The sequence below is a fragment of the Paenibacillus sp. FSL K6-1318 genome (assembly GCF_037976905.1).
Classification (GTDB): Bacteria; Bacillota; Bacilli; order Paenibacillales; family Paenibacillaceae; genus Paenibacillus; species Paenibacillus amylolyticus_A.
Window position 1 is genome coordinate 4,871,485 of sequence record NZ_CP150270.1, and the last position, 230,686, is coordinate 5,102,170.

214 protein-coding genes (2 of these 214 running past the window's edge) are annotated in these 230,686 nt (G+C 45.8%); 61 read left to right on the forward strand and 153 right to left on the reverse strand.

Going from position 1 to position 230,686, the window contains the following annotated elements:
- A protein-coding gene (locus NYE45_RS21625) for an AraC family transcriptional regulator (protein WP_340013923.1) crosses the window boundary here: on the forward strand, window positions 1-63 show its 3' end. The gene continues 1,887 nt to the left of window position 1, outside the view; only the last 63 of its 1,950 coding nucleotides appear in the window; its start codon lies beyond the left edge, outside the window; its stop codon occupies window positions 61-63.
- A 180-nt stretch (window positions 64-243) separates the two neighbouring features.
- Here NYE45_RS21625 and NYE45_RS21630 read toward each other — a convergent pair whose 3' ends face one another.
- The 3 genes from NYE45_RS21630 to NYE45_RS21640 all read right to left on the reverse strand — a co-directional run bounded on the left by NYE45_RS21630 (window position 244) and on the right by NYE45_RS21640 (window position 3,516).
- Window positions 244-1,821: an exosporium glycoprotein BclB-related protein gene (locus NYE45_RS21630; protein ID WP_340013924.1), complete on the reverse strand. Its 1,578-nt coding sequence runs from the start codon at window positions 1,819-1,821 to the stop codon at window positions 244-246.
- 34 nt (window positions 1,822-1,855) lie between these two features.
- A complete protein-coding gene (locus NYE45_RS21635; protein WP_340013925.1) occupies window positions 1,856-2,215 on the reverse strand; it encodes a hypothetical protein in 360 nt (119 codons plus the stop codon).
- Window positions 2,216-2,571: 356 nt separating this feature from the next.
- Complete coding sequence (locus NYE45_RS21640) at window positions 2,572-3,516, reverse strand: dihydrodipicolinate synthase family protein (protein WP_340013926.1); 945 nt, start codon at window positions 3,514-3,516, stop codon at window positions 2,572-2,574.
- Between the two features lie 177 nt (window positions 3,517-3,693).
- Between NYE45_RS21640 and NYE45_RS21645 the strand changes: the two genes are divergently transcribed.
- Window positions 3,694-4,524 carry an AraC family transcriptional regulator gene (locus NYE45_RS21645; RefSeq protein WP_340013927.1) on the forward strand — a complete coding sequence of 277 codons (831 nt, stop codon included), beginning with the start codon at window positions 3,694-3,696 and terminating at the stop codon, window positions 4,522-4,524.
- A 181-nt stretch (window positions 4,525-4,705) separates the two neighbouring features.
- On the opposite strand, the gene NYE45_RS21650 is transcribed toward NYE45_RS21645, so the two are convergent.
- On the reverse strand, window positions 4,706-6,658 hold the full coding sequence (locus tag NYE45_RS21650) for an AraC family transcriptional regulator (RefSeq protein WP_340013928.1): 1,953 nt from the start codon (window positions 6,656-6,658) through the stop codon (window positions 4,706-4,708).
- A 233-nt stretch (window positions 6,659-6,891) separates the two neighbouring features.
- On the opposite strand from NYE45_RS21650, the gene NYE45_RS21655 reads away from it, so the two are divergent.
- Window positions 6,892-7,611: an SDR family NAD(P)-dependent oxidoreductase gene (locus NYE45_RS21655; RefSeq protein ID WP_340013929.1), complete on the forward strand. Its 720-nt coding sequence runs from the start codon at window positions 6,892-6,894 to the stop codon at window positions 7,609-7,611.
- A gap of 99 nt (window positions 7,612-7,710) precedes the next feature.
- Here the strand turns inward: NYE45_RS21655 and NYE45_RS21660 are convergent, their stop codons facing one another.
- Window positions 7,711-9,456 carry a methyl-accepting chemotaxis protein gene (locus NYE45_RS21660; RefSeq protein ID WP_340013930.1) on the reverse strand — a complete coding sequence of 582 codons (1,746 nt, stop codon included), beginning with the start codon at window positions 9,454-9,456 and terminating at the stop codon, window positions 7,711-7,713.
- A 269-nt stretch (window positions 9,457-9,725) separates the two neighbouring features.
- On the opposite strand from NYE45_RS21660, the gene NYE45_RS21665 reads away from it, so the two are divergent.
- Together NYE45_RS21665 and NYE45_RS21670 are read left to right on the forward strand one after the other, a co-directional pair.
- Window positions 9,726-11,798 (forward strand): methyl-accepting chemotaxis protein, encoded by a 2,073-nt coding sequence (locus tag NYE45_RS21665; RefSeq protein ID WP_340013931.1) that lies wholly within the window; start codon window positions 9,726-9,728, stop codon window positions 11,796-11,798.
- A 96-nt stretch (window positions 11,799-11,894) separates the two neighbouring features.
- On the forward strand, window positions 11,895-13,067 hold the full coding sequence (locus tag NYE45_RS21670; RefSeq protein WP_340013932.1) for an aminotransferase class I/II-fold pyridoxal phosphate-dependent enzyme: 1,173 nt from the start codon (window positions 11,895-11,897) through the stop codon (window positions 13,065-13,067).
- A 236-nt stretch (window positions 13,068-13,303) separates the two neighbouring features.
- Here NYE45_RS21670 and NYE45_RS21675 read toward each other — a convergent pair whose 3' ends face one another.
- The 3 genes from NYE45_RS21675 to NYE45_RS21685 all read right to left on the reverse strand — a co-directional run bounded on the left by NYE45_RS21675 (window position 13,304) and on the right by NYE45_RS21685 (window position 17,075).
- Window positions 13,304-15,352, reverse strand: a complete 2,049-nt coding sequence (locus NYE45_RS21675; RefSeq protein WP_340013933.1) for an iron ABC transporter permease — start codon at window positions 15,350-15,352, stop codon at window positions 13,304-13,306.
- Entirely contained in the window at window positions 15,349-16,350 is a 1,002-nt protein-coding gene (locus tag NYE45_RS21680; RefSeq protein ID WP_340013934.1) for an iron-siderophore ABC transporter substrate-binding protein, read from the reverse strand. Before NYE45_RS21680 ends, NYE45_RS21675 begins: the two co-directional genes overlap by 4 nt.
- Before the next feature lie 182 nt (window positions 16,351-16,532).
- Window positions 16,533-17,075 carry a CueP family metal-binding protein gene (locus tag NYE45_RS21685; RefSeq protein WP_340013935.1) on the reverse strand — a complete coding sequence of 181 codons (543 nt, stop codon included), beginning with the start codon at window positions 17,073-17,075 and terminating at the stop codon, window positions 16,533-16,535.
- 166 nt (window positions 17,076-17,241) lie between these two features.
- On the opposite strand from NYE45_RS21685, the gene NYE45_RS21690 reads away from it, so the two are divergent.
- The gene (locus tag NYE45_RS21690; RefSeq protein WP_340013936.1) at window positions 17,242-17,874 is read left to right on the forward strand and encodes a TetR/AcrR family transcriptional regulator C-terminal domain-containing protein; all 633 of its coding nucleotides are present in this window, start codon (window positions 17,242-17,244) and stop codon (window positions 17,872-17,874) included.
- A gap of 107 nt (window positions 17,875-17,981) precedes the next feature.
- Here NYE45_RS21690 and NYE45_RS21695 read toward each other — a convergent pair whose 3' ends face one another.
- Both NYE45_RS21695 and NYE45_RS21700 read right to left on the reverse strand, forming a co-directional pair.
- Window positions 17,982-18,752: a glucose 1-dehydrogenase gene (locus NYE45_RS21695; RefSeq protein ID WP_340013937.1), complete on the reverse strand. Its 771-nt coding sequence runs from the start codon at window positions 18,750-18,752 to the stop codon at window positions 17,982-17,984.
- A 219-nt stretch (window positions 18,753-18,971) separates the two neighbouring features.
- The gene (locus NYE45_RS21700; protein WP_340013938.1) at window positions 18,972-20,786 is read right to left on the reverse strand and encodes an AraC family transcriptional regulator; all 1,815 of its coding nucleotides are present in this window, start codon (window positions 20,784-20,786) and stop codon (window positions 18,972-18,974) included.
- A gap of 196 nt (window positions 20,787-20,982) precedes the next feature.
- On the opposite strand from NYE45_RS21700, the gene NYE45_RS21705 reads away from it, so the two are divergent.
- Window positions 20,983-21,957 carry an ABC transporter substrate-binding protein gene (locus tag NYE45_RS21705; protein WP_340013939.1) on the forward strand — a complete coding sequence of 325 codons (975 nt, stop codon included), beginning with the start codon at window positions 20,983-20,985 and terminating at the stop codon, window positions 21,955-21,957.
- Window positions 21,958-22,073: 116 nt separating this feature from the next.
- Here NYE45_RS21705 and NYE45_RS21710 read toward each other — a convergent pair whose 3' ends face one another.
- The 8 genes from NYE45_RS21710 to hcp all read right to left on the reverse strand — a co-directional run bounded on the left by NYE45_RS21710 (window position 22,074) and on the right by hcp (window position 31,615).
- Window positions 22,074-22,853, reverse strand: coding sequence for a hypothetical protein (locus tag NYE45_RS21710; protein ID WP_340013940.1), 780 nt, complete (start codon window positions 22,851-22,853; stop codon window positions 22,074-22,076).
- Window positions 22,807-23,205: a hypothetical protein gene (locus NYE45_RS21715; protein ID WP_340013941.1), complete on the reverse strand. Its 399-nt coding sequence runs from the start codon at window positions 23,203-23,205 to the stop codon at window positions 22,807-22,809. The genes NYE45_RS21710 and NYE45_RS21715 overlap by 47 nt, the downstream gene beginning before the upstream one ends.
- Before the next feature lie 173 nt (window positions 23,206-23,378).
- Complete coding sequence (locus tag NYE45_RS21720) at window positions 23,379-24,410, reverse strand: NAD(P)/FAD-dependent oxidoreductase (protein WP_340013942.1); 1,032 nt, start codon at window positions 24,408-24,410, stop codon at window positions 23,379-23,381.
- Entirely contained in the window at window positions 24,411-25,427 is a 1,017-nt protein-coding gene (locus NYE45_RS21725) for an ABC transporter substrate-binding protein (protein WP_340013943.1), read from the reverse strand.
- Window positions 25,428-25,529: 102 nt separating this feature from the next.
- Entirely contained in the window at window positions 25,530-27,155 is a 1,626-nt protein-coding gene (locus tag NYE45_RS21730) for an AraC family transcriptional regulator (protein ID WP_340013944.1), read from the reverse strand.
- A gap of 232 nt (window positions 27,156-27,387) precedes the next feature.
- Entirely contained in the window at window positions 27,388-28,797 is a 1,410-nt protein-coding gene (locus NYE45_RS21735) for a PTS transporter subunit EIIC (protein ID WP_340013946.1), read from the reverse strand.
- A 218-nt stretch (window positions 28,798-29,015) separates the two neighbouring features.
- A complete protein-coding gene (locus tag NYE45_RS21740; RefSeq protein WP_340013947.1) occupies window positions 29,016-30,137 on the reverse strand; it encodes a tocopherol cyclase family protein in 1,122 nt (373 codons plus the stop codon).
- Window positions 30,138-30,322: 185 nt separating this feature from the next.
- Window positions 30,323-31,615: a hydroxylamine reductase gene (gene hcp, locus NYE45_RS21745; RefSeq protein WP_340013948.1), complete on the reverse strand. Its 1,293-nt coding sequence runs from the start codon at window positions 31,613-31,615 to the stop codon at window positions 30,323-30,325.
- 224 nt (window positions 31,616-31,839) lie between these two features.
- On the opposite strand from hcp, the gene NYE45_RS21750 reads away from it, so the two are divergent.
- Entirely contained in the window at window positions 31,840-32,211 is a 372-nt protein-coding gene (locus NYE45_RS21750; RefSeq protein WP_062835657.1) for a hypothetical protein, read from the forward strand.
- Window positions 32,212-32,425: 214 nt separating this feature from the next.
- A complete protein-coding gene (locus NYE45_RS21755) occupies window positions 32,426-35,077 on the forward strand; it encodes a cation-translocating P-type ATPase (protein WP_340013949.1) in 2,652 nt (883 codons plus the stop codon).
- Between the two features lie 130 nt (window positions 35,078-35,207).
- Here NYE45_RS21755 and NYE45_RS21760 read toward each other — a convergent pair whose 3' ends face one another.
- Together NYE45_RS21760 and NYE45_RS21765 are read right to left on the reverse strand one after the other, a co-directional pair.
- Window positions 35,208-35,408 (reverse strand): hypothetical protein, encoded by a 201-nt coding sequence (locus NYE45_RS21760; protein WP_340013950.1) that lies wholly within the window; start codon window positions 35,406-35,408, stop codon window positions 35,208-35,210.
- Window positions 35,409-35,484: 76 nt separating this feature from the next.
- Complete coding sequence (locus NYE45_RS21765; protein WP_340013951.1) at window positions 35,485-35,868, reverse strand: VOC family protein; 384 nt, start codon at window positions 35,866-35,868, stop codon at window positions 35,485-35,487.
- Between the two features lie 270 nt (window positions 35,869-36,138).
- Here NYE45_RS21765 and NYE45_RS21770 point away from each other — a divergent pair, with 270 nt between their 5' ends.
- Entirely contained in the window at window positions 36,139-37,479 is a 1,341-nt protein-coding gene (locus NYE45_RS21770; RefSeq protein ID WP_340013952.1) for an MFS transporter, read from the forward strand.
- Between the two features lie 156 nt (window positions 37,480-37,635).
- Here the strand turns inward: NYE45_RS21770 and NYE45_RS21775 are convergent, their stop codons facing one another.
- Window positions 37,636-38,292, reverse strand: coding sequence for a DUF2625 family protein (locus NYE45_RS21775; protein ID WP_340013953.1), 657 nt, complete (start codon window positions 38,290-38,292; stop codon window positions 37,636-37,638).
- Window positions 38,293-38,394: 102 nt separating this feature from the next.
- On the opposite strand from NYE45_RS21775, the gene NYE45_RS21780 reads away from it, so the two are divergent.
- On the forward strand, window positions 38,395-39,882 hold the full coding sequence (locus NYE45_RS21780; protein ID WP_340013954.1) for a DUF5123 domain-containing protein: 1,488 nt from the start codon (window positions 38,395-38,397) through the stop codon (window positions 39,880-39,882).
- 186 nt (window positions 39,883-40,068) lie between these two features.
- Here the strand turns inward: NYE45_RS21780 and NYE45_RS21785 are convergent, their stop codons facing one another.
- Both NYE45_RS21785 and NYE45_RS21790 read right to left on the reverse strand, forming a co-directional pair.
- Window positions 40,069-41,052 carry a sensor domain-containing diguanylate cyclase gene (locus NYE45_RS21785; protein ID WP_340013955.1) on the reverse strand — a complete coding sequence of 328 codons (984 nt, stop codon included), beginning with the start codon at window positions 41,050-41,052 and terminating at the stop codon, window positions 40,069-40,071.
- A gap of 24 nt (window positions 41,053-41,076) precedes the next feature.
- Window positions 41,077-41,883 carry an alpha/beta hydrolase gene (locus NYE45_RS21790; protein ID WP_340013956.1) on the reverse strand — a complete coding sequence of 269 codons (807 nt, stop codon included), beginning with the start codon at window positions 41,881-41,883 and terminating at the stop codon, window positions 41,077-41,079.
- 220 nt (window positions 41,884-42,103) lie between these two features.
- Between NYE45_RS21790 and NYE45_RS21795 the strand changes: the two genes are divergently transcribed.
- Window positions 42,104-43,318: an MFS transporter gene (locus tag NYE45_RS21795; RefSeq protein WP_340013957.1), complete on the forward strand. Its 1,215-nt coding sequence runs from the start codon at window positions 42,104-42,106 to the stop codon at window positions 43,316-43,318.
- Window positions 43,311-43,874: a TetR/AcrR family transcriptional regulator gene (locus NYE45_RS21800; protein WP_340013958.1), complete on the forward strand. Its 564-nt coding sequence runs from the start codon at window positions 43,311-43,313 to the stop codon at window positions 43,872-43,874. The genes NYE45_RS21795 and NYE45_RS21800 overlap by 8 nt, the downstream gene beginning before the upstream one ends.
- Before the next feature lie 88 nt (window positions 43,875-43,962).
- Here the strand turns inward: NYE45_RS21800 and NYE45_RS21805 are convergent, their stop codons facing one another.
- Window positions 43,963-45,597 (reverse strand): nucleoside hydrolase-like domain-containing protein, encoded by a 1,635-nt coding sequence (locus NYE45_RS21805; RefSeq protein ID WP_340013959.1) that lies wholly within the window; start codon window positions 45,595-45,597, stop codon window positions 43,963-43,965.
- A gap of 329 nt (window positions 45,598-45,926) precedes the next feature.
- On the opposite strand from NYE45_RS21805, the gene NYE45_RS21810 reads away from it, so the two are divergent.
- On the forward strand, window positions 45,927-46,577 hold the full coding sequence (locus NYE45_RS21810) for a hypothetical protein (RefSeq protein ID WP_340013961.1): 651 nt from the start codon (window positions 45,927-45,929) through the stop codon (window positions 46,575-46,577).
- 34 nt (window positions 46,578-46,611) lie between these two features.
- The gene (locus NYE45_RS21815; RefSeq protein ID WP_340013962.1) at window positions 46,612-47,172 is read left to right on the forward strand and encodes a DUF1697 domain-containing protein; all 561 of its coding nucleotides are present in this window, start codon (window positions 46,612-46,614) and stop codon (window positions 47,170-47,172) included.
- A 72-nt stretch (window positions 47,173-47,244) separates the two neighbouring features.
- Here NYE45_RS21815 and NYE45_RS21820 read toward each other — a convergent pair whose 3' ends face one another.
- The 3 genes from NYE45_RS21820 to NYE45_RS21830 all read right to left on the reverse strand — a co-directional run bounded on the left by NYE45_RS21820 (window position 47,245) and on the right by NYE45_RS21830 (window position 50,733).
- The gene (locus tag NYE45_RS21820) at window positions 47,245-48,438 is read right to left on the reverse strand and encodes an MFS transporter (RefSeq protein ID WP_340013963.1); all 1,194 of its coding nucleotides are present in this window, start codon (window positions 48,436-48,438) and stop codon (window positions 47,245-47,247) included.
- 317 nt (window positions 48,439-48,755) lie between these two features.
- Entirely contained in the window at window positions 48,756-49,715 is a 960-nt protein-coding gene (locus NYE45_RS21825) for an AraC family transcriptional regulator (protein WP_340013964.1), read from the reverse strand.
- Window positions 49,716-49,839: 124 nt separating this feature from the next.
- On the reverse strand, window positions 49,840-50,733 hold the full coding sequence (locus NYE45_RS21830; RefSeq protein WP_340013965.1) for a LysR family transcriptional regulator: 894 nt from the start codon (window positions 50,731-50,733) through the stop codon (window positions 49,840-49,842).
- A 149-nt stretch (window positions 50,734-50,882) separates the two neighbouring features.
- Between NYE45_RS21830 and NYE45_RS21835 the strand changes: the two genes are divergently transcribed.
- Complete coding sequence (locus NYE45_RS21835) at window positions 50,883-51,665, forward strand: SDR family NAD(P)-dependent oxidoreductase (protein ID WP_340013966.1); 783 nt, start codon at window positions 50,883-50,885, stop codon at window positions 51,663-51,665.
- 229 nt (window positions 51,666-51,894) lie between these two features.
- Window positions 51,895-53,478, forward strand: coding sequence for a stalk domain-containing protein (locus NYE45_RS21840; RefSeq protein WP_340013967.1), 1,584 nt, complete (start codon window positions 51,895-51,897; stop codon window positions 53,476-53,478).
- Between the two features lie 137 nt (window positions 53,479-53,615).
- Here NYE45_RS21840 and NYE45_RS21845 read toward each other — a convergent pair whose 3' ends face one another.
- From NYE45_RS21845 to NYE45_RS21865, 5 genes are all read right to left on the reverse strand, one after another.
- On the reverse strand, window positions 53,616-53,828 hold the full coding sequence (locus NYE45_RS21845; protein ID WP_340013968.1) for a hypothetical protein: 213 nt from the start codon (window positions 53,826-53,828) through the stop codon (window positions 53,616-53,618).
- Window positions 53,829-53,973: 145 nt separating this feature from the next.
- On the reverse strand, window positions 53,974-56,217 hold the full coding sequence (locus tag NYE45_RS21850) for a carboxylesterase family protein (protein WP_340013969.1): 2,244 nt from the start codon (window positions 56,215-56,217) through the stop codon (window positions 53,974-53,976).
- Between the two features lie 606 nt (window positions 56,218-56,823).
- Window positions 56,824-58,080 carry an amidohydrolase gene (locus NYE45_RS21855; RefSeq protein ID WP_340013970.1) on the reverse strand — a complete coding sequence of 419 codons (1,257 nt, stop codon included), beginning with the start codon at window positions 58,078-58,080 and terminating at the stop codon, window positions 56,824-56,826.
- Between the two features lie 102 nt (window positions 58,081-58,182).
- Window positions 58,183-59,697: an AbgT family transporter gene (locus tag NYE45_RS21860; RefSeq protein ID WP_340013971.1), complete on the reverse strand. Its 1,515-nt coding sequence runs from the start codon at window positions 59,695-59,697 to the stop codon at window positions 58,183-58,185.
- Window positions 59,698-59,981: 284 nt separating this feature from the next.
- On the reverse strand, window positions 59,982-61,286 hold the full coding sequence (locus NYE45_RS21865) for a hypothetical protein (protein WP_340013972.1): 1,305 nt from the start codon (window positions 61,284-61,286) through the stop codon (window positions 59,982-59,984).
- A 343-nt stretch (window positions 61,287-61,629) separates the two neighbouring features.
- Here NYE45_RS21865 and NYE45_RS21870 point away from each other — a divergent pair, with 343 nt between their 5' ends.
- Both NYE45_RS21870 and NYE45_RS21875 read left to right on the forward strand, forming a co-directional pair.
- The gene (locus tag NYE45_RS21870; protein ID WP_340013973.1) at window positions 61,630-63,282 is read left to right on the forward strand and encodes an alkaline phosphatase; all 1,653 of its coding nucleotides are present in this window, start codon (window positions 61,630-61,632) and stop codon (window positions 63,280-63,282) included.
- A gap of 165 nt (window positions 63,283-63,447) precedes the next feature.
- Window positions 63,448-63,813 carry a VOC family protein gene (locus tag NYE45_RS21875; protein ID WP_340013975.1) on the forward strand — a complete coding sequence of 122 codons (366 nt, stop codon included), beginning with the start codon at window positions 63,448-63,450 and terminating at the stop codon, window positions 63,811-63,813.
- A gap of 126 nt (window positions 63,814-63,939) precedes the next feature.
- Here NYE45_RS21875 and NYE45_RS21880 read toward each other — a convergent pair whose 3' ends face one another.
- The 5 genes from NYE45_RS21880 to NYE45_RS21900 all read right to left on the reverse strand — a co-directional run bounded on the left by NYE45_RS21880 (window position 63,940) and on the right by NYE45_RS21900 (window position 69,984).
- Window positions 63,940-65,163 (reverse strand): GNAT family N-acetyltransferase, encoded by a 1,224-nt coding sequence (locus NYE45_RS21880; RefSeq protein WP_340013976.1) that lies wholly within the window; start codon window positions 65,161-65,163, stop codon window positions 63,940-63,942.
- 65 nt (window positions 65,164-65,228) lie between these two features.
- Entirely contained in the window at window positions 65,229-65,918 is a 690-nt protein-coding gene (locus tag NYE45_RS21885; protein ID WP_340013978.1) for a DUF4274 domain-containing protein, read from the reverse strand.
- A gap of 138 nt (window positions 65,919-66,056) precedes the next feature.
- Complete coding sequence (locus NYE45_RS21890) at window positions 66,057-67,535, reverse strand: methyl-accepting chemotaxis protein (RefSeq protein ID WP_340013979.1); 1,479 nt, start codon at window positions 67,533-67,535, stop codon at window positions 66,057-66,059.
- A gap of 303 nt (window positions 67,536-67,838) precedes the next feature.
- Window positions 67,839-68,867: a pectate lyase gene (locus NYE45_RS21895; protein WP_260986631.1), complete on the reverse strand. Its 1,029-nt coding sequence runs from the start codon at window positions 68,865-68,867 to the stop codon at window positions 67,839-67,841.
- 274 nt (window positions 68,868-69,141) lie between these two features.
- Entirely contained in the window at window positions 69,142-69,984 is an 843-nt protein-coding gene (locus NYE45_RS21900; RefSeq protein WP_340013980.1) for an AraC family transcriptional regulator, read from the reverse strand.
- Between the two features lie 116 nt (window positions 69,985-70,100).
- On the opposite strand from NYE45_RS21900, the gene NYE45_RS21905 reads away from it, so the two are divergent.
- Entirely contained in the window at window positions 70,101-72,086 is a 1,986-nt protein-coding gene (locus NYE45_RS21905; protein WP_340013981.1) for a beta-galactosidase, read from the forward strand.
- 122 nt (window positions 72,087-72,208) lie between these two features.
- Here the strand turns inward: NYE45_RS21905 and NYE45_RS21910 are convergent, their stop codons facing one another.
- The 8 genes from NYE45_RS21910 to NYE45_RS21945 all read right to left on the reverse strand — a co-directional run bounded on the left by NYE45_RS21910 (window position 72,209) and on the right by NYE45_RS21945 (window position 76,690).
- Window positions 72,209-73,351 (reverse strand): DUF4179 domain-containing protein, encoded by a 1,143-nt coding sequence (locus NYE45_RS21910; protein WP_340013982.1) that lies wholly within the window; start codon window positions 73,349-73,351, stop codon window positions 72,209-72,211.
- Window positions 73,341-73,889 carry a sigma-70 family RNA polymerase sigma factor gene (locus NYE45_RS21915; protein WP_340013984.1) on the reverse strand — a complete coding sequence of 183 codons (549 nt, stop codon included), beginning with the start codon at window positions 73,887-73,889 and terminating at the stop codon, window positions 73,341-73,343. Before NYE45_RS21915 ends, NYE45_RS21910 begins: the two co-directional genes overlap by 11 nt.
- Before the next feature lie 179 nt (window positions 73,890-74,068).
- Window positions 74,069-74,218, reverse strand: coding sequence for a hypothetical protein (locus NYE45_RS21920; protein WP_340013985.1), 150 nt, complete (start codon window positions 74,216-74,218; stop codon window positions 74,069-74,071).
- Window positions 74,219-74,250: 32 nt separating this feature from the next.
- Entirely contained in the window at window positions 74,251-74,469 is a 219-nt protein-coding gene (locus tag NYE45_RS21925; protein ID WP_340013986.1) for a hypothetical protein, read from the reverse strand.
- 36 nt (window positions 74,470-74,505) lie between these two features.
- Window positions 74,506-74,832, reverse strand: coding sequence for a hypothetical protein (locus tag NYE45_RS21930; RefSeq protein WP_340013987.1), 327 nt, complete (start codon window positions 74,830-74,832; stop codon window positions 74,506-74,508).
- Window positions 74,833-74,849: 17 nt separating this feature from the next.
- Window positions 74,850-75,497, reverse strand: a complete 648-nt coding sequence (locus NYE45_RS21935; RefSeq protein WP_340013988.1) for an SMI1/KNR4 family protein — start codon at window positions 75,495-75,497, stop codon at window positions 74,850-74,852.
- Window positions 75,498-75,524: 27 nt separating this feature from the next.
- Window positions 75,525-76,205, reverse strand: coding sequence for a hypothetical protein (locus NYE45_RS21940; RefSeq protein WP_340013989.1), 681 nt, complete (start codon window positions 76,203-76,205; stop codon window positions 75,525-75,527).
- 29 nt (window positions 76,206-76,234) lie between these two features.
- Window positions 76,235-76,690 carry a DUF6386 family protein gene (locus tag NYE45_RS21945; protein ID WP_340013990.1) on the reverse strand — a complete coding sequence of 152 codons (456 nt, stop codon included), beginning with the start codon at window positions 76,688-76,690 and terminating at the stop codon, window positions 76,235-76,237.
- A 187-nt stretch (window positions 76,691-76,877) separates the two neighbouring features.
- On the opposite strand from NYE45_RS21945, the gene NYE45_RS21950 reads away from it, so the two are divergent.
- Window positions 76,878-77,255, forward strand: coding sequence for a PilZ domain-containing protein (locus NYE45_RS21950; protein WP_036617371.1), 378 nt, complete (start codon window positions 76,878-76,880; stop codon window positions 77,253-77,255).
- 79 nt (window positions 77,256-77,334) lie between these two features.
- On the opposite strand, the gene NYE45_RS21955 is transcribed toward NYE45_RS21950, so the two are convergent.
- The gene (locus tag NYE45_RS21955; RefSeq protein ID WP_340013991.1) at window positions 77,335-78,678 is read right to left on the reverse strand and encodes a uracil/xanthine transporter; all 1,344 of its coding nucleotides are present in this window, start codon (window positions 78,676-78,678) and stop codon (window positions 77,335-77,337) included.
- A gap of 49 nt (window positions 78,679-78,727) precedes the next feature.
- Window positions 78,728-79,312, reverse strand: coding sequence for an ankyrin repeat domain-containing protein (locus tag NYE45_RS21960; protein ID WP_340013992.1), 585 nt, complete (start codon window positions 79,310-79,312; stop codon window positions 78,728-78,730).
- A gap of 183 nt (window positions 79,313-79,495) precedes the next feature.
- On the opposite strand from NYE45_RS21960, the gene NYE45_RS21965 reads away from it, so the two are divergent.
- Window positions 79,496-80,401, forward strand: coding sequence for a LysR family transcriptional regulator (locus tag NYE45_RS21965; protein ID WP_340013994.1), 906 nt, complete (start codon window positions 79,496-79,498; stop codon window positions 80,399-80,401).
- Window positions 80,402-80,471: 70 nt separating this feature from the next.
- Here the strand turns inward: NYE45_RS21965 and NYE45_RS21970 are convergent, their stop codons facing one another.
- The 4 genes from NYE45_RS21970 to NYE45_RS21985 all read right to left on the reverse strand — a co-directional run bounded on the left by NYE45_RS21970 (window position 80,472) and on the right by NYE45_RS21985 (window position 86,673).
- A complete protein-coding gene (locus NYE45_RS21970; RefSeq protein ID WP_340013995.1) occupies window positions 80,472-82,385 on the reverse strand; it encodes a beta-glucoside-specific PTS transporter subunit IIABC in 1,914 nt (637 codons plus the stop codon).
- Between the two features lie 128 nt (window positions 82,386-82,513).
- Complete coding sequence (locus tag NYE45_RS21975; RefSeq protein ID WP_145323608.1) at window positions 82,514-83,365, reverse strand: PRD domain-containing protein; 852 nt, start codon at window positions 83,363-83,365, stop codon at window positions 82,514-82,516.
- Window positions 83,366-83,598: 233 nt separating this feature from the next.
- Window positions 83,599-85,029 (reverse strand): glycoside hydrolase family 1 protein, encoded by a 1,431-nt coding sequence (locus tag NYE45_RS21980; RefSeq protein ID WP_201028099.1) that lies wholly within the window; start codon window positions 85,027-85,029, stop codon window positions 83,599-83,601.
- A gap of 186 nt (window positions 85,030-85,215) precedes the next feature.
- A complete protein-coding gene (locus tag NYE45_RS21985) occupies window positions 85,216-86,673 on the reverse strand; it encodes a glycoside hydrolase family 1 protein (RefSeq protein ID WP_062835707.1) in 1,458 nt (485 codons plus the stop codon).
- 494 nt (window positions 86,674-87,167) lie between these two features.
- Between NYE45_RS21985 and NYE45_RS21990 the strand changes: the two genes are divergently transcribed.
- The 3 genes from NYE45_RS21990 to NYE45_RS22000 all read left to right on the forward strand — a co-directional run bounded on the left by NYE45_RS21990 (window position 87,168) and on the right by NYE45_RS22000 (window position 89,952).
- Window positions 87,168-88,232, forward strand: coding sequence for a suppressor of fused domain protein (locus NYE45_RS21990; RefSeq protein WP_340013996.1), 1,065 nt, complete (start codon window positions 87,168-87,170; stop codon window positions 88,230-88,232).
- A gap of 71 nt (window positions 88,233-88,303) precedes the next feature.
- The gene (locus NYE45_RS21995) at window positions 88,304-89,065 is read left to right on the forward strand and encodes a LuxR C-terminal-related transcriptional regulator (protein WP_340013997.1); all 762 of its coding nucleotides are present in this window, start codon (window positions 88,304-88,306) and stop codon (window positions 89,063-89,065) included.
- A 107-nt stretch (window positions 89,066-89,172) separates the two neighbouring features.
- Window positions 89,173-89,952, forward strand: coding sequence for a hypothetical protein (locus NYE45_RS22000; protein WP_340013998.1), 780 nt, complete (start codon window positions 89,173-89,175; stop codon window positions 89,950-89,952).
- A gap of 114 nt (window positions 89,953-90,066) precedes the next feature.
- Here the strand turns inward: NYE45_RS22000 and NYE45_RS22005 are convergent, their stop codons facing one another.
- Window positions 90,067-91,818, reverse strand: a complete 1,752-nt coding sequence (locus tag NYE45_RS22005) for an ABC transporter ATP-binding protein (RefSeq protein WP_340014000.1) — start codon at window positions 91,816-91,818, stop codon at window positions 90,067-90,069.
- A gap of 142 nt (window positions 91,819-91,960) precedes the next feature.
- Here NYE45_RS22005 and NYE45_RS22010 point away from each other — a divergent pair, with 142 nt between their 5' ends.
- From NYE45_RS22010 to NYE45_RS22020, 3 genes are all read left to right on the forward strand, one after another.
- Complete coding sequence (locus NYE45_RS22010; protein ID WP_340014002.1) at window positions 91,961-93,403, forward strand: ABC transporter permease; 1,443 nt, start codon at window positions 91,961-91,963, stop codon at window positions 93,401-93,403.
- A 12-nt stretch (window positions 93,404-93,415) separates the two neighbouring features.
- The gene (locus tag NYE45_RS22015) at window positions 93,416-94,930 is read left to right on the forward strand and encodes an ABC transporter permease (protein ID WP_340014003.1); all 1,515 of its coding nucleotides are present in this window, start codon (window positions 93,416-93,418) and stop codon (window positions 94,928-94,930) included.
- Window positions 94,931-94,999: 69 nt separating this feature from the next.
- Window positions 95,000-96,820: an ABC transporter substrate-binding protein gene (locus NYE45_RS22020; RefSeq protein WP_062835713.1), complete on the forward strand. Its 1,821-nt coding sequence runs from the start codon at window positions 95,000-95,002 to the stop codon at window positions 96,818-96,820.
- 60 nt (window positions 96,821-96,880) lie between these two features.
- Here NYE45_RS22020 and NYE45_RS22025 read toward each other — a convergent pair whose 3' ends face one another.
- The 3 genes from NYE45_RS22025 to NYE45_RS22035 all read right to left on the reverse strand — a co-directional run bounded on the left by NYE45_RS22025 (window position 96,881) and on the right by NYE45_RS22035 (window position 99,579).
- On the reverse strand, window positions 96,881-97,522 hold the full coding sequence (locus NYE45_RS22025; RefSeq protein WP_340014005.1) for a sugar O-acetyltransferase: 642 nt from the start codon (window positions 97,520-97,522) through the stop codon (window positions 96,881-96,883).
- A 61-nt stretch (window positions 97,523-97,583) separates the two neighbouring features.
- Window positions 97,584-98,591, reverse strand: a complete 1,008-nt coding sequence (locus NYE45_RS22030) for an ROK family protein (RefSeq protein ID WP_340014006.1) — start codon at window positions 98,589-98,591, stop codon at window positions 97,584-97,586.
- Window positions 98,592-99,126: 535 nt separating this feature from the next.
- Window positions 99,127-99,579 carry a hypothetical protein gene (locus NYE45_RS22035; protein ID WP_340014007.1) on the reverse strand — a complete coding sequence of 151 codons (453 nt, stop codon included), beginning with the start codon at window positions 99,577-99,579 and terminating at the stop codon, window positions 99,127-99,129.
- Window positions 99,580-99,763: 184 nt separating this feature from the next.
- Here NYE45_RS22035 and NYE45_RS22040 point away from each other — a divergent pair, with 184 nt between their 5' ends.
- A complete protein-coding gene (locus tag NYE45_RS22040; protein WP_062835717.1) occupies window positions 99,764-99,964 on the forward strand; it encodes a hypothetical protein in 201 nt (66 codons plus the stop codon).
- 265 nt (window positions 99,965-100,229) lie between these two features.
- Here NYE45_RS22040 and NYE45_RS22045 read toward each other — a convergent pair whose 3' ends face one another.
- The 3 genes from NYE45_RS22045 to NYE45_RS22055 form a co-directional block, all read right to left on the reverse strand.
- Window positions 100,230-100,688, reverse strand: coding sequence for a GNAT family N-acetyltransferase (locus NYE45_RS22045; RefSeq protein WP_169481325.1), 459 nt, complete (start codon window positions 100,686-100,688; stop codon window positions 100,230-100,232).
- Between the two features lie 64 nt (window positions 100,689-100,752).
- Window positions 100,753-100,968: a hypothetical protein gene (locus tag NYE45_RS22050; RefSeq protein ID WP_340017419.1), complete on the reverse strand. Its 216-nt coding sequence runs from the start codon at window positions 100,966-100,968 to the stop codon at window positions 100,753-100,755.
- Window positions 100,969-101,214: 246 nt separating this feature from the next.
- Entirely contained in the window at window positions 101,215-101,952 is a 738-nt protein-coding gene (locus NYE45_RS22055) for a cyclase family protein (protein ID WP_340014008.1), read from the reverse strand.
- 187 nt (window positions 101,953-102,139) lie between these two features.
- Between NYE45_RS22055 and NYE45_RS22060 the strand changes: the two genes are divergently transcribed.
- The gene (locus NYE45_RS22060; RefSeq protein WP_340014009.1) at window positions 102,140-102,775 is read left to right on the forward strand and encodes a type 1 glutamine amidotransferase family protein; all 636 of its coding nucleotides are present in this window, start codon (window positions 102,140-102,142) and stop codon (window positions 102,773-102,775) included.
- On the opposite strand, the gene NYE45_RS22065 is transcribed toward NYE45_RS22060, so the two are convergent.
- The gene (locus tag NYE45_RS22065) at window positions 102,759-103,706 is read right to left on the reverse strand and encodes an NADP-dependent oxidoreductase (RefSeq protein WP_340014010.1); all 948 of its coding nucleotides are present in this window, start codon (window positions 103,704-103,706) and stop codon (window positions 102,759-102,761) included. The two genes, NYE45_RS22060 and NYE45_RS22065, sit on opposite strands and share 17 nt — an antisense overlap.
- A gap of 174 nt (window positions 103,707-103,880) precedes the next feature.
- Between NYE45_RS22065 and NYE45_RS22070 the strand changes: the two genes are divergently transcribed.
- Window positions 103,881-104,759 (forward strand): PhzF family phenazine biosynthesis protein, encoded by an 879-nt coding sequence (locus tag NYE45_RS22070; protein WP_340014011.1) that lies wholly within the window; start codon window positions 103,881-103,883, stop codon window positions 104,757-104,759.
- A 95-nt stretch (window positions 104,760-104,854) separates the two neighbouring features.
- Here NYE45_RS22070 and NYE45_RS22075 read toward each other — a convergent pair whose 3' ends face one another.
- The 5 genes from NYE45_RS22075 to NYE45_RS22095 all read right to left on the reverse strand — a co-directional run bounded on the left by NYE45_RS22075 (window position 104,855) and on the right by NYE45_RS22095 (window position 109,139).
- Window positions 104,855-105,802, reverse strand: a complete 948-nt coding sequence (locus NYE45_RS22075) for an alpha/beta hydrolase (protein WP_340014012.1) — start codon at window positions 105,800-105,802, stop codon at window positions 104,855-104,857.
- A 108-nt stretch (window positions 105,803-105,910) separates the two neighbouring features.
- Window positions 105,911-106,627: an expansin EXLX1 family cellulose-binding protein gene (locus NYE45_RS22080; RefSeq protein WP_062835721.1), complete on the reverse strand. Its 717-nt coding sequence runs from the start codon at window positions 106,625-106,627 to the stop codon at window positions 105,911-105,913.
- A 333-nt stretch (window positions 106,628-106,960) separates the two neighbouring features.
- Window positions 106,961-108,166 carry a cation:proton antiporter gene (locus NYE45_RS22085; protein ID WP_340014013.1) on the reverse strand — a complete coding sequence of 402 codons (1,206 nt, stop codon included), beginning with the start codon at window positions 108,164-108,166 and terminating at the stop codon, window positions 106,961-106,963.
- A gap of 3 nt (window positions 108,167-108,169) precedes the next feature.
- Entirely contained in the window at window positions 108,170-108,676 is a 507-nt protein-coding gene (locus NYE45_RS22090) for a cation:proton antiporter regulatory subunit (protein WP_340014014.1), read from the reverse strand.
- Window positions 108,666-109,139, reverse strand: coding sequence for a GreA/GreB family elongation factor (locus NYE45_RS22095; protein WP_062835724.1), 474 nt, complete (start codon window positions 109,137-109,139; stop codon window positions 108,666-108,668). Before NYE45_RS22095 ends, NYE45_RS22090 begins: the two co-directional genes overlap by 11 nt.
- A 397-nt stretch (window positions 109,140-109,536) precedes the next feature.
- Here NYE45_RS22095 and gdhA point away from each other — a divergent pair, with 397 nt between their 5' ends.
- Together gdhA and NYE45_RS22105 are read left to right on the forward strand one after the other, a co-directional pair.
- A complete protein-coding gene (gdhA, locus tag NYE45_RS22100) occupies window positions 109,537-110,913 on the forward strand; it encodes an NADP-specific glutamate dehydrogenase (protein ID WP_340017420.1) in 1,377 nt (458 codons plus the stop codon).
- A gap of 186 nt (window positions 110,914-111,099) precedes the next feature.
- Window positions 111,100-111,954: a pentapeptide repeat-containing protein gene (locus tag NYE45_RS22105; RefSeq protein WP_340014015.1), complete on the forward strand. Its 855-nt coding sequence runs from the start codon at window positions 111,100-111,102 to the stop codon at window positions 111,952-111,954.
- A 157-nt stretch (window positions 111,955-112,111) separates the two neighbouring features.
- On the opposite strand, the gene NYE45_RS22110 is transcribed toward NYE45_RS22105, so the two are convergent.
- The 6 genes from NYE45_RS22110 to NYE45_RS22135 form a co-directional block, all read right to left on the reverse strand.
- Window positions 112,112-113,095, reverse strand: coding sequence for a diaminopimelate dehydrogenase (locus NYE45_RS22110; RefSeq protein ID WP_339236573.1), 984 nt, complete (start codon window positions 113,093-113,095; stop codon window positions 112,112-112,114).
- A 204-nt stretch (window positions 113,096-113,299) separates the two neighbouring features.
- Window positions 113,300-113,881: a hypothetical protein gene (locus NYE45_RS22115; RefSeq protein WP_340014016.1), complete on the reverse strand. Its 582-nt coding sequence runs from the start codon at window positions 113,879-113,881 to the stop codon at window positions 113,300-113,302.
- 32 nt (window positions 113,882-113,913) lie between these two features.
- Window positions 113,914-114,060, reverse strand: a complete 147-nt coding sequence (locus NYE45_RS22120; RefSeq protein ID WP_165980244.1) for a hypothetical protein — start codon at window positions 114,058-114,060, stop codon at window positions 113,914-113,916.
- Between the two features lie 50 nt (window positions 114,061-114,110).
- A complete protein-coding gene (locus tag NYE45_RS22125; RefSeq protein WP_340014017.1) occupies window positions 114,111-115,094 on the reverse strand; it encodes an alpha/beta hydrolase in 984 nt (327 codons plus the stop codon).
- A gap of 187 nt (window positions 115,095-115,281) precedes the next feature.
- The gene (locus NYE45_RS22130) at window positions 115,282-116,037 is read right to left on the reverse strand and encodes an exodeoxyribonuclease III (protein WP_340014018.1); all 756 of its coding nucleotides are present in this window, start codon (window positions 116,035-116,037) and stop codon (window positions 115,282-115,284) included.
- Window positions 116,038-116,147: 110 nt separating this feature from the next.
- Entirely contained in the window at window positions 116,148-116,705 is a 558-nt protein-coding gene (locus NYE45_RS22135) for a GNAT family protein (RefSeq protein WP_340014020.1), read from the reverse strand.
- Between the two features lie 131 nt (window positions 116,706-116,836).
- On the opposite strand from NYE45_RS22135, the gene solA reads away from it, so the two are divergent.
- Entirely contained in the window at window positions 116,837-117,970 is a 1,134-nt protein-coding gene (gene solA / locus NYE45_RS22140; RefSeq protein WP_340017421.1) for an N-methyl-L-tryptophan oxidase, read from the forward strand.
- 129 nt (window positions 117,971-118,099) lie between these two features.
- Here solA and NYE45_RS22145 read toward each other — a convergent pair whose 3' ends face one another.
- The 8 genes from NYE45_RS22145 to NYE45_RS22180 form a co-directional block, all read right to left on the reverse strand.
- A complete protein-coding gene (locus NYE45_RS22145) occupies window positions 118,100-119,944 on the reverse strand; it encodes an RICIN domain-containing protein (protein ID WP_340014021.1) in 1,845 nt (614 codons plus the stop codon).
- Between the two features lie 194 nt (window positions 119,945-120,138).
- Window positions 120,139-121,473 (reverse strand): glycoside hydrolase family 43 protein, encoded by a 1,335-nt coding sequence (locus tag NYE45_RS22150; RefSeq protein ID WP_340014022.1) that lies wholly within the window; start codon window positions 121,471-121,473, stop codon window positions 120,139-120,141.
- Between the two features lie 384 nt (window positions 121,474-121,857).
- A complete protein-coding gene (locus NYE45_RS22155; protein ID WP_340014023.1) occupies window positions 121,858-124,896 on the reverse strand; it encodes a beta-galactosidase in 3,039 nt (1,012 codons plus the stop codon).
- A 138-nt stretch (window positions 124,897-125,034) separates the two neighbouring features.
- Window positions 125,035-126,531, reverse strand: coding sequence for a glycoside hydrolase (locus tag NYE45_RS22160; RefSeq protein ID WP_340014024.1), 1,497 nt, complete (start codon window positions 126,529-126,531; stop codon window positions 125,035-125,037).
- Between the two features lie 32 nt (window positions 126,532-126,563).
- Window positions 126,564-127,409: a carbohydrate ABC transporter permease gene (locus NYE45_RS22165; protein WP_017687022.1), complete on the reverse strand. Its 846-nt coding sequence runs from the start codon at window positions 127,407-127,409 to the stop codon at window positions 126,564-126,566.
- A complete protein-coding gene (locus NYE45_RS22170) occupies window positions 127,402-128,289 on the reverse strand; it encodes a sugar ABC transporter permease (RefSeq protein ID WP_278298694.1) in 888 nt (295 codons plus the stop codon). The genes NYE45_RS22165 and NYE45_RS22170 overlap by 8 nt, the downstream gene beginning before the upstream one ends.
- A 101-nt stretch (window positions 128,290-128,390) precedes the next feature.
- A complete protein-coding gene (locus tag NYE45_RS22175) occupies window positions 128,391-129,662 on the reverse strand; it encodes a sugar ABC transporter substrate-binding protein (RefSeq protein ID WP_340014025.1) in 1,272 nt (423 codons plus the stop codon).
- Between the two features lie 181 nt (window positions 129,663-129,843).
- Complete coding sequence (locus tag NYE45_RS22180; RefSeq protein WP_062835738.1) at window positions 129,844-130,872, reverse strand: LacI family DNA-binding transcriptional regulator; 1,029 nt, start codon at window positions 130,870-130,872, stop codon at window positions 129,844-129,846.
- Window positions 130,873-131,160: 288 nt separating this feature from the next.
- On the opposite strand from NYE45_RS22180, the gene NYE45_RS22185 reads away from it, so the two are divergent.
- A complete protein-coding gene (locus NYE45_RS22185) occupies window positions 131,161-131,523 on the forward strand; it encodes an iron-sulfur cluster biosynthesis family protein (protein WP_124115825.1) in 363 nt (120 codons plus the stop codon).
- 151 nt (window positions 131,524-131,674) lie between these two features.
- On the opposite strand, the gene NYE45_RS22190 is transcribed toward NYE45_RS22185, so the two are convergent.
- The 4 genes from NYE45_RS22190 to NYE45_RS22205 form a co-directional block, all read right to left on the reverse strand.
- Window positions 131,675-132,100, reverse strand: coding sequence for a hypothetical protein (locus tag NYE45_RS22190; RefSeq protein WP_340014026.1), 426 nt, complete (start codon window positions 132,098-132,100; stop codon window positions 131,675-131,677).
- A gap of 207 nt (window positions 132,101-132,307) precedes the next feature.
- Entirely contained in the window at window positions 132,308-132,973 is a 666-nt protein-coding gene (locus tag NYE45_RS22195) for a cyanophycinase (protein WP_340014027.1), read from the reverse strand.
- 221 nt (window positions 132,974-133,194) lie between these two features.
- A complete protein-coding gene (locus tag NYE45_RS22200) occupies window positions 133,195-133,533 on the reverse strand; it encodes a hypothetical protein (RefSeq protein ID WP_340014029.1) in 339 nt (112 codons plus the stop codon).
- 51 nt (window positions 133,534-133,584) lie between these two features.
- On the reverse strand, window positions 133,585-133,833 hold the full coding sequence (locus NYE45_RS22205; RefSeq protein ID WP_340014030.1) for a hypothetical protein: 249 nt from the start codon (window positions 133,831-133,833) through the stop codon (window positions 133,585-133,587).
- A 254-nt stretch (window positions 133,834-134,087) separates the two neighbouring features.
- Here NYE45_RS22205 and NYE45_RS22210 point away from each other — a divergent pair, with 254 nt between their 5' ends.
- The 6 genes from NYE45_RS22210 to NYE45_RS22235 all read left to right on the forward strand — a co-directional run bounded on the left by NYE45_RS22210 (window position 134,088) and on the right by NYE45_RS22235 (window position 140,678).
- Entirely contained in the window at window positions 134,088-135,767 is a 1,680-nt protein-coding gene (locus tag NYE45_RS22210; RefSeq protein ID WP_340014031.1) for a PucR family transcriptional regulator ligand-binding domain-containing protein, read from the forward strand.
- A gap of 229 nt (window positions 135,768-135,996) precedes the next feature.
- Window positions 135,997-136,773, forward strand: a complete 777-nt coding sequence (locus NYE45_RS22215) for an ABC transporter ATP-binding protein (protein WP_340014032.1) — start codon at window positions 135,997-135,999, stop codon at window positions 136,771-136,773.
- The gene (locus tag NYE45_RS22220) at window positions 136,773-137,639 is read left to right on the forward strand and encodes an ABC transporter permease (RefSeq protein WP_340014034.1); all 867 of its coding nucleotides are present in this window, start codon (window positions 136,773-136,775) and stop codon (window positions 137,637-137,639) included. Before NYE45_RS22215 ends, NYE45_RS22220 begins: the two co-directional genes overlap by 1 nt.
- A 34-nt stretch (window positions 137,640-137,673) precedes the next feature.
- Window positions 137,674-138,702, forward strand: coding sequence for an ABC transporter substrate-binding protein (locus tag NYE45_RS22225; RefSeq protein ID WP_340014035.1), 1,029 nt, complete (start codon window positions 137,674-137,676; stop codon window positions 138,700-138,702).
- Window positions 138,703-138,895: 193 nt separating this feature from the next.
- A complete protein-coding gene (locus NYE45_RS22230) occupies window positions 138,896-140,272 on the forward strand; it encodes an amidase (protein ID WP_340014036.1) in 1,377 nt (458 codons plus the stop codon).
- A 19-nt stretch (window positions 140,273-140,291) separates the two neighbouring features.
- A complete protein-coding gene (locus tag NYE45_RS22235; RefSeq protein WP_076332825.1) occupies window positions 140,292-140,678 on the forward strand; it encodes a Rid family hydrolase in 387 nt (128 codons plus the stop codon).
- A gap of 97 nt (window positions 140,679-140,775) precedes the next feature.
- On the opposite strand, the gene NYE45_RS22240 is transcribed toward NYE45_RS22235, so the two are convergent.
- Window positions 140,776-142,836 (reverse strand): methyl-accepting chemotaxis protein, encoded by a 2,061-nt coding sequence (locus NYE45_RS22240; RefSeq protein ID WP_340014038.1) that lies wholly within the window; start codon window positions 142,834-142,836, stop codon window positions 140,776-140,778.
- A 269-nt stretch (window positions 142,837-143,105) separates the two neighbouring features.
- Here NYE45_RS22240 and NYE45_RS22245 point away from each other — a divergent pair, with 269 nt between their 5' ends.
- Both NYE45_RS22245 and NYE45_RS22250 read left to right on the forward strand, forming a co-directional pair.
- A complete protein-coding gene (locus NYE45_RS22245; protein WP_340014039.1) occupies window positions 143,106-143,510 on the forward strand; it encodes a hypothetical protein in 405 nt (134 codons plus the stop codon).
- A 25-nt stretch (window positions 143,511-143,535) separates the two neighbouring features.
- Entirely contained in the window at window positions 143,536-143,961 is a 426-nt protein-coding gene (locus NYE45_RS22250; RefSeq protein WP_340014040.1) for a hypothetical protein, read from the forward strand.
- Between the two features lie 154 nt (window positions 143,962-144,115).
- Here the strand turns inward: NYE45_RS22250 and NYE45_RS22255 are convergent, their stop codons facing one another.
- The 5 genes from NYE45_RS22255 to NYE45_RS22275 all read right to left on the reverse strand — a co-directional run bounded on the left by NYE45_RS22255 (window position 144,116) and on the right by NYE45_RS22275 (window position 150,458).
- Window positions 144,116-145,279, reverse strand: coding sequence for an iron-containing alcohol dehydrogenase (locus NYE45_RS22255; RefSeq protein WP_340014041.1), 1,164 nt, complete (start codon window positions 145,277-145,279; stop codon window positions 144,116-144,118).
- 274 nt (window positions 145,280-145,553) lie between these two features.
- The gene (locus tag NYE45_RS22260; RefSeq protein WP_340014042.1) at window positions 145,554-146,432 is read right to left on the reverse strand and encodes a TatD family hydrolase; all 879 of its coding nucleotides are present in this window, start codon (window positions 146,430-146,432) and stop codon (window positions 145,554-145,556) included.
- Complete coding sequence (locus NYE45_RS22265; protein WP_340014043.1) at window positions 146,419-149,586, reverse strand: GNAT family N-acetyltransferase; 3,168 nt, start codon at window positions 149,584-149,586, stop codon at window positions 146,419-146,421. The genes NYE45_RS22260 and NYE45_RS22265 overlap by 14 nt, the downstream gene beginning before the upstream one ends.
- Window positions 149,587-149,823: 237 nt before the next feature.
- On the reverse strand, window positions 149,824-150,159 hold the full coding sequence (locus NYE45_RS22270) for a type II toxin-antitoxin system PemK/MazF family toxin (protein ID WP_017687002.1): 336 nt from the start codon (window positions 150,157-150,159) through the stop codon (window positions 149,824-149,826).
- Window positions 150,156-150,458, reverse strand: coding sequence for an AbrB/MazE/SpoVT family DNA-binding domain-containing protein (locus NYE45_RS22275; RefSeq protein ID WP_051449997.1), 303 nt, complete (start codon window positions 150,456-150,458; stop codon window positions 150,156-150,158). The genes NYE45_RS22270 and NYE45_RS22275 overlap by 4 nt, the downstream gene beginning before the upstream one ends.
- A gap of 401 nt (window positions 150,459-150,859) precedes the next feature.
- Between NYE45_RS22275 and NYE45_RS22280 the strand changes: the two genes are divergently transcribed.
- The gene (locus NYE45_RS22280) at window positions 150,860-151,465 is read left to right on the forward strand and encodes a DedA family protein (RefSeq protein WP_211082661.1); all 606 of its coding nucleotides are present in this window, start codon (window positions 150,860-150,862) and stop codon (window positions 151,463-151,465) included.
- A 333-nt stretch (window positions 151,466-151,798) separates the two neighbouring features.
- Here the strand turns inward: NYE45_RS22280 and NYE45_RS22285 are convergent, their stop codons facing one another.
- The 5 genes from NYE45_RS22285 to NYE45_RS22305 form a co-directional block, all read right to left on the reverse strand.
- Window positions 151,799-153,127 carry an McrC family protein gene (locus NYE45_RS22285; protein WP_340014044.1) on the reverse strand — a complete coding sequence of 443 codons (1,329 nt, stop codon included), beginning with the start codon at window positions 153,125-153,127 and terminating at the stop codon, window positions 151,799-151,801.
- 9 nt (window positions 153,128-153,136) lie between these two features.
- Window positions 153,137-155,071, reverse strand: a complete 1,935-nt coding sequence (locus tag NYE45_RS22290; protein WP_340014045.1) for an AAA family ATPase — start codon at window positions 155,069-155,071, stop codon at window positions 153,137-153,139.
- Window positions 155,072-155,561: 490 nt separating this feature from the next.
- Window positions 155,562-156,761, reverse strand: coding sequence for an MFS transporter (locus NYE45_RS22295; RefSeq protein WP_340017422.1), 1,200 nt, complete (start codon window positions 156,759-156,761; stop codon window positions 155,562-155,564).
- A gap of 306 nt (window positions 156,762-157,067) precedes the next feature.
- On the reverse strand, window positions 157,068-158,105 hold the full coding sequence (locus NYE45_RS22300) for an ROK family protein (RefSeq protein ID WP_340014046.1): 1,038 nt from the start codon (window positions 158,103-158,105) through the stop codon (window positions 157,068-157,070).
- A 198-nt stretch (window positions 158,106-158,303) separates the two neighbouring features.
- Window positions 158,304-158,573, reverse strand: coding sequence for a hypothetical protein (locus NYE45_RS22305; protein WP_340014047.1), 270 nt, complete (start codon window positions 158,571-158,573; stop codon window positions 158,304-158,306).
- Between the two features lie 109 nt (window positions 158,574-158,682).
- On the opposite strand from NYE45_RS22305, the gene NYE45_RS22310 reads away from it, so the two are divergent.
- On the forward strand, window positions 158,683-158,898 hold the full coding sequence (locus NYE45_RS22310) for a helix-turn-helix transcriptional regulator (RefSeq protein ID WP_340014048.1): 216 nt from the start codon (window positions 158,683-158,685) through the stop codon (window positions 158,896-158,898).
- Between the two features lie 780 nt (window positions 158,899-159,678).
- Here the strand turns inward: NYE45_RS22310 and NYE45_RS22315 are convergent.
- The 3 genes from NYE45_RS22315 to NYE45_RS22325 all read right to left on the reverse strand — a co-directional run bounded on the left by NYE45_RS22315 (window position 159,679) and on the right by NYE45_RS22325 (window position 163,248).
- Window positions 159,679-160,509 (reverse strand): DUF6602 domain-containing protein, encoded by an 831-nt coding sequence (locus tag NYE45_RS22315; protein WP_340014049.1) that lies wholly within the window; start codon window positions 160,507-160,509, stop codon window positions 159,679-159,681.
- A gap of 350 nt (window positions 160,510-160,859) precedes the next feature.
- A complete protein-coding gene (locus tag NYE45_RS22320) occupies window positions 160,860-162,212 on the reverse strand; it encodes an MFS transporter (RefSeq protein WP_340014050.1) in 1,353 nt (450 codons plus the stop codon).
- Window positions 162,213-162,216: 4 nt separating this feature from the next.
- Window positions 162,217-163,248, reverse strand: coding sequence for a quercetin 2,3-dioxygenase (locus NYE45_RS22325; RefSeq protein WP_340014051.1), 1,032 nt, complete (start codon window positions 163,246-163,248; stop codon window positions 162,217-162,219).
- Between the two features lie 175 nt (window positions 163,249-163,423).
- Here NYE45_RS22325 and NYE45_RS22330 point away from each other — a divergent pair, with 175 nt between their 5' ends.
- Window positions 163,424-164,290: an AraC family transcriptional regulator gene (locus NYE45_RS22330; protein ID WP_340014052.1), complete on the forward strand. Its 867-nt coding sequence runs from the start codon at window positions 163,424-163,426 to the stop codon at window positions 164,288-164,290.
- 65 nt (window positions 164,291-164,355) lie between these two features.
- Here the strand turns inward: NYE45_RS22330 and NYE45_RS22335 are convergent, their stop codons facing one another.
- The 5 genes from NYE45_RS22335 to NYE45_RS22355 all read right to left on the reverse strand — a co-directional run bounded on the left by NYE45_RS22335 (window position 164,356) and on the right by NYE45_RS22355 (window position 167,355).
- Complete coding sequence (locus tag NYE45_RS22335; protein WP_340014053.1) at window positions 164,356-164,613, reverse strand: type II toxin-antitoxin system HicB family antitoxin; 258 nt, start codon at window positions 164,611-164,613, stop codon at window positions 164,356-164,358.
- Between the two features lie 22 nt (window positions 164,614-164,635).
- Window positions 164,636-165,229, reverse strand: coding sequence for a YdeI family protein (locus NYE45_RS22340; RefSeq protein ID WP_340014054.1), 594 nt, complete (start codon window positions 165,227-165,229; stop codon window positions 164,636-164,638).
- A gap of 225 nt (window positions 165,230-165,454) precedes the next feature.
- Window positions 165,455-165,958, reverse strand: a complete 504-nt coding sequence (locus NYE45_RS22345; RefSeq protein WP_340014055.1) for an EVE domain-containing protein — start codon at window positions 165,956-165,958, stop codon at window positions 165,455-165,457.
- 67 nt (window positions 165,959-166,025) lie between these two features.
- Window positions 166,026-166,973: a YafY family protein gene (locus NYE45_RS22350; RefSeq protein WP_340014056.1), complete on the reverse strand. Its 948-nt coding sequence runs from the start codon at window positions 166,971-166,973 to the stop codon at window positions 166,026-166,028.
- Between the two features lie 211 nt (window positions 166,974-167,184).
- On the reverse strand, window positions 167,185-167,355 hold the full coding sequence (locus tag NYE45_RS22355; RefSeq protein WP_340014057.1) for an S-layer homology domain-containing protein: 171 nt from the start codon (window positions 167,353-167,355) through the stop codon (window positions 167,185-167,187).
- Between the two features lie 296 nt (window positions 167,356-167,651).
- Here NYE45_RS22355 and NYE45_RS22360 point away from each other — a divergent pair, with 296 nt between their 5' ends.
- From NYE45_RS22360 to NYE45_RS22370, 3 genes are all read left to right on the forward strand, one after another.
- Complete coding sequence (locus NYE45_RS22360; RefSeq protein ID WP_340017456.1) at window positions 167,652-168,038, forward strand: hypothetical protein; 387 nt, start codon at window positions 167,652-167,654, stop codon at window positions 168,036-168,038.
- Complete coding sequence (locus NYE45_RS22365) at window positions 167,939-168,157, forward strand: helix-turn-helix domain-containing protein (RefSeq protein ID WP_340014058.1); 219 nt, start codon at window positions 167,939-167,941, stop codon at window positions 168,155-168,157. Before NYE45_RS22360 ends, NYE45_RS22365 begins: the two co-directional genes overlap by 100 nt.
- Before the next feature lie 111 nt (window positions 168,158-168,268).
- Complete coding sequence (locus NYE45_RS22370) at window positions 168,269-168,679, forward strand: hypothetical protein (protein WP_339789677.1); 411 nt, start codon at window positions 168,269-168,271, stop codon at window positions 168,677-168,679.
- A 44-nt stretch (window positions 168,680-168,723) separates the two neighbouring features.
- Here the strand turns inward: NYE45_RS22370 and NYE45_RS22375 are convergent, their stop codons facing one another.
- The 9 genes from NYE45_RS22375 to NYE45_RS22415 all read right to left on the reverse strand — a co-directional run bounded on the left by NYE45_RS22375 (window position 168,724) and on the right by NYE45_RS22415 (window position 180,026).
- Entirely contained in the window at window positions 168,724-169,431 is a 708-nt protein-coding gene (locus NYE45_RS22375) for a phosphodiester glycosidase family protein (RefSeq protein WP_339789674.1), read from the reverse strand.
- 215 nt (window positions 169,432-169,646) lie between these two features.
- Window positions 169,647-173,117: an S-layer homology domain-containing protein gene (locus NYE45_RS22380; RefSeq protein WP_340014059.1), complete on the reverse strand. Its 3,471-nt coding sequence runs from the start codon at window positions 173,115-173,117 to the stop codon at window positions 169,647-169,649.
- Entirely contained in the window at window positions 173,071-173,505 is a 435-nt protein-coding gene (locus NYE45_RS22385) for a hypothetical protein (RefSeq protein ID WP_340014060.1), read from the reverse strand. The genes NYE45_RS22380 and NYE45_RS22385 overlap by 47 nt, the downstream gene beginning before the upstream one ends.
- Before the next feature lie 219 nt (window positions 173,506-173,724).
- Entirely contained in the window at window positions 173,725-174,480 is a 756-nt protein-coding gene (gene pstB, locus NYE45_RS22390; RefSeq protein ID WP_340014061.1) for a phosphate ABC transporter ATP-binding protein PstB, read from the reverse strand.
- A gap of 97 nt (window positions 174,481-174,577) precedes the next feature.
- On the reverse strand, window positions 174,578-175,489 hold the full coding sequence (gene pstA / locus NYE45_RS22395; protein WP_169481929.1) for a phosphate ABC transporter permease PstA: 912 nt from the start codon (window positions 175,487-175,489) through the stop codon (window positions 174,578-174,580).
- Window positions 175,486-176,454 carry a phosphate ABC transporter permease subunit PstC gene (gene pstC, locus NYE45_RS22400; protein ID WP_264928502.1) on the reverse strand — a complete coding sequence of 323 codons (969 nt, stop codon included), beginning with the start codon at window positions 176,452-176,454 and terminating at the stop codon, window positions 175,486-175,488. Before pstC ends, pstA begins: the two co-directional genes overlap by 4 nt.
- A 105-nt stretch (window positions 176,455-176,559) precedes the next feature.
- Complete coding sequence (locus NYE45_RS22405; RefSeq protein ID WP_340014062.1) at window positions 176,560-177,423, reverse strand: phosphate ABC transporter substrate-binding protein; 864 nt, start codon at window positions 177,421-177,423, stop codon at window positions 176,560-176,562.
- A 72-nt stretch (window positions 177,424-177,495) separates the two neighbouring features.
- Window positions 177,496-178,890: a stalk domain-containing protein gene (locus NYE45_RS22410; protein ID WP_340014063.1), complete on the reverse strand. Its 1,395-nt coding sequence runs from the start codon at window positions 178,888-178,890 to the stop codon at window positions 177,496-177,498.
- 308 nt (window positions 178,891-179,198) lie between these two features.
- Window positions 179,199-180,026: a sugar phosphate isomerase/epimerase family protein gene (locus NYE45_RS22415; protein ID WP_340014064.1), complete on the reverse strand. Its 828-nt coding sequence runs from the start codon at window positions 180,024-180,026 to the stop codon at window positions 179,199-179,201.
- Between the two features lie 232 nt (window positions 180,027-180,258).
- On the opposite strand from NYE45_RS22415, the gene NYE45_RS22420 reads away from it, so the two are divergent.
- Window positions 180,259-180,960: a DUF6199 family natural product biosynthesis protein gene (locus NYE45_RS22420; RefSeq protein ID WP_340014065.1), complete on the forward strand. Its 702-nt coding sequence runs from the start codon at window positions 180,259-180,261 to the stop codon at window positions 180,958-180,960.
- A gap of 153 nt (window positions 180,961-181,113) precedes the next feature.
- On the opposite strand, the gene NYE45_RS22425 is transcribed toward NYE45_RS22420, so the two are convergent.
- From NYE45_RS22425 to NYE45_RS22460, 8 genes are all read right to left on the reverse strand, one after another.
- Window positions 181,114-182,436: an LLM class flavin-dependent oxidoreductase gene (locus NYE45_RS22425; protein WP_340014066.1), complete on the reverse strand. Its 1,323-nt coding sequence runs from the start codon at window positions 182,434-182,436 to the stop codon at window positions 181,114-181,116.
- Window positions 182,437-182,523: 87 nt separating this feature from the next.
- Window positions 182,524-183,756 carry an MFS transporter gene (locus NYE45_RS22430; protein WP_340014067.1) on the reverse strand — a complete coding sequence of 411 codons (1,233 nt, stop codon included), beginning with the start codon at window positions 183,754-183,756 and terminating at the stop codon, window positions 182,524-182,526.
- A 205-nt stretch (window positions 183,757-183,961) separates the two neighbouring features.
- Window positions 183,962-184,405 carry a GNAT family N-acetyltransferase gene (locus NYE45_RS22435; protein WP_340014068.1) on the reverse strand — a complete coding sequence of 148 codons (444 nt, stop codon included), beginning with the start codon at window positions 184,403-184,405 and terminating at the stop codon, window positions 183,962-183,964.
- Window positions 184,406-184,661: 256 nt separating this feature from the next.
- Window positions 184,662-185,561 carry an ROK family protein gene (locus tag NYE45_RS22440; protein ID WP_340014069.1) on the reverse strand — a complete coding sequence of 300 codons (900 nt, stop codon included), beginning with the start codon at window positions 185,559-185,561 and terminating at the stop codon, window positions 184,662-184,664.
- A gap of 22 nt (window positions 185,562-185,583) precedes the next feature.
- Entirely contained in the window at window positions 185,584-187,062 is a 1,479-nt protein-coding gene (locus NYE45_RS22445; RefSeq protein WP_340014070.1) for a glycoside hydrolase family 32 protein, read from the reverse strand.
- Between the two features lie 25 nt (window positions 187,063-187,087).
- Complete coding sequence (locus tag NYE45_RS22450; protein WP_340014071.1) at window positions 187,088-188,695, reverse strand: ABC transporter substrate-binding protein; 1,608 nt, start codon at window positions 188,693-188,695, stop codon at window positions 187,088-187,090.
- Between the two features lie 55 nt (window positions 188,696-188,750).
- Complete coding sequence (locus NYE45_RS22455; RefSeq protein ID WP_215076232.1) at window positions 188,751-189,632, reverse strand: carbohydrate ABC transporter permease; 882 nt, start codon at window positions 189,630-189,632, stop codon at window positions 188,751-188,753.
- A gap of 16 nt (window positions 189,633-189,648) precedes the next feature.
- Window positions 189,649-190,509 carry an ABC transporter permease subunit gene (locus tag NYE45_RS22460; RefSeq protein ID WP_339243173.1) on the reverse strand — a complete coding sequence of 287 codons (861 nt, stop codon included), beginning with the start codon at window positions 190,507-190,509 and terminating at the stop codon, window positions 189,649-189,651.
- Window positions 190,510-191,050: 541 nt separating this feature from the next.
- Here NYE45_RS22460 and NYE45_RS22465 point away from each other — a divergent pair.
- Complete coding sequence (locus tag NYE45_RS22465; RefSeq protein WP_340014072.1) at window positions 191,051-192,127, forward strand: LacI family DNA-binding transcriptional regulator; 1,077 nt, start codon at window positions 191,051-191,053, stop codon at window positions 192,125-192,127.
- 117 nt (window positions 192,128-192,244) lie between these two features.
- Here NYE45_RS22465 and NYE45_RS22470 read toward each other — a convergent pair whose 3' ends face one another.
- The 11 genes from NYE45_RS22470 to NYE45_RS22520 form a co-directional block, all read right to left on the reverse strand.
- Complete coding sequence (locus NYE45_RS22470; protein ID WP_340014073.1) at window positions 192,245-193,063, reverse strand: purine-nucleoside phosphorylase; 819 nt, start codon at window positions 193,061-193,063, stop codon at window positions 192,245-192,247.
- Window positions 193,064-193,214: 151 nt separating this feature from the next.
- Window positions 193,215-193,385, reverse strand: coding sequence for a hypothetical protein (locus NYE45_RS22475; protein WP_186327841.1), 171 nt, complete (start codon window positions 193,383-193,385; stop codon window positions 193,215-193,217).
- A 201-nt stretch (window positions 193,386-193,586) separates the two neighbouring features.
- Window positions 193,587-194,588: an endo-1,4-beta-xylanase gene (locus NYE45_RS22480; RefSeq protein WP_340014074.1), complete on the reverse strand. Its 1,002-nt coding sequence runs from the start codon at window positions 194,586-194,588 to the stop codon at window positions 193,587-193,589.
- A 238-nt stretch (window positions 194,589-194,826) separates the two neighbouring features.
- Entirely contained in the window at window positions 194,827-195,174 is a 348-nt protein-coding gene (locus NYE45_RS22485; RefSeq protein WP_340014075.1) for a hypothetical protein, read from the reverse strand.
- Between the two features lie 135 nt (window positions 195,175-195,309).
- Window positions 195,310-196,182 (reverse strand): aminoglycoside phosphotransferase family protein, encoded by an 873-nt coding sequence (locus NYE45_RS22490; protein ID WP_340014076.1) that lies wholly within the window; start codon window positions 196,180-196,182, stop codon window positions 195,310-195,312.
- A gap of 37 nt (window positions 196,183-196,219) precedes the next feature.
- Window positions 196,220-196,699: a DinB family protein gene (locus tag NYE45_RS22495; RefSeq protein WP_340014077.1), complete on the reverse strand. Its 480-nt coding sequence runs from the start codon at window positions 196,697-196,699 to the stop codon at window positions 196,220-196,222.
- Between the two features lie 29 nt (window positions 196,700-196,728).
- A complete protein-coding gene (locus tag NYE45_RS22500; RefSeq protein WP_340014078.1) occupies window positions 196,729-197,265 on the reverse strand; it encodes a GNAT family N-acetyltransferase in 537 nt (178 codons plus the stop codon).
- 760 nt (window positions 197,266-198,025) lie between these two features.
- Window positions 198,026-198,547 carry a cysteine hydrolase family protein gene (locus NYE45_RS22505; RefSeq protein ID WP_340014079.1) on the reverse strand — a complete coding sequence of 174 codons (522 nt, stop codon included), beginning with the start codon at window positions 198,545-198,547 and terminating at the stop codon, window positions 198,026-198,028.
- Window positions 198,548-198,577: 30 nt separating this feature from the next.
- Complete coding sequence (locus NYE45_RS22510) at window positions 198,578-199,000, reverse strand: hypothetical protein (RefSeq protein ID WP_340014080.1); 423 nt, start codon at window positions 198,998-199,000, stop codon at window positions 198,578-198,580.
- A gap of 41 nt (window positions 199,001-199,041) precedes the next feature.
- Window positions 199,042-199,587: a GrpB family protein gene (locus NYE45_RS22515; RefSeq protein ID WP_340014081.1), complete on the reverse strand. Its 546-nt coding sequence runs from the start codon at window positions 199,585-199,587 to the stop codon at window positions 199,042-199,044.
- 131 nt (window positions 199,588-199,718) lie between these two features.
- A complete protein-coding gene (locus NYE45_RS22520) occupies window positions 199,719-201,209 on the reverse strand; it encodes a glycoside hydrolase family 43 protein (protein ID WP_340014082.1) in 1,491 nt (496 codons plus the stop codon).
- 173 nt (window positions 201,210-201,382) lie between these two features.
- Between NYE45_RS22520 and NYE45_RS22525 the strand changes: the two genes are divergently transcribed.
- Complete coding sequence (locus NYE45_RS22525; protein ID WP_340014084.1) at window positions 201,383-202,285, forward strand: ArsR family transcriptional regulator; 903 nt, start codon at window positions 201,383-201,385, stop codon at window positions 202,283-202,285.
- A gap of 103 nt (window positions 202,286-202,388) precedes the next feature.
- Here the strand turns inward: NYE45_RS22525 and NYE45_RS22530 are convergent, their stop codons facing one another.
- The 12 genes from NYE45_RS22530 to NYE45_RS22585 form a co-directional block, all read right to left on the reverse strand.
- Entirely contained in the window at window positions 202,389-202,538 is a 150-nt protein-coding gene (locus NYE45_RS22530) for a hypothetical protein (protein WP_340014086.1), read from the reverse strand.
- A gap of 39 nt (window positions 202,539-202,577) precedes the next feature.
- Window positions 202,578-203,315 carry a metallophosphoesterase family protein gene (locus NYE45_RS22535; RefSeq protein WP_340014087.1) on the reverse strand — a complete coding sequence of 246 codons (738 nt, stop codon included), beginning with the start codon at window positions 203,313-203,315 and terminating at the stop codon, window positions 202,578-202,580.
- Complete coding sequence (locus NYE45_RS22540) at window positions 203,312-204,256, reverse strand: GNAT family N-acetyltransferase (protein WP_340014088.1); 945 nt, start codon at window positions 204,254-204,256, stop codon at window positions 203,312-203,314. Before NYE45_RS22540 ends, NYE45_RS22535 begins: the two co-directional genes overlap by 4 nt.
- A gap of 38 nt (window positions 204,257-204,294) precedes the next feature.
- Window positions 204,295-204,756, reverse strand: coding sequence for a hypothetical protein (locus NYE45_RS22545; protein WP_340014089.1), 462 nt, complete (start codon window positions 204,754-204,756; stop codon window positions 204,295-204,297).
- Window positions 204,753-205,382 carry a hypothetical protein gene (locus NYE45_RS22550; RefSeq protein WP_340014090.1) on the reverse strand — a complete coding sequence of 210 codons (630 nt, stop codon included), beginning with the start codon at window positions 205,380-205,382 and terminating at the stop codon, window positions 204,753-204,755. The genes NYE45_RS22545 and NYE45_RS22550 overlap by 4 nt, the downstream gene beginning before the upstream one ends.
- Before the next feature lie 79 nt (window positions 205,383-205,461).
- Entirely contained in the window at window positions 205,462-206,163 is a 702-nt protein-coding gene (locus tag NYE45_RS22555; RefSeq protein WP_340014091.1) for a DUF1361 domain-containing protein, read from the reverse strand.
- 41 nt (window positions 206,164-206,204) lie between these two features.
- On the reverse strand, window positions 206,205-206,633 hold the full coding sequence (locus tag NYE45_RS22560; protein WP_340014092.1) for a GNAT family N-acetyltransferase: 429 nt from the start codon (window positions 206,631-206,633) through the stop codon (window positions 206,205-206,207).
- Between the two features lie 13 nt (window positions 206,634-206,646).
- The gene (locus NYE45_RS22565; protein ID WP_340014093.1) at window positions 206,647-207,102 is read right to left on the reverse strand and encodes a GNAT family N-acetyltransferase; all 456 of its coding nucleotides are present in this window, start codon (window positions 207,100-207,102) and stop codon (window positions 206,647-206,649) included.
- 26 nt (window positions 207,103-207,128) lie between these two features.
- The gene (locus NYE45_RS22570; protein ID WP_340014094.1) at window positions 207,129-207,539 is read right to left on the reverse strand and encodes a GNAT family N-acetyltransferase; all 411 of its coding nucleotides are present in this window, start codon (window positions 207,537-207,539) and stop codon (window positions 207,129-207,131) included.
- Window positions 207,540-207,667: 128 nt separating this feature from the next.
- Window positions 207,668-208,894 (reverse strand): amidohydrolase, encoded by a 1,227-nt coding sequence (locus NYE45_RS22575; RefSeq protein ID WP_340017423.1) that lies wholly within the window; start codon window positions 208,892-208,894, stop codon window positions 207,668-207,670.
- A 180-nt stretch (window positions 208,895-209,074) separates the two neighbouring features.
- The gene (locus NYE45_RS22580) at window positions 209,075-209,629 is read right to left on the reverse strand and encodes a methylated-DNA--[protein]-cysteine S-methyltransferase (protein ID WP_340014095.1); all 555 of its coding nucleotides are present in this window, start codon (window positions 209,627-209,629) and stop codon (window positions 209,075-209,077) included.
- Window positions 209,630-209,665: 36 nt separating this feature from the next.
- Complete coding sequence (locus NYE45_RS22585) at window positions 209,666-210,370, reverse strand: DNA alkylation repair protein (protein WP_340014096.1); 705 nt, start codon at window positions 210,368-210,370, stop codon at window positions 209,666-209,668.
- Window positions 210,371-210,560: 190 nt separating this feature from the next.
- On the opposite strand from NYE45_RS22585, the gene mgtE reads away from it, so the two are divergent.
- The 3 genes from mgtE (at window position 210,561) to NYE45_RS22600 (ending at window position 213,464) form a co-directional block, all read left to right on the forward strand.
- Window positions 210,561-211,931, forward strand: coding sequence for a magnesium transporter (gene mgtE, locus NYE45_RS22590; RefSeq protein ID WP_340014097.1), 1,371 nt, complete (start codon window positions 210,561-210,563; stop codon window positions 211,929-211,931).
- A 155-nt stretch (window positions 211,932-212,086) separates the two neighbouring features.
- Entirely contained in the window at window positions 212,087-212,668 is a 582-nt protein-coding gene (locus NYE45_RS22595) for a LysE family transporter (RefSeq protein ID WP_062835803.1), read from the forward strand.
- 19 nt (window positions 212,669-212,687) lie between these two features.
- Entirely contained in the window at window positions 212,688-213,464 is a 777-nt protein-coding gene (locus NYE45_RS22600) for an AraC family transcriptional regulator (RefSeq protein ID WP_340014099.1), read from the forward strand.
- A gap of 172 nt (window positions 213,465-213,636) precedes the next feature.
- Here NYE45_RS22600 and NYE45_RS22605 read toward each other — a convergent pair whose 3' ends face one another.
- Window positions 213,637-214,209: a hypothetical protein gene (locus tag NYE45_RS22605; RefSeq protein WP_340014100.1), complete on the reverse strand. Its 573-nt coding sequence runs from the start codon at window positions 214,207-214,209 to the stop codon at window positions 213,637-213,639.
- A gap of 171 nt (window positions 214,210-214,380) precedes the next feature.
- Here NYE45_RS22605 and NYE45_RS22610 point away from each other — a divergent pair, with 171 nt between their 5' ends.
- Complete coding sequence (locus tag NYE45_RS22610; protein ID WP_340017424.1) at window positions 214,381-215,046, forward strand: phosphatase PAP2 family protein; 666 nt, start codon at window positions 214,381-214,383, stop codon at window positions 215,044-215,046.
- Between the two features lie 160 nt (window positions 215,047-215,206).
- Here the strand turns inward: NYE45_RS22610 and NYE45_RS22615 are convergent, their stop codons facing one another.
- Complete coding sequence (locus tag NYE45_RS22615) at window positions 215,207-216,640, reverse strand: glycoside hydrolase family 1 protein (protein WP_340014101.1); 1,434 nt, start codon at window positions 216,638-216,640, stop codon at window positions 215,207-215,209.
- A gap of 112 nt (window positions 216,641-216,752) precedes the next feature.
- Between NYE45_RS22615 and NYE45_RS22620 the strand changes: the two genes are divergently transcribed.
- Both NYE45_RS22620 and NYE45_RS22625 read left to right on the forward strand, forming a co-directional pair.
- Window positions 216,753-217,670 carry a YafY family protein gene (locus NYE45_RS22620; RefSeq protein ID WP_340014102.1) on the forward strand — a complete coding sequence of 306 codons (918 nt, stop codon included), beginning with the start codon at window positions 216,753-216,755 and terminating at the stop codon, window positions 217,668-217,670.
- Window positions 217,671-217,743: 73 nt separating this feature from the next.
- Window positions 217,744-218,559, forward strand: coding sequence for a class I SAM-dependent methyltransferase (locus NYE45_RS22625; protein ID WP_340014103.1), 816 nt, complete (start codon window positions 217,744-217,746; stop codon window positions 218,557-218,559).
- A gap of 99 nt (window positions 218,560-218,658) precedes the next feature.
- Here NYE45_RS22625 and NYE45_RS22630 read toward each other — a convergent pair whose 3' ends face one another.
- From NYE45_RS22630 to NYE45_RS22640, 3 genes are all read right to left on the reverse strand, one after another.
- Entirely contained in the window at window positions 218,659-219,453 is a 795-nt protein-coding gene (locus NYE45_RS22630; RefSeq protein ID WP_340017425.1) for a hypothetical protein, read from the reverse strand.
- Between the two features lie 99 nt (window positions 219,454-219,552).
- Window positions 219,553-219,969 (reverse strand): hypothetical protein, encoded by a 417-nt coding sequence (locus tag NYE45_RS22635; protein WP_211082569.1) that lies wholly within the window; start codon window positions 219,967-219,969, stop codon window positions 219,553-219,555.
- 458 nt (window positions 219,970-220,427) lie between these two features.
- Window positions 220,428-221,708, reverse strand: a complete 1,281-nt coding sequence (locus NYE45_RS22640) for an XRE family transcriptional regulator (RefSeq protein WP_340014105.1) — start codon at window positions 221,706-221,708, stop codon at window positions 220,428-220,430.
- Between the two features lie 204 nt (window positions 221,709-221,912).
- Between NYE45_RS22640 and fabV the strand changes: the two genes are divergently transcribed.
- Window positions 221,913-223,106 (forward strand): enoyl-ACP reductase FabV, encoded by a 1,194-nt coding sequence (gene fabV, locus NYE45_RS22645; protein WP_340014106.1) that lies wholly within the window; start codon window positions 221,913-221,915, stop codon window positions 223,104-223,106.
- 178 nt (window positions 223,107-223,284) lie between these two features.
- Here the strand turns inward: fabV and NYE45_RS22650 are convergent, their stop codons facing one another.
- The 3 genes from NYE45_RS22650 to NYE45_RS22660 form a co-directional block, all read right to left on the reverse strand.
- A complete protein-coding gene (locus NYE45_RS22650) occupies window positions 223,285-224,514 on the reverse strand; it encodes a crosslink repair DNA glycosylase YcaQ family protein (protein WP_340014107.1) in 1,230 nt (409 codons plus the stop codon).
- 67 nt (window positions 224,515-224,581) lie between these two features.
- Window positions 224,582-224,809, reverse strand: coding sequence for a hypothetical protein (locus NYE45_RS22655; RefSeq protein WP_340014109.1), 228 nt, complete (start codon window positions 224,807-224,809; stop codon window positions 224,582-224,584).
- 192 nt (window positions 224,810-225,001) lie between these two features.
- Window positions 225,002-226,120, reverse strand: coding sequence for an NADH-dependent flavin oxidoreductase (locus tag NYE45_RS22660; RefSeq protein WP_339166862.1), 1,119 nt, complete (start codon window positions 226,118-226,120; stop codon window positions 225,002-225,004).
- 222 nt (window positions 226,121-226,342) lie between these two features.
- Between NYE45_RS22660 and NYE45_RS22665 the strand changes: the two genes are divergently transcribed.
- Entirely contained in the window at window positions 226,343-226,810 is a 468-nt protein-coding gene (locus NYE45_RS22665; protein ID WP_340014110.1) for a MerR family transcriptional regulator, read from the forward strand.
- A gap of 119 nt (window positions 226,811-226,929) precedes the next feature.
- Here NYE45_RS22665 and NYE45_RS22670 read toward each other — a convergent pair whose 3' ends face one another.
- Complete coding sequence (locus tag NYE45_RS22670; RefSeq protein WP_062835820.1) at window positions 226,930-227,526, reverse strand: restriction endonuclease; 597 nt, start codon at window positions 227,524-227,526, stop codon at window positions 226,930-226,932.
- Window positions 227,527-227,796: 270 nt separating this feature from the next.
- Here NYE45_RS22670 and NYE45_RS22675 point away from each other — a divergent pair, with 270 nt between their 5' ends.
- Entirely contained in the window at window positions 227,797-229,059 is a 1,263-nt protein-coding gene (locus NYE45_RS22675; RefSeq protein WP_340014111.1) for a hypothetical protein, read from the forward strand.
- Window positions 229,060-229,137: 78 nt separating this feature from the next.
- Here NYE45_RS22675 and msrA read toward each other — a convergent pair whose 3' ends face one another.
- The 3 genes from msrA to NYE45_RS22690 all read right to left on the reverse strand — a co-directional run.
- On the reverse strand, window positions 229,138-229,653 hold the full coding sequence (msrA, locus tag NYE45_RS22680) for a peptide-methionine (S)-S-oxide reductase MsrA (protein WP_340014112.1): 516 nt from the start codon (window positions 229,651-229,653) through the stop codon (window positions 229,138-229,140).
- Window positions 229,654-229,823: 170 nt separating this feature from the next.
- Window positions 229,824-230,081, reverse strand: coding sequence for a GlsB/YeaQ/YmgE family stress response membrane protein (locus NYE45_RS22685; RefSeq protein ID WP_062835823.1), 258 nt, complete (start codon window positions 230,079-230,081; stop codon window positions 229,824-229,826).
- Between the two features lie 309 nt (window positions 230,082-230,390).
- Window positions 230,391-230,686, reverse strand: the 3' end of a protein-coding gene (locus tag NYE45_RS22690; RefSeq protein WP_036617070.1) for an AAA family ATPase. The gene runs 1,009 nt beyond the window's last position; 296 of the gene's 1,305 nt are visible here — the last part of the coding sequence; its start codon lies off the right edge, out of view; its stop codon occupies window positions 230,391-230,393.

A 230,686-nucleotide genomic window follows, 5' to 3' on the forward strand; every position in this document is an offset into this window, starting at 1 on the left:
GACCCGATTTCGTTGGAAGCCCAACTTAAATTTGTCGTAGACAGCCTAACCACAACAGAGTGAAATTCAGTAAACCACGTTATGTACGAGGCGAGGAGCAATCCTCGCCTTTTTATGTTTTTGTATATTTCTTATCTTTCATTTGAAGAGAGTTTGAAAACAAAAGCACACAAATAAACAGGGACCTCTCACCATGGTCGTAAGGGGTCCCTGTCTATGAACTTGTTATATAGTTAATTTCCGTTAAGTGATGGTAAGGCCGCCGCTTGCATATCCGGCTACGGTTGTAGCCACATCAATTCCGGCTGTTACTGATGCCGAGAAGACCATAAGCAGGCGGTCACCTGCGGCTACCGGAATACTCAGTCCCGTAGTCAATCCGCTGGATATTGTGCCCAGCGCCAAAACGCCGGTCAGTGGAGGAGCCAAGGTTACCAATGCACCCGGTACAGCTGTAAAAGAGTTATTAGGTGCAGTGGAACGAAATAATTGTGCAGTTATAGTTACTGTAGATCCAACCAAGCTCAGTCCAGCTGTCGTGCTGAAATAAGCAGCCAGCGAAGTAATCGTTCCTGCACGCGATGCGGAGAAAGCAAAGTTAAGCAACGTGCCCGCAGCGCCTGTGAGATCAATAATTCCTCCGTTCACACTTACTCCGGTAGCACTGTTGCCAAAACCAACTAAACTGGAAGTATTCAAAAGTCCACCCAAAACTGTAGTCAAAACCACTGGAAGTCCTGATGCATAAGGAATGATTGCTCCAGAACCTGTCGCACCAGTTGCCCCGGTTGAACCTGCTGTACCTGTCGCTCCTGTCACTCCCGTTGTACCTGGTGTTCCCGTCGCCCCAGTCACTCCTGTTACTCCCGTTGTACCTGGCGTGCCTGTTGCTCCTGTTACACCCGTTGTACCTGGTGTTCCCGTCGCCCCAGTTTCACCCGTTGTACCTGGTGTGCCTGTCGCCCCTGTCACTCCCGTTGTACCCGGTGTCCCTGTCGCTCCTGTCGCTCCCGTTGTTCCCGGTGTGCCGGTCGCCCCTGTCACTCCCGTTGTACCTGGCGTGCCTGTTGCTCCTGTTACTCCCGTTGTTCCCGGTGTGCCGGTCGCCCCTGTCACTCCCGTTGTACCCGGTGTGCCTGTCGCTCCCGTTACTCCGGTTGTACCTGGCGTGCCTGTCGCTCCAGTTACACCCGTTGTACCTGGTGTGCCTGTCGCTCCAGTCACTCCTGTTGTACCTGGTGTGCCTGTCGCCCCTGTCACTCCCGTTGTACCTGGTGTCCCTGTCGCCCCAGTTACACCCGTTGTACCTGGTGTGCCTGTCGCTCCAGTCACTCCCGTTGTTCCCGGTGTGCCGGTCGCCCCTGTCACTCCCGTTGTACCTGGTGTCCCTGTCACTCCCGCTGTTCCTGGCGTGCCTGTCGCTCCCGTAGCTCCAGTTGCGCCTGTGGCTCCGGTGATGCTTGGGATTTCACCCAGCAGTTCGGAAGAAACCAAACGATGGGCTGTTACCAGAGCGCCTGTGCTGCTCTTACCCCATACGGATACTTGAACAGGATCATTAACCGTCGCTGATGTTGTAAAAGTAAACTCAAAGGCATCAAAATTGGCATAATAATTGTTGGTTATTACTTGATTGGGTGTGATGTCAAGAGACTCACTGACATACAAAACTCTTATTCCACCATCTAGGTAATACCCTTGTATTTGTACGGTTGAGGCTGTCACATCACTGCGGTTATCGATTCTGACAGTAAGTGTCTGAGTCGGTCTTACACCGCTAACAGCATTATTTTCAATCGGCCCCGTTGATAAAAAGCTCATCGCTACATCTCCTCTTTTGGGTATATCTTATCTGTTAGATGTCCTTCACTGTTTTTTCGTGGGCTACCACTCGGTGTGCATCAACCAATTGTCCCGAAGCTTGTTTGCCCCACACTGAAATCCCTACTTCCTCCACACCTTCCACATCTGTTCCAAAAACAAACTCAAAAGCATCTAGATCTGCAAAATAATTTCTGGTCACTGCTTCGTTAGGTGCAATACTGATCACTTCACTCACATACAGCGTTCTAGTTGTGCTTAGCACATAACCCTGAACGGATACGGTTACCGAGTTCACAGCAGCCCGACTTACCAATCTTATCGTGACCTGTTGTGTTGATCTAACCCCGGAAACCGGATTGTTTTCTATCGGCCCAGTTGATAAAATAGCCATTTTCCCATCCCACCTTTTTATGAACCTCACACTCTAGCAGTATTTGGCATAAGCTCACCTGATAGTAATATTCAATCACTCAACCAACGGTGTGGACAAAACACAGGGGGCAATCCACCATTATCCATAGTCAACAATCATTTAAGCCCAGGGCACAATTCCAGAAAAAACAAAACGACCGCACCCCTTTAAATTACAGGGAAACGGCCGCAGCGTAAGACGTCTTTTTTCGTATTTACTTGATGAGATTAGGACTACGCATATTAAAACCTAAAAGCAGGTGTTTCCTCCGCCTGAACACCGATACCATCAACATCCAGAGCCTGAAAATAAAATAATAGCAGGGAGATTATTTTCTATCTAAAAGACTCATCCTTCGTAATCAAAGATTGGCGGAATAGTTGGCTCAGCTCCAGGAACTGATCTACCTCCAAACGGTGTACTGGTCTGAGCTCTTCGCTGCTTCTGGCTCTGGAATGAAGTGTAAGCTTCAACCCTTCTTGTTGCAGTAAATACTTCGCGTTGACCGGATAATGACGTCCCTCAAACAAGTGAAGTGGGCCAAGCAAAGTCTGTAATCGTTCGACTCTTGCTGGATCCTGCTTCCAATTTCCGACGACCCATACGTACAAGTCCGGATGGAAATTGGTCAGGATGCCACTGTAGCCGTGTGCGCCTGCTTGCAGCGATCCTAGATACGACGTACCGTTGGCATTGTAAATTTTGAGCGGTGTCCCCTGAACGGCCGCGACCTTCTGACGGATCTGTTCCAGATCACAGCTTGTTTCCTTGAGAAAGAAAAAACGTCCGCTATCTGCGCACCACTTCAGCAATTCCGGAGACAACAAGCGATGATAAGGAATTGGACATTCGTACAATCCCAGCCTCACATCTGGCAACCGTTCCATGATCATGCTCAGATTGCGTTTCCACACCTCATCGTCGTCATCGGGACCTGTTATGCGGCTTGTCACGAGAATGACAGCATCGACACCTGTCTGCGCAATTGCCGTTAACTCCGTGATTTGCTCCTGCAAATCATCCGAATTATGACCGGAAGCAACCACTGGCACTCTCCCTTTTGTTTTTTCCACTACGAATGTGGCCAAGTCTACTCTCTCTTGTAGCGATAGATGGAGCATTTCACTAGAAAGACAAACCGCGAATAGACCGTGCACACCTTTATCCAAATACCACTCGATTAATTCTTCTAATGCCGTATAGTCAATCTCATTGTCCTCCGTAAACGGAGTGAGCATAACTGGCCACACGCCGTCCGGGAATAAAGTATCGTTCAACATACTGCCTCCTCGCTGACGCCAATTCCATTCTCAGAGATGGCGACCTCCTGATATAATGAGTTCATACCTATCCCTATTATAAAATTGTAAACGCTATTATCGAATGACATAATAACGCCATTTCATGACATCATGTCGCCATGCGTGTCGTGCTGGAGAGAGTGTGGGTGAATCGAAATGGACATCGTTCAATATCAATTCTCGAATTTTTCCAAAATCCATAATGTCGATCTGAAATTGTACTATTGCGGCACAGAGCAGTGCTTGCCTGGACATGAGGTAGGCCCTATGGTGCGTGATTATTACAAAATCCATTATATCCATAGTGGTAAGGGGCGTTTTCATACGGGAGGCCGAACGTACACACTGGGCAAAGGGCAAGGGTTTCTGATCAGTCCGGAGAAACTGGCGCATTACCAGGCCGATGATGAAGCTCCATGGACATACTCCTGGATTGCATTTAACGGCATGCAGGTGGAACGCTATCTCAAGCGATCCTCTTTATCCAACGAACAGCCGGTATTTTCGTCCAATCGAGACGAATATATTCAATCCTGCTTTTTGGAGATGTTCAAAGCAACCGAGCATAACCTGACAGACGAACTTCGGCTGTTGGGCGCCCTCTATTCCTTCCTGTCCGTCATATTGGACCCAGCTTCCATGCCCGTTACCTCACCGGGGGCAAGAGGTCAATATGTAGAGCAAGCCATTGCATTCATCGAGCATAACTATGCAACGGATCTGAGTGTCGAACAGTTGGCCGCACGCCTGAAGATCAATCGCAAATATCTGTCCAAAATCTTCAAAGACACCACTGGGTTCACACCTCAACAGTATGTGATTCAATACCGGATGAATCGCGCCAGCGAGCTTATTCAGAAGTCCTCCCTTTCGATGAATGAGATCGCATGCAGCGTCGGATACAAAGACCCTTTCCAATTTTCGCGTATGTTCAAAAAAGTGATGGGCGCAGCTCCAAGAGACTACCGCAACGATAAAAAGGAGTAGCCTGTCCGAATCGTTCCGTACGATACTCCCAACCGCTTCAAATGTCAGATTCTGACGATCAAGTCAGAACTGTACGTTCAGGTAGTCACCGTCATGATCATGATCAATTGAAAAAGCCCGCACCATATGGCGCAGGCTTTTCTCCGGATATACTCGGATCAAACTTTTCCGATACTTTACTTTATTCAGCAATCATCTTGGGAAACTCATCCAGCAGCATATCGCTCGTCAGCATATCTTCATAATTCCATTTGGACTCGATAAAAGTAACGTTTCCGCTTTGCACTGCGGGGAGTTTTTTCCAAAGTGGTGTTTCCAGCAGCTCCTTGAAGGACGATTCGGCTTCATCATTCTCAGGATACAATACGAACAGATGGTCACCTACCAGCATCTCGTGCATCAGCTCAGGTGAGATTTCAATGAACGGGGAGCCTGCGGCCGGCTCAATGCCTTTCACCTTCTCAGACATCTGGTAGCCTTGCGGCTGGTACAACAGTTCAGGCACGCCGCCTGTTTTCATCAGATACATCGTCCGATCCCAATAATACATCAGCACCACAGCCGTTTCGCCTTCAGCGACTTGGCCTTGAGCCCGTATCTCGCTCCACATCTTTTCTGCCTTGACATTGTAATCAGCCAGCAATTGTTTGGCCTCATCCTGTTTGCCTACAATCTCCCCGATCACCGGAAGACGCTCGTTCAATGGCAGATTCTGATCAAAGACAACGGTCGGTGATATTTTGGATATTTCATCATACTGCTTATCCAGTACATAACCCAGCATGGTCAGATCAGGTTCCAGGGACAGGATTTTCTCAAAACTCGTGGGAAAACCGATATCCTCTGCGGGCGTGATCTCTTTATCCTCATATGCCGAATTGGCAATAAATCTACGGTCAATCCCGACAGGCTGTACACCCAGCGCAAGCAGATCTCCAATGGAATTTCCCTGAAGCACAACACGTTGCGGCTTCTCCGGTATACTGACATCATGTCCCTGGTTGTCCGTGTATTGCCTTTCGGAAGGCGTTGTACTGGCCTGTTGGCTCGTTTGCTTTTCTACAGTGGATGTAGAGGTTGTGCTTGCATTCCCCCCGGCAGGTGCGCAAGCGCTGACCATAATGGTCAGGCATAACAGCATGACAGCCCCCAATGATACTTTGGTATTTCTGTACATCGATAAATCGTCCCTCTCCATGTATTGATAATGATTATCATATTCATTACCAATATAACCTTGTCTTCTGCGTTCTGCATTAGACAATCTAAGCCTGGTTATAGGACGATCCATTCTTTTCGTTTGATCACGAGCTTCTGACCTAAAATTACCGGGTGTTACTCCTACCGTCTTCTTGAAAATGCGGATAAAGTAAGATAAATCCGTATAACCCACGCCCGACGCCACTTCCTGTAAAGAAGCCTCTGTTTGTTCCAGCAATTCACAGGCTATTTCTATTCGAACTTGAATCAAATAATCAATGAGACTGTTTCCGGTCTTATTTTTGAACTGTTTTGCTACATATGCAGCACTATAGTTAAGCCGCTCAGCAACCGTGGATAACGTTATTGATTCCTTGTAGTGTTCACGTATGTACTGAGTGGCTTGCTCAACTAGATCAGGTTTAACATTAGCTTCCGTATGTATCTTCCATTGTCTCTCGACTTCGTATGCAAACTGATACAGCTGCGATTTCACCTGCAATCGTTCCAGTGAGTTAGGCTTCAGCCAGATGTGAAGCATTTGCTTAAGTTGAAGCAGCAATTCCACCGGATCATTGGGAGCAAAAGCATATATCCTTTGAAATGGACTGCTACTCTCAAATTGTCTTTGGACAGACGGTACAGCCGTGTTGGAGAGAGAAGTTTTATATAACACCAGATAGTATTCCATTCTCTCTCTAACCGGACCGATATCCAGTTGACCTCCCTTCCCACTATGGATGATATAAAAACGTTGAACATCATGCTTCACACCATCGAGCCGAAAACAAGCGGTACCACGAGCAATATATAGATATCCAGATGCAGGAAAACGATAGGAACTCAACGCTTCACCTAGATTCAGAAACTTATAGCGAATATCCATGAGTTGAATATTGGTATAATCCCATAACATTAAATCATCGTCGTTCAAAATAATTCCCCCTTTCCTATGGGAAGTATAATTGATAACGATTATCATTTACAACAATAACATTTTAACTTCTAGATCGTTCAGTTCAAAACGAAAGATTTCCGACTTCATAGATATAGCGACATTCAACATATCTTCATTCAAGCTTCATTCTCTCCCTCTCACTTCTATAGTAAGATGATGTGGACTTACCCATGAACTAGATACTGCAATTCCACAAGGAGGATTTCCATATGAAAAGTTATCTTGTGTTCGGTGCAAGCAAAGGATTAGGAGATGCCTTCGTCAGAGGTGTGCCCGAACAGGGCGATAAAGTCTGGGTCGTTTCTCGAAGCAGACCGGAAAACCTGGACTTGAGTGATGGTGTACAGCGGATATGGATACAGGCAGATCTTTCTGAGCTGAATGCCGCCACCATTGTTACGGACCAGTTGAAGAATGAACCTTTGGATGTACTCATATACAATGTAGGCATTTGGGAGAAAGAAGGCTTCGAGGATCACTATACGTTCGATAAAGACGAGCCTGCGGACATCAGTCAGCTGATCCATGTCAATATCACTTCAACCATCGTATGTATTCAGGCATTATTGCCTCATCTACGACAATCTGCAGCGGGCAAAATCATTCTCATTGGTTCAACAGCGGGGCTGAATAATGCCAATAGTACACAAGTTTCTTTTGTTGCGTCCAAGTTTGCCATTCGCGGAATCACTGAGGCTTTGAGAGAACATACCAGACATGACGGCATCGCCGTTACATGTATTAACCCCGGAGAACTGGCAGCGGAGATCCCTTATGAAGAAGGACCGGATCGAGCTCTTGCTGAGTATGACGGGACACGTATTCCGCTTCAGGATATGGTTTCTATCGTTCGTTGTATTGTTAATTTGTCCAAAGCAGCCTGTGTAAAAGAAATCAACGTGCCAGCGCTAACAGATATGAACACCTAGCTAGAATAAGAAGAAGATTCCTATACTTAACGGTACAGAAAAAGCCCGACTCTATTAAAAAGAGAGCGGGCTTTTCGCGCAGTTTAACCGTCAATGCAATTATATTTTAAACCCTTTGACAAGGTCGTTAAGACGTAGCGCACTTTCCTTCACCTGATTCGACTGACTCGTCACTTGCAGTGATTGCTCAGTAGAGGATACCATATGCTCAGCAATATGCTGACTTGATGCAGCGGATTGCTCACTGGCTGTCGCAATTTCATGAATCGCTCTCACCAACGTCTCAACAGTTTCATTCACCTGTCGTGCTGTCGTGTGGAGATCATTCACCGTGTTGGCTTGTTCAACTGCATGGGTGTAATACTCATCTGCCGTATCTTCCAACAGTTTATAGTCATTGCCCACCTGATTGAACATAAAGGTAAGCATCTCCTTCGCGCTGGAAGACAGAAGAGCGACGGACGCTGTGACCTCACTTGTAACATGTCGGATCTCGTCTGCAGCTTGTCTGGAGCCATCTGCCAATTTGCGGATCTCTTCTGCTACAACGGCAAAGCCACGTCCTGCTTCACCTGCACGAGCCGCTTCAATGGAAGCATTCAATGCGAGCAAGTTGGTCTGCGAGGTAATATCCAGAATGGACTGGGACAGAACACCGATCTGGTCCACTGCATGGGCACGCTCCAACGCATCATTCATCTTCACGCTTGCACTTGTATACATATCCTGAGCTGCCTTACTAGACACACCAGCCTCCTGCCTCAGAACCTCAGCTTTGCCGCTAGTAACATTAGCAGACTCGGCCTTCTCCTTGGTACGGGCGGAGATGTATTCCGCCGCTCGAAGGACCTCATTGACGGATTGATTCATATTCTCGGTATATGCAGAAGTCTCTTCCATCGTTGCCGACAACTCTTCTACCGTTGCAGACACCTCACGTATGCGCTCATTGAGTTCCGACATGTTCTGATTCGTGAGGTCACTCATCTCATTGATCTGCTGAGACTCATTCACCACACTTGTAATTACATTCGAAGTGGAACCCGTCATGTTATGAATGGCACGGGCAATGACACTAATTTCATTCTTACCTTGGAGCAACTGGGGAGCAATGGTAGCTGCCAGATTACCCTGTGTAACCTCTTCACAGTAGCTATTGATCGCACGCATCCGACGATGAATATTTCGAATTGTCAGATAGGACATAATGACCAAAACAGCCAGTGAAGTGAGGAGAACTATACCAAGAAACAGCGCTGCATCTCGAATGGTATCTTGGGTTTGCGCATATAATTTCGCAGATTCTTCTTCATTATATGTACTTAACTTCGTAACCGTTTCTACAATAGCTGTACTGCTTTTATTAATTCGATCTCTTTCCTCATCATCATAGGTTCCCGTTGTTTTCTTGACGTTCATGATCTGTTCAATGTCCTGGTCGTAAACTTCCAGCTTCGCCTTGAGATCATTGAAGATTTCTTGTTCTGTTGCATCAAGAGTTCTTGCGGAAAACTCGTCCATTCCACCCATCACATTTTTCTTGTTCTTCTGAACTTGCTCATATTGCTTGTCCGTATATTCTTGCTTATCGAGAAGCTTGGTATAGTTGGCACGCATATTATAGAAATCAGCCTTAATCTCCAAAATATTGGTCTGATGCAAGAATCGATCTGTATATAACGCGCCCTGTGCCAGTCTTACATCATTCATGCCAAATATGCCGAACAGAAATAATACAAAGAGTCCAATCAAACTAACGCCAATCATTAATATCAAGGTTGTCGTTATCTTCAGCTGTTGAAACCCTCTCCCCCCTGATTTACTACTCCCTGATTTCTTAGACATACATACTCCTCCGGTTCTCCATAGGTCTATATTTCACAACGTGATACTTATAGTATCGGTGCATAGTAGTCTCAATTGTTAGCTATATGTAAAGTTGTGCATCCTTCTGCCCCAATATGATGTCACTTCCACTACTTTCTCGATCCGATCTTAATTCCATTTCTGTTGATTATTTTTCGTTTAGCCTACAGGAATCTACATAAATATATATATTATTCCGACATATAATTAGGCGCTTTTAGCTTAATACACATCTGGGGAGATGGAACATGTCAAACATTTTAAAGAAGCGGGGACTACAGAAACCACGAACTTCCAGCATCGCGAACACATTATCCATTGTGCTATTGGTCATTATCGTTGTCGTCTTTGCCGTTCTGGGGACGTTCATGTATTCAAGCACACAAAACATTCTGGTCAAACAACAGGAGTCTATGCTTCAAACCAAGACACAAGCGATTGTAAGTGAGTTCGATGCATTATTCAAAGAAAAAGGTTCACTGGTTAAGCAAATGTCAACAAATAAACTATTTCGACAATATATAGAAACGACTGAATCCGCAGAGGTAGCCACCACTTCCACGTATGCAGCGGACACACAGGACACACTCGCAGCCATTGTAAAAGAAGAACCTTCATTTGCGGATGCCTGGATCGCCGGTCTGGATGGTAAGGGGTTTTGGCTGCAAAATGATGGCGCGGCTTCCGCTCCGGATTTTGATATCCAAGCACGACCGTATTATGAGCCAGTATTAGCGGCAGATGGTCTGTACTACTCTGATCCATATATCGATATCGCATCGAACAATGTACTTATGGGTATTTTTTATCCAATCAAAGATGACAGCAATACCATGATCGGTTTTGCCGCGGCTGATATTGCATTCAAGGATATCCCGGCGATTATGGAGAGTTATTCACTGGGAAGCACGGGTTACTCCATTCTACTTTCCAAGACCGGAGATATTCTCTACCATCCAGATCAGGAGAAAGTGTTGAAAGAAAAGATTACGGACACTACTGGCGATATTGGGGACATAGGCAAGAAGATGATCGCTGGAGAGTCTGGTGTGCAGCTAATTAATGACAACGGGGAACGTCGTTATATTGGCTACGCAACCAGTAAAGATACAGGGTGGTCAGTAGGTCTGACCATATCCGAGAAAGAAGTTCTCGCGGAATTAAAAACATTCACATGGATTACGCTTGGCGGATTTGCCGTTGCTACCATTTTGCTCGTGATCATCAGTTACATTACACTTCGTTATCTGCTCAGAGCAATTCCACAACTGCTTGCCAAGATCAAGCTGATTGAACAAGGGGATCTGACGGTTCAGCTGGATGCGAAGTCCAATAATGAGATCGGACAGATTGCTCAGGGCCTGAACTCCATGGTGCAGAAGATTCAAGGAATGTTACAGATGGTCGGCAGCTCGGCGCATGTCCTGAATCAGTCGTCTAACGATCTGCAATCGATATCTTCAAGAACGGCAGGGACCATGAACGACACGTCTACAGCCATCAATGAAATTGCTAATGCAACGAATTATCAATCGATTGAGACGGAAAATATTTTACGAAAAACAGGTTCATTATCGAATCAAATTGATGAAATCGCGACTGATGCTCAAGCGATCGAGACCATGGTGCAAACATCTGTTGATCAGAGCGGCCAAGGACTCTTAGTCGTTGAACAACTCTCTAAATGGGCTCAGGAAAACCACAATTCCACACAGGCAATGTCCTCCATTATTCAGGAGATTGATCTGAGCCGCAATGAAATATCCAGTTTTGTGGACACCGTAAAACAAATTGCTTCACAAACCAACCTGCTGGCACTCAATGCATCGATTGAAGCTGCTCGTGCTGGTGAACAGGGCAGAGGTTTTGCTGTCGTGGCCGAAGAAGTACGCAAACTTGCGGAACAAACTGCACAGGCGACAGAAGAAATCAACAAGAAAGTACGTGTGATTGAAGAGAAAACCAATATCTCGGTTGAACATACCGTGCGTGGCATGAAAATTGCGGATGAAAATGCCAAATCCGTAGAGGACACGAAACAAGTCTTCTTCAGTATTAACAAGGACCTGGAAGATTTAAAATTACGCATGGTCCAGATCACTGGCAATACAACCAATGTTCATAAGCATAAAGATGAAATTTTCCAAGCGCTGGAGATTATCTCTTCTACTACAGAAGAGAACTCTGCTTCAACGGAAGAAGTTAGCGCAAGCACGCAGGAACAATTGGATAGCATTGAACAAGTGGCTGATCTTTCGAAGCAGTTGAATCAGTTATCCAATAAATTGCAAGACGAATTGAGCCAGTTCAAGGTTGAGTAGTATAAGTGACGGTCTCCCTCCTCTTCTCATTTGTGCCTGATCCATTTATTATAAATAGATATGTGTGTACGAAGAGGATTGGAGGAATACATCATCATGAACTTTGCTAAACGTATGGACCACTTCAGTGAAGGGATCTTCACCCGGTTGTTGGAGATCAAACGCCACCGTCTGGAGAATGGACAACCTGTCATCGATCTCAGTGTAGGTACACCTAATATTCCACCTGCGCAGCATATCATCACCGCATTATGTGAAGCTGCTGCTGACCCGTTGAACTATATATACGCGGTGAATGATCAGAGTGAGCTGCTGCAAGCTACAAGTGAATGGTACAAGCAGCGCTATCAGGTCGAGTTGGACCCGAAGACACAGGTCTGTTCTTTACTCGGTTCACAGGAGGGACTGGCGCATATCTCCCTCTCCATCGTAGACGAAGGCGATCTCGTTTTGGTACCTGATCCCTGCTATCCTGTCTTCGCCGATGGGCCTTTATTGGCCGGAGCAGAGCTGTTTTATATGCCGCAAAAAGAAGAAAACGGATATGTTATTCAGCTTCAGGATATTCCGGAAGATATCGCTCATCGAGCGAAATTCATGCTGGTCTCCTATCCCAACAATCCGACAACAGCAATGGCACCGGATCAGTTCTATCTTGACTTGATTGCCTTTGCCAAGAAGTATGATATTATCGTGCTCCACGATAATGCGTACAGTGAACTCGTATTTGACGGAAAGTCATGTGGAAGTTTTCTTGCGTTTCCTGGCGCCGTGGACGTCGGTGTGGAATTCAATTCCTTATCCAAAACCTATGGCCTGGCCGGAGCCCGAATCGGCTTCTGTGTGGGCAATGCAACCATGGTCTCCATGCTGAAAAAGCTAAAATCCAATATGGATTACGGTATGTTTCTACCGATCCAAAAAGCAGCAATTGCTGCCATTACCGGAGATCAGTCCGAGGTTGAACGGGTCAGAGCGATCTATGAACAGCGCAGAGACATCCTCTGTGAGGGCTTCAGCAATCTCGGTTGGCCTATTGCCAAACCTGAAGCGACCATGTTCATCTGGAGCCGAATTCCGGCCCACTACGACAGCTCGGAGCAGTTCGCCATGGATCTGGTTACATATGCAGGAGTCATCGCAACGCCAGGGAGTGCCTTTGGTCCTTCAGGCGAAGGTTATGTGCGATTCGCCCTCGTTCAGGATAATGAAATGTTACAGCAAGCCGTACATTCAGTCGATGACAGCGGGATTCTGAAATCCAGCTAACGGGAGTACGATTCGAATGTGCTCAATTCAAAATCCCCTCAAGGTAAACGCAGGAGTAAGAGCTTTACGTTAGATAACGTGATCCTCTATTCCCTGTAGACCTGAGGGGATTTTTTTTCATTTGCCGAGGATTAGACATCCATTAGGTGATATTGCTAAACAAGATCGTGAGATGAATGGTACCACGTGACAGCAAAAAGCCTGCTCGGGGAGCAGGCTTCTTGTTTCAACAAATTTTATACAGACTTCCGCCAGTTAGAACGATACATCAGATACAGGAAGTACGGCGTTCCAATGATCGCAATGAGTATACCTGATGGAATCTCTGTCGGCGCCATGACCGTTCTGCCGATTGTATCGGCGAGCACCAGCATGACTGCACCAGCTAATGCGGATAAAAACATCGAACGTCTTAACTTATTCCCCGTCAGTAACCGAACCATATGTGGTGCAATCAGACCGATAAAACCAACGGTTCCTACACAAGCAACCGCACCTGCTGCAAGTAATACACCCACTGTCATGGCTAATAATCGTGTACGACGTACACCCAGACCAAGCCCGGATGCACTGTTGTCGTCAAATACCAGCAATTCGAATCTGCGTGCCAGCCACCAAGCCACCGGTACCAAAATAACTAAAAATAATCCGATAACCTTCACCTGTTCCCAAGTACGAGCATAGGTGCTTCCTGTCAGCCAGATATACCCGCTGCTACCGTAGACGGCACCACGGACAATCAAAATCTGAATACCTGCTCCAGCAATGGCAGACATCGCGATCCCTAACAATACAACCGCCGAAGGGTTTAGCCCTTTCTTCCAAGCGAGGGAGAACACAACTACTGCGGCAATGGCTGCACCGACGATGGCTGCAATCGGCAGCAAGTACATTGGAAGACCCGGCCATAAGATGATGACCATCATCGCTCCAAGCCCTGCACCTGAGGACACACCAACAATTGAAGCATCCGCCAGCGGGTTACGTACCGCCATCTGAATAAGCACACCGCTAATTGCCAGTGCTGCCCCCGCACCTGCGGCAACAAGTGTACGCGGAATCCGAAGCTGAACCAACGCGGAGAACAGTCCATCCGACTGGAATAGGCTCGGCAACAGATCAGCCAATGGAATTCGCATGCCGCCAAACATTGTACTGAGCAAGATAAGCGCGATGGTAATGACTGAGAATAATACAACCATCGGGCCAAATGCAAAACGACGCGCAGCTCCTCCTGTACTCATTGAAGTAGACATGCCTGATCCGTTCGCGGCTTTCATGCGTGTAAGAACAAGCCAGATGAGCCACGGTGCACCAATGATCGCCATAACGGCACCCGTTGGTAGTTCCATGCTGGAGTTATGCACCATCTTAGCGAGGACATCTGCTCCAACCAGGAGCGCTGCGCCCCATATGAACACACCGGGTAAAAGTAATCGGTTAGAACGTACACCACTCAATCGAACCAGATGTGGTGCGACCAGTCCCACGAAGCCAATCGGTCCGATTACACTTACAATCACAGCAGCCAGCAATACAGCAAGAATTAACCCTACTGCACGAGCCAATCCAACCTTTTGCCCCAACGAAGAAGCCGTTGATTCATCCAGCTCCAGCATATCCCACTGTCTGGACAGGATTAACGCAAGAAGGGTAATACCAACCACCCAAGGCAAAGCATAAAACACACCACTCCAGTCATTCTGGACAAGTGTTCCGGAGCCCCAAAGGAACAACCCTTGTGTCTCCATGGAGAAAAAAATATGTAATGCACTCGTAAATGAACCAAGCACCATCGATACAATCATACCGGACAACGCAAGTCGAACCGGGCTTGATGTTCGTCCGCCGCCCATGAAATAAGCTGCAAATGCTGCCAGCAAACCACCTAGTGCTGCGAAAAGAAAAGGCGACTGACTTAACACGCCTGGAAAAGCGATAGCTCCCAGCACCACCACAAAGTACGCTCCTGCATTAATGCCCAGCGTATCTGAAGCAGCCAATGGATTACGAGTAATCGTTTGCAGCAAAGCGCCCGCAACAGCCAGTGCGCCACCCGCAAGAATACCGATCACTGTACGCGGCATACGCAAGTCCCAGACCATATTGTGCTCTAATGAATCCTGTCTGCCTGTAAGAGCGTCCCAAACGACATGCAAAGGAATGGATGCTTCTCCATAACACAGACTTACAAAAAAAAGCACGATGAGAGCGGTTAGACCGCCCCCATATATGCTTATTGTGCGCCAATTCATAGCTGGCTTAGATCCTTGAACCGAACTCATTTGGTAATCGCCTCTACTACGCCATCAACCAATACTTTGGAGGAGATCGGTCCACCAAATGTCCATGTTGTGCTATCCAGTTGATAGGTGCGTTTGTCCTTCACGAAGTTCAGTCCATTCCATACAGAGTTATCTTTCATGGCTGTGCCAAAAACGTCATCGTCTGGTTGGGTGATGTAAATGAAGTTACTGTCCTTTACAGCAGTCAAAGACTCAATGCCTACTGTGGAGAAGCCGTAGTTTTCAACTTTGTCCGGCTGCCAATCGTTAACCAGTCCGATTTTATCCAATGTACCAATCACGACTGAGTTATCGGTAAACATGCGCAGGCTGACTGCATTTTGATATGTGAACGCTTGTGTCAATGCAAAATTGAAGTTTTCTTTCCCCGCAGCAGCCAGTTTTTCTTTGGCTTCTACATAGTGCTGATCGAGATCACTAAGAACTTCTTTTGCTTTGTCTTCTTTACCCAGAGCCGTTGCAATGTTAGTAAAGATCTCTGTCATCTTGTCATAATCATAGCCATTACCATCATACGGATCATATTCAATCGTTGGAGCAATCGCGTTAAGCTGATCGTAGACTGCCGTATTATTGTCTGCATTAGCAATGATGAGATCTGGCTTCAATGCAGCAATAGCTTCCAGATTCGGTTCACTGCGTGTTCCGATATCCGTTACACTGTCATCCAGTGCTGCTTCGGATGTTACCCACACTTTATAGTTAGCGTTATCTGCGTTACCTACGGGTTGAACACCCAAGGCAACGACATCTTCCGTATATGTCCATTCCAGTGTAACAACACGCTCTGCTGGCTTGTCCAGCTTAAGCTCTCCACGTTTATGCTTCACGGTAACTGGACCTGCGGTCTCTTCAGCCGGAGCACTACCCGAGTCAGTACCTTGACTTGTATCTGTTGTAGTCGTGGTTTTACCACAACCCGCCAAAACCAGCACAAAGGCCAGCATAATCAACAGTCCATTTAACCCTTTTTTCATATCTTTATCTCCCCTGTTTATATGTATTTATATGATAACAATTATCATTATCACTATTGGATTATGCCGTAGGAATGGATTTTTGTCAATGCAAAGTACCTTATTCCAATTCTTTTATGAAATAAAAAAGGAGAGGCATAGCTCCAATGCTATCCTTCCCTCCCATTGCTTGCCTGTTTGTATTAACTCAACTGCATCGTAGTGATGCATGTATTATCATTTTCGTATGTGGACAATTGCGTTTCTGCAACCTTTCCATCTCGAACAATACGAATCAGATAGGTTCTGTCTCTAGGCACCCAAAAATCCATAAATCCGTTCGTACCAGACTTAATCACTTCATCTTTCATAAAAGTGTTGCCTTGAGAATCGTGAATGGTAACGCTAAATTCCTTATTGCTCATTTCCCCCTGACAACCGGTCAAGCTATGAATTGCGCAGGGATGGGTCTGGTCCACATAGGGCGCAATGGAAAGGAAAAATTCATTTTCAGGCAAATCGTATGTAGTGGTCTTTTTATCTTGATCAGTGACAATTAACTCTTTGGCATTAATGGAGGCAGATTCCGGTGTCTCTTTGCCTGTGCTGATATCTTCCACCAACTTTCTGATGTTGGGCGCACTGGCTGTACCTGGCTCATCCTTGCCCGCATTGCTTGCAAACAGGTAGGTTCCGATCACAATTACAACTGCAACACTTGCAATGATCCACATTTGTTTTTTCACCTGGAGTCCATCTCCTCGTCCGTTTTGGTTTATTATAAGGGAGAACACAGCGTTACGGACAGTTTAAGACACCAAAGTCACCATATATTCACATTTTTGTATTGCAGTACGAGTAATCTGCAGCTTGTGCACTGTATCATTGATAAGTAAGGGAGGTTGTGTATATATGCTTAAGTCTCCATCCGTATCTGACACTGATCGAAGAGTACATAAATCCAAACTGGCTCTGAAGACAGCCCTTCTGGAATGGATGTCCCGTAAACCATTGGCCAGCATAACCATCACCGATATTGTCAAATCCGCCGATCTGAACCGCAGCACATTTTACAAGCATTATGTATACAAGGAAGATCTGTTTAATGAATTGTTAGATGATGTCATTGACGATCTCAAATCAGCTTATCGAGCACCGTATCAGCATTTCCGAGATTTCGATATGAAGGACCTTAACGCCTCAGCAATTCAAATTTTCGACCATGTGCTGGCTCATGCCTCCTTCTATACATTACTGGTTCATTCTAACGTGCTATCGGATTTCAGGGATACACTTTATATAACACTTAAGAACTTGTATCTGGAGGATGTAACCGATCTGTCGCCTGATCCACGGTTGGATAAGGAACTTCTCGCCTGTTATCAGGCTAATGCCGTTCTCGGTTTAGTTACGGGTTGGGTGCAAAGCAACTTCAAATACAGTGCATCCTATATGGCGGAACAACTGTTGGAATTCACACGCATGAACCGCTCCAAAGAGATTTATCGGTCTAATCTCCATTCTGCAACGAGTCCATCAAAATAAAGTTACGCTACAACTCTGTAGTGGTATCTGCTCTTAAAAAGAGGTACTGTCTCCCCTGAAGCTTGAGAATACAGTACCTCTTTATTATCTTGGAACATTCATTGTAGTTAGTTGCTGATCCAGCCACCATCTACAGGCAACTCAACACCTGTAATGAATTTGGATTCATCAGATGCCAAAAACAGGTAGGCGTAAGCAATATCCATAGATTCACCAGCATGTGGAGGCAGTGGTGCAAGATTTTTGTAATGCTCCCCCATCTCCACCTGGGATTTGATGCCTGCTTTCTCCACCATACCCGTAAACACAGCACCCGGATGTACGGAGTTCACACGGATATTATCTTTGGCGAACCATTGTGCCCCGTGTTTGGTCAATGAACGTACAGATCCCTTGGAAGCACTATAAGCCGCGCCCTGGGCATCCGCAATTCCACCAATGATTGCTGCAATGGAAGAGGTATTAACGATGGAACCTTGTCCATTCTTCTGCATATAAGGAATGACTGCCTTCATGCCGAGCCATACACCTGTTCCATTAATGGACATAACCTTGTCCCAATCCTCTAACTCAGCTTCCAAAATGCCTTTGGCCATATGGATTCCAGCATTGTTGACCAGAATATCTACTTTGCCGTATTTCGATACGGTTTCTTCCACAACAGCGTTCCAAGATTCTGGGCTGGATACATCCAGCTTCAACGCAATGGCTTCTCCGCCATCGGCTACGATCTGTTTAACCTGTTCCTCCAAAGCTTCGACTGCCACATCGGTAGCTACTACCTTGGCTCCTTCTTTTGCAAATAATTGAATACCTGCCAACCCCATGCCACTTGCGGCTCCAGTTATAATTGCAACTTTTCCAGTTAATCTGCCCATTCTGATCATCCTTTCATTTTGCGATGAGTGCCTCATGATGCGGCATCCAATCTTGTTCACATTCATAGTATACGAATGCAATGAAAGCTCTTTCAATCAGCAAATGGACAGGTTTTTGTGGGATAACCGATAATGTGTGCCTCCTTTTGTCTGTTATGTCAAAGTTAATCCACAAATCTAAACCAATCTGTTGTTTTCACTCTCATACTGTATTCCATCTCAACGTGCCATAATCCGCTCTGCCATTTCCTCGGCTTGCAGCACCGCAGACAACGGGTCGGACAGAAAATATCTATTCCAATCAAGGTTAATAATCTGGCAGTGATCTGTCTCGATGGATTTCTGCCATGGTTTCCCTGAAGCTTGGTCAAGGCCATCTCTTGGACCATTATCCAACACCAACAGGTAGTCCTCCACGTACCCACCAACCGCACTCCGCGCAATATCTAGGTACTCCAGGCCCGGCTCCAACAGTTCCTGACGAACCTTGCCTGCTGGCTTCAAGTTCAGTAAGCCATAGGCTGCCTTCCCCCCACGAGTTCCCGTATTTCCCACAAGGGTAATATGTTCTCCCCAATTCGGATCGATGACGGTAAATGTCTTCTCTGCGGAGACCTTGCCCGTGATCGTTTGCTGCAAAGTATGTACTCTCCGCACGTATTCCTTAATCCATGTTTCGGCTTCTATCCGGCGATTCAGAATTCGTCCCATCTCTCGAATCTCCTCCGCGACAGAGCCATTACCACTCCCTCCATAGACCACCGTAGGTGCAATTCGGGCATAGGAAGCGTAGGCGGCAGGATTCCAGGTGATGATCAGATCCGGCTCCAGTTCAAGTACTTTTTCGAGCGAGATAAAATTATGATTCCCGATATCCTCTACTTGGTCATAGATATACGGCTCCAGCATTTGGTTGCTTTCAATTAGTGAATGTGGCGCTCCAAGAGGTGTTACCCCCAATGCCAGCACTTCTCCCAAATTCCAGTCGACGACAACACGGCCAGGCTGGTTCGGTATCGTAACTTCTCCCATGCTTGTGGCAAGCATTCGAGTTCTGGCTCTTGGCAACGCGGCCGCCGAGGAATTCCTCACTTGGACTCCTTTCAAATCTATAATCTCCTGTTCTTGTCGAGTCTGGTCGGCTTCAACTATGGATACCGTTCGTCCGCTCCATCCCGAAGCTACATCTGGAATACTGCTCTCCCGACGCTTCCTATAAAACTCAGGAGAAATCCCATAATGTTTTTTGAAATAGCGACTTAGTGTATAACCGTTCTCATAGCCTACTCTCTCAGCTATTTCCTGTAAGGTCCCTTTCGTACTCACCAGTAGTTTCAACGCCTGTTCCATCCGAATCTGTGACAGCACCCGACTGGGGCTCGTGTTCAATTGCAGCTGAAACAATTGGTTCAGATACCTCGGACTGCATTCCAGCATTTCAGCTACCTGTTCCATCTTGAGTGGTTCCGCGTAGTGTCGGTTCAGATAACGCACTGCCTGATCTACACGGTCCAGCTTCGTACGGTTCTTCCTCTGCTCTTGCATTTGTTTCAGCATCTCGGCGAGCCATTGGTAGAACAACGCTTTGGTTTGAATCCGTCCTGCTGACTGTAGTTCATTCCACTGTCTGTATATCAACTGCATGATTTCAATTAATGGCAATGGATACGTTGGTTCAAAACCAAAACTGACTTGCAAAGACTCCGCCCCAGTATATGTTTGGGATCTTTCAGCATTTGGCTTCTCTGACTCTGGTGACGAATACGACAACACCTGTATCTCCATTGGTTTCTTAGCCACACAATCCAGACGCATTCCTTTGGATGCGTGCAGAATATAAGCTCCTTTAATATGATGCATCGCCTGACCGAGCCAGATCTTCCCCTTGCCATCCGTTATTAATAAAAAAGCATTCGAGGGAAGCGTCCACGTATTAGGATCTTCACTGATGTTAACGGTAATGATTCGAATATCCAGTAATCGGATTGTTACATGCTCCCATAATGCCCCGTATTCTTCTATGTTCATCGTCATGGACCTTTCTTTGTGTTTCCTCGTTACTACATCCAAAGCTTTGCCTCATCATATATGATAACCATTCTCAGTTCAACCTGTCGATCTGTTCTGAAATGGTTATGCTGCCGCTTCCGAATCGGTTATTGTGCAATTGCAAGTTTCCCTCTAGAGTTATATAAATGAAAATCATTATCAATTAGAAAGAGGGTTCGTCATGTTGTTCAAGAAAGCTTGGTATCGAATGGCCCTGCCGGTTTTGCTGATCATGGCTGTATTCATTAGTGGTTGTACCCAAAAAGAGACGGTGGAATCAGTCACGACAGAAACAAAAAACGCCGCACCACAGACAAGAACACTCTCAACGATGATGGGAAACGTCACCGTACCGCTTAACCCGGAGCGGGTTGTCGTTGACTGGAATATAGGACATGTTCTGGCTGTCGGCGTAACACCCGTTGGTGTGCCGGGTAGCCTGCTGGATTACGGAATGTTCCTGCGTGACAAGCTTACGGATAGCGCAGATTTGGGTAACCACAGTGAGGTTTCGCTTGAGAAAATGGTAGAGCTGGAACCGGACCTGATTATCACATGGGACCAGGAGAAATTTCAGACCTATTCCAAAATCGCTCCGACTGTCGTATTCGTACCAGATCAGTATGATTCCATGGAAGCCGAAGTGACCGCCATGGGCGAGATTCTGAATCGACCTGAAGAGGCCATAGCGTGGAACGAATCATTTAAACAACGGATCACAGCTGCTCAAGCCAAAATCAAAGATGTGATTCCGGACGGCGCGACCTTTACCGTTGCCGATTTTAACTTTTTGAAACATCCAGCCATTATCGGCAACAGCGCCAATCGTGGCGGGAGAGCAGCCTATGAATTGCTAGGACTGACTCCAGCACCCAAGGTGAAGTCAGATCTTCTGGACCAAGGCAAAGAAAACCTGGAAGCTAGCGCGGAGGTATTCGGAGAGTACGTGGGTGATTACCTGCTGATGATGGTTACAGAGGGCACCGAGGATCACTCCCTGTTGCCTAACGTCTGGGACAATCTGCCTGCGGTGCAGAACAACCATATCTTCAAACTGGATATCCATAAATATTTCACCGCTGATCCCTATACCTCCATTCTGCAGGCAGAAGAGATCGCAGATCGACTCGCAAGTGGACAGACTGAGCTGAATTAGAGCGAGTCTAGCTTCCCAAAAAGGATTACACAAACAGCGCCCACCAGAATGATTCAAGTGGGCGCTGTTTTCATTTGGTTTGAAATATGTCGTTGTTGCCGAAATACTATATCTAGTTACATAAATAAGTGTTCATACTTTCGAATTTGGGATCTTAAAATCTGAGCAACTCTCCCCAGATCTTGATCATGTTGTTCAATGAATTGTATAACTGAAGATCGATCGAATTGAAGATTTGTTTCCAGCGCACGTGCTTGTTTTGAAAAATCACTGCTAAATGGCTTTGCCTTAATTTTACGTAATGCAATACTTGTTGGCATGCTTAACGGATAGTCTGTTGTATCTGACAAAAGGCTTAGACCGTGATCAAAAAGTGGACAGAGTCTGTATCCATCAGTACCATGTATAAAAGCGATATTATTCAAATGTCGGTCTTCATTTAGCAGAATAGCGTCCAGTGGTAACATGATTGAGAAGTACTCTAGCGTATCTAATTTCAATACATCCTTGAGAAAATCAACAACTAAAAGCACGGAATCTCGTGTGCTCTGTCCTTGCTGTAAATCATCAAATTTGACACCATAACTCTCCAAAATGCGATGCAAAGTAATGATACTCTCTCCCGGCTGCAGAAAATCTTCAGAATAACAACCCGGATACTCAACGTTTTCCTCAATCAGAACACACTGTGTATAAGGAACTATAAGTCCTGATGGAATGTTGGATCGACTAATTAGCTCGAAAGCTACCCACTCCGCCAGTCCCTCATAACCAAATTTATTAGCTTTTCCCCACTTATTCTCAATTTTCCATTTTAATTGGTCTCCCTTGCTGCTACTGACAAAAGTCTTACGAGAATCCTTGCTCACCTGCAAAACGGGGATGGACATCAGCACAAGACAACTCCTCATTAGAAAATCGAATCCAGACATAATCATCATATAACACACCATGGGTTTGTTTTACGATCTCCGAAGCTACATAATCATTCAGACCCAATGATTGCAATATTTTATCGGCATGGTGTCTGGTGCGAGGGAAACATCTGGATTCGAAGTAATCCAGTACATCTCCTACGGTTACCTTGGACTTGCTTGGAAAAGGGAGAAAAACAGGAGATACACTTTTATCTTGCCATACATCAACCGTTTGTTTGCTATAATCCAATTTCACTTTGGCAATCACCTGATCATGCTCCAAGACCTCAAACTCAAGAGGAGAAGATATAAATTTGTTTATTTTTTTCATCTGCTACCTCCCATAGTGATCTTTCATATTTCTTTGTTATGATTATATCATTTCTTCAACTTGTATTTCAGTTCCTTACTGCACCATTCTATAAAAAAAGCCCGACGCAATTTCGAGAAAATCTCGACGTTGTTCGGGCTTCTTCAGATTGCTTTCCATCCGTATAAACCTATCTACATATTGGAGAGCGCTTTGTTTTTTTCATAGAACCGGGCGTTGTGAGAGGATACACCTGCCATATCGGAAGCAGCCGGTTCCAGATACGTCTTGGCACTGTTGACTGCGAGCACCGCATCGTTAAAAGCACCTGCGATCAACCTGACTTTGCTTCCATAGGTGATGAAATCACCTGCTCCGAATATGCCTGGAATGTTGGTGCGCATTCGCTGATCAACGGACACGCCGTAATCTTCCCGCGCCAGTCCCCATTGCACGAGATTGCCGAAATCACGGTCATACCCATGGCTTACGACAACTTCATCCACTTCAACAAGTGTGATCTCACCGGTTTCCACATGGGCCAGCTCGACACGCTCGATTTGGTCACCTGTACCGTATAAACGTGAGATGCTATATGGCGTCATGACGTTCGCTTGAGCTTTCATCTGGGCAACCGGCGACTCATGTCCGGTGAATTCATGACGTCTGTGTGCCACCGTAACTTCACGTGCTATTTTGCCCATTTCATTCGCCCAGTCAACTGCGGAATCGCCGCCGCCCGAGATCAGAACACGCTTCCCGGCAAATCGGGATAGATCAGTTACGGTATAGTGCAGATTCGTCAGCTCATATCGATTGGCACCCTCGACATCCAGTTTTTGCACCTGAGTCATGCCTCTGCCCGCACATAACAGGATGGTACGTGTGTAGTGACGCTCGCCTGTTTTGGAAATGAGTACAAATACACCATCCTCACGTCGTTCAAGCTCGGCTATTTCCTGCCCAAACACAATCGTCGGATCGAACGTTCTCGCCTGTCTCTCCAGCGACTCGATCAGTTTCTCACAGCGAATCGGATCAATCCCGCCCACATCCCAAATCAGCTTCTCCGGGTACGTACGCATGAATCCGCCCAGTTCCTGTTTGGCTTCGATGATCTTGGTACGCATCGCTCTCATACCACTATAGAATGAGGCATACATGCCAGCAGGCCCACCACCAACGATGGTAATATCGTAGATCTCCAATTGTGTCTCCGTCGTCATTTAAGGCACCAACTTTTCAACAACGTAGTCCATCAATTTTACAGAACCAATCGGACCCACACCCGATACGAATTGGCTTGTCTTCAACGGGAAGACATGATCATTCTTCACAGCCTTCAGATTCGCCCACACCTGGCTTGCTTTCAGATCTTCCATAGATTTCTTCGTGTCATAGCCTACGAGGGTTCTGTCTTCCAGGAAAATATAATCCGGATTCATCTCAGGCAAGAATTCCAGGGAAAACTGGCTAAACCAATCTGTAGAGTCTTTGATCGCTTCAGGGCTATTCAAGCCCAGGATATCATAGAAGAAAACACTGCTACTTCCTCCTTTGGGACCCATGAAACGGTAACGATTGTGCTCTACCCGAAGAACCAATACGGTCTTGTCTCCAAGGGCTGCCGCAATTTTCTCTTTCGCTTGTGAAGCTTTCTCGTCGAATTCAGCCAGTACTTTGGCAGATTCTTCGGTCTTGTCAAATATGGCACCCAGCTTCGGCATAGCACGCTTCATTTCACTGTTGGCATCCAGAGCCACCGTTGGAGCGATTTTGGACAGCTCATCATATACGCCCTGCTCCATACCTTCGCCAGCGGTAAGGATCATATCCGGTGATAAGGCAAGCAACTGCTCATAGTTATATTGATATTGCTCAACCTCAATGATCTGAACGCCGTGTTCTTTCAAATAATCAGGGCGGTATTCTGCTTCCACTTCTGGAGTTAACAAGACAATTTGGGGTGTGACACCCATCTCGATCAGATACTCGGCATAGATCGAATCGAACACAACCAGATTCTGAGGATGGGTCGGAATCGTTACTTCTCCAAACTGATCCTGCACCACCTTAGTCCCACTTTCATTCGCTGCTTCTTCGGTTGTACTTGCTTCTCCTTCAGTCTGGGCACTTGATGTTCCAGCTGCAGTATTCTCTTCATTGGTTCCACTGGAACATGCCGCCAGCATAATACTGATCACCAACAGCATAATGCCCAACCCTTTAAATCTTCGTAACATGATATACTTCGCCCCTTATATATATTGATAATGATAATTATTATCAAATAGTATCAAATAAGAAGTATTGCATCCATAGCATATCGTGCGTATTCAGTTGGATTATTGTGCTCTCTCATGAAGAGGTTCTGTAAGATTACGAATGATCTGATTTAGGATCAGGGTATGTCCCGTAATTCCATGACCGTCTACCCACAGATGGGTATCTACGTAAAATACCCGATTATTTTTTACAGCCTTCAACTCGTTCCATTGCGGACTCTCCCATAGTTTCCTCATATTCTCTTCAGCACTGAAGTGCTGCATGATCCGCTTCTCCACAAAAAGATAATCAGGATTGGCTTGTGCCAGCAGGTCAAGCGAACAAGGGTTAAACCAGGCTGCACCTGATTGCAGTACTTGCGGCAGTGCTAATCCAAGCTGTTCATATAACAATTGGGATACCCCGTGTGAACGCCCCCCCAGATATCGATAACCAAACGCTTCTACCCTCAGCAGCATGACTGTGGATGCGGATTGAATGATAGGTTGTAACTGTTGCTTAGCTACACTGACTTCGTTTTTCATCTGCTGATGCAGTCTATGAGCCTCTTCTTCTTTGAGAAACCAGGCTGCCAATTGATCGAGCATTGGTTGCACATCTTGATGAAGTCCGGTTAGAACCGGTGCAATTGTGCGCAGCTCCCTTTTGACCTCTTCCGTCAATACGTTACCTATCAACATCTCCGGTTGAACTTGTCGAACAAGTTCTATCTCCATCTCATACTGTGTAACCTCCAGCATCTGCACTCCATGCGCTATAAATTGTTCCCGATGATGTGGGGACAGCAGGATTGGAGTGACCACTACGGCATGGGGGATAACTCCGAGATGAATCATCATTTCGCCGCAGATGGGAGACAGTGATACGATTTTTCGCTGTATCATCGTCTGTCTATATTGCTTAGGTGATACGCCAGTTAGTTGTTTGAAGCGCCGGCTAAAATAATGAGCATCCTCAAATCCAGACTTTTTGGCAATATCTTGAGAGGTTGCTGTAGTTAATAACAGTTCTTCCTGCGCGCGATAGATCCGGTAGTGGGCCAGATAATCCAGAGGTGGCTTACCATATCGTTCACTAAATTTGCGGGAATAATGCCATGGACTAATACCAGCGATCTGAGCTAACTGTGTACGTGTAATCACCTGATCATAATGCTGCTGCATGTAGTCAATGGAGCGAAGTATACCGTGTTCTGGCTTCAACTCGTTATCCGGCTGTTTCCGATACAGATTTCTTAACAATTCATATAACAAATGCTGATTCCCAACCCATCCTGCACTCTGATCCTGTGTATCCTCTTCACTCCAATGCTGAATGATGCTTGCCAGACTTCCACCAGACAGTTGCACCTTTTGATACGCCTCTCCTGACGGTAAACGCCATTCGAACTTCTCAGCTTCCCGTCGCTCATGCAGCACCGAATATGTATCGAACTGAACTTGCCAGCCTGCCAGATCCAGATTGCCACCTTCAATGACCTCCATTACGGAGTTCTCTTCGAGCGCAATTAATTCTCCAAAGGAGACGTGAACTCGGTGTCCATTTATATTCCAGACCGCTTTTCCATCAATAATAAATATCAAGGTGTGACTGAAAAAGTGGTGCAGCTCGCCTTTCGTTATCCATGCATTGGTTAATGCCTTCGTCGACTTCCACTGAGCGATCCATTCCATGTTGTCAGACATATCGTTATCCTTTCAAAGGGATTCATCATCCCGATTTATACGTTCCACTATATCAAAATACATGACAACTCCATAACCAACAAGCTATGGCTTGAATAAAAATGGTGGACAGCTACTGAGCATTTCATACTTGTATTATTCAGATAAAACACAACAAAAAAGCCCGTACCATCAGGCACAGGCTCTTTCTTACAAATTTTAATAAGTACTTTGCAATAGTACGTTCTACGTATTACTCCATGCTAGCTTTCGGTGATGCCTGTCCCAATTTCTGTCCTTTTCCTGCCATCCAATACGTCAGCCCACCTGAGACCACGAAAGCTATAACCACACCAATGCAGGTGTGTAACAGATTCAGGCTACCCTCTTCGATGAAGAGCGGGAGGCTGACCAAGCTCGGATTTCCAACGATAGCAAATGCCTTGACAGATAACAACCCGAAATACAGTCCACCCGCAGCTCCACCCAGCAATGCCGCGTAGAAAGAGTAGCTTTTTCTTATGTTGACCGCGTACAGTGCAGGCTCTACCACTCCCAGGAGTGCTGTTCCAGTAGCCCAGAAAGCCAGTCTTCTGGATGCTGGCTCTTTCGAGCGCAGTCCGTTTGCAAGCGAGGCCCCTGCTTGTCCAACAATCGCCACCATCATAGCCGCAATCACCATGGAACCACCATCCATAACCATTTCATTAATGATGATGGCAAGTACCCAGTAGTGTAATCCCATAACTAACATCAGCGAGAAGACCGCTCCCAATAACATTATCGTCACCACTGGAGCGTTAGCTAACAGTGAATCCAATGCCTCTGGCAGATATTCATCGATCCAGGTGCCGACTGGACCGAGGATCATTAAGACCAGTGGGACAAGAATCAATAACGTCAGGAATGGTGCAACCATCCCTTTGGAGAATTTTGGACTTATTCGTTGAACGGCTTTTTCCAGATAGGAGGCTGCACAGATCGTTAGAATGACCCAGATGGCAGTAGTGTAAAAAGCCGGCTGGGACACAAGTGGCAAGCCCAGTAAATGGACGTCTTGTTCACCTGACATCATCATGGTCATCTCCGGATGGAACATCAGTCCACCAATAGATGCTGCAACATAGATATTGCTCTTCAACCGATACGCTGTGCTTATTGCTACCAATACAGGAAGTAGATAAATCACACTATCTCCAATAATCCTGAATATCGTAAAGGTCTGGCTGTCCATCAGTGCAGAAGAATCCGCTGAACCGTACGTTTCCATTAACGTAATTATAGCGAGTAAAATCTTAATAACGGCGGCTCCGAAAAACGCAGGCATCAGGGGCCTAAACACATCGGATACAAAATGTAAGATCGAGAATCTGTTCTTCTTCGCGTGTCCTGCTTCCTGCAATGTTGTTCCTTCAGTTTCCCACATGCCCGTACTCTGTAGCGCATTGTAGATCAGGGAAGATTCATCTCTTATTGCCAGATGACACTGCTCACCTGTTACCCGAATATCTGCCACAAACTCTGTTGAGGCAAGAACCGACATGTTCAATTGGGTACTGTCCTTCAGTACCAACGTCGTTGTACCCTTATCGTGTTCTACGAGCTTGATGTTCTCCTTGCCACCTGCGAGTTTCAACCAATCTTCAATCTGTGTGTCATGCATGATGTACAATCTCCTCATGTTACGGTAAACCCGTGTTTTGTGATGTGATACGTTCTAATATGCCTCTATCTATATAGACATTTCCACGAAAAAACTTCAATAGGATAATAAAACTAATTTTCCTTTCATTTCATGTTCATTTATACAAGGTACATTGACCTACTAAGGTTGAAAAAGCAAAAAAGCCTACTCGTATGTAGGCTCTTCTCCATCTTTATTTATAAGTCATACTCGCCGTATTCACAGCCGACATTCGCGGTCATCAGATGATCGATAAGTATCACCCTGCCCTGCTGCTTTTTATACAATTTGATCTCTCCCCGCCCGGTTCCACCATTCCACAGCCGATTGTGAAGTTTCTTCCCGTTCGGAGCTTCGTAATTCACCAGCAGCATCTCGTTCTTCAGACATGAAATATCAATCTCAATGGCGTATCCGCTATTTTGCGAGGACACGTTCCAGACAATCTCATCATCGGTTTCATGGCAGTCGAACTTTGTGCGGGTAAACGTCCAGAATTTGGAGAAATTGAACTCATAGCTCTGACCCTCATAATAAAAATCAATCAACAGCTTGCGATCCAATGGAACGCCAAACACTTTGGGTTTACCTCCTCCTACATCAAAAACGGAGTTTTCCAGCCGTCTGCCACTGATCTTGCTTATCAGATTACAGCTACTGAGCCAGACCCAAGGGCTTGTAAAATCCCCACCCCAGTTTTTATCCGCATATCCATATGAAGTTTTAGGGGAAATAGTATAGGTCACACCATCCAGTATGACGGTTCCCTCATATTCCGTCTTCATTCCTTCCGCGTGCCAGAACATCTCAAAGGCATTCATCGCCCGAAACATACTCGCGGCACCATATCCAACATGGAATGCAACCTGCTTGTCGATCTTAAGATCCCAGCTCATCTGCCCACTATCGCTCATATACTCCGGGTGCTTCTCACATTCTTCCTTCGATAGAGCTACCGAGCCCTTCATGCTTGTTTCGGATAACGTACAATCTCCTACAACCAAATCAAGCTGGTCCGAACGCATCTTCATATGATCGATACCATAGAATCGGTGGATTTGTTTCGCATTTTCGCCCCAATGCCCCGCCTTGATCATGACATACGAAGGCTTGTTCGTTGTGCCCGGCAGCTGTCCAAATACGGGGTGTTCTCCACCCAACGCAGGGTTAATAATAAAATACTCAATAAAAAATGATTTTTCTTCCCCTGTCTGTTCATTCTTGCCTGTAAAAGAGTGCCACCACCAATCATAACCTCTGGATGCCAGAGGTCCTTTCTCCAACATGTATCGATTTCTGCGCTTGTCCTGTTTATTCATATGGGATGACCGCCTTACGGAGGGATTGATTTCGTTTTACAATGTACTAGTGATGTATACCGCTGTTGATCTCATCCTAACTGAAGAACTTATCATGTGCAATAATACGCTCCATGTTGTATCCTCATAGCAAAGAAGTCGTGCTACGCACGACTCCCTATATACTTTACTGTATCCTTTTCCCCTTATGACAGTGCCAACATCGCGTTCATATCTTCTTCTGCCGTTGTAATTAACTTCAGACCAAACATATCCACGAGCACATCCAAGACACCTTCCGATATGAACTCAGGTGGTTTCGGTCCAATCCGAATGTCCTGAATGCCGAGGCTGAACAGGCCGAGCAGGATCGCAACTGCTTTTTGCTCAAACCATGACAGTACGATACTGACAGGTAATTCATTCACGGTACAGCCAAAAGCATCCGCCAAAGCCATGGCAATCTTCACCGTGGAACCGGAATTATTGCATTGACCCAGGTCGATATAACGCGGTATGCCGGTGTCTCCAACCGTACCATAATCCACATCGTTGAAGCGGAACTTACCACAGGATGTCGTCAGAATAACGGTGTCATTCGGCAACGATGTAGCCAATTCACGATAGTAGTTGCCACCTTTGCCTGGTGCATCACAGCCTGCAATAACGAAGAATCGACGGATATGACCGTCTTTCACCGCCTGAATAATCTCAGGCGCAAGTCCAATCACGGTCTCATGATGATATCCTGTCGTTAAGACTTGCTCGGACTGTACATTAGCCGCAGGCAGTGACAATGCACGTTCAATCAGAGGTGAGAAGTCATCCTCTGTAATTTTGGCAACGCCCTCCAGACCCGCCACTTCGTATGAGAAAAAGCGATCTGCATATGTGCCTTTGATCGGCATAACACAGTTCGTCGTTGCGAGAATAGCACCCGGGAATTGTTCGAACAGTCTGCGCTGATCGTACCATGCTTTACCGATATTACCCTTGAGATGGGCATATTTCTTCAGCGCCGGATAACCGTGCGCAGGCAGCATCTCCGAGTGAGTATAGATGTTAATACCTTTCCCTTCGGTTTGACGCAGTAACTCCTCCAATGCATACAGATTATGCCCTGTCACCACGATGCACTGTCCTTCGATCTGGTTCTGGCTAACCGTAATCGGTTGCGGTACACCAAAGCGGTCCGTGTGCGCACGATCCAGCACGTCCATAATACGGATGGCTGCATTTCCGACCTTCATGGCCATATCCAAATGTTCTTGTACATTAAAATTCGAGTTCGTTAATGTCATATATAATGCCTCATGTGTAATCCGATCCACCTCAGGATCAGAATATCCCAACTGGCGTGCGTGTGTCGCATAAGCAGCGATGCCCTTTAACGCAAAGATCATTGTATCCTGCAAACTTGCGATCGTTTCATTTTTACCGCATACCCCAACTACGGTACACCCGCCACTCGGCGTCTGTTCGCATTGATAACAAAACATATGGATTCCCCTCCAAACATAGATTAAACACGCTTCGTTATGAAATAGCCTAACAGACCCCGATAGGAGCGAGTGTGATGGTGCACACAGTTTCTGATCCAACATCTATATATCGTTCTCTGAGACTATCATCCAATCCATACCCTTCCTCCCAACATATGCTATCCAATAGACCAATCTGCATTTATCAGCCAGGTGGTCTAAAAGCAAAGGGGGAATGTACTTTGAATAAACCTGTTTCGATCTCGCGGACGTATCCACGTCTGGCTGTGTATAGTCAAGAGAATTTCAGAGGATTACGAAGAGTATACCGTGGTAACTTGGGTATTGCTGATGTCGATGCTGTCCTAACCGGGATTGAGAGCCTGCGATTCTTCTCGACGAATCCGAATGCCACGCTTGTGCTGTTTGATCGGTCACGCTTTCGTGATAATTTCTATATATTGCGGGGAAATCGCAGCATTCGCGAACTGGATGATATCCTCAGAAGAGGTGACGTGGAGTCATTAATCGCTACAAATCAGCGATTAACAGCAGCTCAGGTTCGCCGAATCCAGCGTACAGGAAACCTGCCTCCAGGCTATCGTCTGATCTAAACTTTTCCCATTGTTATATCCAGTTCTAAGCTCCATTCCAGTGATGTCTGTTATGTCTGTGCATCACTGGAAATAATAACATTGGAAAAGAAGCATATCTCGGCTCATTCTGAAAAATACTGTGTACATAAAAAATATGGAAATGAAACGATTCTAGATTTTACCCGTAAGGGTAATACACAGAGAGAAATCTAATATTCAAGGAGCTGGTCAATTGCAACATTACAGACACAGTGCAGAGGAAACCCTTCAGGATGTGCAGAGTTCCTCCAAGGGACTCACGACCTCCGAAGCTGCGAAGAGACTTGAAACCGAAGGATATAACGAGTTAAAAGGCAAAGATGCAACGCCTGTCTGGAAACTGTTCCTCGAAAATTTCAAAGATCCGATGGTCATCGTGCTGCTGATTGCAGCCGCGGTACAGGTTGTACTTGGACACCTGATTGAATCATTGATCATATTCCTGGTTATTTTGCTCAACGCGGTGATCAGTGTAGTGCAGACCAAAAAAGCCGAGAGTTCGCTTGACGCGCTGAAACAAATGTCTGCACCCGAAGCCAAAGTCATTCGTGACGGGCAGAAAAAAACTATTCCAGCGAGGGAACTCGTTCCCGGGGATATTGTTATGCTGGATGCAGGTGATTATGTCCCGGCAGACGGGCGTATCCTTGAATCAGGAAGTCTGAAAATCAACGAAGGCATGCTGACCGGAGAATCCGAAGCTGCGGAGAAACACGCCGATACCATCCCGGATGAGGCTCCTATTGGAGATCGTCGCAATATGGCTTTCAGTGGCTCACTGGTCGTATATGGGCGTGGCATGCTCGTCATTACGGGTACGGCACTCAAAACCGAAATCGGCAAAATTGCCGAATTGATTGAAAATGCCGAAGCCAAGAACACGCCACTACAGCGAAAATTGGAATCATTCAGCAAAAAACTGGGCTTTTTCATCCTTGGCTTATCGATTCTCATCTTTGCCATTGAAGCGGGTCGTGTATGGTTGACCGAAGGTACGGAGAATATCGGACCATCCATCGTGAATGCACTGATGTTTGCCGTAGCTGTTGCAGTTGCTGCCATTCCTGAGGCGCTATCCTCCATTGTGACCATTGTATTGTCACTTGGAACGAACAAGATGGCCAAACAGCATGCGATCATTCGTAGACTACCTGCCGTGGAAGCTCTCGGTTCTGCCAGCATTATCTGTACGGACAAAACAGGAACGCTAACTCAGAATAAAATGACTGTCGTGGATTATTACATTCCCCATGGCACCAAGGACGAATTCCCGGATGATCCCGATCAGTGGTCGGAAGAGGAACGCCGTTTGTTACATATTGCAGTGCTCTGCAATGATTCGAATATTAACCAGGAAGGCAAGGAACTGGGTGACCCCACCGAAGTGGCCCTCATTGCCTTCAGCAACCGGGTGAACAAGGATTACAATGAAATCCGTGACCAGTTCCCGCGTGAAGCCGAGCTTCCTTTTGACTCGGATCGAAAGCTCATGAGTACGGTGCATACGTTTGAGGGACAGACGGCTTTGCTGACCAAAGGTGGACCGGATGTGCTGTTCAGCCGCTGTAGCCACGTGTTTATCAACGGTGAAGTTCAGCCCCTCACACCCGAGATTCGCACTCAGTTTGAAGAAAAAAATGAAGCCTTCTCCAAACGTGCCTTCCGTGTGCTGGCCTATGCGTACAAAAAATTCGATGACAAAAACCAGGTCACCATTGATGACGAGCATGATCTGACACTGGTTGGCCTGACAGCAATGATTGACCCACCGCGGGAAGCGGTATACGGCTCTATTGAAGAGTCCAAAAAAGCGGGCATTCGCACCATCATGATCACCGGAGATCACAAAACGACGGCTCAGGCCATCGGTGTGGATATCGGCCTTGCCGAACCGGATGATTTCGCCATTACCGGAGCCGAACTGGACAAAATGTCCGATGAGGAATTGGATCAACAACTTGAACACATCTCGGTATACGCCAGAGTATCACCTGAGAACAAGATCCGTATCGTGCGTGCGTGGCAGCGCAAAGGCAAAGTTGCAGCCATGACCGGAGATGGCGTTAATGACGCACCAGCGCTGAAACAAGCCGACATCGGTGTAGCGATGGGCAGCGGAACAGATGTCGCCAAGGATGCGGCTGCCATGATTCTGACGGATGACAACTTTGTCTCCATCGTGAATGCAGTCAGTGTTGGGCGGATGGTATTTGATAATATCAAAAAAGCCATCGCATATCTGTTCGCCGGTAACCTCGGCGCCATTATCGCCATTTTGTTTGCCTTGATCGTCGGCTGGGTTAACCCATTTACGGCCCTTCAACTGCTGTTCATCAATCTGGTGAACGACTCCCTGCCTGCCATTGCCTTGGGTACCGAAAAGCCCGAGCCGGATGTCATGCGACGCAAACCGCGTGATATTAACGAAGGCATCTTCGCAGGTGGAACCCTGCAGGCTGTGATTACGCGTGGTGTCCTGATTGGTGCGGCTGTTATTGTGTCCCAATATATCGGACTAGGCATATCGGAGGAAATCAGTGTCGCGATGGCCTTCACAACCTTGATTCTGGCACGCAGTCTGCAAACATTTGCAGCACGTTCCAACACACAAACCATCTTCCAGGTGGGCTTCACAACTAACAAACTCGTGCTCGGTTCCATCCTGGTATGTCTCTGTCTCTATGCAATCACACTGATTCCAGGTGTTCGCGGCGTCTTCGCCATCCCGGATACATTTGGCTGGAATGAGTTCCTGATTGCAGGCGGACTCGCTCTTGCTGCCGTCATTCTGATGGATGTCATCAAGTGGATTCGCAATCGCGGCAAACAAGTTACTGCGGCGTAAGATCTGCAGTTATAACATGCACAAACAGGCGCCCGTTATCGGAGCGCCTGTTTGTTTACATTTTTTCACACATACAAAGAGTACACTTCTCATGCATACTGATGTTTTCTAAGGCATCCTCACAAAATGTTTAAGCAATAATTTGATATCTAAACACTAACCAACAGATGGACAGAATAAGTATACATAATCCCCAGGATACCGTGGGGACAGTCGCCAACCAGTTAAACTTTTCTTTCCCGTTTGAACCATTTGTTAATCCGGATGCTATCAAAGCCACTCCAATAATTAATCCGATTTGAGCAAACAACAACAAAAATCCTTCTACCATGTAGATTACTCCTTCACATACTCCGCTATCGATTTGAACATCCTTAATGATTCATAAGTCCTTTTTCTGTATCTAATTATCCCTGTTTGATGCCAAAAGCAATCCATCGTCCATCAACATCCTCGATCACAAACTCCTTGTTATTGTAGTCTGTATGATTGAGGGCACGTACGATTCTCACATCTGCGTTGATCAATTGCTGCTGAAGCTCTTCCTGGTTCTTCGTAATAAAATATGCATCATATCCATAGCCATATAATTCTCTGTTGGGAATGACCTTCTGTCCATTGCTTTGGGTTAAAATAATCTCGGTAAGATCACGATACAGGCAGATATGAGGTTCCACGGCATCAAAATATTCAACCACCCGGAAGCCCATCTTTTCTTCATAAAACTGCGCCGTTCGCTTCATATCCAGCGTCGGAAATACGCTGTGGGACATTAATAATGCATGAGTCATCGGTATAATCCCCTTCATTTTCAGTATGCTATTATGTGTTGCTGTTTCTAATGCTGTTATGTATGTTCAATGATCATTTTAGTTAAATACAGGAAATTCGTCTATTGTTTATTATTAATATCTTTCTATGCTCATCACTTCCGAACGAATAAGTATGACATTATTGCCATATGACGAAATGGAGTGTAAAATGATATATTGCTTTGCATCAAATTTTCATCACATTTCTATCCGAATTCACATTCTCATAGATAAGACAGGAATGGTACCGTGAAAGATAAAATCGTCATGCCACTCTGGACGTGTTGCCTGTTCATCGTTGTGATGAACACCACCATGTTCAATGTTTCTTTGCCAGTCATTATTCAAGATCTGCAGATTACCTCCGACCTGGGGTCTTGGGTCATCTCAAGTTATTCGATTGGTTACGCCTTGTCGACGGTGATCTATAGCCGATTGTCAGACCGTATCCCGGTACGCAAACTGCTAACGGTTGGACTCCTGATCCTGGGGTTATCTTCGTTGCTCGGATTGTTCGCGCATAACTTCGCGATCCTGTTGCTGACACGCATACTACAATCTGCCGGTGCAGGAGTTATGGCCGGGCTGGGTCTCGTCATTGCAAGTCGTTACATCCCAGTGGAACGACGCGGAGCTGCTATCGCGCTGATCTCATCAGGTAGCGCCATGGCTTTCGGACTTGGCCCCATTGTCGGCGGACTCATTAGCGAGTACTGGGGCTGGAACGGACTTTTTGCCATAACCGTGCTTGTCCTGCTCGCCCTGCCCGTATTGCTCTATTTCCTTCCACGGGAAACGGTCAAAACAGATCAGCCGTTCGATGTTATTGGCGCCATATTAACCGTCATTAATGCCACTACACTTCTTGTCGCAATCACCCAGCAATCCTGGTTCTGGTTTGCCATTGGCGTTATCTCGCTTATTGCACACCTCCTGTATATTCGGAAAGCGAATCTTCCGTTTGTGAATCCACAAGTGTTCCGAACGCCAGGATACACCCGATTAATCCTGATCGGATTCTGTGTGCTGGTGGTGAATCTGGGCAATTTGTTTTTGATGCCGCTTGTGCTCGCTGATCTATATGGACGCTCTTCGCTCGCCATTGGTTTGCTGATTGCTCCTGGAGCTATTGTTGCAGCATTTTGCACCCGTTTCGTCGGACGCTGGATCGACCGTTATGGCAATATGCGATTTATGATCATTGGACACATCCTGCTCGCAGCGGTACTTGCCTTATTTATGCTTGGACTTGATCAGTCCGCCTTGATCATTACCAGTGGTTATCTCTTTTTCTCACCGGCACTCTCAGCCTCCATGGCTTCACTGAATAATGAAGCGTCACGTGTGCTGCCCAAAGCGCAAATTGGTTCTGGTATGGGCATGTTACAACTGATTCAATTCTTCGGTGGTTCGGTGTCTGTAGCCGTATGTGGGCTGTTGCTCCACAGCATTCCGGGGGTCTCGGTAGAGAAAGCTTACCATGTGGTATATGCATGTCTGTTGCTCGTTTGCGTTGTTTCACTCGGATTGACCGTCTGGCACAGCAGAGCTCCACGCTCAGGCATTAAACCTGTTACATTGGACAATTGATAATTGATGTTTAAAGTTCAGAACCAAAAAGGCCCGCACCAAGCGCGAGCCTTTTTTTAGTTTGGAACAGAAATGCCGTTTTTTTCAAAATGGATCACTCAATGTACTTGAACTTACCGGTTACTTTCCTTATTCCATCCTACAGCAGCATGCCAACTATTTCCCGTCCAGTGCGAACTTCCAGGCCTCCATGATGCTAATTGGGGCTTTACTGCTGATCTCGCCGTCACCTTCCTGCGTCCAAAGAGGTGGGTAATACGCAAATACTTGTCCTGTCTGGAGTTGAGACATGTCCTCTTGCCAGCCTTTCCAGCGGAACGTCTGGTAGAACTGCTCCAGATCGCCATTCGCCAGCCAGTTGATAAAACCTGAATATGCCAGTTCTGTCGATTCCCATTCGAGTGTATCCGGTGCAAAATAATAAATGTGTCCTGTGCGGCCATACTTGCCTGTATCCAGTCCGAAGAAACCGCCTGCCGCATCATATGCGACGACCATCATGCCTTCCAGTACATCTACCCAAGGTTGCTCACTCACACCATTCCAACTTGTGAGACTCCCAGATGTACTGTCACCACCCGCACCCAGCAGCGTGATCCAGCCATGGTCCAGTACAATACCTTCTGTCTCATAAGCAACAGCCCCCAGATAGGATTTGGTGCTTATTTGCAGACGATAGAGCGTATCCCCTCCAGCCTCCTGCTGTGCTGGAACATACTCATATGTATTTTGCCCGCTATCCAAGAGTTCCTTGAGTTCTTCCCATGCGTGATTCTCTCGATCTACCAATTCAGCTATCGTTAATGTATTCATGAGCAGTCTCCTCGCTGATTTTATAAGAGCATATCATGGCTTATTAACCCGTTCAAATCTGCTATAATCTAGCTTCAAAGCTAAATGCAAGGGGGAAACGATTTGACTCGCTTAGTTTTACTTATGATTCCAATTCTGATGCTGCTCGTATCCGGTTGCCAGGATCATACATCTTCCATGAAGGAACCTGTTTCTGTTCAAAAGTCCGATCCTCAGGTCATCCATTACATATCACCCCAAGGAAACGACTCAAATGAAGGAACCATTCAATCTCCATGGAAAACATTGCAGCACGCTGCCGACCATGCTTCCCCAGGAAGCACGATCTATTTACGTGAAGGGGTCTATCACCAGAAAATCAAAATCACGCGGAGCGGTAATTCTTCCGCTAATCCGACCCTATTTTCCAGATATCCTCAGGAGAAGGTTATCCTTGATGGTAAAGATCTATCCGTTCGGGGGATCGAAGGGTTGATTGAAATCGAAAATGCCAGTTATATCACGATTCAAAATCTTGAAATTCGTAACTTCACGACCACACTTGGCGGCCAGGTTCCAACCGGGATCTATGTCCATGGCGCAGGTGAACACATTCAGCTGTTAGGCAACACCATACACGCGATTGCTAGTTATGCACCTCCTGAAGGTCCCGATTTGCGGGGCAGGGATGCGCACGGCATTGCCATATATGGCACAGAGCACCCTCAAGCATTACGCGATATCATCATCAAGGATAATGAATTGTACGATCTAACGCTCGGTTCAAGCGAGTCTCTCGCAGTCAACGGTAATGTTGATACGTTTGCCATACAGAACAATATCATCCATGATTCCGACAATATTGGCATTGATCTGATCGGGTACGAAGGTACGTCTGAGGACGACACGTACGATCAGGCTCGGAACGGCATTGTACGAGGCAACGAAGTATACGATATTACATCCAATAACAATCCCTCCTACGGAACAGACCTGCCCAATGATACCAACTCGGCCGGTGGCATTTATGTAGATGGCGGGAAAGATCATATCATCGACCAGAACCGGGTGTATCGGAGCGATATCGGAATTGAGATTGCCTCGGAGCATGCCGGACGTTCGACAAGTAACATTACCGTGAGAGATAACCTGATTTACTCCAACAGATTGACGGGTATTGCCATGGGAGGTTATGACGAGGAACGAGGAGCTACCGAGGATAGCAAGATTATGTACAATACGCTTGTTGGGAATGATACGCTGAATGCAGGCAATGGACAGTTATTCATGCAATCACGGACGAAGAACAATACGTTTATGCGTAACATTCTCGTATCGGGCAGCTCGGAAGTACTGATATACAATGAATATACCAGCAATACCGGCAACGTGTTTGACCATAATGTCTATTACTCACCAGGAGAACAGGAAGATGCCCTGTGGGTTTGGAAAAATAAAGCCTACTCCGGCCTCACCGCCTACATCAAGGGATCTGGAAACGATGTACACGCTCTATATGTGAACCCGGCATTTACGGATGAGTCCAACGAAGATTTCCGTCTTCAGACGAATTCTCCGGCGAAAGCGTATGGCTACCTTGCCCCACGATAAAATAACCCTGAGGACACCCATGTTCGATTAGGGGTGTCTCAAAACTCGCTGAAGTGCACTTTCGGAATTTTCAGACACGCCCTGGTTCATTTTGTTTCACACAAATAAAAGGAGCCTGTGCTATGTGGGATCATCTCCCTCATAATGCACAGGCTCCTTCTCGTTTTTTTTGATCCAATCCAACCCTTAACTTCTTACCATCTGGACTGCATGTGTTACCCGGTTTCGTCCTCCGGTTTTGGAGGCATACAGGGCGTTGTCCGCTTTTTGGAACAAGGACTTTTCCGTATCTTCCTCTACCACAGTGGCCGCACCGATACTCACAGTAATGTTATATTCACCCCAGTCGGCTGAAGCAACCTGTGAACGATATCGTTCTGCGATACCGATCGCCTGCTCCTCTTCACAATCTGGAAGAATGATAACAAATTCCTCTCCACCGTAACGCGCCACCACATCCGTACTGCGCGACACCGATTGCAGCAGTCCCGCCAGATTGCCGAGCACCAGATCTCCGATCGGATGTCCGTACGTATCATTAATGCTTTTGAAATGATCAATATCCACTACCAGAAGAGAGAAATAACGTTGTTTCTCCTGGAACAACAGCAAGCTTTCCACCATTTTTTCCTGGAAAAACCTACGGTTCTTCAGTCCTGTCAGCAAGTCTGTGGAGGCCAGCGTCTCCAACTGATCATTCACTTTAATAAGGGCCTGCTCTTTGATCTTATATTCCTCGTGTAATCGTTCAAGCTCCTTGTTCGCTTCTTGGGTCGCTTGATACAGCTCCTGTAGCTTTGTTTTGGTATGCAGAATATCCTTCTCATGTTCGATTCGCTTACGCATGACTACAACGACACAATCGACCACGCTTTCCCCGTTACGGGTCTGACGAACACCGTTAAGCAGAACTGGAACAGCCTGCTGATCACGAGTACGAAACGTGAAGTACATCTCGTCCACATGTCCATATAACTGGATGTAGGGATAGAAATACGTATGGAAAAACACCTTGTTGCTCACCGACATGGTGGACTCAATATGTTGCCCCACAAGCTCATCGCGTTCATATCCAAGCATCGTAAGCAAAGTTTGATTGATCGATTGTACGATGCCCGAATCTGAGATAGAGAAATATCCACAGGGAGCCAGATCTAATTGTATATCCATGGAATAACGCCTTTCTACCGAGTTTTATGCGCTCGTTAAATAATCCTTAATCATGCGGATCGTTTCTTCCGGTTGACTTAGATGCGGATAATGTCCCTTGGCCGTCATCTGTTGCAACCTGCTGTTCTTGAGATGAGCGTGCAAGTAATCCCCTACTTCCACCGGAGCAATGCTGTCTTCAGAGCACTGAAGAATCAGCGTTGGCACAGTTGCCTGATCCAGATCAATACGACAGTCCGATAAAAACGTCACTTCGGCAAATTGTCTCGCAATATGCGGATCTCTGGAACAGAAGCTTTTCTCCAACTCTTCTGTCAGCTCTTTCCGTTCCGGATTGTTCATCACAATGGGTGCCAGATAACTCGCCCACCCAATAAAATTCATCTGCATCATCTCAAGCAATTCATCGATATCATTCCGATCAAAACCTCCATAATAATTCGGAAGATCATTCACGTAACGTGGGGAAGGCCCCAACATGACAATTTGTTTGAAATATTTGGGGTTATGAATCGATGCCAGCATGCCAATCATGCTGCTGACGGAATGCCCGACAAATATGGTGTCCTGTAGTTCAAGTACTTCCATAATTTCCAGCACATCCTGGGCATATCCTTGGAGGTTGCTATATTTGCCAGCATCATAATAGTTAATTTGAGATTCACCAGATCCAACGTAATCAAACAAAACTACACGGTAGTTCTCTGTAAAACTTGGAACAATGTAACGCCACATATCCTGATCGCATCCAAAACCATGTGCAAATACAATCGTTTGGCTACCTGAACCAAGTACTTTAACATTATTTCTTACAAGCACATCAATCGTCATTTCATATCACCTCTCTGAGGTAGTACTCACTTGAGTCAATCTATCTGATTATTATATCGGAAAATGTTGGGATATGGATTAAAAATTATTAATCACTTCTCTCATTCACAAAAAACTTCGTTAATCAATGCTCTGAATACGCGCTTTACATTCTGACGATCGTCAGGTAAAATCGATTCAACATGTCGCGCGACAGAGATTAATATTACGGAGGAAAATCATGAGTACTTCAACACACAGCCATTCACCTCAGCACCTATGGGGAAGATCATTCATATTTATCATGTTAGCCAACGCATTATTGTTTATGGCCTTTGAAATGCTGCTTCCCACCTTGCCGCTCTTCGTCTCAAGTTTGGGTGGAGAAGCTTCGCAGATTGGGCTGGTTACCGGCATATTTATGTTTTCTGCCATCTTGATTCGACCCTTCACATCTGTATTAGCAACTCAAATAGACAAAAAATATTTGTTGATTCTCGGGATAATCATCTGTGCATTGATGACTGGCGCATACTACCTATCGTCAGGTATCTGGATGATTCTCGTGTTCAGGGTAATCCATGGATTTGGATTTGGTTTGGCGACGACATTTTTTGCTACGATGGCTACCGAAAATATACCCAGAGATCGCCGAGGAGAAGGCATGGGCTATTTCGGGGTAGGGGAAACCGTCGCCATATCCATCGGTCCACTGATCGGAACAAGCCTGTTGTTTAGGTACGACTATCAGAGTTTGTTTATGGGAGGCATGTGCATTTTGCTGTTGGCTCTCCTGATGGCCGTGTTTGTTTCCAGAAAGCCCAGACCGTTATCTGGTAGCGAAAGCTCTGAACTTCCTGCTGCGACCGTCAAGTTGATCGAAAAGAAAGTACTGTTCCCTTCGTTGCTCATCATGCTGGTTGGCATTGCAGCCGGCTCGATCATGTCCTTTGTGGCTTTATTTGCTGCCGAGAGAGGGTTCAACAATGTCGCCTGGTTTTTCTTTATCGTCGCTATCGCCAGCTTCGCCGTCCGACTCTTTTCCGGAAAAATGTTTGATCGATTGGGACCTGGCTCCGTGTTGTTGCCTTCAGCGGTGTTTGCAATTGCAGGACTACTGGTTCTGACGATCGCCCAGAATGAAGTGCAATTCCTGATCGCTGGCGCGTTATACGGCTTTGGCTTCGGTGCCATATTCCCGGCTATTCAGACCTGGTGTGTGAATCTTGTAGAAGAACATGAGCATGAAAATGCGATGGCTTCCTTCTTTAATTTTTTTGACCTCGGGATTGGTGGTGGCTCGTTGATTCTGGGCGTGGTAGCTTCTGCATTTTCCTATACGGTGGTGTATGCTATCTCTATAGGCATTTTTGTGGTATATATCTTGTTATATTTGGTATACTCCCAAAAACAGCAGAGGTATACAGCTCGCCAACTGGAGGTAGACATTGAGTAAAAAACGAATCAAAGAAATTGCCATTCAACATTTTAATCGTCTGGGTTACGAGGGGACCAAGATGGCGCAGATTGCCGAAGAGGCAGGCATTCGCAAGCAATCCCTGGCTTATCATTATTCATCCAAAAAAGCGTTATTGCTGGAGTTATATGAGGAAGTCGTGCAGGAGGAACAGCGTTTTGTACGCCTATTCTTCAGCGAGTCTGCTACCCAAACTCTGGATCAGCAGCTATATGCCTTTTTGCATGAACACAAAAATCGCTTTTTGACTCACCCGAACGTCGCTTTTATGTATATCCTTTCCTTTATCACACCGCTGGAGGTGCATGATTTTGTGCTGGCCCAATATCGAACGTACCTCGGGACACTGAAGGAAGAGCTGGCAGCCGTATTTACCAGGCATCCTGATATACGCCTGAGTCCGGAAGAAGCCACCGTAGCCTTTGTCACCGTGATGGATGGATTGGATGTACAGCTCGTGTATGAGACACGACAATCCTATGAACAAGCTTTGGCGATCACCTGGAATGTCTTATGGTCAGGCATCCAGCGCTAACGAATCATTGATTACAATGAGACTATACAAATAAGAGGGGCGCCCCGCCAGTCATGTTGATGACTTTTGGGACACCCCCTCTATTTCTTTATTTCACAGTTAGGATTACACGTTGATAATGCTTCAACTGATGCTCTCCATCATCCTGTACTTCGGCAACGATATGAATGGTATCGCCCGATTTGGCATCGTCAGGAACGGTGAATGTCACCGCTTCGGTTTCACTGCCCTGCAATTTTATCGTATCCACCTGCTCATCCTTGGCAAGTTCACGATGCAATCCAAGCAACAGGTCGCCCGCCATTTCTGGCTGAACTTTATTCTGTTCTACTTTGGAATCCTCATATGTGTCCGCTTCGAAATATCTCCACCACGTATACGTCAGTTGATCTCCATCCGGGTCTGTGCCTTCCGCGTGAAGAGTAACTTCCTCCCCAGGACTTACACTCAGGTCCAGCCCTTCCTTAATCGTTAAGGACGGATTATGGTTGGCACCTTCGTAAGTGTCTGCAACTGCCCAGTCTGCACGTGCTGCAAAATCATCCTGCACATCGTCAAACCATCTCATTAGAGAGTATTCGGCTTCATAGCGTTTGGTGTAGGGATCGTAATCAAGCACATTGTTTCTAAACAGCTTGTCGTTCACGACGCCAAAGCGTCCACCCCAACCGCCGTAGGAAGGGTCTTCCATACTGCGCAGCCCATTATCGATCAGATAGAAGAAGGATGGAGAATCTCCCTCAGATATAAAATCATATTTGTCATATTGCGGATTTTTCTTGAGATATTCAGCACTTCCGCGCTGTTCTTCAGCCAGTTCGCCTTCGATCATCTTACCGTCACCCATCGACGCATACATATCCATCAGCTTGCCATGTCCATCCAGAATGTTCTTGACCATCCAGTCGCCATGAAGCTTACTGTTCACTTCTTCAGCATGCATCTTCCATGCATAGGCAAAATGCCAGAAGTTCGATTGGTCATTGAGAATGCGGATATCCGGCCAATTCTTCGCAATGTATTCATTGTAACTGTCATCCTGATCGAGAATGATGTACAGGACCAGTTTGTCGCTGACTTTTTTGCGAATCGTATCCCACTCAGCCGTGTCTTTGTACTGTTCCTCAATCGATTTCAGCGCTCTGGCTGTCGTATTGGTGCCACCCCATGTCTGAACAATCAGATCTCGGGAATCATCGTCGAGGAAAAGAGTTTCGAGGAATTCGGAACCTTCGGTTTCCTTCTCCATCTCCCCTTTATCGGAAATATTCCCGATCTTGGTCATCGCTCGAAGCTGTTCCGGCTCCGGGTAGCCCTCCGCATGTTTGGACAAGTTCGGATAGATCTCGCCATAGGCATCGATCATGTCATACACCCATTGTGTGCCTGTCCAGCGGAACGGTTTGATCCCCGCTTCCTCGTCTCCAGCATAATGATACACGGAGCTGGTCAGTACAATTCCGGCGAGATCCATCTCATTCGAATACAAGAGGAAACGAATGACCGAGTTCATATCATCCACTTCACCATCGGTTGTAATCACCGTTCTGCCTTTGGCAGCTTGGTTGTTTGCAGGTTCCTGGGTTTCATTTTCCGTCTGCTCTATTGCCTGATTCGGTGTGTCACTCGCGGTTTGTGGTGCTTTGGATGCGCATCCACTAATCACCAGAATTATACTGAGACAACCTGCGGCAAAACCGTTTAACCATTTTCTCTTGTTCATAATGCTCCCCTTTCTTGTGTACAGCGTGATGTTGGTGTCGGGATAAGTACGTCCTCTGTTTTTCTATCCTTAATATGGACCGTAGAATGCAAAAAAACCCGAACAACAATACGAATGGCACAAAGTCCACGCATAGTGTGTTCAGGTTTTGCCTGCCCGAAGCAGTAACAATCCTTATTTGAATGAAATTATATCATGTTCACAAATGAATGTAAACGTATTCAAACGTTTTTACCGAATTTATCTTTGATATAGTATAATGCTTGTAGCCAAGAATCAAATGAATCGGCGTAGTACTAAACCAATATTACCAGGAGGAATCAGACACCATGCAACAACTGGATGCGGCCTTAACCCGTTTTGTGGAACAGCAGGATTTATATAATGAAGCTTATGGACTTTTCCAAAATCATGATCTGCGTCCTCGCGAACAACATCACCAACCGGAAGTCGATCCGCGAATACCTCTTTCTCCAGAACTTCAGTATCTGTACAGTCATTATGAAATGATGGATGCGGAAGCTGAAGGTACACTCAAAATGAAAAATGCTGCCGTCGAGATCGGTGATGCAGCGCTGATCGCCTTTGTTGCACCTGAACATCTGCACCGTCAGCAACGAGGTTACCGTTGGATTGGCATGAATGAACCCTATGAAGAATCTTCCACTTGGCCAAAAAACCACGTCGTCATCGCAAATGTGAACGATGATCCGATTATTGTAGATGTGGAAGCACCTAACTCTCCCGTATATGCCGCTTTTACAGGTGGAGAAGCCAATCGTGTCGCTGATTCGCTGTCTGATTTTTTCAGTGCACTAGCTATCCTGATCGAAGCGGCACGGAGCTATGCCGGGGAAGTGAAAGATGAAGAAACTTATGAAACCAAGCCTGAGTATCTGGAGCATGTGGAACCGCTACTGAATGATCTGTTGGGAGAAGAGTATACTGCACATCTTTTCGAATATCTGTCATTTTGTTAAATCATTGTCTTAAAGGAATTGGAGGGGCATCCATATGAACTATGTGGCCTTGCTACGGGGTATTAATGTAGGCGGGAACAATAAAATTAATATGAAGCAGCTGAAAGAAACGTTTGAACAAGCAGGCATGCTGGATGTCGTGACCTACATCAACTCTGGCAATATTATCTTTGCCGATCATCAGGAACGTGCCAATGCGAATGCGGAGATATCCCATGTGTTAGAACAGGCTATCGCCGCCGATTTCGGCTTACAGATCAGGGTCATGGTGCGGAATATGGATGAAATCCAATCCGTTATTCAGGCGCTGCCAGCGGAATGGGCTAATGATGACACGGCCAAAAGTGACGTGATGTTCCTTTGGGATGAGATCAACGAGCCCTCCGTGCTGGACAAGCTGCCCATCAAACCGGAAATAGGCACGCTGATCTATGTACCCGGAGCCATCTTATATTCGGTCAGCAGAGAAGATGCGTCGAAAAGTGGCATGAACAAGCTTGTGGGGTCCAAAGTCTATGCCTATATGACGGTTAGAAATGTGAATACCACACGTAAGATCTATGCGCTAATGCAGGCAGCCGCTGCTACGCGTTGAATGGGACGCCGTATCCGGCTTCGCAGCACCATACCTCTATGGCAAACATTCTAGTTTAAATCACGCGGCTAACTAATGAGATCCGGCTACCGATTGGGGCTGGTTCTTTCTCATTCCCAGCATCATAATTGCCATTAAAGCAACCAGAACGGCAACTAGCATAAATGGAATATGTTTATCCACCTGATAGAGCGTCGTTGTAAGTATCGGAGTAATGACGGCGGATATCCCCTGAATCGCTGCTACCAATCCCGCTGCTCCCCCCTGCTGTTCTTTGCTGACCGCGAGCGAAGCACCTGCCATGAAACCAGGCATCATCAGCCCCGAACCCATACCGAACAGGAAGAATGAGAAATAGTACATGGGCAACTGGGTGGATACAAGAAACAGGATCATGCTTGCGATCAGAAAAAGGGACCCCATCAAAATCATCGGACGCGGCTGCCATTTCAACCACTTCATCTGAATGACCTGCATGATCAACATGGCTGCTCCGGAGAACATGAGTCCAAACGAAACCATTCGGGCCGTCGCCGCCGGAGATAGAGCCAGTTGATCCTGAAAATAAAATCCCCCGACAACCTGCAATGTCATGATACCAATCATCGTAACCAAGCCTGCAGCAAGGTACATTCGCAGCCCACGTTGGAACGGGTTGACTTTAGGTGGCTTTGCCTGAATGACGGGTTTGGCTGCCGGGATTAACAACAAAGCGATAATAAACGCAGCGATCGCTATAAAAATGCCAAAATAAAGCGGCCAGAGCAGACCGATGATGGTAAAAGCTCCCGCAATCGCGGGTCCAAATACAAGGCCAAGTCCATTGGCAGCGCTAATAATCGCCATCCCGCTTCCCCGCTCCTCCCCTTCTGTAACATCACCCATATAGGCTTGGGCAGAAGAGAGTACGGCCGGAATAAACATACCGATTAGACTGCGCGTCACAATCAGAACAGTTAACAACACGCCCCCTCCAATCCATGCATTCAATCCCCCATACAATGCCAGGGCGAATAAAGCACAGCTAACAGACATCCCTATGAATCCAATCAATATGATGGGTTTTCTCCCCTTCAGATCACTGAATCTGCCCCATACCGGAGCCATGACAGCCATCATAATGGACCCAAGCGAAATAATAAGACCGGAATGACTTTCTTTCATGCCCAACTCGCGAATAAGCGGCGGCATAATGGGTGCAATCAGCATCAGACCCAACATGGCTGCAAAAACGCTAAAAAAAATACTTCCTCTGATTCGGTTCATGCTTATACACTCCTCTATATTTCAGTACAGTATCCACTGTACCTGGAGTATACAAGGCTGAGAGAATCCCCACTGCCTCTATACGGAACAATTTCACCGCAAGGCGGATTTATTAATTTTATTCTAAATAAGATCAACCCATAAAACGTTACACCAGACCACTACGATTACAGTACCATCTTCCGATCGCTGTTATCACCAGATTTCCGTGATTCCCTTCTATTAAAGGGAGAAATCCGTTGATAAAGGCGAACGCTCCGCTTCTCCAGACTGGTTCTGCACTCTTCGTTCTTGTGTAATCTTTCAGTTCATCTTATTTAATAAATCTTTTTCATTTCAGAAGGCTTCACGCCGAATTTACGATAAAATTGCTGCGAAAAGGCACTGACATTGCTGTAACCGACCGCAATGGCGGCCTCGGTGACGTTGTTATCCTGATTGCGCAGCAATTTCATGGCGTTGTCGAGACGAACCTGACGCAAATATTCGAAGACCGTGCTTCCGAAAAGTGCCTTGAACCCTTTTTTTAATTTAAAATCGTTAAGACCCACTTGTCTGGACAATGCTAGCAAAGATGGTGGATCTACCATGCAAGCCTCCATAATCTCCCGTGCCGTGTGTAACTTCCGGATGTCCTCTCTGGAGAATCCCGCAGGAATCGGCGCCAGATCAAACAGTTGGATCATAAATCGATTCAAGATCTCCAAGGCTGTCGCTTCCATCATTAAGGATGATCGATAACAGTTGTTTAGTTCCACAATCAAACTGTCAATCATCGTTCGTATCCGGCTATCCAGTTGAAAGACAATCGGCTTGAACACCTTTCGCCCCAATACCTGATTAAACGCAATCGGCTTGAAACTGCCCAGTTGGGCCGCTGCATAATTGAACAGAGATACCGGAATCCCCAGCGAAAAAGAAGTATACGGCTCCCCTGCCGGAGGATGAAACCACGCTTCGAAATCATGCATGAAAATGAGGGCACCCTGCCCAATCGATAACGAATAATCCATGCCGGAAATATCAACATGCCGTTGACCCGACAAGGCAAATTGCAGCTCCACAATGGGCGTTTCGGATGCAAAATATGTTGGATAAGGCTGATGATATTCAACCTGGGAATACAAAATCTCAATGCCACTGTATGTCGTTACTCTTTTGATATTGCCACTGCCCGCCTTGGGAGAGAGCAGATACGTATATTCATCCTGCTGACTATAAGGTTCCTGGGTCAGGTAATGCTGATATACTACGCCTAATGCATCATCCGTGCACATGGGTATTCACCTCGCCTATAACTTGATCAGACTCGTCAGTTAAGAAAGCCCGAATTAATTGATAATGATTCTCAATTGATTCTAGCGTATTTTCTCCCTTTCGACCAGACCCATGACAAGATCGTTACCCTTTACACTGAAACCGATCCAGAAAACGTTGAATAATAAGGTTGGAGGATTTGCTCTCCCGCATGACCCAGCCAATTGAAATAACACGTTGTATGCCCTCAATCTCAAGGGTGGTAAAGTCATAATGCAGTACACTTCTGTCATGTGTGAAGGAGTATTCATGCCCAATCGTCACAGCATTTAATTGAGCAAGCGCGGCATTGACCACTTCAGAATTGTTGGTTCGAAAAAGTACATCTACCTCGCCTACCCTTTGTGAAAGTTCCCCTAGGAAATCATCCACCAGCTCATCATTAAATAACACAAGCGTCTCATTCTTCAGCTCGTGCAAGGAGATTGATTTTTGATCCGCCAACCGATTCGTCAGATTCACGCACGCGCGCATGACGCCTTCATCAATCGGTACAAAGTGTAGTCCTGCCAGGTGCTGCTCCATATCATCTTGGTAAAGGGCAATCAGGCCGAGATCCACCTGTTTGTTACGGACATCTTTGATAATATTGCGTGCAGCACTCTCGGAAAGTTCAAATTTTAGATCAGGATACCGCTTCTTCATACTCGCGATCGTAGGTATAATACCGGGTACACCACCGGGTATGGCTGACAATCGCAGTTCTCCACGGATGGACTCCCCAATATATTGGGCATCCTCTTTGATCGTTTGCACCATGTCCACGATGGATTTCATTTTATCCAAAATCGGCTTGGCCTGCTCCAGCATAAACGCACCATTACGGGAACGGCTGAACAAGGGCATGCCAAGCTCATTCTCCAGACGTGTTATGGCCTGACTGATGGTGGATTGCGTTACTGACAGGGCCGAAGCAGCCAGCGTAATTGATTTTGTTTTCTCCACTTCAAGTACATATTGCATTTGTTCCAAATTCATAGATAACCTCTATCCTTCTATCATTAATTTTTTTTAAGTCAACTACACTTTTGTTAAATATACATGAATCATAAAATTAAGTATACTTTGAACTGAAGGTAAATGTAAGCGAAATCATGTTATCTCACTAAGACAAAGGAGTGCTATATATGAATATGTTTGAGAACCGTTTTGCGGGTAAAGTAGCCATTGTTACAGGCGGAGCATCCGGTATCGGTTATGCCATTGCAAGACGACTTGTCCAAGAAGGGGCGTCTGTACTTGCCGCTGACCTGAATACGGAACGTTTGGAAGCCATCCAAGGCGAACTTGGGGAACGTTTTGTCGGGGTTAAAGCCAATGTGACGGTTGAAACAGATGTGGAGGACATGGTTCAAGCCGCGGTTAAACGATTCGGAAAGCTGGATCTGGCCTTTAATGTGGCTGGTGCATCCCGAGCAGGCGTAATCACTGAACTCTCCGAGAAGGACTGGGACTTTACCGTGGATCTATGTATGAAGGGAGTCTTCCTGAGCATGAAACACGAAGCGATTGAGATGGCCAAACATGGTGGCGGAGCCATTGTGAACGTAGCTTCTCTCAACTCCCAAGTACCTATGTATGCCGGATCGGCCTATGCTTCTGCCAAAGCTGGCGTCGAAATGCTCACCAAGAACGGAGCGCTTGAAATGGCTCGCAACGGTATTCGTGTGAATGCCATTCTTCCTGGCCTGATCGATACACCGCTAACTGCTGAACTGCTCTCCAATGCAGATATTAAAGAAGCTTATATGGAGCGCATCCCTATGAAACGGGCTGCACAGCCGGAGGAAATGACAGGTCCTGCCTTGTTCCTCGCGAGTGAGGATGCGGGTTATGTATCGGGTTCCAGTCTGATCGTGGATGGCGCTTGGGCGACTACCGGTTATCCGGACTTGAGCCGCTGGTTCTAACCCATCAAAAGGTATAGATCTCCTGGGCTCTGCCCCACACTAACGTAAAGTAAAGCCTATTGGACAGAAATCATTCTGCCAAATAGGCTTTTTGTTTGCAGTCATATCTGGAAGACATCATTTTTTACACAAGTTGCACACTTCTCTTACCTTTCCTTAACATAAGCTCCCTATACTAAAACAATTGTACAACTCATCACACACGAAACGATAAAGGGGATCTGGAACATTGAAAAAGAGAAATCAATGGCTTGCCGTTCTGTCGATGACTGCCATTCTATCCGCAGGAGCAACAAGCTACACATCCATGATTCATGCTGACGCAAGTAAACCTGCCCATGATCATGTCGTACTGCGTACAGCCATCCAAAATATGCAGGGTACGGTCACATGGAACGGAAGCAGTCGCAGTGTTGATATCCAGATCGCAGATACTAAAGTACAACTTCCTGTAGGAACGTCCTCAGCCACCATCAACGGTGTGAAAATTCCTCTGGATAGTAAAAGCTATATCACCAACGGTACAACGTATGTATCTTCCCAAACACTTCAATTAATCACGGATCAATTGATCCTAAAACAAAATAAAACCGGTTTTGAACGGACCGCATCCTTCCAGATGCCCGGTGGCAAAGCAGAAATATCAGCCTCTACGCCAGATGGACAGCGCCTGCTCGTAACCGAAGCGGACAATGGCAGCATTGCCATACTGGATATTGCTGACCTGAAGAACATCAATGTATTGAAGACGGTCAGCTTCCATGACCTCTCCGCCAAAGCTGAAGTCACAAGCGTAACCGTGTCCAAAGATGGCAAATATGGTCTTGCAGTTATTCGCACAGCGGATACGGACAGTGAAGCAAACAAAGGATTGCTTGCCATTGTGGATCTGACAACCTATAAAACCGTCAAAACGTATGAACTCGGTATTGGTCCTGACTCGATTGCACTGTCACCTGACGGTCTGCATGCGGTGATCGCGATAGAGGATGAAGAACTGAATAAAGCTGCGGATGAAATTGACTATGCCAACACCAAACGTCCGGGTAGCATTATGGTTGTATCTTTTGCTGGCGGGAACGTATTGGAGGGTGCAATCACCAAGTTGCCGGTCTCTCTGGACAATGTAGAAGGCGCCATCTATCCGCATGATCCACAACCGGAGTATGTTGCCATTAGTCCGGATAGCAAGACAGCAGCTATCACGTTACAGGAAAACAATGTCGTGGCCATCGTAGATCTGGAGACGAAAAAGATCAGCTCCATCTTCGCGCTTGGTACCACTTCACATCAAGCCGATCTGAGAGATGACGGAATCGTTCAGTTTAAAGAGACGTTGACTGCTCGTTATGAACCGGATGGGATTGCTTTCTCGGCAGATGGTAAATACCTGCTGACAGCCAATGAAGGAGACTTGGGCAAGAATGAATTTGAGGATGGTGTAAAAGCAGGCGGACGTAATATTGCTGTCTGGGATCTGCAAGGCCAGCGGATGTACGATAGCCAGAACCTCATTGACGAGGCAACCGCCATGGTTGGCTTGTACCCGGATGATCGCAGTCCCAACAAGGGAAGTGAAGTGGAGAATCTGACCGTTGCTACTGTAGACGGCACATCATATGCCGCGGTAGCTTCCGAACGGGCAGATGCCATTTTGTTCTTTGATCTTGCTGATCCGGTCAATCCGGACTATCTGGGTCTGATTCCTACAGCCGGAGAATCACCAGAGGGAATTCATCGTGTTAACGGACGAAGCCTGTTTGTGAGTGCAGATGAAAGCACGGGAACACTTAGTTTTTTTGCCAGGAAATAGATCGAGTGCCCTTGGTATGCAAAGGCTGAAATGAATGGTTTCACGTTGTATTGAGCAGGAAGGGGCGAAAAGCCCCTGACCTCTCAAACTGTTGTACACGCTATTCCACGTTTCCACATATAGTTGATACCAAACGGTCATCGACGCTTCATATTTTCCAATTCCCGCCTGTTCCGCTCTACCTCCTCTTGTAATACTCTTACTTCCATCCTTAATGCGGATACTTCCTCTTTGACGCCAGACCTCTTCATCACAAGATAGAAAACCAGATATAATACGAGACCAATCATGATAAAGAAAATTAATAGCGTTACAATCCCAGCAATACCATAATTACTAACTCCATCCATAATGTACGTTTCTCCTTTCCCAAATATTATTAATTTATATTTACAACAATACCATATTTAAGCATAATGAACAGGATAAAAAGCCAAGAGAGCAAGCTCCCTTGGCTTTCATTCTATTTATATATACCTTCCTATCCGGTGATCCTTATTCCCAGAAGAAACGACCTGCGAACACTTTTTCCGTCAACAGTTTGTATGTTTCTTCAGGCAATTCTTTTTTCATCTTCGCCATAACGGCTTCTTTGTCTTGATTATATTGTGTGGACATGCCAATCTCTGCCGTTGTATTGCTTGCATCCAGACGCATAATTGGTGCTTGGGCATCTTTCGCCCAAGGTGTCCATGCCGCCAGATCAGGGGACCCACCCGTACTTGGATTGCCTGTGTACAGGAACTGCTTCAGGTATGCTGCCATCGCGGCGGACAACTGATCACGTCCTGGTTTGTTTGTATCGCTAAAGTACCCCTCAGGGAAATAGGCAGCAATTCCGTCTGCATGACCTGTATAGAAGTCCATATCTGCACCATGTGGTGCGCCCAGTAATGTGAGCAAACGCTCAGAGATGACCCCAGGTTGTGTACCCCAGGCAAAACGATAAGCATATACCGGTGGTTGACCTGCTTCACTCGTCAATTGCTCCGCTACACGTTCTGCATTAAAGCCTGCATAAGCTTCACTACCGTATTTCAGAGCAGCAGCATATTGCTCCGCCTTGGTTTTATCGGTAAACAGAGTGCCATCCGCAATAGATGGAGCGAAGTTCGGATCACCGAAGGCAAAGCCGGAGAATTCCGTTTCCAGGCTGCCGAGCAATACAGGGACTTTCGTGTAATTACCGTTATTGATAGCGTCAAATCCTTCTTTTGGAATCACGGTACCATCCCGGAACAGATGCGGGAATGGTTCCATACGGATTGCGGTTGCGCCAAACGCTGTGACCAGCTTGTCCGCAGGCAGTGCACGCAGGTAGCTCTCCAGCTGTGCCTGAGATTGCTTGCCAATCCATGCTTTTGCTTCTTCTGCGTTAGCCGCTTTCCCCTCTTGCACGAGCAGCTTCACGAGTACATCCTCGGATTTTTGCTCGCCTTCTTCCGGTGATGCTGTCGTCAATCCTCCGCTGAAAGCAACTGCTTTTTGATACAGTCCTTTGCCAAGTGGAGAGATCAGAGTTGCCAGCACATCGCGTGCACCCGCAGATTGTCCGGCTAATGTAACATTGCCTGTATCTCCGCCAAACCCTTCGATATTATCCTGTACCCACTCTAGTGCACGGAATGCATCGAGCAGACCGTAGTTACCGGAGTCATCCAGGGCATTGCCTGTTTTCAGCGCTGCATTCTCGAAGAATCCGAGGGCTCCCAAACGGTAGTTCACCGAGATAATGATGCTGTTGGTGCTCCGTGCAAGCTGTTCACCCTGAAAATCTTTACCTGATCCGGTCATATTCCCGCCGCCGTGCAGGAACACCATCACAGGAAGTTTCGAACTGGTTGTGTCGGGACGCCAAATATTGAGATACAACGAATCCTCGCTGCCTACAGTATTTTTGCCGGAGATCTGCAAGCTGTTCGCTGCAAATTCCTTAGCCGATCTCGTTCCTGTCCATGCTTCCGGTTCCTGTGGAGCTTTCCAGCGCAGTTCACCTACCGGAGGTGCCGCGTAAGGAACACCGAGCCAGCCGAGCGTGCCATATTGCTCATAGGTTTTACCATCAATCGCACCATATTTGGTCTGTTGCACGGTTTGAGGTTTGAACCCCCCAGCTTCTTTATGTTTCAGCCAGCTCTGCTCCAAGGTTCCACTGCCATTCTTGAGCTGCGTCTGCAATGCCTGTGCGGTTGCCTCTGCCATCAAGCGATTGGTAAGTTGACTCGAGCCCTTCCCTTGTAGCGCCTTGATTCCTTTACCAGTCGCATAGGTGGAAGCTGCTCCTTGCTCATAATCCGTACCCGCTTCATATCCAAGCACCTTCAGCAGCATTCCGGCGTAACCTTCCGCTGTAAGTGGTGCATTAGGTTCAAACTTCTCCGTTCCTGTTACGATCTCTGCCACATACGGATGCTGCTTCAAGTAGCCAACGACCGGTTGTAATACTTTGCCTGCCTGAGCCGCATCGTCATACGTTTCCGATCCCTGATAGGCTAGTGCTTCTTTCTCCAATCCGGACAAACGCAAGTATAGTACTGCCGCCTGAATACGTGTAGCCTTTTTGTCCAGATACGCCGCATTAACGCCTTGACCGCTGCCGCGAATAAGTTCGGATTGGATCAGCTTGTCCATCGCTGCTGAAGAAGAGGATGCTGTATTACCTGCTGCATAAGCTGGTAGAGCGGATACACATAACCCCAGAATTGTTGCTACGGCAATCGAACGTTTAATGGTTTTCATGTCATAAATCTCCTCGCTGTCAAATAGTGTGTGATGGGATAATTTCATTGGAAATGATCATGTGAAATGCGTATCTGAGAATCAGTATTCCAATGTCTGGATGAGTCTATATCTCTATTTAGGAAAACTTAAATCTGCTGCGCTCCTTTCTGCTCAAAATTTCTGCTACGGCGCTTGCGGACATGCCATCAGGCATTTTTTTATATAAAAAAACCTGAACCGAAGGCAAACAGACATCGCTTTAGCGTGGTCTACTGCCCTCAATTCAGGTTTTGCCTGCAATCAGTAACAACCCTGAGGAATGAGGTTCATTCCATATGATAATGTAAACGCAATCAATCGTTTGATGATGAAAGAACCAACGAATGAACTGACACAGGTATTGCCCTAAACACGGTTACAATCCTGTTGTTATGGTGATGTTAGCACAGAATGAAAGCGTTCGCAATATATTTTTTAAAATCATCTTTATATGATCTCTGACAGGGTTAACACCAAAAACCCGCATTCTCATGCGGGTCTAAACTTAGCTTACATCATGATTGATCTGGACCGCTAACTCTCCATCCATCGATATCTGCATCTGCCGTCCTATTAATCCTTCTTTTACAGTGTGCGTGCCAACTTCTCCAGCAGTTCTACCGCAGGGGCCAATACCGCTTCATCAATATCAAATTCAGGATGATGGTGCGGCGCAGGCAACTCACTGCCAACAATCATATACGTGGCTTTGCCACCTTGCTCCTGTACTCGCCGGATCATATAACTGGCATCCTCGCTGCCGAGTGCAGCACTATCCGAAATGGCCTCCGCATGGGTGAACCCAGCAATACCTTCCGCTTGCTGAACCGCAAGCGCTGCAAGTTCCATATCACACCGAATCGGAATGGCACTTCCGACGACCTCAACTGTTGAGGTAAGTTCGTGCATGGCTGCGCTATGCTCAATGATGTGCCGCACGCGGCGCTCCAGCTCTCGATTGGTTTCTTCACTCGTCGAACGCGTCTCAATAACCATACGGGCATGCTCAGCAATAATATTAGCCCCTGTTCCACCTTCCAAAATACCTACATTGATCCGAGTATCTGCCGAGCTGAACCGGGGTAGTGCATGAATATTGAGCATGGCGGTCGCTGCGCCTAGCAGCGCGTTCCGTCCTTCCTCCGGTGACGCCCCTGCATGGGAAGATACCCCGGTGAAGTGTGCTTCCAGCTTGGTCGTTGCCAGGAATCCGGCAGACGCACCTCTCATATGACCGGATGGCACACCGGTACCCAAGTGCATACAGAACAGGCGATCTACCTGTTCCAGCATTCCTTTTTCGACCATAGCATATGCTCCGCGCACACCTTCTTCAGCAGGCTGGAATAGCAGCCGAATCTTGCCGGCAAACTTCCGGTTACTCAACCGTTCTGCAAGCGCTAGTCCAATCGTTGTATGTCCATCGTGCGCACAGGCGTGCATAATACCTTCATGACTGGAACGAAATTGTGCTGCTTGCGGCGCATGTTGTTCCAACTTGCTCTCACGGATTGGCAGTGCATCCATATCGAAGCGGAACGCCGTCATTGGCCCCTCCTGCTCCCCTTGAAGTTCAGCGACAACGGCGGTGAATCCTCCCCGCATCTGCTCCACGATTACGGGATCTGCACCTTCACGGATGGCACGCTGATATGCATCTTCCAACACTTCAGGCTTGGGCAGCCCCCGCCGTGATGTGTCGTCAATCGCATCTTTTCCATAAGTGACGCTATACCCTAGCTCCGTCAGTATCTGCACCACTTTGGTCGCAGTACGAAATTCCGTAAAACCCAGTTCAGGATGTGCGTGCAGATCCCGGCGAAGCGCGATAATATCCATCATGTGTCATTCCCCTCTCTCCAACCTCTTTCTATTTCATCGTACTTACAGTCCTACACTACTCATTCAACGTTATAAGTCACTAAGCCTTCTGCTGCTGATCTTCTACAATCTTGCGTTTACTCCCGGACCAAGCGGCAGATTGAAGGCGTACCATAGAATGACCATAACCACCCACACTGAGAAGAACGCAATCGAATACGGCAAAATCAGTGAATAATACGTTCCCAGCTTCGCATCTTTACGATACTCCTGCAGAAATCCTACGAACAGCGGTACAAAAGGCGACACTGGAGCCAATGGAATAACGACCGAATCCGATACCCGGAAAATAACCTGAGTGAATGCCGGATGGAATCCCAGCAACATCATCATTGGAATAAATACCGGAGCAAGAATCGACCAGATCGCTGATCCACTTGCGATAAACATCGTCAGCAATGCCGACAGGAAGATCAAGCCGATCACCACCGGAATGCCGTTAATGCCTGTCTTTTCGAGCAAATCCGTAATCGTCAGTGCCAGAAATTTGCCCATGTTGCTCCAGTTGAACATCGCCACGAATTGGGACAACGGGAAGACCATCACGATAAATCCAGCCATCGTTTTGATCGGTTCAATGAGCAGTTTCGGCAGATCGTTCTGGTTTTGGATCACTTTCAGTTTAATGCCGTAAGTCAGTGCCACGGTAAAGAAGAACAGTAAAATGACAGGAACAATCCCGGCCAGAAAAGGCGAACCCATGACACTTCCCGTTTCCGGGTTACGAAGCACGCCATTGGAAGGTATCACCATGAATGAAATGACGGCGATAAAAAGCAATGCAGCGATTCCCGACGCACGTAGTGCCCGGTTTTCTTCAGGTGTGGGTGCTTCAAGCTTGTATACCCGCTCCCCTTCGTAACGGCCCAGACGTGGTTCCAGGAATTTGTCAGTCATGAACCCCGCAACGAGGGTCAGCACAATAACCGAAGCGGACATAAAGTACCAGTTATCCAGAACCGTAACACCCACGTTGGGATCTACAGAGGCCGCAATCTCGGTACTGATGCCTGACAGCAAAACATCGGTGGTCACAATGAGCATATTGGCTGTAAAACCCGCTCCAACCCCCGCAATGGCAGCAATCAATCCGGCAACTGGATGTCTGCCTACCGCGAGAAAGATCAGCGCTCCAAGCGGAGGCATGATCACAAGCGCTGCGTCGGAGGACACATGGCTGAAGAACGCGATGAAAATAACGAGATAACTGGCGTAACGCGCAGGAACCCGAACAGCCATTTTACGCATAACCGCTTCGAGAAGACCCACCTTCTCCGCCAGACCAATGCCCAGCACTAGAGCCAGGATGGAAGCCAGTGGTTTGAAATCGGCAAAGTTCTTGACCACATTCGGCAATAGCCACTGAATTCCCTCCCTGCTCAGCAAGTTCTTGACATGTACCTGTTCCCCGTCAATCGGGTTATGTGCCGTCGCATTAAAAAGCGATAACACCAGTGTGGCAACCATCAGGGCGACAATGAGATAGATAAACAATAAAAACGGATTGGGAAGCTTGTTCCCTACTTTCTCTACCCAACCAAAAAGTCCTGTGTTCTCCTGTCTGTCCGCTTTGACCATGCAAACTACCCCCTGACTGTGATGGAACTGCCTCTGGATAGACTGAACAAGTCGATGAAGGTCTTGTCCCCGTTAGCAGATCATTAACGTACATTTAACGAAAATGTCGTAATTTTAGGACATTATATAATTATCACCGCATAAAGTTCAATACCTGTGTTATGTATTTTAACACTGGAAATAAAAAAACCGCTGAGCTATCCTTGTCATCTTGTCCTCTCCACACGGACATGAGACATAAGGTTGCATCATCGGTTTTATTACTTCGTTCTATGTTCGCTAACCTAACGCAAGAGACGATAACGGTTACTCGGCCTTCCCCGCCTTGTATTCAGCTCATTGCCAGCAATTTCGGCCAGTGCAAAAGCAGTGAGGCTACCCATAATACGTTGTACGTGCCTGATGGTCATGGACAGTCCGGAAGCCAACTCTCCGGCTGTAAATTCTTCTTTGCCCATTCGGCGTATGTATGCCTTTATTTTCTGGAATGTACGAATACTGACGCCTGCCTTGTTCAATTGTTCCAGCAATTCGATATCACTTGAATAGGTTTCGTAGGATAATTCGTGGTCTTCTCCTGCCGCCTCCACAATGGTTCCATCTGTCTCATAGATAATGATCCGTCCAGCCTCATCATCCTTGGCATACTGAATAGCTTTACGTGCATGACGTTCGGCATCAAACGCTGTCTCCCCGAACCCAATCCCGGCAAAGGAAGGCAAGTCTGTATCCAGCTCCAGCTGATGCATGGTCGAATGAAGGGAATCCATATTACTGGCCATCACACCTCTCGAACCATACATTAGGTACCTTCCGGTGCCATCCTGATGAAGTGATCCATCGATTAGTTCACAATGTCGCAGCAGCACGCCCTTGATCTTCAGCTCCATATACTGCAACTGGTAACGCTCAGTCGACAGCTCTCCCGCTTCATGCAATCGATCGATCTCAATCATGAGCACGCCAATCTGACTGTCCTTGAACGCGGAACTGCGAATCTGTTCAATCAGCATGCGTACGGCTTGTACCGTTTCCTGCTTGGTTGAATCAATTTTGAAGACGGGTACCCCGCGTTCCAGCAAACCTTGATACACCGCATACAGACATGTAATCGCCGCTTTGGTAATCCCCTCCTGCCAGTGCCGCACATGGAACCCGATCATTTCTTCCACATCATAATCGATGGAAAACACGTATTTCCGTAATTGCTCCTGTGAGAAATTCAGTTCTTCCAAACTGTCCATGAGCCCCCAGCTCTCGTTGTCCGTCATATCAACGGAGATATCTTTCACCGGACTGTCCAAGGTGTAGACGGCCTGAAGCATTGCCTTATACAAGCTGGCCCCAGTAGGAGGGCAATATATCGCATGTTCTTTTTCCGAAAGTTCAGCTTGGGCACTCAGATAAGGAATCGGCCCGGTAAATACCCATCCGTGTACATTCTCCCGATTTCGTCTAATGATGTCTCCCGTTTCTCTTGCATGCTCATAGGCGTATAGCTCGTAGCTCGCCCCCAGATTGTGTCCTTGCAACGCACGCATGGTTCGCTCAATGGAAGGCTTCGGCCCTACAATTCCGATACGATACATGCACACCCCTCCTTCTCTCACTCCACAATTCAACATATATCATATCGCTCCGAATGTTCCGTGGGTTATAAGCTTTAATTATATACAGAACCGCCAATATAACAAAACAGGCCATAGGTGAATTCACCTATGCCCCGCACTGCTTATCACATGACTTAGCAAAGTCCAAACTTATTGAATGAATTGGTCCCTATTCCTGTCAGTTCGTCTGAAGTCTATCATTTTCATTAATCGTAAATTTTACATATAGTTAATCCATTTCATACATTGGTTTAGCATTTGTTGTATACACTGGGTTCTGGATACAAAACAAACTATACATATATTCTAGGAGGATGCATTCATGTTAAACCGGTTTAATGTCCGTGCAGCCAAAATGATGCTCGCGGTGACAACGATTGTTACGGCTACACTCGGAGGAAGCACTGCAGCGTGGGCTGTGGAAGACACCACCTCAACGACATCTGCATCGCCAATTAAAAATGTCATTATTCTCATTCCTGACGGCATGGCTAACGATGCCACTGCTCTGGCTCGTTGGTATAAGGGCTCGTCCCTGACGCTGGACTCCATGGCAAGTGGCATGGTTCGTACACACTCCGCTGATGCACCGATTGCGGACTCGGCTCCTGCCGGAACAGCTTTTGCCACAGGATATAAATCGCATACCGGATTTGTTGGGGTACTGCCGGACAAGGCTACGATGCCTGGACAGAAAGCAATTGCGCCTGAAGATGCAAGAAAACCTGTTGCTTCCGTGCTGGAAGCATCCAAACTTGCTGGTAAAGCAACCGGGATTATAGCCACATCCGAGATTATGCACGCCACACCAGCGGACTTCTCTGCCCACTATCCGGACCGTAAAAACTATGATGCTCTCAGCAAACAACAAGTCTACAATGGCATGGATGTTGTGTTGGGTGGAGGTAGCAAATATCTTGAGCCAGCCGGACGTAAAGACGGCGAAAATCTGGTGTCTTCCATTAAGGCACTGGGTTACGATTACGTCACTACACCGGAGGCAATGAAAGCATCCGATTCAAATAAATTATGGGGTATGTTCGCACCCGCAGGCATGGCTTACAATATGGACCGTGATCCTGCCAAGCAGCCGAGCCTTGCCGAGATGACATCCAAAGCCATTGAAGTTCTGTCCAAAGACGAAGACGGCTTCTTCCTGATGGTCGAAGGCAGCAAAGTGGACTGGGCAGCTCATGCCAATGATCCGATTGGTATTATCAGTGACGTGCTGGCATTTGACGATGCCGTAAAAGTAGCCATGGATTTTGCCAAAGCCGATGGAGAAACTGCTGTTGTGGCTGTTACGGACCATGGTAATGGTGGACTCACCATTGGTAACAACGCAACTAGCGGCACATACGATAAAGAGCCGTTGTCCACATTTATCGGACCTTTGAAAAAGGCCAAGCTGACAGGCGAGGGCGTTGAAGCGAAGCTGAATGCGAAGCGTACGAACATCAAAGCAGTGATGAAACAATACTATGGCATTACGGACCTGACTTCCGAAGAGATTGCCACCATTAAAGCGGCCGAGCCAGGCAGTCTTAACTATGCAATCGGTCCAATGATTAGCAAACGTGCAGGGATCGGCTGGACAACCGGTGGTCATACAGGTGGAGATGTCGTGCTGTACACATATGCTCCGAACAATGACCGTCCATTCGGGGTAATCGACAACACGGATGTCGCCAAATATATGGCTCGTGTACTGGATCTGGATCTCGACAGCGTGAGCAAACAATTGTTTGTACCTGCCAAACAGGCATTTACAGCAAAAGGCGCGACGTACAAGCTGGACCTGACGGATGCCAAAAATCCGAAGATCCTCGTTACAAAAGGCAACACCAAGCTGGAACTGCAAATCTACAAAAATATTGCACTGGTGAACGGCAAAAAGACAGCCTTGGAAGGTGTCATTGTTTACAACGGTGTAGAAGCCTTTGTTCCACAGACGGCTGTGGATCTGATTCAATAATTCGTTAGAACTACTGGAACCACAGGAAATTGCACCATTTGGCTGCCGAATATTTCGGCAGCTATTTTATTGTTTGCTGATATGGGGTAGGTTCCTGCTAATGCCTATCGTATAATGAACGTAACAAAAATACATATCATGCAAGAAAAAAGGAGATATCCACCCATGTTGATCAAATTAAACTGGATCACGCTGAGGGTCAGTAATTTGGAAGCTTCGCTCGGGTTCTACCACGACATGCTCGGACTTCCCATTCAGCGCAGATTCGAAAGCCGTGGACGACAGATTGCCATGCTTGGCATGGAAAATGAAACCAAGCTGGAACTGATTGAAGGCAGTGAATCCATTCTTAAACCAGAGGCCGGCGTGTCGATTGGCTATGAGGTGAACTCGTTGGAGGAAGCCATGGAACGATTGGCAGAGCTGAATATTCCAATTGTGCGTGGCCCTATCCAGCCCAATCCGCATCTGCGGTTTATTTACATTACAGATCCAGACGGCTTCGAGGTACAACTCGCAGAGCATGCCTAATTAGCCGAGTGTAACTAAGCACTAAGTGTACGTATCAGGATGACCCGTGGGGTGTGCATGTGTGCAGTCAAACCAGTTGCAAGCTCACACCTGCATCGGGTAGCTTAAGCACGTCTTTGTGTCTGTTTACAGCTTCATGCGGCGCATCAGCGGCACACCTACGCGATTCAACAACCGATCAAGCAGCAGCCAGCACCAGCGTCTGCCCCACGGAAGATGGCCCTCATAGACAGCGGAATACTCGAAATCAGCCACAGCTCCACGATTACGTTTGAACTGCGCAGCCCCGGCACTCTCATGCAACAGATGACCGTTCTCGCGAGCCTGTCCGATCAGACAGGCCGATAACATCCGGTACAGTCCGACGGACTGGGGCACCGCCGTATCGTAACCAAACAGCGGCGTCGTCATGATTCCATTTCGGCAGAAATAACCCATCACCGCGTCCAGGCGCCCTTCCTTCCGCAATCCATAGAGCCTGAGTGTCCCTGATGCCACCGCAGTAGCAATGAACTGCTCGGTGAATTGCGGATTGTGATAGGAGTATTTTTCAAGGTATAACAGCTTGTACAGCTCCACGATTCGCGGAATATCTGTATCGGCCATATCTGCTGCGGATACGAGTTCGTATCCATGCTTGGCCAATAATTCGTAATCCCGCTTCAGCAGCCAACGCGACTTCGAGTTGCCAAAATTCGGATCATGTGCTCGGTATAGGTAGATTTGTCGGCTCGGAATCAGTCGACACCCCGCTTCTGTCAGCCTCGCCGTCAGATCGGGATGAAGTCCCGGACACAAGGAGCGAAATACAATGACATGCTCAGGGTATCGCTCTTGTACCGTTTTAAGTAAACATTCTGCTTGTTCACCGGACATGGCTGGATACAGATTGGTGGATAACAACCAGTTGTTCACATGCACGACTTTGTTGATCTGCGATTGCTTCATTCCCCAACCGATTACACTGAGTAGCGCAGAAAGTCCTTTTTCCAACACGGGCTTCTGCAACATGATCAGTTCCTGCTTGGCGTAACTCACGTAATGCGTATATGGCGAACAGACATAAGCATTATCATACTCCGTATCATTCACGGTCAGCGGAATAACGAGATTATCGATCCGGGCGAGCAGCAATGTCGTTTCCACGTTGGACATAAAGCTTCGGGGACCTTGCTGCATCATGGGTTCCAGATAGGCTCTGGCATATCTGCCATCCTCCGTATTGGGCCAGTCCATGTCTTTGAACGAATTCTGATCATAAAGACGCACGCGTTCAGCGCGGTTATCATTCCTAACTTCATATGTACGGTCATCATAGGCCGAGTTGTCTTTCATTCCTTTATTCTTCAACCTTATACTCCCCCATGAGGTAACATCTTGTCTTTATCAACCCATTTCAGGCCCAGCGCCCTTGCCTATTCTATCCGGGATAATTGCTCTGCAAGCTGACGATAAGCCGGTCCGTCTTCTCTCTCGCTGACCTCATCTTCATCCATCTCCAGCCAGTAGTCCGCATCCAGCAGTTCTGCCATATCCAGCCGCGTAATCTCTGCACATTCAGGATGTTCACATGCTGCAATCATCGGCCCAGGACTGTCGTCCCAGTTGTATCCGTTCACGATGGCATGCAGAAGTACAGCTGAATCCAGTGCACGGATTTGGGCAACCGCCTTTTCTGAAGACTCCTCGTACAAAATTTCATCTACAACGCTTTGCTCCACCTGGGTCAGCTTGAGTCTGACCGCACCTTTGGTGTCCAGTAACATATCCGCTATGTCCGGATTACGTCTAGCTGCATTCCAGGCACTGGCCTGAATTCCAAGGGGAGCGTCCAGTTTGACTCCATGTTCAATCAATAGCTGAATGGCTTCAATCTGCTTGAACTTCACGGCTTTTTTCAGCGCGGTATCCCCAAGCTTGTCCTCTACTTCCAGGTCCGGACCAGATTCCAGAAGACACCGGATCGCTTCAGTTGGCATACGATTTGTCAAATAGAGCATCAGCGGTGTACGCCCACGATCATCCTGCTCGTTGATATCCAATACACCGACGGCTGCTCTGGCTTGTTCCACATCTTTGGATTTGCTAATCTCCACCCAATTCACGGTTCGTTTTCCTCCATCCTCTTCTTACTCTACACAACACTGTATAGGAAAAAAATGCCGGCATCAAGCTGTACTCCAGATGAAAAAAGCCCGTCCAGTACGCAAAATACGCACCGACAGGCCCTCAACTATTTATTATTAAAGTTTATTTTCAACAGAAGCAGCCTGATGATCAGAAACTAACTCATTCAGGTCCACAATCAGTTGCTCCAGTTCTCCGAAGCTCTCCACCATCTTCTGTGTCAGGTTGCGTTGTTCTTCCATGCTCGCCAGAATCTCTTCTGTCGCTGCACTGGACTGCTCCGTTACACTCGAAATCTCGGAAACCTCATTGACAACTCTGGTGGAAGATTCCTTCATCGTAGCCGAACTAATCTCAATATCTGTCGCTTGATTCAATACATGTTGTGAATTGCTGTTGATCGTACGGAACACTTCATCTGCCGTTTGCACACTGTCTCTTCCTTGTTGTAATGAAAGACGAATGCGTTCGAATCGATCCGTCAATGCCTGCGTCTGTCCTTTCAAACGCGACAGTATGGTTGCAATATCACTCGCTGATTGACCCGAGTTCTCGGCCAGCTTACGAACTTCCTCTGATACAACAGCAAATCCGCGTCCATGCTCGCCCGCACGAGCCGCTTCAATGGCTGCATTGAGGGCGAGCAGGTTCGTCTGATTCGCAATATCCGCTATGCTGTTCAGCATAAGTGTCATGGATTCACTTTCCTCGTTGAACTTTCGCATATCACTAGCAGTTGTATTGATCGTTTCATATAGCTCTTGCATCTGAATGTTCAGCTGGTCCATCTGTGTGCTTCCTGTTTGCGTGCTCGTTGCCATACTTGAGGACAACTCTTTCATCTGCTGGGAATATAATGCAACGTCCTTGATATGCTGATCCGACACAGACAAGGATTCCGAAATCTCGGCAACACTGGTCGCCTGAAACTCAACGCCTTTGGCAACTTCACTGAAACCAAGCGTCACCTCATTGGTGATGGAACCAGTCGCATCCACCTTTTGCTTCAACTGATCCGTATAACGAGACAAGCCTTCGACGGATTCCTTCACACGTTCCAGCATGGTTTCGACCCTTTGTTTAGAGTACTCGACCTCATTCTGGCGTACTTCACTTTCATGGAAGAGCCTTTGATTCAGCTGTGAGACCAGCATCAGAATGGCTCCCGTGAGAGCAAATAGTCCCACATTGACAATATTGCCTATTAACTCAACAGAATCAACGGTATTCATAACAAATAACTGAAGAACACTGTTAACTAGCAGGACCGAAAATCCAACCACAAAAAATTTCTTGTTAGGAAATAACAGTAGAACTGCGGTTATGACCAAACTTAACGCAAAATTGACCGTTCCCCAACCGACATAGACGCCACATATTGTCAGTAATACGGTAATCAGCCATGGAATGAGATGAATATGTTTCTTTTTCGCATTAGCGTATGTAATCCAAACTACAAAGATCAGAGCTACTCCATTGGACACAAGTAACTTCGGCATCGTAAAGGCCAGACCCATACCAATGGCAATAATAATCCACATAATGATACCGATTAATTTGTTCCTTTTCCAAATAATTTCGTCCATACGATCCATGCATACCCCGTCCTTTTATGTAGGTTAAACGTAAGTTGTAGGGCCTTTCTGTACTACATCTACTAGTCTTTGGTCCTGCTTATGTGCAAATCGCAAATACGCAGCGCCTTAGCATAGTACATATTAACTTCATAAGTATGAAACCAGCGCTACTTTATGTATATCGGTATTCCACATTAAAAATGAATAAGAAATGTAAAATGATATGCAGGCATATCATTTTACAAACAAAAAAAGGTCTGTCTTATACGTTATGGCGTACAAGACAGGCCTTTTGGGTTGTGAAAGGATGTGCAGTAACGCTTACTTTCCGAACACAAGTGTCGTATTGGAAGAGCCTGCATACTTGGTGACGAACTCACGCGCATAGCTGGCGCTCTCTACCTGATAACTGTAATTGGTACTTGGTCTCCAGTTCGTTTTAGGAGAAGTCGGACTACTAAGTGCTGGTGTACTTCCCGTATCCGTAAACTCACCTTTTCCTTTGTCATCCAGGATGCCGCCCTTTTCAGCGCCAGCACCAAAGTAGTTGTTTTCGGAATAAATCCGTGCTTTTTCACCAATTGTGATGGCCTGATTAAAGTTGTTGGCATAGTTGTTTTTGAGATGGAAGTAACCATATCTTAAAAGTCCAGGACCACGTACATATAAATTTTCGAAGTAATTATTGGACATCGTCACATGAGGTACACCATTGTAACTGCTGTTACCATCATTCGGATGACCAAGAATGACACCATACTTATGGTTTGCAAATTTGGAATTGCTAATCGTAATGTAGTCGGCGCGATCACCGATATACAGAAGCTTGTCCAGATCACTTCCGCCAGAGCTATAGCTGTGGCCGGCAAACGTTACATGATCGATCCAGTAATTGGAACCAGAAGTGATGTATACCTGGATATCATCATTGCCGTTGATATTCGCTGCATGTTGAAAGGTCAGATTCTGAAAAATCACATTGCTTGAACTGCTTGTAGATCTGAAATGAATATTCGTTAATGTATGTTTATCAAAGGAACCTACCAGTGTTTTGTTCGCTCCAAATTCAACCTTTTGCAGAGAGGAAGAAGAAATATTCTGTTCAACAACGACAATTTTGGCTGTAGAGCCCGCCATATGTGTTCTCAGGTCATTGAGATTACTAACGTAGACCACCTGACCGTTCTTGCCACCTGTCGTGGCTGCCTTGGATACACCACTCTCATTCTTGGCACTGCCCGCAAAACCGGTCAGCCCGTTCGTACCTGTGTTTGGATAACTAGCCGCGCCATATGTAGACGGAGCCGTTGAGATCGTTAACAACAATAGCGTTACCGCGAGTAAAAGCATCGAAAATTTCTTCAAAATTTCACCATCCTTTATAATATTATCCTCGAAGACAACTCGATTATATCGTGTAACTTTGGCTGTGACAATACAAAGATTGCAAAAAGACAACAATTATCACTTTTATGCAACAGTAGATCAGATATCGTGAATAAACGTAAAACCAGGCCTTTCTTGCACACAAAATAGAGCCGCTGATTAGCGGCTCTATAAACGAGTACTGTGAGATAAAACTTGGACACTGACGAAAAACTATTCGCTTACAGATAATAATATGTCACGACTTCTGATAGCTGCGGCGGAAGGCGCCAGGTGTGAGTCGTTCCAGCTTCTTGAAGATTGCTCCATAATAGCTGGTAGATTCGAAGCCGACTTGACGAGCAATATCCTCCATCCCACGCTGTACATTGTCGAGTAGCAGTTCCTTGCTCTTGTTGACCCTTACCTGATTAACATAGCTGATGGGACGAATACCTGTCGTCTTCTTGAACAAATGACAGAAATATTCTGGTGTGACACAGATCAATCCAGCCAGCGTTGGCAAAGTAATCTCTTCAGCATAATGCTGTTCAATATAGTCCAGAACCGGCTTTATTCGCTCATACTGCTGCCCGACGGTATCGCTGCCCTCAACAGAAACGCGTTGAATAATCTCTGTCAGTAAGGTATAGAGAATGGCGGAGCATGCATAATTGCTTAATGTCTGCTCTTGTGGTGTTAAGGCAGCTTGCAGCAGCTCCCGCATTCGGGATAGAAGGTGTTCAGGTTGTGCAAGCGTGTATACGCATGTGTCGACAATGCCCACGGTTTCAAACAAGCTCGCTGACCCGTTGCCATCGAAAATGATCCAGTCGACTTCCCAGCTCTCGGATAGCGCATAATATTCGTGCTTCTGTCCAGGGAACAACAGTATGCCCATACCTGGCTTGACGATATGTTCCGTGTCACTTAGCTTAAGCTTGCCCACACCGCTGCGACATTGTATCCACTGATAATCCTGAATACCTTGGTCTCGGCGTATGTGCTCCTGCTCATGATGCAGGCCGATACCAAGCAGATAAAAAGGGAGCAGCTTGTCTCGGGCAGATAATACCGGGAAATTGCGATTGGGAAGAGGCATGCGACTAACTCTCCTGTTATCTTAATATTGTTATATCATATTAATTATTTAAGATATTCACTCCAATTAATATAGCATATAATCGCAATATATTGATAAATGAAGGAGATCACAGGATGACAATTAAGATCGGAATTGATTATTATCCAGAGCAATGGACCCCGGAATTATGGGAGAAAGATGCCGTACTTATGCAAGAGACAGGGGTTGCTGTTGTGCGAATGGCAGAGTTCGCCTGGAGCCGAATGGAACCGACTGAAGGTAATTATCAGTTTGAATGGTTGGATGCGGCTATAGAAGTATTCGCTTCGCGTGGCATGGAAATTGTGTTATGCACCCCAACCAATACCCCGCCAAACTGGATGACTACCCGTTATCCAGATGTACTGCCCATGGATGAGCAACGCCACATCATCCGGCCAGGTGTGCGTGGACATCGTTGCAACAACAGTCCTTCCTTGAGAATGCTGGGCTCCAAATTTGTGGGAGCGATATCACAGCGCTATGGTAAGCATCCCGCCGTTATCGGCTGGCAAATCGATAACGAGATGCACTACCAGGAATGCCATTGTGATACATGCAATCGTGCCTTTGTCGCTTGGCTGCAAAAGCGTTATTCCAATCTGGAGGAGTTGAACCGGGAGTGGGGTACGGTCGTCTGGAGTGGGGAGTACAGCAGCTGGGCTGAGGTAACAACGCCGCTCGGACCCAGCAAACCGATGAATCCTTCTTATCTTCTGGAGTACAAACGGTTTTGTTCCGACAGCGTAGCCTATCTGCTGGGATGGCAGCTTGAGATTTTACGCCGTAACTGTCCAGATCAATTCGTGACGCATAACATGTGGCAATATCCGAATAGCCTGGACTACTATGATATGCACAACGAATTGGACTTCGTCTCTGTCGATTATTATCCGAATGAGCTGCATCGCGATTATGGCGATCGGTTTCCGAGGAACGGAGCACTTACGCTGGACTTGGTTCGTGGTATCAAGCGCCGGAATTTCTGGGTAATGGAACAGCTCAGCGGAGCACAGGGCGCCTGGATGCCAATTCAGCGCACCCCGTATCCTGGACTGATCCGAGCTCGCTCCTGGCAAACAATCGCACGCGGTGCAGATATGGTCGTCCATTTCCGCTGGCGGAGTGCTACCGTCGGAGCCGAACAATTCTGGCACGGGCTGATCGACCACAGCAATGTTCCTGGACGCAGATTCAGGGAATTCGCGGAGCTTACTCGCGAGGTGAACCAGTTAGGAGAGCTGCTGGCCGACTCAACCATTGTTACCCAGGTTGCGATTCTGCATTCGCATGATCAGCATACGGCGCTTTCCCTTCAGCCGCAGGCGGAAGGGGGAATGCACTATATAGACAACTTGTCCTCTATGCATAATGCATTTCTGAAAATGGGCGTCGGTACAGACGTTATCAACTGGACTGAGGAGCTCGACGGGTACAAGCTGGTCATTGTCCCTTCCCTCTTCCTGTTAAGTGAAGAAGTAGCACAGCGGCTGGAGCAATTCGCAGCCAAGGGTGGTACGGTTGTCCTCACCAATCGGACTGGCGTGAAGAACATGAGGAATGTATGTGAGATGTTGCCTCTTCCTGGGCTACTGGCTGAAGCGGCGGGTGTTGTCGTAAGTGAATATGATGCCATCGGCAACAGTGAACATCGGATACGGAACGCGGAGGGCAAGACATTCGCTGCGAAGCAATGGTGTGATCTACTGGAACTGCGAGGGGCAGAGCCAATCGCCTGGTATGACAACGACTTTTACGAAGGTGTACCGGCGGTTACCGTCAATAAGCTTGGTGAAGGTGAAGTGTATTATGTTGGCACTTGGCCGGAGCCATCGTATTTCTATCAGCTGTTTGAAGACATATTGAAGGAAAAGGATTTGGCGCCCAAAATACAGTTGCCGGAAGGTGTCGAGCTGTCGATTCGAACGAAGGGGGAGCAAAACTTCCTCTTCCTGATCAATTTGACGAATGAGCAACGAGAGATTACGCTGGACGTTCCTTATCGCAGCTTGTTGACTAGAGAGAGATTGGATCAGAAGTTGACTCTTCCAGCTCTGGGAGTAGATATTATAACTGTATAAGATCAGCAGCTTTTCTTATTTAAGAAGGGATGTCTCACAAGGCTTACAACCTTGAGGGACATCCCTTCTCTTATTTCACTAACGTACACCAATTCGAATAATAATATTGCCAGTAGTTCATCTTATTTGATTTTGATCCCCAGTTCATCATTCTTGGCTTCCTGCAAATCATCATAGACCTTACCAGTTTTCCCACGAAGTTTTAATACCATCGATTTCGGATTGTCCAGCAGATTGCTGCTGAAAGAATACATCATTCCGTCTTCCGTTCCGCTCCCAAATATCGCGGATAAGTTAGTCTGCTTCCCGTCTTTAGAGGTGGTTACAATCTCGATAGGCTGAACGACCTCACTGATCAACAACTTCGTTTTGTAATCAATCTCTTGCTCCGGCTCATAAACAAGCCTGACCCGAGTTACAAGAGGAGATACCTCAACTTCGGACAACATGACCTCATAACCTCCAACGGTAAAGGTCCGATTAACGTTGATGATTTCCGTTTTTGGAATGGAAAACTTGGGATCCAGTGCAAAAGAAAGATTCATTTTTTTGGAATATTTATATTTTCGTTCCTTTTCTCCTTTTTCTGAATTTCCCACCACATCTGGAACAACGGAAGAAAGCTGGAACTGAAGATTTACTTGCTCAGGCAGTGGTTTATTTCGATTACGCTCAATTGTATTCCGGCCATAAATGGTATGCTTATCCTTCGAAAAATGCATACCTCCTGCACTGCCATTGCCAAGTAAGTCCCCTGTGGAAGCATCCGTCATCTTCATATTAACCGTCGAATACATCTCTTGCGAAGCATCCGTACGGGCCGTATACAATACGGTTATCCTGTTCTCATCCGCCATAACGGCGTTCACGGTAAACTGATATATTCCTGATGTAACCGTCCGATCCACGAGTTGCACATAATCATGATTTAGCGTTGAAGTAATCGTGGCACTATCCATATCCGTAGTTAGCAGGCCACGAAAGGGCTCTAGTACACCCCAATGGGTGACAGGCTCAGTATATGTTGCCGGTTGTTGCCCATAGTTTCCAAGCGGGTCCAGAAGAAACCAACCTGCAGCTAGAACTGTGCCCAGCACTCCCGTAATCCATTTGATACGAACGCTCCTACCTGATCGTCTGGTTCTGGCCTTCGCGAGACCACGTTGAATTGCCGCAGTCGTGTCCGCCGGATTCCATTGCTGTTTCTCTCTTTTCACCTGATATGCATCTGCAAGAAGTGCTTTTTCCTCCGGGTTAGTGGTCATGCCAATCCCTCCTATTCTTCATCAACTTGCGCAACTGCTGGAGCCCCTTGTGCTGCCAGGTCTTGATCGTACCTTCCGGTTTGCCGAGAATCGAGGCAATATCTGTCAGCGTCATGTCGTTATAATATTTCAGCAATAGTACATGGCGATATTTCGGTTTCACCTTTTGCAAAAGAGATTCCATAACAATTCGGTTATCATCGACACTGATCATCCAAGACGCCGGAATGCTGTCCTCCATATCCTCCTTCGCCAGAGGGGTCGCCCGCTTGCGGCGCCTCTGTTCATCGATGCAGACATAGATCAGAATCCGAATGATCCAAGATTTGAACGCCTTCTCATTGTTCAGCGTACGCCGTTTGATCCAAGCCCGGCACGTCATCTCCTGCACCGCTTCCAGCGCATCTTGCCGATTACGCAGATAACTGTAGGCAATGCTAATGAGCGTATCTTGATGTTCCATAATGGATTGCACAAATGCCGTCTCGTCTTCGGTCTGCACATAGATCCTCTGGTTCATCTCTGCTTTTGTTTCCATCCCGCATCCCTCCTTCTCTCTCTTTCTGTGGTATAAGACGGGTGAGTGAAGCAAACGGTTTTTAATATTTGTTCATCAAAAAAAACTCCGCCATCATCATGAGGGAGCTTGATTACATAAGCTTCGGCCGCCGATATACTGAATTACCTACACGCATGAACAATCCTAGATCAACTAACTTACAGGTTACCAGTGACTTCGATCCCGTCAGCCAATTGCAGATGGTTTCTCACCCAAGTGGTGAACTGATTCAAAAACATCCGTAATTCAGGCTCTGCAACCACCTGTTGATCCAACTTTGATAAAATCCCCATCCATACTTCCTTCATAATCGGATTCTCCCAGCAGGGATCAAGTGCCCTCATCTCTTCTCAGTTCGCGGGTCAGTCAATGGAAAGGCGCTATCTAATGCAGGACGAATGTAGTCAAAGTCTTCATGATATATGAACAGCATGTCTTCCATCTCTACTTCGACCGATTTTTGTATGTATAAAGGGGATAAAACAAATCCCACATTCCGTTGCGGACCTTGATACTGGTATATGAGCGCAGCAATAGTCCTCTTTGATTTTTTAGCCATATAGAATCCTCCTGTTTCAGGCAAATCTCCTACCGATCAGAGTTCAAACCAGATTAAACCGCCATCAACCTGCCTGGTTTCCTGCTCCATCTGTTGCATCCAGCCCCGCGCCTCTTCACCCCAGATATGAAACAAACAGTAGATATACAACGCTCCATCCGCAATCTCTTCCACGCCTGAAGCCTCTTCGATCCACACTTCCAGTGCTCTAGGCCAGGAAGGATCTTCACGTTTCAATACAAAGCCGTTGGCATGGTGTTCTAAGCTGTACATGTTGGTAAACGTTAATGCACTTGCCAGACGCTTCACGACTTCCGGTAAAATTGCAGGCTCTGTTGTTCTGATCCCATGTTCCCAGCCCATATGTACAACCTCCTCCTTCAGACTTCGTTCGCTCCAGATTGTTGCTTTTGTTCGTGCATTTGATGGATCGAACGATCCAACCACAATTCGTACCAGTCCAGAAAATGTAGTCGATTCGTATTGCCCCAATACTGATCAGGATAAATTCCATTGCGGTTGGCCCGGTCATCAACCCATATTTCTCCGTAGGAGGCTCCCTTAACGATCAGATTCATGGAAATAGCACAACCAAAATCACTAATGCGCAGCATGCCTGCTGACCATTTTGGATCAAGATATTCATGTTCCAGCACATCCCATTCCTCTTCTTTCTTGCTGTCATCAAACCAATCATAGTTCCAGTTCCATGCTTCCGCGAATTGAAAAGGGTCCGAGATCGCATTCAGCTCATCATCATAACCAAGCACAGCGTATACACCGTCATTCGGGTTTTCCAGACCATAATAAGGTCCTACACCACCCGTTCCCATATGAAGAAGCCATACCTTGTACTCCTCCGGCAACTTGATTCGCCATTTCTGTTCAAATTGCGTGATATCCTCCTGCGTCCACACAGGCGCCATTTCATATTCATGGTTTTCTGCACCGAACAGGTCCAGCTCCGGGTCCAGACTTCGGAGAGTGCTCAACTTTTCACGCATACGTTCCAGTTGTACATCGTACATGACCTTCTTTCCTCCTTTGCTACTCCATTACGTTTGTTCCACGGCGTACCCGCGTTTCTGCAACTCACCCAGTGCGGCTGCCACATCTCGCTCAGGACACAACTGCTTGATCGAGCTGGCAGTCACCGGTTTCTCTTCATACACTTCAGCTACGGCTTCCAATGGAAGATCCTGCAAGTCATAGTACCCTTTTGCCCAATCAACGTAATCGTCCGAGTTCTTCTCTATATATCCAAGTAAAAATTCTGCACCACCTCTGGCGTCCGCTTCGTCTTCCTCGGTCATCGCCAGCTGAATCCAGTTACCAACCTTCCACTGCAAGTCGTCCCCTTCCTGCCATAGGCAAAAGGTCACATCCTCCATATCCAACGTTTCCTCATGACTTCGCAGTACAGCCATCAAGGCCTCTGGCACTTCATCGTACATGCCTGGATAGATCTCACCATCCTCACGCGCATGCGGGCTTAAAGGTGACTCATGATCAAATCCCTTGATCAAGGTACCTGAATTCGTAAACAATACATGCAGATGATCACCTGCACCGTTATTAATGCTTCCCCACGCCACACCTGGCTGAAGCTCAACTTGATAATGATGAACACGTAGCCATTCTTCCTCCGAAAAGATAATATCCAAAGCAGAGAGTATTCTCATTTGTTTACGCAGGGCATCTGCATTCATCATCGTTATCTCGTTCCATTCCTGCATATCAAATTCCTCCTGTTCACATATGTACACTACATCCGAATTAATTCATCCAGCGTGTTATTTCCCTGAATACTTGGTGTCATGACAATCGCGATCCGACTGGCTTCTCTGGATATGATACACGCATAGTTTCCGGGCTTTAACTGAAACAGTACCCCTTCACACGACTCATCCGGCTCCAAATCACCGCCACTGACATCATCTGCTGCTCCTAGATAGACGTTGCCCGACGGAACTTGCAAATGATACACTTTTCCACGTTCTGCTACCCGTTCTGCATCTACATCCTGCATGCTCCATTCCACCTCATACACTCCATCCGCACCCAAGTTAAGGAACAGACAATGGCCTGCATTCACCTCAGCCAGCTCGTCCGCCGGAATGGACCACCAGTCCGAAGTATCCTCGACACGATGCTTTAACGCAGCCAGATCATACAAGCACATTGTTGCCGTATCTGTAACCATTTGAAATGTCCCTCTCATATTCAACCATCCCTTCTGTCTGATTCAGGTCTGAGCTCAGAAATATATTCCATCATTATATCAAGCCGGGTACACGTGTAAAAGGAACCCCTGAACCATCTCTGCTTTCGCAACTCTTCATTTATCGCTTCAAACGGTCGATATAAGCATAACTGACTTTTTTGAACCTGATGGAGGAAGCCAAGCCATGTCAATTAACAATAGAAAAGAACCCTTTCGCTACACATTGAAGGAACCAATCCACTTTGAGATCTATATTCTCAGCATCAACGGGGTTAACGCACCAGCCAAACCCATTCAGGCCGAACTCTGCGATATCAGCCGATCCGGCTGTCAGCTGTCATTTCCGCTGTCTCTTCCTGTAGAGAATAACGATATTCGGATTGGAATGAATATGTTGCTCTTTGAAGATCCTCTATATATGGAAGGCACTCTCCGCTGGGGTCAAGAAAAAAACACCTCATGGCACTATGGTGTTCAACTCGAAATGCAGGATGGGAACCAGGATCGTCTCTCCCGAGAGATGCGAATGCTTGCAGGGCAAGGAAAAATTATTGTGAAATAGTGAAATAGTCATATAGCCTGATAACAAAAAAACAAAAAAAACAGCCCAATCAAATTGGACTGTCGCAAGATGAAAATCTTTATGCCGCTTTACTAGCTGTCACTGGTTGTTCCATTTTGGACCAGTTCACTGTTTTTTCAAGTACTAATGATACCAGCACTCCCATCACGAGACCATTGCTTATAATGGGAATGAGATACATGGGCAACGTTTGAAAGGCTTCTGCAGGAATGTTCATTACAGCAACTCCAGTAAGTACCGGCAACGCTACACGATAGATCGTTTTCGAATTAAACGTCGTACCTTCAAGCGTTCTTAATGCCGTGCCGAACATCTGCAGATAGGCCACGAACAGAACAGCACTGCCGACGCTTGGTGGTATTTGTGCAAAAAAGGCCGTAACCGAAGGTGTAAGACCCATCATACATAACAAGCCGGCTCCAATAATGAAGGCAGCCCTGCGCAGAATGCGAGTACTCTCTAGGAACCCGATTGAAGATGCAAATAAACCAAAGGGCAGCACACCCACGCAGGCTGACAACATCGTGAACAGACCCGTTAGTGCATAGGAGCGCCGATATTGACGGCTTGTTGTCTCTGCCTTATATAGCTTCTCGACTGTGCTTAATGTGGTGATCGAATTCGTCATATTCACCAGCCCTACGAAAAATGCAGTAATGACGATGCCCGGTTCCCATCTGGGTGCTCCCCATGGAAACAACGTTAGGCCTGTTGCGATCTGATTCGGCTGTCCGCTATGCTGTCCAGGGAACAATAGACTATACGCGATCCAGCCTGCCACAATGCCAATCAAGATTGCGTAGTTCCCCAGTTTCCCCCTGCCCTTCAATTGAATCCATGCCACCAGAAATGCAATGACAACGGATAATGCGGCGACAGGCAGATCGAAGCGGCCAAACTCCGTATATCCAATCATGCCTTTAAAAAAGTTCATGGTCAGTTGAATCGTCATCAGAAATAGCATGGCACTCTTCACCATAGGTGTGAACAGCTTTTGCAGCACTCGCGCTGCCCCCAGCCAGCCCAGAATCATCATTGTCAGTCCTGCTAACAAAAAACCTGCAGCCAGCCCACCACCAATACGCTCCAGACTCATACCCGCTGATGAAGCAGATACCGTCAAGCTTAGTGTTAATCCCCACCATAATCCTGACGGACCATCCATGACCGCATATCGGTGACCGAATACAGCTTGAAGAATACACACCGCTCCGGTAAGTATAAATGCGTGCTGCATCGAAGCAGCGATCGCATCCGGGGACAGCTGAAAATTATGTCCAATCGATAACGGAACAACAACGGTATTGGTAAACAGGAAGAAAAACCACTGTATGCCCGCCAAAATCAGTGAAGATACGTCCTTCATATTCTTTTGTGAAAACTGCTCTAGATGTCTGTTCATTCGTTAGGAATATCCTTTCACGTTCTGTATCATAAATGTATAAGTCGCTTCAGATTTGGGTTAATAGTCGTTCCATTTCGGTATATTGATGCTTGAGCGCATGTGCAAGCGGTGTAATCCCGTCCCGATCCGCGATCTTTGGATCTGCACCATATTGCAAAAGCAAAGCGACAATTTCCTGATGACGTACTCCACCATCTCCCAAAATGACCGCTTCCAGCAAGGCTGTCCACCCCAGGTTATTGATATGGTTCACATCCACATCGCTGCGTGTCAGCAGCAGCTCCACAATGTTCACATGGCCACGATCCGCTGCAGGAATAAGGGCTGTACCGCCGAAACGATTGGTTAACCTTGTATCCGCACCTGCTGTAATCGCCAATTCCACCATGTCATACATACCCTCGGCACTCGCGTATAACAGCGTGTTGTCCAATCGTGCATCCTGAAGGTTAATGTCCGCACCGGCGTCAACCAACATCCTTGCCGTATCTATCTTGTTACCTTGTACCGCAGCCATCAGAGCTGTTCTCCCCAATGCATCCTGTTCATTCAACCGGCTACCCTGTGCGATAAATCGAATGACCTCATCGGTATGCCCTGCTTGAGCGGCATCATGTATTGTTCTAACCAAGTTGCTTCATCCTCCAATTCCAGGTCTTTCTCATGCAGTAACATTCATATAGAAACCAAGCCCTGTTAGTCAGGTATGCAAATCTAATGTATAGTAACATAAGATCGTAGTATATTAAAAATACATGTTTTGTTGGCTTTCTATACGAATTACATATACATTGCAGGCAAAGGAGACAACCACTTGGATATCAAACAATGTCGCTATTTCATTGCCATTGCCGAGGAGAAACAGATTACAGCAGCAGCCCGAAGACTGCACATGGCTCAGCCACCTTTAAGTCAGCAGCTTAAGTTAATGGAGGAAGAGCTTGGTGTGATTCTATTTGAACGCAAAGGGCGCATGATGGAGCTAACGCAGGCGGGTCGCAGCTTCTATGATTATGCGGTTACCTTGACCAAATATATGGAGGAAGCTGTAATGGAGATGCAAAGTTTCCGTCACGGCATACGGGGCAAACTCGCCATCGGCATCAATACCATATCGGATCGCGTGATCCCGCAAGCACTTCAGCAGTTCCGCACCACCCACCCACAGGTTACCTATAAAATTCAGCAAAATGAATCTGCACAATTATGCCGATTGCTGGAAGATGGCAAAGTTGAACTTGCCTGTGTACGCATGCCTGTCCAGACCGAACGCTATGAGGTGCTGCACCTGCCACAGGAGCCCCTTTTCTATATTTCTTCAACACCGCTGGATAGCCCGACAGAGATGGGCGTAGGAGCAGAGATGGGGACTTATTTTGAGCAGCTTACAGGTATCCCTCTCCTGCTCCCAAGTACAGAAGGACTCGGTATGTTCGAGCTAATTTTGGACAAGTTCCGGGAACACCAGGTTACCCCCTCCATCATGGGGGAATGCTCGGACATTAATATGTTGCTGGAGCTGGTCCGACTCGGCTTCGCCAGTTCCATCGTGCCACATACGGTACTGCAACTATACCAAGAGCACCCTTTCCACGTATATCGCATTCAGGATCAGCATTCCACGGTTGGCTCGGCGCTGGTCTGGCTACAGAACCGCTATCTGTCCAAGCCTGCACAACACTTTGTGCAATTGGTACAGGGGATGCTTCCCGTGGTCTAAAAAGCTATAAACAAAAAAAAGCAGCTTTACCGGATTACATTCCGGTAAAGCTGCTTTTTTATACTTATGGTTAAGCTTTAGCTGTGAACAACAAGTCTTTTTCTTTGATCGTCGTGCGACCAGCAGACTCAATGGACTCATATTGATGCATGTTCGTAATAATGACTGGTGTAATTGTTGTGTAACCGGCTTTTTCGATCTGTTCCCGGTCGAACTCCATCAGTACATCACCTACGGCAACCTTCGCACCTGCTTGAACTTTAGGAGAGAAGAATTGACCTTTCAGCTTCACGGTATCAATACCGATATGAATCAACATTTCTGCGCCTGTATCACTTACCAGACCAATGGCATGTCCACTCTTCGATAACGAGAACACCGTTCCGTTAATCGGAGAAACCACGCGGCCTTCAGATGGTTGAATCGCGAATCCTTTACCCATAATCTCTTCGGAGAATGCAGGGTCTGGCACTTCGCTCAGCGGTTTAACTTCACCAGTGATCGGGCTGAATACTTGCTCATCTTGTGCTTTTGCTTCTTCAGTTACAGCAGGAGCAGAAGTTGTTGCAGCTGGTGTTGCAGGCTCAGCTACTGGTGCAGCTACTGGCTCCGATGCATTTTCTTCTTGGAAGCCCAAGAAATACGTAATGATCGCTGCTGCTACGATGGCAATCAAACCACCAACCAGAGCATAAATCAACGTGCTAATTGCTGGACTGACAAATGCCGCAATACTCGGTAGACCCGCAAGTCCTGTAATAACATACGATTTAACATTGAAGATCCCCATAAATGCACCAGCAATTGCACCCCCGCTAAGCGCTGCGATAAATGGTTTTTTGAACTTCATGTTGATACCATACATCGCTGGTTCCGTGATCCCCATTATAGCCGTAAGACCTGTGGAGTACGCAAGCGATTTGGTTTTAGCATTTTTCGATCTGAGACCCACACCAAATGCTGCACCACCTTGTGCCAAGTTAGCTGCAAACATCAGTGGAATAATAAAGTCGTAACCCAGTGTTGTCATTGAACCTACAACGATTGGCAACAACGCATAGTGCATACCTGTAATGATCAGCAGTGACATCGTACCACCAATCAGAATACTTGCGAAGATGGACATGTTGTCGAACAACCATGAGATACCACCAGACAAACCATTACCAAGAACAGTACCGAGTGGTCCAACAGTCATCAACGTCAGTGGAACCATAATTAACAGGGTAACTGTTGGAACAATGAGTAACTTAAGTGAAGCATGTATAACACGATCAACGGCTTTCTCTACATATGAAGCAATCCAAACGGCCAAAACAATCGGAATAACGGTAGAAGAATACGTTGCCGCTATGACTGTAATCCCCATAAACGATGAGTTGTGACCATCAGCCAGCAATGCTGTAATGGTCGGGTGCATAATGCCGGCAGCAAGCGCCGCAGCAATATACATATTACTACCCAGCTTACGTGCAGCACTAATCGCCAGAATGATTGGCAGGAAGTAGAATGCACCGTCACCGATTGCAGACAAAATGATGTAGGTCGAGCTGGTATCGGACAACCATCCAACTGCGACAAGGATGGCCACGATCCCTTTGATCATACCTGCACCCGTAATCGCAGGCAGGATTGGTGTAAACATACCTGAGATAAAGTCGAACAGCGCACTTATTGGATTTCTCTTTTTCTTTTCTCCAGTTGAAGCACCTGATGATGCATTATCTGCGGTTGGTGATTTGGACATGTTGCCTACGAGTGCGTTATACACGATTGGTACATCGTTACCGATGATAACCTGGAACTGTCCACCGTTCTCCATTACGCCCATAACGCCTGGTGTATTTTTCAGCGTCGCTTTGTCCGCTTTTTGGTTGTCATTCAGGTTAAATCTGAGTCTTGTCATACAGTGTGTGACTTGATCGATATTCTCTTCGCCACCAACAAGCTTCAAAATATCCTTGGACAATTGTTGTTTATCCATTGTGTTTTGCTCCTTTTATGTGTAATGAAGGTTAAAAAAAAACCTAAACACTGAATAATGACAAAGCAGATCAGCTTATCATTATTCAACGTTTAGGTTTTGCCTTTTTAGCAGTAACAATCCCAATTTTATTCGATTGTTTGTTCATTTCTGACAACTCGTTCAATATGAATGGTCAGATACAGTATTTCTTCCTTGGACAATACCCGATTATAGATCTTACGAGTATAGTCACTAATCCTTACTGCACATGCATGTGCTTCCGGATACTGCTTGCTCACCAAGTCATGAAGCGGATTATCTTCTTCTTTATCTTCAATCGCCATTCCTTGCAACACACGTTGGGCAAAGAACTTCAGATGAGTTAAAAATCGATAATAACTCAATGAATCTTCATCAAGCTCAATTACAAAGCTGCGTCTTACAATGTTAAGTATGTCCTTAACGATATTCGTAATGCTGATCGTTTCCCTCATCTCACCGTTCATCTGGGCATTAACCAGATGCATCGCAATGAATGCGCATTCGTCTTCGGGAAGCAGGACACCTAATGTTTCCTCAATAATCTGTAGCGCCTTGAGTCCAATGGCATATTCCTTCCGGTACATGCGCTTGATCTCCCAAAACAGTGCGTTACGGATCTGCAATCCTTGACGATGTCGATCAATGGCAAAATGAATATGATCCGTCAGTGAAATGTAGATGCTTTCATGCAGCTTCTCACCTAACACCGTCTCGGCATAACGGATAATCTCATCCGAGCACTCGACATATTCAACCGGGATATCAGACAGAAGCGTTTTGAGTTTCTGTGATACTTCCTTACTTTCAAGCGAGAATATTTTTTCGACGAGACTCTCGTCTATCGATTCACCAGTATGCTTTTTGAAGGCAATTCCACGTCCCATAACGACCAGTTCGTTTCCTCCCGGATCAATTACAGTAACTACGTTGTTGTTAAGCACCTTCTCAATTTTCATTTCTTCACATCACCTTGCACCGTCAAAGTAGTAAAAGGCAAAACCAAAGCAGGTCACGAAATATGCCCTGCTTCTGGTTTTGCCTGATTGAACAGTAACAATCCAGTATTCATTAGCCTTAGGCCCATCTTACCATATAATTATCCATATGACAATGTTTTTGTGAAAGCGGTTAATGTGCGTTAATGTGACATAAGAAGGTGCTTGCACAACTATGCTTGTAGAACTAGTATTTACTCGTTGTTGTTCTTAAGACTTGCGCCATTCGTACCAATAACTTCTTTGTACCAGTGGAATGATTTTTTCTTGTAACGATCCAGTGTTCCTGAACCATCATTGTTGCGGTCTACATAGATGAAACCATAACGTTTCTTCATCTCTGCTGTTGAAGCACTTACCAGGTCAATACAGCCCCATGACGTATAACCCATCACTTCTACGCCATCCTCAAGAGCTTCGCCCACTTGTACCAGATGGTCATTCAGGTATTGAATACGGTAATCATCGTTCACCGTTTTATTGCCATTTTCGTCGGTAATCAGCTCATCGACTGCACCCAGACCATTTTCGACAATAAACAATGGTTTTTGATAACGATCCCAGTATTTGTTCAAGGTTACGCGCAGTCCTTGCGGATCGATCTGCCAGCCCCACTCACTCGCTTTGAGATAAGGGTTTTGTACACCTGCGAACAGGTTTCCTTTGCCTTCGATACGTTTTTCGGGATCACCTGTCTCACAGATACTTACATAGTAACTGAACGAGATAAAGTCTACAGTATGCTTCAGAATTTCAGCATCGCCGTCTTCAAACTTGATATTGATATTATTTGCTTTGAAATAACGATTAATGTATTTCGGATAGTAACCACGTGCATGGATATCAGCAAAGATATCATTGCGCTGTTCAGCATGCATTGCTGCAACCACATCATCCGGATTCGGAGTCAGCGGATACGTAGGCATGCTCAGTACCATACAGCCGATTTTGGCTTCAGGCATAATTTCATGACCCAATTTAACAGCCAGGGCACTGGCTACCAATTCATGATGGATCGCTTGGTACAGATCCTGCTTGGACAGTTCTGCTTTTGGCGTGTAGATTCCGCCGCTCATGAATGGCTCTTCCAGAATGGAGTTGATTTCGTTGAACGTCAGCCAGTATTTTACTTTGCCTTTGAAACGGTTAAACAGCACTGTTACATAGCGCTCGTAGAACTCGATCATTTTACGGTTAACCCAGCCATCATACGTTTTGGACAGATGCAGCGGTGTCTCATAGTGAGAGATCGTTACGAGTGGTTCAATACCGTATTTGTGGCACTCATCGAACAGGTCATCATAGAATTGCAGACCTTTCTCGTTTGGCTCCAGTTCATCGCCTTTAGGGAAGATACGGGACCAAGCGATGGATGTACGGAATACTTTGAAGCCCATTTCGGCAAACAATTTAACATCCTCTTTGTAACGGTTGTAGAAATCGATACCGATCAGTTTCAGGTTATCTTCAGTAGGTGCTTCCGTTCTAGGCGTTGTAATCCCATGTGGCATTACGTCCTGGACAGACAGGCCTTTGCCATCTGTATTATAAGCTCCTTCAAGTTGGTTGGCTGCTACAGCGCCGCCCCATAGGAAATCCTTCGGAAATGGTGTTGTCATGTCAATCATTCCTCTCTTATTAACGGTATTTTCATTCTTTGTCTAAACGCATTACTCTATCCTTTGCCGACAGGAAAAAGCGGACAATCTCCAACTAAAAGGGCCATCAGGAATATTACATTCCTTCCATGCCAACTTTCGCGTTAGGTTTTGCCCGCTTTTTATGCGGTAACAATCCTGGAAACGAGAATTCTACAGTTGCTCACCATTGCTGGAGATTACGTTTTTGTACCAGTCGAACGAATCTTTCTTGGAACGTTTGAGTGTACCATTACCTTCGTCATCCAGATCCACGTAGATGAAACCATAACGTTTGGACATTTCGGACGTAGACATACTCACAAGGTCAATCGGGCCCCATGCTGTAAATCCAATCAGATCCACACCGTCTTTGATGGCTTCTTTCATTTGTTCGATGTGTTTTTTCAGGTAATCCACACGATAGGAGTCATGGATCGAACCGTCTTCTTCAACACGGTCATATGCACCCAGACCATTTTCTACAATGAACAATGGTTTCTGGTAACGATCCCAGAAGTTGTTCAGGGTTACGCGCAGACCGATCGGATCGATCTCCCAGCCCCAGTCGGACGCTTCCAGATAAGGGTTTTTCACGCCGCCAGTCAGGTTACCTGCTGTTTCTTCCTTGTCTGCGGATGCAGATTTGGTTACGGACATGTAGTAGCTGAAGGAGATGAAATCAACGGTATTGTTCAGCAAGATCTCATCATCGCCTGCTTCTTTTTGGATCACGATGTTATTTTCTTCAAAATAACGAGCCATGTAGTTCGGGTATTTACCACGAGCATGCATGTCCGTGAAGAAGAGGTTAATCTGATTCTCGTGTTGAGCCAGACGGACATCTACCGGATTACAAGTTGCTGCATAAGTTTCCATACGAGCAAGCATACAACCCACTTGGGAACCAGGCATAATTTCGTGTGCAAGCTTCGTTACCAATGCACTTGCTACAAATTGGTGATGCAGCGCTTGATAAGTGGTTTGCAGCTTGTTGTCCACTTTATCGATCAGAATGCCGCCGCCAGTGTACGGACTGAACAGCATGACGTTAATTTCATTAAACGTCAGCCAGTATTTCACTTTATTTTTATAACGGTTGAACACCGTTTCTGCATATCGAACATAGTGCTGGATTACTTCACGGCCAGCCCAGCCGTTATATTTTTGCGTCAAGCCAAGCGGTGTCTCATAGTGAGACAATGTAACGAGCGGCTCGATGCCATATTTCAACAATTCGTCGAATACTTCATCGTAGAATTTCAAGCCTGCTTCATTCGGCTCTTGATCATAACCGTTCGGGAAAATACGTGCCCAGTGAATGGACAAACGGAATACTTTGAAGCCCATTTCAGCAAACAAAGCAATATCTTCTCTAAAGTGATGGTAGAAATCGATACCAAAACGTTTCGGGAAACGTTCTTCGATTTTGCCGGAGAGGATCTCTTCAATTCGGGAAGAGGAAATTTCCATGGCATGTCCGCCTGTACGCTTCTCTTTAGGAACATGAGCGATCATGTCCGCTGTGGAGAGGCCTTTGCCGTCCTTATCGAATGCACCCTCCAATTGATTGGCAGCTGTAGCGCCGCCCCATAGGAAGTTTTCGGGGAATCCTTTTTTTGCCGTGGTCATGAACAACAACCTCTTTTCGAAATTTATTTTGGTTTTTCCAGGTAAAAAACTGTAATTCAGAGCAGAAAACAAGAAAAACCTAAACTCAAGGTAAAATAGCACCAAAAAAAGGGGCCTTCATTTCACCATCAGTTTAGGTTTTGCCTGTCTTCACAGTTACAATCCATCAAAAGATGTTATTGCATATTCTGTTGTGTTTGCTCTTGTAATGTAAGCGTAACATATCTATTTTGCAAAATCAACTTCACGATTAGTCGCGTCCATTGGCAGGACTTTGGACCTCCAAATCCGGGATTTTATCCTTTCCTGATCAAACTAAGCCAGATAAATACCTTTCATACTCATGTAAATTCACTCCTCGTCTTACAGTTGGTGACCCCGAAAGTCCTATCTCTTACAATTCATCCTAAAGCCGCTTGAAACCACCCTTGGAACAGGTAGACTTAATTTTAAATGTTTTTTCGGGGGAAAGACTATTCTAGGAGGATTTAGAAATGACACATGAAGAAAACACATCCGGTTGGGACGCGATTGATAAAGCGATCGGAGAACTGTACGGAGAACAGGAGCCACATCATTATGGCACATCAATTCCTTATATGCTTGGAGGTCCGGACCCGCTCGACGGCATCAGCGTGTATACGGCGAACACACCCATGCCTCATTGGCATTTTGTCACCTATGGTTTCTCTGAATTATATGAAAAAGAGAGGCAGGATGCATCCAAAAGCGGGTATGGTTTTGAACTGACGTTTCGACTTACGCGCAGCGAAAATGAGACTGAACCGCCAGCCTGGGCGCTGAATCTGTTACAGAATGTGGGACGTTACGTGTTCAACAGTGGAAATATCTTTCACGCAGGAGATTACATGGATGCCAATGGCCCGATCTGTCTGGAGTCCGATACGCTGCTGACAGCTCTCTCGTTCATTGAAGACCCGGATTTGCCCGAGATTTCCACGCCCAATGGTTCAGTGCAATTTATTCAGATGGTTGGCATTACAGGTCGAGAACTGGAAATGATTCAAACGTGGAACGCTCGCGGCTTCCTGTCTGCCTGCTCCAGTTTCATGCCCAAATATGTGACGGATCTGATGCGAAATTCGTACGCAGATATTCCTTCTGTTATGCAGGCAGTCCAGCTTGGAATCGAACAGGATGGGTCCAGCACAGCGTTTTTATTCATACAACAACTGGACTGGGAGTCCCCGCGCAAAAAAATGCTGCAAAAAACGGTTCCGGCCAAACTCCAGCTTGGAGCCAATCAGGCCGTTTTGATTGGCAACATTCTTCGCAGCCGAATGTCAAAAGGCGAATCTCTGTCATTGATCGGACCGGATGTAAATATCATGTTCAAAGCCGGAGAACAGCCTGCCTTATTGGAATCAGATAGACAAATCACACTAACCGTGAACAAGCAAGTTGTTGAAGAACTGGCGCAGAATCTCCGTCCGGTTGAAGGGACATTCGTGATTACTTCTTTGGATCATCTGCTCGTTCAGATTGTTAAAACAGAGATTAAGGACCAGGAAGGACACGTCATCAAAACGATCGGCTGAGACCACTCTCAGATGTAATAAAAGAACTGCGTATTTTTCGCTTAAAGACTGTGCAGCAAGGAGGAAACAACATGTCTGCCACTACATTTGCCTCACGGCGCGATGAGCCCGCATCATGCTCTCATGCAGCAGGGACATCTCAATTACACTATTTATCGAAATCCAGTCTGGATAGGCTACGCAAAATCAATCATTTCCTGATTCATGCTTTCAAGAACAGCATCTCGGATATCAAGGAAAATTTAACGGGCACTTATCTTTTTCTACTCACAGATACGGATGGTGTGCTGCTCTCCATGGATTACAGTTCTGATCTCAAAGCTGCAGTAGAACGTTCTCCCATACGTCCAGGCATGATCTTCACCGCACAGAGCTGTGGAGTAAACGCCATATCTGTAACGATGGACAGCAACGAGCCTGTACTTCTGCTGCCCGAGCAGCACGAAAGTCCATATTTTCAAAGCTGGCATTGCTACGCCTCGCCTCTGACCATGGGATCGCAGCATTTCGGTTACCTGGATGTGTCCACCATTAACGCGGATATGCAGGGCGAACTGATTGCCATTGCCAAGCTGATTCCTGCCTATATGCAGAACAATTACCAGAGTCAACAAGCTGCTGAACTTTCTGAGAAATCAGCGGTCGAGTTCACGGAGCGTCAGTTGACCATTCTGGAGATGATCGCGAAAGGTCTCACGGTGAAAGCCATTGCTTTGAAATTGAAAATCAAGGAATGTACCGTGAATCATCACAAAAAAGTGATTTTCAACAAATTAGGTGTGCAATCCAGCACAGAAGCTGTTTCAATTGCCAGCCGATTGTCTTATTTATAGAGGACCCCTATAGATTCCTATAGGTAGTAAATGAGAACGTTTGTGCTACAATTTAGAGAACAAGCAAGATGTAGAGAGAGAAAACACACACATTTCAGGAGGGTAATATGACAATTCCAAAGAAAGCTTCTTTATTCGCGATGCTCATTATGATCATGCTGGTTGCAGCCGCTTGCGGCGACAAGGCAGATAACACAGCCGCAACAGAAGAGCCTACTCCGACAGAAACAACGACGGGTACAGATGCTGAGACAGCGAATACGGAAGAAACAGAGAACACAGAACCAGCAAGCGAAGAGTCCAAGGAAACCGATAACTCCCAAGACGTTGAGCTGGGGACTACGGAAAAAGGCTCCTACACCAATGACTATTTCGGCGTATCTCTGAAATTCCCTGAAGCTTGGGAGTTCCAGGATGCTGCAGGCATGAATGAGCTGACAAGTGCTTCATCTGAAGCGATTGCTGGTGATGATGAAACGAAGAAGAAACAAATCGAACTGTCTCAGACCAAAACATTGAACTTGCTTATGGCTTCACAATACCCATTGGACGGCGGTCAAGTTGGCCCTTCTGCCATGGCGATTGCTGAGAAAGTAAGCCTGCTGCAAGGCATTCGTACAGGTAAAGACTACCTGGAAGCAACCAAAAAATTCATGGTGGATAGCCAGTTCCCTTACGATTACAAAGAAATGACGACTGAAACCATCGGTGGCAAAGAGATGGATCTGATGCAAATCACGATGGATCCAGGAGACGGTTCAACCGTTACTCAAGATTACTATAGTACAATTATTGAAGGATATGCTTTCAACTTCATCTTCACTTACATGGATGATAAGACCAAAGCCGAGATTGATACCATCAAAAAATCAGTCCAATTCAAATAATCGCTTTCGATTACTGCCATTATACAAAGAACATAAAACTCAACCCCGATAACGATCTGTGGAGATCATCGTCGGGGTTCTTTTGTATGTGAAAAAGACTATATGTTGCATTAACTAACTAGATATTGCGACCCAATGTCCATCCTTGACTTCTACCCATCTGGAATGTTCCAGATTATAGCGGTCCTCTACTTCAACATTTTCTCTAGCGGTTTCTTTGACAACATGTCTCTTTTTCTTCGCTTCTACCTCCGGATCAGGCACAGGAATAGCAGACAGCAATGCCTTGGTGTAGGCATGTTGCGGGTTGGAATACAGTTCTTCGCTCTCTGCAAGCTCCACAATTTTCCCATTATACATGACAGCCACGCGATCACTGATATGTTTCACCATGGACAAGTCATGCGCAATGAAGAGATACGTCAAGCCGAGTCGCTGCTGCAACTCTTCAAGCAATTGTACGATCTGAGCCTGTATCGACACATCCAATGCAGACAACGGTTCGTCGCATACGATGAATTCCGGCTCCACAGCCAGAGCTCTTGCAATGCCGATCCGCTGTCTCTGTCCACCCGAGAATTCATGCGGATAACGCTGTGCATGGGTGGGATCGAGACCCACCATCTCCAGCAATTCCTCCACCCGCTTCTCCCGCTGAGCGGCAGTACCTGCAAGCTGATGAATATCAAGGGCTTCTCCAATGATATCCATAATTCTCATTTTGGGATTCAGAGATGCATAGGGGTCCTGGAAAATAATCTGCATATGTCTGCGCATTGTCTTCATCTCCGAAGCTGACAAGCGATTGAGCGGGACTCCTTTAAACAGTACATCTCCACCTGTTGGCTCATGCAATCGCAGAATGGCACGCCCCGTGGTTGATTTTCCGCTGCCGGATTCCCCTACAACGCCGAGTGTCTCTCCTTGACGAATATGGAAACTGATATCATTAACAGCCTTTAAGGTGTTACCTTTACCCAGATTAAAATGTTGTCTGAGCGATTTCACCTCAAGCAACGGCTGATCGTCTTCCAGATCTCTCGGGACCAGGGATACCGGTTTGGGCTTTTTCTTCTGATCCAGACGTGGTAATGCATTTAGAAGTCTGATCGTATATGGATGTGTGGGGTTAGCAAAAATCTCTGTTGTTGTCCCGGTTTCCACAATCTGTCCTTCTTTCATAACAACAACCCGATCGCACATGCCTGCCACTACGCCCAAATCATGCGTGATCAGGATTATCGATGTGCCCAGTTGGTCCTGCATATCTTTCATCAGATTAAGAATCTGGGCCTGAATCGTAACGTCAAGTGCGGTTGTCGGCTCATCGGCAATAAGCAATTCAGGACGACAAGCGAGTGCAATACCGATCATGACCCGCTGACGCATGCCTCCGGAGAATTCGTGAGGATATTGGTTGTAGCGTATTTCGCTGCGAGTTATCCCCACCCGCTCCATCATGGCAATCGCCTGCTTCTTGGCTTCCCTTTTGGACACTTTCTGGTGTTTAATCAGACTCTCGGAGATCTGTTTACCCACTTTAATAGTCGGATTAAGGGAACTCATCGGGTCCTGAAAGATCATGCCAATATCACGTCCACGGATGCTCTCCATCTCTTTCTGCGTTTTATTGGCCAGGTCGACTCCTTTAAATAGAATCTCTCCTTTTTTCATCTGTGAAGGCGGCGATGCAAGCAGCCTCATAATAGAACGTGCTGTTACACTTTTTCCGCTGCCCGATTCTCCTACAATGCCCAACGTCTCGCCTTTTCGTACTTCAAAACTCACTTCTCGCACTGCCTGAAACTCACTCTCTCCAGAGTGAAACGAGACAGATAGATCATTAACTTTCAGTAAAGGTTCCATGCCATCACCAGCTCTCATCCATTTTTCACATACACATATGTATACAATTATTACCTTGACAATTGTTTAGACCCTAAATAATATATACTATATCAATCGGAATAATGCAATTTAAACCTGAATGAAAGGAGGCACGCTTGGTTTGAATCTTGCAGAAAGCAGCAGACTCTCGCGGTTGGTACACAATTTAAGTTTTATTTATGGCAAAATGCTGCTTCATCCTTCCTACCGATATGTTCTGTTCATTCTTGGATTACCGATCAATTTGGTCGTGTTTCTAATATGGCGTTCGAATCGAAAAAATGACGGCTGGGTAGCTGCCAGGCAGGCGGCTGAGCAAGAACTGCTCGCTTCTTCCTACAGGAACAAGCTTAAGTTGGAAGTCGAAGAACAGCTGCGTCGCAAACATCGTTTTTTCCAGCAGCAGGTCAGTGAGGGAGAATTCACACGTCAGACCGAGGAATGGTTGGAAGAAAGTGTTCAGACAGAGTTGAAGGAGCGGACGTCCCGCATACTTCACGAACAAGGACATCAACGACTTACAATGGCCGATACGTTCCACACCCTTATCGACAAACCATGGTTTTTCGCGATATCCATTATTCCAGGCTGTCTGATGTATAGCATTCTGTTTTTGTATGGCAATCCTTATCTAAAGTACATATTTGAAAGAATACTGATGACGGTATTCGTCATTCTGGGCGTAGCAACACTCGTATTTACGATTTTGTATCTGTCTCCGTTTAACCCGGCAGCTAACATTCTCGGAGAGACAGCGACGCAGGAACAGATTGCAGCATTCAATCAGGTGTATGGCTTGGATCAGCCTTATCTTACACAGCTTTGGAACAATATCAAGGGAGTTGCCTTCTTCGATCTTGGCAAGTCTTTTGCAGGAAATGAAGATGTCACGGCAACGATCGCAAGGAAGTTTCCAATTACATTGACGCTGGCGGTCATCTCCTTGCTACTGGCACTCGTCATTGCATTACCCATTGGTATCATCTCTGCAATTAAGCCTAATTCGTGGTTCGACTACACCTTCATGTTTATTGCTCTGATTGGATTATCGATCCCGAATTTCTGGCAAGGACTGATTTTCATTCTGAACTTTTCGATCAAAATGCAGTGGCTTCCCGCCACCTTCAACCCGCAGAACTGGCTGTCGATCATTATGCCAACCATTGTTCTGGGTACGGGACTTACAGCTGCGGTGGCTCGGATGACCCGATCCTCTACACTGGAAGTCATTCATGAGGATTATGTCATGACCGCCCGCGCCAAGGGGTTAAGCGAACGTCAGGTCATGCTGAAACACGCTGTACGCAATGCATTGATTCCAATCGTAACTGTGGTTGGACTTCAATTCGGAGCCATGCTGGGTGGGGCAGCGGTAACGGAGAAAGTGTTTAATATCAGTGGTCTCGGCAGTTACATTGTGGATAAACAATTTATCCCCGATATTCCGAGTATCATGGGCGGAGTAATCTACACAGCGATTACAATCTCCATTATTAATGTAGCGGTTGATCTGCTGTACGCTTTTATTGATCCAAGAGTGCGTTCCAAGATGAAACAATATTAAAGCAGGTGTACTATGACAAAATCGGGTTCCTTAACACAAGAAATGCGTTTCCGGCTTAAGTCTTCTCGCGAGTACAGTCAGGCGAGCTTCGCTTGGGTCACGTCCCTTCTCTTGACTGCATTGTTGCTGTTCAACAGTTACGACTGGAGCGGGCAGACGTTCAAACCATTTCTGCTAACGATACTTGGGATCTACTTCTTCTTCACACTGGTCCAAAGTGTTATCACCTTTCGGATTCGAAAAGACTTGATCCGTACCGGTACGGTCTCTGCTCTGACTCGCAGGTTAGCCTGGGTTCAGCTACTTGCTATCATTTCAGGCAATATATTTATCGTAACGGCAGCCTTTCATCTGATTCGAAAATCCAGGAACGTGGAGTATACCTTTGCGGTGTACATGCTGTTAACCCAGCTGTTCGTGATCGGTGTATCGGCGTTAAATATCTTCAAGCCTTATGTGGCGGACAACTTCTTGCCAGCCATGGCGGTGCTGATATTTATTCTGGTGATCAACCTGGTCGTACTGCTTATCGTATCCCGATATAATGCGACCTCTATCCTCCCTCGCTGGATGATCGGTGTCAGTGTAGCACTAATTCTGACCTCGATCACAGGTAATGTATTTGCCCTATTACTCGGCATTTCCATTATTGGACGCATTCGCAGACAGGGGAAACAAAAATCAAACTTCTGGAACGATCTGTGGGAGCGCCTTGCTCCGAATATGACTGCCATGTCCGGTTTGTTTTTTATCATTTTTTTGTTCTCGATATCGATCTGCAGTTTCTTCACTTTTGACTACAGCATGGCTGTGGAAAATAACTACTCGGCTCTGCTTCAACCGCCTTCCCTTGCGTATCCATTGGGAACGGATGACTTCGGACGATGTTTATTTTCCCGGATTGTATTCGGTGCCCGGATCTCCTTGATTGTAGGTTGCATGTCGACCATCATTCCTGTGTTGATCGGTGGAGTCCTCGGAGCATTCTCCGGCTTCTACGGAAGACATACGGATAACATCATCATGCGGCTGCTCGATATTCTCTATGCGATTCCAGGAATTCTGCTCGCCATTGCGATTATTGCGGCGTTCGGAGCCAATACGGTCAATCTCATTCTGGCGTTGAGTCTGGGTTCGATTCCAACGTATGCCCGTACCATGAGAGCCAGTGTACTCTATGTATCTACTTTTGAATTTGTGGAAGCTGCACGTGCACTGGGGTACAACAATCGTACGATTATTTTCAAACACATTATTCCCAACTCCCTTGCGCCCATGATTATCAAGTCCACACTCACGATTGGTGGAGCTGTTATCGCTACCAGCAGCTTGAGTTATCTGGGACTCGGTGTAGAGCCGCATATTCCGGAATGGGGTAACATTCTGAAGCTCGGCAGTACGTACCTGGAAACCCACTCTTATCTGGCGATTTATCCAGGCTTGGCTATTATTCTACTGGTTCTTTCTTTTAACTTTCTCGGTGACGGTCTGCGTGATGCGCTTGATCCCAAGCTGGAGAAGGCATAAACGATTCATTGAACGGATACAGAAAAAAGAATTCACACATCACACATTCAAGATATGGAGGGTAATCCCATGAAAAAACGTACACTCATCTCATTGCTATTAATTCTCGTCATTGTGATTTCCGGCTGCAGTGTAAAAACGAAAACCGAATCCCAGGCGGAGACCGCACCAGCGGACACAACAGAAACTGCGCAAAAACCGGCAGACATTGAACTGCTCGCCATGAGTTCTTCCGAAAATGATGTAAACATTGTCCGCGACCAGCTGACTAAAAATGGCTTCAATGTGAAGTTGAACCTGCAACCGGATTACGGTAGCTTCAAATCCCAGCAAGATGCAGGGAATTATGATCTTGCCTTGTCCAGCTGGACAACAGTAACGGGAAATCCCGATTATGCGGTGCGTTCCCTTTTCAAAACAGGTGGCGATTACAGTATCCTCGCCGATGGGGAGATTGATAAACTCATCGATCAGGCCGCTACCCAAACACCAGACGAATACAAAGACACGTACAAACAATTGGAAGATCGCTTGGTAACGGATCAGGCGTACATCGCTCCTTTGTACATTTCCCTGAAAAGTCAGGCTGTGAACAAAGACATTCTGAATGTCGACACCGTTCGTCTCTCCAAATCCCGCGCCATGGCTTGGGAACCGATTGAGTTCAACGACAGCTCCAAAAATGCCAAAGATCCATTGATTCTGACGCAAAGTGCATCCGTACTGACTTCCCTTGATCCGATCAAAGGAAACGACGGTTCCATTAACCAGCTGAACACCAATATGTATGTACGTCTCGTTAACCTGACAGATGACGATCAGCTGACAGCTGAAGGATCACTGTCCCATAATTTCAGTATTGCTGAAGGAAATTCGGACTACTACTTCATTCTCAGAGACGATATCAACTTTGCGAAGATTGATAACAAAAAAGCTGTAGATACAGGAGAACGTGTCGGTGCAGATGATGTTATCTTCTCCCTGGATCGTGCTAAAAACAAAGATTCCGTTCCGGATCACCGGACGTACAGTTTGCATGAACACATCAAAGAAGCTGAGGTTGTAACGGATCTGAGTGCATTGCAATCCATTAAACAATCCAGTGGCAACGGCACAATTCTCGAAGCATTGGAACAAGGATTGGGCAGCAAAATTACGGAACTCGTGACTGACAAAACCAAAGCAGATAATAGCGCAGGTAAATATCAGGTCGTTAAACTGACAACAACTGAACCTTTCCCACAAGTATTGAACTACCTGGCTCACCAATCAGCAGGTATCGTGTCCAAAAAACAGGTGGAGAGCATCAACACATATGATGTAGCTTCCTTTGACGTGAACAAAGATATTCCTTACGGTGACCAGAACACGGTGACTGAAGGCGCAGCATACAATAACACCCTTTATACTAGCGGACCTTACATTTTGTCTTACAAAAATGACTATGAAGCAGTATTCTTGCAAAATCCGGGATATCGCAAAGGCACTGAATATGCACCAAAAATTGCTCAGGTCAATGTCCGGTTCATCGCGGATGCAGACAGCGCCCTCTCTGCTCTTCGCAGCAGTGAAATTCACTTATACTACGGTGTACCTGAAACCAAGTATGATATCATCGAAAATGACAGCAAGCTGAAACTGCAAAGTCTCCCAAGTAACGCTGTCTCCTATCTGTTGTTCAACACGGCCAATCGTGAAGTTGCCAAGAGCAGTGACTTGAGAAAAGCCGTGCTGTACTCCATCAATCAAGATGAGATTTTGAGTTTCTACAAGAACAACAAACTCAAAGCATACTCTACAGTAAGCCCGCTCGTTCAGACTGGGAATGAATTGAAAGCTGATCCTGCAAAAGTAAAAGAATTCTTGAGCAACTATAACGCTTCCAAGTAAACGTATAACAACAAAAGGCTGCCATCAAGATCATGTATTTGATCCTGATGGCAGCCTTTTTTATTCTTCCAGCACACGGCAATCTGCCAGAACATCGGGGAAATTCCGCATGCTGTCCGCTTCCGTAATTTTGCGAATAACGCTGCACGGTACGCCTGCCGCAAAAGAATGCGGTGGAATATCACGAGTCACCACGCTACCTGCTCCGATGACACATCCGTCTCCAATCGTTACGCCTCCGCACACTGTGACGTTTGCCGAGATCCATACATCGTTTCCAATCGTGACCGGTTTGGCATAACATAGCGACTTCACATCACCGTTCTGGTCCACCATCTGTCTCCGCTCGCTGGCAATCATGGGGTGAATGGGGGTAACAATCGTAACGTTGGGTCCAAAACTGGTATAGTCCCCGATCGTCACTTGCGCGTCATCTTGTATCGTCAGATTGTAATTACCGAAGAAATGCTCGCCTATCCGGGTATGCACACCATAATGAAAAAAGATGGGACCTTGCATGAATCCACCTTCACCGATCTGCCCCAGTAGCTGTTGTAATATCTGATTCCTTTCCTCAGTCTGTTCCTCAAAGGTCTGACTGTAACGCTGACTGAGATTATGGGCTCGCCTTTTGATGGCCTTTAATTCCGGATCACTTGGACTGAACAATACGCCCTTCATGATTCTCTCTTCTTCACGCATCATGAAACCTCCTTTACAAGAGTTAGCTTATAAAATAAAAGCCACAGACATGAACTGTGGGTTATAAGGCTTCAGATAGAATGCCTGACTTCAACGCCTGAAGCACCATTCCTCGTAAGCCAGCATCGAAATCATGTTGAAACGAGTCTTGATGTACGATCTCAGGCAACGACGGCATCGGATGTTGCTTCCCGTACTGTTTCCACGCCAAATCCAACTCTTCTCTCTCCACCCGTTCCTGATAAATGACAATCTGGTGCGGAGCAACGACGGCATTAATCGTTTGCAGAATATGACATACCTGCACTACAAAATCATCGTTGCTCATGTCACTTTTCCAATCAGGTGAATAAGGAAGATACTTAATCTCACCAAACATCCCGTTTTTCCCGCGGATCATCTGTCCATTCAACATCATGCCCATCCCCGGTGGATATCGGTTCGGAAAATAAATCCCGGCTACACTCTGTTCCTTCATATCAGCATGCTGTGTACAGTATCCGCTAATCGCTGCATTAACGTCATTTTCCACGAGAACTTTCAGTTGGAACTCGCTCTCGATCTCCCGTATCAGATGTGAATGGATAAGCTCTTCATGACTGCTCACCGTGATGTCCCCATCCACGGCTTGCCCCGGAATACCGATGCCGATCATATCAATGGAAGGATACTCCGCAATGAAACGCGCGATAAGTTGCAGCACATGCCGTTTATCGAAAGCAGGCAAGACGCTCTCTTCCTTCAACACAACCTTATTCTCCAGATTCATGACCGTTGCCGAAATCAATTCCTGACCTTTCATCTCTTTGATGTAAAGAACCAAAGCAAGCTTGAAATTATAATTATATCGATATGCCTGCGCAGGACGACCACCGTTAGACGGAACCACTTTATCCTGAAACAACTCTCCGCCATCACATAATTCCTGGATCAGCGCATTAATGGTAACAACACTAAGATTGGTTAGTGAAGCTAATTGCGGTTTGGTCGCCGTCTCAATCTGCTGCATGACTTCACGCACATTATTTAAATTGATGTATTTCATCATTGTAGCGTTGGCTTTTTTCATAACCCTCTCGTTTCTACTCTGGTTCAATCGAGCCAAAGCAATGGTATGGATGTCATTTCACACCATATCATAGCACAACCTAATCCCTTACTCGAACCCATGAGTTTCTTCGTACGGGCCAAGAATCGAAATCGTCAGAGCTACTCTGGTTTACTCAAACAAATCATCCATCGACTTCACAGGCTTCACTTCTATCGGCTGCTTTGACAAGACCATACATGCATAGGTACCCGCCCAAATTATAACTGCCATAATAACGTAGACCATTCATGCTCACCTCCCTGTTTCCTGCGAATCATGATTTTGCGGTTGGACGCTTCCACAGTAGTTAATAAATATACTTTATAAAGTGTATATCGCAAGTATGCGAGGATGATACTTTTTTGTCAATATGATTTGTCCGCTTCCTCTTCAGTCCAAGAAAGAAGTGGGAAGTATTACAAAAACACGCATTATCTCGGATTCAAAAATAGCCGCCATCAGGATCATCTATTTGATCCTGATGGCAGCCTTTTTTATAACAGTAGAGAGCTATTTATTTCGAGTATTTCTTCTGTATGCCAGGCAATAAGGTCACAACCTGAATACCCACTCCCCATGCAAAATAGACCAAGTGAATGAGAGAAACATCCTGAATCCAGTACACCTGCACCATAATCCAGATGATGAGAGCAAAACCCGTATACAGAGAAAAAGTCCAAGCCCAGTAGCGGTCAGAATAGAGATTCAGTCTCTCACCAAGCCCCCAATGAACATAGCGGATGAGCGAGATAGCAATCATTATGGGCATCACGCCAAGAACCAACAATAGGATGATTCCAGGGAACAAAAAATTGGCAAACGGAGAATGCTCCAACAAGGATTCGGGCAAATTCACCATACTTCCGGATGGGTCCATGATTAAAATGACGCCTCCAACAATCGCCCCAAGCCCCAGAATTCCATGCATTAAAATGAGTAACCACGATCTGCCTATACGCTGCTTCATCATGAATTGCTCCTTCCTTTCTCTCGTTTCTCAACCCCTCTAGTACCATTTTCACATATAACGCGCATTGTTCCTGTGCTTCTTTTCACTAAATAGGCCTCAAAAATCATTCGTAATGGTAAAACTTGATAAAAGAACGTACGTTCGGTATAATGGAATTATCCTGAACAAGCGAGAGGCAGATATGGACGACAAATTTATTAAGGAATTACGCGAGATTAGTCGGGATGACAGACGAAGATCGGAATTCATGATTCAAGGTTTGAAGGAAACACTGCAAGAACGCAAAGAAGAAGGCATACTCAAGCGCTGGATACGGCGTAAGAAAACAGAGAAAAAAATCTCCCAAAGATTTAATCAAGATCCCTACTCGGATCAAAAGTAACATCATAAAAAGGAGGCGGAATACGCCTCCCTTGCTATTTACATATGTGAATCATTTAGACTTTGTTAGTTGTGACTTAACCCATAAGTTTGCCAAAGCACACATTTATGCTTCTAAATAAATCAAATCCTAGCTGAACTTGGTTCCTGATAAGCTTACTTGCCTGTTGCCAGTTAGCTAAATGAAAAAAGAGCAGCCTGCCAACCTGCAGTCTGCCCCGTGCTTTATGAACTAACGTTTCCCGTTAGCTTATAAGTAAGGGTCTCTATAGCTCTTTTACCATCTTCACAACTTCAATTTCATAATTTAAATGCTTATAGAAATTTACGGCACGAAGGTTATTGTTAAAGACATTCAGTATAAGCTGTCGATAGCCTTTTTGCCTTGACCACTCTTCTGCTTTGGTCATGAGTCCCTTGCCGACCCCTTTTCCTTCTCCTTGTGGAGAAACCGCAATCGCCACAATATAACCTTGTTCTATATCGTTCAATTTATCTTTTTGCGGCTGTACTTCAAGGAAACCCAGTAGCTCTCCTGTTTCATCTTCCGCCACAAAAATCTCCGTACCAGGAGAAAGATTGTCTACTGATTCTTGGGCTAGGCTGAGCTGTGATTCTTCCATTTTGTCTGGATCACGCCAGCTCATCAGCTCAAAGTCCATAAATCGTAAAGCCAGACTTACAATGAAATCTTTATCGGACTCTTGAAAAGCTCTAATCTGCATACACTTACCCCTTATATATAATATAAATTATGGAATATCTGTTCTAATCTTAAAATTAATGTCGTTATTTCTCCCAAAGCTCGACCAGTCGACCTTCAGGAACTTCATTCAAAATAAACTTTCCAAATTCACTAATCTCTTTTTTCTTTGCAAGAAGTACACTAATCTGTTCGAGATGCTCCATAGTCTGGTTTAGATTATGTACTTGGAAATTTAACATCACTTGTTGTTCTGTTGGAAAATAACTGTCATTCTCGATAAAGACTGTACCTTTTTTTATAACTTCAAGATTCTTAGTTCTCCAAAATACTCCTCCGAAACCTTATATCATCGTATCTAAGTCCTGTTTATCATCAAATTTTTAGCTATCCGATTACATTAAATATTCGAGGTTTAAATTAAAATACCTTTTTCAACTATTCTGCCCGTTAGTTGAAAGACAGCCGACTATTTAGCCGGCTGTCTACTTAAGTATCATTCTGAGTTCTGTGCCTGATTTATCTTATAGCTTTTGATCCACTCCGTTTTACGGCAAAATGGCAAACGATCGAACTGGAAAACCAGATGCTTTCTCCGCCTTCGGTACGATGTTGAAGATTACCGCGCCTTTAGCTGGCACCTGATCCAGGTTTGTTAACAACTCAACCTGATATGTATCCTGAGCAAGTACATAATATTCTGCGAGAAGTGCCCCATTCTTCTGATAATCCACGGCTGAATCGGTGTCAAAAGTTTCGTGCCCAATTGCCTTTATTTCTCGTTCATCAAACAAAAACATCAGCGCACTAACCGACCATCCAGGTGCATGACTGTTGCCCTCATCATCCTTGTTATCAAATGCTTCATGGTTAGGCCAGCGTTTGCTCCAATCTGTACGTAAGGCTACGAAACTTCCGGCTTCAATGACGCCATGCTCTCTTTCGAATTCAAGAATATGCTCCACATCCAGTGTAAAATCCGGGTTATTCTGCACTTCGGCGGACTGGTCAATGACCACAAGCGGTAGCACAAGCTCCTTTAAACCCAATTCATCGAGATACCGGGTATCACGTACAAAATGGATCGGCGCATCAAGATGTGTCCCATATTGACCCGGGAACTTAAAGCTCTGGGCAAAGAAACCTTGATCGTGATCAAACAGGGTATCGAATTGTGCTGCTTCAAAAGCTGAAAAATGTGGAGATTCCGGTCCAAATGTATGGGTCAGATCCACCCACTTCTTTTCTTTCAATAATTGAATGGCTTGAATGAGTTCGTTGGACATCCTAATCACCTCATGCACAGAATGGAATAAATTTCTCCTATTATATCTTATTCCACCACAATTGGGGAGCAGTCCCTATCTGTTAAATATCAAATTTATAAACTTTACTGACCGTAGTTGTCAGTGAAGTTTTTTTATAATACGAGAGTAATCCAATCAATCATGAATAACAAAAGGAGAGTGTATGATGCAAACGAGGAACGTATATTTATATGTATTCGATACGATGTCAGACTGGGAGGTAGGTTATTTAACTGCTGAACTGAACTCGGGAAGGTATTTCAGGAAAGGTATTGAGCCTTTACAGGTCGTAACCGTAGGCGTAGATAAACATCCGGTAACTACCATGGGCGGATTGAACATCCTTCCTCATATTTCTATTGATGAATGTGCATTGAAAAGTAACGATGTCATCATTCTTCCAGGAGGAAACACCTGGATGGACACCATCCATGATCCTCTATTGAGAAAAGTTGCTGCTTCTATAGAAGCAGGTACAGTTATTGCGGCGATTTGTGGTGCCACCGTTGGACTTGCAAAAATGGGGTTACTGGACTCCAGACAGCATACAAGTAATGATTTAGAATACCTGAAGATGATATGCCCAGATTATACTGGAGAAACATATTATGAAACGGAGCCAGCAGTAACCGATGGAAATGTAGTTACTGCATCAGGCATAGCTCCGTTAGAATTTACGATGCATGTACTGAAGAGACTGGATGTATTTGCACCAGAAACATTACAGGCCTGGTACAATCTGTATCAGACCCTTGAGCCAAACTACTTCTACGAGCTAATGAATTCTATTGCACCTGAATAACGAGTTTCCCACGGGTATGATGGGTTTCACTCTTCTCATGTGCTTCCCTTACTCCCTGTTGAGTTAGCGGGTATGTTCCATCAATAATCGATTTGAGCTTGCCTTCCGCAGCCAGTTCAGCCAGCTGATCCAGTTGATCCCCTTTGGGCTCCATCATGAAGACGTTGGCCGTTACTCCGGCCTCTTTGGCAAGCTTCTCATCCGGTTGTTCGACCAAGGATACCAGATGGCCACCAGACTTCAACACCTTGAAGCTGTCGCGCTGAATATCGCCGCCCATCGTATCGAGTACAACATCATAACCGGAGAGAATCTCCGAGAAATCTTCTTTTTTATAATTGATAAAATGATCCACACCCAACGAGCGAAGCAATGCTTCGTTCGATTCACTCGCAGTGGACGCCACTTCAGCACCGAGGGACTTGGCAATCTGAATGGCATATGTTCCCACTCCACCTGCGCCAGCATGAATGAGTACCTTCTGTCCTTTGGCTAACCTTCCATGATCCACAAGGGCCTGCCAGGCCGTCATCGCCGCCAGCGGGATCGCTGCCGCTTCCTCGAAACTCAGTTTCTCCGGTATACGGGCAATAATGTCCCCATCGACAGCAACATATTCTGCATAGGTTCCGAATTGACGAGGACGCGCAAACACCCGATCACCTTCCCTGAAACGCGTGACATTCGAGCCAGCTTCAGCCACCGTCCCCGCAACATCACCGCCCAGAATCAACGGAAAGTTCTCCGCTGCTTCTTTCATATCGCCTTGTCTGATTTTGAAGTCCACCGGATTCACTGACGTGGCATGCGTTCGAATTAGCACCTGATTCACTCCACATGCTGGCTTGGCTACTTCCTGTTCTTTCAATTGTTCAGCTCCACCAAATTCCTCAATCACAATTGCTTTCATTAGAGATCCCAGCCTTTCCATTGGATTATCGTTATGCTCTCTCCCTTCATTACCCTTTCCCGGCGATCACTTGACCTATCCATACAAGAAATCACTACAGGTTGAGAACGCAATTTAGACCAGGAACCGTGATATAATGTCGATTATCGATTAGGTTTAACCTTTAGCCAATAACTGAACAAGCGAGGTAACACGATGGAAGTAGAAGTAAGTACATTACATTCATTTTCGGACAAGGTTCTTGGCGGAAACCCCGCAGGCGTTGTTCTACAAGCAGCGCATTTATCTGAATCCCAGATGCAGGAGATTGCCAGACAAGTCGGTTTTTCAGAGACAGCATTTGTTATGCCATCGGATCAGGCTGATTTCAAAGTACGTTACTTCACCCCAAGTGATGAAGTCGACCTATGCGGGCATGCCACGATTGCTTTATTTTATCTAATGAAGACACAGCAGCTCGTTGATGTTGGTACATACACATTGGAGACACTGGCGGGAATTCTTGAGGTTGTTATCGAAATCAATGGAGAAGTCTATCTGTCGCAGACGTTGCCGGAGTTTGGGGAGATCGTGGATCGACAACAGATTGCCGATTCGTTGCGTATTTCTATAGCGGATTTGCATTCCGAACTACCTGTACAGATCGTATCTACTGGTCTACCCGATATCCTGATAGCCGTTAAAGATACTGATGTTCTAACCAAAATCAACCCTGACTTCCAGCGTATCACTGAAATATGTAAGGCTCATCATGCCGTAGGGTATCATGTGCTTACACTCGAATCAAATGCTATGGACGTTCTGGCAGAATGCCGTAATTTTGCACCGCTTTATGATATACCGGAAGAGAGTGCAACGGGCACATCCAATGGTGCAATGCTCTGTTACTTACATCAGTACAACCAACTCGCAGATCCTCATCAACATACGTATACGATCAGACAAGGGTATACCATGAACCGCCCCTCAGAGATCCGAGCCAGATTAACTCTGGGCAGCTCTAATGAAATCACGCAGATTCAGGTTGGCGGTAGCGCCGTTCATATCGAAAATATCCAAATTCACCTCCCTTAATGGGAGGTGTTTTACATACTCAGGGTACGGAGGGTACGTAGAGTACGCAGGCTATGATAACTAGCTATACGAAGGAATTTCAAGGCTGTTGGTCTTCATTGAATCTGCTGTAAAAATCGTAACACCGCCGCCTCCAGCTGGTTAAGTCCCGGCTGCTCTATAGGAAAATGGCCTGCACCCTCCAAGATCACACATTCCTTATCCACCACCAGTCGATCAAAAAAAGATTGGCTGAACCGGAACGGTGTCATGGGGTCCAGTTCAGGGTGAACCAACAGGACCGGACACTGGCTGAATTGTTCCGGGCTTACCTCCGGTTCTTTATTAAGGAATGTTCTTAACAGTTCCAACGCAATTCGTGTGGCTGCCGCTTGTGGATCATTCATAATAAGCCGGGTTAAGTCCTGGTTATTGGTAATCAGTTGCATCCGGGATACCTGCTTGACCGAAATATGTACATGATCCAGTAGACCAGGAAACAGATCCATCATACGTTTTCCCACACGGCTCACCAGACGATTCGGTGCGAGCTGATCGCGCATTTTCGGATTACTGGTGTCTACAAATGTAGTTGCGATCAAACCCCTAACGTGCTTGCTGCGAGCACTGGTGTGATAGGCAAGCATACCTCCGATGCTACTTCCCAATACGACGATTGGCTTGCCGTCTCTCTTATATTCCCGATCAATGAGTGAAACAAGTAGGTCTATCCATAGTTCATAGTTGATACGTGTGCCAGGCCGTGCGTAACTTAGCCCATACGGTGGAAGATCTGGCGATACCACCTCGTATCCATTTCGCTGTAACATGCGGGCATACGGAGCGAGCAACCTGCCATTGCCTCCCGCACCATGAATGAACAGAATTTTGATTGAAGACTCCGGCGCGGGTAATCGATCAATATGTAGATGAACCCCATTCGATTCCCACCATTCTTCTTCAGGAGCTGTATTATCGCCCAACCTGACTTCTTTCGGGAAAAAGACCTGATACTGCTTCCAATAGGGATGTGTTGTCTGATAGGAAGGCAAACTTTTTGTCATGCGGTACATTCTCCTCTTTTCGTATACAAAAAAAGCCGTACAATGTACGACTTTTCGTTATAAACCGTCTATGATCATACTTCTTTGTATAACACCTTCATATATCTGTCAATCGGGAAATTGTACATTGCCCGGTACGATATATGCACCACCCGATCCATCATTAGGCAGAGCAGGGATCGTATCATTCAACACCTGACCGCGAATATCGGTAATACGAATGTTCAGTTTTTCTTTGCCCAGTCCGGTTCCTAGGAAATGATTATAGTCCTGCTTTTCAAGATTGAGCCACGTACCATCCTTCTGTTTCACTTCGAACTTCAGCACCGGATATTTGTGATTACGAACCTGAATAGCTGCCCACCACTGACTGCTGCCTTCCTTGATCCGATAGGAGACATTACCTTGGATTGGCGCTTTGACCACTTTCCAGCTGATATTGATTTTGCCTGCCTTCGGGTCACCGATCAGGTTAAAGGCATTCGGCGAAAGATCCAGCGCTCCACTGGCGCCCTCTGGATAGAGGTCTGTTACATAGACGGTTGTTTTGCCTTTAGGGCCCTGCACTTCGAGATAGGCTCCCGCCAAAGCGGCTTTGACACCGTTATAATTGAGCTGGAATGGATTAAGTGCAGTAATCTTCATGTCTGCCGGGATGGGATCAAGCAACACCGCACCTCCCGAGTAGCCTGAGCCCGTATACGTCGCGTAACCCTGATATGTATCATTCCATGCAGCAGATGCAGGTAGAGCAAATAATACGAGACTGAGTAACAACCCTGTGCCGGCCCATTTTAACCGTTGAAATCTACTTTTCTTGTTCATCTACTATTCCTCCTTTACGTTCTCGTGTAAATGGTTAGTTCAACTGCTAGATTTGAATATAACATTATTTTACATAATAACTGTTTATTTTCAATCTATTTCTACCAAATCGCATCCAAAGTCCTGCCTCAGGACTTCAACATTCACGACCACGCACAAGATATGGATACATACCATAAATTGGTGGAATGGACATAATAATAAGGCTGTATCGGGTCGGTTCCCAATAAAAAAAACGCCACACCATGGAGTGATTTCTCTCTCCAAACAGTGTGACGCTTATGACGCATTACGGTCAGAATTCCCTGGCTGTCCAGTGCCAGCTGCACCGGCTCATCCTGTCTCCCTTCGTTTCATCCGCTTCCTTAGTCGCTCATACGATGCGTAGATCCGCGGAGATTCTTTTGTCAGGATAGGTCCCAGCACAGCCAGAATTAACACATATAATACGGCAAACGATTGGATGGATGCCATCAGTCCTCCGGCCTTGCCGATGTTCGCCATGATAATGGAGAATTCACCTCGGGAGACCAGGGTAAAGCCCACATTCAACGAGGCCTTTGGACTCATTCCAGCCAATCTGCCAGCGATCATGCCTGCACCATAGTTACTGGCGATCGTCAGAATAACGGCAATAATCGTCATGCCCACAGCTCCGCCAAGTGACGACGGCTCAATGGTCAGGCCAAAGCTGAAGAAGAAAATCGCACCAAAAAAATCTTTGAAAGGCATGATCTGATGCTCAATCCGGCTGACATGTCTTGATTCGCCCAGCACCAGTCCCATCATCAAAGCCCCGATTGCTTCGGCTACATGAAGTGTCTCCGAGAAACCTGCCACCAGGAAGAGCAGTGTCATGACGGTAAGCAAAAATAACTCCGAAGACTTAATGTTCAATGCCTTATCAATATATTTGATACACTTTCTGCCGATGATCAGGAACAGCACAATGAACAGCAACGCAGATAGGGACACCAGCAGAACACTTAAGAATGAAGTTGCCCCGCTGAGCACAAGTCCTGTCAGAATCGAGATATGAATCGCGATGAACAAATCATCAAACATAATCATACCCATAATAATCTCTGTCTCCGGGTTCGCCGTGCGTTTCAGATCTACCAGCACTTTAGCCACAATGGCTGTAGAAGAACTGGTCATGATGCCACAGACAACAAGTGTCTCCTGGAGCGGCAGATTCATGAACCAGCCCAATAGCAGACCCGAGACAAAATTAAGGCCTACATAGAACATGCCCCCAGTCAGAATGGCTTTGCCAGATTTTAATAGACGGGAGACCGAGAATTCCAGACCCAGGTAAAATAACAAAAACAAAATGCCAAGCCTGCCCATAAATTCAATAAAGGTCGAACTTTCGATAAAACGTAAATCCACAATACCGATCTGTGGTGCATGTGGTCCTACAGCCATACCAATCAGTATATAGAAAGGAATGACCGAAAAACGTAATCGTGAAGATATCAGCCCCGTAAGTGTAATCAGCGCAACGGCAATTCCCACTTCGAATATGAGCATATCCATAGGCTAAGTCCGTCCATCAGTCAACAATTGTTTGAGCTGCTTGATCTGATTTCGTTCACCGGCAACCACAATTGTAGCTCCAGAAGTAAAAACGTAATCCGGACCGGGATTAAACTGCTTTTCCCTGTCCTTGGTTACAACAGCCAGAATAACGGCACCTGTAGATTGCCGAATATCCAGTTCCCCAATCGTCATGCCTATGCTTGCCGCGTAAGGCTCGATTCGAAGCCATTCAATCAACAACCCTTCAAGCATCACTTCACGTTCATTCTGAAACTGAGGTTTGTAGGTCATACCACCGACGATAGCGGCTACCGCACGGGCTTCATCATCGTCCAAGGTCACAAGAGATACCATATCACCCAGTTCTTCAGGCGTATCCCCTGATTCCATATGAAACAGGTCACGTCGCTCGTCGTTATGAATCACAATAACCAAGTGCTCACCACTACGGGTATGCAGCCAGTATTTACGTCCAATCCCGGGTAAATCCGTCTCTTTAAAGTGCATGATCTGCACCCCCTAAAGCCAACCCGTTCATGGTTTCGCTCTTCAGTTCAATTCCCGTGATGCGTATCCGCATCGAGCCTGATGGCGTATGAACAGACCGTACTTCCCCTTTACTGCCAAGCAGTAATTGACTCCCTACCGGGGAGAGGAAGGAAATACGTCCCTCATCCGGATCCGTATCATCTGGCATGACAATCATGAACGAATCTGACGTATGGAAATCAATATATTCAAAATCAATATGACTGCCGATCAATACAGCCGAGTCCAGATCTTCATCAGGACCGAGGAGCAGTTTTTCCACATACTGCGTATACGCCAGCAGCTGTTTTTCCAACTGAATTCGCTCCGGATCACGCACGTCAAAATAGGCGTCGAGAAATGTTCTTTTCTCTTCACCCAATGTAAATAGCTGGCTCACCAGCTTCTCTCTGCAATTTTGGCGGGAAGTCCTATGGTTCATAATAGATTTCACCCCCTATACAAGCCTTGTTCTCCATGTTGATTGGCATGTTTCTCTTCATCATCTTGTTTTCCTCCTTTATATTGTTAAAAGCCCCCTGAATACGAGACCTTCTTACCATCTTACCAAAACTAATATATTAATCCAGTATATTCGGCTAACTTGCTGTTTTATTATTATTAGTGGTCATATCTTCCATTTTATAACTGAATTCTTCACATCAGATGGTAGATCCATAGAACATTTTAATTACTGTATAAAAAACATTTTATGGATTTCTATCTCGTATTTTTATTTGCTTTCCTGTATATTTAACTACAAACTTTTATGCAATTTATACAAATAAGCATCTACAGACTTTAACACAATAAAGGAGTGCATTGAAAAAGTGTCCACGATAACAAAAGAAACTACAGAGTCAGCTCAAGTTACTGCCGCAGAATATGTTCATTCCGTTTACGAGTCGGTTGTCGCCAGAAATCCGCACGAAGATGAGTTCCATCAGGCTGTCAAAGAAATCCTGGATTCCCTTATTCCTGTCATTGAAGCACATCCCAAATACAAGAACCACAGTCTGCTGGAACAGCTTGTCGAACCTGAACGTGTAATCACATTCCGTGTTCCATGGGTAGATGATCAGGGCAAAGTTCAGGTTAACCGTGGATTCCGGGTACAGTTCAACAGTGCCATTGGTCCTTACAAAGGCGGACTTCGCTTCCACCCTTCCGTTTACTCAGGTATCATCAAGTTCCTCGGCTTCGAACAGATCTTCAAAAATGCTTTGACCGGACTGCCTATTGGCGGTGGTAAAGGTGGTTCTGACTTCGATCCCAAAGGAAAATCAGATCTGGAAGTGATGCGTTTCACGCAAAGCTTCATGACAGAGCTGTACAAATATATCGGCTCCGATACAGATGTACCGGCAGGTGACATTGGTGTAGGCGCAAGGGAAATCGGTTACATGTTCGGCCAATACAAACGTATCCATGGCGGGCATGAGGCAGGCGTATTGACAGGTAAAGGGCTGCTGTACGGAGGAAGCTTGGCACGTAAGGAAGCGACTGGCTTCGGCTGTGTGTACTTCGTGAAGGAGATGCTGCAATCCAAAGGGCTCAGCTTCAAGGACAGCACAGTGGTTGTCTCTGGCTCTGGTAATGTATCCATCTATGCCATTCAGAAGGCACAGGAGCTTGGAGCTACAGTCGTGGCGTGTAGTGACTCAGGTGGCTACATACACGATCCACAAGGCATCAACCTGGATACCGTGAAACGTCTGAAAGAGGTTGATCGTCTTCGCATCAGCGAATACATCAAAGAACACCCGCATGCTACATATACCGAAGGCTGTGAAGGCATCTGGTCTATCCCTTGTGATATCGCTCTTCCATGTGCGACGCAAAATGAGATCGATGAAGAAGCTGCGGCCCTTCTGGTTAAAGGTGGCGTGAAGGCCATTGGCGAAGGCGCGAATATGCCTTCCACTCTGGCTGCCATTGACGTCTTCCACGGCGCAGGCGTGCTGTTCGGCCCAGCCAAAGCGGCTAATGCCGGCGGTGTAGCCGTGTCTGCTCTTGAAATGTCACAGAACAGCATGCGGTTGTCCTGGTCATTTGAAGAAGTAGACGCGAAGCTGCATGACATCATGAAGAACATCTACACCAGCTGTGTAGAAGCTGCTGAAGAGTATGGCTGTGAAGGCAACCTCGTAGCGGGAGCGAATATCGCCGGTTTCCTCAAGGTAGCGGATTCCATGATTGCTCAAGGTGTAGTTTAATTTAAATACAGAATAATATGGAGAGATACCTGAATAACGGTAGGTTTCTCCACGATCAAAGGGCGTTCCTATTAACTTGGGGAACGCCCTTTTTTCCTTGTTATCAATTGATCTAATCCCAGGGCAATGGTAAAGTGGTACTGACGTAATTCCATCTATTTGTACTATTATAAGGAAGTGTTTACATTGTCTAACCAACCATTTGCCAGCACTGTGAGTCCTCATCTGAGCGCAGACTGCGAGCAATGTTTTGGCCTGTGCTGCGTTGCCTTGCCCTATGGCAAGTCATCCGACTTTGCTTTTGAAAAAGCCAGCGGCACACCCTGCCCCAATCTGCGCACGGACAATCGCTGCGGTATCCATACCCAGCTTCGGCAGAAAGGGTTCAAAGGCTGTACGGTATACGACTGTTTCGGAGCTGGACAGAAGCTATCCCAAGTGACCTACGCGGGCAAAGATTGGCGTGATCATCCGGAGTCTGCAAACGAGATGTTCGATTGTCTGCCTGCCTTGCGACAACTTCATGAGTTGCTCAGTTATATGAAGGAAATGATGATGAGACCGGAGACGTCATCCCTTCACTCGGCATTCGGTGAGTTATATGAGGAGATCGAGCGCTTGAGCAATCTGGAGCCTGCGTCCCTTCTCCGTCTGGACATCGCCGACTATCGGTCCACTGTGAACAGACTCCTGGTTCAGGCAAGCGAGATGGTACGTGCCAATGTGCCACCCACCGCTCATGGACAAGGGAAGTCGAAGAAGAGTAAGAAACGTACCGGAAGTGACTTTTTTGGTGCCAACTTAAAGGGAGCTGACCTACGAGGCGCAAGCTTCAGAGGGGCTTTGATGATCGCGGCCGACCTCCGAAATGCAGATACACGAAATGCGGATTGGATTGGCGCAGACTTGCGGGATACGGATCTGGGCGATGCAGACCTGAGAGGTGGCATCTTCCTGACGCAATCGCAGATTAATGCAGCCAAAGGTAATCTGAATACCAAGTTGCCAGATCATTTAAACATTCCCTCACACTGGATGTAGGGCGCCGTCTCGGCAAGAGCAAGAGCAGGAATACAAGCCGGAATGTACCTTGTGAATTCATTCATAAGATATATGAATCGATTACAGCAAAAAACAGCTCGTCCTATATATCCAAGGACGAGCTGTTTATTATACAACCACAGGAATGAATTACGAATTACAACAAGTCGCGGCGAAGATCTTCAGCCGATTTCGGAGACAAGTGACCCAGCGGAATATCAAATACTGTCTTCGCGCCCTTATGTCCTTCCACGCTCAAGCGTTGTGCGGCTCTGGCATACGCCACAAGTACGCTCGCTGTAAATTCAGGATTGCTGTCGAGTTTCAGACCAAATTCAATAATTTGCTTTTGACCGGCACCTGTAACCCCACTGCGAATTACAAATCCACCATGAGGCATACCTTCATGCTCGGATTTCAATTCTTCTTCGGTAATGAACGTTACAGTTGTATCGTAATCTGCAAAATAGTTAGGCATCGACACAATCGTCTCACGGATCTCATCCTGATTAGCACCCTCTTCTGCTACCACATAACATTGACGCAGATGTTTCTCGCGTGTAGACAGCTCTGGTGTCTCCCCTGCACGAATGCGGTTGATCACCTCTTCAACAGGTACAGTATATTGTACACCCGCCTTAACGCCTGGAACACGACGAATAGCATCCGAGTGGCCTTGGCTCACACCTTTGCCCCAGAACGTGTACTCTTTTCCTTCTGGCAGGATGGACTGTGCAAGCAGACGGTTCATGGAGAACAAGCCTGGGTCCCAACCTGTGGAAATGACACTTACGTGACCGCCTTGCTCTGCCGCAGCATTCACTTCTTTGTAGAATTCAGGAATCTTCGCATGTGTATCGAAGCTGTCTACCGTATTGAACAACTTGGCGATGGCTGGTGTCTGCTCTGGAAGATCGGTTGCAGAACCACCACAGAGGATCATAACATCAATCTTGCCTATGTATTGCTCCGCTGCAGAGATATGCTCAAAACGTACTTCTGTGCTTTCAGCGACCATCTGCTCCGGATTACGACGTGTAAACACAGCAATCAGTTCCAGATCCTCGTTCTGGGAAATGGCTTTCTCTACACCTTTACCCAAGTTACCGTAACCAACAATACCCACTCTAATCATGTTCAATCCTCTCCTGTCTTCTTCTATAGTTGTCTATTACTCTATTCTAATGATATAACATACCATGTAACCTGTCAGGTTTCCAGTTCGAAATAAAAATACCTTGCAGCGGTGCAGCAATAATGCGGCTCCGTGTGCAAGGTATTATGGCGTTCATTCGTTATTTTAGGAAGAAAAAAGCAGGAAAGAACAATAGCCCTTATCTTCTGCTTATGATTCTGTCCAGGTCAACGTCAGTTCAATGACGCCTTCCTGTCCCGCCAATGTTCCTCCAATCAAGGACCAGACATCCTGCGTCTCCGGATCGGTTCCCTGAATGATAATATTTTTGTCATCGATCGTCTGACCCGCATCCGTTAACTTTTTGGCGTTGAAGTAATCTTTATACAGCTGGGATACGGTTTGCATATCTTGTTCAGTCGAGAAAATCACCATGGCTGATTGCTTTCCTTCATTCTCACCTGAATTGGCTAAACGAATCGTTGCATCTTCCGGTAGGGGGAAGTCACTTGGCAAGTTCTCTGGCAACGCATTGGTTCCAGCAGCGGCTTCCTCACCACGATCTGAATCCGAGTCGGCTGGCGCAGTCGTACCTTCCGTTTCGGTCACTCCACTTGTTGCTGCTTCGCTTGTACCTTCATTAGTCGCTTGTTCACCAGTTCCGGAGGAAACTTCAGTGTCCACCTTTTCAGTATCACCTGTCGGTTCGTCTGCCGCGCTGCTGCAAGCACTCAAGGCCACCATCATCGCCAGTGCCGCACAGACTAATACATAATTCCTTCTCTTCACCATCCGTTACCACTCCTTCTTCTTCGTTTTATGTGCTAATCACGTTCAAACGACTGGATCACAGGCACCGCATGAACGTTATTCTTGACCCATATCACAGATACAGATAATACACTTAAAGACAATAGACAACTGGCTACAAGTATGGATAGGAATCGGGTGATTACTCTAAACTTTTTCATGCATCCCTCCTCCTCGTCCTGTTCATCATGTGTTTGTGGAATCATGTTACTCATAGGTCACTGGACGGTGTCACTAATTTCATGATTTCGGCGGCGACAATATCCGGCTGACTTTTGTGAATACTGTGTTTCGCATGTGGAACTGTCAGCTGTGTTCCATGTCTTGACCATGAAGCAAAATCCGCTTGATCGGTCTGCCACGCCTGACTGTCCTCAGCCGAATCCTCCGAACCGGCTGTCAGGATCGTCAGGGGGAAGTCGAACTTCGTTTTGTTCTCAAGCACACACGCTGCATTCGTTCTGGAATTCCGAACCTCTTCCATGACATTATCATTGTACGCATGTCTTAACGTGGATATCATAACGGCCTTTTTCATCGGTTCCGTTACCAGTTTCGGGTCAATGACCAGAGATGCCATCATGCGATCCGATTGCAGCAACGTTCGTGCGATGCCTGTTTTCACGAGAAAACGGGACCAATCCATCATCCATTCCGGTGTATCCAACTCCGCACGGCTATAGTATTCGGGGCTTCCACCATCGATCATGACCATGCCAGCCACCTCATCAGGATACCTTTGCGCGAACCGTAGTGTCTCCAGTGCACCCAGGGAGTGACCAACCATGATGTAAGGTGGACGTTGACCGGAGGTTCGCAGCAATTGGTGGATCTCTTCCGAGATGGTGTCGACATCACGAGGTTCATCCGTATAATCGCTGTATCCATACCCGAACCGGTCATATACCGCAATTTTCACCTGTGATTTCAACTTGTCATATAGCGGGCTGAAATCCACATAAGGATTGGGCGTACCCCAGTCTGAGGCAAATACCACCGTTACCTCTCCTTTGCCAGCGGTGTAGAGATGCATATTGCGACCACTCACTTCATAATACTTGCCTGGCGGGGGATAGGACTTCATATCCTGCGTGGATTGATAAGCCTCATATGCCGTTCCCGTCAGCAGTAAAAGCCCTGTGGCGAGCATGATGCCTCCCAGCACTTTCAACCCTCTCCGTAACCCCTTCTTCATCTTCTCTACCCCTTATCCCAAAGGTTCATCTGTATATGTATGCTTCAATCGTACCCAAGAAATAGCTGAATTGAAACAATCCGGAGTCCAGTTCTTTCCCCAACCAAAGTCCAGTCTCTCCCCCCTACCTGTGAAGCAAAAAAACTGCAAATCTCCGATTAAGGAAACGTGCAGTTCATCTATGCCTTTACAGTTCCAATGTAAGACCCACCGGACAATGATCACTGCCCATTACATGGCAGTCGATATGCGCATCTGCCACCTTAGGTGCCAATTGATTGGATACGAGAAAATAATCAATGCGCCAGCCCACGTTCCGTTCTCTAACCTTCGGCATATAAGACCACCAGCTGTATACATCCGTACGATCCGGATAGAGATGGCGGAAGCTGTCCACATACCCAGAAGCAAGCAAATCGGTCATCTTGCCACGCTCTTCAAGGGTAAATCCGGAATTACCCAAATTGGGCTTCGGATTCTTCAGGTCAATCTCCTGATGAGCCACATTCAGGTCACCACAGACGATAACCGGCTTGGTCTGCTCCAGTTGCAGAATGTACCCCCGGAATCGATCCTCCCATTCCAGACGGTAAGGCAGTCGGGTCAGATCCCGCTTCGCGTTAGGTGTATAGACGTTCACCAGATAAAAATTATCATACTCCAGTGTAAGCATCCGACCTTCCGGTTCACTGTCTTCCTCCATCCCGTAACGAACGGATATAGGCTTGATGCGGCTAAATACAGCCGTGCCGGAATATCCTTTTTTGATCGCATAATTCCAATATTGATAAACATCTTCCCCCAGGTCCATCTCAATCTGTCCGGCTTGCAATTTGGTCTCCTGAAGGCAGAAAATATCCGCCTGACTCTCCTGATAATAATCCATGAATCCTTTGGTCACACATGCCCTTAAGCCATTCACATTCCAGGACACCAGCTTCATATCCTCATCTCCTCACATCTCTCCAATATAGCATGGGCTCATTCAGAGGGACAAGCCTTACGGATCTGGAATGAGATGGAGTCATTGGAATCCTTATGGGGCTTACTTGCCTATGTTTCGCTTCGCAACTTGGAGAACACCGCAAGGTTGATATATCTGCCTTTCTCAAACTCATGCTGTCGAAGTACACCTTCCTGTTGAAAATCAAGCTTATGTAACAGGCGTATTGACGCCTCGTTCTCCGGTTCAACCTTCGCTTCAATCTTGTTGAGCTGCATGCTTGTGAATCCAAAATGTAACACAGCATGGGCCACTTCAGTCATAACACCACAACCCCAGAAAGAGGAACACAGGTCGTATCCAATCTCTGCACGGTGATGTACATCTTCATAGTTCAGGAACCCACAGGTTCCGATCACTTTACGAGTTTCACGGTCTTCAATCATCCAGCGTAAACCTGTGTGTTCCTTGAAAATCTTCGTATACCAGTTCATCTCACCCTGTGCATCCTCCACGGATTCAAAGGGAGTAAATGGCATATATTGAACCACAGCTTCATCCGAATATAACGCGAGCAGATCATGGCTGTCTCCAGCCTCGGCTGACCGGAGGATGAATCGTTCTGTCTGAATTAATGGAAATAGATCAAACCTAAATTGCTCACTCATGCGAAGTCTCCTTTGCAACATTCATTGTAGAAGTCCATTTTACTACACTTGCCTTCATCAAGCTTTTACTATTATTATGTTCTATTAAGGCATTACTGTAGAAAAGGATACATAGGAGAGGACGTGCTATTATCACACCATCATATGACGTTATTATCGTTGGAGCTGGCTCCATGGGCATGAGTGCAGGATATTATCTATCGCGCAGTGGATGCAAAACTTTATTAATCGATGCCTTTGATCCTCCGCATACGGAAGGAAGTCATCACGGAGATACAAGACTGATGCGCCATGTGTACAGTGGTGGGCCTGACTATATTGCCATGGCACTGCTTGCACAGAAGTTATGGCACCAACTGGAGGAAACGACTGGAGACCAACTTTTTGTTCCATCCGGTGTATTGAATGTAGTCGATCCGGAGATTCATTCCTTCCACAACCGATTGAGCGATGCAGATGATGCAGGCATTCGTTATGAAACGTTGCATGCAGCCGAGGTGATGAAACGCTGGCCAGGTATTACAGTACCTGAACATTACGAGGGCATGTATGAGCCTGATGCGGGTTATTTGTATAGTGAACGCTGTATCCGTGCCTATCGCAAGGCAGCAGAGGCTCATGGTGCTACCTTGTTAACTCACACTCGTGTGGAGCATATCGAATACGGACCACATTCCGTGGCCGTTCAGACTTCAGGTGGTGAGTCATACCATGCGAATCAAATTATCCTGAGCGCTGGTGCCTGGTTTCAGACGTTAAAACCTTTCGTGGATCTTCCGATTCAGGCTGTGCGTAAAACGGTTGGATGGTTTGATGTACCAGAGGCTTTGTATGGTGAGGAACATTTCCCCGGATTCACAATCGCAGGGAAAGAAGGTATATATTATGGATTTCCAAGCATTGGCGGATCAGGTCTGAAAATGGGGCGTCATGATACAGGTCAGGTGTGGACACCAGGAAATACAATGGATCCTTTTGGTACGGAAGAAACGGACGAGGGTGATCTGCGCAGGCTGCTCGAACTTCATATGCCAAAGGCAGCTGGAGAGTTGAAACGTGGTAGTGTGTGCAAGTATGAATTCACTTCGGATGAAGATTTTATTATCGACCGGCACCCTGCCCATGAACGTGTGTGGCTCGCAGGCGGTTTCTCCGGTCACGGCTTCAAGTTCGCAAGTGCCATTGGGAAAATTCTAGCCGACTTGGTGCAAACAGGGCACACGGATCAGGATATTAGACGATTCGCTTTGTCACGTTTTCGTTAAGTACAAGCCCGTTGAATGAATACATGCATGTATAAAATAGCTACTTTCCTAGAGGGTGCAGTATCGCTCAGAGCACTGCACCTCCAAGAAAGAAGGACACGTAAGAAAGTTATTTCATGCTGACCCACACTAATTCACTTTGACGAGACTCCATTGCTGATTGGCTCCGCCATTATCGGCCCACTGAATAGTGGAGGCACCTGCGGTCAGAGACCCTTGATTGATGTCAACCGTCAGGCCACTGTTTCGATTGGCAAGTACCACATATCCTCCCACATCAATCGGCAGCCATTGCTGATTATTGCCCCCGTTATCCTGCCACTGAATCAGAGCGGCGCCGCCTTGTGTGGAACTTGAATTAACATCGAGCAAAAGCCCACTGCCCACATTGCGGATGTTGTAATATCCGTTGCCTGTAGACTCCAGCTTCCATTGCTGGTTGGCTGCTCCATTATCATTCCACTGAATGATCGTTGCTCCACCTGTAGTAGAAGCAGCGTTCACATCGAGTGCAAGTCCACTGTTGCGGTTGATTAATTTGTAGATGGCCCCGGCTTCATATCCTGTGCTGCCATTGTAAGATGCGCCGGAAATGACGTAAGTTGTGACCGAGTTAGCCTTGGCTGTAGCGGTAAAGGTTTTGTTTTGTACCGAAATATTGGTCAGTTGCTGCAACTTCTCTGTTGAAGAGGTCCGATATACTTGAGCAGACGTGCCTGTGTTCGTAAAGCGACTGAGATCATAAGAGACAGTTGTATCCGTCGATTCCGAATTGGTTGTGACCAGTACGACTTTGCCGGAAGCAGCATCATAGGCCGCAAGGGTATTGGCATCACTCATGCCGATAATCTTGTATCCGGGACGAATAAATTTGCTGTAATTACCCATGACATAATATTTTTGGTTCACGGTGTAGCTGGTCGTTTGCGTATTGTTCAGCACATTCTTGAAGAATCCCCATCCTTCTGCACTATCCACGGCTTGCCAATACACCCACGCACTTGCGCCCATATTGCGAATATCCTTGAGGATGGTACGTGACATGGTAAGTCCACTTGCATCCCCGTCCCCATATTCGGAGGTCCACAGATGTTTGCCCGCAGACGTTGCTGTGTTGCGCAAAGCAGTTCGATTACTCCCACCATACGTGTGTGTGTTGATCTGACTGATTGCCGATTTCACCGCGGTGCTGTAGCTGTTGAATGATACATTGGTATCATCGATACTATACTCTTCCGGTGCGCTCAGCTTTGTGGACAGGCCCTTCGCATTCAACGAAGCTTGTAATTGACTCAGAATCGTGTTCTGATCCGCCCGGTCAAAGTGCATGCCCTCCTGGTCATTGCCCTGCTTCCACCACGTCGAGATCGGTTCATTCAGCGGAGTTACGCTATCGAATGTGATCCCCCAGTTATCCCGGAAATGCTTCACGACCTCAGTCAGATAATCGGCAAAATCATCATAATAATCGGGCTTGAGGTTATTCCCTCCATTAGCTGCACCGGACACGCCCCCACTAATCGTCATCCAGTAAGGTGCGGAATTCGCAAAGGCTTCGATGACATTCACGCCTTGAGCTTTGGCAGCTTGCAGCATATAACGCTGGTTCGCATCTGCATTCCAGTCATACACGCCGGGAGAAGGCTGGTAGCCCGGAACGGCTTTGCGGTATTCGAGGATATTGGATGATGGATTATCCCCGCCTCCAATGTTGTACCGCAGGATGTTCAGACCAAGTCCGGTATTCGCGTTGAACATTTTCTCTACATACTCATCGCGATTGGAATATTCTCCAACCACCTTGCCCCACCATGCGAGAGATGTTCCCCAGCCTTCCATCGTCTGATATTGCTTCGATGGATCGGCAACAGCCGTGTAGGCTCCTGCGGCAGATACCTCTGTGCCCAAACCCAAACTCCCTGTTAGCAGACTTCCTGCCAGCAGCAACGAGCTCAATCGTTTTAACCACTTCATCCGCTTCACTCCTTATGAATTTACACTTGTACTCCGATGTCAGAACAACTTTCCGATCGCTGTTATCCCCAGATTTTTAATTATTCTTAAAAAGGGGAAAATCCGGAGATAGCGTATGCTTCGCTTCTTCAAGTTATTTCTGACCTCTCCGTTATCGTGTAAATGTATAGTTTAACTTAGAAAATAAACACCTATTATTGTGCAACCTCTCTGAAGGTCGCGTCTGACTTATCGAGTGCAGTAACGACAGCTTCCAATTTCAGCACATTATTATAATGTCTCAGGTAAAGGTTCGGATTACTAAACGAGGCATACGATGTCCAACTGGCGTTAGCAAGTCCATTTACACGTTGGAACGTGGCGTCATTTCGGAATGTAGCGCTGCCGTCATTTTTCACAAGTGTAATGTTGCCATTATTATTGCGCAGGAAATAACCTGGATAATTCATGGACTCAAATGAAATGCCTGTTGTATTCGCCAAACCTGGAACGATGCGGAATTGCGCATCCTCCGCTGGACTAACACTCGCATCAATCCGTGCCTGGTAGTTGTAGTGACGAATGAAGCTTCCCGGTACATTGAATGACTCCAGCTTGCGGATATCACCCGGTTGTCCGGACTCTTTCAATACGGTCATATGCCGGACGAGTCCGGTGAGACCCGCAATCTCCTGCTTGGCACCCCAAGTCTGGAAGTTGTCAGCAGAGTCGCTATAATAATATTTTTGTGTCGCATAGCCGTCAAAGTAGATTCGCCATGAACCATTATCCAACTGAACAAGCGCTGGACCTTCCACCCAAGAGCCCCATCCTGCCCAATCCCCTGTGCCTTTAAAAGTATAAGGACCGGTCAGCGAGGTGGATGTCGCATATTCAATGTATTTGGTGGTCTCGTTCTTGGTAAAGGCATGATAGGTTGATCCTGTCTTCACAATAAAGGTATCGATATAATTGGGAGCAATGCCTGCCAGTTCAGTAGGCGCGGACCATGAGGTAGACGTCAGATTGCTGCCTGAAGCGGTGATGACATAAGGTTTGAAATTCTCATAGTTGCCTGGTGAGAGGGACACGATAACGTTCAGACTTCCGTTGCTGTCTTTAAACCATTCTGGTGCCCAGGTGTGTGCAATCGTGGTTGGTGTGGATAAAGTAATGTTACGGACAAACGTCCAGTTTACCTTATCCGGGCTGGAGGCGATGCCGATGGTGTTCCCTGACCAATTCGTGGTGTAGACGACGTAATATAGACCATCTGTGTGCTTCATGATGCTGGGATCGCGGATCAGATCGGCCGGAGGTGTATAGGCTGGCCCTTTCAGCAAACCATAATGGGTCGCATTATAGGATTCGTAGATATACATATTGGACTCACTTGTGTTCGTAAAGGCGGATATCGTATAGACACTTGTTGCTGCTCTGGCTGTATTTGGGAATACCATGGTTAATAGAAGTAATGTTCCGAGCAGCAGAATCATTCCGGCCTTGAAACTGCTAGATCCACTTGCTCTGTCTTTCCTCTTCGTTAACATCAGGTCAGCTCCTTATGCATGAGTGATAAACATGCCAAAACCTTGTACCTTATTGTCAAAATAAAATAACTTGGGAGTAACCCCTGTGAGCAACACCTCTCGGCTGCCTGTTCGAATTCCAATTACATGAAGCATCACTCCCTTCACAGATCATGGATGAACATTCATTAATTATGTAAACGGTTACAAATAATGATGCTACAAGTGTTACAGTTGCCCATTCTACAGACCTGATCACCACAGTTCACCCATTCCCTTAGCCCAATTTACGCACAAGACTGAATCCGAAGATTCACGAACCCGGGTTATTTAGGCTAAGAAAATGAGGTGGTATGACTGCGGTAAAAGGTATATTTTTACGTTACGTGATGCTATTTTCGAGTCCTACTCCACGACAACCCATGGATAACGGGATAACTCATCCAGCAGGAATCGTACCCGTTCTGGTGTTCTGCCTTCTTCATCGAACAAAAGTAGTTCATTCTCTTCTTGTAGCCAGGCTACAGGAATCTTGTAATCCTCTTGCGGACCAATCTGCCAGTAACGACCCAGATGATGTCCGTTCAGGTGAATGGTTCCTTTGCTCATTCCCGTCAGGCGAAGCATCAGGTTCACTTTATGGTGCTCCGAAACCGTAGGCTTCGCAAAACGCCAGCGGTACCAGACCGGCTGACCGTACCACCCTTGGACTGGAACAAGGTTGGATACAGGTTGAGCCTTCTCACTTACCGTAGCACTTGAGATCCCATCATCCGAGGTAAGGGTCACCGGATTGGCACTCCAATTGCCACCTTCGGCGATAGCAGGCTGTGCCGCACGCTGTATTGACCCATGTACTCTACGATGGGACGCTCCTTGGGCTACCTCATAGCTCTCCCATTGTTGCGGAAGCAATGCGTCCGTGCCTGCCATACGCCAATCCTTCAGTTCTCCCTGACTCGAATACGTGATCAGTTCCAGTCTGTCCAGCGATGAACGACTATACGGCATTTCCAGTGTGTTCGTCTCTCCTGGCTTGATGTAGAGGGATATGTCTAGCGTCTGAAAAGCAAACCAGTCCTGATATCCTTCCATCGGAACTTCGGTGCCATTGATACGAAGACCTTTGCTCAAGGCACCCACGAGAATGGCCCGATCCATGCTATCCAGTGTAAAGCTTCTGCTCAGAAGTGGAGCCCCTTGGAGAGAATTCACCTCATCAAGATGAATAAGTCCACTCTCCGTACGCCAATCCCGACGAATATCTTGAACTTTACCAGCCAGATACACAGCACCAGCAAGACCTTTGCTCTCACCCAAATATGGAGAGAAGTTCAATCTGCCCATATGTTGCACCAGAATCTGAAGTCTGTTCTTCCCTTGGGCTACTTGTAACTGCACTCCTGCGGCGCCTACCTGACGCACTAATGCCTGCTGAACACCGTTAACGATAATTCTGGCAGTATCCTGGATATCCGGCAAAATGAGATTGGTGATTCCTTCCGTCGGACTCTCAAAGTCGCATTCATACAACAAATAACCAAAATCTTGTCCGTACCGGGAAAAGTCCTCCGGTTGTGCACTCGCCGAGCCCTGCTTCGCAGTTAACATAACACGTGACAGCTCCGGAGAAGCAGGCAATGTTGGCGCAATCGGCGCTGTCCATGAAGGTTGCTGTTGTCTTCCTTCATCAGACTCCTCGCCAGAAAGGAACTCACGACCTGTTAACGTCCGTTCTCCATCGGTCCAGTCACCAAGCAGCGTAATTGTGCGATCCGGATCCGTAATCATGCCCTTGACCTGACCAGATGACAACACGTCCACATCATCGAAGCCGATCGCATAACGTAGTCCCTTTTGGTCTGTTGCTTCCAATCGCCATGTTCGATTCATCATTTCTTGATCCAGAATGATGAAACGGATCGGTGTGCCGTTTGCTTCCAGTTGGATCGTTCCCGGCTCTTGGAAATGGAACAGATCGAAGCGATATACGTTCCTGGCTGAATCATGTTCGACCAGCACTTGCACGGTGCTACCCGTGACGTTCAATGCCCCTGCTTCCAGTTCAACAACAGAGCGCTGCCCCGCAGCGGCCACGATGAACAGGTTCAATTCTCCGTTTATCATTTCATTGCCCGTAATCATCGTACCCGCAGTCAGGTAAACATCTTGAGCAATCTGTACTCGATCCAGCAACGGAACAATCTGACCCGGATTCAGCGATACGGGAAGAGTACGGCCTTCTTCGAGCGTAATGTGCATCGTCTCACGTTCATCCTTGTGACTCTCCAAAAACCAGATCTTCTGGTTATCAGCCTGTCTGCCTCGTACGGATATGCCATCAGGATGACGTACAACGATCTGTTCTGCGGGAATCTCCTCTGTTTCCATGAGAAGTGCCCCAAATGCATGGACGAAATAGGACAGATTTTTGGTTACTGCATATTTCGGTGTCACCCGTCCATATTCGTTCAGGGGCGCATCATAGTCATAAGACGTAATCATGAAAATATCACTGCTGCCCATTGTTCTGCCGCCATATCCACCGAAGTTCGTGCCACCATAGAACATGTAGTGACTGATTCCGGTATACCCGGCACGCAGAATCTCCATGATACGTCTCTCCAGTAAAGGCGCTGTCTTCTGAATGGCCGAAGGCCCTCCCCAATTCTCGAACCATCCGGTCCAGAATTCCGTGACCATCTTCGGGGTGTTCGGCTGTTTGACTCGAAGTTTCTCGTAATGCCCGTCAGCACCTGACCAGAAATTAGCCCCTTCAATGGTGCCTTCCGCCCCGCCAACGCAAGTGATCAGCGTAGCGTCAATGCCACGTTGTAACAATCCATCCCTCAGCGTATTCATATGGTCACTTGCAGCTTCGTCATCCATCAGATACCCATATTCATTCTCCACCTGAACGAGAATGACCGTACCCCCGGCGGATAACTGGCGCTCCCGAATAATCGGCACAATCCGGTCAAAATACAGGTTCACATAGTGCAGATACGTCTCATTATTTTCCCTAAATTTCACGCCGTCCTTCGTACCAAGCCAGTACGGGAAACCACCAAAATCCCATTCCGCACAGATAAACGGACCTGGACGCGCGATAACCCACATACCCAATTCTGCGCACAAATCCAGAAACGCGCCGCAATCGTTGTCCCCTTCAAAGGACCACTGTCCTTCTTCCGGTTCATGCACATTCCACGCAAAGTAGGTGTCGATGCAGTTCATACCTGCCAGCTTCGCTTTCAGCAGAACCTCCCGCCATTCCTCCTTCGGCATGCGGAAATAATGGATCGTGGCACTGTTCAGAAATATACGCTCTCCGTTCAGGAAAAAACTGCGTGCATCGTACGTTAATTCGGATTGAACACCATTCTCAGCCCTGGCGATGTTCTTCTCCTGTTCCTGGAGCAAAAGGGATGCTTTCTCTGTCAAAGATATCCCCTCCTTCTCTTTATTTAAGTTCATATGTCCTATAACTCTTTTAAAAATATAAGGCGAAACAAATCCGTTGAACTAAAAGACAATCTACACTGGGACTACGATGACAGAGTAACCTTTCAATCGCTGTTATTACTTCGTCTGCAACGTCACGCCATCCAGTACAACCGTTGTGATGGAATTGTCTGCGGTAGGCACTTCAAGTCCGTTCGCATACACCGGGATGTCTTCAAGCTGTTCCATGTTCCGTTCCGGTGAAGTCTGATACACCTGAGCGGTGGCTGATTTTCCATACGTATACCCTTCCAGTTCAAACGCCGTTGTTCCCGCTGACAATTCATTACGAATTACCAGCACCAGTCTCTGACGTTCCGCGTCATAGGCAGCCAGCGTGCGTCCGCCATCGGTTGGAATAATTGTCGCGCCAGGACGAATGTACTTTGTAAACTGGGCCATACCATAATACTGTTTGGTCATCTCATACTGCTCTTCACCGTTAAAGTTCGCATGAATGAAGCCCCAGTTATTATTGGCACCTTCATCTTCAACGGCCTGCCAGTATACCCAGGCGGAAGGCTGCATGATTTTCAGATCAAACATGATCCGCTCTGCCAGCTCCTGAACTGAGGTCATATCCTCATGACTGTGCGGCTCGCTGCCACCTGTTCCGTACTCGGACATCCACAGCTTCTTGCCATGGCGTTCTGCCAATGTGCGCAGCTCTTCCATTTTGCTACCATTATAGGAGTGGGTATTGATCTGCTCGATTACGTCCAGCGTGTCCTCATCATAGAGATTGAAATTGAATACCGTCTCGTCAATGCTGTTATCGTCTGCGGCACTAATGACTGTTCCATCCAGTCCTTTGCTCTTCAACGATGCAGCGACTTTCTTGATAATCTCGGCCTGTTTCTCATTCGTAAAATGACTGCCTTCCTGCATATTGCCCTTCTTCCACCAATCGGAGGAAGGTTCATTGAGCGGATTCAATGTGCGGAAAGTGATCCCCCACTCGTCCCGATAATGCTTCACGACTTCAGTCAGATAATCGGCAAACGCATCATACTGATCATCACGCAGATTATTGCTACCATCCACGGCTCCGGTAACCGATCCACTGATCGTCATCCAGTAAGGTGGTGAATTGGAGAATGCTTCAGCAATGTTCACGCCGCGCTCCATCGAGCCCTGTAAAACAGCACGCTGACCTGCATCGGCATCCCAGTCCCACTCTCCAGGTTCAGGCTGGAAGCCAGGTACATCTCCGCCGGGACGAAGGGCTTTCATCTCCGGATTTTCCTCACCGCCGATATTGTAACGAACGATGTTCAGACCTAATCCTTTCTCCGGGTCAAAGACCAGATCCATCACTTCACTAACCTTCGCCTGATCCTTCCATCCGCCCAGATCGTTGGCCCACCAGGCAAGTGACGTGCCCCAGCCTTCAAAATGATCATAGGACTGATCCAGCTTCAGACGTACCGGTTCCTCTTGAAATACAAGTGTTTTGGATGATTCATTGGCAAAATGATTGATAACAATCCCTCCTCCTGCCAGCAGGGCAATCAGAGCGACACCCATGAGGATATAACTCCGTTTGCCTCTGCTGCGTTGTTCTTTATGCGCCATGGGCTATACAATCCTTTCTCCATGTACGTTGATTACTTGATTCCACTGCTTCCGCCGCTAATGTTGGCCTCATAGACATAACGCTGTCCGAACAGATATACCAGCACCATCGGAATGGTGAGGAACAGGGAAGCGATCATCACAAGGTTCCAAGGCGGCATCTGCCCACCACCTACCGTAGTCAACAGCTGCACGCCAAGTGCCAGCGGCATTTTTTCCGGATCATTGATATAGATGAGCGGCCCCATGAAGTTACCCCAGTTGTAGGAGAACGAGAAGATCGCAATGGCCGCCAGAATTGGATAAGTCAGTGGCATGATGATCTTCCAGTAGATTCCCGGGTGCCCCATACCGTCGATCATGGCGGCTTCATCCAGTGATTTTGGAATACTCATGACGAACTGCCGAATCAGGAATACGTTGAACGCCCCGGCGAAGAAACTCGGTACGATCAGCGGGTAAAATGTATTAATCCAGTCCAGATGACGGAAGATGATGAACTGCGGTACCATCGTCACCTCACCCGGAATCATCATCGTACTGAGCAACACAATAAACAGGAAACGGCTGCCTTTTGCCTTGATTCGGGCAAAGCCGTAGGATACGATCGAAGCTGATAATACCGATCCGACAATCGTAAAGACGGTAATGATGACCGAGTTTTTGAGATACGTGCCAAGATTGTTATTCGTGAAGATGGTATAAAAGTTCGACCATTGGAACTCCATTGGAACGAAGGTAAAGGCTGATTTGACGGTTGTTGCGTCACTTGCCAGTGCAATGGAGATCATGTACAGGAAAGGCGAAGCAAGCAGCACCCCGACCAGAATCAGAAAAATGTAGGATATCGTCTTCTCCACAGTCGATGGATTACTCATTGGCTTTTCCCTCCTCGTAGTGCACCCATAGCGCCGATGAACGGAATACAACGAGTGTCAACGCCATGATGATGATGAATAGTACCCAGGCAATCGCCGATGCATATCCCATTTTGTAGAATTGGAACGCATTCTGGAACAAGTAGGGAACAACCATCTGGCTTGCATTGTCAGGTCCCCCGGCAGTGACGATAAATACCTGCGCGAAGGTCTGGAGAGCTCCAATCATGCCGGTGACGAGATTGAAGAATATGACGGGCGTTAGCATTGGAAATGTAATATGGAAGAACGATTGTGTACTTTTCGCCCCATCGATGGCAGCGGCCTCGTACAATTCCTGCGGTATTCCTTTCATACCTGCAAGCAGTAATACCACGCCACCACCCACACCCCATAAGGACATGAGAATCAAGGCAGGCTTAACCCAGTTGGGATCAAGTAGCCAGGCAGGACCTTGAATACCAAAGATCGCAAGTGCCTGGTTGATCAATCCTTCCGTCGGTGCAAGCAAGTGGATGAAGAGCAATGAACTCGCAACCACAGGAACGACGGAAGGCAGATAGAACAGAATACGGAAGAAGGTAATACCTTTGATCTTCTTGTTCAGGTAATAAGCAATCCAGAGCGATATCGACATGCCCAGTGGGATGGATATCAACGCATAGAAGAAGGTATTGCCGACGGATTTCCAGAAGATTGGATCATCGGTCAGTAGTGTTTTGTAATTGTCGATACCAATGAATTCAGGGGACTGGAACAGATCCCAATTCGTGAAGCTCATATAGATGGAAAACAGGATCGGACCCAGGGTCAACCCCAGAAACCCGATCAGCCAAGGCGAGATGAAGATGTAGAACCATTTCCCGTCCTTTTTTCTCACGTTAAGCCCTCCCATGACGCAGAGAGCAGATGAAACCCGCATTCACGCCGAATTCCACCTGTCCTCCTGTCGCTGCTATTTGTGCATGTTCATAACAACCTCTATTTGTAGAGTCTTTCCAGTCCACTCTGAATTTCAGTTACGGTATCATCAAGCGAGGCTTTGTTGTTGAAATACACACCCAGCTTATCGTTAATGAGCTTCATCATTTCGTTCCATTGCGGGTTGAACGGTTCTGCATAGATCGTCGATTCACTGAACGCAGCCATGTTGATTTTCTTACCGCCATATTCGGCATTCAGGAATTCATCACTGGACAGACCCGCTTTGGTTGCAGGAGCATCCTGACCGGCTTTGACCATTGGCATCTGTGCTTCAGGTGTGGTCAGTGCTTCAATTACTTTGAATGCTTCTTCCTTGTGTTTGGAAGCGTTGGTAATCGTTAACCCGTTAAAGAATGCGTTCGTTTCGCCCCATACCGGAGAGATGTCCCAGTTGATGCCTTCCACCTTGGCAAGTGAACCGATGTTCCAGAACCCTGTCGTTTCCATGGCGATCTTGCCTTGCGCGAACAGCGGATCAGCTCCGATATTCCCCATGTCGGCAATCTCGGTTGGCGTTGGCCCCGCACCGTGTGTGAAGGTCAGGTCATTCATGAATTGCAGTGCTTTCCGCACAGGCTCTGTATTAAAGGTCGGTTTACCGCTCTCATCAAATATCGAGCCACCGTTCTGGTATATCAGTTGCATCCACTGCGGCCACCAGCTGCCCGGGTAGTAACCCCATTGCGTCGTTTTGCCATTCTCCTTGACTGTCAGCTTCTGAGCTGCCGCCATCAGGTCGTCCTGCGTCCAATCTTTGGTTGGGTATTCCACCCCAGCCTTGTCGAACAGATCTTTGTTATAAAAGAGGACCATAGCGCCTGCCCGATCCGGCAAACCGAATTGTTTGCCATCGTATTTCATCAGGTTTGCAATATCATCGGAATAACGCTCGGACATGTTCACATTGTTCGCCTGAATCATGTCATCCAGCGGTATAATCTGATTCTTGGAGGCGTAAGCCTGATAGTTCTCGGCAATCATCATGATATCCGGCGCCGTTCCACCGGCGATCATCGTCTGTACCTTCTGGTCATAATCCCCTGCAACCACGTTCAGCTTCACGTTAATATCGGGATACGTCTGTTTCACAATGTCGAGTCGCTCCTGATAAATCTTCTTCTCATCCTCCGAGCCCCAGATCGTCATGCTCAAATCAACCTTGCCACCAGACTCGCCGGAAGAACCGTTTTTGCTCCCGCTGCTACAAGCTGTAAGTCCCATTACCATGACCAGCATCAATAACGAAATGACCTTAAGACTTCTTCTCATACGTTACGCCCCCTTGATATAATGAATGGATGACTACACTGAAACCCGTTTCATGAAATGGGTTTCATTAAGCTGAAACATAAAACCCGTTCCACTTTATGAAAGGGGTTTCATTCACGCACTCATTATATTTCACCCTTCAAGGAAATGTCAACGCTTTCTTTTCCAATTACAGGGCCCCTTATCTTGCAGCAGGTCCTGTACTTTGACGCACAATTAGCTCCGGTTGCAGAATGATCTGCTTCTTCGGTTTGCCTTGATTAATCAGCTCATGCAGCACGTCCACAGCCTGTTTGCCAAGCTGATACGTGTTCTGGGATACGGTTGTCAGTTCCGGTATAACGGCACTGGCGAGCGGCGTGTCATCGAAACCCACAATGGATATATCCTTCGGAATCGAGAGCCCATGCTCAATCGTCGACTTGATGGCACCAATCGCCGTGTTATCATTCACGCAGATGACTGCAGTTGGCGGATTGTCACGATCCAGCAATTTGGACATCTCTCGTTTACCATCGTCGATGGAGAAGCTGCCGAGCAGTTGCCGTTCTTTTGGTATTTCCAGCCCATGTTCGCGAAGTTTCTTCTGCACAGCTCTGACCTTGACCATGGTGGTGGACAACTCTTTCAACCCGCCGACAAAGGCGATATCGCGATGCCCCAATTCAAGCAGATGCTCAGCTACAAGGGCTGCCCCTGCCCCTTCATCCGTGTACACCCGGTGGAACCCGCCTTTGGCGATATTGCCATTAACCAGCACGATTGGCATACGTTTGCCCATATCAATCAATTCCTGAGCCATGTCATCCGGACAGACCTGCATGTTGATTCGCCCGCCGAGAAAAATAATCCCGTCTACCCGCTTCTCTCGCAGGATGGACAAATATTCAGATTCCCTGTTGTAGTCGCCTGCGGTATTGCACAGAAAGAAGGTATACCCCAATCCGCGAGCCTCATTCTCCGCGCCCCAGAACACTTCCGGAAAGAAGGGATTGGTAATGTCCGGCAGGATGATAGCAATGGTACCCGTTTCTTTCTTGATCAGACTGCGCGCCTGCGCGTTGGGCTGAAACTGGTGTTTTTCGATGATGGACATAATCTTCTCTCGGGTGCTTGCACGCACTGGTGCCGTGTCATTCAGCACCCGGGAGACCGTCGCGACAGATACGTTTGCTTCCTTGGCGATGTCATATATAGTGATCGGTGTCATAGCGGAACCTTCCTTTTTCTCTAATTTTCCCTATTTTCCCTGCTTATCATACCAGATAAGGAATGGTGATGAAATGGGTTTCAGTGACGGGCGAATGATTTCACACTGGACCAATAGAAGTTCCGGATTTGACATTCATACGTGAATTGTTCGATGCATTACTCATTAGCGTCATTATTTTCACAGGACATGTTTGCTTTTCTTTATTTCCCCTTCTAATCTGCGTTTATGGTCCATATATTAAATTGTAAGCGAATTCATTGGGATTAGAGGAGTGTGAACGACGTCATGATCATTCAAGTCAGTCCGCTGGCAGAAGCAAGACTTACTGAAAAGCTGGGAGATCGACCAGGCTATTTCAAATTGTTTTATGATACCGATGGATGCGGTTGTGACGGAATTGCGGTACTTCTGATCTTGAACGAGCCGGATAGCGATGATGTTACCGTAGAAGCCGGTTCGCTTCCCTTTGTAATCAACAAACAGCAGCAGATATACTTCGAACCCTGCCTGCGTCTGCAATCCGAGCACAGTTTCCCTTCGTTTCGACTAAGTAGTGATTCCATGATCTATGGCAGTAATGTTAAAGTCCATGATCTACGAGATACCGCAGACGTAGCCCCACAACCCACTGGATGGTTTGTACGATAAACGTTTAATTTGCACTATAATCAAAACCTCCCAATCCCACGTTTTCTGCGGGACGGGAGGTTTTTTATCAATTTTAATGAGTTCATTAGGCATTATGTTCGTAAACATTTCATGTTAGCTAACGTTTGCTGTCAGTTCAATTTCACTAAGATTACTTCACAAGAATTCCAATCGGATTCATGGTTATAGAGACATCTGCGGTCATATCTACAAAGAGATTTTGTTTCCCTTTCTTGGTTACCATAAATTCATCTTCAACCTCAACCACTTGACCTGATTTAAACTCAGTTACATATCCCACATCCGCATAATTACGCTCTTCGTCACTACCGGAGAAGGAGAAACGAATTATAGGTTTTCCATGGAAAACTTCAACGGATTTACTACCTGTATATTTTAGAGTTCCTTTTACTTTCATTGCCTCACCAGTATCTAAAACAGTTGGTGTTGTTACTTCGAGAACAAAATCAGATGCTATTACACGTTCAGTAACCGTATCTTCATTTTTTTCGGTTGATGAACACCCAGCTATTATCATGGATACCACTAATACCAACATTAAGATGCTATTACTCATTTTATTAATTTCATATCACCTCTCTCCTACTCTAACGAATGATACATAAAGAGGGTTGCTCAATTTGTTCATTAATTTAATTTCCCTGAACTATCGCTGAGCATAGAAAGGAGACCTGAGATGATTCGCTGAAAGCCTTAATTTTATACATCAAAAAGGGTTTTATTTATTTATTTATTTATGTTAGTTTACAGCCCCCCCTTTTAATTAGAGCGTCTCAACCAATTTCTGAATCTTTGAATGGGAAATTAAATATATAGGACCCATTATTTCTATTTTGCCATCCTTTACACGTATAGCGCTCTCCTGTTCTGACGCATAAACATCAATCTCTTCTGACAAGGGAAATAGGTAGCCTTGAACAAACGTGGCGTAGTCGCGTTGAGAATGGGATTCGTAGGCAAAATGATCAAAGCCTATACCATCATAAATAGTACTTGTTTCAACTTCATCAGTGTTATTCGAGCTTAACCATTTTGAAGCCATGTTTAATGCACCTGCGCTAGCGCCCATGATAACGGCATTGCTGTTCTTAATCGCATCCGATAATTCATAATCCACCATAAAATCGTTCTGCAGAGCAGGATATCCACCACATAAAAAAATTACAGAAGCGTTCTGAATGGATCGCTGGGCATCTTCCTTCTGCGTGCGGTAATCAATGAAATGATATTCATCAAAAATAATGTTAGCCTGATTCAACCATGTCCATTCAGAAATATCATCAAAGTTAACTTGCTCATCTGTATAACCGGATGGGTCAGCGCTAATCATAACAAGCGATTTTCTGTCTTGTATATCCTCCTGTAAATAATGGACCAGCTTCTCTGGAAAATAATGATTAAACCAACTGAAATAGTAGTGAGTACTCAAACTTAATTACCTCCATATGTATTCTTTATATACTTCCATTCTTCAGTCATTACGTTTAAAAACCGTTGTACACTTTATAAATAACCCCTTATACTTACATAATATAGAATAAAATTACAAGTACTATGTTACCACTTTATCTGTCCGTCAGCTGAACAAAAGCAGCCGATCAGGTTGATCGGCTATTAACAAATGACGACTGCTTCCTTTTTTTGATAAATTTATTCCTGGGAATCGCTTTTTACAAAGTAATTACCGTGAGAAAAAATCTGTTTGGTATCAGCAGTTAAATGATCTAAGTTATCAACCGTTTCCTCCTCGGAAATGAAGGGGTCTTTCTCGGTTACCCTATTAAATGTTCCAAAAGAAGTCGTTATACCACTGACATTTTCTAGAGTTCTATTCATTTCCTCTTCTGATAATTGTACTGCAGGACCAAAATCCGGATAGTTTGGGTTATCCGCTTTAGCATCATCATAATAATTACTCGCATAAATACTTAAAGCAGTCACTGCCGAAACAGTCATTATTAATGCCGTACTGATAAAGAATTTTTTCATTGGAGGTCACTCCTCAATCGTTTCTATAATGTGTGTGCATTCATAAAACAACTACTGATCTGTATACTGCAAAGCGTGAATCGGTGTACCTTTAGTAACTTCGCCTGTTAATGTATTGATTTCTAGTGGCTCTACTAAAACCTTCCATCCATTTTCGCTTTTGAAAATTTTATACGGGAGTGGTGGTGACTGTTCGTAGCCTTGTCCTGCATACTTTTGAACTACATAAAGTTGAACTTCATCCTTGTTGATTTGTTTGCTCTCCACAATTTCATACCATAATAGAACCAGCAACAACACTGGCAAGTAAAAGCGATACTAATCCTTTTCGTTTCATGGATTGAGAACTCCTTTTTAGTGATAGCGTTGGTAATAGTGATCAAATTTTCTTTAGATCTACTTAGTATAACGCATTGAATTATTGGAAAGTTTTTATATTTATGAGAAATGTGTTTACATCTATCTTTTAGCCGCTTTATCCAAACTCTTCTTTACGCCCAACCCACTTAATGTTAGATTTTATAACATATCAATATGAAAGCGGTGGGTTGAAGATGGATCTGCAACAGTTATTGACTATCCCCATTCTATCCAAAGCAAAGGTTATTGCCGGGCATCGTGGCCTTGATCGCTTGGTGCAATCGATTAATATTATGGACGCACCAGATATTGTACAATTCCTGAAGCCGGGAGATATGCTGCTGACGAACGGTTATATCCTGAAAGACCGCCCCGATGCTCATCTTGCATTCATTACAGACATGCATGCCATTGGTTGTGCAGCGCTTGCTGTCAAGACTCAGCGTTTCTCTCTTGAATTAGCTCCGCAACTGCTTGAAACAGCCAACAGGCTAGGCTTCCCGATCATCGAACTGTCTGAGATAGACAATACACTCGGTGAGATATTTCAACATTCGATCAGTGCCATCCTTCAGAACAAAACCCATGAGCTACATTATGCCTTGTCTATTCACAAGCAATTTTCCACGATGGTTATGCAGGGAAAAGGCATCCCCTCCATCGTAGATACGTTGTCTCAATTGCTATCTTCACCTGTACTTCTGCTTGGTTCGAAGAAGCAGATCACGGCAAGCTCCCATTATGCACGACAGATGGATCACCAGTCTTTCGCCGCGCCCTTGCTGACATTTATAGATGAGCACCCTTCCATCCATACTGCAATCTCGATCTGCCTGCTTACTGCTGATAAATATAGACATGCCGAGCTTCATCCCATCTTCACGGATCGTCACGAAGGCTATTTGATCGCACTATACGACAGTTCCACAACCTCTAAGCTCTCCACTCTGGCACTGGAGCAAGCGGTCAATGTGATCGGTCTGGAGTTAACCAAGAAACAAGCGGTCAAGGAGCGTTCCCGCCGGTACAAAAATGAATACTTCTCCGATCTCATTCAAGGCTTCATTCGTTCGGAACAAGAAGCGCTGCACCGCGGCAAGAAATATGGGCTGCAAGCAAAAGGAAGTTCCGTTCTGATCATCGCCAAAAAGGATGAATCCTTAGCGGGCATACCTAAGCAGAACTCTACTTCCTCCGGGGAAGAGCGGTTCATCTCGGAACGAGACGCTAATTACGAGTTGATTAAACAGGAATTCGCCAGATTGGATCTCTCCTTTGTCATGTTCACGAAGAACGACCAGTTCGGCATACTCGTCTTTTTGGCCGAATCGTCTTGGGACGAACACACCGTTGTTCAGCAGCTTGAGCGGATGGCGAACAATCTGTATTCGGAGTCGCAGCTCAGCCTATCCTTCGGAATAGGTAATCCCTACACCAATGTATTGGATATTGGACTCTCCTATAAAGAAGCAGTCAAGGCCCTCCAATCCGGCTATCAGATGCGAAAGACACGCTTCGCTCACTCCTATCAAACTATGGATATAAGCCGTCTGCTGCGCATGATTCCTTACGATGAGATGCTGCAATTCCATCAAGAAACCTTTAAGCCCTTCAACGACCGAGATCCAAACGAGCGCAACGAGCTTATGAAAACCTTGTCCTCCTTCTATGAGAATCATTGCCAGATCGTCGATACAGCCAAAGAGCTGTTCGTACATCGTAATACAGTGATCTATAGGTTGGAGAAATGCGAGAAACTAACCGGCAGGAACATCAAGGACCCGATGGAGAGCCTGCGCTTCCGACTTGCCTTCGCACTTGAGTCCCTTCTGAATGTTAATCCAGCCCCTAGCGAAGCTAATCATACGTCTTAAACCGAGAACGTGTCATGTATAATGACACGTTCTTTTATTTTCTTTTCCCAGTCCGAACTCATTTGTGCATTTTAACTGATTTAATTCTATTTTTATGTTCAGAGTAACTAATGACAATTATGCAAACAGTCTATATGATTAGGAATATATTCACGAATGTCATGTTAATTAACATCAATTCACATCAAGGAATGAACACCATCAGGCTGTAGGAAAGGGGCTACCTATCATGGCTATACAGATACAAGGCGTATCCAAATCATTTGTCAGCGCAACCGGAGAAGATATTCAGGTCCTGGCTGAGGTTTCGATGCAAATCAAGAAGCAGGAGTTCTTCAGTATCGTGGGACCGAGCGGCTGTGGCAAGAGTACGATCTTCAATATTATCGCGGGTCTGCTCAAGCCAACGAATGGCAAGGTTATCGTCTGTGGCGAAGAGATCGATCAGACCACCGGGCATGTCGGCTATATGATGCAGAAGGATCTGTTGCTTCCTTGGAGAAGCATCCTGGACAATGTCACGCTAGGATTGGAAGTGAAGGGCATGTCCAAAAAAGATCGTGGCGACATTGCCATGGATTATCTGGACCGTTATGGCCTGGCTTCATTCGCAGGAGCCTATCCCTCCACCCTATCAGGCGGTATGCGCCAACGTGTAGCCCTCATACGCACCCTCGTTACTCAGCCCGATATTATATTACTGGACGAACCCTTCTCCGCACTTGATTATCAGACCAGACTCATTCTGGAAGATGAAATCTTGTCCATCCTGAAATCCGAGGGCAAGACAGGCGTGCTTATCACACATGACATTGAGGAAGCCATCGCCATCTCCGACCGCATTGCCGTTATGAGCAAAAGGCCAACAACCGTGAAACAGATCTACGATATTGGCCTCGCCTCGCAATATGGCTCAGCACTGAAAGCCCGCTCCGACCAGAAGTTCAAGCAGTATTTTGAATCGATCTGGTCAGAGCTTGATATCCAAATGGGGAGGATCAGCTAATGAAGAGCACATCACCTGAAATTACCCTTGCCGGAAAGCCTGCTGGAGTTGCGAAGAACAAACGCAGACAGTCCACCTTTTCCAAAGAATGGCTGGTAACGATGCTATGGCGGTTCATTATTGTTGCGGTCATCCTGGTGATCTGGGAATCCGCCGTTCGCTTGAAACTGGTTAACGGATTCCTCATGGGATCGCCAAGCGCCATTCTCGATGCCGCCATCACCATGGCTAGCTCAGGACAACTGCTTACAGACGCGTTCGCAACGGTGAATGCCACCGTTATCGGCTTCGTAGCCGGAAGCTTAATCGGCTCATTGGCAGGACTGCTCATGTGGTATTCCAAGTCCGTTGCCCGTGTGCTCGATCCATTCATTGTAGCTATGAATGGCATCCCGAAGATTGCCCTCGCTCCGATGATTATCATCTGGTTCGGTTCAGGCATCTTCTCCAAGATTGCTCTGGCCTCCGTGGCAACGTTTATCGTAGCGCTGTTATCCGCTTACCAAGCGACTCATCAGATCGACGAATCCCAGATTAATCTGATGAAATCCTTCGGTGCAAAGAAATCACAAATTTTCCGCAAAATTATCGTTCCTTCTTCTCTGCCATGGATCATCTCAGCCTTCCGGATCAATATCGGTTTGGCATTGGTGTCTGTCGTAGGTGGAGAATTCATCTCTTCTGACAAAGGACTCGGACATATGGTGTTCGTCGAAGGCAACCTGTTCAACCTTCCGGCCGTATGGGTTGGCGTGTTCATGCTTATGCTGGTCGCCATGCTCCTCTACACCTGTGTCGGTTATATCGAATCCCGTCTCCTTCCATGGAATGACAACAAGACCAGCAGCAAATCCACATCTGTATAGCTGACCTACAACGATTAAAGGGGACTGATGACTAATGCGTACATTCAAAAAGATAGCTTTTCTAGCAACGATGACGGTTATATTGACTACACTGCTCAGTGCATGCGGCAGCAATGCCACAACACCTGCGAGTGGCGCAGGTGCATCTAATAGCGGGGGGCAAGCAAATACGCAGGTGGACAAAATTATGGTGTCCGAGGTGTATCACAACCTGCTCTACCTTCCGCTATATGTAGCGAATAACCAAGGATTCCTAGAGGAGAATCGCATTGAGCTAACCTCCATTCGCGCTGCCGGAAGCGGACCAACGGCATTGTCTTCGGTGATCTCAGGCGAGTCTGCGTTCTCTTTCCACGGTCCTGAGCATGTCGCATTCGCTAATGCGAAGGGCGGAGATGCTCGCTCACTGGCCCTTTTATCGGGTAGTGCTCCAGTATGGGCGGTTGCGCGAGAAGGAGTAACTGTGAATTCAACAGCGGATTTCAAAGGTAAAACCATCGTTGTCGGCTTGGCACCTACAAGCTCAAACAGCTTACTGCGGAAGCTGTTCGCTGACAATAACATCGATATCGACAAAGATGTGACGATCACCGAAGTTCAGAATGGCTCCGAGCTTGGTGCTGTATTAGCCGGCAAAGCCGACATTGCTATCGTTTACGAACCGCAGCTGGATCAAGGCATTGCAGAAGGACTGCATATTGTCCATGATTTCACCAAGGATTACCCTGACTTTGCCTTTGCAACGATGAATACAACCGCAAGCTTCATTGAAAAGAATCCTGATCTCACCCAGCGCTTTGTCACCTCTATTGAGCAAGCGCTGGACTACATTCAATCGAATCCTGAAGGCGCAAAAGCAGTTGCCGTGAAGGAATTCCCGAATCTGGACAAGAACGTCGTGGAGCAAGCGGTACAACGCATGATTGACAGCAAGGTATATCCTGCGGAGGGACTCATCAATGAATCAGCATTCGAGACCGCAATCGACATGCAGCGCTTCATCGGCAATTTGAAGGAGGACCTCGCTTACGAGGAGATTATCGATTCAAGCTTCACCAACTAGAGAGAGAAAGGGTGATTACTCTGAACCAGGACGACTATCTCACACACCGCCTTACAGAAAGTGCCAAATATGCGGACGGAGTTATTACGAGCGAGGAGCTTGCCGTATTTACAGCCGACTTGGAGCTAATTAGAAGCTTCAAGTTGCCAGAAGAAGTTGGACCCAATCCCCCGCATAGGAGGGTGCCTCTGCGATGATTACGAAACTACTGAACGAGCTGACGATTGCCGAAGCCGCAAAACTGATTAAAAACAAGACCATATCTCCTGTCGAGCTTACGAAATCCTATTTGAATCGCATTGAAAAAGTAGAGCCTGCTGTGCAAGCCTTCGTTACGGTCAGCGCCGAACAGGCTTTGCAGGCCGCAAGAGAGTCTGAGCGCAAGCTGATGAATGGCGAATATCTCGGTCCTCTGCACGGTATTCCATATGGAGCCAAAGACATTATCCATACCGCTGGCATACGCACCTCGGCCGGATCAAGTACCTTTCCAGACTTCGTACCCGGAACGAATGCTACTGTGATTAATAAGCTTCAGGCTGCAGGTGCTATCCTGCTCGGTAAGACAACAACGACGGAATATGCCTTCCAAGGAGGAGAACCACCTACCCGCAACCCGTGGAATCTAGAACATACGCCGGGCGGTTCCAGTTCAGGTTCCGCCGCTGCAGTAGCGGCCGGCATGGCCTCCTTCACACTCGGAACACAGACTTTCGGATCTCTGCTTAGACCCGCAGCTTACAACGGATTAACCTGTATGAAACCCACTTACGGCAGGGTTAGCCGTAACGGTGTCATCACAGCCAGCTGGAGCCTGGATCATATTGGCGCCTTCACTCGATCGGCCCAAGATAACGCAATCGTTCTTGAAGCGATGGCCGGGCAAGATGAGCTGGACTCCTTCACGCTTCCTTATGGCAAGCCAGACTTAACAAATGCTCTTGAGCATCCTATATCAGGAATGATGGTCGGGCTACCGAGCAGTTTCTTCCAGACTGATGAACCGGCGATCTTGTTAGCCGTAGAATCGGCAATCGCTGTGCTTGAGAAGCTGGGCATGCAATGGAAGAAAGTTGACCTGCCTTCTTATATGGAAGAGACCATTGCTGCTCATCGTACGGTTATGCGGGCAGAAGCTGCCGCCTTCCACCAGGAACGCTTTGCAGAAGCGTCTGATCGTTACGGACATACAATGCGAGAACAGCTTGAACTCGGCTACCAGACGAGTGCTGTTGACTATTTGCAAGCACAGCGAATCCGAACGATATTCCGGAGCGAAATGATGATGCTTTTCGATGAAGTGGATGTGTTATTGACTCCATCGACACCATATGTGGCCCCATATGGCTACAAAACGGGAAGCCCGATTTTCAACGGACCGTTCACCAATACGGGTCTACCGTCCATCACCGTACCCATCGGGTTCGATACCACCTCAGGGAAGCAATTACCTATCGGCATGCAGCTTGCTGGTCCACTCATGAGGGAAGACCGCTTGTTGTCCATCGCCCATCATTATCAGCAGGCTACGAACTGGCATCAGCTAACACCAATCATACACACTCATTAGGAAAGGAATGACAGCTACGATGTCTACCATCATACATGCAAGTGCAGCACCCAAGTTCCCGCTTCCTTTCTCTCATGCCGTCCGCGCAGGAGATTTGGTCTACGTCGCAGGTCAAGTAGGTGTCGATCCACAGACGCTTGAGCCCATCGGCGGCATTAAGGAGCAGACTGAGCAGTGCATTCGCAATATTGAGGTGATCCTGCAAGAAGCCGGACTTACACTCGATCATATCGTGAAGGCAACCACCCATCTCGCCCGTGTGGAGGATCAGTCCGAATACAATGAAGTATATGCGCGAATGATTAAACAGCCATATCCTGCCCGTATTACCGTATTCAGCGGGTTAGGCCCTTATTTAATTGAGATGGAAGTGTTGGCTTATGCACCATCCGTTCGGGGAGAGTAGTGCATCACAAAAGCACCTGTACCCTTAAGATGGGTACAGGTGCTCACTTTGTCGAGAAACCCGATTCTCATTTGAGAGACGGGTTTCTTTGGTGTTCCTATTTTGTTTTGAAGCGGGATGATTCTTCTGCAAGTTGTTTGGTGAGTCCATTAATGGTCTGCACCAGCTCTGCCAGATGCCCAGTCATGCCCGATTGCTCTTGCATCGTTGCCGTAACTTCCTCAATGGATGCCGAGACCTCTTCTCCTGAAGCCGACAGATTCTGTGCAGCTCCAAGCACATCATCCTTATCTCGCTCAATGGACTCGATCTCGGAAGCGATCGCCTGTACCTGATTCATCATATCCTGCATATTTTGGGTGACAAAATTAAAGGTTTCCTTGGTCTGGCTTACACTGCTCTTATGCTGCTCCGCAATCGCCTCAATGGCATGTACACTGCGGTTATTCTGCTCCACATGTGCTATGGTCTGCATCACAATACGATTGATATCCTCTGATTGCGCCGTTGTCTGCTCAGCCAGCTTGCGGATCTCGGAAGCAACGACTGCGAAGCCACGCCCCTGATCGCCAGCTCTCGCCGCCTCGATGGAAGCATTCAATGCCAGCAACTTGGTCTGATTCGCAATCTCGGCAATCGTGCCCGTAATCTGATGAATACCGGAAGAACTCTCAGCAAGTTGAACCGTAATCTGTGAGATGTTGCTCACTTCCGCCTCATTCTGTCCATTTACCGCAATAAGAGCATCGATGACCTCATGATTATTTTTAAATGCGTCCGTGATCTCATCTGCCTTAAGCATAACGGACTGTGACATCTCATTCACGTTCTCAATCTTGTTCCCAACATTCATGAATTTATCCACGATGGATTCCGTGTCGTTCGCCTGTGATTCCATCGCCCGTGAAATCTCAAGGGCTGTCGCTGTTGTATCGGTTATCGAAGCCGACGTCTGCTGTGCAGACTGGTCCAGCTCGGTCGTGCTTGTATTCAGGACCCCGATGGAACGGTTCATGCTGGAGATTAGTTGTTTGTTCCCCTCGGCCATCGTGTTGAAGCTGTCTGCCAGTTCTTTGAATTCACCGGTATACTTGCCTTCTGCCTGCACAGTCAGATCTCCTCCGGCCAACTGTTTGAACAACAGCGTTATTCGGCTAATCGGTCTGGTCACCAGCTGCGAGATCAGGATACCTGCGATGATAGACACAGCAATGGCACTGAACAAAACAATGTACATTTGCTTCGCCATACCTACCAGCGGCTTCCGTACATCCGTATATGTATCCTCGACGATCACGGTCCAGTCGGAACGCGGAATCTTCGAGTAGAATACCACTTTCTCGTCCGTACTCACTTCGCCCTGTTGCAATGTATCACTTGGAGCCAGATCGATCAGAGACTGGTACTCCCCCGATTCCAGCGGTTTTCCTGCCAGACTCTCGTCTGCCGAATGATACATGACCGTTCCGATTCGGTCCAAAATAATGACTTTACCCTCTTCGTTAATCTTGACGTTCTGCAACTGATTCACGAAGAATGATGTAGAAGCGGTAGAGACAAGTACCCCTTCCACTTGCTTGTCCTCATTGTAGATTGGAGATGCAAACACCGTACCCAATGTGCCCAACGTCTTGGAAATGATGCCTTCGCTAATGACGTTACGTCCCTTGATGGCTTCCTGGAAATAGGCACGGTCTGCCCTTTCACCTCCAAGTGACTCCGGGTCGTTCGCTGCAACCACGGTTCCCTTGCGATCCACTAGAATCAGAACACTGTTGCCCTCCATGCCAGCTAAACTATCTGCCAATATCCCATTGGCTTTATTAACAAGTTCACTGTTTTCCTCGAAAAATGCTTCGTTATCTTCGCCCTCTGCTGCATTCCGAATCTCCAGCAAATCTTGGAATGTCCGATGTGTTGTGATCAGAAACGTAGACTGCTCTTCCAGACTGAGTGAGGTAAATAGTCCTGCACCAATCCGGTCAGAGGTCGACTGAATCTCATCTCTGCTTTTGTCCAATGTAATGTCCTCTGCCACTTTGTAACATAGCACTGCCGTCACGGCCAGTACGACGCATACCAGTTGACCGATCATCAATGGTAATTTGAACCGAAAAGACATGTTGGTCAAGCGTTGCCTCGCCTTTGCAAATAACATGAATACATTCACCATCCATCCTCATTCTTGTTGGGTCTAAATATAATATGGGTTAACTTTATATCGGTCGTTATTAAATAATCATCCAGCACTAAAACGCTTACAAAAATATTTTTCTTATCCTTTGGAAGTGGATAATTGTAGGTCCAAGGCCGCTGTTGACGATTGGAAAATGTAGACTTTGGGTTAATACAAAATATGACATCAACATCGTATAATGTATGAAATACATATCGTGCAGGAAGAGGGACGACTTATTGAATACGAAAATGCCCACTTTATTAAATGTCATCCGTGCCCTGTTAGGGGTACAATCCATCTTCATTGGGATTTCCATGGCATTCCTTATTGCAGATCTATTCCGTAATAGTGCGGATTACTCCGCGTTTCCGCTATCTGATCAGATCGCCTATTTTGCAAGTATCGGGCTCCGAGTCCTCTTGGTTCTGGTTCCCCCGATTCTGACCATCGTATTTATCTCCAGACGAAGTTATAAGCTAACAATTACATTTATGAGCCTGGCCTTATTTTTTGGCGTTGTGTTCTTTCAGAATTTTCTCGTCTTGCTACACATCTTTATGTTGCTTACCCTGTTGCTCCACAAGCCCAGCAAGGTGTATCTGAAGCAGGAAAGCTCTCGGGAAGAATACAACCAGAACAATCTGAGGTTATAGGTTCGAAGAGAATAGGAGAAGTGGTATGGTAAAGACAGCATTACCCACGCTATTAAATGTCGTGCGCATTTTGTTGAGTGTAAAACTGATCTACGTGATTGTGTCCTTTATCGCGTTCCTCATTGACTTCAACCAGAACATGGAGGCCTATCTCGCCTTCTCATACAAAGGAAATGATCTGGCTTACGCCTCTGGCGTAATTATAGCCAGAATGTTGTTTATCATCGGTCCCAGCCTGCTCGCCGTTATATTCATCACCAAGAGAAAGTTCAAGCTCACGGTGACGTTTCTGAGTCTGGCCCTATTCGTTGCCATTCCGAATGAGAGTAACCTGTTCACCCTGGTTCATCTCTTCGCCCTGCTCATCGTGCTCTTGCACCGTCCAAGCAAGTTGTATCTGAAACGAAAGGACACCCGTGTTAATGAGGCAGTGATCGAACCGAAGGATTAATTTGAAAAGGGGATCAAATGACATTGAAGTCCAGAAAAAACGGTTGAGCGTACAGGATATGATGTCATAATAAAAAACAAGGACGTTCCTAAGTAATACAGGAAGGTCCTTGTTTAATGTGTCTCACTATAAAAAGTGAATGTGAAATTTACAATTACAGTGCAGCTTGATAGATTTGTACTACATCTTCACGCTGCAATTTTTTGAAGAATCCGAACGGACCGAATCGCATTGCTTTATCAGCCATCGCATCAATCTGACTGTCGTCGATGTCATAGTCAGCCAGACGGCTAGGGGCACCAATTGAATTCCAGAAATGGCGCAATGCTTCAATGCCTTCTTCAGCGACTTGTTTATCCGACTTTCCAGCAGGATTGATATCAAATACATTAACGGCCATACGTTTGAATCGATCTACATCCACATCCAGATTGTGCTTCATCCAGTGCGGGAACAGAATGGCAAGGCCACCCCCATGAGGAATGTCATAGACGGCCGACACGGCATGTTCAATATTGTGAGATGCCCAGTCCCCGGCAAGACCCATATTCAGGACATCGTTAAGCGCCATTGTTCCACAGTAGAGAATGGTTTCGCGCAGTTCATAGTTTTCCGGATCTTTGATCAGGCGAGGAGCTGTATCGATGACGGTACGAAGAATCGTCTCACAGAATCCAAGCTGGACCGGTGTATTCGTATCCAGATGGAAATAATGTTCAAACACATGAGACATCATGTCCACCATGCCGTATACAGTCTGATCCAGTGGTACGGTGTATGTGTACTCTGGATCAAGAATGGAGAACGCCGGGAAAGAATACTCGCTGAACCATGCCCATTTCTCCTGCGTATCCTGATTGGTTATTACTGAACCGTTGTTCATCTCGGAGCCTGTCGCTGCCATCGTTAGAATTGTACCCAGTGGAAGTCCGCCTTCCGGGGTTGCTTCGCGCACAACAACATCCCACATGTCTCCATCGTATTTGGCTCCTACTGCAATGGCTTTCCCGCAGTCAAGTACACTGCCGCCGCCAACCGCAAGAACCAGATCAATGTTATGTGTTCTGCATAGTTCTACGCCCTTATGAACCGTAGACAGACGAGGGTTCGGTTCTACACCAGCCAGTTCCGTCACCTCTGCTCCGATTTCATTCAACTGGCTGATTACCTGATCGTACAGCCCGCTACGTTTGATGCTTCCACCACCATATACAAGTAAAATACGCTTTCCGTATTTTGGAACTTCGGTTTGTAGTGCTTGAAGTTGCCCTTTGCCAAAAATCAGCCGGGTCGGATTGTAAAACTGAAAAGATCTCATAACGTATGTTCCTCCAAAGAAGTCTGAAATTTTGTGCATCCATCATTATAGTTCTCTTTATTCGTAAAAACAAATACAGGCAAGAAGGAGATAACAGATGAGTATGAAGTCTGTCATGGCTAAACAATGTTTTTTTTTGAACAAAATAAGCTCCTGCCAACAAAGTGGCAGGAGCTTATTTCATAGGAATTCAACATAAACATCGCATGATTCATGCTTCCATGACAGGCATGCTATACGTCCCCTCAGATATTAAGAATTTAGTACCTAGATTCTAACCCAGATCGGCAATCCGCTGTTCAATACGTGGAAACAGCCCAAAGGCATTCTCGTAGAATACCTTATCATGATGCTGCTCCGGTACAAGTCGGCGGACAAATTCGGCATACAGATCGATGGGCGCAAGCGGCCAGTCGGTGCCAAACAACATTTTCTCGTAATGATCCGAATAGACCAAGGCCCGGCGGAAATGATCCATGAACAGAGGCTCGTTCATGAATCGTTCAAAATGAGGCCGATCCCCCACCACAAGACCAGACAAATCCGCGTACACGTTAGGATTCTTCGCCACCACTTCAGCTGCATCCATCACCCAGGGATCACCCAGATGACAGATCATGAAGTTCACACCGCGCTGTTGAAAGGCTAATTCATCCACCGTCAACGGATGCGAATATTTGAGCAATCCATTCATGGAGTACGTGTCACCCGTATGAATCACGACAGGCAGGTTGTACTTGGCTGCGAGTTCATAGACCGGGGTATAGATTTTGTCATACACATAGTGATGATAGTATCCGGCATAGAGTTTGATTCCGGCTACTTCAGGGGATTGCAGTCTTGCTTCAATAGAGTCAAGCTCGTCCTGAGCGTTTTCACCATTTAGCGCATTGGGATTGATCCCCACACATTCCATGAGGAATGACGGAACTTTCTCTTCTAGGTCAAGTCCCATCGGGTTAGGGGAACTGGAATCCGGGAACGCTCCCTTCGTCTGCTCCGTAACCCCCATTCCAATGCCCAGAATGACGTCGTTTTTATCAAACTCCGCTTTAAGACCTGCGGCTGAGTAATCCACTTTGGATAGATCGATTGCTGTTCGGTGAAAGCTGTCGATGTCCGACAGATGAATGTGAATATCAATGATCGGCATGTGAAGCCTCCTTTTCATCGGTAGAAGTTGCAAAATTAAGTTTGAGAAGGTCATGCACATCCGCTGAACTTAGCGGGATTGGCCCCAGGACAAGATATGTCGGCTCCGTCCAGACTGTTTCCCCGTGCTGGATTGTCAGATGATGATTCACGTTCAGACCCGTCACCTGATTATTGGCAAACCCCCATGCACTCTGATTCGGGTAACGATGGACCGCATGCAGCATGTTCTCACGCGAAACCGATCCGACTCGCAAAAGGTCTTCAAGTGGCAAGCCCACATCCACCTTGCCTAGCGGGAATCGATCTTTACCCGGTTGCTCGATCCAACCTTCCGCAAAGACAGATGAAGGCTGGAGGAATCGTTCCTCCGCAAGCGAGTAATTCGTCAGCGTCAGGCCGCTTTCGTTTGTCACTTCAAGCAGCGTGCAGAGCACAGGAACACCGGGCAGCATCAGATAATGCTGATGGATCGTGATTCCCCGATTCGCTTCATGCTTCTCAATCCGGGTGGTCAGCTTTATACCCTTCCAGACGTTGCCGTATTGATCCTTGTGCTCTGTCCAGGAAGCGGCTCTCTGTTCCAGCTGGCGGCTGAAACCATTCATGCCTGGAACTCCCACACCAAGTCCACCGTACCACGGATTCCACCACGAGCGTGGAGCCGGTTCAGGGTACGAGCTGTCCAGCCATTCTTCTCCTGCAACTTTCAGAGAGTGTACTACACTCCCGAATTCAGGAGCAACGGCGATTGACAATACTCCATTATCTACGGTGTACAGTGGTCCAGATGAACCTTCTTCAATCTTCTGCTTAACCTCTGTTCCACTCTGCGGGAACCACAGGGCCGTTCGCTCCTGAATCCGATCTTCGCCCCGGTATAGCCCACGAACTTTCCAACCACTTACGTGCTGGTGGCGGTCCGCTTCGTCTGGTGAAAATGTCAGCTTGGCGGAGTTTAGGTTCTGCTCCGAATTGAATTCCTTCACATTTGCCATAACCTCCGGTTCGCCATCCCGCTGTACATACAGCTCCAGCTTGCCCGCAAGTGGAACCAGTTTATGTTCAGTCAACGTTGCTTGTAGCACGTCCGGGGCAAATGGATTCCCCTCACTCAGTGTCAGATCCAGATGACTGTCCAGCAACGGAATGACAGGGTTACGCTGCTTCCGTGCAAACGCACGGAAATCATGCCATTTGGCAAACGTGTTCAAAGCATATACAGTTGCTTTGGTCCGCACAACGGCTCCTGCGGCAATACGGCCAAGCTCATGCTGCAACCCCAGCGTGTATTCCGGGCGAAGCAACTTCAGAGAAGGGTCCCAATATATGCCGCTGGCACCATACTCTTCTTTGCAGAACAGCCAGTTCTCCGTAATCTGTGAGCTATTCCAATGGTTCGGATCACCCGCATAATCATCGCCCATGTCCACGAAGCGCCCCTGATAAGGAAGGATCAACCTGTTACCATAGAACCCGAAGTTGTTCATTAGAAACAGGTCTTCTTCCCAAGCGCTGTCTCGTGTATTCTCAACCTCGTGGTGGAATTCGGCGACTCCATTCGCAGACAGCTTGACCACGGACTTGATCTGCAAGCCAGGGAAATCCTCCGAGTCATACCGTGCTTCAAGAACCTGACGTTCACCTTCGGGATAGATATTCACTTCTTTTGCTTGTTTCTTGGATAACTCTTCGGCAAACGGCTTACCCAGCTTCGGATAAGTCCACCAGAATGAATGACGGGAACCGGGATATTCAATCCACATGACATTATCATGCTTGTTCATATGGAGCGAGAATGCGCCATTGACGGCCACCCATTGATCCTCTATCTGCCCGCCATATTTGCCTTCGATTCCCTTCATCAGGACAGAAATTTTGCTTGTAAAAGAGATCGCATGGTTCCCCACTGGGACAGCCGTCACTTCTACTTCTTGGAAATATAGACCATATGAACGCAAGGTGAAGGGTACTGGCACAGACATTTTGCCTTTGGCAGGCACCGTAAAGCGTATCGAACGCTCCGCCCATTCAAGGAATTCATCCTCAGGCAGGTTCAGGCTGAACTCCGTTTCGGCATCCACATTATTTTCCGCATTGAGAATTAACTCCGCCGGGATGCCTGGATAGAGCTCTTTCACGGGCAAAACGGTCTTGATCTTGGCCGGAAATTTCGGTGCAATACCTAACCTGAACTCCGCTTTCTTACCACCGATCAACCATGTGCTGGCAACAACGGGATGGGTCTTATTGTTATTCTGTTCCTCTGTAATCGGATCAAGGTGAAACTCACCTTCCACGATGATGGTTTCTCCCGGAGCCACTGCTCGTGCGACGTCCAGCGCAAATCGAATATTTTTGTTATCCTCACCCTTGATCTCGACCGCCAGTTCGGACTTAGAAGTGTTCTTCATGCGATAGCGAACCTTGTAACTGGAACCGAATACCAGATCATGATCATCGACCTCTGTTGAGATTTCGTAATCCGGTGTTTCGAGGGCAGTCAGCCCACGACCCGACTTTTCAAATTCAGCCCGCAGGGAGACATCTCCCTTTTTCCACGTGTAGTCAAAGAAATCAAAACCACGCTCCCGTCGACCATCCGGCTCGATCACGAGTTCACGCGTGCTGTCTGCATACCAATCCAACTCCTCGAAATAAGGAGCGAGTGCTTCGGTCTGCAAAATGGTGGGGATGAAATTCATCAGATGCACATTATCATCTTTTTTCTCCCAGAAGAATCCACATTTCTTGTACATCGGTACAGCCTTTGTATTGCCTGCCCACGTGAACAGATCCAGGCGGGGCCATCCGGCCTCAACGGTCTTGCGCACAGCATTCAGGATCAGGTTCCGTCCGACCTTATACCCGTGATAATCGGGGCGTACGTTAAGCAGCGGTACATATAGCGCTCTCTCGTCATAGCGGTAATGAGCAAAACTGCAGAAGCCAACAACCTCTTTCTCATGAACGGCTAGAAACGCATAAAGATTGGACGAACTCTCCATCTCGCGGCGAACCGTTTCCTCTGTTCTAAGGTTGGTGCCACCTCCCCAGCTTTCATTACTGCGGTTCCACATATCCGCGAGTGCGGCAGCGTAAGAGGGATTGTATTCAATAATATGGATTTGTTCGATAATCGAAGTTACGGTCATGTTCTGATCTCCTTCTCTTTATGTACAGGATGGTGAAGAAGCTAGTGATAGTCTTATCATACTATATTTGGAAGCATTTTCAGAGAATTAAAAATCTTTCTTTCCAACTTATATGTGCCTTTCGGAAGCTCTTGTTAGAAGCGTCAAGGATGGACGAATCTATTTAGGCATGAAAGAAAAATCCATGTCTTTTAGTTAGACGTGGATTTAGGAATATGATCAGCTACTAATTTTCAATTATGCCAATATAGAACGGACATTGCGTAGAACTGATTTCATAAATTCAGAGGTTGGTTCGGCATGCCCCGCAATTTGGATACGTCGTTGCCGCACATCAAGACTCTTCAACTGATCCGTTAAAACAACACCTGAAAATGGCAGCTCTTCTGGTAGTGTAACTTCAAAAGGATAATCCTTGGCTTGACTCGTTATGGGACATACAACGGCAAAACCCGTTATTTCATTGAATTCAAGTTCCGATAGAACAATAGCCGGTCGTCTCCCGGCTTGCTCATGACCCGCTTGAGGATCAAAGTCAAGCCATATCAGATCGCCTCGTTTGGGAATAATCAAAGTAACTCGTTCCCTTCAGTACCAAAGTCTATTTCTTCATGTCTTGTATCCCGTTTCACTTTAGAGAGCAAAGTCTTTAGATGGTTACGTAGTTCCTCATTGGACTCTACAGGCTTGGTTTTTGGACGCAACAACAATTCATTATCTTCTGTCACCAAGATCTCGATTTCCGAGCCTTCTTCCAGATTAAGACGCTTAAGCAATTGGTTAGGAATGCGAATTGCACTGCTATTTCCCCATTTGCTAAGTGTGGCTGTAGTCATGGCAATCCCACGCCTTTCGTTTGATTGATGCTCCAATTATACCTCACCTCCCTACAGTTGTATATCCATATGATATACATGAAACAATAAAAGGATACATTGTATTCAACCATAATATGGATCTGGTCGATAATCGAAGTTTCGGTCATGTTCTGATCTCCTTCTCTTTATGTACAGGATGGTGAAGAAGCTAGTGATAGTTTTATCACACTATAATTGGAAGCGTTTTTAGATGATTATATCATTGCCTGGTATCCACTTATGTATGAAGTGTCAATGAATCCATTCAACCCTTATGTATGGGTAAACATATTGCCGCAGTGTGCCCTGAAATGGACATCCATGTGAACTTTGACAAGCTCTATTCGCTATTGTTACTCTTTGTACAGGAGTGTTTCTTTTAAATATAAAAAAAGATAGATTCATGGAGGGAAAGCATGACAGAATGGATCACGCAATTTATACTCTTTTTTAAAGATTTGTCATACGCAGGTCTGGTCATTGCCTTGTCGTTTGAATTCGTACCTGCTGAACTCGTACTGCCCATGGCGGGATATTGGGTGTATCTTGGGGATATGAAACTTTGGCTGGCTATACTCGCTGGTACCGTAGGTGGAACGTTTGGACCTCTGACGTTGTATGCTCTGGGACGATATGGCGGCAGACCGATGGTCGAAAAATTCGGCAAGTATTTCTTGATTCGCCCCCACCATCTGGACGCTTCCGATAAGTTCTTCGAGAAATATGGCAGCGGGGTAGCTTTCTATGGACGTTTTGTACCCGGCATTCGGACCGTGATCTCCATCCCATGTGGAATGGCGAAGATGAATGTGTTTAAATTCAGTATCTTTACATTCTTGGCCATGCTTCCGATCACCTCATTGTACATCTACTTAGGCTTCAAATTAGGCTCTCAATGGGAGCATGTGGATGAGATTGTTAAACCTTATATCGTTCCGGCAGCGGTGGTTTTCTTAGGTGCTTTTGGATTGTACGTGCTTTTGAAACGTTGGAAAAGAAGAACGGCTTTGAACAAGTCATAGGCTTGGTGAAGTAAGGAAAAGAGATGGGAAGTCAGAGGTGCTTGTTACTCATTGACTGACTGGTGAGAATACATGTTAAACCCCGCCGATCGTGAGGATCAGCGGGGCTTTTGTTTAAGTGACAACAAAAAACATAAGGGGAAATAATAAATACAAATAATTCATTTGAAGCAAACTCATACAATCAATGGAGAACAAAATCATTAAACTAACCCCAACGCTAATGCTGCTTATCAATTACCAAATGAACTTTATTCAGCAATGCTTCATTTTCCTTACTTGATTTGGTTAATTATAAATATATCCTGTAATATTACATAATTTCAATCATTACTAAATAACAGTATTTTGTATTTCAATACACAGCACATCGACACATGATTTTCCAAGGCTCAAATCCAAAAAGGCAATATTTACTTCCACACCATCCCCACTATCATAAATGATAGGTTGTTTTATCATTGAAAGCTGAGGAGTCCAAGGATAAAGCAAATAAACCTTATTAGCATTATACTTTTTGCTGTAAACATATGCTTGATACATATCTGATTGTGAAATGCCGTAATCAGGGGTTGTAGAAAGCAGCTTCCACTTCGTATCCAATACTACAACTCCAGATGGACCTCGAACAACAATGTCCGGTTTTAGTTGAAATCTCTTCGGACTATCGTACAAACGGTGGGTTCGATCCTGTGTCTTAATCTGCACGTAAGGGTGCACTATCATCTTCTTTATAATTTCAGCCACATATCGTTCAAAAACCTTCTCCATTGGAAAAAGAAGGGCACAAGCTAAATCTTCCCCTTTAAATGGTGTGAAACTTTGGCCTGACAGAAATAAGCGACACCACTCAAGAATCGTCTGATAATCCTTCATGGATCGATCCGTTGAAATACGAGCCCAATCCTGTTCTAGTTGAGCTGATATCTCGATGTTATCGAACACTGCCAGTAACGAGTATAAGTCCTTCTGATTTGCTGTACTCCTACTAAACCGCAGCAAGAACTCTATCGTGATCTTAATCAGTCGATTCTCAGGTCTATTGAGACTATACTCGTCATATGCGATGTAGAAGCGTTCTCTGTGAGAAGCGTTATACTTAATATGCTGGGAAACTTGCAGCTTCCCCTTATAGAACGACTCGTTACCCATACGCTCCTGGTAATCCAATTTCAATCCGCGTTTAACTAGTGTTCTTGTTTCTTCTATAAACATGCGGATGAAAACATCCAATAGATTGTTTTTCTCCGCTTGAAGGCTTGTAGTGCTGAATTGTTTATAAGGAATACCCTTGATGGACCGAAGCATTTGGATGAAGACACTTTTCGTTTGTGCTTCGGAGCTTTCGTCATTCCGAGAATATAATTTCGGTAGTATTTCAATTTGGGTACCATCCTTCATAGCGACTACTCCCACATAATTCTTGGCACTAATAACTTTTCCGATCCCCCTCTTGCTGGATAACGTCATAAATTCTAGGGGTTCCGCCACCCCTTTATCCCCTCTATTTTCCAGAATGAATTGCTCCAATCGATCAAAAGTCGACTCTTCTAGACATTGGTAACCAAGAGAAATCCCCTTGGTATTCTTGCACAAGAAACCATATTCTTTCATCGAAACTTTGGTAAATTTGGCGTTGTTGTTACGTAGTCTTTTTTTCATCTTCACACCCTATTTAGAGCTATTGTAATCATAGATTTTCCGATAGGTTTCAATCTGACTTAACGCAGCTCGATTGATTGTATAAGTGTACGTATCATCCAAATCAAAATCGCCTATACTACCGAACAACTCATTCAAATTAACCTCACTCATCACAATAAACTGTTCAGATTCTGGCTTATTATTGTCACTCAATACAAGGCGGATTTTTTCATAGTTATCATAAAAATACTCCTGAAGCAGTGGAATGATCGTATGCTCAAATATACGCCCTAACTTCTCCAAGGTTGGCTCTTTGTATAAGTCAAAAAAGTATGCGTGCCCTACAGTATGCTCCCGATCGTATAATACCTCGATTCGCCTATTCATTGAATCCAACATCTTTGGTAGGTCCAGCACTTCAGCATTAATCTCTATTGAATCAAGACAATCAGGGTTGGGCATCATTTCGGCAAATGAAAACCTTCGACGCAGCGCTGTGTCCAGTCGAGCTATTGAACGATCTGCCGTATTCATAGTGGCTAGGAGGTATACATTGCTCGGAACACCAAAATATTCTTGTGAATAAGGTAATTTCACCATAATTTCCTCCGGCAATCCCTTTCGTTTACTAGGCTCTATTAATGTGATAAGTTCACCAAATATTTTGGAAATGTTTCCGCGATTGATCTCGTCCATGATAAACACATAGTTTTTGTTATTCTTTTGAATGACGGAATCTACATGACTAGACTGTTGACGCTGTAAAATATCAAGCACATCCGAGAGCGTAATTCGGTTCAACCTATAGACTGACCCCAGAGTCATAACCGTGTTATCGTTCAATTCCAAGATGTTTTCTCGAATGTCCTTAACTAACCAGTTTACCTCCCTGGAACGCTTATAATCTTGCATATCTTCAAGCCATTCGTAATCTCCCGTTACCACACCGATAGCATCTACGGTTTCTTCATCGTACAAGACTAAAACAATGTCGCCGTGACGCATCTCATTCATAAAACGGGAAAGAATCATCTTTCCTCCATGCTGGCTAAAGTCCGTGTCTTCGGTAAGGATTTCGCCATAATTATCCCATCCAATGCGAATCCTGTTGTTATTGAAACAGTCTCTTTTAACTTGATTCTCTTTTGACCCTCCCAAGGATACTTTCCAGATTGTTGGTTCTTTACGGATTCCATAGTCGTTGCTAGGTTGCACAATTGGTTTTTCAGCCGCCTCACAGAAGCTTTTAAACACTCCTGGTACAATCTCGTAAGCTACTTCTCCAATCTCGGAATCCGTTAATTCTTCAGATACTATCCTTGGCTTGATCCCTTCGATGAATTCCTCATAACCATATGATTGATGAAAAGTGGTAAATACCACCTGGCCATTCGCCTTGTACGCTTCAAACCGCTCATTGATTCGACTATAACCGTTAGCCTTTTCTTCTTGTAGAATGGCGTTTAACGGCTTACCTTCAATAATGGAAATAGCATATAGAACAGTATGATAGGTTTTCCCTGTCCCTGGTGGTCCATATAGGATGGTATTCTTGTCTAGCATATGATTTTTGGATGAATTCATAATTAAGTCTCCCTTCGCAGTATTCAATTGTTCGTTCTCTTGGCTCGAAGCATTTTCAAAACCTAGTTTCTCTCTTAGAAAATCCTCAAAATAAACAAGACTGTATTGAAAAGCTTTATTACCAGTCCTTTCGTTCACTAGGTCAAAATTCTCTGCTTGTTCCATGGCTTTTCTCATGTTCCCATACTGAATTACATCTACAATTTCGAACACATTAGTCGTTTCAAGTTCAATATTCGACAGCTTTGCAGGTGAAGTAGATAAAGCTGATACATATTGCATGACAGTACCTTCGGAATAAGGTTGTCCGTTTGCTTTCTTCTTTCGTCTTAGCCAGTTGGTATATTCTTTTTTTAGCACTTTGGTCTGATCTGCCATTAACATTCACCTTTCAATAACTAATTTCCCCTCTATTACCGATCAATAATTTTTTGATAATAATTATGTATTTTTTGATATGAGTAACTAACGTAGAGAAAATAAATTAGTCAACCTGAAGTTTTCGACATTAAAAAAAACGTTAGAATGTAAAATTAGAGCATCAGGGCGTTTTTTGATCAATTTTCTCCCCCCACCTTTCTTTTACAATATTTCTATGAATCCTTTAAAAGGAGCGATTTCCCTCCTTGTCCTCAACTGATTTCTTCTTTATGTCCAAGTTATGACAATTCGACAAGAAGGTCTAATACCCTTCCATTTTGCGAAACTTAAATCTATGACATTATTTTGTTCTTTTTTTGCTACCGATTTGCACAATAATTTATTATAAAAGAACTCAACCGAAAAAAACCTCTCATAAAAGAGAGGCCTTTCAAATTCATTTATTTAACTGCAAATATAGTACTAATAGATGAAATTAACTGCCCAACTATATCAGTTCCTGCTTCCGCTTCAAAAATACATACAACACTACGCCAGATGCCGCACAGATCACAGCACATAAACCGATGAATCCATATCCCGCCTGAAGTCCGCGCAGCAGTCCCAACTGAGTCGTTGAACCGTACAGATTCTTCACGCCCTCAATCACCCAGCCAATCACATAGTTACCAATGACACTACCAACCCCCATCAAGGTAACCGTGAACGTAATCGCGGTGTCACTGCCGTTCGGATATCTGCGTGCGATAAACGCCATAACTGTTGGATAGATCATCGCTATGCCAGCGCCAGATATTGCAAAGAAAATCGCAAGACGCTCTCCTCCTGCCAGCGCTACAAACGTACATACTCCCGAGAATGCCGAGAACAAAATCAGTGACAATACAAATCCGATTCGGTCCGTCAGTGGACCTAGCAGCAAGCGTCCCAGCGAGAAGCTGAGGAAGAACGCAGACAGCAGCCCAGATGCTTTGACTGTGTCCCAGGTGTAGGCTTTCTCCAGAAAGTTAACGAGCCAACCTCCAACCGCCAGTTCCGATACCACGCCAAAAGAAAGAATGAGCACCATCAGCCAGATGGCTGGATCACGTGTTAACGTCTTGAGTGAAGTCCGATCTTCATGAGGAAGATCATCCCCTGGAAATTTGCTGCGCAGCGCCGCAATGATCGGCAGCAGACAGAGCGACAACATCACCAGATACATACCGCGCCAGTCCAGTTCGTGTCCGAACACCTTCAAGGACATGACACCCGTCGCCAGCAAAGGTGCTACCGTTGAACTCAGCCCATAGAAGAAATGGGACAGGTTCATCATCGTTCCTGTGTTTTTCACAAAGATCCGCGCACCCAGAATCGCCAAAGCAATCTCGAGCATGCCGTTACCGATGTACATGAAGAAGTACGATGAAGCGAAAAGTGGATAGGTATGAGACACATAAATGAACACACCCGATAGGATCATCGATGCAAATGATATGATGCTAACCGCCTTAATGCCCCATTTGCGAACCAGAATAGCCGTGAAGGAGCAGGCGATCAGGTACCCTAGTGCATTCAGGGACAATAACGTCCCGAGCTGTTTCTCATCCAGATTGAAGTCGAATTGAATGCGCGGAATGGCCGGCCCCTTAATATTTTCCGATATGCCGAATACGATAAATCCCAGAAAAATCGTTGCCAGTTGCATGGCGTACAGCTTGTTGAACTTTCGTTTGTTGCCTTGTGTACCTGCTTGCTGATTCAAAATAAGTTCCTCCATTGTGTTCAGAAAAATGATTGCACGTTATAACTACGATTGCAGTACCATCTTCCGACCGCTGTTATCCCTGTATTTTTTGAATCGTTCCTAAAGGTGAAAATACAGTGATAAAGGCGTTCTTCAGATTGGTTCTGCCCTCTCCGTTATCGTGTCAATGATTTGTACATTTGTAATAGGAAACATGGTTAAGCTTTATTCATAAAAATAGAATACTTGTAAAAGTTACTTTGTCCTTTACCACTGCTTCTCAATCACCTGAATGCGGTAGGTCAGGCTCTCCAGTGTAACAGCGACTAGTCCAGTCACATACTCGCGCCGAGTGTCTCTTTGGATGATCAACTCCGGCATATGCTCCTGTGGGATCAGGTGATCCAGACAGCCTTGTAACAGGTCATCCCGCATAGCCGGGTCCATTGTATCACCAGTAACGACAATTGCTGCCGGGTTAATAATCGCAATGATGGAGATCAGCGTCTTTGTGACGAGTTCCTGCAACCCTTCCGTCGTTTTTAACATGCGCAACTGCTCTTCCCGTGACACGCCAAAAGGTAAAAAGGACACCTCGCCCCCAAATTGCGTATTCCCGGTCAGCGGACGGCCATCAATGATAAAACCTGCACCCGGAAAATGGTTCTCCGGAAACGTAACTACCGCAAAGTTCTTCTCTTCCTCAAATTGCTGCTGGTTGTAAAGTCCGTAAACGGTCAAGTTCATGTCGTTGCCAATGACCACTTCCACGTCTTCATATTGCTCCTTAAGCCTTGGGCCGAGTGGCTGATACATTAACTCCGGTACGTCACAGATTCCAATAACGCCGTTGTGCGCCACCCCAGGTATACCAATACCAATCGCCTGCACATTGTGGTGTTGTTCGATCAGATTTGAAATTAGATCCTCTACCACCGGGACATTAATCTCATCCAAAATGAGCGTCTGTTCGTCCGCCATCTCTCCGTTCAGATTGGCATATGTATGTGTGATCGAGTGAATGCCGCCCTCTGTTCGAATAATCAGGCACAGTACGCTGGCGTAGTCTGCATTAAATTGATACCGACTCGCCGGTCTCCCCCCGCTTGATTCGTCTGGACCCAGATCGATAATCTCACCGGTCTGAAGCAACTCGTTCAGGATCGTGCCGCATGTCGCTACGCTGAGTTTGGTCAGGTTCGCAATGGAAGCTTTTGTGCCTACGCCCATGGATCGGAGCGTATTCTTCACCAGTTCAACGTTAATGCGCTTCACCTGTTGGGTGTTGTGTGGTGTGGGTAACATGCTTAGTTATATGCCTCCTTTCGTTCATTTCGAACCATTCAATGAATGTTTTTAAAAGTGTTTTAATAATTGAAGTGTAGGGGGATTTGGGAGGAAAGTCAATGCTAAATTGGGAGCGAAAAGCGTTTGGAGGGAAAGACAAAAAGACAGTTCAAGATCATCTTATATGATCCTGCACTGTCCTTTAGTTAAGGTGGTTTATGTAGACTGGCTCATTTGATTTGCCAAGATGCTCTTCTCCAGTCGGACTTCAAATAACTTTCGGTTTAGATCCTGTTCCATGGCATGTAGATGGTATGCTGCTTGTTTCACGGTATCCATTTCTAGCACACCTGCCTGCTTCGCGATGATGTCCATAGCGTCTAGGATGAGTTTGTTGCATGTGACCAGTTGATCTAAGTAATCGTCCTCTTGTTGGATGAGTTGTGCGTAGTGCGAAGAGAATTCTTCACTGTTGGTACTTGTCATGTCACCACTCCTAAAATTGGTACGCATAAGAGTACCAGATATACAAAAAGTATATGGTACGCTCATGCGTAACGTCAAGACCATATGGAAATTTTAGGAGTGATTTAACATGACAAAGAAAGTCGTTGTTAATATTCATAAACTCACTGAGAAACATAATATCTCACTGCGCGAACTGGCCCGATTGTCCGATATCCGTCATGCTGCGTTAAGTGAGTTGCAGTCTGGGAAACGTGAGAATATCAACTTTGCTCATATTGAACGGATTGCTGAAGCGCTGGGTATTGATGATATACGGGAGATTATTGAGATTAAGGAAAATTGATAACTCTAACTAGTCTTCATATGAAAAACTATTTAATATATTTTAATATAAGTTTACAGATGATATAATAACTATGGTGCCTAAATTAAGCTTGTGATAACTTCGGATACAGCCAGAAAGAGGAGACAAATGACTGTATACGAAGCTCTTAGTTTAGCAGTTGCATTTGCAACTTTAGTAGCTCAATTCGCACTTAATAGGAAATAATAATAGTAAGTATTTTAGGGTGCACTGCGTGAACTTTATAGTTATCATGTCGCCATAGTGACTGGTAGTACATAATTCTACAATAACTCTTCCGTCTCTAGAGTTATTGCTGAAAGTAAATAATAGGCTGTATTAATCACATTATAGTCAAAACCAAGGCACGGCAATACTTTAAAGTTAATCACGCCATAAGAAAAGAGGCCATTTTACATCAGCTGGCACTGATATGAAGTGGTCTCTTCCTTTATTAGTCAGTTTTGAACTCGGACATTTCCGCACTGTCTTGTTGGACAGCAAAATTAGTACGTAATTATATTCAAGATATTCTGTTTTACATGTCTTTTAAATAAGAAATATTCTTATGTTATAAGAAAAACCCTTCATTTAAATGACTATGCTGAGTTTGATCAATTGCCTGTCTTGACCAAACATCTAACTGACTTTCCCCAAAAACCGTCTCTGTTTCTGAGGCGACATTATGACCCGAAATACTCTTAGTAGCACGCTAATTATACCAGAATTAGGAGCTCTTATCTAGATAAAATAAATAACTATAATGCCATGAATATTTTGTTAACTTCTCTTTATCTCAATTCTAGAAACTAGACGTGCCTCTTTTCCTTCAGGTAAAGGATATAAAAATGCCCTCAATGATCCTGATAACTCTTCGACATATTGGTCGGATGACTTTCTAAGTATCTCTTCCTGCAAATTTGAGATAAAATATGAGAAGGCTAGTCCTTCTTGCATATCGTAGGTACTGTAATGTGGACCCTCCCCATGCCATTCAATCTCTTTTGTTTCCTGGCTCACTCCACCTGGCCACAACTTCAAGAAATATTTTGTTCCGATTGCGAGATGGTTAACGCATGATAGTAACTTATTGGATATCACTTGATTAATGTGTTGCTTTTCTAAGTATGAGTTATAATCAAATTCCTCTAATCTTTGAATGTAAGATTCAATTCGTCCGTAGGCATTATATGAAAAAATTCCATTGAACAAATTTTTATCTGAACTTCCACATATAATAGAAGCATTACGATTTGCTTTTTCTATAATTTCACATAAATTACTTGGAACAATTTTGGATTTCACTTCTATTATCCCGATAACATTCTCAGGAACCGTGATAATAAAATCTCCTTCTGAGAATAATAGAGGAAAAGAATGATCATATACAATAATATCAATTTGAGTAGAGAGAGCATCCTGATTTCGAACAAAACCTGTTCCAACAGAAACATGTTTGGGTAAAATACGTTTCAAATAATTCATAAGTATAATTTCTTTGTAGCGACCTTCTTCAGCCCAATGAGCATCATCAATAAGATGCCTAACTCTCTTTTCGTATGCGATAAATTCAGCAGCTACAGACTTCTGGTATTCTAAGTAATTTGGCATAATATTACACACCTCCGATTAACAACTTTAAAACTAATTTTACAACTATCAATACCTTTAATTCTTCTCTTGACTTCGTATCCATGATAATTTGAATAAACTTCAAATCTTTAAAATTTTCCACCAACAGTCGGCAGTTCGCGGTGATGAAAATTGAAAATTATTGAATCTGTTATCGGCATAATTTATTCCTATATTTTTATTATAGGATCGGTGTATTATATCATTTTGTAACATAAAGTAACAAACAGGCTGCTCCATCCTTTAGAGGACTTGTGGGACAGCCTGTTCAATAACTTGCTTATGACAGAGAACTTCTATCGATCTTAAATCGGCGATACCAGTACAACCTAGGTTGATGCAGATTCAGATCCTCTTTTTCTGGTAAAGGAAAGAAACAACACTGCTGAGATCACAATCCATATCCCAAAAAAGATATAAATGGAACCGAATACTTGAGTGCTTGCCCCTTTTGCATCCAATGTGGTTCCAAGAATCGTTGTTCCGATCGCACCAGCGATGAAGCTGCACATCATATAGACACCCATTCCAACGCCCGCCTCATGTCTTGGCAAAGTTCTGGACACGGTATTGGCAAGAGCAATCTGGGCAAATGTCAGCCCTGTATTCGCAGCGATAAGAACGAACAGAACTACACCATACGAACCACCTGTAAAAAGGTACAATAGCGTATACGCAATGAATTGCAATCCATAAGCCCACGAAAACAGATAACGGTTCCCTTTTTTATCCGTAATACGCCCGCCCAAGAGTCCGAATAATGCGGCAAACAAGGCTCCAGGCGACATCACCAACCCGATCTGTAACGCAGACAACTGATTGAGACTGGTTAACATCTGGGGGATCAGATAAGGTACACACAGATTCAGAGTCAACACCATGGACCCAATGAGAAGTCCGCCAGAGTAGCGTTTGTTTTTAAACAATTCAAGAGATATAAACGGTGCTGACGATCTTCTCATCCTTATCCAGAACAGCATGAGCGTCACTAACATCAGCAGCATCAGGAGTAAGCTTTGTCTTGTAATAGAAAGCATCAACAACGTAATAACGCCCGCCAGCAATAGCCCCCCTAGAAGATCTGCCTGTCCTCTCACACCCTTGTCATTACCCAGATATTTTCGAAAGAACGGTATTGTAACAAGTACCAAAATAGAAATCGCGAAGAGAAAACGCCAGCTTGCCATACTAAGAACGAACCCGGCAATGATTGGACCAATCGCTGTCCCAAGAGCCATACCGGCCGAAGTAATCCCCAATGCTCTGCCACGACTCTCTTCAGCCACATAACGAATTGGAATCAACATGGAAGATGCCGGGATAACGGCCGCCCCTACCGATTGTAGAATTCGAGCCACAATGATGAACATATAGCTGTCCGCCAGTACTCCGATTAGTGACCCCATTGCAAAGCAGCATAATCCAAATGTAATCAAATTTTTCAACTTGAACATATCAGCCAGCTTGCCATACGTTACCGACCCTATGGCGTATATAATGATATACGCTGTTACCACCCAGCTAACCTGGGAAGAGGTCAGTCCAAACTCTGCTCTAAGATCAGGCAGTGCCACATTAAACATGGTGGAATTCATGACAGAGATAACCATCGCAAAAGCTAAAATCCAAATTAATTTATACGATTGTGATTGTTGTGAAAGGTTTGTTTTTTTATCCATCATGTACTCAATTGCGATGCAACGGTGATTGTGCAACCACTTTCAGATCCAGTGTATCCATATTAGCCATAACGCGGTCCATCCGTAGCGGGCCAGGTTCATTCGGGAAAATAAAATGTTCATACGACTCTCCCAGTATACGGAAGAATGGCTCAAACAAACCGCACTCCAGCATTCCAACAAAGCGGGTATACGGTGCATCGAGACGATAAGCATGGGTAGTACCTTCCGGCACGTGGAGGAAGTCTCCTTCATGAAGCTGAATTTCTTCACCGTTCGCCCACATGGTCATTTGGCCTTGTACACAATAAAAAGTCTCCACATGATTCTCATGATAATGCTCTACAATAGGTTCACCCTTCGGTCCTTCTGTAGATACAAAAATGTAGGCGCCATCTGTATTTTTCTGAGACGCAAGAATGCGATGCAACTGATCTCCCGTTAAGAGACGATCCCCTTCCCCGCTCTCCAATACATAAGGAATGACTCCGCCGTGCACTTCACCTGTCTCAACAAGCTGGGAAGCACCCCACTGTAACTCTCCATCCTCAAAACCAATATCGGCTACCTTGGCGGCTTGGATCAAGTCCTCTTGCGTCCATTCGTATAGAGGCTGCGGTGGGTAATCCTTGAAAGAATAGGCCAAACCCATGACAGGAAAGATAGACGTGATATTTCCCGGTAATGAATAGGAAACGATACGATTTCGGTGACCTGCAAACCGATAGGCATGCTTTGTCCCTGGCGGTATATGTGCATAGTCTCCAGAAGTTAGAAGATGATATTGCCCGTCGATTACCAACTCAACTCTTCCTTCCAGAACCATTAAAGATTCATAGCTGCTGTTGTGAAAATGGAGGGGAAACACCTCTCCCTTGCTCCCGGCGATGGTGAACATTTCGAACTGTCCTCCTGTGCTGTCAGTATCCGCCATGATCGTAACTACCTGTTTTCCGAACGTATAACTCTTGCCTTCTCCTTTACGAAGTAAATAAGGCATTCTTGTCTGAGGCAATGTTTTCATTAATGTTGATGTCATTTGATTCTCTCCTCCAATCCTCTATTCATGTTTATTTTAAGGACTTCACCCTATATAAAAATGGTCTAGGGCGACCAGCCTATGGGCAAATGCGACATCTGATTGATTGAAGTCACTCGCTTGATCCATTAAAATTGAATAATAAAAAAATTGAAGAGGGAGGGGCCTCCTGTTTATGAATTTTAACGATTCAACCTATTACATGGAGCACCCTTTCCATGACACTCCCATTTCCATGCATCCGGTAGAAATACTAAATAACCAATGTCAGAAGCATGCGCATTCCTTCTATGAATTGTCTTATGTGACGGCAGGTGAAGGAACACTTTCGATTGATGATAGCTGTATCCCAATTACTCGTGGAGACCTGTTGTTCATTCCTACAGATACGAGACATGTGTTCCAGACCACAATGAATCAGCCTGTCACGCTCATGAATTGCCTAGTGGAGAAGCACATATTATCGGGGCCTCAAGCCATTGGTGACCGCATGATCTATGATGATATTGATGAGCTTACTCAACCATTTCGTACTCTGGGGAACGGCTTCAAAGTAACTGAGCACAAGAAAGAATTCGGGAAAATCATGTACTCCTTACACCTTGAACTTCAATGTAAGGAATCCGGCTATCGTTACCGACTGTATCTTCATCTGATGGACCTGCTAACTCGCATACGGCATGCCGAGCCAAGTGATCTTCAGTCTGAACAAGGAGATCTGACCGACCACATTCAACTTGCAGTGAACTATATATCCAGTCATTATGATGAATCCGCCATCCTTACTCGTTTGTGTGAGCGATTTGCCATAAGCCCTCGCCATTTTCAAAGAACATTCAAGCAGGTTACCGGGCTCACCCTGACGCAGATGTTACAAAATAAACGTATACAACGAAGTTGCGAACTGTTATCCGAAACCGATTGGAGTGTGCAAACCATTGCCAGAGAGGTAGGAATACAGGATATGAAATACTTTTATCGGATATTTAAAGAAAAATGTGGGATGACCCCTAAAGAATTCAGACAGCCTCAAGGGTCGTGATTCAAAGAAGTCGACGATGTTCTAAATTCAATTTGGTAAAATCAGATATTTAAATATAGAATTCATCAATAATACGTAATACTTGCTTCAATTAAATACGCTTTATCTTTAGAGTTCAATAATTCAGGCATTATGCTTTGAGGTGGCGGAAGATCTTCAACAGGTTCTCCATCCAAAAATAATTCAAGTGCTTCTTTCGCCATCACTAATGCTTCATCAATTGATTCGCCACAGGTGATACATCCAGGCAGATCAGGAAATGTAACATTAATTCCATCTTCAGCAAAATTAAAAATTGCGTAGTATTGGTAAGTTCGAATCATATGGGACACTCTCCTGTTAAGATTAATCATTCAATCCTTTGCCCTCCAGGATCGGCTGCATGTACTTCTCAATTCGTGACACTTTTGTTTTGGATTGCTTTGGTTGTGAGAAATAATAGAGATATGCCCGCTGACGTCCGGGTGTCAGTGCTTCAAATGCATCTCGGAAAGCAGGATTCTCATCGAATTGCTGCTGAAGTTCCTCAGGAACGCTATATTCGGCAGTTTTTTTCATTTCCACTTGCAGTCCAGCTTGTTCCACTTCAATCGCTTGCTTGATATAGGCTTTGATCATAGCTTCCTGCTCCACAATCTGCTCCAGACTGGTAAAACGAAGTTGGCGTTCTGCCTGTACATTCTCCGTTTGCTGGACCAAAATGCCGTGTGTATCCTTCAGCAGAGCGCCTTTGAAGAACAGGATCGCCACGTATTCTTTGAATCCATGGATTAAGACGATGTTTTTTCCATCGAGCATGTAACAAGGATGCATCCATTTCATATCCTCTGTCAGTTCAAAATCCCGAATAATCTCTCTCAGCTTTGTGGACTCTTCCTTCCACGTTTTGAGTTTCTTTAGATAGCCGTCAACTTTGCGATTCCCACTTGTATCCGTCATGGAGAAATACCTCTCTTTATCTCATGTTCTTATAGGTTCAATTGTACTGGTTTTCAGTGGATTGTACAGCGTTGCTTATAGAGCTTTTATTGACTTTTCCACTTGAATTCAAACCCTAAAATCAACAAAGACCAGCATCTTCGTAAATGTAATATCAACGGTGAAGGATAGGATTATCCATAAAGCAAAAAGGTCCATAGACATTCTATGGGCCTTTTGCTTTGGTTAACATTTCTGGCTTAAGCTAATATCCAGTAGTGACAATGTCTCATTTTCCAACATGGAGGAAGCTATCATCATGAAGTCTTCAGCCCCAATTTCAAATTGACCTTTACGAAATGGAAACCCCCAATTGCGATTTCCACGTGTAAAGCTAAGTTGGTCTAACAACGTTGCGATCTTTACTTCTCGACACGGAAGATAACGGAGATCTCGGCGAAAGGGTACAAATGATTCCGACATCTGATATTGGTATATCCTGTCGTCAGTAATTTGTCCAATAGCGGTAAACGCCTGAAGTGGCTTGCCTGTTGATACGTCTGTGCGTGGAGAATAGTATATCAGCCAGTCACCCGGAGACATCTGTCGCAACAGTGCTGACTTGCCATGGCACAGCTGCGCAAACCCTCCCTCTACAGCTACACTCACGTGAGAAGCAGATACAACACCAATCCAATATCTGCTGTCTGTCGTTTCCAATGATTTCAATGCTTCCGCTGCACTTCTCATCCTGCAACCAACTCCTTTTAATCTGTGATATTCCAAAGTATAAAAAAACACTACTGACAGGTGTATGTCAGTAGTGTTTTAAGATGTTTTTGGCTACTTCCTGCATTCGGAAGCGTAAAGACTCCGGCTTCAAGACCTCGATATCTCCACCCCAGCCAAGTAAATAATGCAAGATTTCCTCGGGATAGCGGACACGAAAATGAAAAATCACACCTTTCTCTTGCTCCTCGAATGCATCCATATAAAAATGAAGGGCCTCCATAATTTTGTCAGCAATTTCGGGTTTCGCCTTAATTATCACATGTTCGTTACGGTCTTCAGGAGGTCGATAACTGTTTAGGTCAAAATCCGGCGGCAAAAGGAACTGATCCTCCAGCACGGAGAGTTCAGTCATGCGTGACAAACGAAAATGACGGATGTCTTGTCGCATATCACAACGTGCGATTAACACCCAATTCTCCTGAACAAGTGAGAGTCCATATGGTGAAACCTCACGCATGTTATATCGATTGCCATCCGTTCCTGGCATTTTTTTCAGGTACATAAAGCTAATTTTACGTTGTTCCAAGATGGCATTACGTATCTGGTTAAGGTATGTTTTCACCCGCGCTCGGGTTAAAGGTTCAACCGTATGAAGCAGTCGCATCGTTTCCCGAACACGTGTGGATTCGTCACGAACGGATTCTGGCAAAATCGCTTCAATTTTGCGTTGAGCCGACTTAGCCTCCATCGCGTATTCTGTATCCAACCTCTGTTCGATAAAATCTGCTCCCATGAGCAGGGATACGGCTTCTTCTGCGGTGAAGCTTACTGGGGGCAGAAAATATCCTTCCATAAGGGAATACCCATGACCCGGAGCTCCCATTATCGGAACACCAGCTTCACTTAATGCCTGTATATCTCGATATATCGTACGTACACTTGTCTCAAATTGAGCAGCCAAATCTTCTGCTCGTAACATCTTCCTTCGCTGCAATTCAAGCGTAATCGCAAGCTGCCGCTCCGTTTTGTTCATTTTCTAGCCCCCACCGTTTCATCATCCAAACCTAACTCATTCTATCACAGTAACTTGCCCTTTCGTTTCGTGAATTACAGCAATGGAACGCCTTACATGCCACCAGAAGATGAGAATGTTTTAATTCAAAAAACCGATACCCAAAAGGATATCAGTTTTTTTTATCTTCTTTATATCTACTTTATATACGGTTAATTCTCTTCGTTACTTCTTACACGTACATGGCCAGCAACAAGTTATAGATCATCGTCGCAGCTTCCGCTCGAGTCGTTTCACTTCCTGCACGAACCGTATGGTCCGTATATCCGCTCACAATCTTGGCCTGCACCGCGGTATCCAGTGCTTCTTGTGCCCAAGATGGCGTCTGCGATGCATCGGCCATTCCTTTTTACCTAGTCTAGCAGACTACTGACAGCCGTGTGTGTCGCTCTTAAACTGAGTTTTGTAAAATATAGATACAATTTTCTATCTGTATAAAAATAGTATATTAACAATAATTAGAATCTAACTAATATCGATTTTATATACAAAAACACTTTAACTCCGACTTAAAAGAAGGTAATATATTCACATATAGGAACTAATGTTCTTATTTTTAGCGAAATTGGTTTCAAATTCTTTAGATATAGTTCCTAGATATTAGGGTAATTACACTGCACATGAAAGGGGTAGAATCCAATGAAAGAAGTACAAATTAAAGAAATAATTGATGTCGAACTCCAGCGGATGGCATGGAGACTCCAGTATCACGGTAGGAAAGCAGCGAAGCAGTATCCCTTCACTTTTGATTTCACAAGACAAGAATCCTTCGAAGATGAAATCATTGACGAGTTAAACGTCAAAGATATATTAAGTCTGATCGATAAGGAAAGTGGAAGGAAGGTAATATATTCACTTTACGTGGAGGACAAAAGTGCTAAGGAAGTCTCAGTTGAAATGAATATTAGTGTTCAGGGGGTGAATAAATGGAAAAGAAAAACACTAGAGGATCTACGAAAGAAGATCTCACCCGACTACTCTTCCAAGCTAGAGCTGGAGAAGAACAGGCAACACTTAAAATATTAGAACTTTATTACCCAGAAATGGAGAAATTAGCAGAAACAATTAGAATGCCAAAAGAAGATACCATACAAAGTTTACGGCTCGAACTAATCGAGTTTATTAAGCTTTTTCCTACACAATAAAATTAAAGAAAGCAATACTATGGATATTTTTAGCCATAGCTTCTTTTTTTGTAACTTTTTGAATGATTGGACGTCTACATACTATAAGTACATTGAGGAAGGATGAAAAATTTGAAAGCAAAAAAAAAATGGCCCTTCGTGGTATTAAGCAGCTTTGTCGTGATAATTCTGGTAATCGTCTATTTCGTTTTCTTTTCAGATTATATGAAAGGATGGTCTTCACCAGCAAAGGAACAGCAATATTACACTGGCACCATCGTTGAAATAAAAGAGCAAAACAGTAAAGTAGACGGAGACAAGGTACTTTACTCCATCGTACTGGATAATGGAGAATATCTGAATGTAACGAAAAATTCGAGGTTTTATGTTACTTCGAGTGATTTTTATCAAGCAGACGCAAAATTCAGTAAAATGCGAATCGAGGCTGATTTCGATGAAGTTAAAGTAGGTGATAAAATTGAAAGTTGGACGAGACAAATAAATAATCATTTATTTGAAATATACGAGTTAACTATCAAATAAACAAAGAACAAGCCTTGGATAAGGCTTGTTCTTTGTTTACCCCATTAATTTTTATTTATCAATTTAACCATGTTCCATACATATCTTCCCGGGGTCGGATCTGTACCATCTGCTTTGATCAGTTCACCATTAGCGTACACTTGCATCTGAACGGAACCATCACCATCCAAGAAAACAGCGTTATTACAACCAAGATTTTCTTTAAAAAAGTCTCTTAAATTGTACAAGGTTTTCCATATTGTTGATGTCACTAAGTATGCATACACACCATTGCTTTCATTTTTAAAACCTAGTCCAGCCCGTCTTGTTCCAGGAATACCAGCGTGTACGTTCCACATTTCATCTTCGTGGACGGTCTTAAACTGGTCTTCTGTCCCAGTTAGATGAAGGCTTCCCCCGCCAATAATTGTTTTGAACTGTAAGTTACCAACTTGTTGCTTTAAATTTGGAATAGTTGTGCAGCGGGTAATTCCTGCTTTAGTAACACCATTATCTAGGTAAGTAAAAAACGTACCACGATTCCGTGTCCCCCCTGCATTGCTTCCAGGATCTTGGGTTGCACCATCATAACTGATTGAGAGACCACCTGTTGGAGGCGCAGTATATAGATTTGATGCAAAAAACCCCCCATTAATACCATAATTGTTTGTAGAACAAACCGGTTTCTTAATAACTTCTGAGACAATATTACTAACATGAGTCTTGATTACACGATATCCACTACTTTCAAAATAAGTATAGTTAGTAGCCATTCTCTTATCCCTCATTCTTAATTTAGTAAAGACGGGGAGCAAGAGGAAATGACCGTCCCAAGCCTTTCTATCCTCTTCGTCTTTCACTAACTAAGGAGTTTTTATTCTGTAATTAGAAACCAATATTCAACTTTTTTAGTTAATGGACTGTACTAAACGTTGAAATAAACAGAGACCATCCCTCTCAGGATGGTCCTTGCTTCATTCTATTGAGATTACACGTACATGGCCAGCAACAAATTATAGATCATCGTCGCTGCTTCCGCTCGGGTCGTTTCACTTCCTGCACGAACCGTATGGTCCGTATATCCACTCACAATCTTGGCCTGCACCGCTGCATCCAGTGCTTCTTGTGCCCAAGATGGCGTCTGCGATGCATCGGTGAAACTTGGTTTAACGGAGGTATTACCGGACATTCCGGCTTGTGCATCTGAACTTACTTTCAGCGCATTCGCCATCATGACAGCCATCTCGGCACGGGTAATGGTCCGATCAGGCTTAAATGTATTATCACCGTAGCCGTTCACAATTCCGGCTTGCACTGCTGCGGCAATATCACCTTTTGCCCAGTCTGGCAGACTACCTTGATCTGCAAATGTCAGATCCGACTCCACGGACTTCAATGCCAGCGCCTTACTGAGCAACGTAACAAACTCTGCCCGTGTGATCTTCTTCGATGGTTGGAACGTACCATCTGTGTAACCTTGAATGACGTTCATGCCCAACAAACGATCTGCGTAGTCGGAAGCCCAGTGTCCATTCAGGTCAGACAGATTCACCGGTGTGTAACTGGACACAACGAATGTACCCAGATGATTAACATTGGCCGTTATGCTTCCTGCTGCATTCATCTTGCCACCGATAAATACCCAGCTCTGACGAGCTTCATTATAATAGTAGATTGCAGGTTGAGTGCCTTTCGGCAGATCTGCCGAATCCAGATTCAAGCTCAATGCCGCCCGCTCATTCAACGTTCTTCCGCCACTGCGGCTGAACTGTACAGCTTGTCCAAGTACATTCAGGGAAGCTGTATTCTGCAACTCGTCCTTGGCAACCACGGACACTTGCAGCGTATCCTTGGAACCAATGGCTCCTGCTGGAGCGTTGAATTGTACGATGTCTTTCAAACCGGCTTGGACTGGCTGATTCGCTTCCACCTCAACCTTCACTTCAGTGGATGAATCTGACCCCGCATCCGGGTTCGTTGGTGTGGTTGGAACGGTAGGCGTTGTTGGCACACTTGGTGTGTTTCCTCCAGAATTCCCACCGGGGTTGCCTCCATTACCTCCACCTGAACCCCCGCCACCATTACCTGAGCGGGCTTGTACAGTCACGGTACGGATAACTTCCTGCGCTTCATTACCAGCGATATCCTTCACGTTATACCGAAGGGTGTAGATCCCTGGTGCTTGTGTGTTCACCGTGCCATCCACCTGCACGGAACCACGGATGCCGACATTATCAGAAGCCTGTGCTCCAGGCTCGTTATACGTATCTCCCACGTTCAGCGTCATCTGGCTGCTACCTTGCAGGGTGATGACGGAAATCTCACGGTCTATTTTAATGACCAGAGGTAAAGTATACGTTTGTTCCAGATCGTCTGTTGCTCGGAATAAAAGGTTGTGCTCTCCAGGCTCCGTTACCTCCAAAGGTGTATTCTCTGTATAAAGTTCGTACGTCTGCCCTCCATCACGGGACAACTCGATAATCGCGGAAGTAGCAGGCGCGTATACTGCGCTGGTTACACTAACGTTTACAGACTGGTTCGTCCATGTATCCGTGTGATACGGCTGGCCGTCAGCGGTAGTCATATTGCTTTTTAACACTAGCACCTGATTATTCGTGCCTTCCACAATGACAGTGAACGTTTTGAGTTGAGATTCCGTGCCACGTTGCACGATTGCCGTCAGTTCCAATCTCTCATTATTGTCGGGTTGGGCTAGTAGCTTGCCCTCGTTATTCATTAGTTCCGGGTTAGAGCTGGACCAGCTAATCGTTGCTCCATGCTTCCCTTCAACAGGAAGGGTAAGATCGGAATGGACCGCGTTAAGATCGCCCAGATCAATTGCTTGAAGTGTATCGGTTACCGCCTGTGCGTCACTGTACGGTGTGGCACTCACGAAGATTGGGTTGGAGTAGAACCACAGATCGCGATAGTTACTATTGTTAATTTGATTAAAGCGTGTCGTTGCATCAGCTGTCGTATTTTTCGGATCAAGCTGTGGTTCACCATTTACAGTCTCACCTGTCACGTTCATGCCCAGATTCGTACCGCGCAGGCGGAAATACTTGTCCTGATCTGTGGCTTTGATCTTGTACGTAATGACATTATAGCCTTCGGCATCTGTCGTCCAATCTTTGGATGTGAAGGTAGCCAGTACTTTGGTAGAGTCGTTGGTGTCTTTGGTATATGCGGCTGTACCCTTCTGGGCCTTGGCTGTCACATCCCCAGCGATGAGATCAACGTGATCCACCACGGGTACTTGTCCAGCGGACGTACCACTGTTGATTGGATTTTCATAGTTGTTGCTCGTCGTTGGACTCTTGAAGCGGATCTTCAGCTCAACTTCATCGCCTTGGGTCACATTCAGATCTCCGCCCATCTCAACCTGAGCACCCGCTCCGGAAGCCGTGAAGTCCAATGCGTTGATCAGATCACCGAATACGGAAAATGATTTCCCCGAACGCAGTCCATCCAGTACTGCCTGCATGCCTGTACCCTCAACCCAGGAATACGTCTTGGCATATTCGCCCGGAAAATAACCACTGGAATTCGTGCCAATCGTCTTGAAATGATAGTCCGAATTGCCATAGTTCCAGAAATGACGTCCTTCTCCCAGCAATGCATCCCACAGACCGCCCACTTTGGCGACCATATAGTCTACACCGCCGTATGTACGGTACTTGTATCCATCATCAGCCGTCGGATTAGCCACATTGTAGCTTGTGTTGTACCCTCCACGATCCGGTTCCATCTGGTTACCCAGCATGCCTTCGATACCGAATACCACTTGTGGAGCCAGATCGTTGAAATCACGGAAGTCCGCGATCGTATATTTGTTTTTGCCTCGTGAAGGATGGTTGATCATTGCATAACTTGTCATTGGATAGTTCGTTGCGAGCCAGTTGATGGCAGCCAACGCATCCTGATGAGACGTGTAAGCACGCCCTCCGTTCTGATCCCATTTCGCTACGTCAGCTGCATTAAACAGATTCGCTGCGCGATTCGTGAAGCGGTACTCGAATTCCTTGGCAGCGTTAAGCGCTTCGGTTGAGTTCGGCTCATCCGTAAGAATCCCCACCCCAACGTGTTCATGTGTTGGCATGTCCCATTCGAAACCGGAGAAGATCGTTTTCCCTGCGTATTTGCCTGCATCCTGAAGTGCCTTGATCTGTGGTACCTGATATTCATTCATTCCTTGGGACATGGGTATTGACCCATTTGGAATGTCTACGCCATTGTGATCTCGCTTGGATAACCGCAAATGATCCGTAAGCGCGATCCAGTCCAGTCCATATTTTGTTAGACCCGCATCGAGTACGTCCTCCAGTGAAACCTGTGCATCATCAGACTCAAACGTATGTACATGCAAATCTCCCGTTTGCCAAGAACCTGTTGTCGAGCTGTTGATCGATGTGTTATCCCCCGCATCTGCATAGGATACAGCCGTAGGAAAAGCACCCATGACGGTCCTTCCTCTCGATCCAATTTTCGTCTGTGTATATAATATTCACAAAATCCATATCATGAGGCACTGCTCTATCGTGAATAACGACACAGAGATAATCCCCTAATTTCTGGACTGAAATCCCTTCCTCATCTTCTTTCCATACATACTGATTTGGTTGCATGACAAGCTTGTTCTTGGGAGATTTGGTAAGTATGGATGCTTTGGCATCTTCCCCTTTTACACTAACCAAAAATGCCGATTGATCATTCACGATTTTGACTTCCGCGTATTTCAGATGATGCATTTTCAGAAAGCTATGAATTTCTTCCTTGGTAATCGGTTCACCACTTGCGCCATTTGTTAACATAAGCATGGATAACATTAATTCAAATAAAAATTTCATCTTATGTACTCCTTATCTACTAAAACTTCGTATTACGCTGTTAAGCGATGTAACTGATAATATCAAAAATATGGAATTCTAACAATTGAATCACAGTATAACAAAAATCGTTCTTAGTTCATTTCTCCGTGTTTCACCCAGATACATACATCTGAAAAACAGAAAAAAGTCTTTCAGATCAGATCTGAAAGACTTCCACATTCCTCAACTAATAAACAATCAACCAAACCTGCCACTAATATAATCCTGCGTACGCACATCAACTGGCTCGGCGAACATGCTCTGGGTAGGGGAATACTCCACGACTACGCCGTTCAGGAAAAACACCGTCTGCTGAGATACGCGAGCGGCTTGCTGCATGTTATGCGTCACCATCACAATGGTATAACGTTCCTTCAATTCATGCGTCAGTTCCTCAATCTTGAAGGTGGAGACGGGATCAAGCGAAGCGGTTGCCTCATCCATCAACAGAATATCGGGCTCCACTGCCAGCGCACGTGCAATGCAGAGGCGTTGCTGCTGACCTCCGGACAGGCTTAGCGCAGAGCGCTTCAGGTTGTCTTTTACCTCATCCCACAAGACTGCGGAACGCAGGCTCTGCTCGACGATTTCATCCAGCTTTTTCTTGCCATGGATACCGTGCTGTTTGGGACCGAAGGCCACATTGTCGTAGATGGATTTTGGAAAAGGGTTCGGTTGCTGGAAGACCATGCCGATCTTCTTGCGAAGGGTCTCCACATGAACTTCACCACTGTAGATGTCGGTTCCCCCTACGGCCACTTTACCTTCAATCCGTGTGCCGGGTATCCGGTCATTCATCCGGTTCAACGTACGCAGCAGGGTCGATTTGCCACATCCCGACGGTCCGATAAAAGCAGTAATGGCCCGCTCGGGAATTTCAATGGAAACATCCTTCAGCGCTTGAAACTGACCATAATACAAATTCAATTTGTTGATCTCAATAATAGGTTGCACAAGGTGCCCTCCCGGGTTGAAATGGAATGATTTGCGGTTTCAGCTTAAACAGTTAGCGTTACTCCAGACGATACCGTTTAGCGGCATCCTCTCTTCATCACGCTTGATTTTTACGTGCATTCAGCCACAAGGGTACACGGAACAGAACATTAATGAGCAACGCCACAAAGATCAGCACAGCTGTGGTTTTCTGCGCAATTTCCTCGGCATCTGGCACAATGGCTTCCGATTGAATGTACCAGAGATGTACAGCAAGGGTTCCTCCCGGCGATAGCAAATTAAAGTCCCACATCTCCCCGGAGGTAGACACCCCAGCGGTCAGAATAATGACAGCACTCTCACCGAATGCCCGGCCTGCCGTCAGGCAAATGCCTGTCATGATCCCGTTAATAGCCACCGGCAACAACACTTGGCGGATCGTCTGGAGATGCGTTGAGCCCAGCGCGAATGATCCATTGCGAAGCTCCACCGGAACCGCCCTGACGGATTCCTCTGTTACTCTGGTAAGCACAGGCAGGTTCAGGAAAGCAAGACTGACGGCTGCGCCCAGAATGGTAAGACCAATTTCAAAAAACTCCACAAACAGAGCAATACCGAACAATCCGAAGATGATGGATGGCACAGAGGACAATCCCTCCACGCAAATACGAACGGTCTCAATCAGCTTATTATTTGGTGCAAACTCTGCCAGATATATACCTGCCGCCATACCAATAGGGATGGAGATGAGCAGGGACAGAATCAACACATAGAACGAGTTGAATAGCGCCGGGCCGATCCCTCCCCCTTCTTCAATCTCACTAGGAACACCATAGAGAAAATCCCAGCTTAGCAGAGGCAATCCTTTGTTGAGCAGCAAAAATAACAGTCCAACAATAAACAAAATGACAACAATGCCAACGCCCCACACCATACCTGTAAAGAGCCGATCCATCACCATCGATGAACTTCTCCGTTTGCCAAAAGAATAAGACGGGACGGCAGCATTCGCCTGCTTCTTCACACTCATACGTTTCGGTCCCCTCTCTTCTGAAGTAATCTTACGATAACGATCATCAGGATCGAGATCGCGAGCAGGATAAAGCCCATCATGTACAGACCATGATTCCAGGTGGAGTCGAATTCGACGCTAGAGATTTGCATGACAATGTTACTTGTCAGGACGGCTGTTGGCGTGAACAGACTATTCGCGAGCTGTGCTGTATTACCGATGACCATCACCACCGCCATCGTCTCACCGATCGCACGAGTCATTCCAAGAATGACCGCGTACATGATCCCGCCTTTTGCAGCAGGTAAGACAACACGAGTTACGGTCTGGAATCGGTTCGTACCGAGTGCATAGGCAGCATCACGGTATTTGTTCGGCACAGCAGATATGGCATCATCACTGATCCGGCTAATCGTGGGAAGTACCATAATGGTCAGCACAATAGATGCAGCGAGTAATCCGTCAGCCAGATCACGTCCACTAATATCCCTTAGCCATGGAATGAGGATCGTTAGTCCCAGGAAACCGTACACCACAGAAGGAATACCCACCAGCAGATCCAATACAGGTCGTAGAATATGGCGAAGCCATTTGGGTGTCATTTCTGCCAGAAACACAGCAATGATGACAGAGAGTGGAATAGCGAACAACATGGTAAGTCCCGTAAGAGCCAGTGTGCCGAGGATAAAGGTCAGTGCACCGTAATGTTCATTCTCCGGGTCCCAGTTGGTAGAGAAAAAGAATTCACGCAGCGACACATCCGCAAAGGTGAGAACGCCTGTACGAAGCATGAGGATTAAAATACATAAGAGAACCAGACATACAAAGATCGTACTGCCGATGCATACCATGCGAAACAGGTTATTGGACCACCTTAGACGCGCTTTACGGTTAAACCGCGTACCCGATTCAGCGGCCTTACCAAGGCTCGTACCAAGCTCACTCGGGGCGGGGCTGTTCGGGGATGGATTCAAATCGATCATGAAGTGCTCTTCCTTTCACATAGAGAAGCCAGCTTGCGAACGTCCGCAGAAGCTGGCTATCCCTTTTCTTATGAAATGTGAGAATGACGAACGTTTGAAGCTCCGTTATTTTACAGCCGCAAGCGGGATGAATTTCAGCTTTTTCAGGGAACCGTTCTGGAACTTGCTGCTTTGGATATACTCAATGAACGCTTTGGTTGCACCGGTAGGTTGACCTTTGGTCATGTAATATCCGATACCCCATACTTTGTAGGTTTTGTTCAGAACGTTTTTCTCAGTTGGTGCCACACCATTGATGGATACAGCCTTCATTTTGCTAGTTACATAAGGAAGGTCAATATAACCGATCGCATTGGGTGTCGTTTCGATGGTTGTTTTCATATCGCCGCTGGAGCCAACTTCTTTGTAGTTATCACCTTTGCTCATGAAATCCTTGCCGTCGAGCGCTTTTTGCTGGAAGTTGACCCGTGTACCGGAACCAAACTTACGGTTAACAACAACAATGTTGGCGTTCGCACCGCCGACCTCTTTCCAGTTGGTCACTTTGCCGGAGAAGATGTCCTGCAATTGTTTCGTGGTCAGACTGCTTACACCCACATTGGTGTTAACAACAGCCGTGAATACCGTCACCGCTACCGGATTCGCTACCATTCCATCAAATTTCTTGAAGCCAGGTACATCCTTGGATGCGTCCCAGTCCACAGCACCGATGTCGGCAATCCCTTTACGTACGGATTGAGGACCTGTGATGGAACCTGCGGCGGAAGCCGAGATTTTAACTTTTGGATTATCTTTCTTGAATTCACTTGCAGCCTGAAGAGTCAGTGGAAGCAATGCCGAGGAACCGTTGATGACGATTTTACCTTTCTCTGTGCTCTTGGCAGCGGATGCCGTCGTTGCTCCTCCAAGTCCACCAATTAGGGATACAGCCATAAGCATTACCGTGAAGGGTTTGATCCATTTTTTCATTTTTATAGACTCCTCTCGAATTATAAAATAGTTAATTATGATTTTGTGCTTATCACTCTTGGATCAAAAAAATCACTTCGTAACGGCTCTCCAGCTGCCACCCGCTTGTACCAGAACTCGGCCATTCTCAATTACAGCCAATTGTGATCCGGCAACGGTAATGGAGGATACCTCGGAAGATACGGTATACAGTTTAGTTTGTTTTCCTGTTACCGTGTCGATGGAAATAATGACGCTGTTGCTGTCATCATGCGCAGCCAGTACGTACAAGACGCCACCCGACAGAATCGCTTGCTCTACATCGTGAGTACCGTACACCGTTGTTGCCTCCTGGGATGAATCCACAGATTGCAGCGAAGCATTGCCGTCCTCGGACGGTACGCTTACGTAGTAGGCTTTCTGCCCATCAACGGACCATACAAACACTTTGTCATCGGTTGAAGTCGTTAATTGCACTGCTTCAGGTTTTGATATTCCGTTGTTATACGAAAATATTTGCTGTTGATTGGCTGAAAAATCGATAGACACGTTGTCTTCATCTACATTGGTTGCATCAGAGGTAACCTTACCCAGTGTCGTTACCGTGTAGATGAATCTTTTGCCGTCCGCAGACACATTCAGGTTTTCTTTGTAATCCACCTTATCTTCAACCAGCTTCTTAATTGCACCATCAGCCAGATTCAGGCTCGCAATGACCGACCCTTTATCTCCTTGTAAGAAATAAATTGCGCTTCCGTCCGCAGACCATAGCAATTCCGGTTTGATGCTCGTGTCACTTGTGATCAATTTTGAAGCCTTTGTCTTCAGATCGATAACGTAGACGGCTCCATCTGCATTTGTATACGCCGCTTGATCGCCACTCGGGGAAACGACCAGATCCGATCCACCATCTGTCGTTAACAACAGGTCGTATTTACCACTCGTAGTATTCACGAGATAATCGGTTCGGCCATTGTCATCACTCTTGGAAACGATCAGCTTGTCCGCTCCCGCAAAACGGGGATTTTCCGCACCTTCGAGCAGTGCCACCGTGCTAACCTCCAGCGCTCCACTTCTCTTGACGATTGTACCGCCAACGCTGGATACCAATGGTCGGAGCGCAACGTAGCTTGTACCTCCAATGATCGTAACCGGTTGATTCAAATTCACTTTGTTGCCATCAACTACTAGTTGTTTCGCATTGTTCTGGAGTGTCACCGTGTGACCATTTAACTTGATCACGGTCGTACCACGTTGTACTTCCGCTTGCGCGCCAATAGCCTTGATCACATCACGGAGCGACACAAGTGTCTCGCCATTCTTCACGATGGAGCGAACGATGACGCTGTTTCCGTTTATTGTAAGCGTGGAATTTTGCACCTGAGCTGTACTAGCCGCAGGTTTCACTGCTGGAGCAGCTGATACTGCACTAACCACAGAAGTTGTTAACACTGTGGCTACCATGGACACTACTAACACCTTTTTCATTGACATTGGCTTTGGTCACCCTTCTTTTCTCCATATAATTTGCCTTGTATGCCGTGCCCTGCTGTCTGGTATTCTGCATGTATCATCAATATGAGAGCTTGTCCGCCTCATCCCCCTTAGCTTCCACGTTCATAGTAAAAATGACCTATCACGTTTGTAATTATAGGAGCGAATTGTAAACGGAAAATCTTGGAATTGTTAACGAATTGTCAATGTTTTCATATCAACACATTCATATGATTAAATACAACAAAATGACCCATACACAATGTATGGGCCCTTGCTGTCATTATATATTTTCTCATACATTATACTGTGGCAAACACCTGATCGAACCCAGCCTTCGACTTGGCAAATAGTTCATTCGTACCAAGACTCGATGCCGGTGCCAGTACTTCCTGAGCCACCACACCATTGTAGCCAATCGCCTGCAGATTTCTCAGAAATCCACCCAGATCAATGACCCCTTCGCCGGGATACAAACGCTCATAATCCAATAATTCTTCCACAGGCAGATCATAGGCATCATTGATATGCACATGAACAACCTGTTCTTTTTTCAGCTTCAACAGATCTTCCATCGCCAAACCGTTGGTATGCCAGTGATAGGAATCTACGAGCAGGCCAACATTTGACGCATGGATCGTTTCGATCCAGTCCAGGGTATCCTCCACACGCCAGATAAACGGATTCTTCCATTGCGTCCGCAAATGATGGCATCCCACAAACTCCAGACCCAACTTAATCCCGTAAGCGTCCAAGATATCTGCGCAGAGTCTCAAGCGTTTCGTAGCCGCTGCCATAAATTGCGCTGCCGGTTGATCCGTTGAGGGTAAAATATACGTGCAACAGCTGTAGCAGTCCAGCGCAGCAGAAGCTTCTGCCATAGCGACCAACGATTGCAATCCTTCGCGAAATTGCTCGTCTGTCGTCCGCCACTCTACCGTCAGACCCGATGAGCCGATGATCACCTGATTGCTTTCCAACAGATGTTGCGCCCGTTCTTTGCCATACGTTTCAATCAATGAGAGCGGATTCAAATCTACAGATCCAAATCCGTGCTTGGCCGCCTCTGTGATATATTGTTCATCAGACTCGATGTTACCCAATCCCGCATTCGTTAACCCTCTAATCATCCCAATCTCCTCCTGTGACTCGTCTGGAATTGCAGATTGTCCAACACTTTCTTGTCCCCTGAACCAACACTCTGGCTTGAACAGGGCATAATTTTATAATAACAGCACTCTCTCAAAAAGAAACCATAATGTCCCATTCTTGAAAACACTTGAGCACACCTCTGCAACTTTTGTCCAACTTTCACGTATTAAAATTAACATCTAATTAAGGAAAGGATTGGTAATCTTAAAAATGAACTTCATACCCAAAAAACATGTCCCTACCCTAATTTTTCTGGTATGCGTCGTCGTCGTGTCCTTACTTGTCGGGATATTATCCAGACCCTATTTTACGGAGTCTATATTCTATGTAGATCAGCATAAATACACTTACGATTACGAGCAAGGTAATCAAATTACGTATGAGAGCAGTACAGCAAACCCAATTCAGGTCACCGTCAATCAGCAGAAGCGTACGGTCAGCATCGATCAGAAGAACTATGTCATTACCCAAATCGCCTCCACCCCTATTGCAACATATAACGTGGTATACCCTAACGACCACAAATATACAGTTGAACAAGAATCCGAGCAATTATTAAGTTACGATGAAACTGGGAAGATGCTCTCTCCGGTCAACATGTATGTAAACAGCCAACGAGTCATGGAGGATGACGAAGAGCACTATACACCTGCCATGCTCGTGACCGCTGCCTATCCGGAATATCATCATACGCCAGGAACACCTGTCCTCCTGTTCATTGCGCTTGCCGGACTCATCTATGGATGGTGCAGCTTCTATTATCCAAAGTTTCAGAAGTTTCAGTTCTTGCTCTCCCTCCGCTGGATATGGTTAAAAGATCCCGAACCTAGCGAATTTTATTACGCAATGAGCAAAATTGGCGGTATAGCTTGCATGATAATAGCCATATGGGCCGCGTTTCAAGCATTTTAAGACGTTTTGAGTCTGAATTGGCTCATTGTTAGCACACATCACAAAAACGGTAATCACGTCCAATTCGTGGATGTGATTACCGTTTTGTTTTTTTGTAATTGCTCGAATGAATGTACCAACATCTATCTGAAGATCATTTTCTAAAAAATGAATTTATCTCACACGCTCTAACGTATATCGATTACTTGGAATCTCAAGACCCAGATTCTCCCTTAGCGTCTCATGCTCATACTCCGTGCGGAACAGCCCTCGTTCTTGCAGAACCGGAACAACCAGCTCCACGAAATCTTCCAAGCCATTGGGCACCACGGTACGAACATTGAATCCGTCTGCCGCTTCGCCTTCAAACCATTCCTGAATCTGATCTGCGATCTGATCCGGTGTACCAATGAACGATGTACGCGGGGTAGATGCCAGCAAAGCCACTTGGCGCAGGGTCAGCCCCTGTTCCCGTGCCTGCTGCTTGATCTTGTCTGTTGTACTGCGGAAGCTGTTGCTGCCGATCTCTCCAATCTCGGGGAAAGGTTCGTCCAGCGGGTACTGGGAGAAGTCGTAATGATCGAAGTAGCGTCCCAGATAATTCAGCGCCTGATCAATACTCACCAGTTGGGCAATTTCCTGATATTTCTGCTCCGCCTCTTCCGCTGTTCTACCCACAATCGGGCCGATGCCAGGGAAGATCAGGATATCCTGTGCCTGACGACCATATGTCACTGCTCTTGCCTTCACATCCCGATAGAACTCCCTTGCTTCCTCCAACGTCTCATGTCCTGTGTACACGGCATCTGCCGATCGGGCAGCCAGATCTTTACCAGATTCGGATGAGCCCGCCTGAAAAATCACCGGATGCCCCTGCTTCGAGCGCCCTACATTAAGCGGACCCTGTACCGAGAAGTGCACTCCTTTGTGATTCAGCGTATGCAGCTTGGCAGGATCGAAGAATACGCCCTGTTCCTTGTCTCCGACAAAGGCATCGTCCTCCCAGGAATCCCAAAGTCCTTTGACCACATTCAGATGTTCTTCTGCAATTTCGTAGCGCAGCGCATGGTTAGGATGCTCGCCTTTGCCAAAGTTCAGTGCCGAGCCTTCCAGAGGTGAAGTGACCACATTCCATCCGGCTCTCCCATCGCTTAACTGATCCAGTGAGGCAAATTGCCGTGCAACCGTGAAGGGTTCACTATAGGAAGTAGACAATGTAGCAACCAGCCCGATATGGGAAGATGCCCCGGCGAGTGCCGACAGAAGCGTCAGAGGTTCGAAGCGATTGAGAAAATGAGGATTGGACTTCTCGTTGATGAAGAGGCCATCTGCAATAAAGAGCAGATCGAACTTCCCTTTTTCCGCGATACGCACCTGCTTCTTGTAGAACTCTAGACTAACGCTCGCGTTAATTGGAATATCCGGGTGACGCCAAAAGGAAATGCTGTTCCCCACTCCGTTCAGATTAGCTCCCAATTTCAATTGTCGTTGCGACATATATATTCCTCCCTATGTTGTGATAATGACCATTCAGTTCGAGTATCCTTTTATCTCTGAGAGTTGTTTCGTCATTTCATCATTTCATCATTTCTTTATGCTGTTTCCGCCCGCTTCTGCTGTTGCCATACTTAATCCCGGTGTTTCCGCCTGTTTCACATCACTTACCCGGACTGCCCAAGCCGCTCCTAGCAATACAATGCCTGTGAATAGAAAAATAAACGGAATGCCAATCCATCCACCGAGAAAACCACCGATTAACGGTCCAAGCACAATACCGAACTGACTCGCCGTCTGACTCAGACTGACAGCCCTCCCACGAAAATCGTGATCAGCATATTTGATGATCAGCGCATTAAGCGCCGGATAAACCGCGGCAAAGAATAGACCATAAACAAATCGCAGGCTACCAAAATAAATCAGATTAGTTGCTGTCATTTGCAGTAGACTGCCAATCCCGCCACCGATCAGACCGATAAACAGTGTTTTCTCGTACCCGATCCTTCCACCAATCTTGCCCCAGCGCGGCCCCATAATGACCGTTGCCACACCAATCGCCGAGAAGACAATACCTGCCCTAAGTGTTGCACTGCCAACATCTCCGCCAATCTGGACCACATAGAGCGTCAGCACGGGTTCGATGATAAGCACAGAGGTCGAAACTAGCAGAATCAAACCGTAGATTCGCATCAATCCGGGCGTGGAAGCCGCTCTTTTCAAATCCCCTATGATCCTCGTTGGAACGATTGTACGAGCTTGTCGTGACTCCTTAACACCGAGGACCATGAGAGCCGCGAGGAACGTAATGACAGCTGATGCAATGAAGCATCCCCGCAGTCCGATCCAGTGACTCAACACACCACCGGCAAGAGGACCAAGAATCCCGCCTGCAGCGCTGGCCGTGGAGATCACACCAAGCGCATAACCCACGTGTTTCTCCGGAGTATTGGTGCCAATCAGTGTAATCGAGGCAGGATGAAAACCAGCCATGAGTCCCTGAAAGATCCTCACCGCGATAAACGTATATGGATCGTAAACAAAGAAGTTAGCCAAATGCGCAATGCCTAGCCCAACCCCTGAACGGACGAGCATCAGTTTGCTGCCATATTTATCAGCCAGCGATCCCCAGAAGGGTGCGCATAATCCACTGATCAGAAAGCTGATGGAAATGGAGATCCCCGACCAAGCTTCCAAGCCGCTCTGGATACCGAGATCATTTTGCAGGAATATAGGAAAGAACGGAACGGACAGCGAGTATGCCATATGATTGAAAAACAGGCCGAACCACAGAATATACAGATTTCGCTTCCATTGTGGCATCTTGACATTCTCCATACTATATAATTCCTATATAAAAAGTAGGTTATTATCCATATTAGGGTAACGTCATCGGAAAGTATAATAGAAAAGTTCAATAGACCCATTCAAGAATTAAATGAATGGGTCTGTAACGTAATCGTTATACTGACCACTGCGCAGTCAGAACGTAAATATGAAATTAACTTTATTACGTATGGTAATCATACTATTCCGACAATTGGACGGACATAAACACATCGACCTCATCTTCACTGTCCAATATAAATCCGAATCGTTCATACAATCGCCGAGCGGGACTTCCCTGCAATACATTTAAAATGACCCGTTTCCCCTGAACTTCATCCTGTTCCAGCAGCATGTTCAATACCTGAGTTCCTATTCTCTGGCCCTGATAATCGGGATGTATGTAGAAATGTTCCAATAGAAATGTCTCAGACTTGGGCTTCAACGCGACACAACCTACCATTGAACCCTCCACTTCAATAATCTGCGTATGGACAGGGTCGAACGTATTTCGAAAACGTTCACGTACTTTCACATCATCGTACCTTCCCAACCTAGTTAGATCATCGTATAGTACCAACGCTCGCAAATCAGCGAGTTGCTCTTGGTCTGCCTGTATAGCTTGACGCATTGTTATATGGTTCATTGGTTGAATTCCTTTCCATTGGAGACGCGTTAGATTTGAATGTCCTATCGCACGATAGGGATAGGACACTAAAAATCATACCTTTGGCAGCTCACTTGAGCAACATCGGATTTTTGAACATACTATATTTTTCAAAGATATTTATCTCCTCAAAAAAAATAAAAAAGCCCAAAAAGAACAGTCCAGTCTAGCTTAACTACATAAGCGAACCGCAACTGTCCCTTCTGGGATGTAGATTGTAAATTATTTTATAGAACTACGAAGCATGTGAAGCTTCTGTTGCATGCTGCAATGCTTCCAGACCCAATGCTAGCGCACCACAAAGGCCTGCATGCTGGCCCAATCCGGGCTTTACGATATATTGGTCGATATGTTGCGTGATTGGGGCAGCATTTACATAACCATTGAGATTCCGTACAACACGCTCCCGGATCATAGGAAACAGTTGATCTTGCTGCATTACACCACCGCCCAAGATGATCTTCTGCGGCGAATGAAGCAGGATGGCTGTGGTGATCGACTCCGCAATGTAAAAGGATTCGATCTCCCACGCCAGATGATCTGCCGGCAGTTCACTGCCGGGACTTTGCCAACGTGCTTCAATGGCTGGTCCTGCAGCCATTCCCTCCAGGCAATCGCCATGATACGGGCATAATCCGGCAAAGTGATCATCTGGATGGCGTCTTGTGCGAATATGTCCACCCTCGGGATGTAACAATCCGTGTACTCGTTGGCCCCCTGCTACGAGTCCAACACCAACGCCTGTGCCAATCGTGTAATATACACAGTTGTCCAGCCCTTGCGCCGCTCCCCATGTCACTTCACCAAGCGCGGCAGCATTCACATCCGTATCCCATCCAAAAGGAACCGGAAATTCATGCTTCAAGGTTCCAACCACATTACAGTTTCCCCACCCAGGTTTAGGTGTGGTCGTAATATAACCATAGGTGGGACTAACCGGTTGCAGATCAATCGGACCAAAAGAGCCGATACCCATCGCTTCCACATCTTTATCCCTGAAATAGTCGATTACCTTGGCAAGAGTTGTCTCTGGATGTTCTGTTGGAAAACTGATCTGATCTTCAATCTGTCCATGCTCATTCCCTACACCACATACAAACTTTGTTCCGCCCGCTTCTATGGCTCCAATACGCATGGTTCTGCACTCCTTCCCTTCATTACAATTGACCTTTAGCCTTGCTCGGTGAGATCTCATAGATATGAAGTGAAGAGAAGACCAGATCGCTATTTTCGGCATGAACAGAGATGCCTTTGGAATCCACATCCGGATAGATCAGATCCGTGATAACGGCCTGACCATCATTCGCAAATACCTCCACAGATGAATGATCTACAAAGATACGCAAACTTTGATTCCCATTTACCTCTTTTAACTCAGCTGCATGGTGGCCCAGGAAATGTTCATGAAAATCGCCGATACCCGATCGACTACGATCGATATATACTTCCCCTCGGTTGGCGTCTATGCCAACGAGCGTTTCGTTGTCAGCTCCGCTTCTTAAGGCAAAATGGAATGACTGATCCGAAGCCCACTCCACGTGGACCTCATAATTCACTACTTGCAAAGCGTTCAACTGCTCATTCACTTGCTCAATGGAAGCATCCTGTAGGGATAATACTGCCGTACGGGCTTGCTCAAGCTCACGCGCAGGACGTTGAATCAGGATAACTTCTCCGGCTCTTGTCTCCAGTGTCAGCTCCCGTGCAATGGTCATTGCTCCACGGTAATCATTGGTCGGCGTCTGATTGGCATACATCCAGTTGCTCATCCACCCCATGAACAGGCGTCTGCCGTCTTCAGCCGGAATGTCAGACCAACTAACTCCAGCGTAGTTATCCCGGCCATGATCAATCCAGCGGATCGTGTGGGATGCCTCGTCTGGGATAAATGTACTTCCATCAAAATCTCCCGTAAAATATTGCGTTCTGGACCCTTCTATAAAAGCAGGATCTGCACCAATGCTAACGAGCATCACCCATTTCTCCTGCCCTGAATCTCCATCCACTGCAAGTGGGAACAGGTCTGGGCATTCCCACACGCCATCGTGTGAACCGATCCCTTCGCCAAATTCACTTCCTAGCGTCCAATCCTTCAGATTGGGGGAATGATACAGACATACCGTTTGACCACAAGCGATAATCATAATCCATTCCTTGGTCTGCTCATGCCAGAACACTTTGGGATCACGGAAATCGACAAAGGACTCATGCTTTAATACCGGATTACCCTCGTATTTAGTCCAGGTTCTGCCGTTGTCTTTGCTATACGCCAGACTTTGACTTTGTTTGGCATCATGGTTTTCAACTTCCAGATGATGTGTAAAAATAGCTACCAACCCCGGCTCATCTTCGAAAAATCCGGAAGTATTGTTCCAGTCCACCACCGCACTGCCGGAGAAGATCATGCCAAGTTCATCCGGTGCCAGAGCTACAGGAAGTTCCTCCCAAGTGACGAGATCTCGGGTTACGGCGTGACCCCAATGCATCGGTCCCCATGTTGTACCAAATGGATGATGCTGATAGAACAGGTGATACTCCCCATTGAAAAACACCATGCCGTTCGGGTCGTTCATCCACTTTTCTTTCGGTGAGAAATGGTATTCGCTTCTGTAATCTTGTTTAAGAATTGTCGACATTATGGTTTCTCCTCCACACTTTTCTTTATTGGTTATTACGGTCATACCCGGCTTGTTTAATCTGTAGCCATTCTTGCAACCCAAGGCGATCCAGCTCTTTCAGGTAAGCATCCCATTCCTGATCAACCTTCCCGTTTTGATACCACTCCGTACGCAGACGTAACACGTAGGCGAAGAGATCGGTCTCAATCGTGGACAATCGATCCAGTTCATCAATGGAAAAGAATACACTTGGATATACGTTCTCCGCTTTCATATGCGGTACCATAACCTTATCGAGGAGTTCCATGCGCCAAGCCGCATCTTCTGGTTTGGTTGTGTATTTGTCATAATAACTGTCGAGAATGGCCAATGGTCCCGCGATACTCGTTTTTTGTCTGAGTTCCACAGGTGCAGATCCTTCCAGTGGAAGATGCTTCAGCATCCCTTTGGCTTCATCGAATTCAAAAATATTTTGCTGACTCTCATCTCCATAGGTACCCCAGTTGTTCTGCACAGATTGGAGCGGATCGTACAATTGGTCCACCCACTTCGCTGTGGATTCCAGGTTTTTATTACTGCTTGTAATGACCATGCGACCACGATCAAGGCCAATACCATTCGTTCTTGTGACATTGACCTCTCCGTTAGGCCCGGCAACCGGAGGCAGAACATCATACGTATCATTCATGCCTGTAATGTTAGCCTTATCCCATGTGAAGTACATGCCGTACTTATTGTCCTTGCCTTTTGCCAGATACGTGTTCCAATCCTGCTGATACGATTCCACATCCACAAGACCTTCCTGAACCAGTTCATGAATGTATTTAACCGCTTCCTTGTAACCCGTATCCGCTGCTGTAAAGACCACTTTTCCTCCATTGGTCACCACCGTATGGTCCCAGTTCTCTCCCAGTCCAAATGCCGCAAAGAGAAATGTCAGATCTTCTCCACCCGGTTTGTTAATGAAAGAAAGGGGAATTTCGTCGGCCTTGCCGTTACCGTTCGGGTCTTGGGTTTTGAAAGCGATCAGCACTTCTTTTAATTCCTCGGTTGTCGTTGGCATCTCCAGTCCGAGCTTGTTCAGCCATTCCACATTAATCCATGGCAAGTTATCCACCGACTGAATGCGTTGTTTGCCACTGCCGAGTTCTTCAATCCATGGGAATGAATAGATATGTCCGTCTGGAGCCGTGATCATGCTCTTGTATTCGGGAGCTTCTTCCAGCACCTTTTTCAGATTGGGCATGTATTGTTCAATCATATCTTCAAGTGGAATGATGGCCCCATCCTTCGCCAGCTTCAGGAGATCATAATCCCCGTAACCTGCATCAAAAATGGCATCCGGCAAATCACCGCTGGCGACCGCCAGATTTCTTTTTTCTGCAAACACATCACTCGTATAGTTCTTCCAGTTGATATGCACATTGGTTTTCTCTTCGAGTCGCTTGTTAATCAGTTTGTCGTTCGGATCAGCGGGAGCCAGCGGAGAGCTCTGTGTTATAAAATTCAATGTCACTTTGCCATCAGGTGATTGCGCCTCACTTGCAGCGCCGCCTCCACCCCCGCCACAGGCGGTTAGAAAGAGCATCGCAGATAACATGGAAATGGACGCCGTTGTAACGGCTTTTCTGGACTTGTTCACTTTTTTCATAATAATGACCTCCATGAGTTGGATTGGATCAACTTACTGTATCGCAGGCTGTTCACTATTTGAGGGAACCGACCATGACACCTTTTTCGAAATATTTCTGGAAGAACGGGTACATGATGATGAGTGGCAGACTCGAAATGACAATCGCTGAGTATTTAATCATCTCGGAGAGCCGTTTCAGTTCTGCCATCGCCAGCTGATCACTGATCATGCCCGGTGCAGCCTGATTCTGAATCAGAATGGAGCGCAGAACGAGCTGTAACGGATGCAGGTTCGGATTATCCAGATAGATCATCGCATCAAAATAGGAATTCCACTGCCCAACGAACGCATAAAGTGCGAGTACAAAAATGATGGGTTTGGACAACGGAATGACGATCTGGAAGAAAATCTTCATCTCAGAGGCGCCATCCACGTTCGCGGCTTCTTTCAGCTCCCGAGGGACTCCTTTGAAAAAGGTTCTGGAGAGAATGATGTTCCAGACGTTAACCGCCCCAGGAATGATGATTGCCCACACCGTATCCAGCATGCCGAGATTACGTATGAGTAGATACGTAGGGATCAATCCCCCGCCAAAGAACATCGTAATGATAAAGATAATCATGAAAAAGCCACGTCCCGCGAGCCTCTCATCCGACAATGCATAACCTGCAAATATGGATACGGTCACGGTAATCAGTGCAAAAGAAACCGAGTACAATACCGCATTCGCAAACCCCCGGATCATGGCTGGATTGGATAATATCATCTGATATCCGTCCAGACTCCAGTCCGATACATTAAAGGACAGTCCACGATTCAGTAGCACAGTGGGGTCCATGAATGAGGCGATAACAATATAAATCAGGGGAACAACCACAACCAGTACAGCACAGGTGAGAAAGATGGCATTGAGTGTGAGGATCAATCGATCCATTCCCGTGTGTTTAACAACCATGGATACTACTCCTTTCCTAATAGAGGCCTTCGCCTTCATTCAATTTCTTCACAATCAGATTCACCGTCACCAGCAGAATCACATTGATCACCGAGTTAAACAATCCCACTGCCGCAGAATAAGCGTAATCTCCAGACTGCAGCCCCACCTTGTAGACATACGTGGCAATAATCTCGGAGGAAGGCAGGTTCATGGACGTCTGCATCAGATAGGCCTTCTCAAATCCAATGGACATAATCCCGCCAGCTGCAAGGATAAAGACGATGGCCATAATTGGACGAATCGTTGGAAGGTCGATGTGGCGAATACGCTGAAGGAGGTTGGCTCCATCCAGATTAGCCGCATTATGAAGCTCCGGATCAACATTAGCCAAAGCAGCGACGTATATGATGGAAGCCCAGCCCGCTCCGGTCCAGATATCGGACAAAATGTAGATCCAGCGGAAATATTCCGGTTCAGACATGAACATGATCGGCTGACCTGTAATCCATGTGGCGAGTTGATTAATCGGCCCTGTTGGCGAGAGGAAGATAAACAGCATTCCCACGACAACAACAACCGAGATGAAATTGGGTGCGTACAGGAACAATTGAATATTCTTCTTCACGCCAGCTTTACGTACCTGATTCAGCATGAGTGCCAGCAATATGGGCACCGGGAAACTGAATATCAATCCCAAAAAGCTGAGTTTAAGCGTATTCATTAAAATGATATCGAAATTGGGTGAAGCTATAAATTTCTCAAAATGCTTCAGTCCTACCCAATCACTGCCCATGATGCCTTTGATCGGACTGAAATCCTTAAACGCAATGATGGCTCCGTACATCGGGATGTACTTGAAGATAAGAGTCAAGATTAAGGCTGGTGCAAGCAACATATATAAAAAGTAATTTTTTTTGAGCTGCTGCAACCTATGACCGCTTGTCGTCCTCACTTTCAGTACCCTTCCTTCGCCCTTTTTGCTGTCGGCTATGTTATCCAACACGATACCCCCGTTCCATTCTAGAAGTTGACAATTGTTTTCAGTAAGGGCTTTCAATATTTACAATTGCCTATTTAATAATTTACAATTTATCAGGTATCTACGGATTTAGTCAATACGTTTTGTAAAAAAATATTTGTGCATTTGATCATTTTATCTTTGCATTAACGTAACTAAAGAGGATTAATTTTGCATATATACAGCACTGAATCGTTAATACCAGAATAGGTATTTCTACATCATTACTGTAATAGATCATCATTGTTACACTAGTTAACGAAACTTCTGGAACAATGTTGAAAATGAAATTCGCCCATCTAAATGTAAATACAATTGTGCATTTGTAAAACAGAGATTGCTATTTGTCCTGTTCTATTATACATTTGACTTAGAGAAGAATATGGATGACTATTGATGATTAGAGGTGAAGCATTAGATGGCAAAGGAAAAAGTCACGATACAAGACATCGCTGATGCTTTGGGGATCTCCAGGAATACGGCTTCCAAAGCATTAAACGATAGCGGAAACATCCCGGATGAGACCCGAAATCGTGTAATTAAAAAAGCAATTGAACTTAAATATAAACAGTTTGCCTATATGGACAATGAGCATGTTCTAACCAAGCCTCCGGGCAATATCGCCCTGTTAACTGAAAACCTGCCGAATACATCTCACTTTGGTTCATTGCTAATCAGCGGTTTGGAGAAAAGAATCAGTGCGGAGGGATACAATCTCTCGATTCATATCGTGCGTGAAGACGATCAAGATACGCTTACACTTCCCAACAATTTTGATATAGCCAAAGTAGACGGCATCATTTGCATTGAATTATTTGATCTGGAATATACAAAGCTGATTACCGATCTGGGCATTCCCACGATCTTTATCGATTGCGCTTCCAACATATGTTATCCCGAATTCCAAGCAGATTTGCTCCTTATGGAGAATGAACATAGCATCTATCAGATCACCAAAAAATTAATTGAGAGCGGCTACACAAGTATCGGATTCGTGGGAGATTACAATCACTGCAAGAGTTTTAATGAACGATGGGTTGGATATCACCGTGCGATGCTGGAGGCGGGGTTGCAGGTGGACCTGTCCCATTGCATCCTGGATAATGATCGCCTGTGTTTCTCCAAGCCAGGATGGTTGAACCAGCGAGTGGCAGAGCTGGCCTCCCTACCTTCTGCTTACGTATGCGCTAATGACTTTTTAGCAGTTGATCTGATTCGGGCGTTAAAAGACAGAAATGTCGCTGTGCCACAGGATATTGCGATATGCGGATTCGATAATGCACCCCAATCCCGAATTATTGAGCCTGCATTAACGACCGTTCATATTTACAGTAATGAGATGGGCATCAAGGCTGCAGAGATGCTGTTATCCCGAATTAATAGCCCGACACAACCGTATCAGGTCTCACACATTGTGACCAAACCCATCATCAGGGAGTCCACGCCAGCAATCATGGCCGATCATTCTCAGATGCTCCATAGTTCTGTAAAATAAAAAAACGTATGTCTCACGAGTAACAACTCGTGAAGCATACGTTTTTTTGTGGTTTTGATTTGGCTGGATGTAAACTCTATCCTATCCATCGCGGCCTACATAAAAATCATCTCGGAATTAGATCTCTTTCAAGATGCCTTTTACCAAACCGATAAAAGTTGTTTTCACTTGGGCAGCCACTTCAATGACCTCGTCATGACTTAACGGCTGATCCAGAATACCACAGGCCATGTTGGTCAGACAGGAAATGCCCAGCACCTTCATACCGCCATGAATGGCAACAATGGCTTCAGGTACCGTGGACATCCCCACAGCATCCGCACCCATCGTACGAATCATGCGAATCTCGGCTGGTGTCTCATATGCCGGGCCACTCCACCATGCATAGACACCTTGCTGCAGGCCAACATTCTGCTCTTCTGCAACCTTAAGCGCAATGCTGCGCAGTTCGCGATTGTAAACCTGGGATACATCCGGGAAACGCACACCCAGTTCAGCGTTGTTCGGTCCCATCAACGGGTTATTGCCTACCAGGTTAATATGATCTGTAATGAGCATCAGTTGACCCGGCTCAAAGCTAATGTTGATGGCTCCGCATGCATTGGTGATAAGCAATTGCTCGACACCCAGCGCCTTCATGATCCGAACGGGGAAAGTCACTTCGTCCAATGTAAAACCTTCATAATAATGAAGGCGGCCTTTCATCGCTACAACCGTTTTGCCCATCACTTCACCAATAACCAGTTCATTGGCATGACCGATAGCCTCCGATTGGGCGAAATACGGAATATCTGTATACGGAATAACGGTCGCATTTTCAATCTCGTCCGCGAGCGCGCCCAGTCCCGAACCCAGAATCATGCCTACGGCAGGTTTGGTATGGATTCGGCTTAATATGTAATCTCTTGCTTCCTGAATATGTGCGGATTGATGCATAATGATATCCTCCTGATGATCTGAATTGAGTTAGTGAGGTCTTACTCATCAAGTGTAATGAACAATGGTCTTGATGTAAATGGAAGCTGTTCTATATGCAATAAAAAAAACGACCCTGTGCTCCAGAATCGTTTAAAAACATGGACAAACCCTAATCCAATGTATATTTGTTTCTACTTTTCATGTAATCGATTGTCATGATCAGCAACAGCATGAATGTAGCAAACATCAGCGGTTTGGCAAAAGTACCTTCTTCAAAGATATAATAGGCAGCGACCAAGTTTCCTGCAAATATTAACAGATAATTGCGGGTGCGATCCATCTTCTCAACTCATTTCGGAAAAGAATATTGTTCGAGATTGCCTTTCTTTTACCCTATCATAAACTTCCATAAAAATCCATATACTTACACACATACAAGCTTAGTGTTTAATCATGCACGAGATAGCTGCACTGTATAATCTATATTGACTACAGCAAAAATCGGCCACATCGTGACCGATTCTCTCCACTTCCCTGATGTTCAAGACATAGGGTTAATGATGCGCCAAAATGATTCCTTTGGCTGCAACTGTTGATCAAAAACAAAGGGCCAATTTTTGCGCCCACGAACCGGGAAATGATCCAACCAGGTATAATTGTCCGCTACTCCCCAGAATGTCACAGAGGTAATGGATGATTTGTATTCACGGAACAAATTGAAGATTTCTTCATAGCGCTGCTCCTGTAGCTCAGCCATCTCCGAAGTTGGCGCGGTGAGGTCCGTTCGACGATCCTCATAACGAAACACGGACAAGTCCAGCTCGGTAACATGCAACTGTACATCCAGTGAAGCATATCGTTCAATAGCCATTCGGATTTCTTCAATGGAAGGGCCATGGATATTCCAGTGTCCCTGCATGCCGATTCCATGTACAGACGCTCCCTTGTTCAGCAAAGACCGAACCAGATCGTAGATCTTCTCCCGTTTGACCGGATCCGTCTCATTGTAGTCATTATAGAAAAGAAGGGCATTTGGATCAGCTTCATGAGCCATGCTGAATGCTTGCTGCAAGTAGTCTTCTCCCACTAGCTCTAGCCATTTCGTGTCCCGCATGAAAAGGTCGGTCTTATCTTCAATAGCTTCATTGACGACATCCCACGCATATATTTGCCCCTTATACCGACCTACTACCGTATCAATATGTTGCTTCAAGCGAGATAATAGCAGATCTCTGGAAGCGGGAGCACCCGAAGTATCCTCGAAAACCCATTTCGATGTTTGATTATGCCAGACCAAAGTATGTCCGCGAACCCCAATCCCTTGGGCAACAGCAAAATCAACAATTTTATCCGCCGCCTCAAATGTATAACGATCCTCTTCCGGGTGAATTTCTTCGAATTTCATCTGATTTTCAGCCGTGATGCTATTGAAGTGTTTGGCGATAAATTCCCCTTCGGACTGCAACATTCTGGTATGTACAGCAGCACCTATTTTGAACGTATTAGCGTACGCAGCATGTAGTGATGGAATTTCGGTTGGCATTTACAATTCCTCCCTGCCATTTTTTATCCATCATATCGTTTGTTGAATACGCTTACAATGAACAAATTATACTTCTTCCCCCTCATATTTAACTATTTATGATTCTGGGCCTGTGTGCAAAACAAAAACACCTCCAGGTTCGTTCTACTGCTCATCGCAACAGAACATTACTTCGAAGGTGCTTTGTGATCGTGATGTTCAGTTAAATTCAACTCATGTACGAAGAGAGTATGAAGCGTTACAGCTTGTCTACCTGTAACAAGGTCACCTGTTTCACTGTGCATGCCGGGCTGATCTGATCTTCGGAAAGAATGTTCAGCTTGATGAGGCTTTTCAGCTTATGGCTGTCTACCTTGGACAACAATCGCCAGATGTCCGGGTCTGGAAGAGAAGCATACAGCTTCTGATCATCGTATTCCTTCCGGTTCTGAAGCACTGTTTTCACGGTGTAACCACCAACCTGCGTCTCATAGACCCCTTGTTCTGCACAATACGCGACAATCTCATCTCGTAGTACAGACAACTGCTGCTCAATATCTTTTTGCTGCTGCTTCAGTTCAAAGTAAGTTTGCACTTTCTGCTCCATTACGATCACGCTCCTCTATTATCATAGGTATGCGAGGATCGCTAGCTTAGGACTGACTGTTTATTTTATTTAAAAAAAGTTGTCTTTCTATTACTTAATCGTATACTGTCGTCATTGTGTATCCCCGTATTACGATTACAGCAGATGTTCATTCAAATACGGATTATGGACAGCCACGCTATGCACCCGTTGCATTACATCTGGCCCCATGGGCACATCCCCAACGCGACTTAACAGAATCCAGCGAAGGCAAGCTATAGCTTCAAAAATCTGCTCCTCTTCCAGCGTGTACGTATAACTTACAGAACGTGCAAATTGAGCGTGATACATCTCGCCGTAACTTTCCCCATTATAGATGGTGATCAGAAACACAGACCATGCCATATCGTACCTTGGATCACCATACTGCCCATTAGTCCAATCGATGATCGTGTAATGGTCGTGCATCTCAAGAATGTTTCCCAAATTATAATCTCCATGAATCAAACATTCCTGTCTGATCTGGACCTGCTGAATCAAGTTTGTTAGAAGATCATTTATATCGTCATGTAACTCAATTTGAGGAAAAAAGTATTGGACAAAATCGGTTTTGAATATGTATTCTCCATCTTCTCCAGTCCCCACTTCATTCACCGGATACCGATGGACCTCCACCAATCGCTCAGCCAAATGTGTCAGTTTGCTTTGTGTTAATTGGGTAATTGGCTCGCCATCATAGCTCGTTAACAGCACTTGATTCTCTTGCTCGTCTAATCCCCAACCGTAGGGTTTGGAAACACGAATTCCACTTTGATAGAGCTTGGACAATAATCGATATTGTTTGGCGATATCCGGTTTGGAATCCTTGTTCCAGACTTTCAATACGTACCGGTGATCTTCCATTTCGATTCTCATCACAGTTGCTTCCAGTCCAGGTGGCAAGGGAATGATCTGATACTCCTGTTCCATCACCTGCTGGATACGTTCATCCAGTTCTACCCAATTCACCTGGCTAAGTTGAATCGTCATCGTTCTCCTCCTTCCATGTTATGACAGCCTCTCCCTGTTAGTCAGGTATAATCAGGCCTTTGCCAATCACATTAGCGGATACTGGCTGTTTGCCCAATTCTCTGGCCCATACCGACAGCTGTCCCATATGGTGAATCTCATGGGCGATCACATGTCGCATAACTTCACCCCATGAATCTGTAGCGACCTTGCCAGCTGAGCGATGATCAATATAAGCTCTTTTTTCCATACTCGAATCCCATGCTGTAACAAATGCCTCCACATCAGGACGTAACTTGCGATCCAATCGTCTTACCGCATCAAGATTCTGGTAGTTTGCAAAATCTTCAGCATCATCCGGTTTGCCCTGAAGCAACTGAAGCCAGCTCCACTCTACATCAATGATATGAAATAACGTTTGTAATATGTTGCCTACTCCGCCCGTGCGAGGCCGAAGCAATTCTTCAAGCGGCACATCTTCACACCACACATACCATTGCTCACGTACCATCCAGTTATAACGAAAGAATGTTTCCATTGGTATATTCCCCTTTATCGGCTATGTTTTTAGAGAGATTTGATCAATTCTGTATTGGCATAGGTATCCTCCGAATGTTCAAGATCACCATAAATTCCGCTGACCTGATTGAATCCGGATTTGATCCAAAAGCGCAGTGCAGGCCAATTTTTGAGGGCTACGTTGATTCGAATTTCCTTGTAACCAAGCTCGGAAAAGTGGAGAGTCAGTGCCTGAATTAATTCTTGTCCATATCCCTGCTTCTGGATCTCGCTCTGGATATATAGAAATTCGAGATAAATCGAATCCTCCAAGGGGTACCCATGGTATACACTTAACAAACCAATATAGCGGTCATCCTCAATAGTACGAATGGATTGAATTCGATAATTCTCCAGCCTGCCTCCCGGTGGAAGGTGACCTTCTTCAAAACATTTTTTCACATAATTCAGATCATGCTCTCGTCCATCCCATTGATGTAAGTACCGACTGGTCTCATATATGGACTCAAGTTCAGGAATATCGGATTCTTCCACATTTGAGATAATAAGTCGGTCTGACTTCCATTCTACTGGAAGTTGTTTCATCATAATCACTCCATCTTATAAGTTAAACTATTGAATATTTACACTCACCACTCCGATGACAGAACAACCTTCCGATCGCTGTTATTCCCAGATTTTTTTGATTCCTTTTATAAAGTTAAAATCCGGGAATAAAGGCGAGGTATATGCTTCCGAAGTAGCTTTCTTGCAGAAAGCTTTTAGCTCCGCTTCTTCAGGTCCTTTCTGTCCTCTGCGTTTTGTGTAAATATTCAGTTCAATTTATTTAATTAATTTCTTTTTTAAATACAAGATTACATGAATTCCTGCATAAATAAACAGAACATTGAACAAATATAGAAGTACATTTAAAGAGATGCCAGATATAAACCAGATTGTTCCCTCCGAGTTGGCATCATGATAATCCGTAAAGAATCGGATCGGGAAACCATACTCTGTTCGGAGCGGTCCATCTTCAGTATGTAAAGTTCCAGGAATACATAGGATGGCTAATACAGCAAGCCAGGCTGATAGATTCATTATTCTTTTGTTTATCGTCAATACATCTCCCCCTACTCATCCCTAACGGGATTTTTACCAAAGTATGTCCCTTCCAACTTTTGATCCAAAAAGTCTCTTAAGTCCTTTTGATCAAGTTTATATTTCGAATCTCTATTAAATCTGCTTTTTGTGGATACAATAATCTGTTTCCGATTGTATTGGATCGTAACTTCAGCGTTGTGCTTTAATTTCAAAGCAATTCCTGCACCTATGAAAAACCAGAATCTCCTACGTTTTCCTAGCATTACAACACATTCTCCGTATCCACCACATTGGCAAATAGCCTCAGGACCGTATTGTGATGTTCTATAATCTGATCCGCTTGAAGCGTATTTGAATTCCATGTGCTGTGTGCATCTCGAACCAGATTGACCGCATATCCCAGACTGAACGCTCTGCGGCAAGTCGTATCTACACATACTTCGGTCTGCATACCTGTAAGAATCAACTCCGTCTCGCCGTTTTCTTGCAGTTTCAGATGCAGTTCGGTTTCGTGAAACGAATCCGGTGTCTCCTTTTCGATCACGAGGTCACCAGCTATAGGTGCAATGGACGGATGAATGGCCCACCCCGGAGTTCCTCTTTCGAGTGGACTACCTGAGCCTTCGCTGTGCTGGATATATATGATGGCATGCCCTACTTCACGAGCCTTGGCAATTAACATCTGGATTTTCTGAAGCAATCGTCCCCCCTGATATACAGGATCTGCTTCATCAAACATCGCTACCTGTACGTCAATGATTAGAAGTGCACAATGCGTTGTCACCTTGTTTTCCTCCTGACGAATCAATTTAAATCAAATCTTTCCTCTTCTCATCTTTAATAAAACTTCCAATCCCATATCGATCAGCACAAATAGAATAGCAGCAAGAACACCAAATAAGGTCAGAACTAAAGTCTCTTTGAAATCCAAGATTGCTTCTCTTGCGCCCATGAGCACATAATAAATAAACATGCCCAATACTCCAGCACATGCATAACCCAATATCCTCGTACTTAGATACAAAACATGAGTGACGAATTGTATTCGGCTGAGTAGATAGTCCAGCAATATCGATAAAGGTAGCCCGATCAACAGGATCAAGGGAATCGCGTATACCAGATAAATAAGAATGTAAACATCAAAACTGTACGATTCATTCATCGATATGAGACTTGCAGCCAAAGTAAAACAAATGATGGTTAGAACGGTTGTTATCAGCTTTCTTCCCATGTTCATCTCATCACTCCAATACAGTTATCTCTATTCATTGGATGTGCTCATGCATCAGATTTTGCCGGTTGCCATCCGATTTCTCGAGACCAACGATGTGCTTTCTGTAATATGCTCCACACCATCGGTCCTTTTCCTTCAATATATTTGGGACGCTCATCTTTATACAATGACATGAGTCTGTGCTTTTCTTCCGCATAGTTCAAACAATCTTCTGGGTGCTCCCTTAAATAGTCTCTGAACAGTAAGGTCATCTGCTCGGAGAAACTGCCTGCCTGTCTAACGTGTATATGTATCCTTCTGCTTCCTGGCACTTCACGAAAGTATCGTTTAGTCTTGTCTGGATTTTCTGCTCTGAATACAAAACCGACTGTTTCGATCTCACGTTTGTAGTCCAACGAATTCTCATACTGGGAAACAGATATTTGTATATCAATAATAGGTTTCGCGTCTATCCCGACAATTGAAGTGGACCCCACATGGTCAATCCGCAAGGCCTTTTCTCCTAATGCTTCTCTTAATTTCGAACCCGTTTCGAGAAACAAATCACGCCATGCGGGATCATACTTTGCAATTCTCCATTGATCCTCCATACAACTCCTCCTCAGATATCCACTCAGTCTATATAATTAAACAACACGTTCTTTTAACCTTTTGTTACATGTGGATTATTTTACACAAATTAAAAAAAAGAGAAGGACCCTTAGGCCCTCCCCTTAACTTCTTATTGATAGTCACACTTGAAGTTTGTAAACTCAGCCGAAGCATCTTGTCCACTCGCGTATAGACCAATAAGTACGCCTGTAAAACCTCCTGCCACCTCCGATGATAGGTATCTCGTCTGTGCCGTGCCCAGCAGAATCTCTTCACCATCTGCTTGGAACAGGAAACTGTAGCGTTCCTGGCTTGAGCGGATCACCAGCGTTGCATGCTGTTTATTTCCCAGATCTACCTCATGTTCTATCGATTTGATATCACCGATATTCAGGCGTTCGATCACCTTATATCCGTCCTGTTCCTGACGAACAGCCACTTCATAATGATGATTTTCATCCATATAGATCGTAATTCCCGCCTCGCCATTCGTCAGACTGACATCAACTGAAATTGTGGCATTAAAGTCTTTCTGACGTAGCCCGATGAACGTTGGGGATGCCGGAACGTCCAGCGTTACATCGGTTCCTGTTAGCGTAAGCTTGTCTGATTCAAGCTGATAATGCTCTGTATTCGGATGACGCAGGTAACACCAGTCGAGGTTCCAGTTTGTATTTTCAAACGTATAATGCTTCTTGTCCTGCTGGATCACCGTGTCGGGAATGCGATTAGTCTCAAAACTCGTCAGCGTCGTGCCTTCATGCCCGGCTGTAAACCATCCGTCTTCATCAAACGTAATCGGAGTCAGAAATACTTCTCGGCCCAGATGATGGTACGTAGCCCATCTGCCAATCTGACGGAACCCCAGGTGAAAGAGCCACCAGTTTCCCAAATCATCCTGAACCAGGTCACCATGACCCACACCTTGCAACTCATAACCTCCCAGATTACGGTTGGTTAGAACCGGATTGTGCGCATAGGCTTCGAACGGTCCCGAAGAAGAAGTTCCCCGAGCATACGTAACCATATGACCATATTCGGTGCCGCCTTCAGCTGCAAGCAGGTAATAATAACCATTCATTTTATAGAGATGCGGACTTTCCAGATATCGTCCACCTGTCCCATTCCATATCGACCGACTTGGGGTCAGTTTGCGCCCAGTTTCAATCTCAATTTCACACTGGACAATTCCGCCAACACCTTCATCATCCACGCCATTACTCATAAACAAGGTCTTTCCATCTTCAAAATACAAATCCGGATCAATCCCGCCTTGATCCACGTAGATAGGCTCAGACCATTCTCCGTAGATATCGTCCGTCCATACATAGAAATTCTGATGTGTCGTATCATTCGTTGTCACCATGTAGAAACGTCCGTTATTGTGTCTGATCGTCGGGGCAAATACGCCCCCGGAACTGCTCACGGTCTCCAGCTGAATCTGACTTTTACGAGTGAGGCAGTGACCAATCTGCTTCCAATTCAGCAGGTCCTTGCTTTCAAAGAGCGGTACGCCCGGAAAGTATTGAAAAGAACTGCACACCATATAGTAGGTATCGTGCACCTTAATCACACTAGGGTCTGGATAGAAACCTTTAACAACAGGATTATTGTATTTCATTACTCCACCTCTTATTATAAAATTCATAAATATAAGAATCCAACTTCGTAGCAACTAAAAAAATTAAACACCATTGGCTATAAACTTGCAATGAATCTGGATTGTATCTTGGAACTAATTTTATTGAATTAATATATATGTGATTTTATAAGTGAGAGTAGGGAGTTGTGCAGATGATTAAAGCAAATGGGGAGCCCCAGTTCCTTCCTTTATATGAGGCGCTGGCAAGCGAGGTCAGATGGAGAATCATGGATATGATTGCAGATCGCGAGATGAATGTGAAGGATATTGCGTCAGCATTAGAGCTCAGCCCCTCCATTGTCACGATGCATATTCGCAAACTGGAGGATGCGGGTCTAATTGGGAGCAGACGAGTTCGGATCAACGGTGGAACGCACAAATTATGCTACCTCAAGCAAAATCAGATTGAGATCAAGCTGCCATCGGCAAGCCAAACTTCACGAACCAAAGAGCAGACGATATCCGTTGGGCACTACACTGCTTTTGATATTCACCCTACCTGTGGGCTAGGAACACTCGAGAAAGAAATCGGCATATGGGACGATCCGCGTTACTTCCTAGATCCTGAGCGGGTACACGCCGCTATCTTGTGGTTTGGGAAAGGTTATGTAGAATATAAAACACCTAACTTTGTACTTCCCGACCAGACAACCGATGCTATTGAAATATCGATGGAACTGGCGTCTGAAGCTCCGGGATTGCGGGATCATTGGCCTTCCGATATTCGTTTCACCTTCAATGGCGTTTCTCTTGGAATGTGGACAAGCCCTGCCGACTTTGGCAGAGCAGCGCGCGGCAAATATACACCAGAATGGTGGCATCGCAATGTGAATCAGTATGGATTATTAAAGACCATTCGTATTGATGGTTCCGGTACCTATATGGATGGTGAGCGGATGTCAGACATTACTCTCGCGGATATTAAGCTTAGCGAACCGTTCTGGACGCTTCGTTTTACGGTTGACGAGGAAAGCCCCAACGTAGGCGGTTTAACGATCTATGGTGCCGGTTTCGGTAACCATGATCAGGATATTGTTATTCGTGTACTGGGGTAACTTGGCTCGCTGTACAGGAATCCTCCCTTTCCCGACATAAAGGAGAGGGAGTGATGGAAAATGCTGTTCCTCAGCTAATTTTGAAGCATAACCTGATCAATTTTCATCTTTGATCTTTCAACAGCTCCTTAATTTCCCTTAACTCTGATAATATTTCTTTGGTGTGCTGGCTATTTTTTGAGTTATCTATTCCAATTTTTACAACATAAATACCGAGAAACAGATACACCACCAACATAATGATCATTCCCATGTACATCTCTCCTTTACCAAGAAACGTTGCTACGAACGTTTACTCCCCCCCATACTCTCTCTCCAACTGATTCCCATGAAATGCCTTCAGAATAAAAGCACGATCCGGAACGTTCAACCGTTCATACGATTGCAGATACTCCCTATTGTCATATGGAACGCCAATGAATTTCACGTCCACTTTTCCCTCTTGGAGATCCACGATCCCATATCTGGCAATGGCAAGATCGTTACAGCCTAAAGCGCCCGGATTCATATAGATTCGTTGATCTGTCTTATAATAATGAAGAATATGATGATGACCAAAACAAACCAAATCATGGGCCGTCCCCTGATACTTCGCGTCCAATTTGGCCCCAGAGGGTTCTTTATCGATAACATCCAACTTGTCGTTGCTTATATGATAGTGAGTCAAAAGGAACCGTCGTCTTTCTACCTCTTTTTCAACAAATTTCGGTAGAGCTTGTATTCTCTTGATCGATTCCGCACTTAGATGTTGACCAATCCATTCATGATGCTCGGCTATGCCTTTATGCCCTTCTAATGGACCCTTATGTTGCAGCAAACTCAATACGGCCTCTTCGTGATTCCCGGAGATCGCTATCATATGTTCACGACTATACAACATCTCGATCACTTCATTGGAGTACAGGCCAATACCGATCATATCTCCCAAACAAAATGTATACTCAATGTCTCCTCTGAAATCCATATCAGCCAATACCGCTTGAAGAGCAGGAACATTTCCATGAATATCGGTTAAGATGGCAACCTTCATTGTGATTCCTCCTCAGGAATATACATCGTCTGAATCTCCTGCACACCCGGAATAAAGCCCAGATTCAGATACACGGACTCCGCATCATTTCCTTGCATCACATACAATCGCAGCACGGGATACTGCCCCTTAAGCGCATTCAAAGCTCTCTGTAACATCAGTGTAGCAAGCCCTCTTCCTCTATATTCCGGGCGAACCCCAATACTATATACAGCAGCCTGATTATCCTGCAGACAAAGACGACAGTTGGCAATAAGCTGCCCCGTTTCCTTATCGTATACAAGCGTGGAGGCTTGAGTCAGAATTTCATTCGTATAATTAGGGTCATCGCTTGGAACAAAATCTGCAAGCGTGGTATGTTTTCTGCGTGTAGCTTCAAGACTTCCTGCAAAACTATTCAGGTCACATTGAGCAATTTCATCTTCATTCACATATTTTCTATTGCCGGTTTCAATTTCAATAATTTCTGGACTCTTCACGGTTACCCTGCTGTCCCACTCGATCTCAAAATGATCTGTAGGCCGCTGCATCCAGCGACATCTGAACTCCACTGGCCAGAATCCAGCTCTTGCGTATAGATCAACTTGGTCTGGAAGAATCTCAAAGGTCAGAATGCGTTTGGTGCGATCGGACCACTGTAATAATTTATGCTTCAGAAGTTTCAATACTTCAAAGCACTGCTGGAATGGCGGGATAAAAAACAAATGATACATCTGGTTAGGCTCCATTCTCACGCCACCTATTTTGCTGTCTCCCTTGTAAATCCAGTACGCACTGATCTTGGAAGAACTAAACTCTTCTTCCCTGAAAAATCCGACATAACGCATATCATAATAAACCGTGCAATATAACCCCCATTCGGCAAAATCAGCTTTGCGAATCGAATATTCATCCGACAGATCATATTGAAGAATATCTGTAGACCATTCCGTTAAACTCATACGTCATTCCTCCTCAATTCTAATTACATGTACAGCAATTAAAGAACCTTTCTATACGCCACCCCGTGAACATGAATTAACACATGCTCTGCTTCCAAATGTTCAAAGAAATCCAACATGTCCTTAAATGGATTCTCGAAATACGAAGTCAGGTATGCAAGCTCTGGTGTTGTTTTGATAAAATTATAAAAAAAGTAGGGGTCCATGTTACCCACATCTTCTGGACTACCAAGGGAAACCTCCAATGTCTGCCCATTTTCTGTATTCTGGAACATACAGTGCTCACCATGAACATCAAAAAACCAGTTTCCCGTTAATTCTTCTCCTCCATGGATTACATCCGCATTGGTCAGCATATCGTACGCACCTGCCAGGATCTCCATGCGATCAGGCTGATCGGTTTCCAATATCAATTGGTCAATCAATTGCTGCGCGATTCTTTGGTATATATCCATCACAGCCAATAATTCTTCTGTAATTTCCTGCGTTATCGCCTTCATACGTTCAGATCCTTATCCGGGTATCCAATTTCTGCAATTTCATCTTCGATATCACTTAATCTCAGTTCATCATTTAATTGCTGTAGTAAGACCTCATCGATCGGCTTCATATCAAATACCTGTTCAACCAGTTTGATATCCAACGCTATCTCGTAGTAATCCTGTGCCCAAGCATGATAATATTTCGCGCCGCCTACCAAAATCTCTAACAGTTCGTATTCATGATCCCCAAGCACCGTGCCCGCAGACCACCCTTCCTGATCCGCCACACTCCAGATACAGAACGTCGTCTGATCCATTACAAATGCCGGCTCTGCCAAAAATGTATTAAATGCTTCTGGAACACTCTTTACCACATCACTCCTGTCAACCTTATGCTGAAGTGCATACTCTTTATCAAAGCCTTTAATAATCAGCCCATTCGGACTGAATATTGCAAAATAATGATCTCCTTGTCCATCTCTCATGGATGCCATTTGCTCATTCGTGTCCCACTGGGAATTATACGAGTAATACCTGTACTCCCATTCCGGCATCAAAATGGCATCCAGCATAGCTGCTGCCTTAAGAATCTGTTTGCATTCACTAATGTGAGGAAGTTTATCGATAAAATTAAGATTACCCATCGTGTGATATTGCCTCCTTGGTGTCATTTTTATAAAGAAATACACAATGGCTGTTCCTTTACCCTTTCAAATGGAATAATTAACTGCTAGACCTTGCGGTTAGCAAAGATACGATAACGTAGCCAAAAAGCTGAACCGTAAATACAATGGCGACAAACTCAACCATCATGCTGTTCGCTGCATTGAAATCATTTACAAGATCCACGAAGATCTTCCCAGGCCGGGATAATACATCCCACGAATTCCACCGATTAAATCTACCAATGTAGACCCCTATACTGCTTAAGAGCAAAATAACGCCTATAACCATCATGCTAATGTACTTATTGACTATTTTGTTTAACATGCCATGGATTTGAATGATCGAACAAGTCGAGAGCAGCAATCCGATAATCGCTACGGCAAATGTCAGGGTGAGACTATACCAAAAATCAATATTAACCCAAAATCTAATCTCCCCCTGAGCATCAAAATATCTGAATGAATGCAGGATCTCCGTAAAAAGGTAGGCCGAATTCGGCAGAAAAAAGAGCCAAACTGCACACATCAGGCCCATGCATATAACGCTCGTTGTGGTTACTTTCTTATTGAATATGTATCTAATGCAGGATGAGATGATGAAGGGGACCCATGCCAGAAACATATCCCAGCTCAAAAAGCGATACATATTCGTATCTGTTTTTCCACGTAAATACATCACAACACCTAGACAACAACAAGTAGCCACGAGCAAGGTAACGATGAGTCGGAGATCTTGAACCGGATGTTTGTTATCTTTCATTTCTTTGCTTCTACTTCCTTTTCCTTGATAATTGTTATAAGTTATAAATACTTTTTAAATGCCTTGCTGGATTCTCCGTTGTACCCCAATTTCGTATAAAAGTGATGTGCTTCGTTTCTGGATGATCCGCTTGTAAGAAACACCTTCACACAATTTTTCTGCACACATACATGCTCTATATGTTTCATCAAATCAGATCCATATCCCTTGCTCTGCACATGTTCCGTAATGATAACCCGCTCAACTACGCCGAAGGGTCTATTTTCCACCAAAGCATCCAGACAAATATGTAAATGAGCCGTGCCGATCACCTGATCACCCATTTCATACACAAACAAGAAACTGTCTGGATTATTGCGAACTTCTTCAATACGCTCTGCAAGTACCTTCGTGTTTACGTTGTTCGGCAGTAATTCTTTGTACAGCCTTTCGATAACTGCTGCATCCCTAGCTTCTGCCTCTCTTATCATCTAGCTCCCCCCATTACCTCATCTGATAACTTAAAATGATATCACCGTTGTCTTCAAACTCTCCCGTTTCTTGAAACCCGCAACGCTTGTACAGCGCATTTGCCGCAATGTTATGTGGAACATGGGATACCCTGATTTGCTGGCAATCACTTCTCTCTTGCAACATACGAATCACTTCTCGAATAGCGAGTTTACCGTAGCCCTTACCCTGGTGCTTCTCATCAATCATGAAACGGAGAATCCAGTAATATCCGTCATTGTAGATCTCGTTATCAAATAAAATAAAACCGACCATCTGCTCCTCTGCCAAAATACCGTATGGTTTAGATGTAATTTCCTTCGTCGCATGCATCAATGAATCCGCATTGCTTGCGACCAAATCGAGCTGATCTTCCCGCGGTTTAAGGTTAATGCAATCGAGTTCATTTTCTTTGGTTATGGGTTGTAGCGTCACTTGCTTCACATCCACAATCTTCTCTCCTTGCAGCTTATTTACTAGATTTTCTTGATCAAAATAATCTCCAAAGGCTGCACATCCAGCAACAAAGCCCCAGCATCAACATACCCCAGCTTTCGATAGAAGTGTTGGGCATGTTCATCTGATTGCGTTGAAGTCATCACGGTATCGAAGCCTTGTTCCTTCATTAGACTTTCCCAGTGATGCACGACTTTTCTGCCATATCCGCCGTTTCGATAAGGTTCATCAATCCAGATCATATTCATAAAGGGAATGTTGTCCCAAAAGTACCCGTATCTCATCCATCCAATTCTTGTTCCCTCGTCCTCGTCCCATAGGATGAGTATTTCTTTCTCACGAATCTTTGTTTTCACAAGTGGCTGATAGATATGCCGATCTCTCTCCATGATATATTCGTAGTCGTCTTCCGTTGCATATTCAATTTTCATTCGTATGGCTCCCTCCATTAACTACGTCCATCATAACCCAAAATGTGGTATATGCGAACAGTTCCTTCCTCTTTTTCTCCCATGCCAAAAAGCCACGGTTCCCCGTGGCTCTAGACGCTCCATTTTCCTTAATCCGATGTCGATCCGCTGACCAATTGCCCCTTGTACCATACGGCCTGCCGCGCAGATCGCCTCGCAACAGCTTCCGCCGAACAACTTGCATGGACCAGTACAAAACTCGCTGCATCTCCTACCTTCGGCCATACCTGCTGCCCATGTGAATTCAGCGGTGTGATACCGCCTGTTACGAATGCCAAAGATTGAGACAAGGACAGTTCATCACTATATCCATACAGTTCTGCGAAGCGTCCTGCTTTCTCAAGCAGATCCCCATTGCCAAAAGGAGACCAATGATCCGTCAGGCTATCTGTTGCCAGCTTCACGTTCACGCCCATACGGTGGAGCATGGGAAGAGGCATCATCGTTCTGCCAATGGGCACTGTGGAAGCAATGCTCATCCCAAGCGAAGCCATTCGCTGCGCCATATCTTCTGCTTCCTGCTGCTCTGCACGGGCGAACCAGAATGCATGACTCACGGTAACTTTGCCCTGAAGCCCTGCTGCTTCGGTCAGATTCACGAGTTCCAGCAGCGTTTGTTTGCCAGCCTGCCCGCTATCATGCAGATGTATGTCTATGCCCGTATGGTGCTGAACAGCCAGTTCAACCATGGCATTCAGTGATTTCTCTATCTGTTCGTCCACCGTATGAGGATCGAGTCCGCCCACATGCGTTGCGCCTTCTTTCATCGCTTGGCCCATAAGCTCCACTGAATTGGAGCGAAGTAGCCCATGCTGCGGAAAAGCCACGATCTCTGAAGAGATTTTGCCCGAAAATGATTCCAGAGCCTGCCTCGTCGCTTCCAGTCTTTTCAACCCACTGACGGGTTCAATATTACAATGACTACGTACATGAGTGGAGCCGTACCCCTGAATCAAGGCCAGAATACTCTCCGCTTGACGCTGGGCATCTGGTAGCAACTTGGGCAACAGAACCTTTTCTTCTTCAATACGATCGAAAATACTGGAGATACGTTTAACGGCTGTCCACGGCCCATCGTAGTAGGTTTTATCCAGATGAATATGTGCCTCCTCGAACGAAGGCAACAGCAGAAGTCCCTTGCCATCTACTTGTGGTAGATCGCTAGACAGCGAGTTGTTTCCTTCCACGATCGCCGCGATCACTCCATCTTCAATCCGCAGATGAGCAGGGCTTGTCCGTGTCCCCGTCACCTGTTCTCCTTCTCGAACATAACTCTGCTCCACAGTTACATTGGTTAACCAGTAGGCCTGCTTCATCATGTCATCCCTCTTTTCTCACCCGGCATTACGTCCCCCGGATACCGATTGTTCTATGATCCATGGTACCATACGGTTTCACCGGGCAAAAATATGTAAAACGTTGGTTTTCCATACGCGGAACGTTTGCATGCCTTCCTTAATACATACAAAAAAAACAGGCACAATAACGTGCCTGCATTAAAAATGAAACCGCACATGTCCTCCATCGGTCACGCCTTCAATCTGTTCGATATCCAGCAGTCTGCGCTTCATCTCCAGACCTCCACGGAATCCGGTCAGCTTGCGATTGGCCCCAATAATGCGGTGGCAGGGTAACAGAATCGGAATGGGGTTGGCTCCATTTGCAGCCCCCACCGCTCGTACAGCTGAGGGTCTTCCAATCGCTGCGGCGATGTCCCCATAGGTCCGAATTTCACCGTAAGGCACACGCCCTAGCTCTCTCCATACATCCTGCTGAAAGTTAGTTCCGATCAAGTCCAGTGGGATCGCATCTGTATAAGCCATGGATTCTCCTGCAAAATAGGACTGCAACCAGTCCATCATACCTGTTCGTTTCAGAGCATACTTGTTCTCTTCCAGTTCCACGCCAGGTGCAACTTTCTGTATCCAGCCGTTCCAGTCCTCCAGTGTTTCATTGGGCATGACCACTCGGCACAATCCCTGTTCCGTAGCGAGCAGCACCCATGGACGACCGTCCAACTGCATCGTGGTGTACATCAACTTTTTTCTCATCCGTTTATCGCCCTCTCCCCGGTGGAATGCTTAATGCTAGGACGTAACCTGCTTCTTCACCTTACGTTTCATACCGCGAATCATCTGCTTGGTCTCCGGGTCAACCCGATAAGATTCCGTGATTTTCTGAAGTGCCTTATTATACGTAAAATCGTCCAGGGTATTATGCTTCAGATAGCGCATGGTCACTTCAGGTTGTTTCACATAAGCCATCGAGATGGCCCAAGCAACTGCCATTTTCACATAATACGCCTCGTGCCTAATCTGATCCAAAGCGCTTAGAACCTGATCGATATATCTCTCATCCAGATAAAAATTCAACAGCATCACCACGCCAAACCGGATTTCATATTCCTGATCTGATCGCAGATAGGGCTGCAAGAACGCCCACATTGGCTCCGAATGCATCTTCGTATATTTTAGTCCCGCACAGAAGCTGTCACACACTGACCAGTTATCGATCTTCGGCACAAATGCTTCAATGGCCTTCAGCAGCTCGTCCAGATCGGCCTGTACATGTCCAATCACCATCGCTTGAAGCATCACTTCTTCAAAGTATTCATCGTCTGCCGTCTCCAGATACGTGCGCCAGTCCCCGGCTGCAATCTGTTTGGCAATCTTTCGTAAGAGCGGCAATCTCACACCTAGTACATTCGTGATGTTGGGAATGAGCGCAGCCGAGAATTTCTGATACTCCGGCTCAGCCAAGCTGAGCAATTGTGTTCTGATATCTATTTCCACTAACGCATGTCCTCCTCGTCTGTTGCCATACAACAAGTATATCCTTGCAGCGCTCGTTTGTAAGCCCATCTCGAATGTTTGAGCAAGATTACAATATCGTTTTGGGAAATCTCTTTTTCCCTTCATTGTTTAACCGCTAACCCATTTCGTTTAAAAGTATGAAGCTGATCGTTTAGAAAGGAGTGTCGATATGAAAGAATCTGATTCCAAGAAAGATTTCTCCGTTGAAGAAATCACCGAACAACTTGTGCAACATGTGCAATCGCGGAATCTGTCCGATTTCTATAAATTGGTGAAAGAACTGCATCCCTACGACCTCTCACTCGTATATAAAAAGTTCCCTGAAGAAGAGACCAATCGGTTTCTGCTCTTGTTCAAACCCGATGCCCTGGCGGATCTCGCCGAGACCCTGAAGCTGCACGAACAGATTCAGCTGTTTGAACGACTCGGCCCGGAACGCACGCTTGAAGTCATGCAGCAGATGGACAAAAGTGATTTGATCCGGTTCATGCACGATTTGCCTGCCAAACGCAGAGAAGAATTACTGTCCAACATGAACCTGGACCACTCAGCCATTATCCGATCTGTACTTAATTATCCGCCAGAGACGGCAGGACGGATCATGACGGATCAATATCGGACTTTGCTTGCTCATGAGACAGCCAAGGAAGCCTTACGACAATCGCAAGGTACCATGCATATCTCCGCCTCCAGTTATCTCTATGTGACCGATAATGAAGGCAAACTGGTCGGTGTCGTGAGTTATCGATCCCTCGCCTTGTCCGACGACAAGACTCAAGTTGAAGAACTGATGACTCGGCGGGTAATCCATGCAACGGTGGATATGGACCAGGAAGAAGCCGCACAGCTTTTGCAGCGCTATGAGTTTATGGCGCTTCCGGTGGTAGATGAGAATCACAGATTATGCGGTGTCATCCAGATGGATGATGTCATTGATATAATTATGGATGAAGCCAGTGAAGATTTAGCCAAGATGGGTGGTGGCAGCAAGGATATCGATTTTGATACCAAACCGCTCGTGGCGGTCAGACGCAGACTTCCCTGGCTCATATTGCTTCTGTTGATTGGATTGATCTCGGGAAGCATTGTGGATTTCTTCGAAGATACACTCAATCAGGTTGTCGCACTGGCATTCTTCATGCCGATGATCGCGGGTATGACGGGGAACACAGGGACCCAGTCTCTGGCTGTTGTGGTACGCGGATTGATCGGGCGCAAACTCGACAAAGCCACCGTACTCGCACTGATTGGTCGGGAGATCAAAGTAGGCACGATGATAGGATTGGTGTGCGGATTACTGATCACCGTCATTGCTTATTTCTGGCAAGGGGATTGGCTGCTGGGCGCCATTATTGGGGTGTCTCTGTTCCTCACTCTCGTCATCGGCACACTGACCGGTACCTGTATCCCGCTTCTGCTTAGTCGTTTCAAAGTAGACCCTGCTGTCGCCTCTGGCCCATTAATCACCACATTGAATGATATCTTGTCCCTGTTTATCTATTTTGGGATCGCCACACGTTTCCTCGATGCCTTGATGTAGCAGCGTGACCAGACCGCCTTTTTATGAAGCGGTTGGGTTACGCTGTTTTCCTTTTCTACATTTGCAGAGTCACATGCTGCAATAATGTACTATATGGTTTTTACCTCTGGACGTATGATCATGGAACTAGACTACAACCAGAGGAGAGCAACATCATGAATCTTGCATCTTTTTTAATCTACTGCATCGTCGTTACGTTCACCCCAGGCCCTAGCAATATCGTAATTCTTTCTTCCGTACAGCAAGTTGGGGCGCGTCAAACGATGCAATATGTGTGGGGGGCTACGCTGGCATTTGGTCTGCTGCTTACCGGTTCAGCTTTTCTTAATCATCTTCTGGCGGGAGTGTTACCCGGAATTCTGAAGGTGATGCAGATTGTCGGCGGCCTGTATATGGTGTATCTGGCGTACCAGATTTACAAGATGGGTACCACTGAGGATGCACCGAAACAAGTTACCGGATTCTGGAACGGTTTCATCATGCAATTTGTGAATCCAAAGGTGGTCTTGTTTACCTTCACTGTCATTCCAAGTTATGTATTACCCTTTTATCAAAGTTCCTTCTCATCGTTTCTGTTCGTGCTTCTCATTACTTTTATTGGCTTTCTCGCCTATTCCAGTTGGGTTGTTTTTGGCACGGTTTTCAAAACGCTACTGAATCGTCACCAAAAATTACTAAGTATTCTCATGGCTCTTTTTTTGTTATACTCAGCCATTATAGTATCCGGATTGATCTAAAGCTTGGGAGGTGTGCTGCATGGAACGGTTTAACTATAAAAAGTCGCAAGACGTGCTGGCACTATCCGCCAGCTTTACTGATTTCACCTATAAAAAGCATTGCCACGAAGAGTACGCGGTTGGCGTAACGCTGCGCGGCATTCAACAATACAATTTGGACGGACAATATCAGGCTTCTCACCAAAATGGTGTCATGCTGTTCAACCGTGAACAGTCCCATGATGGAAGCTCCTATGATAAAGCTGGCATTGATTATGTGATGCTCTATTTGAAGCCCGATTTGGTTGAGGAGATTATAGGTAAAAAGGAATTGCGTTTCGCAACTCCCATCGTCTATGAACCTGAACTTGCACGTAGCATTCTGATGCTGAACGATGCCGTTCAACACAGACAGGACGAAGCTGAATGCAGCGACCGACTCTTCGATCTGGTTCACCTTCTGGCCCAGAAGGAAATGGATACCAAGCTCTGGTTGCCACAGGACAACCTGGTCCGCAAAGCAAAGGAAATCATGTTTTGCAGCACCGAAGATGTGCTCAAGCTGGACAACCTGAGTTCCGAATTTGGCATGTCCAAGTTTCAATTTATCCGTGAATTCAAATCACATGCTGGCATATCCCCCTACCAGTTTTTCTTGAACTGCAAGGTTGAGCGTGCCCGTCAGTCCATTGAAATGCAGAAGGATGTATATGCAGCTGTTGCTGATTGTGGATTTGTCGATCTGACCCATCTGAACCGACATTTCAAACGGGTATTCGGTGTCACAGCTTATGAATACATGTTGCAGTTAAACTAGTTCCATCGGATCGATAATCTCTACTCCAAATGGATAAAATTTTGACGCCACTCCTGAAAATCCCCATATAGAACGTCAATGTTTCTTAACGCTCTGTACGGGGATTAAGTTCTTTTTCCATCATACAAACCTTATGTTATACAATCCAGCTTTCGATTTTCATTACCTGCAATCAAATTCTTTTCTTTCGTCTCCAGACCCACACGACTGCCAACACTGCGAATAAAATGACTCCACCGTATAAGATGAGATAGAAAGGCCCACTTCGCCCATCATTAGTCTCTCCAAAATCTTCTTTACTTACAACCTTGCCCGCGCCAAGCAATTTCAGATCATCTCCAGCTTGTTCAATAGGAACATTGCCACTGCACAGATTCGTATGAAGTTTATGATCCAATACATTTTGATAAGCAAAGATCAGATAAGACTGATTCTTTTCAAATTGAATGCCACAGGATTCAGACCCTCCATCACTCCCTATGATCTTCATCTTTTTGGCATTGACTCCCTTCCATGCCGTATCTACATCAAAGGTATACTCTCTTAACAAGCCATCATGCTTCGATTGTTGAGAATGGCCTTTGTTCACCACTTCTCCCGTAAACACCGTTGTCTGGGTCTTCAATCTCTCTTGAACATCACTCTCGACACAGCTGCAAGCATAGACTTTCTCTCCGGGAAATAGCACTAACCCAGACGTAACCAACAGTAAGACCAACATGCACATCACCAACCGTCGTTTCATTCCGCTCGTCCCCTCCTAGATTCTCTGCTTGAACAACCGTTGTTAAGGTTACATATTTTTATTGCTGCTATATTTATTGTAAAATTATAGCACAATACAAATATCGTTATGTCCGACATACGCAAGGACACAACATACGAAATCAACCATCACGGAGGAACTCAACATTTGATGCACAACTGGAAAAGGAACATCTCATTCCCGCTGCTCGTTGCGGCGTTATGCATGATCGCTTTTATAAGCATCGCCCTGTCCATCAGCGACAACCAGATTCATCGATTTGATGATACGTTAATAGGCTGGATTCAGGGGTTCGAATCCCCTGGTATGACACAATTCATGCACCTGTTTACCTGGATCGGCAGTGAAATGCCTGTGGTCTTCATTACCATCATCGCCATGATTGTGTTATACGTTTGCCTGCGACACAAACGCGAACTACTCTTCCTGGCTTGTGTGCTTGCAGGTTCAACCCTGTTAAATGCTTTGCTCAAACTGGTATTCCAGCGTGCCAGACCTACTATTAACCGAATTATTGAAGTAAGCGGTTATAGCTTCCCAAGCGGGCATTCCATGGCCGCATTCAGCCTGTATGGTGGACTGGCCTTTCTGATCTGGAAACATGTGCCTACCGTCACCGGACGTGTGCTGATGATTATTGCCAGTGCCGTCTTTATACTCACCATTGGTATAAGTCGTATCTATTTGGGTGTTCATTATCCAAGTGATATCGTTGGCGGATACTTTTTAAGTGGATGTTGGCTCTCCAGCTGCATATGGTTTTACCGGCGTCACTTGGAGCGCATGTCCCAACTGCAGTCCAGAAGACTGGCATAGTCGCGACCAGCGTGTGTACATAGAAATACCCGGCTTTCCTTCACTGAAGGATCGCCGGGTATTTTTTATTCATATATTGTAGTCCTGAACTCGTTCAGAGCCACATGGACCGCTTGTCCCATTTAAGAAAACAGGCGGATCTGGTTTTTTTCACACCAAATTATAGCTCTTCACCATTGGATTCAATGACTTTTTTGTACCAGTGGAAACTCTTCTTCGGTGTTCTGCTCAAGTCTCCGTTACCATCATTGTCCTTGTTGACATGAATGAAGCCATAACGCTTCTTCATCTCTCCAGTGGATGCGCTAACCAGGTCGATACATCCCCACATGGTGTAGGCAATGAGATCTACGCCGTCAGCTACGGCTTCTTTCATCTGTTCAATGTGACCTTTCAAATAATCAATGCGATAGTCATCCTGAATGGAGCCGTCTTCCTCGACCACATCGACAGCGCCCAAGCCGTTCTCAACCACCATCAATGGAATCTGATAACGATCATACAGATGATTCAGCGTGTAACGCAATCCTTTCGGATCGATCTGCCAACCCCAGTCGGAAGCTTCGAGATATGGATTTTTGATACCGCCCAGCAGATTACCTTCTGCTCTTTCCAGCGTCTGATCCGCACTTTCAACCAGAGACATGTAATAACTGAAGGAATAGAAGTCTACGCAGCCTTCACGCAAGGTCTGCTCGTCTCCCGGTTGCATCTCGATCTGGATACCTTCTTCGGCGAAGAAACGTTTGGCGAATCCAGGGTATGCACCACGAACCTGAACATCACCGCAGATCATATTGGAGATTTGGTCTTTCTTCTGTGCAAGCAACATGTCGTCCGGGTTACATGTGTTTGGATAGGTAGTCATGAACGCAACCATGCAGCCGATCTGGAAATCAGGGTTGATCTCATGCCCCAGTTTTACCGCTTTAGCACTTGCAACAAATTGGTGATGTAATGCCTGGAAACGAGTCTGTGGATCATCCACTCCGTCGACCAGTGTCTCTTTGCCTTCAAACAGAATACCTGCAGCCATATAAGCACCCATCGGCATCGTCAGACAGTTGATTTCGTTGAATGTCAGCCAGTATTTCACTTGATCTTTGTAACGGTTGAAGAGAGTTGTACAATAACGGATATAACAGTCGATGACTTCACGGGAAGCCCAGCCATTATATTTCTGTGTCAGACCGAAAGGCGTTTCATAATGGGAGATCGTTACGAGCGGCTCAATATTGTATTTTTTCAACTCGGCAAAGACATTATCGTAGAACTGCAATCCCTCTTCGTTTGGCTCCAGATCATAGCCGTTCGGATAGATCCGGGACCAGTTGATGGACATACGGAACATTTTGAAGCCCATCTCTGCCATCATCGCAATATCTTCTTTGTAATGTCCGTAAAAATCAACGGCTTCATGGCTCGGATAATACGTGCCCTCTTCCAATACAGACGTAATCCGACGTGGAATCGTGTGGGTTCCCCCTGTCATCATGTCAGACGTGCTCGGCCCCTTGCCACCTTGGTTCCATCCACCCTCGAATTGATTGGCAGCCGTTGCGCCACCCCAGTAAAATCCTTCTTTCATTGTCATGATCAGTTCCTCCTTCATATCTCAACAAGACTATGTAACCAGTGTACCACCCATACCCTGACACCTATTGTCATGGTATAATCATGGCATGGAAAATAACCGACTATTTCGAATGTTGCTTTTGTTATTGGAGAAAAAGAAAGCCACTGCACCCGAACTCGCCCGTTTGTTCGAGATTTCTGTACGCACGGTGTACCGTGATATCGATCGGCTGAGTGCTGCGGGTATTCCCGTCTATACGACGACCGGCAAGCATGGCGGCATTCATCTCATGGACAACTATGTCATGGACAAGTCGCTGCTGTCGGAAGAAGACCAGAACGAAATTTTGATGGGACTCTATAGTGTCAGTGCGATCCCCCATCTTAACAGTGCCCATATGCTGCAACGATTAACCGCCCTGTTTGATCACAAACTGGATTGGATCGAATTCAATTTCTCGCCATGGGGCAGCATTCCCCTCCAGGAGAGAGAACTGTTCAATCAGGTGAAACAGGCTATATTAACGAATCAACTAATTACGTTTCACTACATTAATTCGGATGGTGAGAAGAGCATTCCGACCGTGGAGCCACAGAAACTTATATTCAAAAACAGTACATGGTACTTCAAAGGATATATCCATGATGATCCCGACCGGAGAGAATTCGAGACATTCAAGATGAAACGGATCACCCAGTTGACTTTTCTGGCGAGAAAACACGATCACCTTGTTCATGCGGGGTCAACCCACCCTGAATCAGAGATAGCTCCTGCCCTGACTCCTCTGACACTTTTGTTCTCCAGCACTATTGCATACCGAGTACATGATTTTTTCGAACCGTCCCTCATTAAAAAAGAGCCTGATGGCAGGCTCCGTGTCTCTCTCGAACTGAATGTTGGGGAATGGCTCTACTCCTTCCTGCTGTCGTTTGGTTCCGAGCTGACCGTCATCGAGCCTGCTCATGTTGGACAGGAATTGCTCAGGCGTCATATCAAAGCTGTTGAACATTTGCAGAACGTCATGAACAAACAACCCGACAATGAATGATATAATATAGGCCTATACAACTTTTGAGCACAGCTGACTCTCTGTCATCCATCTGACCGAAGGAGGTTTATCCATGCAAGATATTAGACGCAACAATGTGGAACGTTTCAAAGGTTTCGGTACGTTATACGATCAAAATCGGCCAGCTGCTCCCACTGAAGTGGTGGATATTCTAACGACATATCTTGGCAGCACACCGCGTATGGTCGCAGATGTTGGCTGTGGCACCGGCTTATCATCGTGGATCTGGCTTAATGAGGCAGAACGCATCATGGGCTTTGAACCTAGCGATGACATGAGATCTGTCGCGGAGTCCAAGTGGGAATCTGCGGGCAAGCCGGATAACCTCCGGTTCGTGTCTGGCTTGTCTCACGACCTCGGGCTTCCGGATGGCAGTGTGGATGTGCTGACCTGTTCGCAATCGTTTCACTGGATGGAGCCGCAACCCACGCTACGCGAGTTTGCACGTGTACTTCGTACAGGAGGCATATTTGCAGCCTACGACTGCGACTGGCCGCCAATGTTAGACTGGCAGCTTGAACAGGCCTATCTGCAGCTGAATACGGAAGCTGATCAACGAGCAGCCAGTCTGGCTCCTCAAGAGAATCAGGCACATAAATGGAGCAAGGATGGGCATTTGCAGCAGATTCAGCAGTCCGGGCTGTTCCGATATGTTCGGGAAATTGTGTTTCATCACCACGAGACATTCACAGCCGATCGTTACGTCAATCTTGCCCTGAGCCAAGGCGGCCTACAAACGGCGTTGAAGCTCGGAGCGGATGAGCTATTAACAGCTGCCGACGACTTTAGAGCGCTGGCTAATCGTGTATTTGACGGAGAATCAAGAAAAGTACTATTCTCTTATCGCATGCGCCTTGGTATTGTCTGAAAGCATTACGTTGCTTGCACCTTTTGTACATACCAAATGAAATAAGGAGGTCCTACACGTCATAAACATGACCTGTAGGATCTCCTTTTGTCTACATCATCAGGAGGAGAATAAGTCACTTAATTGTCGCTCCTGTACATTCAATGCCAACACCAATTTTGTTGGGTCTTGTCTTGAATAAATGACGTTAATGATATGACCTTGCTGCACCTGCGGCAGCGCAGATGACAAAATTTCTTTTTGCGTTGTCACATTGAAGGTTTCACCGTTCGTCTTTGTTATGCTGAGCTTGAGCTGAAGCTTGATCTTATTGCTGCCTCCGCTTCCAAGTGGAGTGACATCGAGAATCTTGGCCATCGCTTTTTCACCTGTTCTCGCAATATCCATCATTTCAGGTGATACCCCTTGCTGTACCATCTTCTCATCCAGTAATTGCTGCATATCTTCTTGCGACAACCGCCCTTTCAGATCAAGGCCCACCTTGCGCTCATCCTTTACAGAAACGACTAACGGAATGAAACTGCCCGGTTGGAACTGTGCCATGGATGTTAGTGGAATGACAGTTTTCATCTCCGTATCGTATTTCTCACGCCCCTTACGCGACACCGTCAGACCCAATCGAACCTCCGGCTGTTCATTAATATACGTACCTGTCTGTTGAATAGACTTAATAACCCCAACTGCTGGCAAACCTGTCTTCACTCGACCCACGCCGAAAATATTACTCAAAATCGCAGGAACAAAAATCAGTGCGAACCCGGCAAAGATCGCCGGTTTATACCACCATGCCTGCATGATGATAAATGGATCATTCCACAGTTGCTGTGCGAGAAACGGGGAGAACCCCACTCCGAACACCGTTAATACGCCAATGAATCTCAGGAAACCTACCATATGATCCACCCTCTCTTCATCCTTCTTTTAATATCTCTATTAATCGTTGTTATGCGCATTTATTAAATAGAATATCACTGTCTTATATCCAAATACCTTCTAGATAGACAATAGCCCCATGTAAATCAACTCAGACGGATTTGCTGGATTCTGACCTAATCCCACCCGATCGCCTACTCGTGGAATCTGCATCTTCGATACCAGTGTCTCCAATGTTCGCTGATACTGGTTGCCATTCGTTTCTGTCACATCCAATACAAGCACTACAATCGGATCAAAGTTGATCAGTTTGCCTGTGTCGGTGATCGTCACCACCGTAGCCGTAGCTGTTAAAGGCAGAGAACCACTCGCCGCCAACTGTGCCTGCTTCGCCGAATCCAGACTTTGGTTGATCGCCTCCCGATGTTCCTTCGATACAAAGCCTTTCATCATCATGCCAGTAAGTCCTTTATTCATCATTTTATCCGCTTTGGCAATCGCATCTTCCTGTTTGTTCTTTTTACCGAACCATCCCATATCAAGCACCTCATTTGTTTTATTTGTTTTTAGAAGTTGTTCAAAAAGTCCACTTTTGATTACGAATCATGCCTAGCGGCATCATCAGCATCGAATATGAAATTCAGCCGAAATGTCCGTTGCTCACGTAGGTCTCCTACGCTCCGCTACTCCATTTCTAGCTTCATTCCATCTTCTCGGTACTGAAAACCAGACTTTTTGAACACGTATTTATAATTAAATTATAAACACCGCGGCTTGTCCTTGAATACCCTTCTGGCGGCATACAAAAAAAACGAAAAATCCGGTAATTGAATTACCGGATAATCGTTTCTTTGGTAAGGAAGTATGCTAATTCCGCAAAAAAAGATCTGCTAATCCGATCTTCATTTCACGATTTTCAGACATATTTTGTGGAAAGTAGGTTGGTAATGCACGTAATTAAGCCATAATCAGGCTTTTACAAGATGGTTCTCGCTCTATTTTTTGCGTAACAAATATACCAGCTTCCGATAATACATCGCTGCTTCCTTGTATCTCCGCTGATCCTCCGATACTACAGCCATTCCCTCATATAACGGTTCAAGCCGCATGACATGCTGGGCGGATTCGAAATAAGGCAGACACGCCAGTGCCCGCTCCATGAAAACCTCGCGATCTCCATGTGCAAGAGCCAGATGGCTCTGGTAGAAGGTTGCGCTCATCTGCTGGTCCTGTGTTGTTGCACATTTCAAAAGTTGATCTACACTCTGTGCAAGCACGCCCCAGTTCTTCCGTGCCAAAGCTACTTCGCATCGATACACACCGATGAGCGGCTGCATGGCCTGCTGTGTTTCTTCCGTTTCCTGCTGCAATAGTGACTCAAATCGTTCAATCTCCGCTTGTGCCTGATCCAGTTCACCTGTCATCGTTAACATAACAATCCGATTGTTGGCAATCGCCGTCACCAGATCTCCCTGATTGCCTGCATACACGAGGTTTGCCTCCGCCATGGTTAATGCCGAAAGTGCCTCTTGAACCAGCCCCATTGCGAAGCAATAGCCACTATATGCCACATATAACCCGGACAACCGATGGAACATCCGCTGATCATAGACATGACGCATCGTAAGCTCGAATACCTGTTTCGCCTCTTCATACTGTTTGACCTGAATGTAGGCCTCCATCTTGATGTTTTGCACAGACAGCCAGAATTCACTGCCAGGAAGCGCCAGCTCACTGAGCCTGGTTGCATGAGTTAATACATCCACAAAGGCCATTTTGGAGCGGTAATATTGTATTTTATAGAACAAGAGCGCCTTAACTAACGGACGCGGCAGATCAATATCGTCTGGACGACCGTATTTCTCCAGGTAAAAATTGAGGTAAGACGTATGTATGTATTCATGAGCCGTTGCATCGTTTAATTGCTGATAATAGACCGCCTTCATCAAGGCCGTCGTCAGTTCTACAGTCAGCGTGTCATCGCGGTCTGCCAGCGCATGCACCGTATCTTCGGATATCGCCGACGCCGGAACTGACATTTGTTCGAAAATGAGCTCTGCCCGTTCGAGTGTTTCCTCGTCCTGATCTGCCGCCTTTACAATATAGGAAGGGGATACCCCAAGACGCCCAGCGATGGATTCTGCCAAGTCCTCAGGAAGCGGATAACGATCTGCCAGGATATTTGCAAAATGAGCCTGCGTGACCAGACCTTCCACAAGGTCTTTACGGGAGATCTGTTTTCTTTTGCTAAGCAGTTCAATGCGTTCTTTCAGCATGGTTTCCCTGTCCTTTCTATCCTAACGAGCGAGTGAATTTCTATTCACATCATCGCAAAATTAGAGATATAACGCTACCCTTCGGGTGAAATCAAACGAAACGGTTTCCGTTTCCGAGGTAATTGTTTTACAATAAGGAGGTATGTGTACGAGCATTTTATTGAAATGCTGAAACATGAGCTGAATATGAAAGGATGCAAATAAATGATTATTAAACCAAGAACACGTGGTTTTATTTGTACTACTTCCCACCCTGTAGGTTGCGCTGCGCAAGTGCAGGAACAGATTGATTATGTGAAATCCCAGCCACAGCTGAAAGGACCCCGTAATGTGCTCGTCATCGGTGCTTCCACCGGTTACGGACTGGCTTCACGCGTTGTCTCTGCTTTTGGGGCGGGAGCGAATACGGTCGGCATTTATCGCCCAAGCAGCTCCACAGAGAAACGTACAGCATCAGCAGGCTGGTACAACTCCGCCGCATTTGAAAAAGCCGCTGAGGAAGCAGGCCTGAAATCGTACAGCATCACAGGTGATGCATTCGCAAACGAAACAAGAGACAAAGCCGTTGAACTGATTCGCAGTGAACTCGGTCAAGTGGATCTGGTAGTATACAGCGTAGCCTCGGCACGTCGTACCGATCCAAACACGGGTGAAGTATTCAACTCTGTGCTGAAGCCTATCGGACAATCCTACACGAACAAAACAGTAAACTTCCACACAGGCGAAATCAGCTCCGTTACACTGGAGCCGGCAAACGAAGAGGAAATTCGTCAGACGGTATCCGTTATGGGCGGAGACGATTGGGAACTGTGGATGGATGCCCTGCAACAAGGCGGCGTGCTTGCTGACGATGCAACAACCATCGCTTTCTCCTACATCGGTCCTGAACTGACCCATGCCATTTATCGTGATGGTTCCATCGGTCAGGCCAAGAATCATCTGGAAGCGACTGCACACAAGCTGAATGATCGTCTAAGTGCAAAAGGTGGACGTGCGTACTTAACTGTAGCCAAGGCGCTGGTGACTCAATCCAGTTCTGCGATTCCAGTCGTGCCGCTGTATATCTCAGCATTGTACAAAGTCATGAAAGAAAAAGGCTTGCATGAAGGCTGCATCGAGCAATTACAACGTCTGTTCGCTGATCGCCTGTATGCAGGAGGAGAAGTTCCAACCGATGCAGCAGGTCGCATTCGCATTGACGATTGGGAGATGAGAGCTGACGTTCAGGAAGAAGTAGCTAAGCTTTGGAATGAGTTGACCACAGAGAACATCTACGATCTGTCCGATCTGGAAGGTTACCGTCGCGAATTCTTCCAGCTGTTTGGTTTTGAAACCGATGGTGTGGATTATGAAGCAGATGTTGATCCCAACGTTGAAATGCCTCACTTGGTGAACTAAAGATGTTTTTGTCTGGACGTGAGCTTAGGTTTGTTAGCACTAGCTTCGGATGTCATGCTAAAGATATGATTTTATAATCAAAAAAGGAGGAGCCCTCTGGCTCCCCCTTTTTTGTCCTTTTCATATCCGTTCATCCATTCCAATTTTGTATCCATACACTGCTTCGTCTATCCCCTAATCAAATTGATTTAAGCAGCTTTTTCAGCTCTTTCGGTATCGTCTTCTCCACGGTGATCGAACGCGCTCCATGCATGGACGCAAAGAATTGAAGCCCTTCCCGAAAATCCATGATCCATTCCTCCACAGGTGGAGCAGTCTCTTCCATCGATAACAAACGAACGGTGAGCACTCCAGTTTTGCGATCAAGTCGCGGATCCATACGTCCAATTAACCGATCACCGTGAAGAATAGGCATGGCATAGTAACCGTAGGTTCTTTTCACCTCTGGCGTGTATATCTCCCATTTATAATGAAAATCTAATAAATCGACAATACGTTCTCTTCTCCATAACAGGTTATCCAGCGGCGGGAGAAAACGCACCGGGCCTGACGGATCATAATGCGGCTCTTCCTTTTCCATATGCAGTAGTAAATCCTCATCTTCAGCACAAATATAATAAGGCGTCGCCACGTCCTCCACCTTAAGGGGGATCATTCGCCCATCTGACACACGGGCAGCAATATCGGCTCGACGTTCAGCCGCTGTAGATTTTAGCCAACCCAGACGGGGATCACGGGCATCTACGACCCGATAAGCATGAATGTATTTATCTAGCAGAGCCTGTCTCTGGGCAAACGCATCCATATCTACTTTCATCGGAAGCTCCTGTTGCTGCAAACCGGATTCGGTAATATGAAAATAACGTTCATTCCCTTGCCTCGCCACCACACGAATCACAGCGGAGTCTAACAGTAGATTCAGAGCAAGTGTTGTATCCTTCGTCTTCGGCACATCTGCACTGTCCCAATACCCACTTACCCGTTCAACAGCACGGAAGGCTCTTGAAGGTAAAGGTCCTTCTTCCTTCAAACGCTGTAACACATGCTGCACTGTTTTCTCCAGACCTTGCAAAGACGGAGCCAAACGCTCCCTTAATCGAGCGCGCACAGGTTCAAAGAGAGCATAATCCTCGATGGGAATGACACATGCAGCATTTGCAAAATATTCAAACACCTTTTGATCACTCAGCAGTGTATTTAAGCTGTCAGTAGTATAACCCGGGTCACGAGCACCCAGCACCAAATGCTGGTTTCCGGTTACAGCAGCCACAGGATCGATCTGCACGCAGCCAAGGGAGCGGATCAGACTCATCACTTGGTCGGGTCCAGAAGGTAAGGAAACTGCGGGCCAACGTTCCAGTAAAGCTTGCGTTTGCAGCAAAAAACGCCGAACGATCTTTTTATTCATGTGCAGCGCTGTTGTCATATGTATAGGTTCTTCCCTTCATTTAGTGTACAATATTCTATCGTCTTACTTATCCAGCAATCCGGTCCTTATGGACAAAATAAAAAGAAGCACCACCATCCTGGATGATCTGCTTCTTGTGTTTGACCTTTTGCAATTTTTCCTGCTTTGTAGGCATGAGCCGTACATGCTGGGATAACGCACCATAATCTCCGTTGACTCTCCGGCTCTGTTCCGAGCACCACTTACCTGACCGCTCTGCTTTGCGTAATGCTTTTTGTGTTTGTGTACGTGCCATAATGGATTACACACTCCTTTGGTTGATATACAGTCAATATATCATGTGCAGCTAAACAAGTGAAGGTGAAGCTTCATTCATTTCCTCATAAAATACATAAACTGTTCTGTTGAAGTGGATAAATCAGTATACCAGTTCTTGAAATCAAAAAGGCCGCTATTACTAGCGTCCTTTTTTGATCTTTCATCTTCTTTATTGTTCAACTTTAAACCATGGACCTGCATTTTGTATGACACCCCATAGTTTCGCTGGCAACAAAAGATCACTAACTTTGGATGATTTAATCACGTTTTGAATTTCCGATTCTCTCCCTTGTTGAACTTTTTCAATCCACTCTGGATCAGAGATTAATACACGCCCAATTACTGCTAACGAAAGTCCTCTCTCCAAGCTTTCAGAGACATCCTCTGGGCTTTCCAAGGAACCCGCTGCAATGACTGAAATTCGATTATTGGCATGTTCAACAATCAGCTCAAGATACGTTTTTTTGTTATCTTGGTTATATTTTGGTTTTGACATAAGGGCTTGTACCAAGGAACCATGAACATAATCAACATTTTCTTCAATCAGTTTATCAATCAGTGCGTAAGTATCTTTCATTCTAAGGGCATCTTGTTGATGTTCTTCTGGGGAAATGCGGTAACCTAAAATAAAAGGTTTTGTCGAATATTTTTCAATAGCTCTTTTCACCTCTCGAATAACAGCTATTGGAAAACTTAGACGTTTTTCCAGTGATCCACCCCATTGATCTTGACGTTTGTTGAAAAATGGAGATAAAAAGCTTTGAAGTAAAAAACCGTGAGCTCCATGGAGTTCAACACCATCAAAACCAGCTTCAATTGCACGTCTTGTAGTTTCACCGAACGCATGAATAATTTCCAGAATTTCTTCATGGGTAAGCTCTCTAGGGGACACTGCTTCAGTCAGAGCAACACCGCTTGGACTTACCACGTCGCCATTAGGAACTAATTCAGCAATCGCTTTATCTCCAGCATGGAACAATTGAAGAATTGCTGGAGCTCCTCCACTCTTAGCAGCGTCAGCCAATTTTTTTAGACTAGGGATAAATGAATCATTATATGCGGCGAATTCATGTGTAAATCCAATACCATTAGGTAGGACATGAGTACAGCCAGTGATAACTAAACCTACACCATGAACTCTTTTTTTATAATATGCAACTTCCTCATCGGAAATCGTGTAATCATCATTACTTGACCATGTCGTCATCGGAGACATAACCACTCTATTCTTCAAGGTAATCCCTTTATTAAATGTAAAGGGTTCAAACAAGTTATTAAATTTACTCATTGTACGTTCTCCTTTATTTTTGATTTCTAAGTGCTTATTCATGGAATAGATGAAGGTATCCCTATCTCATCCATCCCAATCACAAGTTCTACACAAGAATATCAGGTTAACCTAAGGGGAAGTAAAGTAAGAATTTATACGTAATTTCAAACGATTTTCTTTTAATAATCTTATATGTGATAGAATAATAGTTACAGTAACTGTAACTATGGAGGCGATCAGATGTTTTTTTCAATGAAGCATGTAGTAGAGAATTATAATATAACTGCAAAGACACTTCGATTTTATGAAGAGCAAGGGATATTACCGAATATTTCACGCGACGAAAAAGGCAATAGAGTCTATACCGAACAACAAATCGATTGGATTTCTTTTATTCTTTGTCTCAAAGAAACAGGAATGCCACTTTCTAAAATTAAAGAATACAAGGAATCTTATGAGATGGGGAACTCCACCTATTTAGAAAGAGAGGAAATGTTAAAGACACATAAAATTGAATTACAAAAGAAAATCGAAGAAAGTTTGAAACATATGGAAGAAATAAATTATAAATTAGCTATGTATGAACTTCAAAAAGATGAGGTTAGGAAAAATCCTAACCACAATTTTAAATGTCACGGCCTTGAGGTGAACATTGTCGATACCAAGGGGGTTAAATCAAATATTCAGAATGCTACAACCAACAGATGAACAAACGAAGCTCGAAATACCTATCAAAAATAACCAGTCGCGGGTATTGACCTAGCGATTGGTTATAATTCGATTATATTAAAAAAATCTACGTTAGAGCACAGTACTACAATGGCAACCTAGCGGGATTGCCGCTTTCGCCTGGATTGCCACGTCTCGATCGGTTCGTGATCATCTTCTTCAATCAGTTCCAGTGCTTCTTCCACTCTTCTCGCTTTGAATAACAGGATTAACTCCATCAGGTCTTCCCGGTCCAGCAGCTTCACTCCATTAACTGCTGCAAGCGTCCGACAGGCTTCGGTGTAACGGGCGGACGTCAATACAATGGACCGATCAGCTTCATAATAACGCATCGAGGTATAGATCTCCTGCACTGCACTCAATCCTACGGGATGGTTCGCACCATATCGCTTCGCTTGTATGACACTTCGTCTGCCGAGTCTATCGACAAACACCAGATCTGCCCCAAAATCCCGGCTGCTCGTCGTCTTATGAACCTCGTCATACCCAAGTTCTTCAAATAAATGATAGAGATATAATTCAAACTCCGAACCATCCTCCATCTTGTCGATATCCTTTATCGTAATCTTCCGGGGGTTGGCTTCACTTCGAATCCGCTGCCCGCGCCCGATAACACGCCGGATAATCCAGGCAAGCAGCAACAATACGATGATACATCCAATGACCCATAGGGTCATATTTTCACTCCAATTCATAACTGTTCTCCTTGTTCATTCCCTATGTTCTATCCAACGTCTTACGCAGATATGGCTTGTCACCGCACTAAATATATCAGACTTCCACCTCCATCGAAAGAAGATGAAATCCCTGTAACCGTTACACTTCACCAAACAAAGATGATACGCAATACGAATGATAAAAGGTTACAGTACGTTCGGTTGAATTCAACTTGACATCAATGGTAAAATTCAACAATCGGTTCTGTTTTGAACCGAAGAAGAAAGGTGGTTTATCACTTGCATACATTGACCAAACACAAGTCCAAAACATGGGCTGCCCTCATTCTTAGCGGCATGCTCCTCTTCACCATGAATACAACGAGTTACGCCGCTGCCTCCACTGAATCCCTGCCCAAACCCGCGTGGACGTCATCTTCCCTGATGTTATCTGAGGCCAATACGGAGAAAGATGTCCTGATCAAGGGAATCCATGCCGTGCCATCCAAAAACCTTGTATATGTACATGCCTCCCAGCCTGTGACCAAAACAAGCAGCAAAACAACGCTGGACTGGCAACTGGATTCTCTTCAAGCATTTGACGCTACAACTGGACAATTGAAGTGGAATACGATATTCCATGAGAAAAGTGGTCCTTACACCACCTACTCCGATTCGGTATATGCCAGCAACGGTACAGCCTATGTATATATGGAATACTCGGACAAAACCAAAAAATTGTACTCATTCAATACATCTGGCAAGACCAACTGGGTCAAAACGGTGAATTCACCTGCAAGCATATCCCTACTGGATAACGATACGCTGATGGTTGCTTCAAGTCAGGGTGTGCAATCGAATGGTTCGGTTCGTTCAGCCATCTCGTTATATGACAAGAAAGGCAAGCTAATTACCGAAAAGATCATTAACGGCACCGTGCTTAAGGCTGATCATGGTCGAATTGTAGTGGACGCCAGCAAACAAACCAAGGTAGGCAACTTCTGGCAACAAGCTGCGAATCCAAAAGTGGAGATTTATGATCGTACACTGAATCGCCTGTCCTTCTACCAATTCCCTGCCAACGCCAATACACTAGGAGATGGCGGCGGTGAATCACTAGCCATTCTGGACGATGGTTCCATCCTTATGCGTGCCAATTTCGCGAACACCGGTAATCGGCTGATGGGCTTTGGCACCGATGGCAAGCTCGCTTGGGGACGTGCCATTGCTGGTGATGCCTACATCCAGACGGCTGGCAACAGCTATACGGTCCTTACAGGGCAAAAGCTGGAACTGTACACGATGAAAGGCAAAGTGACTGAGCGTACGTTCAAGGACGCACAACCTGCATTGATGCATGTCGATCAGACGCAGGATGGTCAATACCAGCTTGATTTTGCCAAAACGGGATATATTCTTGATCCACTCACGCTGGAAGACGTGCATATCTACACGACCAGTGCTTCCGTTCCTTCATTAGAAGGTGTCTCTACTTATGTGGATGATGTCATTTATTCCATGAACGATGAGACATTGTCCAAATATGTACTGAAGTCCAATCCTGCAAAATAAATACTCGATGTAATAATAAGCCGGGAGAGTTCCATAAGGAGCTCTCCCGGCTTATTGCATGGGTAGGATAAAATTATCCTATTTCCAATTTTCGTCTATAAATTCGTCCCGTCCGGATAATGCCCGGTCTTCCTTATAATGTTTCTCGTTTTTCTTGTGGTAATCCTGATGATAGTCTTCAGCCGAATAGAATACGACGGCATCCCGAATTTCCGTAACAATCGGTTGATTGAATCGTCCGCTGGCTGCCAGTTCCTGCTTGGACTGTTCGGCAAGCTCACGCTGACGTTCATTATGCACAAAGATCGCAGTACGATATTGTGTCCCCCGATCCTGGAACTGTCCTCCGTCATCCGTCGGATCAATCTGTGGCCAGTACAGCTCCAGCAGTCGTTCATAAGGGAATACATCCGGATCAAATGTAATCTCAACCACTTCGACATGACCGGTCTCTCCGGTTTTGACCTGCTCATATGTTGGATTCTCGACGTGACCGCCAGTATAACCCGATACAATACCATGAATGCCCGGTTGTTCTTCAAACGGTGTAACCATGCACCAGAAACATCCGCCGGCGAATGTAGCTTTTTCCATTCCGTTCATCCCCTCTTATCTAAACTACCCATAGATAGCTAATACGCGTATCTTCTTATATTTTAAAACAACAAGAGGTTGATTGAAAGCCATGGTTATGGCTCTCAATCAACCTCTTCATTGGTAATGCATTTAGCTGACAACTAATTCAAGAAGTTATCTTGAATCAGTTACCCTCGACTACGACCCATTGAACGGAAGATCAAGCTTACGATTGCTACAAGAACAATCGCACCAATCAATGCAGGTACAATGTGGAATCCGCCCATCTCAGGACCCATATCGCCCAAGATTACTCCACCTAACCATCCACCGATGAAACCAGCAATGATGTTACCAATAACACCACCTGGAATGTCACGACCAACGATCAAACCTGCTAACCAACCAATGATACCACCGATAATTAATGACCATAACCAACCCATATCATTCACCTCTAATTAAAGTTTTTGTTGTTGTCTGTCTACTATTAACCGCTACAGAAGCATTTAAACAATTGGCATAAAAATTTTTGCATATTACCTTTTGTTCCAATGCATCCTTCTCTGCAAAACAGGCCATAGCCCAGTATGGAAACAGATCGCGTCACTTTCCGGCATCTCACCAGCTCAGGGCTGCGTTATGTACCTCCCGAAAGTCATTGTATGTTACAGCAGACAAGGTTAGTATCACCAATTGAGGTAGGATTATTTATAAGATTGCGTCATATTATCAAATGGATTGGTTAGGGGTGATCAATAAAATCCTGCACGTCCCTTACCCGGCTGCGCCAGCCAAGTATGTTTATGACTCTTGTCCAGCTCGCCACGCATTGACTGAATGACTTTCACAATGTCTGTCTGTCCATTCTGATGCCATTCCAGCGCAGCGCTGACATACAATTCACCCAGCTGCGCAAGAGAGAACGTGTCGGTCAGACGAGCAGCTTCAACTGTACCTTCTTCACCAGCAAATACGGTGAAGCCCCGTTGCCGCAAATATTGCAGGCGCAATGCTTCATCCGGCAGCGGAATTTCATAAGCCCGGTCGA

Bases quoted from the DNA above. Each gene is read 5' to 3' on its own strand.
- NYE45_RS21975 (WP_145323608.1), bottom strand. From the start codon at position 83,365: ATGAAAATTGAGAAGGTGCTTAACAACAACGTAGTTACTGTAATTGAT.
- NYE45_RS21705 (WP_340013939.1), top strand. From the start codon at position 20,983: ATGTTGTTCAAGAAAGCTTGGTATCGAATGGCCCTGCCGGTTTTGCTG.
- NYE45_RS21715 (WP_340013941.1), bottom strand. From the start codon at position 23,205: ATGAAAAAAATAAACAAATTTATATCTTCTCCTCTTGAGTTTGAGGTC.
- NYE45_RS21675 (WP_340013933.1), bottom strand. From the start codon at position 15,352: ATGAGTTCGGTTCAAGGATCTAAGCCAGCTATGAATTGGCGCACAATA.
- NYE45_RS22365 (WP_340014058.1), top strand. From the start codon at position 167,939: ATGGAAAAGAAAAACACTAGAGGATCTACGAAAGAAGATCTCACCCGA.
- NYE45_RS22515 (WP_340014081.1), bottom strand. From the start codon at position 199,587: ATGGAGGATCAATGGAGAATTGCAAAGTATGATCCCGCATGGCGTGAT.
- NYE45_RS22630 (WP_340017425.1), bottom strand. From the start codon at position 219,453: ATGGTAGGTTTCCTGAGATTCATTGGCGTATTAACGGTGTTCGGAGTG.
- NYE45_RS22440 (WP_340014069.1), bottom strand. From the start codon at position 185,561: ATGCGTATTGGAGCCATAGAAGCGGGCGGAACAAAGTTTGTATGTGGT.
- NYE45_RS21835 (WP_340013966.1), top strand. From the start codon at position 50,883: ATGAATATGTTTGAGAACCGTTTTGCGGGTAAAGTAGCCATTGTTACA.
- NYE45_RS22115 (WP_340014016.1), bottom strand. From the start codon at position 113,881: ATGGTGAAGAGAAGGAATTATGTATTAGTCTGTGCGGCACTGGCGATG.
- NYE45_RS22165 (WP_017687022.1), bottom strand. From the start codon at position 127,409: ATGAGTAATCCATCGACTGTGGAGAAGACGATATCCTACATTTTTCTG.
- NYE45_RS22380 (WP_340014059.1), bottom strand. From the start codon at position 173,117: ATGGGTGCTTTTCCTACGGCTGTATCCTATGCAGATGCGGGGGATAAC.
- NYE45_RS22085 (WP_340014013.1), bottom strand. From the start codon at position 108,166: ATGGATATGCTCATATTCGAAGTGGGAATTGCCGTTGCGCTGATTACA.
- NYE45_RS22340 (WP_340014054.1), bottom strand. From the start codon at position 165,229: ATGACGGATACAAGTGGGAATCGCAAAGTTGACGGCTATCTAAAGAAA.
- NYE45_RS22230 (WP_340014036.1), top strand. From the start codon at position 138,896: ATGATTACGAAACTACTGAACGAGCTGACGATTGCCGAAGCCGCAAAA.
- NYE45_RS21890 (WP_340013979.1), bottom strand. From the start codon at position 67,535: ATGGATCGTATGGACGAAATTATTTGGAAAAGGAACAAATTAATCGGT.
- NYE45_RS22285 (WP_340014044.1), bottom strand. From the start codon at position 153,127: ATGAAAAAAAGACTACGTAACAACAACGCCAAATTTACCAAAGTTTCG.
- NYE45_RS21865 (WP_340013972.1), bottom strand. From the start codon at position 61,286: ATGTATCGTATCGGAATTGTAGGGCCGAAGCCTTCCATTGAGCGAACC.
- NYE45_RS21680 (WP_340013934.1), bottom strand. From the start codon at position 16,350: ATGAAAAAAGGGTTAAATGGACTGTTGATTATGCTGGCCTTTGTGCTG.
- NYE45_RS22550 (WP_340014090.1), bottom strand. From the start codon at position 205,382: ATGGGTAATCTTAATTTTATCGATAAACTTCCTCACATTAGTGAATGC.
- NYE45_RS22685 (WP_062835823.1), bottom strand. From the start codon at position 230,081: ATGGGTTGGTTATGGTCATTAATTATCGGTGGTATCATTGGTTGGTTA.
- NYE45_RS21630 (WP_340013924.1), bottom strand. From the start codon at position 1,821: ATGAGCTTTTTATCAACGGGGCCGATTGAAAATAATGCTGTTAGCGGT.
- NYE45_RS22295 (WP_340017422.1), bottom strand. From the start codon at position 156,761: ATGCAACTGGCAACGATTTTTCTGGGATTTATCGTATTCGGCATATCG.
- NYE45_RS22610 (WP_340017424.1), top strand. From the start codon at position 214,381: ATGCACAACTGGAAAAGGAACATCTCATTCCCGCTGCTCGTTGCGGCG.
- NYE45_RS21870 (WP_340013973.1), top strand. From the start codon at position 61,630: ATGTTAAACCGGTTTAATGTCCGTGCAGCCAAAATGATGCTCGCGGTG.
- NYE45_RS22635 (WP_211082569.1), bottom strand. From the start codon at position 219,969: ATGGGATGGTTCGGTAAAAAGAACAAACAGGAAGATGCGATTGCCAAA.
- NYE45_RS22015 (WP_340014003.1), top strand. From the start codon at position 93,416: ATGACAAAATCGGGTTCCTTAACACAAGAAATGCGTTTCCGGCTTAAG.
- NYE45_RS22120 (WP_165980244.1), bottom strand. From the start codon at position 114,060: ATGAAAAAGTTTAGAGTAATCACCCGATTCCTATCCATACTTGTAGCC.
- NYE45_RS22580 (WP_340014095.1), bottom strand. From the start codon at position 209,629: ATGAGAAAAAAGTTGATGTACACCACGATGCAGTTGGACGGTCGTCCA.
- NYE45_RS22575 (WP_340017423.1), bottom strand. From the start codon at position 208,894: ATGAAGCAGGCCTACTGGTTAACCAATGTAACTGTGGAGCAGAGTTAT.
- NYE45_RS22595 (WP_062835803.1), top strand. From the start codon at position 212,087: ATGAATCTTGCATCTTTTTTAATCTACTGCATCGTCGTTACGTTCACC.
- NYE45_RS22430 (WP_340014067.1), bottom strand. From the start codon at position 183,756: ATGCCACAATGGAAGCGAAATCTGTATATTCTGTGGTTCGGCCTGTTT.
- NYE45_RS22315 (WP_340014049.1), bottom strand. From the start codon at position 160,509: ATGCCAAATTACTTAGAATACCAGAAGTCTGTAGCTGCTGAATTTATC.
- NYE45_RS21860 (WP_340013971.1), bottom strand. From the start codon at position 59,697: ATGGTCAAAGCGGACAGACAGGAGAACACAGGACTTTTTGGTTGGGTA.
- NYE45_RS22330 (WP_340014052.1), top strand. From the start codon at position 163,424: ATGAATTTTAACGATTCAACCTATTACATGGAGCACCCTTTCCATGAC.
- NYE45_RS21785 (WP_340013955.1), bottom strand. From the start codon at position 41,052: ATGGATATACAATTAGATCTGGCTCCCTGTGGATATTTCTCTATCTCA.
- NYE45_RS22535 (WP_340014087.1), bottom strand. From the start codon at position 203,315: ATGAAGGTTGCCATCTTAACCGATATTCATGGAAATGTTCCTGCTCTT.
- NYE45_RS22625 (WP_340014103.1), top strand. From the start codon at position 217,744: ATGCAAGATATTAGACGCAACAATGTGGAACGTTTCAAAGGTTTCGGT.
- NYE45_RS22435 (WP_340014068.1), bottom strand. From the start codon at position 184,405: ATGAACCATATAACAATGCGTCAAGCTATACAGGCAGACCAAGAGCAA.
- NYE45_RS22210 (WP_340014031.1), top strand. From the start codon at position 134,088: ATGGATCTGCAACAGTTATTGACTATCCCCATTCTATCCAAAGCAAAG.
- NYE45_RS21845 (WP_340013968.1), bottom strand. From the start codon at position 53,828: ATGGATGGAGTTAGTAATTATGGTATTGCTGGGATTGTAACGCTATTA.
- NYE45_RS22030 (WP_340014006.1), bottom strand. From the start codon at position 98,591: ATGAAAAAAGCCAACGCTACAATGATGAAATACATCAATTTAAATAAT.
- NYE45_RS22190 (WP_340014026.1), bottom strand. From the start codon at position 132,100: ATGAGTAATAGCATCTTAATGTTGGTATTAGTGGTATCCATGATAATA.
- NYE45_RS21730 (WP_340013944.1), bottom strand. From the start codon at position 27,155: ATGTCTGACAACATGGAATGGATCGCTCAGTGGAAGTCGACGAAGGCA.
- NYE45_RS21740 (WP_340013947.1), bottom strand. From the start codon at position 30,137: ATGAATAAACAGGACAAGCGCAGAAATCGATACATGTTGGAGAAAGGA.
- NYE45_RS22310 (WP_340014048.1), top strand. From the start codon at position 158,683: ATGACAAAGAAAGTCGTTGTTAATATTCATAAACTCACTGAGAAACAT.
- NYE45_RS22530 (WP_340014086.1), bottom strand. From the start codon at position 202,538: ATGGGAATGATCATTATGTTGGTGGTGTATCTGTTTCTCGGTATTTAT.
- NYE45_RS22470 (WP_340014073.1), bottom strand. From the start codon at position 193,063: ATGCATCAATCCGCACATATTCAGGAAGCAAGAGATTACATATTAAGC.
- NYE45_RS21700 (WP_340013938.1), bottom strand. From the start codon at position 20,786: ATGACGATGAACATAGAAGAATACGGGGCATTATGGGAGCATGTAACA.
- NYE45_RS22345 (WP_340014055.1), bottom strand. From the start codon at position 165,958: ATGAGAAGTGCAGCGGAAGCATTGAAATCATTGGAAACGACAGACAGC.
- NYE45_RS22460 (WP_339243173.1), bottom strand. From the start codon at position 190,509: ATGTTGCTTGCACCAGCCTTAATCTTGACTCTTATCTTCAAGTACATC.
- NYE45_RS22135 (WP_340014020.1), bottom strand. From the start codon at position 116,705: ATGAGTGAGCAATTTAGGTTTGATCTATTTCCATTAATTCAGACAGAA.
- fabV (WP_340014106.1), top strand. From the start codon at position 221,913: ATGATTATTAAACCAAGAACACGTGGTTTTATTTGTACTACTTCCCAC.
- NYE45_RS22040 (WP_062835717.1), top strand. From the start codon at position 99,764: ATGGACGACAAATTTATTAAGGAATTACGCGAGATTAGTCGGGATGAC.
- pstC (WP_264928502.1), bottom strand. From the start codon at position 176,454: ATGATCGATTTGAATCCATCCCCGAACAGCCCCGCCCCGAGTGAGCTT.
- NYE45_RS22385 (WP_340014060.1), bottom strand. From the start codon at position 173,505: ATGAAATTTTTATTTGAATTAATGTTATCCATGCTTATGTTAACAAAT.
- NYE45_RS22510 (WP_340014080.1), bottom strand. From the start codon at position 199,000: ATGAACATGGGAAGAAAGCTGATAACAACCGTTCTAACCATCATTTGT.
- NYE45_RS22225 (WP_340014035.1), top strand. From the start codon at position 137,674: ATGCGTACATTCAAAAAGATAGCTTTTCTAGCAACGATGACGGTTATA.
- NYE45_RS21830 (WP_340013965.1), bottom strand. From the start codon at position 50,733: ATGAATTTGGAACAAATGCAATATGTACTTGAAGTGGAGAAAACAAAA.
- NYE45_RS21930 (WP_340013987.1), bottom strand. From the start codon at position 74,832: ATGGGCTGGGAACATGGGATCAGAACAACAGAGCCTGCAATTTTACCG.
- NYE45_RS22660 (WP_339166862.1), bottom strand. From the start codon at position 226,120: ATGAGTAAATTTAATAACTTGTTTGAACCCTTTACATTTAATAAAGGG.
- NYE45_RS21795 (WP_340013957.1), top strand. From the start codon at position 42,104: ATGAGTACTTCAACACACAGCCATTCACCTCAGCACCTATGGGGAAGA.
- NYE45_RS22245 (WP_340014039.1), top strand. From the start codon at position 143,106: ATGCCCACTTTATTAAATGTCATCCGTGCCCTGTTAGGGGTACAATCC.
- NYE45_RS22045 (WP_169481325.1), bottom strand. From the start codon at position 100,688: ATGCAGATTAGAGCTTTTCAAGAGTCCGATAAAGATTTCATTGTAAGT.
- NYE45_RS22415 (WP_340014064.1), bottom strand. From the start codon at position 180,026: ATGATTAGAGGGTTAACGAATGCGGGATTGGGTAACATCGAGTCTGAT.
- NYE45_RS22215 (WP_340014032.1), top strand. From the start codon at position 135,997: ATGGCTATACAGATACAAGGCGTATCCAAATCATTTGTCAGCGCAACC.
- NYE45_RS22335 (WP_340014053.1), bottom strand. From the start codon at position 164,613: ATGATTCGAACTTACCAATACTACGCAATTTTTAATTTTGCTGAAGAT.
- NYE45_RS22500 (WP_340014078.1), bottom strand. From the start codon at position 197,265: ATGAAACAACTTCCAGTAGAATGGAAGTCAGACCGACTTATTATCTCA.
- NYE45_RS22480 (WP_340014074.1), bottom strand. From the start codon at position 194,588: ATGCCAACCGAAATTCCATCACTACATGCTGCGTACGCTAATACGTTC.
- hcp (WP_340013948.1), bottom strand. From the start codon at position 31,615: ATGTTTTGTTATCAATGCGAACAGACGCCGAGTGGCGGGTGTACCGTA.
- NYE45_RS21635 (WP_340013925.1), bottom strand. From the start codon at position 2,215: ATGGCTATTTTATCAACTGGGCCGATAGAAAACAATCCGGTTTCCGGG.
- NYE45_RS21815 (WP_340013962.1), top strand. From the start codon at position 46,612: ATGAACTATGTGGCCTTGCTACGGGGTATTAATGTAGGCGGGAACAAT.
- NYE45_RS21640 (WP_340013926.1), bottom strand. From the start codon at position 3,516: ATGTTGAACGATACTTTATTCCCGGACGGCGTGTGGCCAGTTATGCTC.
- NYE45_RS22655 (WP_340014109.1), bottom strand. From the start codon at position 224,809: ATGGCACGTACACAAACACAAAAAGCATTACGCAAAGCAGAGCGGTCA.
- NYE45_RS22485 (WP_340014075.1), bottom strand. From the start codon at position 195,174: ATGGAGCAGAAAGTGCAAACTTACTTTGAACTGAAGCAGCAGCAAAAA.
- NYE45_RS21990 (WP_340013996.1), top strand. From the start codon at position 87,168: ATGACACATGAAGAAAACACATCCGGTTGGGACGCGATTGATAAAGCG.
- NYE45_RS22250 (WP_340014040.1), top strand. From the start codon at position 143,536: ATGGTAAAGACAGCATTACCCACGCTATTAAATGTCGTGCGCATTTTG.
- NYE45_RS22615 (WP_340014101.1), bottom strand. From the start codon at position 216,640: ATGACAATGAAAGAAGGATTTTACTGGGGTGGCGCAACGGCTGCCAAT.
- NYE45_RS22320 (WP_340014050.1), bottom strand. From the start codon at position 162,212: ATGATGGATAAAAAAACAAACCTTTCACAACAATCACAATCGTATAAA.
- NYE45_RS21895 (WP_260986631.1), bottom strand. From the start codon at position 68,867: ATGCTTTTACTCGCGGTAACGCTATTGTTGTTAACGATCTCAACGGCT.
- NYE45_RS21735 (WP_340013946.1), bottom strand. From the start codon at position 28,797: ATGCATGACACACAGATTGAAGATTGGTTGAAACTCGCAGGTGGCAAG.
- NYE45_RS22070 (WP_340014011.1), top strand. From the start codon at position 103,881: ATGGAAGTAGAAGTAAGTACATTACATTCATTTTCGGACAAGGTTCTT.
- NYE45_RS22240 (WP_340014038.1), bottom strand. From the start codon at position 142,836: ATGTTATTTGCAAAGGCGAGGCAACGCTTGACCAACATGTCTTTTCGG.
- NYE45_RS22200 (WP_340014029.1), bottom strand. From the start codon at position 133,533: ATGAAAAAATTCTTTATCAGTACGGCATTAATAATGACTGTTTCGGCA.
- NYE45_RS21695 (WP_340013937.1), bottom strand. From the start codon at position 18,752: ATGGGCAGATTAACTGGAAAAGTTGCAATTATAACTGGAGCCGCAAGT.
- NYE45_RS21945 (WP_340013990.1), bottom strand. From the start codon at position 76,690: ATGAGAGGGACATTTCAAATGGTTACAGATACGGCAACAATGTGCTTG.
- NYE45_RS22545 (WP_340014089.1), bottom strand. From the start codon at position 204,756: ATGAAGGCGATAACGCAGGAAATTACAGAAGAATTATTGGCTGTGATG.
- NYE45_RS22125 (WP_340014017.1), bottom strand. From the start codon at position 115,094: ATGAAGAAGGGGTTACGGAGAGGGTTGAAAGTGCTGGGAGGCATCATG.
- NYE45_RS22000 (WP_340013998.1), top strand. From the start codon at position 89,173: ATGACAATTCCAAAGAAAGCTTCTTTATTCGCGATGCTCATTATGATC.
- NYE45_RS21850 (WP_340013969.1), bottom strand. From the start codon at position 56,217: ATGAAAACCATTAAACGTTCGATTGCCGTAGCAACAATTCTGGGGTTA.
- NYE45_RS22420 (WP_340014065.1), top strand. From the start codon at position 180,259: ATGAACTTCATACCCAAAAAACATGTCCCTACCCTAATTTTTCTGGTA.
- NYE45_RS22025 (WP_340014005.1), bottom strand. From the start codon at position 97,522: ATGCGTGAAGAAGAGAGAATCATGAAGGGCGTATTGTTCAGTCCAAGT.
- NYE45_RS22160 (WP_340014024.1), bottom strand. From the start codon at position 126,531: ATGGCGCATAAAGAACAACGCAGCAGAGGCAAACGGAGTTATATCCTC.
- NYE45_RS22490 (WP_340014076.1), bottom strand. From the start codon at position 196,182: ATGACGATTCAACTTAGCCAGGTGAATTGGGTAGAACTGGATGAACGT.
- NYE45_RS21985 (WP_062835707.1), bottom strand. From the start codon at position 86,673: ATGACCACGGCAAAAAAAGGATTCCCCGAAAACTTCCTATGGGGCGGC.
- NYE45_RS22445 (WP_340014070.1), bottom strand. From the start codon at position 187,062: ATGTCGACAATTCTTAAACAAGATTACAGAAGCGAATACCATTTCTCA.
- NYE45_RS22450 (WP_340014071.1), bottom strand. From the start codon at position 188,695: ATGAAAAAAGTGAACAAGTCCAGAAAAGCCGTTACAACGGCGTCCATT.
- NYE45_RS21855 (WP_340013970.1), bottom strand. From the start codon at position 58,080: ATGATGGATATTATCGCGCTTCGCCGGGATCTGCACGCACATCCTGAA.
- NYE45_RS22220 (WP_340014034.1), top strand. From the start codon at position 136,773: ATGAAGAGCACATCACCTGAAATTACCCTTGCCGGAAAGCCTGCTGGA.
- NYE45_RS22620 (WP_340014102.1), top strand. From the start codon at position 216,753: ATGTTGCTTTTGTTATTGGAGAAAAAGAAAGCCACTGCACCCGAACTC.
- NYE45_RS22065 (WP_340014010.1), bottom strand. From the start codon at position 103,706: ATGGAAAGGCTGGGATCTCTAATGAAAGCAATTGTGATTGAGGAATTT.
- NYE45_RS22555 (WP_340014091.1), bottom strand. From the start codon at position 206,163: ATGAAAGATAACAAACATCCGGTTCAAGATCTCCGACTCATCGTTACC.
- NYE45_RS22520 (WP_340014082.1), bottom strand. From the start codon at position 201,209: ATGAAATACAATAATCCTGTTGTTAAAGGTTTCTATCCAGACCCTAGT.
- msrA (WP_340014112.1), bottom strand. From the start codon at position 229,653: ATGGAAAAAGCTACATTCGCCGGCGGATGTTTCTGGTGCATGGTTACA.
- NYE45_RS22600 (WP_340014099.1), top strand. From the start codon at position 212,688: ATGGAACGGTTTAACTATAAAAAGTCGCAAGACGTGCTGGCACTATCC.
- pstA (WP_169481929.1), bottom strand. From the start codon at position 175,489: ATGAGTGTGAAGAAGCAGGCGAATGCTGCCGTCCCGTCTTATTCTTTT.
- NYE45_RS21660 (WP_340013930.1), bottom strand. From the start codon at position 9,456: ATGTCTAAGAAATCAGGGAGTAGTAAATCAGGGGGGAGAGGGTTTCAA.
- NYE45_RS22475 (WP_186327841.1), bottom strand. From the start codon at position 193,385: ATGGATCGCACCCGCAATTATCTGTTAATATTTGCAGGAAACTTGGTC.
- mgtE (WP_340014097.1), top strand. From the start codon at position 210,561: ATGAAAGAATCTGATTCCAAGAAAGATTTCTCCGTTGAAGAAATCACC.
- NYE45_RS22080 (WP_062835721.1), bottom strand. From the start codon at position 106,627: ATGAACAAGAAAAGTAGATTTCAACGGTTAAAATGGGCCGGCACAGGG.
- NYE45_RS21665 (WP_340013931.1), top strand. From the start codon at position 9,726: ATGTCAAACATTTTAAAGAAGCGGGGACTACAGAAACCACGAACTTCC.
- NYE45_RS22300 (WP_340014046.1), bottom strand. From the start codon at position 158,105: ATGTTACCCACACCACACAACACCCAACAGGTGAAGCGCATTAACGTT.
- NYE45_RS22020 (WP_062835713.1), top strand. From the start codon at position 95,000: ATGAAAAAACGTACACTCATCTCATTGCTATTAATTCTCGTCATTGTG.
- NYE45_RS22005 (WP_340014000.1), bottom strand. From the start codon at position 91,818: ATGGAACCTTTACTGAAAGTTAATGATCTATCTGTCTCGTTTCACTCT.
- NYE45_RS22090 (WP_340014014.1), bottom strand. From the start codon at position 108,676: ATGCACTTTAAAGAGACGGATTTACCCGGGATTGGACGTAAATACTGG.
- NYE45_RS21790 (WP_340013956.1), bottom strand. From the start codon at position 41,883: ATGACGATTGATGTGCTTGTAAGAAATAATGTTAAAGTACTTGGTTCA.
- NYE45_RS22035 (WP_340014007.1), bottom strand. From the start codon at position 99,579: ATGAAGCAGCGTATAGGCAGATCGTGGTTACTCATTTTAATGCATGGA.
- NYE45_RS22060 (WP_340014009.1), top strand. From the start codon at position 102,140: ATGCAAACGAGGAACGTATATTTATATGTATTCGATACGATGTCAGAC.
- NYE45_RS21760 (WP_340013950.1), bottom strand. From the start codon at position 35,408: ATGGTAGAAGGATTTTTGTTGTTGTTTGCTCAAATCGGATTAATTATT.
- NYE45_RS21920 (WP_340013985.1), bottom strand. From the start codon at position 74,218: ATGAAGGAAGTATGGATGGGGATTTTATCAAAGTTGGATCAACAGGTG.
- NYE45_RS22260 (WP_340014042.1), bottom strand. From the start codon at position 146,432: ATGCCGATCATTGATATTCACATTCATCTGTCGGACATCGACAGCTTT.
- NYE45_RS22605 (WP_340014100.1), bottom strand. From the start codon at position 214,209: ATGAAACGACGGTTGGTGATGTGCATGTTGGTCTTACTGTTGGTTACG.
- NYE45_RS21910 (WP_340013982.1), bottom strand. From the start codon at position 73,351: ATGACCACTAACCCGGAGGAAAAAGCACTTCTTGCAGATGCATATCAG.
- NYE45_RS22455 (WP_215076232.1), bottom strand. From the start codon at position 189,632: ATGGTTGTTAAACACACGGGAATGGATCGATTGATCCTCACACTCAAT.
- NYE45_RS21645 (WP_340013927.1), top strand. From the start codon at position 3,694: ATGGACATCGTTCAATATCAATTCTCGAATTTTTCCAAAATCCATAAT.
- NYE45_RS21655 (WP_340013929.1), top strand. From the start codon at position 6,892: ATGAAAAGTTATCTTGTGTTCGGTGCAAGCAAAGGATTAGGAGATGCC.
- NYE45_RS21810 (WP_340013961.1), top strand. From the start codon at position 45,927: ATGCAACAACTGGATGCGGCCTTAACCCGTTTTGTGGAACAGCAGGAT.
- NYE45_RS22410 (WP_340014063.1), bottom strand. From the start codon at position 178,890: ATGAAAAAGGTGTTAGTAGTGTCCATGGTAGCCACAGTGTTAACAACT.
- NYE45_RS21690 (WP_340013936.1), top strand. From the start codon at position 17,242: ATGCTTAAGTCTCCATCCGTATCTGACACTGATCGAAGAGTACATAAA.
- NYE45_RS22560 (WP_340014092.1), bottom strand. From the start codon at position 206,633: ATGATAAGAGAGGCAGAAGCTAGGGATGCAGCAGTTATCGAAAGGCTG.
- NYE45_RS22375 (WP_339789674.1), bottom strand. From the start codon at position 169,431: ATGGCTACTAACTATACTTATTTTGAAAGTAGTGGATATCGTGTAATC.
- NYE45_RS22095 (WP_062835724.1), bottom strand. From the start codon at position 109,139: ATGAACCATAGGACTTCCCGCCAAAATTGCAGAGAGAAGCTGGTGAGC.
- NYE45_RS22495 (WP_340014077.1), bottom strand. From the start codon at position 196,699: ATGGAAACATTCTTTCGTTATAACTGGATGGTACGTGAGCAATGGTAT.
- NYE45_RS22360 (WP_340017456.1), top strand. From the start codon at position 167,652: ATGAAAGAAGTACAAATTAAAGAAATAATTGATGTCGAACTCCAGCGG.
- NYE45_RS22175 (WP_340014025.1), bottom strand. From the start codon at position 129,662: ATGAGAAGAAGTCTTAAGGTCATTTCGTTATTGATGCTGGTCATGGTA.
- NYE45_RS22670 (WP_062835820.1), bottom strand. From the start codon at position 227,526: ATGAATTGGAGTGAAAATATGACCCTATGGGTCATTGGATGTATCATC.
- NYE45_RS22425 (WP_340014066.1), bottom strand. From the start codon at position 182,436: ATGTCGCAACGACAATTGAAATTGGGAGCTAATCTGAACGGAGTGGGG.
- NYE45_RS21825 (WP_340013964.1), bottom strand. From the start codon at position 49,715: ATGTGCACGGATGATGCATTAGGCGTAGTATATCAGCATTACCTGACC.
- NYE45_RS21940 (WP_340013989.1), bottom strand. From the start codon at position 76,205: ATGCAGGAATGGAACGAGATAACGATGATGAATGCAGATGCCCTGCGT.
- NYE45_RS22075 (WP_340014012.1), bottom strand. From the start codon at position 105,802: ATGACAAAAAGTTTGCCTTCCTATCAGACAACACATCCCTATTGGAAG.
- NYE45_RS22150 (WP_340014022.1), bottom strand. From the start codon at position 121,473: ATGTTAACGAAGAGGAAAGACAGAGCAAGTGGATCTAGCAGTTTCAAG.
- NYE45_RS22280 (WP_211082661.1), top strand. From the start codon at position 150,860: ATGACAGAATGGATCACGCAATTTATACTCTTTTTTAAAGATTTGTCA.
- NYE45_RS22235 (WP_076332825.1), top strand. From the start codon at position 140,292: ATGTCTACCATCATACATGCAAGTGCAGCACCCAAGTTCCCGCTTCCT.
- NYE45_RS22305 (WP_340014047.1), bottom strand. From the start codon at position 158,573: ATGACAAGTACCAACAGTGAAGAATTCTCTTCGCACTACGCACAACTC.
- NYE45_RS21950 (WP_036617371.1), top strand. From the start codon at position 76,878: ATGTCAATTAACAATAGAAAAGAACCCTTTCGCTACACATTGAAGGAA.
- NYE45_RS21935 (WP_340013988.1), bottom strand. From the start codon at position 75,497: ATGTACGATGTACAACTGGAACGTATGCGTGAAAAGTTGAGCACTCTC.
- NYE45_RS22465 (WP_340014072.1), top strand. From the start codon at position 191,051: ATGGCAAAGGAAAAAGTCACGATACAAGACATCGCTGATGCTTTGGGG.
- NYE45_RS22185 (WP_124115825.1), top strand. From the start codon at position 131,161: ATGATCATTCAAGTCAGTCCGCTGGCAGAAGCAAGACTTACTGAAAAG.
- NYE45_RS22540 (WP_340014088.1), bottom strand. From the start codon at position 204,256: ATGAGTTTAACGGAATGGTCTACAGATATTCTTCAATATGATCTGTCG.
- NYE45_RS22130 (WP_340014018.1), bottom strand. From the start codon at position 116,037: ATGAAGCTGGTGTCCTGGAATGTGAATGGCTTAAGGGCATGTGTGACC.
- NYE45_RS21820 (WP_340013963.1), bottom strand. From the start codon at position 48,438: ATGAACCGAATCAGAGGAAGTATTTTTTTTAGCGTTTTTGCAGCCATG.
- NYE45_RS22665 (WP_340014110.1), top strand. From the start codon at position 226,343: ATGTTTTTTTCAATGAAGCATGTAGTAGAGAATTATAATATAACTGCA.
- NYE45_RS21775 (WP_340013953.1), bottom strand. From the start codon at position 38,292: ATGAATACATTAACGATAGCTGAATTGGTAGATCGAGAGAATCACGCA.
- NYE45_RS22355 (WP_340014057.1), bottom strand. From the start codon at position 167,355: ATGGCCGATGCATCGCAGACGCCATCTTGGGCACAAGAAGCACTGGAT.
- NYE45_RS22055 (WP_340014008.1), bottom strand. From the start codon at position 101,952: ATGTCCAACGAACTCATTCAAGCCATTCAATTATTGAAAGAAAAGAAG.
- NYE45_RS21725 (WP_340013943.1), bottom strand. From the start codon at position 25,427: ATGTTACGAAGATTTAAAGGGTTGGGCATTATGCTGTTGGTGATCAGT.
- NYE45_RS21670 (WP_340013932.1), top strand. From the start codon at position 11,895: ATGAACTTTGCTAAACGTATGGACCACTTCAGTGAAGGGATCTTCACC.
- NYE45_RS22640 (WP_340014105.1), bottom strand. From the start codon at position 221,708: ATGCTGAAAGAACGCATTGAACTGCTTAGCAAAAGAAAACAGATCTCC.
- NYE45_RS21955 (WP_340013991.1), bottom strand. From the start codon at position 78,678: ATGAACAGACATCTAGAGCAGTTTTCACAAAAGAATATGAAGGACGTA.
- NYE45_RS22350 (WP_340014056.1), bottom strand. From the start codon at position 166,973: ATGAACAAAACGGAGCGGCAGCTTGCGATTACGCTTGAATTGCAGCGA.
- NYE45_RS21900 (WP_340013980.1), bottom strand. From the start codon at position 69,984: ATGCCTCTTCCCAATCGCAATTTCCCGGTATTATCTGCCCGAGACAAG.
- NYE45_RS22265 (WP_340014043.1), bottom strand. From the start codon at position 149,586: ATGACCGTAACTTCGATTATCGAACAAATCCATATTATTGAATACAAT.
- NYE45_RS22570 (WP_340014094.1), bottom strand. From the start codon at position 207,539: ATGAAAATTGAATATGCAACGGAAGACGACTACGAATATATCATGGAG.
- NYE45_RS21925 (WP_340013986.1), bottom strand. From the start codon at position 74,469: ATGGCTAAAAAATCAAAGAGGACTATTGCTGCGCTCATATACCAGTAT.
- NYE45_RS22325 (WP_340014051.1), bottom strand. From the start codon at position 163,248: ATGACATCAACATTAATGAAAACATTGCCTCAGACAAGAATGCCTTAT.
- NYE45_RS22525 (WP_340014084.1), top strand. From the start codon at position 201,383: ATGATTAAAGCAAATGGGGAGCCCCAGTTCCTTCCTTTATATGAGGCG.
- NYE45_RS21805 (WP_340013959.1), bottom strand. From the start codon at position 45,597: ATGAACAAGAGAAAATGGTTAAACGGTTTTGCCGCAGGTTGTCTCAGT.
- NYE45_RS21970 (WP_340013995.1), bottom strand. From the start codon at position 82,385: ATGGATAAACAACAATTGTCCAAGGATATTTTGAAGCTTGTTGGTGGC.
- NYE45_RS22255 (WP_340014041.1), bottom strand. From the start codon at position 145,279: ATGAGATCTTTTCAGTTTTACAATCCGACCCGGCTGATTTTTGGCAAA.
- NYE45_RS22650 (WP_340014107.1), bottom strand. From the start codon at position 224,514: ATGAATAAAAAGATCGTTCGGCGTTTTTTGCTGCAAACGCAAGCTTTA.
- NYE45_RS21905 (WP_340013981.1), top strand. From the start codon at position 70,101: ATGACAATTAAGATCGGAATTGATTATTATCCAGAGCAATGGACCCCG.
- NYE45_RS21915 (WP_340013984.1), bottom strand. From the start codon at position 73,889: ATGGAAACAAAAGCAGAGATGAACCAGAGGATCTATGTGCAGACCGAA.
- NYE45_RS22145 (WP_340014021.1), bottom strand. From the start codon at position 119,944: ATGAAGTGGTTAAAACGATTGAGCTCGTTGCTGCTGGCAGGAAGTCTG.
- NYE45_RS21765 (WP_340013951.1), bottom strand. From the start codon at position 35,868: ATGACTCATGCATTATTAATGTCCCACAGCGTATTTCCGACGCTGGAT.
- NYE45_RS21995 (WP_340013997.1), top strand. From the start codon at position 88,304: ATGTCTGCCACTACATTTGCCTCACGGCGCGATGAGCCCGCATCATGC.
- NYE45_RS22180 (WP_062835738.1), bottom strand. From the start codon at position 130,872: ATGACACCGATCACTATATATGACATCGCCAAGGAAGCAAACGTATCT.
- NYE45_RS22290 (WP_340014045.1), bottom strand. From the start codon at position 155,071: ATGGCAGATCAGACCAAAGTGCTAAAAAAAGAATATACCAACTGGCTA.
- NYE45_RS21720 (WP_340013942.1), bottom strand. From the start codon at position 24,410: ATGACGACGGAGACACAATTGGAGATCTACGATATTACCATCGTTGGT.
- NYE45_RS21875 (WP_340013975.1), top strand. From the start codon at position 63,448: ATGTTGATCAAATTAAACTGGATCACGCTGAGGGTCAGTAATTTGGAA.
- NYE45_RS22405 (WP_340014062.1), bottom strand. From the start codon at position 177,423: ATGAAAAAATGGATCAAACCCTTCACGGTAATGCTTATGGCTGTATCC.